We start from the raw sequence: 230686 nt of genomic DNA, 5'->3' as shown, positions 1-230686 counted from the left end.
ATCATCACTATTTTATCGTTTGGTAGAATATGATTTAGATGGTCAGACTCAATCATGGGTTAGAAAAATTCACCTCAAAGAGAAGGATAATATTTCAATGTATCCAAATCCAGTACATAATGTTCTTCATTTAAACGCTACAAAAGATATTTCAGATTATGAAGTGGTATTGGTAAACCTAGAAACAGGAGAAAAGCAAGATTTAAACTTAACGGATGACTATCAAGGTCTATCCATACATTTGGAAAATATTCAAACAGGGTTGTATGTTATTGAATTATTTGATCATCAATTGATGGTTTATAATCAGAAGTTGATGATTGAGTAACCATATTTTTAATGATGTAAAACAAGAATTATAGCAGTAACATGTACTTCTAATAGATCTTGGTTTTACATCATTAAATAGTAGACTTTTACTACTTTAATATGTGATAGTATACAATAAATGAACCTATACTAAAACCTTATTTTCATTTAACTTTTGCACCACTTGCCCATACTTTCTCACAGAAATCTTAGCCTCATGACCGTTGGATAAGTCTACTTTTGATTTACTTAAATTGATGATATGTTTTGGGTTGACCAAAAAGGAATGATGTACTCTAATGAAGGATTGAAGTTCTTCCATACACTCAAAATGCTTAAGGTTCTTGGAGGCTAAAATGGTTTGATCTAAACAGGTAATCTTAGTATAAGCCCCTTCGGATTCAAACATAATGATTGTTTCAGCATCAATAAAATAAGTATTATCAGAAGTTTTTACGATTAGTTTTTGCTGTTTAACTTTTTGATCTTCCTCAAATTTTGAGAGAATTTCTCTGGCTTTTTTTGTCTCATTAATTTGATGAAAAGCTTTGTCAGCTGCCGACTTTAATTCAAGAGGATCAATGGGTTTTAAGAGATAATCTAAAGCATTGTGTTTGATTGCATCAATAGCATAAGTGTCCATTCCTGTAGTAAAGATTATTTTAAAATTGATATCGGTAAGTTGTTGTAATAACTCAAAACTATTGCCATCTTCTAATTCAATATCAAGGAAGATTAAATCTATAGAAGGTGATGTTTTTAAATAATTTACCCCTTTCTGAATGGATGGAAATACACCCACTATCTCAATAGATGGGTACAAGAGTTTAAGCATCTTCTTTAATGCCTCTTGTGCATTGAACTCGTCTTCGATAATAACTACGTTGTACATCATGTTTGTTTAGTTTAGTGTATAAGAAAAGAGGACAATAGTTCCTTTTGTATCTTTTCGGCTTTCTATTTTAAGTGATTGTTCATCGCCTTTATCAGCTAATGAAAGTCTTGATTTTAAGACAGAAAATGAATGTTCTTTTCCATCGGGGGCACTTTTTTGATATCCCACTCCATTATCAAGTACCTCGAACAATAACTTATTTTGTTCTATAGAAATTTTGACTTCTAAAAAACCGTCACCTTGTATTTTTCTAAGACCATGTTCTATAGCATTTTCACATAAAGGTTGTAACATCATGGGAGGAATCTGACAAGTGTTGATATCAATTTCTTCGGCCACCGATAAACGATAATTAAACTTGTTACCAAAACGAATTCGTTGGGTCTCAATATAATTATTTAACGCATTCAGGTCTTCAGATAAGGTGATTTTTTCTTTGTGAGTTAAATCAAAATTCTGACGAATTAACTTAGCAAATCTTGATATATAGGAGGAAGTAATCAAAGGATCGTTGTCAAATAATGTATTTTGTATTGCTGTTAAGACATTGAAAATGAAATGTGGATTCATTTGATTTCTTAGTATGGTGTTTTTTAATTTATTTCGCTCTTTTTCATTTCTATGTTTGACGTTTTTATAGTACAACATTGATAGCAAAAAGAGAATGACACCACCCACCACAACAGCTATTAAAGTAAGTAAAACTTTTTCGAAAGCTCGTTCAGCTTCTAAACGTTTTTCTTCTTCTTCCTTTTTTATTTTCGCTTTTTCTCTTTCTGTCTCAAACAGTTGGTTTTGTGTATTTAGCATCTGTTCAAAATCGTAAGAGATCTTTTCTTTTAAGATTTGTTCAACTGAATCCAACTTAGAATAATACATTAATGCCTTATCAGTTTCTTTGTTTAGTATTGCAAACTTTAAACTTTTCTGATAGATAATTTGCATATACTTTGGATCGTTGTATGTATGTTTTATCAGTTCTTTTTCGTACTGTGCAGCAAGATCACCTTCTCCCAAAGCATTGTACACTTCCTCTAAATTAGTTAAAGCATTATTCCATTTATGAGGATATAATTTCTTTAATTTTGCTGCTTTATTATAGTACCAAATAGCCATATCGGCAAAGTGTAAACTATCGGTTTCTAAATACATATTTAAGTAATTAGTACCAATGTTGTTATAGGATTGCGATACTTCCCATTTGTTGTTATAAGAGATTCCGTAATCCAAAGATTGTACATTATAGGCGATCGCTTTTTCATAATCACCATTGTTTTTATGCAGTACAGCTAGGTTATTACAGATTCTAGACAGCTTTACGCTATCATTAAATTCCAAATAATAAGGAATGACTTTTTCTAGCTCAATTAAAGATTGCCCTATATCTCCCCGTTTATAAAAGAGATGTGCAAGGCTTTCTAAAATTTTAGAAGTAAGAATCTTGTCATCTATTTCGATGGCATTATTTCTGGCTTTAAATAATTCTGCACTCGATTCTACAAATAATTCTTCGTCGGCGTAAATACGAGATAAAGCCAAACGGATTTTAGCTTCGAACAATAAGTCGTTTTCATCAACGAAATACGTTAATGATTTTTTTAAAAAAAATGTGGCTTCTTGATTATTACTATTGTCGGCCTCAAAAAGTCCCTTTAAATAATGCAATCTTGCACTATCATACTTTGTATTGCTATTACTAAGAAGTAAACGATCAATTTTTTTATTTGTCGACCAATCCGCTCCTTTTCGTATACTATCATTTATCTCCTCAAATTGTTCATTACTCAAGTTTTGAGCATATATGAATGAGCTTAGAAACAGTAGTAATACAGAATAAAAAATTTTCATTTATAGTTTGTCGTTAGTCAAATAGTGTTCATCTATCTTGAATATCGAGGGACTAGAATTGATTTAAAAATCTATTATGAGTTATTAAAGGATATCGCTTCTGAAATGACACTTTTTTATAAAATACAACACTTATCAATTAATGCATTACACTTATAAATTTTTGTTGAAGTATTCGAAATGGACCTTTTACATTTGTGTCATCATTAAGACAAACAGATAAAGATTCGAATAAGCAGATATAATTAAGATAAAAATTGATTACATACTATTAAAATATTAGATTGACTAACTTTTCTTACCCATAAACTATTTGACAATATAATAAGTCGAGTAGACTACGCCACTTTTGCATTATTAGCTTCATTTATTGCTGTTGAAACAATAATGTCAAAAGTGGCAAAATTAACTTCAAACTTATTTTTTAATTGGACAAAAGATATAATACAAGAGGCCTTAAAACTATTTTATAGAAACTTACATAGTCGATGATTTAGAAATCAACAATTATTCAAATACTAGCATTACTCTAACTTATCAAACAAACTTCATTGTCGTAGACTAACAACTTTTTCTTTTGAGTTAGCTAATAAATTCAGATAGAAAGGGATAAGTTCAAGCAACAATGTAAAAGTGAAGTATCATAATTAGCAAGTATAATCCAAGATTCAATACCCAATAACCCAAAAACTAATTTTTACTCCATAATCACTAACCATCAAGAAAGTATTGTACCTTCTTGATAAACAAAATTTTTTTATGATGTTAGATACACAAGTACTCCAAGAAGTACATTTTTTAAACTACGTATGCGACCCTAATAGTCTTTACATTTCAGAAGAAGCAATTATTGATATTAAAGCAAACTACACCTCTGTGGAGGACATGAAGTGTAACAGTTATTAAAACTAGCTATGTTCTCTCTTCTTTTTTCACTATTACTATCAATTATATAATTATGTACAAAGAATTTGATATTAAATATATTCTAGAATATAACCCATCTAGAGCTTCATCTATTGCTGAAGCAAATGAAATAATTTTATCAATCTTCTGATCCCGAAACTGATTTGGAATATAAAAACTTATTAGGTATTTGGCACGAGGGTAGAAGGAAATTGGTATACAGTTTTAAGAGCAAATGTATCCCAAACCAAAAACAGCTTAAGGAGGGGATTTTAAAATTTCCATACCGACTAAAAAACCAATTATTTTCTGAGACCAAAAAGGTCGTAGGAGAGACGAAACTAGAACAAAATCAAACGGAGTTACTTTTAGAGTATTTTGATAAAAAATTTCAAAAAGAATTCATCTTCAATGAGTTTGCTGTATTTTATAAGAATAGATTCATGGATGAAGGCTTATTCCCTGATTATATCAAATGGAATGATTGTCAAAATAATGAAGCATTTCTAAATGCTATGCTTTATGATATTAAAGTGGATTACAAAACAATATGGAGAAGATCAATTAAATCATTTTTAATGTTTGGTAGTGATGAAAATGAAATTCAAAGCATATGTAAGTACGGAATTAATCAGACGACCTTTAATCAAAATGAAGATTACTCAAAACTATCAATCAACCAACTTTTTGATGAACTATCTTTGATCTATCAATCTAGATTACTTTATATTTTAGGTCTTATTTCAGTGGATTCGTTGGATTTAAACTTAGATATACTTGATCAAGAATACTATAATATGCTGGTAAATAGCAAGGTGGAGTATGCAACAATATTTAAGTATTTTATTAAGTATAAGAAGTTATCACAGCCTAATATTTATTACCAGATTTTTAAAAAAGTAGATGCTGTCAATTTAATTAAAGAAGAAAGTATTGAGATCCAGAAAACGATGTTATCGATTATGGTGCATCTTAAAGAGTATCATCACAAAATCCTAGAATTTGAAGGACATCACTCTAAAAAACTTAGGGATCATGCGAGGTTTTTGATCGATAAATATCAATTAAAGGTGAATAATGAAAGGTATAAAATTGTCGATTTTGGGTTATATAAAGTGTTAGGAGGTGCTAATTCAGTAAAAGGATCAGGTAGAAAAAACACCATTGAACCGATTTTAATCAAAGAGACAGAAAAAGTAGGAGTAGTTTTAAAATCTTATATAGGATTACGCTTCACATCTAAAGATTTTGATAAATCTTCGACAATTCTAAGTCATACAGTAAAAATATCTCATCCTATAAAACTAGGTGAAGGACAGGTTCAAGATGGATTTACGGAATGGAAGCAGAATGGATTTAGTCATTCCAACATATTCTTAGGATGGCATTTTGATAGCTTGGACGAATTAATTGAGGGAAAATATACAATGCGTGCATTTGATGAAAACGATGAATTAATCGTTGAAAAATCATTTGATGTATCAATAAAGAAGTACTAACGATTATTCTTTTTTAAAAGTCATTCGATTTGTAATACAACATGTACTAAAAAAGGCTGCCTAAAGTTAAATTATTAGACAGCCTGTAAATTTTTATAAGTAGTCGTCCTTATTTTGTGAAGAACTTATACACCGTTTTTTGAGTATATGTTTCACCAGGATTTAACTCCGTAGATGGGAATTCCGGTTTGTTAGGAGAATCAGGGTAATGCTGAGCCTCAAAACAGAATCCTTGTCTCTTAATCAATTTCTCTCCATTTCTTCCTAGATCGCCTTCCAGCCAGTTACCAGTATAGAATTGAATACCAGGTTCTGTGGTGTAAGCTTCCATAGCTCTACCTGTAGTCGCTTCATAAGCTTCACCTATTAGACCGTATTCACCAAGAGGTTTATTAATTACTAAGTTGTGATCATAACCAATACCAAATTGAGTTTGCTCATATTCAGAATCAATTTCATCACCAATTCTTTTTGGAGAAGTGAAGTCAAACGGAGTGCCTTTAACGTCTCTGATTTCACCTGTAGGAATACAAGTTTCATCGTAAGGAGTGAAAGCATTACAGTTCAATTTCAATACATGATCAACGATAGAACCTTCACCTTTTAGGTTGAAATACGCATGTTGTGTTAAGTTTACTACTGTTTTCTTATCAGTTTCAGCAGCATACTCAATAACAATCTCGTTATCATCAGATAGGGTATAAGTAACTACAACAGTTAAGTTACCAGGGTAGTTTTCCTCACCGTCAGGGCTAAAGTGTTTGATGGTAAGTGATTGATCACCTTCTTCAACAATTTCCCATACTTTAGTATCGAAACCTTTTGCACCACCGTGTAAAGAGTTTGGTCCATTATTAACTGCCAATTGATAATCTACGCCATCTAAAGTAAACTGACCTTTACAGATTCTATTGGCAAAACGACCCGCGATAACGTTCAAGTAACTCGGGTTTTCTTGATATTGCTCTAAAGTATCTTTACCTAAAACAACTTCACCGATGTTACCATCTTTATCAGCTGTTTTGAAGCTTACAATAATACCTCCGTAGTTCGTGATTTGTAATTCAGAACCCGCAGAGTTGGTCAACGTATACAAGAACACTTCTTTTCCTGCTACCTCACCCCAATGTTGTTTTTTAATTTGAGTAGTTTCCATTATATCATTTCATTTGAAGTAAAAAATGTTTGACGATTTTAGTTTTAACCATCTATTTTAGAGGAGTTTCACTTTTTGAATAGAATTCATTTGTGGGAAACAAAACGTTTCGTAACACCTCTTTGAAACACACGGTAATTTATAAAATCACATTTAGTATATTGTTATATAGAACCCAAAAAAGCAGACCGAAATCTGCTTTTTATTAAAGTCTTATAAATTTAGACTGTTTCAGCCTCTTTTTCTTTTAAATGCAATTGCCATTTCCAAGCAGAAGAAGTCATGTCGTCTAATGTTTTTTCCGAAGACCAACCTAATTCTTTATTACTGAATGTAGTATCTGCATAGATTTTTTCGATATCACCCGCTCTTCTTTCAACAATCTTGTAATTTAATTTCTCACCAGATGTTTTCTCGAAAGATTGGATGACTTCTAATACAGTTGAACCAGTACCAGTACCTACATTAAAGAATTCGTATTCTGATTTTTGGTTCCCCTCAATCATACGGTTTAATGCAACGATATGTGCTTGAGCCAAATCAACAACGTGGATATAATCACGAACACAAGTACCATCTTTAGTATCGTAATCGTCACCAAACACGCTAAGCATTTCACGTTTACCAACACCTGTTTGTGTAATGAAAGGCATTAAGTTTTGAGGAACACCAAGTGGCAATTCACCAATTTCAGCAGAAGCATGTGCACCCACTGGGTTGAAGTATCTAAGTGCTACAGCTTTTACATTTGCATCAGCAGCAACAGTATCTCTCAGAATTTCCTCACAAATCTGCTTCGTATTACCGTAAGGAGATAAAGCAGGTTGAACTGGAGTTTGTTCTGTAACGGGAAGTACGTCCGGCTGACCATATACAGTACAAGAAGATGAGAATACAATATTGTCAACTCCATGTGCTACCATTGCATCCAATAGGTTCAGTAGCGTTTGAAGGTTGTTTCTGTAATATAAACGTGGTTTATCTACCGATTCACCCACAGCTTTTGATGCGGCAAAGTGGATAATACCATCTAATTTCTCTGTTTTGAACAAATTGTCTAATTGGTCTGAATCCAATAAATCGAACTCATAAAAAGTGGGTCTAACACCTGAAATCTTTTCGATGCCATCCAACGCTCCTTTTTCTGAATTCGATAAATTATCGACAATTACTACTTCAAAACCTTTATTGATTAATTCTACTGAAGTGTGAGATCCGATGTACCCTAAACCTCCAGTGACTAATATTTTCTTTTTCATGATATATAATTGATAAGTTTTTGTTCGAATAAAAAAGGGAGTTGGTACTGTATTTTTTAGTTTGTCCGTATGAAAATGAAATTTACTGTCCTAAAACCAACTCCCTTAGTATTTTAAAGCTGTATTGTCCAGATACAACTTTTTAAAAAAGAAGCAAATCATAGTAATAACAATGATTTGCCCAACTAAACTACTAACTAACGATTGTTATCTTCAGCTAACTCACGCTGCTTGTAATGCACAGAAGATTGTTCTCTGATTCTTGCAGCCGCAGTTTCTGCTGTAATATCTCTTTGAGCGTTTGCTAGCATTTCGTAACCTACCATAAACTTCTTCACAGTTGCAGAACGAAGTAAAGGAGGGTAGAAACACATGTGCATATGCCACTCTGGGTGATCTTCTCCGTCTGTTGGTGCTTGGTGAATACCAGCAGAGTAAGGGAAGGATACCTCAAATATATTGTCATACTTTACAGTTAATTGCTTGTAAGCATCTGCATAAGCATCTTTTTCTTCTTCAGTAAGGTCAGTGATCTTTGAAACTGCTCTCTTAGGAACGATCATTGTTTCGAAAGGCCAAACTGCCCAATAAGGTACAAGTGCAACAAAGTGTTCGTTTTCATAAACTACACGAGTGCCTTGTTCAATTTCTACTTTGATGTAGTCCGAAAGCAATGTTCTACCATGCTTTTCGAAATATTCTTTTTGGTTGACTGCTTTTTTAGCAGGCTCCAATGGAACAGATTCTTGTGCCCAAATCTGACCATGTGGGTGAGGGTTAGAACAACCCATTACACTACCTTTGTTCTCAAAAATTTGAACGTGATTAATGTAATCTCTTTCACCTAGTTCAGTATATTCCTTACACCATAGGTCAACCACTTTACGGATTCCGCCTACTTCCATTTCTGGAATAGTTAAGTCGTGACGAGGTGAGAAACAAATCACCTTACATAGACCTCTTTCACTTTTTGCTCTAAACAAACCGTTATGTTCGTTTACTTCTCCAGAAGGGATATCTTCTAATAAAGCGGCAAAATCATTTTGGAAAGAAAATGTATCCTTATAATCAGGATTAACTTCACCACCTACACGCGTATTACCCGCACATAGGTAACAGTCTGGATCGTGTTCCGGACGTTGTTCCTCTTCAATCTTCTCTACTTGTCCTTGCCAAGGTCTCTTCGCTCTATGTGGAGATACTTGAATCCATTCACCTGTTAGTGGATTGTATCGTCTGTGAGGATGGTCTTCAAAGTTAAATTTCATTTTTTCGGTCTTTAATAATAAAGTCTTTGTAGTAGTTGATTGGGGAGATACTGATCTCCCCAATCAGTTTGTAAATTTAGTTTAAGTCGCTGTTTAAACATTTAAGTTGAAAAAGTTTGGCTTTCGCCACGGTAAAAATGTTGTTTAAACAGTCCTTATTAATTGATCATGCTTGAAACATCATCATATAGAATGATTAAGCCTCTACAGCTTCCTCAGTTCTAGCACCTGGCCCGATAACAACTACATAAGCCAACATGTCTTTACCCATGCCATCTTTGTAAGCTTTCGTCATACGGTCGATGAATGCATCTACTGCATCTTCTTTTACCAAGTTGATAGTACAGCCGCCGAAGCCACCGCCCATCATACGCGCACCTAACACACTGTCATCATCAAGAGTTTGCTCTACTAAGAAGTCTAACTCAGGACATGACACTTCATATTTCTTAGAAAGGCCTTCGTGAGAACCGTAGATCATTTTACCTAAGTTCACCAAATCACCTTTGTCCATAAATTCACAAGCTTTTTCTAAACGGTCGTTTTCTTCAACAACATAAGAACATCTGTTGTAGATTACTTGATCCATTTCGCCTTCGAATTCCTTCATCATTTCAACCGTTACATCACGAAGGTTGATGATTTCTGGATATTTCTTTTTGATTACCTCAACACCTGCTTCACATTGCTCTCTACGAGTATTGTACTCTGATGAAGCTAAAGAGTGAGTTACATTTGTATTACATAATACAAGTTTATGACCTGTGATGTCTAAAGTATGATACTCATACTCTTTAGTACGACAGTCTAACTTGATTACTTTGTTTGTTTGACCATAAGTAGAAGCAAACTGATCCATGATCCCACATTTCACACCTGCATAGTTATGCTCAGACATTTGAGAAGCTAAAACGATATCTAATTTTGATAGATCGCCATTAAATAATTTATTAAGACCAGTAGCCAAACCACATTCTAATGCAGCTGAAGATGACATACCTGCTCCTAGAGGCACATCGCCTGCAAATACAACATCAAAACCTTGTGGCTCTAAACCTTTTTTAGCTGTTTCTGCAACAACACCTTTGATATAGTTAATCCAACCTTCAGTTGGTACAATCGAGTCTAATTTGAATGAATCTTGCTCGTTTAAGTCTAATGCAAAAGCATTTACTGTATCTGTACCGTTTAAAGCGATAGCAAATACCATTTCTTTATCTACTGATGCTGGTAATACGAAACCATCGTTGTAGTCTGTATGCTCACCGATAATGTTTACACGACCTGGAGCTCTTGAAATTAGGGGTTCCTTTTTAAATAGTTCTTCGAACTTAGCTACGATTGCTGTTGTTTGCATATCTAAAAAATTAAATTTTTATTTTCGTTTCATTTCGATGATTCAAACATCAGCGAAAAAATTTTAAATGGCAAATATACACTTCCGATATTTTTAAAATAACGTTACCGGAAACGTTACCGGTAAAATCTCGGTTGTTATTTTCGTTATTTTTTCGTCTATTTGTGATATGAAAAATAGGAAGCCTACCATTAAGGATATAGCAAGAAGATTAGATATTTCAGTGTCAACTGTCTCAAGGGCACTAAGAAATGCAGATGATATTAATCCTGTGACCAAACGCAAGGTGCTAGAACTTGCCGAGAAAATCGGTTATAAGAAAAGTGTGCTTGCGGCTGGATTAGCGAGTAAAAAGTCCTTTTTAATTGGCGTAATCATACCAGAAATCACGGTTCCCTTTTTCGGTAATGTTATTATAGGTATTGAAGAATTCTTAAAACCTCTTGGTTACGATTTGATTATTCTGCACTCAGATGAGAATGTAACCAACGAGAGTGAATGTATCGATCTATTAATGGATAGACAGGTAGATGGTATAATGATATCATTATCGATGAATACCAAAAACGATGATCATTTAAAAAGGGCAATGGAACAAGAAATTCCCGTAGTGATATTTGACCGTTATCTTCCGGATTCAATTTTACCTATTCCAAGAGTAATTATTGATGACTTCGATGCAGGATATCAAGCAACCACACATCTTATTAATAAAGGATATAAAAGAATAGCATTTATAACAGGTCCTGTTGACATGTTTATTTCCCAGCAAAGGCAGGAGGGATACATCAGGGCAATGGAGAGAAATGGCCGTTCAACATCAGCAGATTTGATTGTGCCTGCAACTGACCTAAGAAGAAGTGTAGGTACCGCTTTAGATAAACTGATGGTTTTAAAAGATAAACCTGATGCTATTTTGGCTTTCAACGATCCAATTGCTTTTAAACTGATGCGTCTATTGCATAAACGTGATATTAAGATTCCAAAAGAGGTAGCAGTAATGGGTATTTCTGGTGATGCAATGGGAGAGTTGTTTTACCCAAGTTTAACCACTATCTCTCAACCGGCGAAAGATATGGGTTATTGGGCGGCGAACTTATTAAAGGATCGTATGGATGCCATGAAGAAAGCGAAAGATGATGGGAAGGTATTTATACCAATGTCAATTCAGAAGATTCTACCAATTAAATTGATCGAGAGAGAAAGTACATGATTTAATATTTCTGTAAAATTCCGTACTTTTGATTACGACTAATCTATTAATCATGTTGACATAAAATTATATGGACATTCACAACGAAAATTTTCATCAAGCTGAGGTAAGACCTTGGGGGATGGAAGAAAACCAATTTTGTGCTTTAATGCACATTGCTCAGTTCGCAAGTTATGTAGTACCTGTTGCAGGTATTGCTTTACCTATTATCATGTGGGCTTTAAATAAAGATCAAAGTGAAAAAATTGATGTACAAGGAAAACATATTGTCAATTGGATAATAAGTTCTTATTTGTACTACATTATTTTTGGTCTTTTGTCTATCGTCTTAATAGGTATACCTTTTGTAATTGCCGTGGGGATTTTATCAGTGGTTTGTGCTATTATTGGTGCTGTTAAATCAAGAGAAGGTGAAGTATATGAATATCCATTCACTATAGATTTTATTAAGTAAGCCTTTCTTTGATGATCATAAAACGCCTCTCAAGTCAAGAAATTGATTTTCCCAAATGGGATAATTTTATAAACCGATATGGAAAAGGGTTGCTCTACATGCAATCGTGGTTTCTAGAATTATTTGATGAAAATTGGGGTGCTTTTATAGTTTATGATAAAGATCAAATGATTGGTGTGCTCCCATACCAATATCAAATAAAATGGGGGATAATGAAGATAATAAATAATCCCTTTGTCAACGAACTGGGGATTATTTATCATCCTGATCATAAACAAATTCAATTCAAATTATTCAAGTCGTTTAAAGAGTTTCAGTTTATTTCTTCTTATAAATTTAATGTGGATAATACTAAAACTGTCCATAGAAGAATTAAATATGAAGCTACCTATCATCTCTCTTTAAATAAGTCTTATGTAGAAATAAGTGCCCAATACAATAAGAATCTAAAGCGTAAATTGAAAAAAGCTGAAGATGTAAATTTTACTCAAGAGGGAAATATAGAAGACCTCATCCAATTATTTAAAGAGAATGTAGCTCACAAAATCAATCAAATCGAAGAAAATCAATATGACCTTTTGAGAAAGATTTATAAGGAATTAAAGTCTAGAAATATTGCTCAAGTGTATGCTACTGAATTAAACGCCAAAGTGATTTCCGCAGTATTAATGATTCAACAAGGAAATCGATTGATATACTATTTTGCCGCATCATCCGAAAAAGCCAAATCTGTTAACGCCCAAGCTTTCTTGATAGATCAACTAATTAAAGAGCATTCAGAAAGAGATTTAATATTTGATTTTGAAGGCGGAGATATACCTGGCTTAGCTCAATTTTATAGTAGTTTTGGTGCCGATAGAAAGCAAATACCTGTATTTAGACAAATGCTAACTGAAAGATTAAAAAATTTCTTCATTAAGAAATAACACTGAATAAACATTTGTTTTCAATAATTAGAGTAGTAAGTTTGCATCGAATTTTAAACACCTTAATGTATTGAAGACAGCTAAGCTACATCAACTTTTTCATCTTGTCTGTGCAGGAGTTATTCTGTTCAATGCATTTTCTTTGTCTTTACTTAAGATCGACTTGGAGATCCAAAGAGATTTTATCGAGAAGGTTTTTTGTATCAATAAAGACAAACCTAAAATGTCTTGTCATGGACAGTGCTTCATCAACAAACAGATGAAAAAAGAAGCGCAAAAGCAGGAGGAAGCCAATACAGTTACTACTAAGGAAGTAGTATTATCGATGGCCGAAAAAGAGTGTTTAGTTCCCGATTTTTCGCCAGAGAAACCTCTGCTTGTTAAAGAAAAAGTGCGTAAGAGCACCCCACAGTTAACCTCCAAAGATGTGGTTGACCGATTACTAAAACCTCCCATCGCTTAGATTCATTTCCTAAAAGATTTCCTGTTGAATATCTAATAGCATACTTTAAAGTAATGCCTTTTTGTGATGTCTTATTATTCGATTTTATATTGAAAATGTGATATTTAGACAACATCTATTCAATAGATAAAAATCAACAATCCAACTTATTTTTTGATGTATCACTCTATTTAAATCAATTAGATAGACTGTTTGATACACATTTAAACCTATACTAGAGGTAGACTCTATATTATTTGTAGGAAGTGTGTTGTATGTACGGACGTTGCACCGCAACGTCCAACGGACCACTTACAAATAGTATAGTATCGCCTCCCAACAAATTTTTTAAAATGAAAAAATCATTAATTTTCGTATATACTATTCTTTTATCAATAGCTTTCTTTTCATGCAACAATGATGATTCAACAGAAATTATTCCTGGAGATGACTTAAATATTATTGCTTCTTCTTCTAATGATGAGGGGATCGAATTGACCTTGAAATCATCAAAAGAAATGCTTTATGAAGGAGTAAATAATGTAAAATTTGATATCACTCAAGGTGAATTGCCAGAAGGTGGAGAATGGAAAATAATGCCTGTGATGCAGATGATGATGAACGGAGAACCTGCACACCAACACTCAACACCACTAAGAGGATTTGATGTTGGAATGTCTAATGAAACCACGGGAGAAGGACAAATACTTTTCGTTATGCCAACATCCGAAATGGGAACATGGACACTTCATGTATCTTATTATGTGAATGATACGATGGAAGGGATGTGGATGATGCCGATTGAAGTAAATGCCATTGAATTCTTATTGCCAGCAGCAAATTACAAGACAGTGATTATGGTGCCAATTCCAGGTTCAGATGACCGTTTAGTCTTAGGTTACAACTTCTTATCAGGTGATCCTAGCGTGGGAAATAACGATTATGAAATTCTTGCCTTCAGAAGAACACCTGCAATGATGAGTCATGGAAGAACATCAAATGAGCATATGTTTGAAACATATACAGCTTACAATGATCTTACATTTGAAGTAACTCCATGGATGCCATCAATGAGTCATGGTTCTTCAAATAATGAGCATCCAATGCCTACAGATGATGGTGTTTATACAGGATTAGTCAACTTCTCTATGGTTGGAGATTGGCAATTACAGTTAAATGTAAAAGACGGAGAACAACAGCTTATTGAGGAGGACGGATTATCATTCTATTTAGAATTCTAATGCAAAACGTATTCATTATTATGGTACTACTCATTTTGAGTAGTGCCATTTCTACTTTTTCTCAGGATAAAGATTCATTAAAAACGGTTTATCTAGGTGAGGTTTTGATACAATCCGATACCATCACCAATAACGATTATCAGTTAACGATAGATCAGTTAATGAATCAGCAAACCGATTTGAATGTAGTCAAAAGAGGTGGTTTTGCTTGGGAACCCATTATCGATGGTTTTTCTGATGGTCAGATTACAGTGTCTGTAGATGGTATGCGTGTTTTTTATGCATGTACAGATAAAATGGATCCTGCCACGTCTTATTTGGAACCCATCAATTTATCTACCTTTAAAGTAGCGAAGGCTGGAGATGCACAACGTTTTGGGACATCTTTAGGAGGAACTTTACAAGCCGAAATGAAATATCCTGAATTAAATCAAGGAACTCATGCTGGAATACAAAGTTTCTACAGTAGCAACACTAATGGCTATGATGGGAATTTGTTTGTTGAGCAATCTTCAGAAAAGTTTGGATTTAGATATTCTGGTGCTTTAAGAAAGCATGGTATTTATACAGATGGACATGGTCAAGAAGTTCAGTATACGCAATTTCAGAAACAAAATCATGCCCTAACGACCGTATTCAAACCCAATCATCAACACGAATTTACTGGACTTTTTATGTTTGATGAAGGTAGAGATATTGGCTATCCTGCCCTTCCAATGGACGTGAGTTCAGCAACAGCCTATATGGGAAACATCGGCTATAAAAACCATCTCAGTGATAGAACCTTTGAGCTTTTACAAGCAAAAGTATATGTCAATTCCATTGAGCATATCATGGACGATACCAAGCGTGAAAATGTGGCGATGCACATGGATATGCCGGGTAGAAGTACCACTTTTGGAGCATGGTTTCAAGCCGATAGAAATACAGAATTGCATCATCAAGAAATCCGTGTGGAAGGTTTTTCTAACCACCTTTTTGCAGATATGCGAATGTATTCACCTATTGGTGGCCCCGATATGTATTTAATGACTTGGGGAGATATTCAAAGGAATAATGCATCATTATTCTTGTTAGATGAGTGGGAATTAGATCCTCGTTTAACCTGGACGAATAGCCTACGAGCAGAATACAATTATACGGAGCTCACTAATGATTTCGCTCGCAAGCAATTTGAAACGCTTAATACTTATATAGAAGATGGAAAGCACCACATTACAGGTAATTTTTCTTCATCTTTCCTTTATCAGTTAAACGATGCATGGTCATCAAATTTCGGAATAGCATTTACACATAGAGCACCAACAGCATCAGAGATGTATGGGTATTACCTATTTAATGCTAGAGATCGATTTGATTATGTAGGTAATCCAGATATTGAAACTGAAAAAGCCTTTGAGTTTAATTTCAACATTGGTTATGAAAAGAACGGATGGAAATTCGCATTTAATGCACGTAAAGTATTTTTGGATGACTACATAGTAGGTGTTATTCAGGAAGATTTAAACGCAAGCACGCCAGGAGCATTGGGGGTGAAAAAATATGAAAATGTTGGAAAAGCGAATACCTCTCATTTGAGTATGTTGATGGGTAAGGAAATCAGTAATTGGTTGTATTATCAAATCAATTTTAGAATGGACAATGGTTTTATTGATGCCTTGCATACACCAACTCCATATATGAGTCCGTTAACAGTGGATCAAAGAATTGCTTTCAATATCAAAAAATTACAAGTAGGTTTAAACTATACCTATTGTGATGGAATGAGTACTCCAGCAGATGTATTGGGTGAACAGAAAACATCTGCTTATCACCTTTTTGATCTGAGTTTGGATTATGGTATTTCTCTAAGAAAAGGAACATTGAATTTATCAGCAAAAGCTGAAAATATTTTTGATGCCTATTATATCGATCCTTTTGCTTGGAATAACATTTCTAATATGGGAAGGAACTTGAAATTTGGGGTAGGGTATACTTTCTAAAAAAAATTAGTACATATTCTTTTACAGAATTATATCTGTAAAGAATATGTACCAATACCTAATTTTGAAGCTATCTATTTAGTTTCTCCCCTTATCAATTTTTTATATATGTTCTGCTTTACAAGTAATTACCTTTCCATTTGCCCTATTAAAAGTTACATAAATTAAAGCGTTATCATTCACAACTAGTCGAACATTTACAACGCCAGATGTTTTGGTCACTTCTTTAATTGTGGCAGATCGAATCCCATTCTCGAAAGAACAGAAAAATTGTTCGGTTGATAAATTATATAAGTAGATGGTACTGTTGTCTTCATAGATTCCTACCCATTCTGTTAATAGGTCTTTTGTTTGAGTATCATTCAATTCAACATCAATAATACTGATGTATTTATTATACCATTCAGTATCAAAAGCGAAAACTTCAAATGAGAATAATAGGGTTAATATAGCTGGGAAGTATAAGTTTTTCATGATAAGGTTTTTCGTTAAATACACCTCTATAACGCTATTGGAATAATTATAATTCTTAAAAGTAATATTCTACTTAAATTGGTCTCAAAACAACGAAATACGTGATGTTTTTTTGTAACATCTTCTTAAAGTGCAATCCTTATAATTGATTTATTACAAAAATAAAGGTTACATTCCATGTAATGAATGTTCTGTTATTTTCACAAAAACAATAATATTTAAAATTCTGATGCTTTTTGAAGCTAAAATTCTATTCAATTGTTGATTTTTTGAAGTTCTTTATTAAAACCTCTACATCTTTTTTATTTTTGAGCTCATAATTTTTCAAGTGAAAGTGAGGAAATGATATATCGTATAATACCTAGTAATAAGATTCAAGCATTATTTAATCAGTTAGATAATTATCAAAAACAATTTGATGAACATTCACATAGCATTACCTTTTATGATGAAACCGAAACCCCAATTTTTCATTTTCGCCTTCCTTTTAACATAAATCAAGAATTGAATGAAAGGACTGTAAGTTATGTGCTTTGTATAATTCAAACAGAGAATGCTTCAGTAGGGCTAGTTAAAAATAATCAGTTGGTTGATCATAAAACATTTGCAACGTATGCAGTAAGAAAAAAGCAAGGCAAAAGTCAGATTAAATATTTAAAAACCAGAGGAAAGTCTAAGGCAGGGTCTAGGTTAAGATTGGCAAATACCCTCAATTTTTTTGAACATATTAATGAGAGATTGCAACAATATTTTAACACTGATCATCCAGAAAAGATTATCTTTAGTTGCTCAAAAATATTGATACCCTATTTATTTTCATCAAAAGTTGCTTGTCCTTTCGATAAAAAAGACCAACGTATTTATAAGATTCCTAAATATATACCAAATGCTAATTTCGAAGACCTTAAAAAAATACACCAAGATTTACTTAAAGGAGAATTTTCTTTTTCAGAAGAGCAAAAGGAACAGGCTGAAGAGATTCTTAGAAATGTTTTTGATAATTAAAATTACTTCCATTTTATTTTTTTCTTGTAACTCAAATAGTATGAATTGGATTGATCTAGCAGTGATAGAGGGGCGTTGTAATTATGTGGAAGATGCCATAGAAGTATATTGGCCAGGAACAAGCATCACTTTTAATATAAAAGGGGAGTCTCTAAAACTTCAAATGTCAGATGATGTAGGAGAAAGTGAATATCTAGTTCTTGTCAATGGCATTGAAGATCATCAGTTTATAGTTGATAAAGATACTACATATACTGTATGGAAAAGTTCTAAAGTAGAAGAGGCGACCATAACACTACACCGATTAAATGATTTTTCTAAGGGAACTACCAAAATTACTCTAGCAGAATTAAATGGTGATTTACTTGAAGGTTATCGTAAACAGAAAGTGATTACTTATTATGGAAATTCAATTACTGTGGGTTATGCTAATAAAGATACCACTGGAAATGACAACCCACTTTACACCAATAATTATTATGCTTATTCATCTTTAACATCGAGAAGACTTTCTGCGGAACAATTTGTTATCGCAAGAAGTGGAATTGGAGTTATGGCCAGTTGGGGAGATTATATTATGCCTCAGATATATAATAGAGTGAACCCTAAAGATGCCACTACCAAATGGGATTTCAACAAGGATAAAACTAATTTGGTTGTGATTAACTTATTACAAAACGATGCTTGGTTAAGAAACTATCCAGGTCTCGAACAATCTTTAAAATGGTTTGGTAGACAGCAAGTTACAGATCAGGATGTAGTTAAAGCTTATCAAAATTTTATTTTGAACATCAGGAAAAGTCATCCTAATGCATCAATAATATGTGTGTTGGGTTGTATGGATATTGTAAAAGAGGAATATAATTATAAAAGTATTGTAGATCAGGCAGTATCTGAAATAAAAGATGAGCGTATATATCGCTTGGATTTTCCTTATTTAGCTTCAAAAGCTCACCCCGATATACAGATGCATAAAGAAATGTCTGATATTTTAGTTGACTATATTAAAGAGCATCAATTGCTTTAATTGTATGATATTAGGATTATTATTGAAATTTTGAAGTCAATATTTGATTTGATACCTATGAGTAGTAATTTCTATAATAGATATTAATTACTTAATTACTCAGAAATGTACGGAATTGTAAATAAGGCTATCCAAGGACTAGTTACAGAAAATTTTGGAGAAGAAAAGTGGGAAGCTATTCTTAAAAAAAGTGGTGTTGACATTGAACTATTTGCTGGAAATGAGATATACGACGATAAAATCACATTTGATTTAGCAATCGCGGCTTCAGAGGTATTAGAATTACCTTTATCAGATGTCTTAGTAGCCTTTGGAAAATATTGGGTACTGACTACTGCAAAAAAACATTATGGTTCCTTAATGGATACCGGAGGTAATAACCTAAAAGACTTTTTTGTTAATCTACCAAATTTTCATAGTAGGGTGATGTTATTGTACCCTAACATTCAACCACCTGAGTTTGATATAGAAGTATTGGAAGAGAAAAAACTCAAAGTGAAATATTTTTCTGTTAGAGAAGGTCTAACTGACTTCGTCCATGGGTTATTACTTGGCCTTGGAGAAGCATTTGATACTGAAGTAGAAGTAGAGTTTCTAACAGGTAGAGTTGATGGACTCAGACATGATGAATTTACAGTAGCGTGGTAGTATGAAAATAAGTATTTCAAATACTGAGGTAGACTTTAATCTGCTTTATCCGTTTTATTTTATTTTAGATAAAAATTTTAAATTTGAATCTGTAGGAAAAAGTTTTTTAAAACTTTTTCCTAATATCATAGATCAACCTTTTCACGAGCACTTAAAATTAGTTAGACCTTGGACTGTTGATTTTACCTATGATGAGTTAAAAAGTCAGTTAACAAAGGTCTTCGTTTTTCAAAATGCAGAGCGCAAACTAATTCTTAGGGGACAAATAATTTTACTAGAAAAAGAAAAAAAATAATGTTCTTGGTTTCTCCTTGGATGAAAAGTACAGATGAGTTAGTTGAACATAAACTAGCACTAAGTGATTTCGCTCTAAATGACCCCACACCCGATGCTGTTCAGTTATTGAAAATGAATGAGATCAATCTGTCAGAATTGAAGGAATTGACGGATAGATTAAAAAAGCAAAAAACAAAAGTTGAAGAAAAAGAAGTTTTATATAGAGGACTAGTTGAAAATGCCTCTGAAGTAATAATTAGAACTGATGTAGAAGGATGCCTTCTTTATGTAAACCCCTCTGCTATTGAACTTACAGGTTACACTGAAGAAGAATTACTTGGAAAGGAATTTTTTGAGTTAATCACAGAAGATTTACATGATGATATTGCCGAGCAATTTCACGAACAAGCATTTCATTCAAAGGACAAAGATATTTATGAGTTTAGTATAAATTCCAAATCGGGTAAAGTGATTTGGTTGTACTCCACTTTTATCTCAATTAAAGACGAAAATGATAAAATTATAGGTTACTCTTCAGTTGGTGTAGACATCTCTCTTCGAAAAGAAATGGAAGATGCTTTATCGAAAGCAAGAGAAAAAGCAATTGAATCTTCTAGAGTTAAAGAAAGATTTATAGCTAATACCTCACATGAATTAAGGACTCCAATGAATGCCATCATCGGTTTATCTAATTTACTTACTAAAACCCCATTATTACCCAAACAATCCGAATTTATACATGCCATTAAAACATCGGCAGAAAACTTATTGGTTGTCATAAATGATGTTTTAGACATTTCTAAGATTGAATCAGAAAAATTAGAAATTGAACATATAGAATTTGATCTAAAGGATAGAATCAATTCATTTGTGAAATCACTGGAGATTAGAGCAACAGAAAAAAATATACTTTTAAACCATAATTGGGACGAAAAATTACATCCTACATTAATAGGAGATCCATATCGTTTAAATCAGGTACTTACTAATTTGGTGAGTAATGCCATTAAGTTTACCAATCATGGAGAGGTCACTTTAGATATTTCATACGATGATATCAATTCTGAGGGAGAAACCCAAAATGTCATATTCAAAGTAATTGATACCGGAGAAGGAATTCCAAAAGAAAAACACGATAAGATTTTTGAAGGATTTTCACAAGCAGATGCATCAGTAACCAGAAAATTTGGAGGAACCGGTCTTGGTCTTACCATAAGTAAGAGTTTGATTGAACTAATGGGCGGTAAAATATCTTTAGAAAGTGAAGTTGGAGTAGGAACCACATTTAAAGTAGAAATACCATTCGAGAAATGTGATATTGTAAATGATAATGATGATTTAGCCCTTTCACAAGATGATGTGGATTGGTCTGATTTTCATGTCTTATTAGTGGAAGATAATCAATTCAATCAGTTATTAGCTGATAATATTCTGAAACAATGGAATCTAAATGTTGATATTTCAGATAATGGAAAATTAGCTATTGAAGTACTTAAAGATAAGTCCTATGATGTGATTTTGATGGATATTCAAATGCCTGAAATGGATGGTATTGAAACAACTGAATACATCAGAAATAAATTACAAATAGGTACACCAATTATTGCATTAACAGCCAATGCAATGAAATCGGATTTAGAATACTACAAAGAAGTAGGAATGGATACTACGGTAACCAAACCTTTCCAGCAAGAAGATTTATTTATAGAACTATCAAAAATATTCAACCAAAAAGAAATCAAAGATGAACATGGGGTTGATCATACATTATGGAAAGGAAAAAATGTATTATTAGTTGAGGATAATGAATATAATCAGCTATTGGTAAGTAATATTTTAAATCGGTGGGGGCTAAATGTGACATCAGCCAATGATGGTTTTGAAGCAATAGATTGTATTAAAGAGAATAATAATTTTGATTTAATCTTAATGGATATTCAAATGCCTAAGATGGATGGAGTAGAAACTACCAAAATTATTAGAGATCAATATTCTAAAAAAGTACCAATCATTGCATTTTCTGCTCATTTAACGCCTGATTATGAAGAAGAGTTCTTAGAGGTAGGAATGAATGGATGTATTCCTAAACCTTTTAAAGTAGGACAGTTAAAAAAAGTAATTAAGGACGTATTTTTCTTAAAACCGAAAAACAAAGAATTACATCGACCTTCTGATTCCTGGAAAGGGAAAAAAGTATTAGTTGTAGAAGATAACATGTTTAACAAAATGTTAGTGGTCAACATCTTGGAAGGTTGGGGACTTGAGATAGTTACTGCTGAACATGGAGAAGAAGCTATTGAATTGGCTATTGAACAAGATTTTGATATAATCTTAATGGATATTCAAATGCCCGTAATGGATGGGGTGGAAGCTACCAAAATATTAAGGGAAGAATTACATAAAACACTCCCAATTATTGCATTAACAGCCAATAGTTCTATAGAAGACCAAAAGTTGTATAAGGCCTCTGGCATGAACGATTGTGTTTCTAAACCATTTGATTTGGAAGACCTCGAAAAGGTAATTAAGAGTCATCTTGTTTCTCAAAATAATGATGATCGAAAACTTAGGCTCAAAAATGGAGATTGGACTGGAATGAGAGTCCTCATGGTAGAAGATAATCCCTTTAATATTTTATTGTTGAAAGGTATACTTGAAAACTGGAAGATGGATATTACTGAGGCAGAAAATGGATTAATAGCTACAGAATTGTGCAAAAAGAAAGAATTTGATATGATTTTAATGGATATTCAAATGCCCGTAATGGATGGGGTAGAAGCCACTAAAATTATTCGAAATAAATTAAATTTATCTACCCCTATTATTGCTATCACTGCGAATGTTGATGGTGATTTAATTGAAAAGTATTTAGCAGCAGGTATGGATGCCTGCATTCCTAAACCTTATGAACAAGAAGAACTTCAAAAGTTCATAATGGATTACCTTTAAATATCTTAGGAAGTTGAATTTATTTTTCTATTCCTACCATGTTTTATCCATAAATATCCAAAGAAGACTCCGATAACACCTAAGATGTGATATAAATGCACCCCTTGTGTTAAGATACTGTACACTAACCATACGGCATCACTTATAACAGGTGTAATAAGTGCAATGAATCCTAGTAAGGCACCTTCAATTTTATACACTTGAAGACTTACAAAAACGTGATAAAATAATGCGACAAATGGAAAAACTCCAATAATAGCACCTACGAAATATTTTCTAAATGAATCCATAATTAGTTGTTGTTTGTTTAATGTAAAACTAACTAATTTCACCCTATTTATCAATGTATGCTTTGTAAATTGTGTTAAAAGTGTATTAATTACGTGTTATTTTCTTTTAACTCCTCTTACGGCTTCTTCTTCCCATGGTTTTTCTGGCCATGCATGCTTAGGATATCTTCTTTTTAGTTCCTTTTTTACCTCAAAATAGGTGTTATCCCAGAAGCTTTTTAAGTCAGATGTAATCTGTACCGGTTTAAACCCTGGAGACAATAAATGCATCAAAACATTTTGTTTACAGTTGTTTACAGAAGGTGTTTCTGCTAAACCAAAACATTCTTGTAAGCGTACGGCCAAAATAGGAGGTGCTCCATTATCAGAATATTTTAGTTTTATCTGACTACCACTTGGTACTTTTATTTTTATTGGAGCAAGTGTATTTAATACTTCTTGTTTATCCCACTCTAAACTATGATGTAGAATATCAATCAGCTTTAATTTCTTTAAATCTTGAGGTTTTTTTACGTCTTTTAAATAAGGGGTAATCCATTGTTTGTTATTTAACAATAGGTATGGGGTAGAACAGTCTGGCCACTCCTCTTTAGGATTCCATTTTCTTAAACTAGCAATCCTGGCTTGCCATTGAGTGACTTCCTCATTGAAATCTAGAAGCTGACGGCCTTCTTTTTTTATGGCATCAGTAATTGCATTTAATTTGGCTTCCTCAGAAATGGATTGGATAGGCGTACTTTTAAGCACTATGCTACCAATTCGTAAGTCTTTTGTGGCAATAAGTCCTCCATCATCAGTATCCCATTCGATCATTTCTTTTTCTTTAACCATAGTGGCTAAATCCTTTGGATCTAAAGGAGATGCCATAAAGATTTTTCCCATACCCTCACGGGCGTCAATATGTGCCACTGCCAACCATTGCTCGTAGGCTAAATCGTCTTTATGACCCGCCATGGCAATTTTACCATTCGCAAGTTGGAATTGTGCATTATTTCCAGGTTTAGAACAAGCAATTCTTTCTGGGTAGGCATGAGCCAATAAAACACCTGTTTCAAAATCATCCACACCTGAGTTGTCAGCATCAATATCAAATAGCCTGCGGTATTGATTGGCTACTTTTTCTATATTCCTAAAGCGTTTGTTCTTTCCGCTATCAGTTCTAAATCGCCTTAATGCTTCTATTCTCAGATTAATGTCAATTCCAGAGTTATTAGGAAGAGGATCTCTTTCTTCTAAAATAGCTGCTAAATCACAAGCTAAAGCAAGAAGATCTTCCTCTTCAGCATACAATAACATATGCGCAATCCTTGGGTGACAAGGTAATTTGTGTATCTCCTTACCATGATCGGTTAATAGTCCATCTTCAAAAGCCTCTAATTGTTCCAAGGTGTCCATGGCTTGTAGAAAATGACCGTTTGGTGGAGGAGTAACCCATTCTAATGAAGTAGGTGAAGTAATGCCCCATTCCGCCATATCTAAGGCCAGTGATGTTAAATCAGCTTTTTCTATTTCAGGAGTACGTTCTTTATCTAACTTTTGATGAGTAGATAAGCTCCAAAGTCGATAACAAACACCCTCTGAAAGACGTCCAGCACGACCACTTCTTTGATCTGCGGCATCTTCAGAAATTTGTTCTGTAGTTAATTTTGAAAGCCCTGAGTTGGCATCAAAAACTTGAGTTCTTGTAAAGCCAGAATCGACTACAATTTTCACTCCTTCAATGGTTAAACTGGTTTCTGCAATGTTAGTAGCTAAAACTACTTTTCTTTTCCCTTGAGGGTGCGGAAAAATAGCCTTTTGCTGAACATGAAATGGTAGTTGACCGTAAAGAGGGTGAATTGAAAACTCACGAAGTGCACCCCTTAATATCTCCTCACATTTTCTGATCTCACCTTGTCCAGGTAAAAAACAAAGAATATCGCCATCATGTTTTTTTGCTGCATCAATCACCGTTTTTGCAGTTAATTCAGGTATGAGATAACGATCAATATCACCCACATAGTTAATGTCTACAGGATACATTTTTCCTTTACTTTCAAGTATTGGAGCCTGATCGAGCATTAGTGATAATTGAGGCATATCCATAGTGGCAGACATGACCAAGATCCTAAGATCTTCTCTAATCACTTTCTGTATTTCTCTAGAAAGCGCCATGGCAACATCTGCATGAATACTGCGTTCATGAAATTCATCAAAAATTATGATTCCGACATTCTCTAAAGTATTGTCATGATGAATCATTCTTGTTAAAATACCCTCAGTAACCACTTCTATCTTTGTCTTATCAGATATTTTGGTATCGAATCGTACTCTATAACCTACGGTATTTCCAACTTTTTCACCCAACATATCAGACATTCTTTCAGCAATTGATTTTGCTGCTAAACGCCTTGGTTCAAGCATTAAGATTTTCTGATCTCCGAGCCATTTTTGTCCCAATAAAGTAAGGGGCAATAAAGTACTTTTACCTGCACCCGGAGGTGCTTTTAGGATAAGCGTATTTTGATTTTCTAAAACTTGATGAACTTCAGGTATAATATCTTTTACCGGAAGATTGGTTTGATGATATGGAAATGCCACGTTCTTTTTTTTGATGAGTGGACAAAGGTACGAATTGCATTAAAATCACCCAAAATAGTGATGTTATTGAAAGCATTCATTTAATATATTTGAGAAATTGAATTGCTATGGAAAAACTAAAAATACTAATTGTCGACGATCATGTTCTTTTTTGTACTGGGATTGAGCAAATACTAAAAAATCTTTTAAATGCTGATGTAGAAGTTTGTTTTGATCCAAAAGAAACTCTAGAAAAATACGATCTTAATAAATATCAAATAATATTGGTAGATATGGATATGCCCGAAATGAAAGGCTTTGAGTTTATTGAAAGGGCAAAAGAAAAGACAGTTGATACGAAATATTTAATTGTTTCCATGCATTCTAAACCATCAATTTTAAGAAAAGCCAATAGATTAAATATTGATGGTTATATTCTTAAAGATGATGATATGACTACTTTTACTGAAGCAATTACTACAATTACAAACGGAGGGCAATATTTTACCTCTAAATTGAATGGAGTGATGAGTGTTCAGTCTATTGAAAAAACTGTTGTATCACCTAGAGAAGAACAAATAATACGAATGGTGGCAGAGGGAAAAAGCATGAAAACAATATCAGAAATTCTTTTTATTAGTCATGAGACAGTAAAAACACATACCAAAAATATTAGAGCAAAACTACAAATTGATTCAAAAGCTGATCTTATAAAATATGCTGTGGAAAACCTTTTGATTTAAATTTCTCTTATTTGATGAAATATTTACAAACTATAAAAATACTACTTCTACTTTTTCTTACAGCTCATATAACGAATGGGCAAAAGCTTACTAGTTCAGAAATTGATAAACAATTAGAGATATCAGATTATATCAAAATGTACGACCTTAGTGACGATATAATTCCTGAACTATTAACGCTAAATGATATAAAATCTTTTTCTGGAAAATTAGAAGAAAATTCATTTTTAGGTCCTGATCATAAAGACAAACTGATTATCACTCAGTTTAATAATGAGGGGGATAAGGAGTTTATATTCAATATTAGCTTTGGGGTTATTCGATACCTAAAAGTGTTTATTGAATCTAAAGATAGTTTATATAATTATGAATTAGGGACTAGACTGAGTAATCAAGTTCTTGCTGACAATAGTGATTTCACAGGTTTCAATTTACCTCTCCCAACAGGTAATTCGACTATTTATATTCTAATTGATAATGATGCGAATGTATCAAATACTAATTTCTTTATTTACGAGAAGGAGTACCTGAAGGATAGGTTTACTGTTTCTAACATCTATGTCAATATATTAAAGGCAATTCTGACTTTTTTATTCATACTATCCTTTCTTCTATTTGTTGTACTAAAGAAAAAGTTATTCCTATACAATTGCTTAATTGTTATTGGCATAGTCAGCTTTGTAGAATCAGAAACACTGTTGATTTTTCATCTTACAAAAAGTGAAAACATCTTATACATGGGCAGGTTTATTGGTACCATAGTATATTGTGTATTCACCTTATTATTAGTTTTAGAGCTTTTCCCATTAAAGTGGAATACAAAAGTGATCAATAGAATTCTGTATTCTATTGTGGGTATAGATACAGTTTCTATTATCATATTATTTTTTGTTGGACCGAGTAATCGATTTTTAAACAACTACCTATTTGTTTATAATGTATTTATTGGTCAATCAATATTCTTGATTTCAATATCAATCTGTATTTATAATGCATATAAACATACTACAATAAGGAATGTACTGATTAGTATAGTTCAGTTCATCTTGTTTGTATCATTGGCTATTATAGTTACAGGATCATCACTTGGGGTAATCCAACGATTTTGGATGAGTAACCTGTTGGTATATATTGTAACAACAAACCAGATTCTGTTTTTCTTAGGCTTGATTCTGATAAAATTTTATTCTGATGAAAAACAAAGAAATGTTTTACAAAACACAATATATCAGATAAAAGAAAACTCGAATACGGCTCTTTTAGAAGGAGAATTAAATGAAAGGAAGAAAATAAGTCAGAAGCTGTCTGAAAATATTGGAGATAATTTAAATCTTTTATCCCAAAAGAGTAATGACGAAATTGATGCATTGGCTTTAAATGAAACTATTGAACAAGTCAGGTCTTTGAGTCATCAGTTATTACTGCCCACCTTCGAAACAGATGAATTTGATGACGTGATTTTAGATTTGATTTCTAAATATAATTCGAATGAATTGCAATGCTTTTTCAATATTACTCATTGGGAATCTGTGGATGTTAAATTACAACAGCACATTTATCGATTACTTCAAGATATTTTAAGCACCTTAGAAGAGAACAAATGTGAGGGAAAATTTTTCTTGAATTTTAATATGGATGGTGATTATGGTAATTTTTCTCTTGAATGGACAAGTAAAGAAAAGCCTACGAATAACTTATTTGACGAGTTGATTGAATACATTAAATTTAGATTAATTGCGATCAATACGCACTACATAATTGAAAATCACAGCCACAATTATTTTTTAAATGTCTCTAAAATTTTACTTAGAAAAGTAGAAGATGCGACATCGTCTACAGATGATCCGATATTTTAAAGGAATCCAAAATGAATAAATTATTTTTTGGGATATTATTATTTGTATTACCATTTAACGAGATGGATTTTGATACCTCAGTACAGTATCAATTTTACCGCTTGGACAAAAATTTTGTTTATGGTATTGATGAGGTAATAAACCTACAGGATTCTTTGTATTGGACAAAATCAAAGAAACAAATTAGTCATAATGGGTACGATATCCCTGTTTGGTATAAATTAGAGATTTATTCAGAATGGGAAGGAGATGCTTGTCTCTATTTTGATAATGTATTGTTTAACAAGCTAAACATCTTTGAGATTACCAATAATAGCAATACAATAAAACCCTATATGCTAACCTTAAAAGAGAATACAAAACATGAAATTACAAAGGGTTCGAATAATGTCTTCACACTAGAAAAAGGAGAGAAGAAGACATTGTTTATACAAGTATTTTCTAAGGGTTTTCCATCAAGTTCTATATTTGATTTTTTGCCAAAAGAAAGGGTAGATTATCAAGAACAAAAAGAGTTTTCCTTTAGAATATTTTCGAGAATTATAATTTTTTCATTTTTAGTACTAGCCACCCTTTTAAGTTTTATCACTCGATATAAAATTATCTATTATTTTATTATTAATCAGTTATTTTCATTCCTCTTGGTAGAAATAGAATTAGGGTACATATTGTCATATTTTGATATTTCTAGTGAGATTTTAATTAGAGTATTTCAATTTACCTGTCTTCAATTTTTTATCACATCCTATATTGTGTTTTTCTATAAAGTTGTTGAAAATGAGAATTCGTTACCCAATAATTTATTACTGTCATCCGTAATATCTCTTATTTTCTTTTCTGTGGCAATGTGTGTATTGTTCTCTAATATTTTTAATCAAACAACCACATTTATTTTCTTAGTGATGCTTGGTTTAAGCTATATATTAAACCTTGGGATGGTGTTGTTTTTAAATTATAAAGCACTTTCAAAGAAAACGGAAATAGGGAAAATAGTTTTCTTTATAAATATCATGAATTTAATATTAATTGGATTTCAAGTATACTCCATATTCGAGATCACTTCTTCACCATTTTCTCAGCGTTCTTTATATTACCTTTTAGCTATAACAAATACCATAAGCTGCTTTTTAGCACTCCTTTTTTATACCATAAAAATCTATAATAAAAGATCAAAACTAGAAATAGAACAGAAACAGTTGATGCAAGCGTATTCAAATGCGATTTTAAGTGGACAAGAAAAAGAGAGAATAAGAATTGGTAGGGAGTTACACGATTTTGTCGGAGGAAACCTTTCCTTGATAAATAAGGTGAATAATTTAAGCAAAGTGGAAGTAAAGGATATTCTTAAACGAACAGCAAAAGATGTTGAAGAACTCAAGATGGGGCTACTAAGTGTTCAGAAGAATGAAGTGAGTAACGAAACCTTATTTTTAAATTTATTCGAAAATTTTCATTCTGATGAAATGAATTGCTTTGTGAATTTTGAAGGTAAAGGATTTGATGATATCTCAAGTAAACAAATCAACCATATTTATAGAATTACCCAAGAACTACTACATAACGCCAAAAAACACAGTCAGGCTAGTCTTATTATTATAGGTTATGTAACAGATAGTGAAAAGAATAAACTGTATATTCATTATAGTGATAATGGGATTGGTTTTAAAGATAACAAATCTTCAGATGGTGTAGGGATTAAAAATATTAAATACCGAACTAAAGAGATAGGAGGACAATTATCTATCAATTCCACAAGCGGTGGAACCTCTATTATTCTTTCTGATATTCTTATTAAAAAAACTAAATAAAATTTTCTTGGCATAAAGAGTGCATTATTTTGTAATAGGTTCACTGAAAAATTGATTTAATATCAAGAAATAGATTACCTATTCTAAAAACAATTAAAACTCAAAATAACTTATGTCAAAATGCTTTAGCTGTTTATCCGTTTTATTATTCTTATTTTTAGGATGTCAGACAATTGCACAAAATAGAACTGAAGAAAGTATTCAAACACGTTTTGATACACCTGAAGGTTATAAAAGAGTAATATTGAAATCGAATACATTCGCCTCTTATCTTCGTCACTTACCATTAAAAGAAAAGGGAGCACCTATTTTAGATTATACAGGACAACCCATCCCAAATCAAAATGCTCATATGGGTGTTATTGATGTTTCCGTAGGATCAAAAGATCTACAACAATGTGCTGATGCTGCAATTCGACTAAGAGCAGAATACCTTTGGAAGGAAAAAGAATTTGATAAAATTGAATTTCATTTTACCAGTGGTCATTTATATAAATGGAATGATCACAAAAAAGGAATGCGACCTGTTGTAAATGCCAATAAAGTAACCTTCGTTAAAAAAGCTACTTTTGATGATTCTTATAAGAACTTCAAGAATTACCTTAATTGGATATTTATTTATGCAGGCAGTATTTCAGTAAATAAAGAAATGGATAAAGTGACTACAAATCAGGAAATAAAAATAGGAGATTTAATTGTCACTCCAGGTAGTCCGGGACATGTTGTCATTATAGTTGATCAGGCAAAAAATGATAGAGGAGAATCAATTTACTTGATAGCTGAAGGATATACACCAGCACAATCCATTCATGTCATTAAAAATACGAATTCACCTAGTTTAAAAGGTTGGTATAAGATAAATAACAATGCAGAGACGATAACAGAGAGGTATCCGTTTTACACAACGAATGTAAGACGTTTTAAAGATTAGTAGACGTCTTACTCAACCATTCAATAGCCTCATTATAATCTTCAAAATACATGATTTCGTACCCATAGATTTCATTCGATTCATCCATGGTTTGATCGTAACTAACTTGTGCAAATAAATCCGCAGAAACTAACCAAGCCATATGGGTGACTTGAATTTTCTCTAACACTTTTTGAAAATGATGATTTACCCATTCTTGAGTGTCTGGTAATATATTAAATAAAGCATCCGTGGTATCCACTAAAATTTTAGAAGGTTCTAAAGTTTTAGTGGCTTCCATGCTTCTTAAAACTTCTTTTTTATAGACTTCCTCGTCTAATTCAATAGGGGTAAACCATATGTTTTTTATTATTTCTTCTTCTTCACACCATTCGACCTGATGGAATTCTGATCTATAATAAAGGTCAAATTTCATAGCTATAAAATTGCGTATTTAATTGGTATTATAATTTATAAAAATAAATGATTACTCAGCTTATTTTTATAAAAAAATATCTTCATTATAACTTGATTCGGTTATATATATAATTGTTTATAGGTATTGTTTAAAGTATTGATAATAAACGTGATATATAATGGTCTTAATTCGGAATATACTGGAATTAATTCTGAAATCGAATTCAATGCAAGGCCGTTAATTAATGTGTAAGAGATGATAAATTGAGAATCACGACCCAAAAAATAAAATGTGGCACATTTACAAATGTGCCACTTATTACTCGAAAAAATTAAGTTGATTCTTTACCGTACGAATACAGCAAGTATTACTTGCTTTGCTTTATAGGACAAAGCAAAAGATAAATGATGTTTTGATAAATTGATAATGATTACTAAATGAAGTAAAAAACCTAGTTTCTAGATATTTACTTAGATGTTTCAAAGGCTGTTTCTATCCATAGAAACAGCCTTCATTATATAATTATATTTTCTTAGATCTTCCGAATTTTAAATTCATACCAAATCGTAAGTTTGCAGTAGCTGATTTTTCCCAATTAACTGCTGCACTTAATAAATTGTCGGTAATAAAATACATTTGGAAACCAGGGAATCCAACGGATACCATTCCTCCAAAATTAGTTAAACTTTGTTTGTCAGCAGAATAACTAAGACCAATACCAAAAGATCTACCTAATTTTTGTTGTGCATGAAGCGTAAATGAAGGGAAGACTGTTTTATCAAAAACTGTTTGAGAATAGAGGGCACCAAATGTAGTGCTTTTTGTAAACTTGAATGAAGTACCTAAGTTGAACGTCCAAGGCATAACGGTTACATCTGTTTTTTCCTCACCTTCAAAATTATTAAACTGTAATGTATCTAAACTTGGGATAGGACTAGTTACCTCATTCCCCTTCATAATATCATCAAGGTTAATACCTTTAAAATTAATAGCTGCCAAATCAGAGTCATATTTAATCTGATCTCTATCGTCCCAACGAATAGCACCTAAACTAATCAAAGAGGATTCAATCGTCCATTTATCAGTTAATTCGTAGGTAGCACCTAAATCAACAGCAAAACCATAGTTTTTAACTTCTGCTAAAGATTCAACGGCATCCATTTCATTGACAGAAAAATTATTCTCTTCATCTATATATTCTCCTAAACCATAACCAGAGAAAGTCAAACGACCATCTACCTCAGTATCGTAACTAGTGTTGTCTTTCTGCATAAATGATCCCTCTGCTTGTGCCTTTAATTGATGCGTACCAGATAAGAATTTAAGAGTAACCCCTAAAGTAAGTTTGTCTGTCACTTTAAAGTTAGAACCCAAATTAACTGATACATAACCGATGCCATCAATTAAAGCAGAGATTTCTTGTTTCTGTCCAAGTACACCTGGAGCTGCAGGTCCTCTTAATAGGAAATCAAACATATTGTCAGTATAGACTACTCTTTGCCATAAGCCATAGTTTACACTAACTCTAAAACCAAAATTATCTGTCTGATGATAGATGCCTAATATTTCAGAACTTAAACCACTTAATTGAGTATTGTTGTTGGGTTTAAGCAGGTTATTTAAGGCATTTTGATTGATATATCCTTGACCATTTTGCTCATAATAGATATCAGAAAATGAAAACTCATTATAAGCAACCATGCCAATATTAGTCACTGGAATACTCACCACCCATTTTGAATCCATTTTTCTTGCTGGATTTATCTGCTGTGATTGAGCAACATCATTTTGGAAAAATAAAGTATTTACCTGCTGGGCAAAAGATGAGTAGCCCAAAAATAAAAAGGCGATAATTAAATATTTTTTCATAAGATTAGTTTGAGCTGTTAGGAGTATCGATAGAAGCATTAATGTATAAACCAGAGATCAATTCTAGACTTTGGTTTTCTTTAATTTCTACAGGTTCTAATGTGTCTGTAGACGGATCCGCATCTGCAGTCATTTCAAAAACAACCTCTATAGATGAAGATTTTAATAATGCGGATACTTGCTCAATTGTTAAGCTAGTTTCTAAGTAATTTTTTGTGATACTAGCATTTTTACCTTCATTATCTGTAGTAGCAGGTAAAATGCTTGTTTGATCATCGTTTCCGTCAATACGAATTACAGCTTCTGGGAAAACATCTGATTCGGTGTAAACCAGAAGAGATAGGTTACCTGAAACCGCAATTTCATTATTCATCTCACTTCTTAGAATCGCTTTATGTAATTCTAAGACCTCAATGCCAAAATCTAGCTCAGCATTTGTCTTACTTCTATGTACATATTGGTTGAAACCGACGTAAAGAGGGACTTTACCATAAACATGAGTAGTAATAAGATCTTCTCTACTAAATTGTACTTTTTCACCTGGAGCCACATAATATTGGATCAATCCTGTTAAGGAAACATGTTTAGGTTGTTCACTTAAAATATCGTCGGACTCATATACATATTCTTCAACCACATACGGAGTAGTAAAATCAATAGCTCTCTCTACATTTAAAATCTGTGTTTTTTCTGTATTATCTAAAGATGATGAAAAATAGACAGGTAATGTAGAATTATCTTTCATCACTGCTTTTAGTTGGTCTGTTAAATCGATATGACCAGTGGCTCCAATCGGGTTTTCAAAGCTAAATGAGATTTGAGTTTCACCAAAAACTACTTTTGTGCCGTTATCAAAAATATCTTTTAAGTAGTTTAATTCAATTTGTTCTTCAGGAATAGTTACAGGATCAACTGATTTTCCATCTTTAAAAAAGATCTCTAATCGAGCAATCTCATTATCATCACTAAAGTCTATTTCCTTGTAATATGCACTAGCTGCTTGTTGATTGGAATTGAAATATTGTATCTTAAGAGTAGGACTTTTTTCGTTATTGATCCATACTCCTTCCAAAGGTAGAGTAGCTGTTTCTAATGTGTTAGGTGAACTCACATACGTGGTATTTGTAATAGTTTCATCTCCATTCAAGCCAGAACCTGATAAAGTCAGAGTGATATAACCACCTGCTGTGCCTTTAAAAAGAACTTCTAAATTACCCTTATCAAATTCAAGTTTGGAAACATTTCCAATTTCATTTGATATCGTAAGGCAGTTACCGCTCACACAATTTGATGGATCCTCCGTGAATTCAAAAGAGATACCTTCTTGAGGAAACAAAACTTCTGTAGGTAAACTATAATCAAAATTTACCTTGAAAAAGTTGTTTGAGTTTGTACCACCGAACGCCTCTACAATGTCTTCGACGTTAGCAACCTCAATATCATCTGTAAATTCAAAGTATATATGTCCTTCTTCATCCGTTTTAATATTTTCTTTTTGATCTTCTTTAAGAAAATCTAGGAAGTTTATTTTACCATTTACTAGAGGAAGTCCAACATGATAATCTTCGATAGGGGCAGTTTTTAAATTTGAAAAATCCACTTCAGGACCGCACCCAAATAAAATAACAATTAGAGCAACAGCAATTGTTTTAAATCTCAAAAAATGAAAGAGTTTATAAGTCATAAATTTATTGATAGAATTCAGTTTATTTTTGCAAAGAATAGAGTTTGAAAGAGTTACACATTTTGCAAAACTTGTATATGTTTAGATTCGTAAAAAAATAAAAAAGCAATAATTGAAATTAAGATTATTTAATGAATGAACGAAATCTTTTCTAATAAATTTTAAAAATTAAGAAACATAAAAAAAAACCACCCTAAGGGGTAGTAGAGAATAGTAGTTAGTCTTGTACTTTTGATATATCTAATAAATTAACTTAAAAAAGAATTTAAAGGTTCTTTACCCGTATTTAACTTTCTTTGATAAAAGAAATAACAAAAAGGAGGCCAAAATGGTCTCCTTTATTTTTTTGTAGAAATAATTTGGTTTTTAAAAACTTTAATATAAAATTTATAAAACGTTGCTACACTAAAATATAACTTACCAAGATTAACTTAAACTATCTATGGCTTACCTACTAAATCAAAAGAGTAATAACCTACATTTAGAACTTCTAGAACCGTATAACCTTACTCAACTATGTGAAGCTTTTACTGATGCTGCAGTGATGCTAGCAAATAAAGGCTGTGAAAAGCTTGTTATTGATACCTTAAAGCTGGAAACACCATTCTCGTTAATTGACCGTTGTCATTTAATCTCTAACTTGTCTGAATTCGGATTTAAAAGAAGCACACCATTAATTAATGTTTGTGGTTCGGATGATGATTACAGACGAAACATGGAAACTTTGGCCAAGAATAGAGGTTGGAACCTTACTACAATAGTGGGAACTAATAGTAGTAGGTGAAAACTGTAATGATGTAAAGAACAAATAAACTTTATGAAGAAAGAATTAAAGGAAACTATACTTTTATTAAGAATTCCATTCTCAGTCTACTTAATGCCTATATTTATTTTCAGTTTAAGTCAAACACCTGTTATAAATGTTACCCAGGCAATCATTTCCTTTCTCATACTTCATTTGTTTGTTTATCCTGCATCAAACGGCTACAATAGCTACGAAGATAAAGATACCGAGAGTATTGGAGGTCTTGAAAAACCACCGCTGCCTTCCAAATTACTTTATCAAGTAGTATTAATATTTGATATATCTGCCTTGCTTTTATCTATTATATTCATCAATTGGATGTTCACATGTCTCGTAGCAACCTATGTGTTAATGTCTCGATTATATAGTTATAAAGGCGTTCGCCTAAAAAAATATCCAATTATCAGTTTTCTAACGGTCTTTGTCTTTCAAGGCTTTTGGACTTTTTGGATGGTTTATGAAGCTGTGGATGCATCAAATATTGAGTTCTTTAACACCGATCTTCCTTGGGCTGCTTTAGCAAGTTCCTTGATGATCGGTGGGGCTTATCCCTTATCACAAATTTATCAGCACAAACAGGATCAAGAAAGTGGCGATTTTACCATAAGTATTTTATTGGGTATAAGGGGTACCTTTATTTTTTCAATTGTCTTATTTACTGCTGCTGCAATCTTTTTGTACTATTATTTCGAAATACTATATCATGGTAGTATCCTGATTTTTATAAGCTGCTTATCTCCTTTGTTGTTATGGTTTAATTATTGGATGTTTGTGACTTGGAAAGATGCAAATAATGCAAACTTCAAGAATCTGATGATGATGAATAATATTTCTGCTATCTGCATGAATTTATGTTATATAATTTATGCATTACAAAACCATACATCGATTTTTTAGTTATATTCAAGAAATAAGATCCAAACAGTCCAAACATGACTTACATTCATAAAATAACTACCGCATCCCCTAAAAATGTCTATTCTCAATCAGAACTAGAAAAATTGATGCATGAAGTGTATCAGTTTAACACGGAAAAGGAAGAACGTTTGATGCGCATGATATACCACAAATCAGGTATAGATAAACGAAAATCTGTGATTGATGATTTTCTTCAATTTTTTAAATCTGATATTCCGCCTTCACTCGAAGAACGCATTGATGTGTTTAAAGATAAAGGATTAGCATTAGCTAAAAATGCGGCAGATAGCTGTTTAGTGGATGAAGACCGTTCATCTATTACACATATAATTACAGTTTCTTGTACAGGTATTTCGGCTCCAGGAATTGATATTGACTTAATCCAACTTTTGGAATTACAGCATACGACTGTAAGAACTACTGTAAATTTTATGGGTTGTTATGCGGCTTTTCATGCCTTACGATTGGCCGATCAAATATGTAAGTCTACACCAAAATCAAAAGTGCTTATTGTTGATGTAGAGTTATGCTCCTTACATTTTCAGAATAAAACAGACGACGATAATTTATTAGCCAATACACTATTCGCAGATGGTGCAGCTGCTATTTTATTATCAAGTGATAAACGAACAGATAGCCTTTTTGAAATTGACGATTTTGCTTCACGATTGTCTTTCCAAGGGAAAAAAGATATGGCATGGGATTTATCAAGTACTGGCTTCCAAATGAAACTAAGTACTTATGTGCCTAGATTAATAGAACAAGATATAAAAGTACTCCTTGATGATGTTTTAAATGATAAAAATATCCAAAGAGATCAACTTAGATGGGCTTTTCACCCTGGAGGTCAACGCATTTTAACGAGTATAGCCAAAGCATTATCAATTGACTTGGAAGACTTACAACCTAGTTTTGAAGTATTAAAAGAAAATGGAAATATGTCATCTGTTTCTATTCTTTTTGTTTTGAAGAAAATTAGTCAGATAAATGAAGATAATCCGATTTTTGCTGCTGGTTTTGGTCCTGGGTTAACGATGGAAGCAATGACTTTAAATCGAGTATAATGAGCGTATCTTTTGTCAATAGATCGTATGAGTTAGAATTGTTAGATGCACCCAACATTCCAACAGAAGATTTATATCAAAACCTAAAGGAACTACACATCATTAACCATTACTTGGGCGGATATCAAGTGATGTTAAAGGGGATAAAAAACTTATTAAAAGGTATTGATAAGCATCAGAAAGTAAGAATACTTGATATTGGATCGGGTGGTGGAGATACCCTTAAAGTGATTCATCAGAAACTTGGAGATAAATATAACTTAGACTTAGTAGGAGTAGATCTGAAATCAGATTGCATTCAATATTCTACTACCAATTGTAATGGGTTACCCATTCAATTTATTCAATCAGATTATAGGAACTTAATTCATGATCAAGATAAATTTGATATCATAGTAAGTAGCCTTTTTTGTCATCATTTAGATGATGCTTCTCTTATCGAGTTGTTTTCTTGGATGCAGAACAATGCAAAAATTGGTGGGGTAGTAAATGATTTACACCGACATCCTTTGGCCTATTTCAGTATCAAGTGGATAACAAAAATACTTTCTAACAGTTACTTAGTAAAAAACGATGCACCATTATCGGTCGCAAGAAGTTTTAAAAAAAATGATTTCACAAAATTATTAAAGAAAGCCAAAGTCTCAAAGTATCAATTAAAATGGTATTGGGCGTTTAGATGGCTTTTAACTTTTAAGAACATAGGGGGATGAAAGATGTCATAATTATCGGCGGAGGTTTAGGTGGCTTGTCACTTAGCATACAATTACAACGAAAGGGGATGAGTTGTGTTCTTTTAGAACAAAAAACGTATCCTTTCCATAGAGTGTGTGGAGAATATATCAGCTATGAAGCATGGCCTTTTTTGACTTCTTTAGGGGTAGACCCTGACCAATATCAATTACCTAAAATAAATAAATTAAGAGTCAGTAGTAACAATGGAGATGTTTTGGAAAAAACGATGCCTCAAGGGGGACGTGGTATTTCTAGATATTTCCTAGATAATCTTTTATATGAAATCGCTTTAAATGATGGCGTTGATGTTAGAACAAGTTGTAAAGTAAACGCTGTTTATCAAGAAATAACCGGATGGGAAGTTCATACAACAAGTGGAAATATAAAAGGAAGAACGGTGGTAGGTGCTTTTGGGAAACGATCATCACTCGATAAATTCTTTGAAAGAAATTATTTGAAGAAGAACTTATCGAATTCTCGATTGAAAAATTTTGTTGGTGTCAAATATCACTTAGAAGGGGATTTCCCTGATGATGTAATTGAGTTACATAATTTTTCAGGTGGTTATTGTGGTATATCAAAAGTGGAGAACGATAAAATATGTATGTGTTACTTATCAAGAGGACAAAATCTAAAGAAGGTAAGAACACTCAAAGAAATGGAAAGTGCTTATTTATCTAAAAATCCATTTCTTAGAAAATATTTAGAGTTTGACAGGGCTTGGGATAAACCTGTAAGTATAGCCAAAATTGACTTTTCAAGTAAAAATCTAATAGAATCGAACATTCCAATGATAGGTGATGCTGCTGGTTTAATTGCCCCTCTTTGTGGTAATGGCATGAGTATGTCGTTGCAATCTTCAGTGATGCTAGCAGATTTACTTCTTGATTATCTAAATGATAATTTGTCATGGGACGAATTAGTGGAACACTATAAAAGTGAATGGAAGCAGACTTTTGGTAAACGATTATTTATTGGAAGAAGTATTCAAAAAGTATTTGGGGAAGAGTATTCTACTTCGATTATGATCAATTTATTAAAGAGAATGCCCAAAGTAACAGATAAGCTTATTTCTTCTACTCATGGAGAAATTTTTTAAAGTATTTGCACTTATCAAACATCAAACAGACTAAAAAAAAGAACTACTTAAAAAACTTGAACCTATAGAAACAAAATCAAGTTGATACAATTGAAAAATTAAAGACCTAATTAAAAATCACCCAACCCGATTAACATAATGAGGAGAACTATTTTACTACTCCTCTTGATTTTGCTACCATCTTTTAATCATTTCGTGAAGGCACAAGATAAAATGTCTGATGAAACGGTTCAAACAGTTTTAAATCTAGAGGGAAAAAAGCTCAACAGTCTCGTTGATAGCTTAGGTGAGAACATCCCAAAAATTCCATTGAGCCAAGAATACCAAAAATTAATTACAGATTTATTAGTTCAAAGAGATAAGTTTTTAAAAAGAAAGCTCTATAAAGAAGCTTCAGGTAGTCTAAATGAAATAGCAACGATTTATTGGGAACACTTTTATTTAAGCGATGCGAGAAAATATTTTCATGAATCGCTTAAGTTAAATGCCAAAATCGGAAATCATAATGGTATCGGTAAGTTGAATAATAATATCGGAATGATTTGTTTTGATTATGGTGATTATAACTTAGCGCTAGAATATTTTGAGATTACTTTAGAGCAAAGACAAAAAGACTTGAAGCAAAAAGACCCTTTGTTATCTTCTTTGACCAATGTAGCGTTAACCCACAATAAATTAGGTAATTATAATGATGCAATTATTCATTTAAAGTCAGCAGAATCGGTTGCTCAGAAAATGAATGAGCCTGAAAGAATACGTGCCATTTATGGTATGCTATCAGAAACGTATGAAAAAGCAGGAGATGCCATTAATGCACAAAAATATTTCGATTTGTACAGAACTTTTCATGAGTTGATCCTTAAGCAAAAAGAAGTAAAAATTCAGCAGAGTATTAGAGAGTCAGAACTAGAGAAAAAATTATTGCAATTAGAGAAAGAGAATAAAGAATTACAGCTAGTAAAGACCCAGCAAGAATTACTTAAAACAGAAAACGAATTGGCAGAAAGTGATTCTGCAAATGTGGCTTTAACCAAAGTAGCTACAAAGAAAGAGCTGCAGATATTAACTTTAAAGCAAGAGAAAGATATTCAAAGATTAGAGTTGAAAGAACAGGAATACCTGAATAAATCTCAGAAAAGAGAACATCAGGTGAGGATGTTGATCCTTTCATTCTTTATTCTTTTTCTATTAATCATAGCTATTTTGATTTACAGAAGTTATATCAATAAGCAAAAGGCGAATAAAAAATTAGCTACTCAAAAGGAAAAAATTCAATATCAGAAAGAGCAATTAGAAATTCAGAATACAAGCATTACTCAAAGTATTACCTATGCGGCTTATATTCAAAAAGCAGTATTGGAAGAAGTGAGTTTGTTATCACAATATGCCGATGATTCTTTTATCTTTTTCAATCCAAGAGACCTTGTATCAGGCGACTTTTATTGGTTTAAAGAGGTGACTACAGATGATCATCATAAATCATTAATTGCAACCGCAGTGGATTGTACAGGACACGGTGTACCGGGAGCGATTATGTCGATGATTGGTGTGAAATTGTTGGATCAAATAGTCCTAGATGAACATCAGACAGTTCCTAGTATAATACTCGATCAATTGCATAAAGGAATAAAAGAATCACTACATCAAGAGGAGACACATTTAAGTGATGGGATGGATATGGCATTGGTCAACATCAATAAAAAAGAACGTAAGGTTCAATTTTCTGGCGCTAGAAATCCCATTATTTATATTCAAGATGGTGAGTTGACGCTAATCAAAGGAAATAAAAAATCTATAGGTGATGAATTATCAGTTAAGGATGATTTCTCTTATACAAATCATGAGATCATTCTGGATAAAACTACTTGGATATATATATTTTCTGATGGTTTCGTTGATCAGTTTGGTGGTGAGAAAGGGGGGAAATATATGATGAAAAGACTAAAGAAATTATTGATCGATCACCATAACAAAAATGGTGATGAGCAATTAGAAATACTTAAAAATGAATTCAACCAGTGGAAAAATAATGAAGAACAAGTAGATGATGTACTTGTAATGGGTATTAAAATCAATATTGAAGCCTAATTTAACCTAAAATGAAAACTCACTTATTAATTGTATTACAATTCTTCTCTTTAGCATTGAGTGGACAGGAAATATTAAATCATCGTCAACGATCCCATGTTGATTCAACTAATAAGTTTTATCAACAAGCTGATCTGCCTCTATATTTATTTGTAGCTACTGATATTAATGGTAAAGATTTACATCAGATGTCTATTAAAACAAATGGAAAGTTTAAATCAGAGCCAGTGTTTTTAGATGGACATGGCGTTCACTCATTTAAACATTTTGATGAAATCGATAACGTCGAACAACGTTTTTATGTCTATGCCGATGGCAGGGCTCCAGAGTCAACATTGTCCTTTTTTCGAGCTACGAAATATATAAATAATGAATCAACAATATTTTATGGAAAAGAGCTTGTAGTTGATCTTAAAAGTGAGGATGATATGGTTGGGGTGGATAGTATTTTTCATTCTATAAATGGTATTCGATACCTACCTTATGAGGGGAAAATAAATTTTGACAAAGAAGGTGATTATGTTTTCAAATACTATGCTACGGATAAAGTTGGAAATGTTGAAAATGTGAAAACAAAATCATTTATCGTTGACCATTCATCTCCTGAAACAAATTATGTCATTAATGGTGTGTCTGTTGGAAATACCATAGCTACCAACACTAAATTATTTTTAGAAACAAGTGATTCTTTGTCTGGAGTAGACGATTTATATTATCGATTTAATGAGGAAGAATTTAAGTCAATTTCTTCAAAAGTACCTCTCGATTTTTCACACTTAGAAGATGGAGATCATATTTTAGAATTTTATGCAAAAGACAATGTAGGTAACATTGCAGAAATAGAAAAATTCAATTTTTATTTAGACAAAAGTGCTCCTATCACCGCTGCTGATATTATAGGTGATCGATTTTTAGTAAATGGTAAACTATTTTTCTCTGGAAGGACAAAATTGAAGATTACAGCAGTAGACAACAAAGTAGGTGTTAGAGATGTTTTGTATTCTATTGATGGGGAGGATTTCAAATCCTATTCGGATCCATTTTATTTGCCATCACAGTCGGGTGAACATATCGTAAAGTTTTTCTCTATTGACCATCTACAAAATAGAACTGATGCAGAGAAAGATGCATTCTTACATAAAGTGAGTAAGTTCTATGTAGATCTTGTGGGCCCAAGTTTAACACATCAATTTGATGGGCCTACTTTTGAGAAAGAGGATACTATATTCATAAGCAATAAAACAAAATTGGTTTTAAATGCCAAAGACCATGAATCTGGACTTCAATACATTGCATTTAATAAGAATGGTCAGGGTGAGGAACAAAAATATGAGGATGCCATCATCATAGATAAAGAGGGGCTACATACTATCGATTATCATGGTTACGATAATGTAAATAATCGAAATACCAAATCGGTTACTTTTATGGTCGATACGGAAGGACCTGATGTATTCCACCACTTTTCCATTGATGACATAGGAACAAATAGCTCAGATAAATTATCTCTTTACCCGCATTATGTTTCTGTTTTCTTAGCAGCAACTGACAAGCATACAGGCTATAAACGAATGTTTTACAGTATTAATGGAAAACAAGAATTACCTTATACCGGAGTGATTGATGGTTTTAAAAGAAATAAGAAATACAATATTAAAATCCGATGTGTGGATAAATTAGACAATGAGAAAGAATATAATTTTGCCTTTAGAACTGTAAAAAAGAAAGAAGAAGCTCAAGAATAAAACATTTGTACTTATAATCTTTAGAATAGAGTTAAGTAAGGTTTTCAATCAGCAAAAGTTAAAATATTTAAGATATAATTAGGCAAAATTGGGTGAGAAAGGTAGATCATACTATGATCTGCTTTTTTTGTTTATAAAATATTCAATCAATCCAGTGTAATTTTATTAATAATAAAATTATCATGATTTCCATTTAATAAAATCATATTTGAATAGATGTATATATTATCAAGTTATTTTTATCTGAACAGAATAAAATACTGCAAAATGTTTAATTACAAAATCAAATAGTAAGTTAAAATCAATTAGGATATTGTTAACAACTCCAGGTGGGTTGAATTATAGAATTGTAACATTTGATTTATATGTTGTTAACATAAAAAATTTAACATGATGTTACATTATTTTCAATATTGCGTAAGAATTAACAACGAATTCAATATTATCAATCAATTATCATACTGTTTATACGTATAGCGGTCCCATCAAATTTCTATTTATTCCTTGCTAGTATTTAACTAGGGTTTATATAGTGTGCTCTCTGGTTAAAGAAATAAATATTGACACTTTTAAATAGAAATTAAACCAAATGTTAAATTTTAAGCAACTTCAATCTATCATCTTGCTTTCTCTGGGCATAGTTGCAAGTGCATGGGCACAAGAGAGGCAAATAACAGGTCAGGTGACCGAAGAAACAGGCGAACCAATACCAGGCGTTACAGTTTTACTTAAAGGAACCACTAAAGGATCAATTACAGATATTGATGGTAAATACCACATTCAATCATCAAATGATAAGGATGTTTTAGTATTTAGTTTTGTTGGTTATCAAAGCAAAGAAATATCAGTAGGAGGTCAATCTACAATTAATGTGGCACTGCCAGTTGACACAGAAGAATTAGACGAGGTAGTAGTTATTGGTTATGGCACATCCGAAAAGAGTGCTTTTACAGGTTCTGCAACAATGGTAGATGCAGGACAAGTAGAGAATATCCAAACATCTAATCCAGTAGCAGGGTTAGAAGGAACCGTACCGGGTCTATCTATGACTGGAATTACTGGTCAACCAGGTTCTTCTCCAAATATCAATATCCGTGGTTTTTCTTCCATTAACCAATCTCAATCACCTTTGATTATCTTGGATGGCACACCTTATGATGGACCTCTAAACGCTATTAACCCTAAAGATATTGAATCATTTTCTGTACTAAAAGATGCTTCAGGTACAGCAATTTATGGTTCTAGAGCTACAAATGGTATTATTATGATTACCACAAAGAATGGTAAAAATAATAAACCAACCATCAACTTTTCAGCAAGATATGGAGTCTCTCAACGTGCATTTAAAGAGTACGATAGAGTAGATGAAAAAGGGTATTATGAGTTGATGTTCCAAGCCTATAAGAATGACATTCAAGCGGCAGATCCAAACGCTTCGGAAGCAGATATTAGAGATTATGTAAAGCATAATTTAATTGATAAAGAATTAAAATATAATGCATACAATGTTCCTAACGACGAGGTATTAGACGAAAATGGCCACTTAAATCCAAATGCTAAATTATTGTATTCTGATGATTGGCAAAAAGAAATGTTTGGTACGGCTAAACGTCAGGAGTATAACTTATCAATTAACGGGGGTAATGAAAATTCAGACTATTTTATCTCCACAGGATATTTAAACGAAGAAGGTATAGTAAACAACTCTGGTTTCGAAAAATTAACGACGAGAGTAAAAGCCAATACAGACGTGAAACCTTGGTTGAAAGTTGGAGCAAATTTAAACTATGCTTATACGAAATCAAGATCTATTGGTGCAACAAAAACCTCTATGGCTAATCCATTCTATACCACACGTATAATGGGTCCTATTTATCCAGTTTATGCAAGAGATGCACAAGGTAATATTATCAATGACGATCAGGGTAATAGAATGTATGATTTTGGATCTGGTGAAACTCTTGGTCAGACAAGACCATTTGCTCCAATGACTAACGTTGTAGCAGTGAATCAATTGGATGTAAACGGATACAAAAGACATAACTTAGGAGCGAGAGGTTTTATTAGCATTGATTTCTTAAAAGATTTCAATTTTAAATCGAATATCTCTACAGATATCATTTATACTAATTCTGGAAGAACACAGAACAAAGAATTTGGTGATGCATCTGCAGTTGGTGGTAGATCATACAAAACAAATTCTTTAGGACAATCTTATACATTTAACCAAGTATTAACCTATCACAAACAGATTGCTGATAGACATGGTGTTAACGTGACTTTAGGACATGAGAATTATAAATATTCATACGATTATTTACATGCCACAAGATCTGGATATCCTATATCTGGATTGACTGAATTAGCAGCAGCATCGAATACTGAAAAAGCTAACTCGTATCTTGATGAACATACTATTGAATCTTATTTTGGTAGAGTGGGGTACAACTTTGATCAGAAATATTTTGTGGATGCCTCTTTCCGTAAAGATGGATCGTCAAGATTTAGTAAACAGTCAAGATGGGGTTCGTTCTGGTCGTTAGGAGCTTCATGGAGAGTATCTCAAGAAAACTTTATGCAAGACGTTTCTTGGGTGAATGATCTAAAATTAAGAGCTTCTTACGGTGTTGTCGGTAACGAGGGAGTAACTGATGACGATGGATATCAAGTGTACTATCCTTGGGATGCCTTATATGATATGAGTTATTCTAATGCCTCCGCAAATGGTGGTAAGTTAACCTCTTTATCTAATCCGAATTTGATGTGGGAGAAAAACGTATCCACCAATTTAGCGGTTGACTTCGCATTATTCAATAGACTAAGTGGTACTGTAGAATACTATATCAGAGACTCAAAAGATTTGATTATGGATCAACCTTTGGCGCCTTCTTTAGGATTTGATTCTGTAACTAAAAATGTGGGTGCAATAAGAAATAAAGGTATAGAAATTTCACTGAGCTATGATGCTATTAAAGCCCCTTCAGGGTTTAATTGGACGGTTGGATTTATAGGTTCAAAAGTCTACAATGAAATCACTGAGCTATCACAAGATCAGTATATAAAAGGTACTAAACTTTGGAAAGTGGGTAATTCAATCTATGATTTCTACTTGGTAGATTATGCTGGCGTTGATCCACAAACAGGAGATGCCCTTTATTGGAGAAATGTAATGGATGCTGAAGGAAACCCAACCGGAGCACGTGAAAAGACGACAGATTATGATGGAGCTTTAAATGATTCTAGAAAAGTGGTTGGATCAGCGATTCCAGATTTCCAAGGATCAATTAATAACATGTTCTCTTATAAAGGTTTTGATTTAAGTATTTTAGCTACCTTCTCCTTAGGTGGTAAAATATATGATAATACTTATGCCGACTTAATGATGCCAACTTATGGTCAGGCCATGAGTTCAGATTTAAAAGGAGCTTGGCAAAAACCGGGAGATATTACAGATATACCTCGATTAGAAGCACGAGACGATTCCAATGTCAATAAAAGTTCTTCTAGATTCTTAACTGATGCGACTTACTTCGGTATAAGAAACATCACCTTGGGGTATACTTTCCAACCTAATTTAGTGAAGAAGCTAAAAGTTGGATCAATGAGAACGTACATCACAGCGGATAATATTTGGTATTCAACACAACGACAAGGGTTGTACATCAATCCAGCTAGATCAGGGATAACATCCTACAATTATGTTCCTGTACGCACAATTTCAGTTGGTTTAGATCTTACACTTTAATTTAGAACATCACAATGAGAAATATATATAAAGCAGTAATCCTAGCAACAACATTAGCCTTGGCTACATCTTGTACTGACGATTACTTAGACCGTCAGCCTTCTGATTCCATATCGAAGACACAATTGTTGGCCACGCCAGAAGGGGCAGAAGTAGCAATAAATGGTGTATATAGAAATATGTACAAAGGCCAAAATAAAAGTCATGATAGCTTTGGAGAAACGGCCGTAAATATAGGTAATGATATTAAAGGAGAGGATTTGTATCCAGCATCACGTGGTCACAATTACTTTATTGGTGACTACAATTGGCAGAAAAGGTTAGCATCATATAGACGCACTTACTTTGTATGGTATTATTACTATGGCAATATCGCGAACTTAAATGAGGTGATTAACGCTACAGTAAACATGAATGGGGATCAGGATCAAATTGATAATGTTCGTGGTCAAGCTTTAACATTGAGAGGGTATTTTTATTTCAAATTGATACAAATGTATCAGTTTACTTATAAAGGTCATGAAAATGCTCCTGGAGTCCCTTTATATACAGAACCATCTGTAGCAGAAACAACTCCAAAAGATAGAGCAACAGTTCAAGAAGTATATGATCAGATATTATCTGATTTAGTGGAAGGACAAAAGTTACTGAAAGGGAAAACTCCAAAACATATTTCTAATGTCGATGAACATGTCGCTGATGGTATCCTTGCCAGAGTTTATTTAGTGATGGATGATTGGGATAATGCCGCCAAATATGCAAGTGCTGCAAGAAGTGGGTTTGACCTTTTACCTGGAAGTAAATACAGTTATGGTTTCTCTAAAGGAAGTAAATCTGATGGTTGGATTTGGGGAATGGAAGTGAATGCAGAGCAAAAAACGACCTATAATTCCTTCTTTTCTCATATGGATAATACTGCTTATAACTATGCTTCTTTAGGTGCACAAAAGTGCATGAGTAAAGTTTTGTATGATCAATTAGGGGATGATGATGTTCGTAAGGTATTGGTGGTAGATCCTAATAATATCTCTGATGACAAACCTTACACAGAAGTTCCTTACATGTATAATAAATTTGTAATGGAAGAACCATCTACTTGGGCTGCAGATTATGTTTTAATGCGAGCAGAAGAAATGTTATTAATAGAAGCTGAAGCCAAAGCAGAATTAGGTCAAGATGCCACTGCTGCCTCTTTACTTCAAGAATTAGTGGCACAAAGAGATGCTAATAAGGATGTATCTTCCTTAACAGGAGATGCACTAAAACAAGAAATTGATTTACAGAGAAGAGTTGAACTATGGGGTGAAGGCCATAGAATGCTCGATATCCTAAGAAAGAAAATTGGTTTGGATAGAACAAATTCTAGTCACGATGAAGTTTTAGCCGCTGTTATGAAAACGGATCCAGAGGATTACAGAATGTTATTACAGATTCCACAAGAAGAATTTGATGCTAATCCAAATATAAAAATACAGAATAAGTAGAAGTAGTTTGTTATGGAAGTAGAATCGGACTTTGTCTGGTTCTACTTTATTCTACAAGTTATGGATACAAGACATTTAAGAGTAACTATCTGCTTAACACAAGCTCTCTAAAACAGTAAGAGCACCCCGTCCGGGTGCTCTTTTCATATCTTAATTATTCGTGTTCCGCTAACATTTTCTCATGTTCGGCTTTCATCATTGCATGATCTTTTTCCATTAGCATATGATCTTTCATCAATATGTTATGGTGTTCTTTTTCCATTTTAGCATGCTCATTTTTGAGGGTTGCTAAATCTATATCACCATTGCCATGTTTTTCTACAAGCTTTTCGTGGTTCATTAACACCTCATGGTGTTTTTTGATTAATGCCTCATGTTTCGCAATTATTTCTGTGTGTTTAGCTTCAATAGATTGATGTGCTTCATCTTTATCACCACTAATTTTTTCATGAGCAGCGATCATTTCTTGATGTTCTTTTTCCATCAGTTTGTGTTCCGCTTCCATTTTCTCATGTTCCTTTTCCATTTTTTCATGTTCAGCCATTAAAGCTTTGTGTTCTTCGGATTCAGAGGGATTTCCTCCACAGGAAAAGAAAAATAATGAAGTAGAAAAGAGTAGTAGAAGTAATTTCAGATTGAATTTCATAGTAAAGAAAAATTGATGAATAATATTTTGAAAAACAAAATACATTCAAAAATCTGAAATTGCAATTATCAGATAACCAATTGTGTACATGCAATGTAGTTGTAAATGAATAGATGATAGGAAGAAGTTTTAAAACATCCTATCATCTATTATTCAATATAAGTCTGATTTATAAATTTTAAAATGTAATCTTTCTTAGTACTGTTCTACCAATAGGTACTAAAGATTTGATTTTAATTTCATCATCAACCTTTAATGAGGTTTCTATGGTTACCTGATCCAAATAGTGAGCACCTGAGTTGTCAATTTTCTTCAATTCGCTTCCTTCAACCCAAACAGCATCTTTTAAACGATCATCTGTATATTGGTATTTTGAATCATAAAATCCATCGATACCCCATTCTTTGGTTTTTTCTTCTTTACCATCTAATGGAAGAGCAAATAAAAGTGGTCCATAGGCAAAGTAAGTTCCTTCTGTATGTTGAAAAGCAGCGGGTTGATTACCCATTTCAATTGTCAAACTCAATGAATTATCAATAAGTCCTTTCCATACGGCATACCCTTTTTTGTTCACTTTTGGAAATTCACCATTGATTTTGAAGTTCTTTGCCCATTTTGGGACTCTCAACTTCAATTGACCATCAACTTGTTTATTTGATGTTGCTTTAATGATGATTTTATCTTCAATTGGATAATTAGTGACTTGCTCAAAAACAATTTCATTCCCATCAATTTTAGTAGAAAAAGTAGACGGCCCGTATAAATTGATATAAATTTCATCACCTTCTATTGCCCACATGTTCTGAACATAGTAAGGGTGAATTCTTCCAGCATTAGGCACACAGCAAACTGCAACATCTTTATGTACTGGTGAATATTTAAATCGATTCTCTTTGGTCTCCTCACACGTTTCACTATTAATTTCTCCACACATAGAGTAGGAGTCATCACTTTTACAGTAAGCAATAGAAGAGTGTTCCGGATGTCTAGCCCCTTGAGCAGCGTTAAAGAATAACCATTCAATTTTATCTCCCCAAAGACTGTCTTTGTCGTAGTGTAATAACAATGTAAATGAATCGAGTAATTCGTGGATCGAGCAATACTCATAACCTGTCGATTCAGAATGAGCATGTCGACCAAACACCCACTCATCTCCAATCGGTCCGCCACTAATACTTTCAGCAATACTCAATTTTTGAAGATAAGCCTCTAATGCATTTTTATATTTTGATTTTTTGGTGTGTTCATAAGCTACCACTAAACTTCTTAAGTGTTCATAGGTATGTACACCATGCCCTTTGAATTTATACTCCTTATCCATCAAGTTTTTGATCAAGATATCTTCTTCTTCTACCTGATGCGTATTGTAATCATCGAATAAGAAGACAGCGTAATCCAAATATTTTGATTCACCCGTGATGTTATACAATTGGAAGCAAACATCCGTAAAAGTCAAACCGTGACCTACACCGGCAAAAGGTTTGTCCGTTTTAAAAGGTGTGGAATTTCCAATAGGATAGTTTTCCATGGTATTATCCATGGCACGAAGCAAAGCCTTTAAAACACGTTCTTCATTGGTGATTTCGTAATAGGCAATTAATCCACGAAATAAGCTCGCCTTTGCCCATAGTTCCCCATTCTCTGTAGTATGTTGGTATCTCAAATCTGTTCCATAAACACCTATGTATCCATCTTCATCTTGAGAACTTAATTTGTCATCCACATACTTTTTAACTTTATCTATACTTTCCTGATCTCCAGAAAGGAAGGCATGTCGAATATATCCATCCCACCAATTGGATTGTGTCTCCGAATTCCACCAAAGGAATTGAATATTCCATTCTCCCTCTGAATTCACAGCTCCAACATCTTTAGATTTTACTAAACGAGTTAATCTATCTTTATTGTAAATGTCATCTTCTACAATTAGATCAGGAACCATCTGATCCAATTTGCCAACGAAGCCATGAAGAAGGTCGTGATTGATTTGCTTGTACATCCAACCTTTGGGTTTAACATCACCAAAATAGGTGCGGATTGATTTATTCTGAGTCATATTTTATAAGCAATGTATGCAGTATTTATCAATAAGTAATTGAGATTCATTTTCAACAGAAATATAAACTTTTATTTCTTGAATGTGAAGTTTAGTAGACTTAACTCAACATAAAATGACAACTTCAACTTTATTATTTAAATTTACATAATGACAACATCTCATAGCAATGACAAAAAGCTTATTCATCATTGTTAGGATGTTTGTCGTAATAATTCTATTGATGCAATACGATTTATTATTACTTTTGAATGATTAAGCAAAAAACCAAGAATATAAATGAAATTAACTAAATCAGTACTACTTACCTTATCAATTTTATTCTGTTCCGTAGTATCTAAAGCTCAAGAATTACCCGATGTGGGTAGTTGGTATATTTATAACGGATTCTATAAATTCTCTCCCAAATTCGAAACATTTGTGGAGTCTCAGGTGAGAACATATGATGTCGTATCAGATGTACAAAGTTTCTTTGTGCGTCCATTCTTTTGCTATAATGTAAAAGACAATTTCCAATTGGCGATTTCTCAAGAATATCACCATAACAGCCCATATGAACCTGTTAATCCAGACGGTCAAACGAGTTCAGAATACAGGACGACTTTACAAGCGATCACTTCTCAGAAGTTAGGAAGGTTCACACTTCAACACCGTTATCGTTATGAGTTGAGATCGTTGGAAAGCGGATTGGCACAAAGAGGACGTTATAGAGCACAAGTTGGGGTACCAATTTCTGATAAGACGATGCATCAAGGAGTATTCTTCAGTACATTCGGTAACGAAATACTAATTGATATTGACCCAAATACTCAGTTTAGCCAAAACCGTGCGTATGCCATGTTGGGCTATCAGATGACAAAATCTTTAAATTTCCAGGCAGGGTACATGTACTTGTCGAGAAACGGAACACCAAACGAACATCGTTTACAGATTTTCTTAACGCATAAGTTGGCGTTTTTTGATTAAACCTCAGTATAGGGAATAATCTAAACCTGAATTAGATAAAGTCATTATTTATCTAATTTAGGTTTTTTTATACCTAAAAATCAGTGTTTTATAACTACATATATTAAAACATGAAGATTTGTTCATATGTGTGTAACTTCTGTCACACAAGATCTCTCTTAGATCCTCTACATTTGTATCATAAGTTTAATTCATCACTCACTTTAGATAGGTTGAAAAGTAATACTATCAAAAGGAAAATTAATTAAAGCACAAGTCATGAACTGTAATCTTATAGGAACTCGCTCGGATTGTCCGTACTTCTGATAGATTTTGAAAAACCACAATTTTCAAATTATCTAATCACATCAATTAAAATTTAATAATGAAATACAATATATTTCTGACTTTAGCTGGTCTATTGTTAGGGTGGAACACCTATGCCCAAACAAAAAGCTTATCGTTAGAAGAAGCCTTAAAATTAGCATCTGATAATAACAGAGATATCGAAATTAAGGAAAAAGAAGTAGCCTCGGCTTTATTAGAATACAAGAAAATGAATAACGTTTTTTTGCCTAATATCACACTCTCAGAAACGGGCGTAAATACAAACAACCCTTTAAATGCCTTTGGTATTCTTTTACAACAAGAAAGAGTTACGGTAGCTGATTTTGATCCAAATAGATTGAACGATCCAGACAATATTTCGAACTGGAATACAAGAGGAGCGATACAGCAACCCATCTTTAATTTAGACGGTTTACATGGTCGAAAAGCAAGCAAGCAGGTATATTATGCTAAAGTACAGGAATCGAAAAGAGTGAAAGAATTTATCTTATTCGAAGTGAAGCAGCATTACTATATGTTGGGTTTGGCTGAACATCAAATTGAAGTCTTAAAATCAGCATTATCTACACTAGAGGAAGCCTATAAAGTTGTGCAAGACAACAAGGACAATGGGTATGCTAAAGAATCGGATGTACTTCAAGTAAAGGTGAGAAAACTTGATATTCAAACGAAGTTACAAGAAGCGGAAGATGCTCGATTATCAGTCAACGATTATTTAGTATATCTATTAAAACTTGAGGAAGGAACAGTGATTCAATTGCAAGATCAATTGGAAGAAGAACAAACGAATCTGACACAAATGGAAACAGAATTTGTTCCTTTAACTCGTGCTGATTTAATGGGTTTATCGTATGCTGCAAAAGCACAAGAAAATATGTGGAAGATGAACAAATCTAAGTTTATGCCTCGAATTAATGCTTTCGGACAATACGATTTTAACGACCCACATCTTTTTGGAACTACTGCACAAAGTTATTTGGTAGGTGTTTCTTTAAGTTGGACAGTATTTGATGGCGGACATCAAATTGCAGCATCCCAACAATCAAAATTGGATTGGGAGAAAGCAACTTTAAACTTGGAAAAGGAAAAATCACAAGCCAATGTGGAATTGAAAAAAGCACAACGAAAAGTACAATCGGCTAAATCAAAAATTGAATTAGCAGAAGTGGCTAAAGAAGAGGCATTAAGCAGCTTCAAAATATTATCTGATAGATACAAAGTGGGCTTAGAAAAAACGGTGGATCTATTAAGTGCAGAATCCATTAAATCAGAAAAAGAGTTAGGCTATTTACACGCTGTTTTTGAATACAATATGGCCGTTTTTCACCTAGATCTATTACTAAAAGAATAAAATTTACACCGAACATCATCATGAAAAAATATACATATATATCGACTTTATTGATCACTTTTTTGGGTATGAGTACACTGTTTTCTTGTAGTCAGGCAAATGATTCTACAAAAAAAATAGAAAGGAAAGCTATACCTGTTAAAGTACAAAAAGTAAAAACAGAAAACGTTTCCAACAATTCACAATACGCAGCAGAAATTAAGAGTGATAACATTGTGCTCTTAAGTACAAAATTGATGGGTAGATTATACGATTTCAATTTTGAAGCAGGAGATATGATCAAAAAAGGGACGGTAATAGCAAGAATTGAAAGTGCTGGAATTCATTCTTCAAAAGCTAGAGTACATGCACAATTTGAAATGGCGGAGGTGAATTTACAAAACGCTGAAAAGGATTATCAGAGAATTGAAAAGCTTCACCAATTGGGAAGTGCGACAGATAAAGAATTGGATGATATGCGTACTTATTATCTTTCTGCAAAAGCACAATTGGAAGTAGCAAAGAATGCAGAAGATGAGGTAGACTCAAATCTATCTTATACGACTATTAGAGCACCTTTTACAGGTGTAATCACAAAAAAGATGATGGTGGCAGGAGATATGGCTTCACCAGGAATGCCGATTGTTGAGTTTGCCTCAGCCTCAAATTTTAAGGCATTAGCGAATATTCCAGCTTCAAAAATCAATGCTTTTGAAAAGGGAAATGAGGTGATGATTTATGTAGATGCTTTACAGCAAAATATTAATGGAACTGTATCGCGAGTGGTTCCATCAGGTAAGTACAATGGCGGACAATTTACTGTGGAGTTTTCATTGGATCATCATTCAAAATTAGCCAATGGAATGTATGCAAAAGTCTCATCGAGTAAAGGGTTAGTGCAAAAGATTTTACTACCTGAAAATGCTATCTATAGAAAGGGACAATTGGAAGGTGTCTACCTGGTAAATCTTCAAAATGAAGCCTCTTTAACATGGGTAAGAATAGGGAAATCATCAAATGGTATGGTGGAAATCTTATCTGGAGTAGAAGAGGGAGACCAAGTGATTACATCGCTTACTCCATTTTTATACGATGGTGCTTTAATCAATTTCTAATCCATTAAACGAAATAGAAATGCAAAAAGGAATAGCAGGAAAAATCGCAGAGGTGTTCATCAACTCTAAGTTGACCCCCTTATTGATGTTCGTTTTCTTAGGATTAGGAATCTACGGAAGTTACTTAACACCAAGGGAAGAAGAACCACAAATTGATGTGCCTATTGCCGATATATTTATAGGATACCCAGGGGCATCTCCTAAAGAAGTAGAATCGAGAGTAGCCAAACCATTGGAAAAAATTGCTTCAAATATTAAAGGGGTAGAGTATGTATATTCTACTTCAATGAACGAACAAGCCATGGTGATTGTGCAGTTTCATGTGGGTGAAGACATCGAAAGAAGTATTGTAAAATTGTACGCTGAAATAGATAAATACAAGGATCAAATGCCCTCTGACGTGATGGAACCTATCTTAAAAGTGAGAGCAATTGATGATGTTCCCGCACTAACTTTAACCCTACACAGTCCAAAATACGATGATTACATGTTGAGACGTATGGGGGAGGAATTATCAAATGAAATTTCCAAGATTAGTGATATTGCACAAGTCAATGTCATTGGAGGAAGAAGCAGAGAAATGAAAGTAGATCTTGATAGAGAAAAGATGAAATCATTTAAAGTGGACCCTTTAAGTATTACTCAACAAATTCAAGCAGGGAACCAACAGTTTTCTTCTGGTCATGTAAATCATTTAAACCAAAAGTTATCGGTTAAATCGGGTAGTTTCTTTAAGACGGTAGACGATTTAGAACATTTAGTGATCGGTAGAAATGGGGATGCTCCCGTGTACTTAAGTCAAGTAGCTACGGTATCAGATGGACCACAAGATCCTATTCAATATGTACGATTCGGTTATGGTACTTCTAGTGATCAAGAAATGAAAGGCGATGAAGCTGCTGTGACGTTATCTATTGCCAAAAGAAAAGGAGCAGATGCGATGCAATTGGCCGATTTAGTCCTTCAAAAAACGGAAGAATTAAAGCCTACATTAATACCTTCTGATGTTACCGTTAGTGTGACAAGAAATTATGGAGAGAGTGCCTCACATAAGGTAAACGAATTGATGATGCACCTGATTGGATCTATCATTGCTGTGACCATTGTTGTCGCTTTATCAATGGGTTGGAGAGGAGGATTAGTTGTCTTCCTTTCAGTTCCAGTTACCTTTGCCTTGACATTGTTCTCTTATTATTTATTGGGGTACACATTAAATCGTATTACATTATTTGCATTAGTGTTTGTAACGGGTATTGTTGTAGACGACAGTATTATCATCGCTGAGAATATGCACCGTCACTTTAAAATGAGAAAATTACCATTCTTAAAGGCGGCTTTGGCATCGATCAACGAAGTGGGTAACCCTACGATATTGGCGACATTTACAGTAATCGCCTCGGTATTACCGATGATTGCTGTATCAGGAATGATGGGACCTTATATGAGTCCAATGCCTATTGGAGCTGCATTTGCCATGTTTTTCTCTTTAATTGTAGCCTTAGTGATCACACCTTTTATAGCTTATCGATTATTAAAAGGTGATCCACATACAGAGGAAGTAGAGTTCAAAGTAGAAAATACGCTCATCTATAAATGGTACAATAAAATGATGCGTCCATTGGTGGAAAAACCAGTCTTAAGATGGTCGTTTATCATCAGCATTACTGTGCTTTTATTAGGTTCTATGTCGATGTTCTATTTTGACATGGTTGTAGTAAAAATGCTACCATTTGATAACAAAAATGAGTTTCAAATTGTAGTGGATATGCCTGAGGGAACACCGCTAGAAGAAACTTATCAGGTAACGAAAGAATTGGCGGCTTATATCAGACAGCAAGATGAGGTGACCGCCTATCAAATGTATGTTGGTACATCATCACCCAATACATTTAATGGCTTGGTACGTCATTATGATTTAAGAAGAGGTACGAATATGGCCGATATCCAAGTCAACTTAACTGATAAAGGGGATAGAAGTCTACAAAGTCATGATTTAGCGAAATCATTCCGACCTAAACTTCAAGAGATAGCAGAAAAATTGGGGGCCAATATCAAGGTGGTAGAAGTTCCTCCGGGGCCTCCGGTATTATCTACGTTAGTTGCAGAAATTTATGGCCCTGAGATGGAAGGACAAGAGTCAGTAGCCTCAAAAGTAGAATCAGTTTTCAATGCATCAAAAGACATTGTGGATGTGGATTCTTACTTAGAAAGTGATGAAAAAGAATACACTTTTGAAGTCGATAAAGAAAAAGCGGCATTGGCGGGAATTCCAACTCAACAAGTTGTTTATGCTTTAAATACAGCCTTAAAAGGTTATGATGTTTCTACCCTAGATGCACCAAATGATTACAAGGAAGTAGGCATTAAAGTTCAGTTAAAAGAAAATAACAGAACATCCATAGAAGATCTGAAAAAGCTATCGATTAAATCGGCTATGGGACAAATGGTTGAGGTGGGTGATATCGTCACGATACATGAAACAATAAAACCGAAGAGCATTTACAGAAAAAACCAAAAGAGAGTCACTTATGTAGTGGCCGATGTTGCCGGTAAAATGGAATCTCCTGTATATGCCATGTTGGGCATTGATCAATCGTTAAACGATATCGTTACTCCTAATGGAAATAATCTACTACAAAGTTTTACTTCCGTACCGTTTTTAGAAAATGATTATGTTTTAAAATGGGATGGAGAATGGCAAATTACATTTGAGGTATTTAGAGATTTAGGAGCGGCTTTCGCAGTCGTATTAGTAGTGATATACATGTTAATCGTAGGTTGGTTCCAAGATTTCAAAACACCTTTAGTAATGATGGTAGCGATCCCGTTAGCCATGGTAGGGATTTTAGTAGGCCACTGGATGATGGGGGCGTTTTTCACTGCAACCTCTATGATTGGAGCCATCGCTTTAGCCGGAATAATGGTAAGAAACTCCGTTCTGCTCATTGATTTTATCAATATAAAATTAGAAGAGGGAGCTCCATTAAAAGAAGCAGTAATTGAAGCTGGTGCAGTAAGAACAATGCCGATTTTATTAACAGCAGGAACTGTTGTGATAGGTGCCTTTGTGATCTTATTCGATCCAATCTTCCAAGGCTTGGCCATTTCTTTAATGGGAGGAACAATAGCTTCTACAGCCCTTACTTTATTGATTGTGCCACTGGTTTTCTACATGACCGAAAAGAAAAAATAGGTTGTCCAAATAAATAGTTTGTTCAAAACTGAAGGGAGGGTAACACCTCTCTTCTTTAACCAAATAAAATGATAGAAAGAATAATAAGATTTATCGCCGGAACCTTCATTCTGATTAGTATCATCCTAGCTGTGTATGTTAATATACATTGGTTGTGGTTTACAGCATTTGTGGGAGTTAATCTATTGCAATCATCGATTACTAAATGGTGTTTGATGGAGGATATTCTAAAATATTTAAAGCCAAATTTAAAATGTGAAAATGGAAATGGATGTAGAAATTAACAAAAGTAATATTTACCAAATCATTAGAGATAAGGAAAATATAGACATGCAGCTTTTGAAAAACTCTATAGTTGTATTCGAAACTCCTTGGAGTGAGGTAAGTCAGCAGATTCTGAATTATCTAAAGAGTTTTAAAAACGAATATAATTTTGAGTTAGTAAAAGTAGATCTTGATAAATACAGAGATTTAATTCTTGAATATGAAATCAATGAGTTACCGACTTTGATTTTTATCAACAACAAGATGAAGTCCACATCAATGGGTGGCATCTTATCGAAAGAGAAATTAAGAAGAAAATTAGATGAAAATTTCACTAAAAAATAATGACTTCAATAGGTGAAATCTCCTACTTTTTAAGTTGCAGAATATAGATTGTGCAAGTGAAGTTATTTATTTTTATCAGTTTGATTAATTTAGTGCAGGCAAGTAATTGTCTGCACACTAACCAACAAGAAAATGAAAGATATTTACGATAAGCTATGCTTTAAATCAGATACTATTTTTAATGAATTAACGGTAGACGAACTCTCTTTTTTTTATGAAAATGTAGAATACAAACACATAAAAAAACGAGAAGAAATCTATAATGAAGATCACTTTAATTCGGGTATTTATTTGATTGAAACGGGTTCTGTTTTTTTATCAAATACGAATTTAATTGGAGAACCCAATATCTTCAATATTCATAAAAAATCTGATATTTTTGGCTATCGATCATTGTTTTGTAAAACACATCATTCTGAAATTGCTACTGCAAATGAAGATAGCATCATTTTGCATTTATCTATTGAAAATGTAAAAAAGATGATGGCGCTAAACGGGGAGTTTAAAAGATCTATTATGAATGCGATAAATAGAGAAAATATCATTCTGATTGAACGCATGAATCTATTATCAAATTGTAATATTAAAGTGAAAATCATCTACTTTTTGTTGCTTTTCGATTTCATCAAAAAGGAATATAATATCGATTTACCTATTCGTAGGGCAGATTTTGCCAATCTTATTGGAACGGTGAGAGAGTCATTTATTCGATCACTAAAAGAATTAAAAAATAATGGATTGATCACTATGGGAAGCAATACCATACGGATTATTGATTACGAAAATCTCACAAAACTTATTCATGAAAATCATTAATACACATAAGTTATTATTTAAAGGCCGACAGGTGTATCATCATTTATTGTATGGTATTTTATTATGGGTGGTAGCTTTGGTACATGAATTTGTTTTAATGAGTTACCCAAGTTTTAATGCAATTGACTTAAGTTTAGTTTTAAGAAGCATTCTTATTATTTTAACTATCAATAGTGCTGCCTTATTTACCAGAAGATATTTATTAAAACTTTACGATTTTCAACTAACAAAATTTTATCAATTACTATTTTCCTTTACGATCGAAATCCTTTTCACCATTTTTCTTCTCAAATTACTTTCAGTTTTCATGACGATGTATCATTTAGTATTGAATGAATATATACTGATCGTTTATTTATTTCCATTGAAAATTATCGAATATTCATTTTTGGAATTAGACGAAATGATAGGCCCACTTCATCTTAAGAAAATGCTATTTGATAAATATAGTTCATCCACTTCTGAAGAAAGAGTATTCTTATTTGCTGATTTAAATAATTCAACTCAAATAGCCAATCAATTAGGGGAAGAACGATACAGTAATTTCCTTAAAGATGTTTTCGAAAAATTTAGTGTGATCTATGATTATTATGGAGATATTTTCCAATATGTAGGAGATGAGGTGGTGATTACTTGGAAAGTAAATGATAAACACAAAAATGCCTATCTAGATGGTGCAAATGCATGTTTAGACACCATCAAAAAGAGTACACCTTATTTTTTGAATAAATATGGAATAGCTCCTCAATTTAAGATGGCATTGCATAGTGGGAAGGTGATGACAACCACAATTGGTCATTTAAAAAAAGAACTTTGTTTTCATGGTGAAGCGATAAATGTTACCTCAAAAATTCAACAGTATTGCGATCTTTTTCACTCGGAAATTGTGGTAACAAAACAACTTTTAGAAACAGCAAAACAGGAACTGGAAAACTTCGAATATCATGGATTTAGACAAGTAAAAGGAGGAGGGAAAGAATTAGAATTGTATACTCCCAAAAAAATGTAACATTTGTTACATGTATCACTAAATCAATAACATAGCATTAACTAAAATCTAGGAATCGTTGATCAAAGTCAACAAAATGGGCTTCTTGAGTGCGTAAATTTACAATAAGAAATGAAACAAAAAAACAGTAAGCTAAATGAAAAAAAATATACTAATTATTGTTTTCTTTAACTTTCTAGCTATTGTATTATTTAACGTATTTTGGTCTGATGTGGAATCATCAAAAGCAAACACCAACTTAGTTGAATTGAAACAAAAGTTTTCCAAGAAAAAAAAGAAAATTGTAGATCACAGTAAGTTCGAAATTCTTCAACAAGATTTTACCAATCCAACGGATGTAACGACCGCTTGTATCTCTTGTCATCAGGAACGACATCATGAAGTCATGGAATCGAACCACTGGAATTGGGAAAGAGAAGAATACATCGAAGGTCGAGGAGTTACTTACCTTGGAAAGAAAAACATTATCAATAATTTTTGTATTGGTGCTACCGGCAATGAACAAGCCTGTGCTAAGTGCCATATTGGGTATGGATACGAAAAGAATGATGCATTTTTTGCAACGGAAAAGAACGTCGATTGTCTTGCTTGCCATAATGGTGTAGACGATTATATTAAAAATGGTGGTTGGGGCAAACCTAATGATAAAGTTGATTTAAAATTGGTGGCTCAGAGTGTTGGGCATACCTCAAAAGCAAATTGCGGCACTTGCCACTTCTTTTCTGGAGGAGGTAATAATGTAAAACATGGTGACCTAGAAGTGGCTCAATTGGATTGCTCTAGAGAGGTAGATGTACATATGGCTTCGGATGGTATCGATTTATCTTGCACCGATTGTCATGTTGCAGAGAATCATAACATTAAAGGTAAATTGTATTCTTTATCATCAGAGAATAAAAATAGAGCGACTTGTGAAGATTGTCATACTACAATAGCACATCAAAATGACATATTAAATAGTCATACGAAAAAAATTGCTTGTCAGACTTGTCATATTCCTACTTATGCAAAAGAGAATGCAACAAAGATGACATGGGATTGGTCAACTGCCGGTAAGTTGAAAGATGGTAAACCTTATCATACTGAAGATGAAATGGGGAATCATGATTACTTATCGATCAAAGGATCATTCAGTTGGGAAAAGAACGTAAAACCAGAATATATTTTCTTTAATGGTACAGCAGACCATTACGTATTTGGTGATAAAGCAGACACGTTATCACCTATTCAGATAAATACATTGCACGGTAGTTATGCAGATGGAAAAATTATTCCGGTTAAAGTCCATCGAGCAGTACAACCATATGATCCAGAAAATAAGATTTTAATACAACCATATACTTTTAATCCAGAAAAAGGATCGGGCGCGTATTGGACAGATTTTGATTGGATAGAAGCCTCAAGAATTGGACAGAAAAAGCTAGGGTTACCGTTTAGTGGGAAAGTGGATTTTGCCAAAACAGAAATGTATTGGCCGATCAATCACATGGTATCTCCTAAAGAAAATAGTATGTCTTGTGTTGAGTGTCATACAAGAGCATCAGAGGGTAGATTGTCTCAACTAGCGGGCTTTTATATGCCGGGCAGGGATACTACAGATTGGTTGGATCAAGCTGGGAAATGGCTTATACTCTTATCAATTCTAGGCGTTGTCACTCATGCAATTATACGAGTTTATTTTAAAATAATTAATCAATAAATGCCATGAAAAAGCAAGTTTATATATACAAATCATTCGAAAGGTTCTGGCATTGGGCACAAGCGGCCTTGATTTCTTTATTGATGTTTACTGGCTTCGAGATTCATGGATCATACAAAATTCTTGGATTCGAAAATGCAGTCAATGTTCATAATTGGTCTTCTATTGCATTGATGGTGTTGATTGTTTTTACCATTTTCTGGCATTTCACTACAGGCGAATGGAAACAATATATTCCCACTTTAAATAAGTTGGTAGATCAGGTGAAATACTATACGTATGGTATTTTTCATGGTCATCCTCATCCAGTGACAAAAACAGTAAGAAAGAAAATGAACCCCTTGCAGGTCATCACTTATTTAGGTTTAAAATTGATATTTATTCCTTTAATGGTTTTCACAGGGGTACTTTATATGTTGTTCCGATTTATGTATGGAGGACAACTTCATTCCATAGAATTTTTCAGTTTAGATAGTATCGCTTTTTGGCATACACTAGGCGCTTACTTTTTGGTTCAGTTTGTTATAGTACATGTGTATATGACCACTACAGGACATACCGTCACTGAAAATATCAAAGCCATGATCACAGGCTACGAAGAAATCGAAGTAGAAGAAGAAAAGAAAAAAGAAGTAGTAGAAATTTAAAGCAAATAGGTTATGAAAAAAGATAAATTTATGAATCCCTATTTAGCTGGGATTCTACTCGGATTAGTATTATTGGGTGCTATATATCTCACCGGAAGAGGATTGGGAGCAAGTGGTGCTGTTAAAAGTGTAGTGATGGAAACTGTTTCTAATGTGGCACCAACACATTATCAAGAAGTCCCTTACTATGCAAATTATGCGAAAGCCCATGAAGATGGAGGACCATTAAAATCGTGGTTGGTTTTTGAAGTCGTGGGTGTTATCCTCGGAGCTCTTTTCTCCGGTATTGCCGCAGGAAGAATGCGTTTTGAAATTCAAAAAGGACCAAAAATATCCAATAAAACAAGATTAATAGCTGCACTTGTTGGTGGAGCCTTGTTTGGAATAGGTTCTCAGTTTGGAAGAGGATGTACCAGTGGAGCAGCTTTAAGTGGTATGTCGGTAATGTCTGCAGGCGGTATTCTTACCATGCTCTTCATCTTTGGTGGTGCCTACCTTTTCGCTTATACTTTTAGAAAACTTTGGATATAAAATAATACGATAATGATTGCTCCATTAGTTCCAGAAATAATTAATACAGACCTTAACTTATTAGTCGCTTTATTGGTAGGTTTTGGTTTTGGGTTCGCATTAGAACAGGCTGGCTTTTCATCGACAAAAAAATTAGCAGGTTTGTTTTACGGTTACGATTTTACTGTACTTAGAGTATTTTTTACTGCAGGTGTTACTGCCATGTTAGGTGTAATGGTTTTTGCCAAATTAGGGTGGTTAGACCTTAGTTTGATATACATTAATCCTACTTTTCTTTACTCTGCCATGATCGGTGGAGGTATTATGGGATTAGGCTTTATTATTGGCGGGTTTTGTCCAGGCACAAGTATTGTAGGTGCAACAGTAGGTAGGATTGATGCTATGGTCTTTGTATTGGGAGGTGGCATTGGTATTTATCTTTTTGGAGAATTCTTTCCGTTGTATGAGTCTATTTATTCATCAAATAATCTGGGTGGTTTAACCGCTTATGAAGTGCTTGGTGTTACAAAAGAAACATTCACAGTTCTTCTCACTTTAGTCGCGTTAATGGCATTTGTTGCCACCTATTTTATCGAAAATAAAGTAAATGATAGAGAAGATAAAATCTTAAAATCAAACAAACTGAAGTTGGCTTACGGAAGCTTCGGTGTCATCTTTTCTATAATTGCTTTATGGGTGAATTTCACTCCAGATAAATCAGAAAGATTAGTACATCAAAGTCAATCTGATAAAGTATTGGAGAACACAGATTTTAGATACTATTCTCATGATAAACTCGCATATAAACTCTTACAACAAGAAAAGGACAGTACCGTTAATGTGATCGATCTGAGAGATAAATCATTATTTGCAAAGCAAAATATTCCTACATCGTTTAACATAGCCTTAGATTCTATTCAAGATAGAAAGTACGAGGTAATGTTTAATGATCCATCAAAAATTACTGTAATTTATGCGGATAATATGGACGAGGCAAAAAGTGCGTATTACATCATGAATAAACTTAATTATAATAATGTATATGTACTGGAGGGTAGTGTCAATAGTTTCTACACTACTATAATGACACCTCAAGAATTACCCGATAATCCAAGTATGCAGGATCAATTTAATAAACGATTTAGGGATAAAGCTAGAATACAATTACCAGTTTTGGCACTTAAAATGAAACAGAAACCTGTGATTAGAGTGAAGAAGAAAGTTAAAATTCAGGGAGGGTGTAGTTAAATTGATATGTCAAACTTATTAAATCTTTCACCGAAGCAGCTTTATAATTATAAAGTGGCTTTGGTGGTTCACATAGCCTTACTTTTATTGGGAGTGATTTTGCAGAATCTATTTCCAAGGCTCACATTAGCTGCTATAAAATATCCATTTAATGTGTATTTTGGATTAGGTTACTTTAATCTATTATTGATTTCCTTTTTGTTATTCAGGAAGTCAAAAGTAGTGGTTTGGTTTTGTAGTATTCCGGCATCAATTGTATCGATACTCTTTGTTTTGTTCTATACTATTTTGTTAGGATTTATTCCACAAACAGAGGCCTCAAACAATAACGTTTATACCTTTTTAGGTTTACATCAAATCACACAAAGTATTCCTTTTTTATTGGTTATGTTTTTCTTTTTAACAGCTTTAGGCTTTGTTACATTAAAAAGAACAATACCATTTAAGAAATCGAATATTGGTTTTCTGATGAATCATTTTGGACTTTGGTTGGCATTATTAGCTGGAGGTTTAGGATCGTCTGATTTGCAACGACTAAAAATGTATTTACCTTACAGTGAAGTGGTCTTTACGGCTCAAAATCAAAATGATGAAACCATAGAATTACCATTTGCATTTGAATTACTGAAATTCAAAATGGAGGTGTTTCCATCGAATATCGCATTATTTGATAAGCAGAAAGGTGAATTCATTCCATCAGCCAATAATTTTTTTGAAGCAAAAACAGGTAATCATCAAAAGATTTTAAACTTTGATATTCAAGTAACTCAATATCTACCTGAAGCTTTTAAAGGTGAAGATAATGTCTATTTAACTTCTAATGAGATAGGTTCTACTACTGCATCTTATGTAAAAGTGATCATTGATGGAGCGATTAAAGAAGGTTGGATAGGAGCAAAAAATACATATCAAAATGTTCAGACATTAGACTTAAATAATCAATATTCTTTGGCGTTATTACCTCCTGAACCAAAAAGATTTGCCTCAGAGTTAAAGGTGTATACCGATAATGGAGATCTAGAAATTATGGAAGTGGATGTCAATCATCCTTTATCTATAAAAGGGTGGGAAGTTTACCAATTTAGCTACAATGATAAATTAGGGAAATGGTCCAATTATTCAATTGTTGAGATAGTAAAAGACCCTTGGTTACCCATTGTCTACTTCGGCCTATTTTTAATGATCTTAGGTGCATTTTATTTGATATGGAAGGGAAAGGATCAAAAAATAATTAAGCAATAAATATATGTGGGATCAGTTTATATATATCAGTATAATTTGTGTTCTTTTATGGACTCTAAGTAGCGGACTTTATCTTACAAAGGGGTATGAGAAATATGCTTCATCGATTACTATAATTGGAGTATTAGGAATGGCTTATTTCATTATCAGTTTATGGATGGAATTAGATAGGCCACCACTTCGTACTTTAGGTGAGACAAGGTTATGGTACAGTTTGTTTATGCCAATCATTGGATTAATTGCTTATTACAGATGGCGGTACTCTTGGATTATTATTTATAGTTTAATAATGGGAATCGTCTTCTTGATGATCAATGTAATGCATCCCGAAAATTACCAGAAAGCCTTAATGCCTGCATTGCAAAGTCCATGGTTTGTACCTCATGTTATTGTCTATATATTTTCTTATGCACTATTAGGTGGATCAGCATTAATTGGGCTTAAAGGAATCTTCCAAAAGTATGTCCAACACAAGGAAATTAATGTGCTATATATGGCCGATAATTATGTATATATAGGTTTCGGGTTTTTATCCCTAGGTTTAATATTTGGTGGTTTATGGGCAAAAGAAGCTTGGGGACATTATTGGACATGGGATCCTAAAGAAACATGGGCTTTAATCACTTGGTTAGCTTATTTGGGTTATATCCACATAAGACATTATTTACCTAAACATAAGACATTTCATACCCTTGTTTTAAGTGGTTCATTTATTTTGTTACTCATCTGTTGGTTTGGTTTAAATTATATGAGTTCAGGGTTGAATAGTGTACATACCTATTCGAATTAGATAGGAATTCAAGACGTTGGGAAATACATTTTAAGTCATTTTGAGACTTGAAATGTATCTGAGCGTAAATAATTTATGAGACATTATTAATGCTACTCTTTTATAATTATCTTCACCCAGCTATTGACAATTACAACATCACATGATCACTTTTTTAACTTGCATAGCGCTTTTAGTAGGTGCTTATTTTATTTACGGGAACTTTGTTGAAAAACATTTTGGAGCAGACGAAAACAGACCAACTCCAGCCATTACAAAACAAGACGGTGTAGATTATGTTCCATTAAAAAGATGGAAAATCTTCTTGATCCAATTTTTAAATATAGCGGGGTTAGGACCTATCTTTGGAGCAATATCTGGTGCACTTTGGGGACCAGTCGCCTTTTTGTGGATTGTTTTCGGCTGTATATTCGCTGGAGCAGTGCACGATTATTTTTCAGGGATGTTGTCCATCCGACATGATGGTGCGAGCATTCCAGAAATTGTGGGCAAATACCTGGGTTTAGGAATGAAACAATTCATGAGAATCTTTTCTGTCGTCTTACTCATTCTTGTAGGAGTTGTTTTTGTGAAAGGTCCAGCAACCATCTTAAACGGATTGGTAGATATAGAGATACCCATTCTTATAGCTGTAATATTATTAGCAACCATGATCCCTATCGATAAACTGATAGGTAAAATATATCCTGTTTTCGGAATATCATTAATAATTATGGCAGTGGGGTTACTTATCAATTTATTGATGGGAACGTATGATATTCCAGAACTTACCATGGCTAGTTTCACAAATGTGCATACAAAACCAGATAAATTTCCAGTTTTTCCAATGTTATTTATCACTATCGCTTGTGGAGCAATTTCTGGTTTCCATTCCACTCAATCACCTTTAATGGCTAGATGTATGTCGAATGAGAAAGAAGGAAAAGTGATCTTCTTTGGTGCAATGATTACAGAAGGAATTGTAGCTCTGATATGGGCAGCAGCAGCCATGGCCTTTTTTGGAGGGGTAAGTCAGTTGGGTGAAACTATGGCTGAAGAAGGACATAATGCAGCATGGGTGGTCAACATTATTTGTAATACGATGCTGGGAAGAGTAGGTGGTGTTTTAGCCATTTTTGGAGTGGTTGCAGCACCCATAACCTCAGGAGATACCGCTTTCAGAAGTGTGAGGATTATGGTAGCTGATGCTTTTAACTATAAACAAGATACGATCAAAAGTAGGATTATAGTCACTATTCCCATTTTCATTGTCGCTTTATTACTTACCCAAATTAATTTTCAAATTATTTGGAGGTACTTTGGTTGGTCCAATCAAGTTTTGGCCACTATTGTTTTATGGACTATCGTTGTTTATCTGCACCAACAAGCAAAGAGTGTGTTATTAGTACTAATACCTGCAATGTTTATGACTGTAGTGGTCGTTACTTTTATTTTTGTTAGTCCTGAAGGATTCGGATTGGATTATAATTTATCATTAGGGATAGGTGTTGCCGCTTCATTAATACTACTGATAGTATTTAATCGTTACTCAAAGAAATCAAGTGTCATACAAGAAGAACAATCTGATAAAGTCATCGAAGGTTAGGGGTTCAATACGGAGATTTCCCTTTTGATATTGAATACTAATTAGAGACTATGAATCATTTTCAGAAAATAGAAATAACAACATTAAGAATCGGTGCCTTCATCAATCTTTTGATGGCCATTGGAGGATGGATTACTTTTGATATTACAGGTTCAGAAGCCATGCTTTTGGACGGTAACTTTTCATTTATCGCTGTTTTAGTGACGATTGCAGCTGAATTTATTTCTAGGGCGAAGCATCAAAAAACGGCGACTTTTCCATTTGGTAAATACTCTTACGAGGCCTTTTTCGTATTATTTAAAGGCTTTTTGATATTGGGCGTTATTTTGAGTGCTTCTTTTCAGAATTCTCTAAAAATCATCAATTATTTCCAAGGAGAGGACATTCCGTTAGTAAAAACAGGTCCAATAGTATATTATATTATTGCCATGGTAATTCTCTGTTTTGGAATGGCTTATTATGCTAATGCTAAGAATAAATCAATGAATAATCAAAGTGATATTTTGAGAGTGGAAGTGGCCTCTTTAAAATTGGATGGATTTCTTTCTTTATTCTCGGGTGTGGCCTTGGTGTCATTTTCATTTATCAACGAAAACTCTTTCTTCGGATTTTTAAGATATACAGGAGATTCTATAGTCGTTTTAGTCATGTGTTTAATGATGATCAAATCTCCTTTTGATATCATAAAAGATGCCTTTGTTGAATTGGGTGGAGGAGTGCTTCAAGACAAAGAATTAAGAATCGAAATTGAAGAAAAAGTATCCTCTTTAGTATGCAAAGAATTTGATAATACAGAAATATTTATTTCCAAAATGGGAAGTAGTTTCTTAGTATTGGTCTATGTCAATGTAGATGCAGGAACTATAAAAGTAGATCGATTCAGAGCATTAAAAGAGGAAGTATATCAAGCATTATCTGATACCATAGATTCCTTAACAGTTGAATTTGTTTTGGAGTAATTTGACTACGTCAGATGATTTTTTAAACAAATGACTACATCAAACGACTACTTTTGATGTACGTCTAACAATTATAAAACCCATAATTTTTGAGTCTCGAAAATAGATTATCCTTGGAATGATAATCTTCATTTTCATGCATATTTCTAAGAATAATCTTCTAAAATACTTCATTAACTCGTGGCTAATCGTGAATTCTTGAAAGTTTTTGAAGTACCCAAGAATTCTTTTTTCCAAGTTTCATACTCTAGTATTGCCCCAAGTAATAAATAAGAATTCACCAGTTGTGAATAGGTTAAACTAAATAAAGTATGAAACAAAAACTATCATTTATCATCACTTTGATGATGATTTTCAGTAATGTGTTACTTGCACAAGACTGTCCGCCTTCACATCCTTTTGAGGCATGTGGAAGATGTTGGGAAGATGCTACGCAGGCACAATCCGGTGGTTGTACAGAAACACCACCTCCAGAAGAAACGGCTCCAAATGCTCCAAGCAATTTAAATGCATCAGAAATTACAACCAATTCGGTAATTCTGAATTGGGTAGATAATAGTGCAGATGAACAACAATTTGTGATCTATAGAGATAATACTCCAACCGCAACTTTAGGTGCAAATGTCACTACTTATTCTGATAACTCTTTACAGCCGAATCAAACGTATCAATATCATGTAGTGGCAGAAAATGGAAGTTTAATTTCTGATCAAAGTAATGTCGTTTCAGTAACCACTTTGGATGATCAATTGCCACCACCAACAAACGAATTGGGTGCTATCGATTTTACATCAAATACAACCCAAAATGCATGGACCTTACAATGGAATACTGTGGTGAATGCCGATGTATATATTTTGAATGTAATTACTAAAGATAATGGTACAGAATTATCGAATACATCTTTTGAGGTAACAGGTAATAGTTATGAAGAATCCAATCCATTAGAAGACATCACATATCAGTATATTTTAACGGTAAGCAATGAGGATGGATCAAAATCGTCGAATCCAATTACTAAAATCAGATCAAGCTGTAGTGGGGCAATTGATGAGCAAGGAAAAGTAAGCGGAAAATTCACGCCTAAAAATGGTAAAATTTTGATGTTCCTTGGTCAGGATAATAACTCAGTAGATGAGTACACATCAAGTGGCCTTTTCCCTTCTATTGGAGGCTTTACTAACTACACTAATATATATGATTTTGCTGGCTTGGAATCGGTAAACAATTACGGTAGTGGAGATATGTGTATCCAATGTGGTATTGATAAATACCCTGGTGCAGCCGTTGCTATTGGGTTATATATGGTAGAAGATAATGATGGTGTAGGAGAGGATCATCCGAATGGATTAACGGATATAGTGAATGGTTTATACGATGCGTCCATTGATAAATTTGCCAACTTTGTGAAAAGAAATAGCAACACACCAATATTCTTAAGAGTAGGGTATGAATTTGATGGTCAATGGAACCATTACGATCCACAAAAATACATTAATGCCTATAAATATTTGGTAGATCGATTAAATGCTGCAGGAGTAGAAAATGTAGCTTACGTGTGGCAATCGGCTGCTTATGGATTTACCTATAATGGGAATCCAATTGAGGCTTGGTACCCTGGTGATGCCTATGTAGATTATGTTGGTTTATCTTTCTTCTTTTATGATGAAGGATTTAATGGACCAAACTTACAGACGTTATTAGATATTGCACGTACCAAAAACAAGCCAGTGATGATGGCAGAAGTTTCTGCTCAATATTATGATTTTGATGAAAATACATTTACCACTTACGACAATCCAGGGAACAAAACACCAATGACAGGAGAGCAGATGTGGAATCAGTATTTTGCGGATCAATTACTTCCTTTTGTAGAAGGAAATGCAGACGTAGTAAGAGCAATTTCTTATATCAATGCCGATTGGCAATCTCAGGAACAATGGAAGTGGCCGGATGCTGGTAACGGATATTGGGGAGATACAAGAGTTCAAAGAAATGCATACATTGCTACCCAATGGAATAACGAAATGAACAATGGAAAGTATCAACATGCTGATCCTAATTTATATCAAATTCTAACTACTGGTTGTGGTGGTGAAAACCCTCCAATTGAACCTCCTGTAACCGTAAACCCTCCTTCAATTCCTCAGAATATTTTAGTGGGTTCATCCACAACAACTAGTTTATCAATTAGTTGGTCGGAAGTAACAGAAGCCACTTCTTATACTGTTTTATACGGTAATCAGTCTGGAGTGTATTCGGATAGTATTTCAGTGAGTACGAACTCATCAACAATCACTAATCTTACTTCAAATACTTCTTATTATGTTGCTGTTAGAGCAGTAAATAATGATGGGGTAAGCGATTTAGGTACTGAGGTAATAGGGACTACTCAAGAAGAAACAGTAGTGGAACCACCTGTTGGAACGACAAAAATTGAAGGAAAATTCACCCCTCAAAATGGAAAAACTTTATTGGCCATTGGACAAGATTTAGCGGCAATGTCTGGGTATAGAAATGGCAATTTGCCAGAACCTGCTGCAGCCGTAGCCTACATTGCTTTTTACATGTTAACTATTGACAATTATGGAATTAATTATGGAGCCACTGGAATGGATAATGCAGGTAACTTTACAGGTGTGGATACTGATTGGGGATCAGGGCCATTAAATGCATCAAGTACAGCATTAGGTTGGGATCAATCGGCTTTAGTTTTAGCCATGTCGATTACTGAAAACTGGAATCAGGGTGGTTTATTGGGCATCGCAAATGGACAATACGAAGCGAATATCGATAAATTGGCTTTATTCTGTAACAGTTTCCCAGAAAAGAAAATCTACCTAAGAATTGGATACGAGTTCGATGGTCGTTGGAACTCCCAAGAAAATGCTGGAGGAACGTATCCATGTGGATATCATAAACAAAACGAATACATTGCTGCTTGGCAACACATTGTAGATGGTATGGATGCTAGAGGGGTAAATAATGTTGCTTATGTTTGGCAAGCGTCAACATCCCCAGTAGACGATGTTTTGGATGGATATTTTGATTATGATGGAAATTTAGCTGCTGCAAGAGAAGACATCTCTGGATGGTATCCAGGTGATGATTATGTGGATTGGTGTGGCATCTCTTGGTTTATCTCACCTTCTGAAGCCGATAATTATTTTGGTTTTAGCGACGTTCCTAATCTTCCTAATCAAGATGATTTAGCCGATGAAATGTTAGCTTTTGCCAGATCACACAACAAACCTGTGATGATTTGTGAAGCTGCACCACAAGGATATGATCTAGAAATTTCAGAATACGATACTACTCCATCAAAAGTGTCTAGAGCATCGACAGGTTACGCATATGAGGGAGCAAAAACATTATTTACAGAGGGACTTTCTTCAGCTGAATCACAATTTACTCCTGGAACTTGGTTTGATAATTTAGAGGGTCAAGAAGCTTGGGATAGATGGTTTACACCTTTCCTAAACTATATTCATGATAATGAAGATGTGATAAGAGGAGTCACTTACATCAATGCCAATTGGAACGAACAAGCAAAATGGGCAGAACCTTATAATGAAGGGTATTGGGGTGATACTCGACTTGAAGAGAATCCAGTCATTAAGAATTTATGGTTACAAGAAACGAATTCTGATTTTTGGTTATTGGGTAGTCCATCATTAAATGATGATTTAGGAGGAAGTAGTAATGCTAGAAGAATAGATTTAGAAGAGGAATTAAATGAGATTACAGTGTATCCTAATCCAGCATCTCAAGTGATTAAAATCAAAGGATTACTTGAAGTTCCACAGCTAGAATTGTACACTTTGCAAGGGAAATTGATTCAGTCTTTAAAATCTAATGAACTTGAGGTAAATAGCTTACCAAAAGGGCTTTATATTTTAAGAATTAATCAAGCGACAGTTCGTAGAGTAGTTATAGACTAAATTAATGGTTACTATTCTATCACTTTTACTGTTCTGAGTGTTAAGCCGATAGGCGTCACTCAGAACCCCCATATAGTATAAGTTTCCAACTTATCACAAAAAAATCCCACAAGATCATAAGTCTTATGGGATTTTTTCTCTACTTATTATGAATAAAGAAACCAACTAAATAACATAGCTAACTTTCTTGTATTACTCTTTATAAAAAATAACGCATTTCCTTTTAATTCAAAACATCAATCTTACTCATATCAAAAACCGGGTTTCCAAACGTTCTCACACTTGTAAGATTAGGACAGTTTTTTAAAGCAGGTGGGAGGTATTTAATTTGGTTGTGCTCAACGTTTAAGCTAATAAGTACTTTTAAACGACCAATATCGTCTGGAATTTTTTGAATCTTACCATTCGAAAGATTACAAAATTCTAAGTTGTACATATTACCGATTCCGGTAATGTCAGTAATCTGATGTCCAGTTACCCAAAGTGTGTTGGCTCCACTAGAGAATATCCCACTTGGCATACTTTTCCAATTTGTATTTTCGGCCCTTATTGTACCCGCTTGTAAACCTTTAGGTACCGTTTTTAATTGATGACAACCTGTAAGTTCTAATACCCCAATGTTTACATTTTGAAGACCTTTTGGAAGTGCAGTGAGTCGTTCACAATTGGTCAGCATTAAACCCCAAAGCTTCTCAATTTTACCAATTGAATTGGGGATTTTTACAAGGTTTTTGCAGTTTCTAAATTCTATACTTTCTAATTTTTCTAGATTCCCAAAATTCTCAGGTAGATATTTAGCTGAACTATTATTTAGAAATAAAAAACGGAGATTTTCAATGGTGTCCAAGTATTTAAAACTGTTTAATGAGACACGTAACCGTTCTAATTTTTTGAATTCTTTTATGTTACTAGGTAACTCATTTAAATCGTTGAGATAAATTGAATTGAGGGTGTTTTTCCATTGGTAACATATTTCTGGAATCCCTTCAATTTTTGAATTTTTTAAAAATATTCCTTCAATTGGTAGTTTCGAAAAACTATTAGGTATTTCAGAAATATTGGTGGAATTAATATTAATTGCCTTTAAGGTTTTAATCCTGCTTATAAATTCAGGTAATTCATCAATAGGGTTACTACCCACAGCTATTTCTTCAAGACTATCAAATTGGGTGACAAATTCAGGAATTTCTGAAATATTGCACCCCATTAAAACTATTCTTCTTAAGTATTTAAATGCCTTTAATTCTTTTGGGAATTCTGTAAGAGTTTTATTGTTCTCAATTATAATTTTAGAGACAAAACCATTTTTATCTATACTATAGTTATATGTGTCGCCATATTTTTTTTCCAATAGATCTAAAGCTTTTTCTTCCTTCATATTATCATAATTATAACAACCTTGATTCATTATTAAGGTAAAGTAGAGACAAAAATTTATTAATCTAATATACTTGTTTTCCATATATAATATTTTCTAATAATAGTGGGAATAAAATATCATTTTCAAAAGTTTCTGAAATGTCAATTTTTTTCTGATTGTTAGACTGTATCAAAATTATTTTCATAAAATTGGATGCTTTAACATCTCCAATGTCTATTTTATTGAATGTATCATCGTATTCAGTATAAGATTTATTATTAATATGTATATAATTTATTATGTCTTTTATATCCCCCAAATAATACAAAGCTTGCTCACTCGTCAATTCCTTTAACGGACACCTACTCCAAGAGGCATCGTTAGGAGATTTTACTTTATCAGCATAGTCAAAAACTCTAGTTTGAATATCTTCAGCAAAATTTTCTGCGATGGTTTTAAGTTCGTTAGGATCGTGTAACCAACCTATTTTACCTCTAGTATCGTAAGCAATCGCCCATCCCGCTAAATACTACTTCACCGGCAGTAATTCCTCAATTTTATTGATTGGCTGATCATCTATTTTTTCTAGCGTTGATTTTAGCCATTCAAAAGGTTCAATGTCGTTCATTTTGGCTGTTGCAAAAAAGGCATAGAACATGGCAGCTTGTTTTGCTCCTTCTTCATTTCCTGCAAACATGTAATTTTTTCGACCAATAGCAAGTGGACGAATTTTATTTTCTATGGGGTTATTATCAATCAAAAGTTTACCGTCAGTTAAGTACATTCGGAGTCCTTTTTCTCTATTGAGAAGATAATGTATTGCTTTTCCTAATTGGGATTTAGGTAAGACGGTTAGCTTTTTTGCCCACTCAAAAAGTGTATTGATTACTGGAAGAGCATACTTTTGCCTTTGCTGATAGATGATTTTTGGATTAGATTCTTCTTTCAGTGATTTTTCCAGTTCGTAGAGCTGACCAATAAGGTTCACCGCCTCCAATGCCCTTTTATCTCCACCTTTATGTGCTTCAAAAAAGTATCGACGTGCGTGGGCCCAACAATTGAGCTGTGTAATTGTTGTTGTCTGATCAAAATAATCGTAAGCTTTATAGCCATCGGTTTGAGCATAACCTGAAAAATTATGCAGATGTTCTTTTAAATATTTCCGATCTCGGCCGCTTGCATAATGAATCGATAATAATTTGGCTTTAGGATCAAGGTAATACCACATATATCCTTGGTGTGGTTTTCCTTTTTTACCTGTTCCCATCACCTTTATGGTCGATTCATCGATTTGGAGGTAGTTACTTTGCTGTATTTTTTGAGTGAGCGTGTCGTATAAAATACTCAGTTTATCCGCCGTTCTTTTTTGTAAGTCTATGAGCGTTGTATTTTTTAGATAAACACCTTGTCTTTCAAATTGCTTGATAAAACGATGGATGGGGATATGATCGATAAATTTACTCACGACCATCTGTGCGGCTAAACTTGCCGATGTACTTGACTTAGGAAATGGTAAATCTGATGGTAAATTTGCTTGACTAAACTCGCTGTTCTCTTGATCTGCATCACGAACGTAACGAGGGCGAATAATTCTACGAACGAATAAATGGGCAGGCTCGCATTCGAGTACTTCAGTGACATCTTCACCCACTTTATGCCATCCATCCAAATCATGATCAGGTTCAATCACTTCTTCTACACGTTCCAAATGCTCAGGTAAAGCTGTTCGTACAGGCTTTTTCTTTTTGCGTTTGTGAGCAGGAACGGTAATCTCCTGAGAAGGCTCCGTTTTCTGCTCTTTGTCTTGAGCGAAAATAGAGAGCTGATTATCGGGTATATCCGTTTGTTTTCGTTTCTCTGATTTAGAACCGTAAAGCATACTTTGAAGCATTGACAACTGTGTCTTCAGTTGTGCATTTTCTTGTTCTAAATTCGCTATTTTATCATCCTTACTCACTTTACAAAAGTAGCGATTTTAATACTAAAAACGTACTTTTTGACCTCTTTTTTCTAAAGAAATACCTTCAATTATCATCATAATTTCTGTCGAAGATAAAGAGATGTTTTTCTGTTTGTCGAACCCTTTTGGAAGCTCAAACCGACCTTTTTCCAAACGTTTATAATACAATGAAAAACCGCCTTTTTCAAACCGAAGCAGTTTCAATTTATCTTTACTTCGATTAATAAAAACGAAAATATCTCCATTAGTCACATCCAGTTCCATTAAAGAAATAACGATATTACTCAACCCATTAAACCCTTTTCGCATATCTGTAAATTTACTGTACAGGTAAATACGATCTGTATTACGAAGAGATAACATTAGAAAAAATGAATTGCTTCTTTTAATAGTTCTCGATCTGAAAGATGGAGTTTTACTCCATTGGGATATTCGAGAGTAACGGTCTTAACGGTCTGTTCAACCTTCTTCGGTACTTTGACAGGGATGAAACTCCCCTTAGCTGGATTTGTATTTTCTTTACGTTGTTTTACTACCCAATAATGAAAAGTGGATAGCTTAATTGAATGAAGTTGACAATAAGCTTTTTGTTGTAAACCACTAGTTTTCCATGATGCTATATGAGCATACATTTCTGCTTTTTTTGACATAATATCTACGTTTTAATGATGACGTAAAATTAGGTCAGGAATTTGAGGCATAATAGATGGGGATGGGCGACTGCTTACAGTAATCTGATGTCCAGTTACCCAAAGTGTGTTGGCTTCACTAAAGAATATTCCACTTGGCATACTTTTCCATTTTGTATTTTCGGCCCTTATTGTACCCGCTTGTAAACCTTTAGGTACCGTTTTTAATTGATGACAACCTGTCAGTTCTAATACCCCAATGTTTACATTCTTAAGACCTTTTGGAAGTGCAGTGAGGCGTTCACAATTGGTAAGCATCAAACCCCAAAGTCCATCAATTTCACCAATTGAATTGGGGATTTTTACAAGGTTTTTGCAGTTTCTTAGTTCTAAATCTTCAAGATTTTTTAAATTTCCAAAATTTTCAGGTAGGTATTTGGCTGAACTATTGTTTAGATATAAAAAACGGAGATTTTCAATGGTGTCTAAGTATTTAAAACTATTTAAGGTGACATGTAATCGTTCTAAGTTTTTAAATAATTTAACGTTACTCGGTAACTCATTTAAATCGTTGAGATAAATTGAATTGAGGGTGTTTTTCCATTGGTAACATATTTCTGGAATCCCTTCAATTTTTGAATCTTTTATAAATAATCCTTCAATAGGTAGTTTCGAAAAACTATTAGGTATTTCTGAAATATTGGTGGAAGTTATATTAATAGCCTTTAAGGTTTTAATCCTGCTTATAAATTCAGGTAATTCATCAATAGGGTTCCCACCCACAGCTATTTCTTCAAGGCTATCAAATTGGGTAACAAATTCAGGAATTTCTGAAATATTGCACCCCATTAAAACTATTCTTCTTAGATATTTAAAAGCTTTTAATTCTTCTGGGAATTCTTTGAGTCTTTTTTCATTTTCAATTCTTATTTTAATGACATATTCTTTATTTTCATCTAAAGTATAACCAAAGTCTTCAAATTCTTTATTCTCCAAAGATTGAATTGCGTCTTTCTCTTCCATCGTGTCATAATTATTACAACCAACAATTACACTAAAAATTATTAATGTGTATCTAATAAACTTGTTTTCCATAAATAATATTCTCTAATAATAATGGGAATAATATGTCATTTTCAAAATCAGAACTATAGTCTTTATTATCTTCATTTTTATTAATCAATAGTGTCCTAAACATTTTCATTTTGCAAAAAAATGTTTGTTTAAGCTATTCTCAGTCCATAAAATCATCCAATACTAAAATAAATCCCCCTGCACATATTTTGCGTTAAGTTTCGGTGGGTCTTCAAAAGGTTGATCTAACCATTTTTGGAGGTTAATTCTGACAAATAAATTTAGCCTTATAAATGCAATTAAGTTAGAAAGTCTCCATTCAAATTTCCCTATTGATTTGAGGTATTTTAGAATTAAAATAGTAATCAAAGCAGTCCAAATCTGAATCATTACAGCATTTTCACTTGTTCCGATAAAAGATCTGATATGGAGGAGTTGTTTAATTTCTCGAAAGAAGATTTCAACCTGCCATCTACTCTTATAAAGCTCGCTTATTGTGTTTGCTGTCCAAGACATTTGATTGGTGATTAGTTCTATCGTTTGGTTATTCTCATCATTCCAAATCACCACCCGTCTGAGTTTTTTAGGGTATTTAGTACTTGTTTGTATACCTGTAACTTCAATTAACTCATCTTTTAGGATATGCTTATGTCTGTGGTCAGGTAATTCTAATTCTTTAATTGTTTTAAACTGTAAGTTTTCTTTATGTCTTATGACGAAGAAGACCCCTTTGCTGTCCCAAACGTTTAATAAAGAAAAATCATTATAATATCTATCAGCAACAATCACGCTATTAGCAAGTAATGGTATCTCATAGGCTCCTTTGTTATCTGCTGTTTTACCATTAGAAATGTTTACATAAGCAGGTAAATTACCATCATAATCTAAAAGTGTGTGGAGTTTTATAGCTCCTTTAGTAGTTTTGTATTTCGCCCAATCGAAAAGGTTTAAACACAGACTAATGGTTGAGGTATCCAATAAGAATATCTTGGATTTTATACGGAATTTAGTTTGCTTAAAGCCTGCTTGCTGACCTAATTGAGTAAGTAGCTTATAATAATATTCCCTAAACAAAGTCCAATCTCGGTTCTTGTTTTGGTAACTAATCGTTGATTTAGATGGAGACATTTGTATACCTAAATGATTAAGATTACCAGTTGCCGATCTCAAACCATTACTGATATCACGAATAGATTGACTTTTTGCAAATTGACAAAAAAGCATAGAGACCAAGTGAGTCCAACTTGTAAAGCCTTTTTGATGTTTATCAGTTTTCTTTTCTGCAACTAATTTTTTGAAAGAATTACGGTCAAGTTTTGAGACTATTTGGGAGAATAAATTTACCTTTGACATGTGTGAGAATATGTTTTTTGTTATGCAACTCAAAGTTAATTGAGATACTTAAACTTTTCTCACACTTTTTTAAACGTTTAGGACGCTATTGGTATGATAACAAATTTTTCTTCAATATATTTCTAGTCTTGACTATTCATACTATATCCACTTTTATTAGAAAATGTCATTTATGGTAAACAAATATTTTAATAGAGTAACGATACTATTAACCATAGTATCTACAATTATTCAAGGGTGTGTAAATTATAGTATAATGGAAGAAACTGAAGCGTTAGAAAGATTAGAAAAAAAATATAACGATTCATTTAATTATGTGACAGATGATAGTGATGAATTTGTGACAAAAGTTATTATAAAAAAGAACAAAGAATTAACTGAGTTTCCAAACGAATTAAAAGCATTTAAAAAACTAAGACGCATAAGCTTATTAAATTGTAATATAAAGGAGATTCCATATTTTGTGACAGAATTTGATAGTTTAGAAGAAATAGCTGTTGTTGGAAGTCCTATTCAAGAACTTCCTGATTTTCTTGGTAAAATAAAAACACTCAGAAGTTTAAATATTTCAGGTACAGATATTTCGGAGTTTCCTGAAAGTTTGTACGAACTTCCAATTAGAACTTTAATACTAAAAGGTTCAAAAGTGGTTGGATTTCCTGAATCACTTTATCATTGGGATAAAAGTTTGAAGATTCTTGCCTTAGAAAAGGCAGATAATCTTCCTTCAGATATGAGTAGGTTTACTAAATTAGATTGGCTATATGCAGAGCTGAAAAGCTTTAAATTTGTTGATGAAATTCCTAATTTGAGAATATTATATCTTAATAATAGCACTGCTAAGTACCTTCCAGAAAACTTAGGTAATCTTCAAAAATTAGAAGATTTAAATTTAAAGGATTGTAAAAATTTGGTGAAATTGCCAAATTCTATTGGTAACTTAAGTTTGTTGGAATCAATTAATTTAGGAGGATGTGAACGTTTAACAGGATTGCCACAAAGTATGGCTAAACTTAAACTTGGGTCAATTATATTAGATAGATGTTATAATCTTAAATCAATCACAAGTGGCTTAACAGTTGGGAGCATTGTAGCAAGAGATACAAAATGGAAATCAATGCCATTGGGTGTTTTTAAAAGTACAGCTCATGACTTGTGGGTTACAAATCATCAAATTACAGACATAACTGGTATTGGTAATTTGTATAACCTTGAGTCATGTAATTTATCTTATGGAAAAATTAAGAAGATTCCAGAAGGAGTCGGTAGATTAAAAAAATTATATACTTTTTCTATAGAACACAATGAGATAGATTTTGTTCCATCAGCTGTTGAAAATGCTCCTGAACTAGATGGTGTAAGAACATTTGGTAATCCTGCATATGATATGGAACAATTGAATAATACAAACTAATAAATATATCACCTCTAATTAACATATTTAAAAAAATGTCAATTAGAGGTGTTTTTGAATTTGAAATTTTGCTGCTTAATTGTATGTTATCTGATCTCAGTCACACAACTCACCTCTTTACCATCAAAAGCAACACCCACCAACATTAGCTCGGTTTTGTTATTTTCCTTTAGAGTAGTCATGTACTTTGATGAGTGAATTTGTTGCATCGCTTCTTGTGCCAATTCATTTAATGGAGGAGAACTTCTTTTTAGCTTCTTAAATTCTAATACCCAACCTCTAGGGTCGTTGTTATCTTTAGGGTAGATCATTAAATCTGCTCTTCCTAGTCCAGTTTCTGGATTTGATTTTACAATAAATCTTGTGGACAAATGCGCCATTAATCCTAAAATAAAGGCGTGATAAACTTTCTCAGGAAGAGAACCTTTATGTTGTACATCATGGAAACTAAAAGAAGTGAGCATATATTCCGATAGTGCATATTCAAATTCTTTAGCATCTTGTTCAAGTAGTGCAGTTAGAATTGTACTTTCACTTACCTCAGTGGATTTAGAAAGTAAGCGTTCTAGCATCTGTTTGTATACAGAATTCACTTCCACATTAGGGATTTTTAATCCATACAAAACTCGATCCTCAATTCTATTTGTATATTCAGTGGTTAAGTAACCGTTGAAAAGAAGTAAGCCCAAAACTGTTTTTTCCTTACCATTATCCAAATCTTGAAAAATAGTAGTTTCATCAATCTCACATTCCATCACTTGTCCATCGATAAAACCAGTTAGCTTTTTTTCCAGATCAGCATTGGCATTGGTAAGCAAAACTTCTATCAATTCGTTGGCAGAAGTATTTACCCAATAGGGTTTAAAGCCTTCATCATGCTTGTCGACAAAGTTTAAAATTGACCAAGGGTTATACATACCTGTGTGTTGACCAATTTTATACCCGTTGTACCATTTTTTTATCTCCTCGAAAGCGGCACTAATATTTACCTCTTGAAGCAGCTTTTTAACTTCCTCTTCCGTTAGACCAAATTTATCTGCACTTTGGTTTTCCAAAACTGTACTTACCACAAGGTTGTTCAATCCCGAGAATATACTTTCTTTAGCTACACGAAGAATACCCGTGATAACACCTTTAAATAGATAGTCATTATCTTTAAAACCACCAGAAAGAAATCCTCTCATAAAAGTGATCATGTCTTGGTAATACCCAGCTTCCCAAGATTTGATGATACAAGAGTCGTATTCGTCGATTAAGATAACTACTTTTTGATTGTAAATACTGTGGAGAATTCTAGAAAATTTCGCTAAAAAGTCGGATAAATGTGTAGCATTTAAATCATCTTTTTTTAATTGTTCCAGAAATGTTAAGTCTTCATCATCAAGGTATGAGGAATTAATAATATCTTTGTACTCTTTAATAAACTCCTTTAAAGCATTAGAAATTTTAGTAATTGAGGCCTCAAAAGTATTCTCTTTAATATCTTTTAAAGACAGATAAATTACAGGATATTTCCCTTGATGTTTCCAAGTTTCCGATTGACTAATTTTTAATTTCTCAAAAAGAGATTTATTTTCTTTTTCCTTTTTTACATCAAAGAATGCATGAAGCATCGACATATTCAATGTCTTACCAAATCGTCTCGGTCTTGGGATTAAAATTGACTTAGCACCAGTCTCAATAATATCTTCAATAAATAAAGATTTATCGATATAGTAATAATTGTCTTTAATTACCTCTTTAAAATTTGATATACCAATCGGAAATTTTCTCATTCAATTTTTTTTCTTTTCGTAAAGATAAGAAATAATACATTTTATACGATTTACTGATCTGATTAACTTAGGTATTACAGCCTCTCCATCAACTTCTATTCTCAACGAGGGATTTCAATCCCTCGCACTTTCTATAAGTTTATTAATTTCCAAAGCTATTTGATATTAAATGAACACCCCCTTCTACAATACATCACTATTACAAGATTTTACATCACAATACTTACATGTTAATGAAAAATTATACAATATTACCTTATTCTATAAGTGTCATGGATGCTAATAACGTTATAGCTTGTTTAAATTTTACCCTGTTGTACTGAGTTGAAAATCAAATATCAAAAATATATTAAAATTGAACTATTTGGAGATTCTATTGTGAACTACAAATAAAATGAGATGAAATATTAAAAATTATGGTCTGTATTTTTTTAATAATTTGATTAAATATTACATTCGAACTGCGAAATAAAACCAAAATACTTTTTTTCGTAATACGACATTAATTTTTTAAATAGCGTTAAGTACTCAATCGATTCGCTAAAACTGAAATATATTTTTACAAAGATGAAAAACAAACTAACTACGCTAGTTGCCATACTAGGTTACTTGTTATTACTGACAACATCATGCGATAAGTCAGAAGAAGAAATTAACGGTGGTGATGATCCTGTAAATGGGATGGACGGCGTAACAGTATCTGCTTCAGATCCAACGATTGGTTATACCTCTTTGGAGTTAATAGGTAGTATTGCAAATTATGAAGATTCATTAGAGGCTTCTGCTAAGTTCGTTTTATACGATGGAGAAGAAGTGGTTTCAGAAAAGACATTTACTGATTTACAAAATCAGGAGTATACTTTAGAAGTTGATCAACTAACTTCTGGAAAAGAATACCAATTCGATTTTTCTGTGATACGCGGAGAAGACGTAGTCACTACAGGAAAAAAGAAAGTGAGCACTCAAGAAGTAAAAACAAATTTTGCTGCTGATGGAGGATTTACTTCATTCAGAATAAACGGTGCTTTAGAAGGAATTTTAGAAAATACCAAAATTGCCATTGTTACAGAAGTACTTTCAGGAGAGACTGTCGTAAAAACAGTAACCAATGAATACGACTCAGATGTAGAAGAATTAGAAATTGTGGTTCCTGGCTTAGACATGGCAACAAACTACTCTTCGAAAGTAACAGTAATGTACGGTGATGAAGTACTTTCTGAATCAGAACAAGATTTTAAAACGTATACATTTTCCGTTAGCACTAAGGATGTGAGTAATAATCAAGGTGGTTTATACATGGAAGGAACATTCACTTCTGATATCGACCCTAACGACGATCTTGCACTTGGTTTCTACTACAAAAAAGCAACTGATGCTGACGATGCATACACTTGGATGGATGCAGAAATGAAAGACGAAACGACTTTAGTTGCGGTAGGACATGGTTTGGATATTGGTGTTGCTTACAATATTAAAGCAGCAGTAAAAATTGTTTCAGAAGAGAGTGAGGAAGTAGCGACTGAGGTGAAAACCTTAGATGATTTACATGGTGGTGTATTTGTTGATGTTGCGGCGACAGGGAATAACGATGGTACAAGTTGGGAAAATGCCTTTACTAGTATCAAAACAGCTGTAGAAACTACTGAGGCTGCAATTGTAGGAGAAGATAATACGATTGATATTTTGGTTAAGAATGGAGAATATAGTGAAGCAGAACAAGTGAAATCAAATTCTGCTCATCTTAATTTTTATGGTGGTTTTAGTTCCTATATTTATGAAAAATTAGAAGATCGTAATTTGTCTGAAAACACCCCATACATGGATGTTTCTATGAATTTTAATATTACAGATTCTGATAAATTTAAAACACTTAGAATAATTGATGGGTTTGATTTTGATGGATTAAAAAATCCTGATTTATCAGGTTCAATAACATTGCAAAACGGAGATTATAAAATATCTAATTGCAGTTTTAAAAATAATTCAAGAAGAGGTATTTATAATATTCATAATCGACTTAATCTAAATTTTGTGATAGAAATTGATAATTGTATTTTCGAGAACACTATAGATGGGTTGATAATACAAAATCCTTTTGATGATAATACTGTTTCAATAAAAAATACTATTTTTATAAATACTAAGGTAGCGGTTGGGAAAAAGATTTATGTTGATTCTAAATCGTTGTCTTTGGAAAATGTTAAAATAAAAGGAGATCAAACAGAATATGTTTTAATTTTCGACGTAGATCAGAATGCTTCTAATTATGTAAACTGGGTTGACATAACAAATACTTGTTTAGATGGAGTTGGTAATATTAATGAAATCAAAACCGATGTTAATAGTATTAATGGTGTGTTTTCTAAATGTAATAATTAGTTTGAAACATGTTTATTCAATTTTCGATAAAGAGAATATTAATACTGATGATCTCAGTGTTGACTTATAATGTAAATGCACAAAGTTTTAATGGAACTCACACTATATTAAAGCCTGTAGAAATTATAGACGACGGATATACGTTGTTTACAGCTAATGGGGATATTGAAATCCAATTTAATACTTCAGGTTCATTACCTCCTAATGGGATTAGTATAGTTAATGATGATCCTAATGATGTATCTAAAAAAACATATCTATCTTATGGGGGTATGAATCTTTTACAAGGTTCTTTTAAAATAATAAAAAGTATAACACATATTAGTGGTACAACATATAAAGTGACTATTAATGGAGACATTTTTAAAAGAGAAGCTTTAAAAATATCAAATAATAATCAAGATAGGTTTAAACAAAGGTTAGAGTTTGGTTTGGTTTTACTACATAATGATGGAATTTCTCCAAATTACATAAGTTTACAACCTAGTAATAATAATCATAAACCATATTTAACTTATGATAATTTAGCACCACAAATTTCCATAGATCAAGCAGACCAAGACATCAAAAAAAGTATTGTTGAGTACAATTTTACAGTTGAAGAATCAAACCTGAAAAGTATAGATATTAATTCATACTCTTTAAATTTTGAGTTAACTGATGGTACATATGTAAAATCATTAAAACCTATTTCAATAACCGAAATAGTGACAGAAGAGCCAGCAAGGAAAGAGCATGAATTCTTATTTCAAGCACCTAGTACAAATGGTAGTTTTTTCGAAGGTGAAAACTCTTTGAACTATTCACTTGTAGTAGAAGATCATGGGGGGAATAGTTCTATAAAAACAGGAGCATCAAATCTAAAGAAATCGAAGATTGATATATCTCAAGAACTATTTGAAGGTTATGTGAAAAAAAATTCAGTTTTAGAGTATAGTTACACTATTAATGAAGATGGGGCTGTTGATGAAGCTTTTTCAGAAATTATTTTATACGATAAATTAGGAGCATTTGTTAAATCATATTCATTGAGTGATAGATTTTCTGGCACTAGTTTTAGTTTTCAATTCAATAATAATGTAATTACTGACATAGGAGAGAAAATTAAAGAAGGTGAAAAATTTAATGCAGTAGTTACTTTATATGAAGAAGGAAACCTGAGTAATAAATCAATTTATTCTTCATTACACTATTTCGATAATACAGCACCTTCAGACCACACTTTTGAATCGATAGAAGTTGTTTCAACGCCAGATTTATTAGCAGGACCTACAGGCACAACTTGGGTGGACACACCTATTTCAGATAAAACGTCTAATCCATATACCACTGTTAAAGTCAATGTTAATGAGTATGATCTAAAAAAGGAGGGGACAAAATTATCAATCGATATTTTTGATGAAAATGATGATAAGTTAAATGTTAATGCTATTGAGATTGATTTAACTTCTTTCTCAAAAGGAAGTAATTCGATTAATGAATTATACTTTTCATTTAATTTATCTGAAATTTATGATGGAACAAGTGTCAAAAAAGTTACTTACTTTAAGTTAAATAACGTATCTGTTAAAGATGAAGCGGGTAATACAGGTAATCATAGCTTTACGGAAGATACAAAATATTACTTCTCTTCTTTTGCACCATCAATTTCAAGGGAATCTATTGAATACAAACAAAATGAGATTTCTATAGACATCAATGGGGAATTAAAAAATGGAGATGTGACGATAACGGTACCTTATTCAGCTGCTTCTTTGAAGAATAATATTGCAATTAGAGTACTAGGTGTTGATGAATCACAAGGGAATGTAACAACAATCATAGAGGGGGCGGATGAAAATCAAATTACTTTTAAAATTACCATCGACGATACAAAATTTCAAAGTGGATCAAGGCTGAACTATGATTTAACTATCGAAGATGGATCAGGTAATATTGTTGAAGAAAAAAATATTCTTGGACCTGAAATCAAATTTGATATACCTGCAAATTTCAATGTTTCTTATCCTAAAAATCCTTTTTCAAAATGGCTCGTACAAACTCCTGAACCAACCGATAATTTAGTTGTTGAGGTGGTAAGTAATGAGGAGAATTTTAGAGCAAATGAATTAGTGGTATTCGAAAATAATGAAGATGGAGCAGAATTATTTAGATATATAGATGAAAATTTAAATAATACAGATACAATTTATATCGAGATTCCATATAGTGCAATTATTGATAATATAAGTAATCCATATTTGGGAGAATTAGTACTCGCTTATAGAACGTATAATACTTCAGATCAAAGTATAAATGTTCCGAAAAGAAGTATTTATCTATCTGATGTAGCAGATGTTGAATTAGAAAATGATTGGTATTTATTCGGATATTCAGCTAAAAACTTCGGTTTGAAAACAAATATCGATGACAATACTAAAGTGAATGTTTTTGAATATTGGCCTACTACAGAAATAGACAATATTATTTCTCCAATCAACATGTGGAGAGATGGAGATTTCACTAACGATAACGATACTAGAACGGTTGATCTTAGAGTAAAAGCATATGACGAAAATAGTGGTATTTCAGAAGATACTGTGCGATTTGAAGTTACTCAAAAATCAATTTTAGATAGTCAGTTTAAGGATTTTTACTGTAGTAATTCTCAAGAAACAAGCGAGTTTAGTATAAATACTATTTTTGTTGATGCTGACAGTAATGGAACCACATTGGGATTAAATCTATATCGTTTAGAAAATGGAGATTCTGTTTTGGTTGAGGTCGATGAAGCTTTAGTGAAAATTAATGGAGAAGATTCTTATACTTATAGAATTTATCCATCTAATATTCACGACTTACCAGAAAATCGATATAATGATTTTGTTATTGGTTTATTTAGAGAGGTGAGTGGAGATACTCTTTTCTTGGGGTACAAGAATTTCAAAACTATTTTTGAGCCAGAAATTACCACCAATTTACAAATGACTTTTCCTGAAAAAGGAAGTACAGAATTTATTAATGTAAGTCTATCAGAGTTTAATAATAGAAATTACGAATTATCATTATTGAACGAAGAGGATGAAGATTATGTGAATATAACTATACCTTCTATATCAGCCTCAAATGGGAAATTTAGATTTAGACTGGAGAATTTCACAAAAGATTCAATTGAATTTGTTTTAACTGCATACACAGAGACAGGATCTTGTGATATTCAGGAGACATTTACAATCCCTGTGACTAAAGCATATGATTCAATTACAGATGAAATAAATATCTCATTTGAAAATGAAGATGCTTGGCATACTGCTTTACTATTGGCCGATGGAAATAGCGTCTTTATAAAAGACGTATTAGGTGGGACAAAAACACCATGGGATGTTGAAAACAAACAATGGCAATTAGCAGATACTGTTTCTAGAGGTTTAGCCACTATTTCATCCCCGGTGTATGATCTATCAGCAATGGACCGCCCAATGATCGAACTAGATTACATTGCCAACACCTCAGAAAGAAACGGTGTCTTCTTACAAGTAAAACAAGGATATGCTGGAGCTTGGAAAACAGTAGGAACTCCAGAAGGAATATGGAATTGGTACAATACTTACGGTCTATACAATAACGATCTAAATACCAATAACGATGGCTTGGCTTGGGCTGGGGCATTAGGAGCAGTAGAAGGTAGAATTCCTTTAGATGCTGCATTAGATATGAACGGAGACCTAGAAAAAGTAATGTTCCGTTTTGTATTCGCACATGGAGAAGGAAGCACAGATTCATTTGGTTTTGAGAGAATGAAAATCCGTAATCGATCGCGAAATGTGGTCATCGAATCGTATTTACAAGCCAATAATACTGGTCATCAGGATATTTTGTCTAAGATGTACGAAATCTTGGAAGTGGTCAATGGAAATGATCCGGATTTTATCCATAACTATTATCTAGAAAGAAGCGAAACGTGTACTGATCCTATATACGATAGAGGAGCAGAAACCACGGAAGCGAGAAGATTATGGTACGGTCTTAATTCCATTAACGATGAGACAGGACCTTATTCTGTAGCGATCGATGGAGAACTGATTGAAGGAACAAGCATCCAAGAAATGAGTACACCAATTTACGATGCAATTCGTAAATCAGTACTTAAGGATGAACCTGTTACTGTTGATTGGACGCACACTGAAGATCAATTAACTATTGATTATACCATAGCTGATACCTTATTCAGTAAAATGGATGAGTTACTTTGGGTGTTGACCTTCGGAGATGCACAAGAAGCTATTGGGGCATGTAACCCAGTGAATTTGATGCAGAGAGATTTCGATCAGGTAATTGCTCATATCACACCTATGATCGCTTCAGATAATAGTGGACGTTTACAAGTAGACTTAACAGCTCTTCCGAGTGGTATCCACAAAGAATTTAATCTTCAATTGTTGTTACAACATTACGAAAGTATGGAGATCTTCTCTGCGATTAGTATTCCCCTAGAGCGAGAGGGAGGACCAACATCTTCAGAAGACCTTTGGGAGAATCAGTGGAGCATCTATCCAAATCCAACAAGTTCAACATTAAATGTACAGCAACTCTTTGGTAACGAAGTGGATTGTACAATATACGACATACATGGAAGAACTTTGTTTGAAGGTGTAATTGGTCATCAAACGTCAATAACATTAGACCACTTCCCTAAAGGGGTCTATATAATTGGGGTATCGAACAATAACAAACGTTTTACTAAAACATTTATAAAAGACTAAAATTTTGTAAAGTGCTTTCTAAAACATGTCTCTAGAAAGCACTTTACAAAGTGTAAAACCATACTACTAATGATTTCTATACTAACTGAATTTCTGCAAAACGAGATTACTGACTTCATCTCGACAACAGGAAAGAATGTACAAGTTCATGTCGGTCCTATCATAGGAGCAGAAGGAGAAGTACATTTAGTAAATGCAGCTGGAGAATCTTTGTTATTAATCAATATGATTAATTTATCCGAAGAGATCTACGGTACGGTAAAGATGCAACCCAATGCTACATCGCTTAATTTAAAGTTTATGTTTTCGGTGTCAAACAACGAAAACTATTTAGAAGCTTTGGGGGTGTTATCGGATGTAATTGCTTTTTTTACGAGCAATCATACCTACACCTCTGCAAATGGCCCTGGGATCGAAGGATTACGACAAATGAACTTCAAGATGTACAACATGGAAGACAAGGATCTTTCGGGTGTGTTCATTAGTATGGGAATGAAAAAAATACCTTCTGTATTTTATGAATGTAGAATGGTAACAATAAAAGAAGAAACAGTAGCACCTATAGCTGGAAACTTATCGGGGTGGTAAACATAAGCTAGATCATGGCATCATTACAAAAAATTACGACTATAAAATATTTGCCTGTACTAAGCCTAAAAACAAACTTTTCAGATTTAATATCTGATGTACATTTTTTTGACCTAAAAGCGCTTAAAGGTACAGAACACTTATTGAGACAAATAGGAGTGGTTTATCGCTCTATTGAGAATCAATGGCAAAGCAGTATATCAAAAAGTGATATACAAAGAAGTCTATCTATCTTAGAACAGAAAGAGGAAGAATACCTGTATTTTTCACTTTCCTATAAAAATGTAGAAAGCTATTATTTAGCCGATCTGCCTTTAGAGAATATGGAAGACACATTGTTTTTTGGAGAAGTAAAATTCAACAAAAAAGCAGGTCAATTGTCATTTGATACGACTTTAAAACCGACGAGTAAATCAGCTTATTTTTCTGAATTAGGTGATAGTGAGCTGCCTATACAACATGCTCAACTTCAATCTATTTTTGGTATTGTAAAAATCAGTAAAAAGGATTTTTCTACAAGCTTAATGCATTTAGAAAAAACATTTCATCCTTGGGTGATTGATTTGGGTATCAATAGCAGAAAATTAAAATGTAGGTATGTTATTCAAGACCCTAGTTTTGATGAGTACAAGATTACAGCTTCAAAAGGGGGAAAAGAATACAAACAAATTAAAAATGAGGGAAAAATTGAGTTTTTATCTTCTGTAGCAACAAGTGCGTCTCCTTTGTCACTTCAAGGAAAGCAATTGCAATTAAGTGCAAAGGTGGACGGCAAATGGAAAGTGATTAAACAATCGCTTCCATCTCCATCTACGAAGAATTTAAACTTCGATCCAAAAACGAAAGAACCTCAATGGAAAATGAATATGTAGTATTTCAAAGGGTGAACGTAGCAGTAGTCATTTCTTGCCTTTAAGCGATGACAATTTAAATCCCAATGTAAATGCTAACTATTATAAAACAGTTAATTTTTTTAACGTAAAACCAAACAAATTGTCATCATGGCTATTAGAATTGCAACGCCGGGTGTGTACATTCAAGAGAAGAATGCTTTTGGCAGCTCAATTGTAGCTTCGCCCACAGCTATTCCTGCTTTTGTTGGATACACCGAGAAAGCAGACAAGAATGGGAAACCATTACAAAATGTACCAACTGTGATCGACTCTTTAGATGCTTTTGAAAAATTCTACGGTAGAGCTTGGGTGCCTACTTATGGAATTACAGAAACATCAGAAGGGGAATCAGACCTTAAAGTTGGAGAGAAGAAATATGAGCTTTTCACAGCGGAAGAGAGATATTTCTTATACGACAGTTTACGTTTATTCTTCACAAATGGTGGAGGTAAAGCGTATATTGTTTCTGTAGGTACTTATGGAGACGAAATCGATAGTGATAAAATCATTAGAGGTATTCGTACTTTAAATACAGCTACAGAACCAACATTACTTGCTTGCCCTGATGCTGTAGCTTTATCGGCTCAAGCATGTGCAGGTGTTCAACAAGAAATGTTACAACATTGCGAAAGCAGTGATAACAGATTTGCTGTTCTTGATGTTCAAGATGGTCTTTCTGCTCGTTCATATGACGAAGAAGATGCAATCGACAACTTCAGAAATAACTTAGGTAAAGTTGGTCTTAAGCATGGTGCTGCTTACTATCCTTGGTTAAATGCATCTGTAGTTTCTGACAAAGAATTTTCATACGTACACTTCGATTCTGCTGAACAATTGGTTCAAATCTTAACAGAAGAGGCGGAGTTAATGTATGACAACGACAGAAAGAAACAAGAAGCTGTTGCTGAAATCCAAAAACTAAACGAAGCAAGCGGTTATGATGCTGATTTACATCAGACATTAAAATCTATCTCTCCAGCTTACAAATCATTAATGACAGGTTTAGCAAATAAACTTAACGTATTGCCTCCATCAGGTGCAATCGTAGGTGCTTATGCTAGAATCGATGCGGTAGAAGGTATTTGGAAAGCACCAGCAAACGAAGGTTTAGCAGGTGTAGCATCTCCTTATGTATCTCTAACAAACGAGGATCAAGAAGACTTGAACTTAACAGTGGGTGGTAAGTCTGTGAACGCTATTCGTGCTTTCGCAGGTGAAGGAACAATTATCTGGGGAGCGAGAACTTTAGATGGCAACTCACAAGACTGGCGTTACATTAACGTTCGTAGAACAATGTCATTTATCGAAAACTCAGTGAAAGGAAGCGTAAAGAGTTATGTATTCCAACCGAACACACCAATGACTTGGGTAGCAGTTAAAGGAGCAATCGATGCTTTCTTAACTACACTTTGGAACCAAGGTGCGTTAGTAGGCACTAGCCAAAACGATGCCTTCGTGGTAGACGTAGGGTTAGGATCTACAATGACTCAAACAGATATTTTAGATGGTATGATGAAGATTAGCGTGAAAGTAGCGATCTCAAGACCAGCTGAATTTATCGTGTTGACTTTCCAACAGCAAATGCAATCTTAATAATTAATACAAATAAGCAATGGCACAAGAACTAGAATATCCAATTCCAAAGTTTAGATTCACTGTCAATTTAGGTGAAGAGGAAATCAGTGCTCAAGAAGTAACTGGTTTGGATTCGGAAGTGGAATTTATCGAATATAGAACAGGAGATCATCCAACAGACGTAAAGATGAAAGTTCCAGGCTTACAAAAAGTAAGTAATGTAACGATCAAAAGAGGTCTTTACAATGGTAACAACTATCTGTTTGATTGGTTCCAACAAGTAAAAGATGCTCGTAACGAGTCGGGTTCATTCGAAGAACAAAAACGTCAGGTAACGATCGTTTTAATGGATACTATGCAAAATCCAGTATTCCAATGGACTTTAACAAACGCTTTCCCAGTGAAACTTTCAGCGCCAGATTTAAATGCTGAAGACAATGGTATCGCTATTGAAACTATTGAATTGGCTCACGAAGGTTTAATCCAAGAGGCTGTTTAATAATTTTTAAAAGAAGTATGGGTGTGTATCTCAATGGGTTTATTTATTGACATACCCCCAACTTCTTTTATCACTAATGCATTGATGATAGAATAATGGAAGAAAGTAAAAAGAAAGTGAACTTAACGTTCACCGTTGAAGAATTACAATTGATTATCGGAGGGTTGGGAAAACTTCCATTCGAGAAAGTATACCAATTAATTGGGAGAATCAATGCAGAAAGCAATCTGCAGTTAGTAGAAGGAACACAAAAGGAGGAGATTGAGAATAAGTAATGAGTGCAAAAGAAGATTTAATACCGTTTGACATAGTTAATGAGGGAAACCCTTATGTCTTATTAAATGAGGCCAAAGAATTCTTAGCGTCACTTCAGAATGAGAAGTGGACGGATTTTGGTACGCATGATCCTGGAATGACACTGTTGGAGTATTTGTCTACAGGCATGACAGAGATGAGTATTCGTGCGGCTTCAGGTATTGAAAATTATCTTACTTACGCTCCTTATAAATCCGCAATTCTAGCGCAAGAGGAAGCATTTTCTGTACTTCCTGTAACCACAAACGATCTTAGAAAAGTATTGATTGACCGCTTTGTTGAGATCGAAAATATCTGGGTCGAACCTGTATCAACAGATGTGACATCATTCGAAGGTCAATACCAACTTATTGCAAAGTTCAAACCTCAATACCAAGGCAGAATAGATCAAAATGTATTGTTGGAGCACATTTTAGAACATGCTCAACAATATAGAAATTACTGTGAGAAAGTAATGAGCATTACTACGGCCAAAGAAACAAAAGTGGTGGTACAAGCAGACATTGAGATAGTTACTGATGTGACTGTCGAAGAAGTGTATGCCAAAACCCTTTATAGCCTTAACCGTTTTTTCTCTCCACAAGTAAAAATGTCTTCTTATGAGGAACTGATTGAACAAAATACGACTACTTCAAAAATATTTGAGGGACCTCTATTAGAAAGAGGATTTATCCCTGAAGAACAATTACACCACCGTCAGTTTTCTATTTTAACGTCTGCAGTGATCAGAACATTAATGGAAATTGATGAGGTGGTTGGTGTGAAAAATCTGAGTTTACAAGCCAACGGGACAACAGAAAATTCACTTTTAAAATTAGACAATTCCATTCCAATTTTTAACGAGGATGATGTAAGTAGCATTCACTTCTTAAAGAACGGAATTATTAGTACACAAATAGATTTTGATAAGGTATATGCTTTACTCGATCAATTAAAAGCATCCAACGAAGGATCAGTAAAGAACAATAATAAAAGGAAAAGAAATAATAGTATTACGAAGCATCAGCCTATTCCTAACAAATACCTTAAATCATTAAATATAAAAGAGATGTTTCCTACCGTTTATGGAGTAGGAAAATTCGGCTTACCTGGAGATGCTTCCAAGGAAAGAAAAAGATCAGCAGGACAGTTCAAAACTTTCATCAATTTCTTCGAAAATCAGAGCGATGAATTTTTTGCCCAGTTGTTTGATTTACCAAAACTATTCTCCGCAAAAGGCTTAGTATCTAATAACGATCTTCTAGAAACAGAACAAGGATTTTTACGTTCAGCTCATTTTAATAATGACAAAAAGAAGAATCAGATACTAGATTATTTAATTGGAGTTCATGGGGAAAGATTCGATAACGAATTGATCAGCTCATTTACTCCTTACCTTTCTCAGGAAGAAATTACACAACGCCTCATCTTCTTTAAGGCGTATTTTTTAAGATATTTACCATTACTCTTAAGTGCAAAATCGAGTGTTCAACCCATTAATGCTTCATTAGGTGAATGGGCAATTACACCTTTACATTTAAGATTAATGCTGTTTACCGGTGTAGGTAAAAATGTTGACCTATCGGTGACACTGGAACAATCTCCAATATTATTTAACTCCTCAAAAACATTATCGGATTTTGATCTTTGGTTATCAGAAAAAGATGTTCAGGTATACCAATCCTTAGAACAGTATTCTTTTGATTGTATTGATACTTACATTACCGTAGCTTCTGATCAAGCCGAGCAAATTATAAGAGACCACCTTACTTTGGACATGATGCATCAATGTATCTATCCAAAAAACATGTATGTAGTAGAGGTGAAATCCGCTGTAGATAATGCCTATGAAATAGTGTATTTCAGTAAAGAAAAGAACAGCTATTTCAAATTAGGAAGTTATTCCAATTGGGACGAAGCAGAACAAACAGCCGTTGCACTCCACCGAAGAATTCTAACATTACATGATGAGTATGAAGGCTTCCAAATTGTAGAGCATTTGGATTTACAGCCATCAACAGATGAACATTGTTTTGGTATTTATATTTTAAACGAAGAACAAGAACATGTATTAATGAGTGATGTTTCTTTGGACTTCGAAAAAAGAGAGCAACTCATCAAACTGTTGCCGGAGTACTTTATGGAAGGGCATCGCTATGACGTAGAACGTCTAAACGATGGTAATTTTAGAATGCTCTTTAAAATACCTGAATTTGGTATGAATTGCATTGGAATGTACGACGACGAATCGGTACAAAAGATACATAAAGATAAAGAAAGGTTATTCGACTACTTATCGGATAAATTCGATAGAGTAGCATTCGATAAAAAGGTGAATAGACACATTACATTGGATTATGCGACAACCAATCAGACAGACGATGTGGAACGTATTGTAGAGCAGTTTTTCAATTTCTCTATATCGATGGTTTTCCCATGTATTTCTCACCGTTTCCGAAATAGTGAGTTTCAGGTGATGGTGCAAAATCTATGTCGAGAGGAAACAGCAGCTCATATTCAGGTAAACACAAAATGGTTAACACCAGAACAGTTTTACACTTTCGAATCCTATATGTATCAATTAAGATCCCAAGAAATTTCAACAGAAGAACAAGTTGTACTTAGAGACAATATGCTTTCTCTTTTACATTAAAAGCAACCCCAAAAATGAAAACTAGTACGATAGAAATAGCGCAATTAGAAAATCCTTTTTTAGGTTTACAGCCTTTCTCAAGAGATAAAGCACATTTATATTTTGGGAGGGAAAAACATGTAGAAGAGGTAGTTAGTAAATTAATGGAACACCGATTCTCGGCAGTGTTAGGACGTTCGGGTATTGGTAAATCTTCGTTTATTTTCTGTGGTATTTTTCCATTGCTAGAAAGTAGAATGGATCATGTTACCTATATATTCACTCCAGGGACACATGGACCATTAACTAAGTTGGTGAATGAAGTCTTTAAAGAAGAAAACGAAAAAGTGCGATTGGATATTTTCCAAAGCTTGTTGGTAGATGTGACCACGTTTTTCGATTATTTCAATAGACTAAATATTACACAAACACCAGTGATGTATATCGATCAGTTTGAGGAATTATTTAGTTATGATCTTAGAGCCAACAATATGGATTTAGAGATCGCTAAATTTGTAGAACTTATCGTATTATTATCGACATCTCCATTATCTGATTTTCATATATTACTGACCATGCGTTCCGATTTTATCGGACATTGTGCTGATTTTCCATCTTTAACTCAATGCATTAATCAAAGTCAGTTTTTGATTCCACAAATGTCTATTGAGGAGAAAAAAGATGCGATTGTTAAGCCACTTGAATGGGCAGGAGTGGGTATTGCAGATGATTTGCTTAAAATCATTTTGGAAGATCTTGGAAATAAACAAGATCAGTTACCGTCGATGCAACACGCCATGATGAGGACGTTCGAACATTGGAGAAACGAACAGATTTTATCAGAACCGCTTCAACCTAAAAATTATATTGCCGTTGGCGGAATTAAGGAAAGTTTGTCCATTCATGCCAACGAAATTTATAATACTTTGAACGATGATCAAAAAGTGATTTGTGAGAAAGTATTTAGATGCATTACAACGATCAATAAAGAAGGGAAAGGAGTTAGAAACCCATCTTCTCTACAAAGAATTATTGAGATTACAGGTATCAAAGATGTTCAGGCTATTGTCGATGTTATCGATACTTTCAGAAAGAAAGATAGAGCATTTTTACAGCCAAGAGAGCATATCAATATTACTGAGCAATCAGTTATTGATATCACGCACGAATCTTTGATGAGGTCGTGGGGACTTTTGGTGGAATGGACGTTGAAGGAAACAGAATCCATCAAAAGGTATTTAAAGTTGGCAGAAGATGCTGAGGAATATCAAAAAGGAAATAGATCTAGACTAAGACAACCGGAACTTCAGATGACGATCAACTGGAGGGAGGAACAACAGCCTACTTATGAGTGGGGAGTGAGACATCATGCTTCTTACGAAAGAACGATGGAGTTCTTGTCATTTTCTGAAAAAGAAGAGATTAAAGAGCTAGAAAGAACAAAACTTATTCAGAAGAGACGAACAAAGCTCTCGAGAATCTTAGTTGTTATTTTCTTATTATTAGGTTTAGGAGGTATTCTTTTAGGTACACACGCTTACCAAAAAAGTAAGCAAGCCGAATTGAAGAAAGAAGAGGCAGAAGCTTCACGTTTAAAAGCCGAGGAATCTCAAAGAGTGGCAGAAGGGAACAGAAAGCTGGCCGAGGAAGAAAAAGTGAAAGCACAGGCAGAAAAACAAAATGCCGAGAAAGAAAAACTTAGAGCCGAAAAAGCCACAATTCTAGCGGAAAATGAAAAAGAAAGAGCGTTAGATGCAATGATGCAAGCGGAGGCTTCTTTTAACGAAGCGAACAGACAGAAAGAGAATGCCACTTTGGCTATGCTTCAGGCAACAAAAGCGCAAAAACATGCTGAGACCGCCAACTTAAGAGCGAATAGATTACAAAACCTTTCTACAGCAAGAGCGATGGCTTTGAACTCTTATCAAGTAGAAGACAATACAATTCGTTACTTATTAGCTAAGCAAGCTGTAGTGGGGTATATGAATAACGATGGGGACGGTTTTGATGCTGAATTTTATGCTGCTTTCCATAATGCTGTAAAACATTATAAGGGAGAGGATTACAATCTGATGGGTAAATCAAGAGGCATGGTAAATGAATTTATTCATCATGATAATCAACTTTGGGTAGTGATGTCGACCGATAGTTTAGTTCAGGTAACTGCAAATGGCTGTGTAGCTCATCATGTAGAAGGTGTTGTGAGAGGATTAGTAAAACCTGCTGAAAAAATGAGTATGGATTACTTTAATTACAGCAAGGAGTTGGTGCATTATGATATGGAAAAATTCAAATCAGAAATTATTATCAAATCCTTATCAGAAGATGATGTGTTAGGGGTCTATAGACTAGAGAACAACGATTTCTTGGTCGTAGATGTAAAAGGATCTTTCAAAAAATGGCAACTGAAGGAGGATAAATATTCATTCTATGAATTGACCATTCCAATGTTGAATAACTTAGGAGAGATTACAACAACATTCTTCGATGCTGCTACTCATAATATCTATATCGCCACCCGAAAAGGTATGATCGTCGAATTGGCAAAAGGAGCAGATCGAGTGATCTCATCTTTTACAGTGGGTAATCACCAAATATGGTCGATGAGTAAGAAAGGAAAAAACTTATGGATTGGTACAGAGTCGGGTGAAATCCAACGATGGAGCAAAGAAGGGAAAGATTGGAAAAATACGTTTACAACCGACAATCATAAAGCAAGAGTAAATCACATAGCCATACATCCTACAAAAGATAATTTGGTGGCCACTGCTGGTTTCGACGGATTTATACGTTTGTGGGACATCCATCAACCTAAAAAGGAAAAATTACTAATTACAGAAAGTGTTTGGTTATCTGCTTTAACGTTCTCTCAAGACGGTCAGTATTTAATTACTGGAGATAAAGTGGGACGTATCAAAGAGTGGCCTTTAACAATAGAAGATCAATTCGACGAGTTATCGCAAGTGAATATTGGTATTCTATCCACCGAAGATTGGGATAAATATGTAAGTGATGAGATAGAATACGATTCTACTTTCTATCACTATAAATAATATAATTCAAGACATGCAAAAGCTATATTTTTTAATCTGTATCCTACTTTTTAGTAGCTGTCTGAATGAAAAAACAGGCGAACGTAATGAATCACTATTGATCTACAGTAGTGAGGGAAATTACCTTTCCAAAAGTTTGATTAGCCAAGGGAATGAGTATTTGATTGCTGGGGTGATGAATGAAAAATCATCGGTGGCATCCATTAACTTTCTAGATGCTCAAACATGGAGAAATGGACAGGCGTATTTGGCTTCTTTGAATGATTTTGGAGAAACACAAGCTATTTATCAAGACCCAAAAAGTGGTTCGATTTATTCTTCAATAAACCAAAGTGGTAATGATATTTATGTTGGAGGTACTTACCAGAATGAGTTCTTGTGGATGAAATTTTCTAAAGACGGAAACAGTTTCACTTTACAACAAGAAAAATTATGGAAGAATGAGAACTTCACTGAAAGTATTATCGACTTAATTCAGAAAGTGGATGATATTATTGTTGTAGTAGGTAGAGGAAGATTGGAAGATGGAAAAGAAAAAATCTACTTCGCAGGTTTAACGACTGATGGAGAAATTCTTTGGGAAAAAATGAACGATAGATCTTCTCAATACCACTTGCCAAAAGAAATTAAAGAATACAATGGTAAGGTAAAGGTGCTGACTTGGGAGGTCAGGGAAAATCAAACTAGAGAAGAGGTAGCAGAATACAGTATTAATCCAACTTTAGGTTTGATCGAATCCATTCGTTATTTATCGACAAGCGAATTACATTTTACGGATGCGACTTGGTTAAACGATGGTATTGTTGGCTTAGCAAAAGAAGAGGAAGGCAAAGATAAATTATATTGGTTAACGAATAATCAGACAAAAGAAATTGCTTTTGATTACGAAGGAAATGAGTTGAATTACTTAATAGGCAAAGAAAACTATTTTATAGCCTCTTCTTCTTTAGAAAATGGTACGGAGGTAAAATACAATACGATTACACTGAATAGTTTAGGTGATATTCTATCTCAGGAAGAGTTTATCAATTCGGTAGATAGCCGTTTGATAGGAGTGGAATACCTTTCTGGAGACGATCAGTATTTTATGATGACTTCGTCTTTATTGAAGTTCAAGTATGTTTTAGAATTTAGAAAAAACTAAGATGAACGAGCTGATCAATTTAAATATAGATTTTAAGTCGGATGTAAATCTCAATGAGCATCTCATAAAAATGGAGCTTTCCAATTTTGTGGAGTCTCAACTTGTCCCTATGATCGATAAGGAACTAGAGAAATATGGTGACTTAGATATACATATTGATCAGTTGGATATTGACTTGTCCTCTAATTTAGTCAATTATCAAAAAGATACTTACAATACAGTGAAACAGGTGATAAACGATAAACTAAATGAGCTCATGCATCGAGTGTCTACAAATGATCAGGGAAGTATTGAAAGTAAACAAAATGTTGAATCAAACCCCAATCAAGAGCATGTACAAAAAGAATTAACGGACAAAGAATGCTTGTTAGAATTCTTATGTGATGGTTTTGTCCCTTGGTACGAACAAGAAAGAGTAGACAGCTTATTATCTGAGATCCTAAAAGAAAAGAATTTTACAACACTTATAGAAACCTGGCAATTAATGATGACGAAAAGAAGCAGTAATGTGTATTCTTTTCTCACGTTTTTGGTCAATAATCAATTACTAACCACTTTTTTAAAAGAATTACTTTCAACTAAAAGTGAGTTATTAAAATCTGTTGAATCTTTAAATATACAAGAGCAAAAATCTGTTTTATTGGAGGTATTTCATCAGAAATTATCTTATGAGGAAAGTATGATCAATGTGGTGTTGAATAGAAGTTTTACCTCCTCCACTTTAGACTTTATTATCAACATAACTAAAAGTACTCCAAAGCTAAATGAGACATTGACTGTTGAATTAATGTTTTATGTAAAAAAGCAAAGAAGAAGAATTAAGAATGGATTACTTAAAGATGATCAAAAAATAAAAGAACAACTTAATGAATTAGAGGTACTATTGAGTGTTGAAGAAATAGAAGAAGAGATTACAGAAGTTTTACAAAATATTCCACAGTGGAAAGCTTCTTATATTAAAAAACAAACTATACAATTATTACTAAATAATACTTTGGACCCTTCTTTTGAGGCACATTTAAAAGCATATCCAATTGTATTATTACAGTTTTTAATTATTGTATCTGAAGGGAATAAAAACAGACAAGCTGAGTTGTTTACAAAATATCCACAACTACAGCTTTTTGGTGAAAATACTTTTGCTCAGCAATTACTTTTAGAAGTAATAAGAAAGAGACCTCAGTATTTTACTGATCAAAAATTCTTTACATTTTTATCTAACTCTTCCGATAATGAAAAATTAGAAAACTCTATACTGAAAACAATTGAAAAGGAATTAATTAAAGAAATACAAACAGTACTTGCTGTTGAATTGATACAATTAAAATGGATGATATCCACTAAGACATTTGATAAAAGGTCAAAAAAGTGGGAGAAAAAATGGAACGACATTCTATCTTATTTAAAAAGTAATACCTCTTTATCGAAAGGTGAGAAAACCACGCTTTTAATTTCCTCTGTTTCTATTGAAAAGTTACTAGCGATTATCCTTCATACCAATTCAACAGAATTATTTGATGTGTTTGATCAGAAAGTTCTTGGAGATGAATTTTTCTTTAAGTCAACAAATAGAAATAGTATTCTAAGATGTTATTTAGAAAATAGTCAGAATAAAAGCCACTTTATCGATCAATTGATTCAGTATTTTCCTATTCATAAAGGAGAAATTCAAACACTTTTTGAGTCAGTAGAAGGATTTGACGAAGAAGTAAAAAGAAATGCTCAAATTAAGTATCACGAAATTCCTTTACTTTCTATTGAGGTACTGGAAAAGTATAGTTATGGTAAGGAAAAGTCTGTGGAGTATTTAGTCATTAATACCTCTACTGAAAAGAAGATAAACCTCCCTATTAATAATGAACTTTCCGCAGAGAGACAATTGGTTGAATTTCTTTTAGTTCAAAACAATATAGTGACTTCATTAAAGAGTTTCATAGGCTCTTTTGAAACAATTATTTCTAAATGTTCATCAAATATCAAGGAGCAATTAGAGGATATAGTAGTTTACCTAAAAAATGAAGATGAGAAATCTGTTCAATCATCAGAAGCTATCTCTGAAACCGATATACATCTTTGCTTAGAATTAGTCATCAGTAGAAATGAGGACCTTTTAACGATAGATCAGAAAGAACAGTTATTTCAATATTTTCAGTACCTATCGATGAAAGAGTTAGCACAGTTAAATACATATTCGATTAGACAGAAAAATCGTATGTATTCTTACTTGAATATCGATTATAAATTGAAATGTGCCAAGCGAATCGAGAATTTAGAGTTAAAGCTGAATCAGTCGTACTCTACTATTTATACAACAAGTCAGATTGCTGACTTTATCAAATTAATCCAAAATGAACTATTTTCTTCATTCATCCATCATCGAATGGTTAATGGAGAAATAATCATTAAATATATAGAACAAACTTTTTCTCAAATCAACTTCAGTTATTCTAAAATATATACAATGACCTGTGATGCTTTGAGTCTTAAAGTAGATGACAATCATTTAAAAGAATTAAAGAAAAAGCAGAAGTTCATCAGAGCTAAAAAGAAGAATATTACCATGGAAGTGAGTAATGCAGGTCTAATAATTTTAGTGCCTTATCTTCCATTATTTTTCAAGCATAGAGGTTGGCTTACAGAAGATAATAAGGCTTTTGTAAATGAAGAAAGTCTGCTAAGAGCAATAGGAATTATCTTGTATTTGGCTCAAAAAAACCTTTTGGTAGAAGACGATAGACAATTGTTATTACCAAAAATTCTATGTGGTATAGATATAGAAACACCTATTGTATTGGATTTTGAATTAACTGATGAAGAAAAAGAGGGGGCGGATCATTTATTAAAAACGGTGATTACCCATTGGTCGGCTTTAAAGAAAATGGAGCCGGATAGTTTAAGAATAATGTTTTTTATAAGAACAGGATCAATCACATTAAAAGAGGATTGGTATTTAGAAGTTGAACCAAATACCTATGATATTTTTATGAAGATGTTACCCTGGTCAATAAAGATAAATATGTTGCCTTGGATGAAGAACAAGATTTTTTGTGAGTGGGGTAAGTAAAATTTTTTAGGATGATTTACAACGGTACAAGTCAGGATAGTCGAGAGTTATCGCAGTTGTTAGACAAAGGCTTTCTTCTAAATGACATTGATTTACGAGATATACTAACAAATACCTTTCAGTATCTAGAAACGTTAGAGAAGAAAGATAGGGATTTTTGGTACACCATACTTTTTTCCGATTTCTCAGTACTGTCTGAACTGAAGGAATTGGATATTTCTATTTTTCAGAAAAAGAACAATATTATCTTTCAAAAGGTGAATCAGTTTAACCGACCTCAAAAGAAAATGAAGTTTCTAATAGAGGGGATTAAACTGGTTCATCAGTTATTGAATTTTTATCATAAGTGGTTAAAGAATTATCATAAGAAACAGCTTTTTGATTCGGAGATTTATTTAAACATTACTACTACATTAAATAGTATTTCCACTCAACTGGATTTAGAATTCTTGTATCTTTTTGATGAGGAAGTCTTAAATAATGAATTAGCTGAAACGAAACTACTGATCAAAGAAATATTTCAATTTATCGATTATTCTTTTGATGAGGAACATATCTCTGAGAATAGGGATCATACTGTGGTGGCTAAAATTTGTCAGCGTTTGAATATTCAATTGATTGACAATTTATTTTTAATGAGTGGTAAATCAGATAAGTATTTTAAAGAACTGATAGGTCAAACAACAAGTCAACCACAAATTGATTTAATAATGGCTTATCAACATATCTATAAATACCCTCAAAAGATGTTGAATAGCTTCCCTCAAAGGTATTTGAATTTATATTTCAATACTTTGTTGGATGAAAAGAGAAAAGAAGAAAAAGTAGATTATACCTATTTACATTTCAAGCTGAATGATGGTGTTCGTTATGCTAGAGTACCGAATAAAACCAAGTTTATTGCTGGAAGTGATGAGTTAAGAAAAAATATTCTTTATGAGTTAGATTATCCCATGGTGTTAAATACATCTGAGATTACTAATTTGGATTTAAGTAATGTATCGTACAAAAAGATTGGTAAAAAGTTACCGTTAAAAGTACTTACATCGATAAAACAATCAGAATCTGAAATTAAAGAAGGGGAGGTTTTAGAGAAAAATCTATGGGATAATCAGGCCACTGACACATTACCTATCAGCTTTTGTATTTGTGATCAAATTCTACAATTGGAAAATGGAGATAGAGAGATTATTTTCAATTTTCAGTTTACGCAGGTGTCAATGGATAAACTGACTCAGTTAATTTCCAATGTTAAAGAAATTACGGGATGGAGTGGTCATCAATTATTCAATAATATATTTAGCGATATCTTTAATGTGCATTATTCATCGATAGATGGTTGGGTAAAAGCACAGAAAGTGATCTTTTTAACGTCTAAATATTCACCTAATTCTTTATCCTTTAAGGTAGTCATTAAAGCGAATGAACCTGCCGTTTGTAAGGCAGGACCTGAGATACAATATCATGAGTTGTTCGACCAAGCAGTATTTAAATTTACATTAAATACAGAAACGTATTTATATGGATATTCCTTTTTATCTGACTTAGTGGTAGATAGAGTAGTGATACAGACCTATGTGAAAGGTTACACAGGTTTTAATGCTTACAATCAACAAGGCCAGTTAGGTACGGATATTCCTTATCAAGGATGGGGAAATCAACCCAAGCAAGGTGATTATTTAGTATTAGGTAGTAACGAGGTTTTCTTTAAACCCATCGAACATTTTGATTTGAAAATCAAATGGTTTAATGAACCTGCACATCCGAATGGTTTAACGGGGTATTACGAAAATTACGATACAGAAGAACTAAGGAATTCAAATTTCAAACTTTATATTGATCAATTAAAACAGGGGAAATGGGACCATCTAGACGAAAGGCATATGTTTTCCAATGTACGATCAAATATTGAAGGTGAAGTAGAAGACATTGGTGCTATTTCAAAAGAAACAGATCTTTTAAATATCAAATACCAACAGCCTGTAACTATAGACGAAGCCCAAAAGGAAGATTTAGAAGGATTTTCGAATTATGTGAAGAATGGGTATTTAAAGCTAACGATTTCTAGTCCTGAGATTGGTTTTGGTCATTTAATGTACCCTCAGTTAGTGACAGCACAAGTTAGAAGCAGAATAAGTTTGAATCCTTTCAAAAAGAAGAAAGAAGTAGAGATTCCATTAGCTTATGTTCCTGTGATCGAAAAAATTGAAGCCGATTATATCGCTAAGACCTCTATCATTTTTGAAAATAAGATGATGAAGGAGGATGCTGCTACAAAATTATTTTATGGAGTTGGTGAGAAAATAATCTCTACTAAATCAGATAGTCCGAAGTTACTTCCAGAAGTAAATGCAGGTATCGTCTTGGATTTAGGAATTGATAATTCTGTCGAAGGAGATATTGTTTCTCTATTGTTTCAGATAAAGTCGACCACAGACCAAGATATTCAAAGCGATCAACATCAAATTATATGGGAGGTTTTAAATAACAATAGATGGGAGGCAATTCCAGGAGCGAATATATTAAATGATGAAACAGAATGTCTTTCAAAGACAGGAATGATTTCATTAAAAGTACCTGAACATTCAAAAGAAAATCAATTAAAACCATCTGGAAAACTTTGGTTAAGAATGTATATTCCTGATGTGATGGATAATTACGGAGTCATCGAGAAGGTGTATTCTAAAGTGGTGAAAGTAGGTTTAATTCTTCCAGAAGAAAGAAGCTATTACGATTTCGGTAAAGAATTAGAAGCACAATCTATTTTTAGATCTAATACTAAACTACCGGGCATTAGAAGTATTGAGCAACCGCTTACCTCTTTTGGAGGGAAAAGAGCAGAAGAAAGTGGGGCATTTATTAATCGTGTTTCGGAGACCATCAAGCATAGAAACAGACCGGTGAGCAATTGGGATTATGAGAGAATTATTCTTACAGAATTCCATGAGATCAATCAGGTAATTTGTATTCCGGTTTCTGAAGAAAATCGTTCTTTATTGATTGTCATTATTCCTAAATCGGAGAAAAAATTCCCAATTGCATCAAATAGTTTGTTACAGAGAGTGGAACGCTTCTTAAAGCAAATTATATCTCCTCATGTAAAATTTAGTATCTGTTCGCCAATTTATGAAACTGTAAAAATCAATGTGGCCATTTCATTAAAAGAAGGGTATACTCAGGGTTTCTATTTGGATGAAATCAATCAGAAGTTAACTCAGTTTATCGATACTATTTCTTTGTCTAATGCGAATAGATTGGTACTCGGTGGTAAGCTTCATTTATCAGATATTCTAAGCTATTTAAAAACGATAGCTTATGTTGATGGGATTAAGCATTTATCTATGGTGCACCTGATTAAAAATGAAAGGAAATTCAAATTAGTTGATACGGCACAAGAAGATTACACCCATAGTTTTATCGAGGCATCAAAACCTTGGAGTGTGTTAACTTCTGCAGCAAATCACGAAGTGTATATTAATAATAAAAATAACGATAAGGCAGGGATTAATAACCTTGAATTAGGGATCGATCTTATTGTCAATTCATATAGCTAAGCAACATGAAACAAATGAATAAAACATACAAACTATTCGCATTTATGCTCTTCTTTGTTGCAGCGTTGCCCACTTATGGTCAGGAGCAAAAAGAGGAGAAAAAGGAAGAGAAAAAAGAAGAAAAGGGATTGAGGGTCATGCTTCAAGACTATGTAAAACAAGCGAATGAAGAAGAAAAGAAACAAAAAGAAAAACCTTCTGATAATTTAGTAGAGATCGCTCCTGAAAAAGAAAATGAAACAGAGGAATCTTCTGAAGATGCGGAAGCAATAGCAGAAGAAGAAACAGCTGTAGTTGAAGAAGAAAATAAGATTGAAACTGATACAGCTTCCCCACCAATATTAATGGTGGAAGAAAAAGCCTTTATCGATACGTTGAAGATGAAAAATCGTCTTCGCGAGGTAAAAAGAAATACTGTAAAGGGAGATTACACCGAGGAGGAATGGCAGAAAAAAATGAACCTTTTAAGTAATAAATCTTTAGAAGGTGATTATGAGCTTTTAAGCGACGTGGAAGTATTTGGTTGGCATCCGTACTGGATGGGTAAAGGTTATGATGCCTATAACTTCTCTTTACTGAGCACAATCGCCTATTTTTCTTATGAGTTAAATCCCGTGGATGGTAAATACCATAGCATACACGATTGGGAAACCACTGCATTAATTGATTCAGCTCACTTACATAATTGTAAGGTGTTGCTTACAGTGACCAACTTTGGGTACAATAATAACAGGACATTTTTACAAAATAGAAATGAGCAACAGCAAACGTTAATTACGAATCTTATTACTTTGTTGTTCCTAAGAAATGCTGATGGTGTCAATATCGATTTTGAAAATATTCCAAAGGAACATCGACAAGATTTCACCAATTTTATTATTGATTTATCCAATACATTAAGAAAAGCGAACAACAATTTTAAGATCACTTTGACTATCCCTCCCAAAGACTTTAATGGAGTATTCGATTTCAAGAGTCTTTCACCTTATGTTGATCAATTTATTGTGATGGGATACGAGTTCTATGGTCAGAATAGTAACATTGCCGGCCCGGTAGCACCTATTGAAAGTGGTGATTTTTGGTGGGAGTTTAATGTAGAACGCAGTGTTCTTGAATATAAAGTAGATGGAATTCCTTCTGATAAATTGATTTTAGGTTCTCCATTGTACGGAGCAGAATGGGTGACAGAAGACCTTACTTATCCATCGAAAGCGAGTCATTTTGTAGGGTATTTAACCAAAAAGCAAATTGATAATAAAATAGGTGGCATACCTGTACAAAGAGAACCAATAAGTGGTTCCGCTTTTCATGTGTATAGAGACGATTTGGGTAGGTATCATCAGATTTGGTTCGAGGATAGTACCACCCTCCAAAGTAAAGTAGATTTAATCAAAAAGCATGAATTGAAAGGGATTGGGTTCTGGGCTTTAGGTTTTGATAATGGAAATCCAGAAATGTGGGTTACTGTAAAAGATAATTTTACTGTTACTCCCGAAAGCGGTTTGTCTTCTTTCTCTGCAGGAAAGACAAGAAGGTATATCAATTATGCACTTCGAATAATGACCAACCCTAGGACATTACTTAACAACCCAAGGATGTTGCTTTACATGTTTGGTGGAGTAATGGGATTGAATTTCTGTTTTATCATGATGTTTTTATCCTTTAGATATAGACTGACCAAGCTGATGAAGGTAGCAAGTTCAACACTGATTCTTGTATTCATGATTATTGCGTTGGGCATTTTTATGGTGACCTATGATTTTGTAAGTGCCAAAGAAGTCATTCTAATGATTGTTGGAATATTACTAGGTGGTTTAACCTTGTTCTTCTTAAGCTTTCGTTTTTTCATCAAAAAAGAATTGCCGTAACATGTCTATAAAAATTAAAGAACTGAACATCAAAATTGAGATAAAAAGAGATTTTATATCTCAAGAGAAAATGCTAGAAGAATTCGTTCAGAAGTTATCAATAGATCATCTACCTGATGATTTTGTCGAAAATCTAGCAGAGAAATGCAAGGAAGAAATCAATAATGACAATAAGCTATTTAGTCATAAGTTTGGAAGGTTTTAATAAGAAGAATAAATGACAAAAATAAATCAACTATATAGTACTAGAACGGCTATCTCTGTAGAAGCAAATGGGAAAGCATTGGATATTAAGCCATATCAAGTGAAAGATATGAACATTAATTATTCGGTGAATGATGTCCCATATTGTAGTCTTACGTTGATTAATGCCAATCATGATTTAGAATTTTCTTCGATTCAAGATCTATATCCTTCCAATGAGATTAAAATCTATGCAGAAAATGATGTGGTGGAGAAGGTATTATTGTTTGAAGGAATAATTTCAAAATATGGAACGCAGAGTAAGGGTAGAAATTTTGTGACAATAATTGAGATTTTACACCCTGTTTTCCGTCTTAAAAGAAGAGCAGTCAACCGATTATTTGCACTTAGTTTACCAGAAGTAGTCGATAAGATTTTTAGTGACTATGAACTTCAGGTGGAAAATCAAATGGATATTGAGGAAGAAGATTCTGAGAGTAGAATTTCTCAATATCAACAAAATGATTTTGATTTTGTTGTATCTAAATTAAGACAAGCAGGATGTCTTTTATGTTATTCTCCAGAGTCGATAACAGTGAAAGATGTATTGCTTGAGAATCCTCCAAAGATGAAAATTACTCCTATTAATTCTACAAGATTTAATGTCTTTATGGATATAGAAGATTTACATGATATCGCCAATATCAATACCTATAATGTAGAGGATATGGCCATAGAACAAGAATCTTCGGAGTCCGTAAGTTTTGAGGCAGGGGATACGAGCGTAGATGCGGCAACTGTATCTGGAGCATTGGATTTAGGAGCCACAGAAATTATCTCTTTTGGACAAGAAAATACCGCTATTCGTAAAAAATGGCTGACGCATAAAATTTTGGAGAGTAAGTTAGCTAAGGTAAAAGGAGGGGTAACTATTGAGGGTACGGTTGATGTAAATCCTGGAGATTTCATCGAAATTATAGAAGCAGGGAGCATATTAGAAGGTGAGGCTTTTGTGTATGGAGTAGAACATTTTATGGATCAAGATAACTGGAAGACGACCTTACTTTTGGGCCTCCCAAAAATGCCTGCCTCAACAAATACAACAGCAGAAGATACCAATTTTGGCATAATGGGTCTTCAACATGGAATTGTGAAGAAGGTACAAAATAGCGGAGACCAACATGCAACGGATCAGTACCTTGTACAAGTAGAATTGCCTCTGCTTATGCAAACGGACATGGCCAATGATGTGGAACCTCTAGTTTGGGCTCGATTGGCTTCCTTTTATGCAGGAGAAGCACACGGAACTTTATGGTTGCCAGAATTAGAAGATGAGGTGGTGGTTGGCTTCTTGGGAGGGCATCCTGATAACCCTGTGATCTTAGGCTCAATTTTTAAGAATTCCGACGAACACCCCCACATTGGTACCGAAAGCTATAAATCTATTGTCACGAAAAGCAATTTGGAATTGGCCTTTGATGATGAAAATGAATTGATTCATATGCACACAGAAAGTACACATGTTATTTTGGATGAGGCCAACGGGTTATTACATCTAAAAGTGACTGATGGAGATTCGGTCATCACTGAGTGTATTCTAGATAAAGACAACAACATTAATATTAATAGCCCCGATGGAGAGGTGAATATTAATGCAGATACCATAAACTTAACAGCCTCTTCAGAAATTAATTTGGAAGGAACAAATGGAGTAGCCATAGATGGAAAAGAAATCAATCTGAAATCATCAGCCAATATGGGGGTAGAAGCAGGTAACATGTTAAATTTAAAAGGGGCACAAGTAAATATTAATTAGTATAAAAAATGGGTAAAGAAGCAGCAAGATTAGGAGATTTATATAAATGTGAAGCACATCCGCCAGCACCACCTTTGGTATTACCAGTAATTGCTAGTGCGACTGTGTTCATTAATAAAATTCCAGCATTAGGTATCCAACCTTTGCCGTGTGGATGTCAACCTATAGTAAAAAGTACAACAGTAAAAATACAAGGGAAATTTGCTGTTCGTAAGGGAGATATGTTACCCGCTGGAACTATACAAATGGGGAGTCCAAATGTTTTTATAGGAGATTAATGTTATGGAATTAAAAATCACATCAGAAAACGGAGAGATTACCCTTCTAGCCATAAGTAATCTTAGTACAAGTTTATCTGCAAGTGGAGGACCTGCAGATGCTCAGTCTACTACAAGTGGTTCTGAAAATGTTTCAAGAGTACGAAAGAACCTTTCTTTTTCTGCTTATTTAGATGCAACTGGAATGTTGTATAATACCACAGATGATCATCATATTATTTCTATGATTAGTGGTTTAGAGGCAACAGTTTTAGATAAAGATAAAAGAAACCCTGCTACAGTAAATTTTAAGGGAACAGAAATGGGAATAAATAGTGGAGATAAATATAATCTCACCTCTTTTAATACCACTTTCGAAATGATGGATGATAAGGGAATTCCATTAAGAGCAAAAATTGACTTGGCATTTACTCAGGAGTTCGAAAAACCTGCAGAAGGAGAATCAGGGCAGAAAAGTGAATCTCAGAATTCTAAGAGTCAAACAGAAGCACAACAATTAGAATGGTAATAATATGAAACGATTAATTAAACTATACATATTCCTTTTTCTGATAGGTATTAGTCAAAGTTTTGTACTAGGCCAAGATCAGAAAAAAGATTCAAAAAAAGATAAAGGGAATTCTAAAGAAGAACTTCTATTAAAAAAGGTTAGAGCATTTGTTCCCAGTTACAAAAGTGATAATGAAAAGGATCCTTATCAGCTTCAAGCATTGAACCATCATAAATTATGGTTTTTTATTCTTGATGATAAGAAGTCACTTCATGTGTTGACATTTGAAAATGATTCCCTTCAGAAAACCTCTGAATTTTTTGAGATGGGCTTATTCAAAATCATAGATAAATATGGAATGAGTTGTGAGGACAAAACAGCACAGTTCAATGATCTAACACTTAAGCCATATTATAAATTTAAGAATAAAGCAGGAAAAGATTTTGAGAGATTGCTTTACTTAGAGTATGGGTATGTGAAGAAGTCGTTTTTTAGAAAAGTGGGGAATGTTTTAATATTTCCATTTACTTTCTTCTTACCAAAGAAGAATCCATACGATAAAGAAATTAAGAAGATGCAATCTATTGAGCGCAATATTAAGAAAAAGCAAAATGCTTATAAATCTATTGTCGCTCCTGTAATCTAAAAACTAACATTATGTGTAAGTATTATAAAACTTTACTATTACTACTTCTCAGTTTTCTATGTCATCTACAGTCGATGGCACAGGTAGATTGTGCTGAAAAATTGGTAAGGGCGCAAACGGCATTCGATCAAGGTAATATAGAATTGATAGATGGACTTTTAAGAGGCTGTTTAAAAGACGGTTTTAACGATGGTCAAAAAGAAAAGGCCTATAAATTATTGGCTCTTTGTAATATTTATCAATTAAAAAGGACGGAAGCAGAAGCGGATATCAAAAAGCTATTAAAAACAAATCCGTTTACGATAATTGATGTAGACAATGATCCAAAAGAATATGTTGAATTACTAAACAATTTCAATCGACAACCTTCATTTTATTATGGCATTGAAGGTGGAGGAAATATGAGTTTGGTACAATTAGATAAGGCATATAGTATTACGCAAGACGTTCCATCTGCAGAATATAATCATCCATTCGGTTTTGAAGGCAACATTAATTTTGGAATGTACTTATCGCATTGGATCGATTGGGGCATGTTTGTAGGATATAGAAATGCTACAGTGGAAGTAAGGGAAAATGATATTATGAATGTTTTGTCTACCAACTACAAGGAGCAGCAACAATTTGTGCAATCCGGTTTGATGGTCAATATCAATTTTAGAAAACACCCCAAGAACATTTATCTAAATACAGAAAACGAAAAGGCAATTCTTAATTCCCCTTTCTATCCTTTTATTCGTTTGTCTGCCAATTACAATCACTTGTTAAGTTCGGACGCCACAATTGTAGGACAATATAAATTAGAGGGGAGTACAGAAAATTCGGCCGATCAAAAGTCTGTAATGGATAAAAGGTATACACATGAAATAAGATTAGGTGGAGGTATCGGACTGAAAAAGCAACGTAAAAGAGGTGCGTTTTATTTTCTAGTGCAATATCACTACGCATTAAACGATTTAGTACTTGAGTCGGAGAGATACAAAGGAGATGTCTTTCTTAATCATTATGCATTTATCGATGATGATTACAGAAATCACCTTCTCACTTTAAGTGTTGGATACCAACATTACTTCTATAGATTTAAAAAGAAAAAATAGCCATGGCATTATTAGATAGAAATACATTAAAGACATTTTTTAATCAAGGAAAATTACCCTCTCAGGAAAATTTTCACGATTTAATAGAATCGAGCGTAAATAAACTGGATGATGGATTATCAAAAAGTATGGACGAAGGTTTGATGCTTTCGCCTGTTGGAGATACCAATAAATTAGTCAGTTTCTTTAAAAATATAGAAGACAGAAGTCCAATTTGGAGTTTTACATCAGGACAAACTGATAGAAACTTACATTTACAGAACCAACAAGGAGAAAGTGTCATGACTTTCGGTCAAGAAGGGCTTGTGGGTGTCAACTGTCCAAAACCCAACCACGATTTAGAAGTTGGTGGAACAATAGGAGCCAAGGCGAGAGTAGGTACATTATACAAAGGGAGTGTTGAGGCCAATGGTAAATGGCAACCCATTATTGAAAATTTAAATGGATGTCATGCTTTTGAAATAGTCGCTGGTGTTGGTAAAAAGAAAACAGGTAAATATGCTTTAGTAATTGCCCAGGCGATCAGTACTTTTGGTAACTCTCACGATACGATTAAAACTACTCAAGCCTATTATGGATCAAGAGGTAATAAAATAGAATTTCGATGGAAAGGTGATACCTATAATTACCAATTAGAGATGAGAACTAAAGGGAATTATGAAGGAAATACCATAGCTAATTTTCATGTTACTTCTCTTTGGGAAGATCAATTTATGGATGAATCCTTTATCGATTAATTAAGATCATTATGAGAAATTATACAGGTTGGAAGTTTCCCCCGGTTTTTAATGATAAGGGTACAGAGGTAGAGATGGTCTCAGACCATATTGATATTAGAGAAAGTCTTTTAATCCTTTTTTCTACTCACCCCGGGGAACGTCCAGTAAATATTAACTTCGGCTGTAACTTAAGACAGTATTTGTTCAAAAGGTTAACCATTCAGCTTGTTCAAGATATTAAGTATACCATACACGAAGCCATTACAAATTTTGAAAAGCGAATTGAGGTGATGGAAACGAATATCAATGAAGAAAACGAAAAAGAGGGGAAGTTTCTAAGTATTCAAATCCTATATAGAATTAAAGAAACAGGAGAAATTGGAGAGTTTAATTATCAAAGTGAAACTGAATAATTATGGCTGAAGAAATAGAAAATACAAATACATCACCTGCAATTCCGACACAACCATTAATTCCAGGTTTCAGATTTAAAGTGGTCACCATTACAGAGGATGATAAGACGGATTCAAAAGCAATTGAAAAAAATAGCTTTGCTTCATTCCAGAGTATCTCTAGAATTAATGCTAAGATAAAAACTGAAAAAGTGGCTCTATTAGGATCAAACAATCGACAACTGCATGTACATAATGGAGTTGAATTTGATGATGTGGTTTTTAAAAAGGGAATTCTTTCTGGTGATATCAATTTGAGTGAACCTTTTTTATCAGGCATTGTCAATATGTCTAAGGATAAATACAGAGTTCAAAAAATGGATTTAATTGTGGTCGCACTTGATCAAAAAGATAATCCGGCCTATGCTGTAAAGTTAAAAAGATGCTTTCCAACTGCTTGGGAAATGGGAGAGTTTAATGCAGAAACGGGACAATTACTTATAGAGAGTGTCACTTATTCTGTTGGGCGTATAGAGGAAGTAAGTATATAGGTATTCAAACAAACTTGAACAAATTTTTTATCAATTACCGTTGATCACTAAATAAACAATAACCATCTTTTCTTATGGCAAATAATATTACCGTCGATAACGTAAACAGACATAATATTTTAAAACTAAGCGTACTTTTTTTTGCAGTTATCTTTGCTTGTTTAAATAAATCTATCATTGATCAATTGGATAAGGTGAATGCTGATTTATTATACGAATGGGGACGAATTTCCCTAACGTTATTTACTCCTTTTGCATTCCTTTTATTCTTTTTAAGCAGATATTTTTCAGTTAAAAAAGCCCAGAAAAATAGTGTTTTTATCTATATCTTAGGATTATTTGCCGCCTATTATTTTGGTATAGAAAAATACAATTGGTATACGCTCGAAAATTTCCAAATGGGCTGTAATATGTCCATTTATTTGGCACTTATCATGATGTATGCTCAGATCTATAATCGAATTGAAAAGGTACTTAAATTTGCCTCTGTAGATAAGGTATTAGCCCAATATTTCCTGATAGGTTTTACATTATCTTCTTTAATTATCTATGCCTTTTTAGGATACACTGAAGCCCATTTATTCATCATTACACTCACTGCTTCTATCATATTATTATTCTTATGGTTAAGACTATTGAATAGTTACACAGCACTCAAGCTTGTTAACCAGAATATATTAATTATACATGCTAAACACTCCTTCTTTAAAATAATTAGTAATCGATTTTATCATTTGATAGTATTAAAATCGATGCTATTAACATCGATGAAATGGATGTTGTTATTGTTGATGTTTTTTCAGGCAATGACTCACTTTAAAGATAAAGATGCTGTTTTGGGTTTTGAAGTGATATTATTTGGGGTGATTTCCCTTTTTGTGTTTATTGTAAGAAAATTGTTTACCAATCAAGTATTAGATAAATTCGGACGTCTCTCTATTTTCTACGTTCCCCCATTAATTTTGATATTGTTTTCTTGTACTGCTATATCCATACATTTCCTAGTAGACAATCAGCATGAAGCGTTTATGGGAATTCCATCCCTTCAAATGGTGGTCTGTACACTATTGTTTGTTTTATTCTTTACGTATTTATACAGTCTAGAAGAAGAAACAAAAGACGATGTTTATCAAACAATTTCAGAAGAATTGAGAAGTGATTTTCTATTAATTAGTACAATTGTCGTTTCGATATTATCTGTAACAGTATGTTATGGATTATACTATGCATTTGGTAACCTAGATGAATACAAAGAATTACTTTATTTCTCTCTTCTATCGTTGGTGATTGCTTACATGGTGGTGACCTATTTTCTGAAAAAAGATTATTACAAAGAACTGGAGGATGCCATTGGCGATAAATCATTCAGACATGCAAACCTCTTCCCAATATTAAATCTTTTGAATAAAAGAGAAATCGAAAATATCAATGTTCGATTATTAAACCTATTACGAAAAATTGCACCATTGACATTCGATGAAAAACTTCCAGAGTTTATCAGTCATTCTGAAGATACCGTACAATCTTTTGGTGTCAATGAAATGTGGAAAGAAGGGAAGATTGGATTATTGCCAAACCTTCAGAAAATCATCAAATACAAAAGATTCTGGCAGAGTCAGAATGCCCCTCAAATTCATGATGTCTTTTTAGCATTAACTGAAATTGAAGAACGTCTAGAAAATAAAAATTACATAGAGCAATTATCATTATCCAAGCTTTCTACAGAAAGAGTTTTAGGAGCCAAATTATCTATTGAACTTCCAGAAGAGAAACGTTCTACAGTATTAAAAAGGTTATTACAAGACCCAATAATGAATGTACGTAGAGCAGCAATTATATCATGTGGGGAAGGAAAAGTATCGGATGAAGTTTACGCAGAAATGGCAAACAACATGTCTGAAATTGGACTTCAAAATGTAGTGATTGATGCGGTCTATAAGATTGGTGATCATGTAACAGATATGTTGCACTCGACTTTTAATGCTGTGGGACAAACTGTACTTACACAAGAAAGAATTCTTCAGTTGTATGGTTTATTGAATACAAAAAAATCTTATGCTTATTTATTAAAAGCGGTAAATCATACCAACCAAAAAGTGTACTTAGCGGCTTTGGATACCTTGAGTGTTGTAGAGGGATCAATTGATAAAAACAGACACATTATTGAAAAGCATATAGAAACCTTATCTAAGCAAATAGTTTGGAATTATATGGCTATTGTGGAAATCAAGAAAAATAATTTTGATGATAAAACACTAGAAAATGCACTTATAGAAGACTGTTTGGATAAACTAGATGCTATTTTAAGATTCTGTGGTATCTTATACGATTATCAAACATTCGCTATTGTAAAGTCCGTAATTAATAGTAAAACTGAAGATGAAATTAACTTCGGTGTGCAATTATTAGAAGTGGCTTTACCCAATATTCTAGAAGTAAAACCTATGATTATTATTATCTTCAAAAAGCTTTCTTTTGAAGATAAATTAAAGGAATTGGATGCTCATTGGCCTGTTGATTTTGAAGGTCTAGATGACATTATCAATAAGCTGATTTATAACGATGCTCAACTGACCAACCGTTGGTCGAGAATTTCTACGCTACATTTAATACCTACATTACGTACCAATATTTTTAAGAATACACTCATCACTCAATTAGAAAATGATGATCACTTAATTCAACAAACGGCATTTATTATCCTGTCTGAGTGGCTTCATAAAGACGAGTTGACAGAGGTGATGTACCGTTTGACTTATGACAATGAGGAATTAAAAGAACTTTGGAATACGTATACCATGCAAAATGAAGTCACTAATGTGATGGAAATTTTGATGGGTATGAAAAGGTCGGTCTCTTTCCAAAAACTGAATGGAGATATTATTTGTGATATCATGGATATATCAAATGTCGAAACATTAAAACGAAGTGAAAGAGCAAAAGAGTTTTACTTCGAAGAAGAAATACCATATATCTATGTGCACAAAGGGAATTTGGAAATAGAAATTACAGATAAAAAGGGAACAAGAAAACGTACGATAGCTGCACAAGAATGGTTTAATCCGTTAGACGAATTCTTTATTGACTTACAACAAATTAAATGTACATCAAATGCTGTTACTCAAGTGGTGATCACTCCTCAAGATGAATTTGAAAGCCTAATCGGGCGAAAGGCTAAATTATATCACTTTGTAGAATCGCAGCAAGAAGAACAATTCATTAGCTAAATAACAAAATACCATGTCTGATTATCAAATAAGAAAAAAAGATTTTGAGAGGGTAAGTCAAGATAATACTTACGTTGCCAAGAATCACCAAGAAAAAACGTTTCTAAAGGTTTTACCTGAGTATGATGAACTTTTAAAAAAAGAGGAGGTACTGAGTCCTGAAGAACGTTGGGAAAACATTAAGGAGAAGCAGTCGGATACAGATCAACGTGGTTTAATGGTGGCTAAGCAATGTATTTATGATCCGGAACTGATCATTATTGCCCTTGAAGATACTTGGTGGATTTCTAGAGATAATTTAGCGAGTGCGATATTGAAGAATTTAGATGCAATTGCGGTCATGATTCTTCCGAATCACATCAAAAAAAAATTAAGATCTGAGATTGATGATTGGTGGGTGGGACAATTTGATAGAAAAATGTTGCAACGCCTGGATGAACAAGGAAATAACATTCAGGCTGATTTGGTGATGTCCTTAAATGAACTTTATCAATTAGCACAATTACTCAAATTTCATATCGACGAACCAAAGGATAATAAAGATAAAATCATTTCATTAGTCAATAAATGTAAGAATGATAAAAAGACTTTAGATGTATTGAATATCATCTATGAAGGTGATTTATGGCATGATTTAAAATTTGTAGGAAATGCAGCTGAACTTATTACATTATCTGATTCAGGAGAAGGAGTAGAACAACTGAAGGGTAATATTCCAGAAGATTTTCTTCTTTTAGATAGAAATAAAGGGATTCAGGATTATAAGTTTAAGTTACCCGCAGGTGGTTCAATTTGGACTATAGCAAGAAGATTCCATACAACCGTAAAAGAGATTGCTGAAGAGAACGGTTGGAAGTTAGAGAAGGACGGTACTTTTAAAGATGCTGCAGGAAAAAAGGTGGTGATTACGGCAGGGCAAACTATTGATCTTCCAGATACGGGATTAAAGATTAATCCAGGGGAAACGGTATATGTTCTTGAAAATGGTGAGGTTGTACAAAAGTTAAAGAAAAACAATGCACCACAAAAAATCACCCCAAAATCAATTGAGTATAATGCTTTTAAACTCTATAAAGAAATAGCATCCGATTTAACTAGTGGTTTTAGTAAACTGATCGATTATTTAAAACTGCTCGAAAACGACTATGTGAATGTTCGTTTGTTTTTGGGATTTTATGCAACCGCTTCCCAAAGTAACCTAATTAGTCATATACGTTCTAAAGTAGCTGAAAAATCACGGCATACTAGAATTATACAACGTAGGATGAATCGAGTGATTTTACCTCAACTTAACCCATTTATTACCAACTTAGTTGTAGATCTTGAAACCGCGAAACACTTTAGGAATATTCAGCACCAAATGGGTAAAACTACTCAGGTTAGAAAGGAACTTTGGAAGGGTTTTACGATGGAAAAGATTGTCAAAAAAACTAGGGATGAACTAAAAAAATATAAATCAAAAAAATCGGCAGATAGTCAAAATATATTAGGTGCGTTAATGGCATTACAAAGAAATCAGCCATTAATAGATGACTTCTTTGATGAATATGGTCAAGAGAACTTTGACCAAGACATGATCAATTCAAGAAAATCCATACCAATTGATTATGGAAACACACCTATGATTTCTGGAGGATTTGGTGCCCCAACCCCCATGTATAATCATTATTTTAAACCTGTAAATGATGGCCTAGCCGATAGTATTTATCAATTATTAGAAAGTAAAACAGAGAGAATTCATGCGGATGGTATGGTAGATGTTTCTCATCACTTTAACCTTTCGTTAGATCAGATAGAAGATAGGAGATTCAAATCTTTTGCTCAAGGAAGTCTAATTAAATTTCATGAATCACCACAGGAAGAAGTAGAGTATTTTTATACAGTCAAAGAAGACGAATCACCTTTAATAATCGCAAAGAAATTCAATATTTCCCTTCAAGAGTTGATGGAGTTGAATAATTGGGATAGTATTGCCCCTAATGGAGTAATAAAAGCGGGAGGAAAAGATATACACTTACAGCCACACCAAGGAGTAATTGTTCCAAATTTTGAAAAGACAGAAAACCATCATTATATCTGTGGGCCAAAGGTTTGGGAAATAAATGCCAGTGGGTTTAGAATTTCCGATGGGGGGACATGGCAAATAAATGCTGAGAATTATAATCCAGAATATTTAGATAGATTATTACATGAAATTCTTAATGGAGATATTGGAGGTACCACTATTTCTTTTACTTTGGAAGTCTATGTTATAGGAGACCTTTTATTTACTATTTATTGCAAAGTAGGTTTAGGATTTAATTTAGAAGTTGGAGTTGGTGATGATTTAGGGATAATGACAAGTATGGCATTGAAGGTAAATGCAAAAGTTGGTATTGCTGGAAATGAATTATCTGATAATACATCAGGAAGTATTCAAGGTTCACATAATCTTTTCTCTCAAAATATTGCTTATGATAACACTAAACATTTTACTACACATTTAAACCATTGGATTTATAAATTTTTCTTAGAACACAATATAGTAAGTGAAAAATTTATGGAATATTGGAGTAATGAAGAAAATCAAAAGTATACATATATTGGTGGTAAAAGAGTTAGAAGCGTAGGTTCTGGTGGAATAAATGATCGAAATAAAGAAAAAGAAATTAATGATAGACATTCAACAAAGGTTTATGCAATTGACTCTCTTCCTTCTATCGGATTAATTGGAGAAGATTATAAAGAATCTAAAATCCAAGAAGCAAAATTAAATGCTGTAGAAACAAGTGTTTTATTAGTAAATAAAGGACCTTTATCAGTGGTATACACTAATATTATTGATGATTCAAATAGTGATAATAATGGGCATTATTTCGCTCTTGAATTAGCTTTAACTTACCATGATTTAAAAGATTATCTTGCAAATTTAAAATCATTAAAAAATAAACCTGATGAACAAGAAAAAGCAATAAATAGATTATCTGAAAATGAAAAGGCTATTCAAAATAACCAGGTAAATAATGATTCATCTTTTAATAAATTAATTAAAACAATTAGTGAAGAGGGATTATTAGCTTTATGGACACCAATGAAAGGATTAATAAAAGAACGTTTTGGTTCATTAAGTGGATCCATAGGAGGTACATCTATTGGTTTTTTCAGGGATGAAGATGAAGATAAAGCTTTAAAAAGTATTTTTGATGAAAAATACAATGGAAAGAAAAGAGAAAAATCCAAACCGAAAATTGATGTAGGACTTAAATTTACTATTCAGTCAGTATTTGAAAATGGGGAGCTTAATATTCAATATCAAAGAGCATCTTTTCTTGGTTCTGTAGATATTAATGGTCAAACAACTAGGGCAGGCAATATTTTTGTTGGAGTAAGGGCAGGTTTTAATATGGGTATCAAATATGAAAGAAATTTATGGGAATCACCAGGTACAGACACCCTATCTTATATTTCTACCTTGTATAACGCCCATGCATCAGCAGCTCTAAATTCAGAATCAGATAAAGACAGAAGAGATAATGCAATGACAAGAATAAGGTTAATGGAACTTTATTTATGGGAAGAAAAACAAGATAAAAAGGAAAAGGCAAAAGCAAATATCAAGAATAAAGAAGATCTATCTAAAGTAAACGAAATTGAACTTTTAATAAAAGGAAAAGAAAATCAAGAGATAGAATTATTTAATTATATGAATGATTTACATTGGGATAGTATTGGAAATGACATCGAATATACTTCTCAAGGTTGGAAAGATTATAAAAAGAAATACGAATCTCAAATACAGGAAATAGCTAATAGCTTTATTCACCCATTGATTGAACATAAAAATGATAAGGATTTTGTGAATGCTGTAAATGAAGGAAATTTAACTATGATGACTGCAGGAAACGCGAAAAAGTATTTCGAGACTCCAGCTAAATTACTTAATCCTTTTGAAATAGATTCAGATGAAGATGATGTGGAATTAATCAAATTTGAAAAATATGTATTATTTAATTTATATAAAGACCAACAAAAATATGATTATGAATATGATAAATAAACTATTAATAATAACTTTATTATTCTTTTCCTCATGTTCTATAAAAGATAATTTAGGACAGGAATTAAATAAGAATGATTCTGATTTAATTAAAAAAATGAATGAAAAATATAGTAATAAGATTAAGTTTTCAATTAATGATAATCACGTATCTTGTCTAAATTTAATAAAAATTGATGATTTAGAATCATTACCTGAAGAAATAAATCTTTTAACAAAATTAGATTCAATAATTATTTATAAAACAAATATAAATGATAAAAAGATAGACTTAAAAAATATAAAGGGTTTAAAATATATTAAGGTTGGCTATCTTAATTTAAGTGAATATCAGTTACTATTTAATGAAAGTATTGATGATATTACAATATATTTTTGCAATTTCAACAAATTTCCTGAATCAATAAAAAATGCAGATTTAAAAAAAATATCATTTTATAGGTTGGGAAAGGAATATGAAAATATTATACCTAAAAAACTTATTTACCCAAACCTAGAAGAAATTAAATTTAGTAGTGTCAATTTTGATACATATCCTGAAATAATAAGTAATAAACTAAGAAAAATAGAGGTATATAATCAAGAAACCCTTCAAAATCTTCCTAAAAGTTATTCTAAAAATAGGTATGAAACGATAAAATTAATGAATTGTGAAAATCTGAAAACTTTGGATGGTATACTTAATAATAGCCAAGAATCTTTGAAAGAATTTGAACTGAGTGATATGAACAAAGAGTTTAAAATACCTTTTGATGATTTAAGTAAATGTAAAAATTTAGAAATACTTGATTTATCAGGTAGGTATTATAGTCATATTAAAGAACTAGAAAAATATGATTTCTATATAAATTTTAAAAAACTTAAAGTGTTGGTGTATACAGGAATACCAATAGATCATGTTGTGCCTCAAATCAAAGAACTAAAAGAGTTAGAGTATCTTGGCTTGAACAAAAATCGCATTACTACTCTTCCCATAGAAATCCGTGAATTACCTAATTTGAAAAGAATATATATATCAGAAAATCCATTTGAAATATTACCAGCGGAGATGTTTGATGTGGATAGACAAGTTAAAACTGAAATATATAGTAGTTATGGATGGGATATTGTACCAGAATTTTTAAGAAAAGAAGATGTGGAAAGAGGTTATTCAATTCATAAAGTAAATTAGTATGCTAGCAGATATTCAAACAAACCCCAGCCAATTAGAATTAAATAAACGTCTGACTAATTTTAAAGAACTTCTTCATCATGTGATTTATAACCCACATGAATCAAAAGAAAATATCTTGGAGAAGATGACTCCTTTTGAATATGATTCAAATCTTAAATCTATTGTAATGGATAATGATTTAGGAGTGTATGAAGAATTATTTTTACTGTTCACTTATTCTTGGAAATATCACCCAGAGTATTTCGTACCTTTAATCAAGGAGCTAAAAGAACTAGAAAATAAGATAGAATATAATGGTGTCTTTGATGAAAAATTGGGTGTATATATCCCCACTGTTAAAACATTTCTAAAACTTTTTGTATCAGAAGAGCAATCTGTCGAAGTGTTTAAATACCTCACCAATAAAGATCACTTTTTTATCAAACAAGGAGTTATTTATTTAACATCAGATACTAGTGGAGTGATCAAAGATTTGTTGTATGCTACACCTCAAATTTCCCAGACCTACGTCGAATTTTTAAATGGTACTGCTCAACCTCGTTTAGATCACGAATTGGATTTTCCTGCTAAATTAATTCAACCAACACTTACTTTCGATCAAGTTATTTTATCAGAAAAAACGCAAACTTCTTTACATTCTTTGGAGCAAATGATGGAGTTAAGAAGTAGACTAACTTCACATCAATTTGATCAATTAAAAATTAAGAAAAGTACTGTTGTGGTATTCTCAGGAGCACCCGGAACAGGTAAGTCTATTACTGCAACTACCTTAGGTGAGAAATACAATATGTCCACTTACACTTTAGAACTTTCTAAAGTGGTTTCAAGATATATAGGTGAATTTGAAAAATCTATGGATAAAGTGTTCGATCGTTTAGATGGACAAAATGTAATCCTATTAATAGATGAAGCAGATGCTATTTTTGCGAAAAGATCTACTGATGTAAAAGACACAAGAGACAAATATGCCAATCAGGAAATGTCCTATTTGCTTCAAAGAATCGAACGATATAATGGCATCGTGATCCTCACCACCAATGTTTCTGATATCCGAAAGCATATCGACAAAGCGATGCTTAGAAGGGTGGAACTGATCATCGATTTTCCATTCCCATTGTATGCAGAACGAAAGCAATTATGGTCGTTAAGTTTACCTCAAGGGTATGAATATAAAGAAGGTGTGATAGATCATATCGCAGAAAACTACCAATTAAATGGATCCAATATCAGTAATATTGCTTCTTCATTAATGGTAGAATGTATTCTCCAAGACAAAAAAGAAATCAGTTTGGAAGAAGTGTTGCCAAAAATCCAACATGAACTATACAAAAGAAGTGCAAAGTTTACCGAATGTAAAGACAGTTCTCATACAGCTATAGAACAAAGAACTGGCGGTGGAGTTTTGAGTGGGTTGGGGAGTAGGTTGAATTTCTAAAAACATTCTATCTTCTCTCCACACCAGGAACATTCCCACTTCTTAATCTAAAAGTTCCATCATCCACACATTCTGGTAACCATTCCCAAGGATTATAACGACTATAAAAAGAATCAATCATTTCGATATTGCATATACTTCTCGGGAGTGTTTTTAACCTGTTTCCATCTACCCAAAGTGTATTGATTTTTGTACAGTTACCAATTTCTTCTGGTAAGGAGGTGAGGTTGTTGTTGTTAAGAAAAAGAACCTCTAAATTAACTAAATTGCCAATTTCTTTTGGGAGTTCTGTGAGGTTGTTATCTCTAAAACTTAAATCCTTAATTCGTGTACATTTCCAAACAAAGTCTGGAATATCTCCATCTTTTAAGTTCATTTTTTTAAAGGATAAAGTGTGTAGCGTTTCCATATTTTCAATACCGTCAGGATATTTATTTAATGAAACACAACTGTCAAAATATAAATATTTCAACTTGTTCAATTCAGTAATTGATTTAGGTATCTCTGTTAGATTTGGATTGAAATCAAAAGAAATCCCAGTGATATTTTTTAATTTACCTATGTTTTTTGGTATTTTCTTTATTAAATTACCTGAAAAAGTTAATTCCTGTAATGAAGTTATGTTACATATACTATTGGGTAAATACTCTATATTATTGTTATCTAATTTTAGTTTTTAAGTTTATTTAATTTATCAATATTCTTTGGAATTGCTTCGATTTTATTATTATCTAAAATTAAAAATTCTAAATTTTCGAAATTTAAAAAGAAATCAGGTATGTAATTTAGTTTACATTCAATAATTCCAATAGATTCTAAATTTTTTAAATTTTTAAATTGTTTAATTGTTTTATTAATATCATAAACCCAAAATGATATTGAATAAATTGAATCTTTTTTTATTGAAATATCTTCATACCAATTATCGAGATTATCTTTTTTGTTAAAAGCTATTCCATAAAGATTTTTCTCAGTATTAAAGCCAACATCACTATTAGGATATTTTTTTTTATTTTTTGTGTAAATTCATTTTCAATAATTTTTTGATTTGTAATAGCTTGACAAGAATTAAATTGAAATGATAGAATTAATATTATTACTTTAAATCCAATAATCTGACGCATATATTCTGTTTTCTAAATAATTTTTAAATAATATGTTTTTTTCAAAAGACTCTAAATCTATCTTAAATATGAACTTATTTTCTAAAGTTCTCTGAAGAATCTCATGTTGTTTGTTTTTAATAATTATCCCTTTTGTCTCCCCAAAATGCCTCCAAACATCAAACCCCATAATCATTTTTGGCATTTTATCTCTATCATCTTTTAATTTTTTCCACTCCTCATTAAACCTATCATTAAAAGTATTAATAATACTATTCAATTCATCTATATGTTTATCTTTATAAGTCTCCCAATGAGAGCAACTAAACTCTGATTCACTATTATTCCCTTTTAAAGCAAGAATTTTTGCTTCAATTTGCGCATCATACTTTGTACGACTTTCATCATCCTGAAGTCTTTCTTTTTTCGAGTTTTTGAGGAGTTTTTCTAGTTCTCCCACTAAACTTGGGTTTCTAGATTCCCACATCATTTGGTTGTAGACCGTAGAGACATAACTTAAAGTGTTGTCGAATAAATATTCTTCTGTAGAATTTTGAGAGGTATAATCAATGGAAAATCCTACACCTACTTTCTTTTGCTTTGCATTTGCACTAACACCCGCATCAACCTTATCCCAAATACGGTAATATTGAAGTTTATAGTCAAAAAATCCACTTCCCTCTTTTACTGCATTTATTTCAATAACCTTTCTGTGGGTGAAATTAGCATCAAGACCATACTTTACCTTATTCGATTTTATGTTATTTTCAATTTGCTTATAAAAAGGATTAATTTTAGAAATACATTTTTCTTTATTTCCAATATTTTTTGAAATAGAACCAAAGAGACCTTCAAAACCCTCTTTTTTATTTTTAACCATTAGATGGATGAAATCTACATAACCTTTAATCTTTTTAGAATCTATATCTACAAAAGGAACTTCAAATTTTAAATTGATGTAGTTTCCATTATTATCTTTGTTTGCATCGTTATGAACTCCTAATGCTTCAACCGATCCATGAATCATAGTGAAGAAAAATGGAAGGCTAAAGTGAAAACCTATAGTTGATTCGTAGATAGAATCATCACCATTAATATCATTTAGATAATTTTTATCAACATCAGCGGAATAATCACTTGATGTGCCTATCACATCTACACCATTTTGTTTCTGTCTTTCTATGGTTACAATTTCTGCTTCTTTACCTCCTCCTCCTGCAATGCTTTTTAGTTCATGGTTAATACCACCACCAAATTTTCTTATTGAAGTATATGGTTTTGCAAGCTCGTGTTTATATTTTGACCAATACTCTGAAGAATCATCTAATCCATATTCTTTAGGATTGTAATCATAATAATCAAGAATGATTCTCATGTTGTTATGAAAATGTGCCAGAAAATGATCTACAGATTCATAACTTCCATTGAGTTTGTTCTGGGAATTTCCAAGTGTCCCACCAATTTCTAGACCCAATTTTTCCGATGCAATAAGTGCATCAATTTCCCCTGTAAGACCCACTTTCCAATCTAATGAGGTGACAAACCTTCGATCATCAGTAACAGCACTCGAAAAACCTATTCCTGTATCTAATGAAACTGTGATAATATAATAAACACTAGCAGATATTTGTAAAGTAAATTCAATTGTTGAATTACTTACATTTTGGTTGAGCTTATCTCCCGGAAAGGTCGTATGAAAAATTTCGACAACAGATTCTGGATCATATTTTAATTTTTCTGTAGCGGTATTATTGGGAGCTGTAGCTGGATTAAAAATGATCGTATGAATACTCTTTTCAACGAAATCTTCAGCAAATTCTTTCTCAATACCTCCATTTTCTATTAAAGGTTTTATTCTACCACCAGCTTCGATTATAGAAATATAGGATAAATTTTCTTCTTCAATAAGGTCGTCAATATGTCCTAAAAAGATGGTTGCATTTTCTTTTTTAGTATCATGGTGTTCGTTTAGAATTTGAATATATTCTTTACGGAGTAATAATTTATCTGCTATATCACTGATTGTTTCACTCTTCTTTTTACAGTAGAATAAATTTTTATTAATATAATAGCAAAATCCTGGATTGAGTCGTTCATCTTCTGTAGAAGGAATCCCTTTTGCCTCATATTTCAACGCAGCATTAATATTTATTTTTTCTAAACCAGTATGAATAGCATCAAAATCTATTTTTTTCTTTTGTTCTTCTTCAGGCTCAATTCTATACGTTTGTACTTTGTTCAATGGGGTAATTGTTTTGATTTTAGAAATATAATTACATTCTTCTACCATTATGAACAGCAGATCTACCTAATCTTTGTTCCATTAAAATGGCACCCGGAGAATTATCAGGACAAACTTGATAAGTTGAGTCTCTTTTATAAAATTCTTTCTTGATACTCGGTTCAATCATTTGGAAAGTGATGATGTTAGTTTTATTATAAATAGCTTTAATCAATACTTCTGACATAATCGAAGCAATATTAGCACCCGATAATTGGTAACTCATTGATAATTTATCTACTAATCCGTCCTCAAAAGTATATTCATTCGGTAATGAAAATTTCCATAATTGTTCTCTTTCGTTGGCCAATGGAAATGGGAATTCGATGATGTGGTTAATTCTCCTCATCATTGCTTTATCCACGTGAGTTCTTATATCTCTTACATTACTGGCCAATATCACTATACCATCGAACGTCTCTAATCGTTGAAGGAGGTAGGACATTTCTTGATTACTATATTTATCTTTTGCTTCATTCACATTTTCGTTTCTCTTAGTGAAAATGGAATCAGCTTCATCAATAAATAATATACAATTTTGACCATGAAGTCTAGTAAATACTCTTTCCATTGCTTTTTCGAAATCGCCTACATACCTAGAAACTACTCTGGAAATATCTAAAGTATATGTACTCATATTATATTTAGAACCTAGGGTAGTGGCGGTTAAAGATTTACCCGTACCTGGAGAGCCCGAAAAAACAAAAATGTGATTGTCTGAAATATATTTCTTTAAAGAGTTGTCTTCTTTTATTTTAGGAAGTACCTCGAGAAGAAGTTCCAAAGGCTGAATTTCCTCTTTTGTTGTATCTGATAAAACAACTTCATCAAAAGGTACTTTACTTTCTTTTAATCGTGCAGGGAAGTCAACTTCATGATCTAAACGAGGAGATTCACCACCAATTAAATACTGAATGAAATTTGGAGAAAGTTTTAGTACTGAATCAAGAATATTGTTATTATTCTTTTGGAAAGGCTCTAAAAAGATAACACCATCTCTTAAAAGCGAAAAGTTTTTATCAGATAACTTTAGTATAAACTCTGATCTATACTCTTTAGAAATAATGATCTCTAGAAAAGTTTTTAATGTAGGTATATAAAGTTCTCTTTCGTCATCAAGATAACCTCCATACTTTGTTCTAAATTCAATATTTTTAAAACCTTCAACAAAGGGTAAAAAGAGATGGGGTTTTATTTGCCATGCATAAGAGAATACAATAAGGAATTCTTCTTCTATAGTCAGTTTATACTTTTTCGATAACTTACCCAAGTTAGCGTCTAAAGAAATAGGGTTGAGATGAATATCTGAATCATTATCTTCAAAAATATTGGTAATTAAACTATTTAATAATTCACATCTTGCATTTATCTCTTCTTCATGTATTACCTGAAGTGCAGGAGATGGAGTAGTTAGCATAAGAGTTTTAGTTTTAAATAAAAAATCGTATTACATGGGGGATTTGTAGTAAAAAATCATGAATACGTTATCAATGCTAAACTATTACTTAAAAGACATTATTCAAAAATTATTATTTGTTTTTCGTCAAGTTTTTATAAAATCCATTCCCACAAAACGAGTAGAGCCACCAAGACAAAGTCAAGGTGGCTCACACACTTACGTTAAAAAGCTATGAGAAAGCAACTTTTTGTTTTTCCTTTCGGATTATTTTTTTGCTTTCCTTCCCTTTGATGATGCCTTTGTCATCATCTAACCAAACAATCGCACCTGTCGGGCATCTTTGTATCGGTTTTTGTGTAAGTTTCTCTTTATAATTTATCCTTGGTAAATTATCAATCATACTGATGCTGCCTTCAGCATCCATCACGCACTTGCCACAGGCCGTACAGCCTACTTGGCATTCCTCTAAAATCTCATCACCTTTTTGAAGATTTTTACAGGCCACCCAAAGTCTATTATTGATAGGTTCAAGAGAGAATAATCCTTTTGGACAGCTCTCTACACAGTCTCCACAAGCAGTACATTTTTCAACATCCACTTCAGGAATTCCGTGTTTGTTCATCTGAATTGCATCAAAATCGCAACTCACAGAACAATCGCCTAATCCCAAACATCCCCAGAAACAGCCCTTCTGACCACCCGAAATTAGGGAAGCGGCAGAACAAGAAGACAGTCCCTGATACTCGGCACGATCAACGGCAACATTACTACCACCTTGACATGCCAAACGAGCAACAATTTTATCTTCATCCCCTAAAGCCACCCCTAAATAATCTGCAATCGCATTTTTTCCTTCCTCAGAGTTTACCGTACATTTACCTGGTAACACTTCGCCTTTTACCACTGCTTCTGCAAAAGTTCTACAACCCGGCATACCACAAGCACCGCAATTGGCTTTCGGAAGCAAATCGTCGACTACATCTATTCGAGGATCCTCAAAAACATATAATTTCTTATTTGCGACAATCAGCATTATGGCCAATAATAAGGTGAGGCCACCTAATGCTGCTAATGCTGTTATTATACTCATAAATTTTAATTAGGAGTTAGGAACTAGGAATTAGGAGTTAAAATTCAAGAAAATCTTTGCTCAGAAAAATTTCTAACTCCTAACTTCTAATTCCTAACTTTTTAATAAATCACTTCCGCCCACTTTCCGCCGGCGATCAACTCTTTCTTTCTTGTTTCCCATTTTTCTGGAGAACCAAGAATATTGGCAAAAGCGGCATCAAGCTTTTTCATGACATCTTTATAGCCAGCGATGTACACGTGAGTGTTGTTCATTGCAAGCATTTGTTTGATTTCATATGCTCGGCCTTCTATCACTTGATCTAAGTTGATTGGATCTTGCCATTTAGGACGAGGACTCACTGCTTGTAATGCTTCAAACGATTTTTGATCATAATACTGTGTCAAATCGTTGTTTTCATCATTCATATACAGCATGTCTAGGCCGCTCTTAGCACCATAGAACAATCTGATTTTACCTTGCCAGTCTCCGATATCGGTATAAATATGGTTGATGAATGCTCTAAAAGGAGCGATGCCAGTACCCATTCCTACAAGGATCATATTGGCTTCATTGTCTTCTGGAACATTAAATGCAAGATTAAACGGACCAGTGATCAATAACTCATCACAAGGTTTTAAATCGCATATATAATTTGATACGATCCCTTTGAATAATTCTCCACTGAAATCGTCTACATAGGCACATCTTTTCACCAACATTTTAATCTGAAGCTTGCCAGCTACCTCTCTTGGAATGTCGGCAACACTATAAAGACGATGATGATACGTATTCCCAAAATCTCCGTTGGCACGAACCAAAACACCAAAGCTTTGATTCACTTCAATTTTGAAATTATAATCATCTACTTCTAATAAAATTTCTCTCACCTCCTCTGTATCTTCAGGAGTGAGGCGGTCACTTTTTAAAACTACCGCTGAGTAACGTTTCTCTGTAGGGTAATCGCTTAAATGTGTCATAACTTTAAGTGTGTTTACTATTATATTTTTAAATAATTACTTGATTATCTTTCTTGCAGACCACTTTGCACTTACATCCAGCACATTTCGATCTGCCTGCCAAAGCATCATCATACTGATGCTCCTTAAAAATTTTCGACCACCCAAGTTGGACGATCACCCAGATAAGGATGATACCGATGACGAGGGCTATGGGGATGATGTGGTTCATGTGTATTTAAGTTAGGAGTTAGGAACTAGGAGGTAGGAGTTATTTTTTATTCTTTAGTTATTACCATTGAAAATTGATATTTACTATCTATTCAATTGTATGTATTAATCAGAAGCTAAACTCCTAATTCCTAACTCCTAGTTCCTAATTCAACTATTTTACTACCTGCTACCTGCTACCTAGCTTACCCTAACCCCGAGAATCCCATAAAACTCAAAGAAAGTATCCCAGCAATTAGCAACGTAATTGCAGTTCCTTTGACGATTTTTGGTGTATCGGCGAGTTCAAGCTGTTCTCTTAATCCGGCCATTAATAGGAGGGCGATGGTAAAACCGGCACCGGCACCGAGTGCGTAAACAAATCCTTCGAGGATGTTGTAGCCTTTGGCAGTTTGGAATAAAACCAAACCAAGGATAGCACAGTTGGTGGTAATTAATGGAAGGAAAATACCTAATGCATTAAATAGGGCAGGGCTCATTTTCTTTACGAACATCTCTACCAATTGTACCGTTGAGGCAATCACCACAATGTAACTGATAAGTTGTAGGTAAGGAGCGTTGATGGCCGTAAGAATACTATTGATACCGAAGGCACAAAGTGAACTAATGACCATTACAAAAGTTACGGCTGCCCCCATTTTAGAAGCGGTAGCCACTTTACCTGAAACCCCTAAGAAAGGACAGATACCAAGGAAGTAAGCCAGTACAAAGTTGTTGATTAGACAAGCATTGATGAAAATGCTCCACAAATTGGCTGTATTCATGATTTCTTCGCTTTTCTTTCTTTCAAATAATTAAAGAACAGTAACCAGAAAGCGAGGGTGAAAAATCCTCCAGCAGGTAAGATCATGATAATCCACGACTGAAAGTTTTCGGGTAAAATCTGCATATCGAAGACTGTTCCGCTTCCAAATACTTCTCTTACAACCCCTAAACAAAGCAATGCGAAAGTAAAACCAACACCCATACCCAATGCATCCATAATCGAATGTTTTAAGGTATTCTTTGAGGCAAACGCTTCAGCACGGCTCAATATCAAACAGTTCACTACGATAAGTGAAATGAATGCTCCAAGACTCTTATGTAATTCCACACTTATGGCTTGTATCACATAGTCGATAACCGTCACAAAAGTGGCAATAATTAATATGTACGACGAAATACGAACTTGTTTCGGGATGAAGTTTCTCAATAATGAAATCAAGATATTCGACATCAATAAAACAAAAGAAGTAGCTAACCCCATTGCCAATGCGTTCATCGAAGTATTGGTCACCGCCAAAACAGGACACATACCCAACACTTGAACGAAAACAGGATTCTCCTTCCAAAGTCCCTTGATGAACTCATCCGTACTTTTCTGCTCTTTCGCCTTTTTATTTTCTTTTACAGCGACACTCATTTTTTTTCAATTAAAAAACAATAAAACGAAGTGCTTATATAAGGTAGTTGGTTATAAGTAGCAGGTAGTAGGTAGCAGGTAGCAGGTTTGGTTCGCTCCTCAATTCGTGTACTTTTATTCATAAAAACACTCATTTAGTCAAACTCCTAACTCCTAACTCCTAGTTCCTAACTCCTACTTACTACCTGCTACCTGCTACTTGCTACCTATTTTAGGTCCCATCTCCTGCATACTCGAGTTAATAATATCTCCAATTGCTCGGCTTGATATTGTCGCTCCAGTAATACCATCGACTTCCCAAGGATTTGTTTTTTCACCTTGTTTAACGGTCACCACCTCATTGGCTAATGCTTTTTTGTCGGTGTTTAATGTGACGTCTAAACTGATGAAATTGGCAAGGAAGGCTTCTTCTTTTTCTATCTTATCTCCCAAGCCAGGCGTTTCTTTACTCTCGAGTACTTGAAACCCAACGATGGCTTGTTTTTGAGGATCATAACCATAAAGTATCTTAATGATGTCCGCATACCCTTGTCCACTGGCTTCGATGGCGTAACCTACAAGTTGATTGCTTTCGTTATAGCCTGCGTAGAGCGTTTCGCCTTTAGCATCTTTATCGACTACGGTTAATTTTCCGTCGATAAATTGCATGGGCTTCATACTCTTGGCATTTGGAATCACTTGGAAGATGGCTTTCTCTAAGGCTTCTGCTTTTAGGAAGGCTCTTCTTTCTTTCGTTCCCTCAAAAATGAGGACGATGAGAAGGGCACAAAAAGCACCTATACCTACCATGGCCATCAGCATTTTTTTGCTATTGGCTGAATTTTCTTGTGGTATGGATTGATTCGGTAGATTCATGATTTCGAAAGTTTTGATGTTCCATAAACTCGAGGTTGAATCACTCGATCTAATTGTGGTGCTAATGCATTACCTAAAAGGATAGCATACATTACGCCTTCAGGTAGTCCACCCCATATTCTGATGATCACAACCAGAATACCAATGAAACTTCCGTAGATAATAACACCCAGATTGGTAATCGGAGAACCGACCATATCTGTTGCCATAAAGAAGGCACCAAGCATTAATCCACCAGAGAAAACAATAAACCAAGGCGTAGGATAAAATTCAGGATTATATAAGTACAGCATTCCTGAGAAGAGGAAGGCAGCGGCAATAATGGAAACCGGAATTTTCCAATTCATCATCCCTCTGTATATCAAATATAAGCCTCCTAGTACGATGGCTATTGTACAGGTTTCGCCTGTTGATCCACTCACAAATCCAAACACTAAATCTGTGGTTTCAGCCGATATATGATCAAACTTAAACGCAGATAGAGGAGTGGCTCCCGATTGTCCATCAAATAATGGTTGCATAAACGGAAGTGTGTATAATGAAGAAGCTACTGATGTAAATCGATCTGACATTAAAGCAGGATACCATGTGGTAATCGCTACCGGAAAGGCTGCTTGTAAAACCGCACGCCCGACAAGTGCAGGATTGAAAACATTGTAACCTAATCCGCCAAATAGATATTTACCTAAACCAATGGCAATTACACCTCCCATAAAGGTCATCCATAACGGAAAAATAGGAGGGAGTGTTAACCCAAGTAATACACCAGTGATTACAGCAGAATAATCATTTATCGTGGAAGCTTTGTCCGACCATTTGCATAAGAAATGTTCTGTCAGTAAACATGAGGTTACCGACATGCCAATGGTTAACAAAGCACTAAGACCAAAAACATAGATCGAAAATGCGGTAGCAGGAATTAATGCATAGACCACATTTTTCATAATCACATCCGTTGTTACCCCTTTTTTAAGGTGTGGTGATGTGCTAATATTTAATGTTTGATTACGCATGTGCTTTCGCTTTTCGTTTTCTAACAATTGATTTTGCTATGCGGAATCGCTGTACTAAAGGAATATTTGATGGGCAGACATAAGAACAACTACCGCACTCAAAACAGTCCATTAGGTTACAGGTTTCAGCCATTTCATCGTATGCTTTTACTCTTGATAGTAAACCCATTTTTGATGGATTTAAACTAATAGGGCAGGCATCGACACAGCTTCCGCATTTAATACAAGGAAATTCTCGTTGAACATCAGGCACTTCATCTTTAGTGTATACCACAATTCCAGATGTCCCTTTTACCACTGGGATATCAAGGTTGGAAATGGCCACACCCATCATAGGTCCACCTAAATAGACCTCAGAAATTTGATCTGAAATACCGACTTCTTCGAGTACATATCGGATAGGTGTTCCAATGGGAATCAGATAGTTTCCTTTTTTCTTCACACCTGGACCGGTAATCGTAACAACTCTTTCTTGGATACCCTGACCGTGAGGAAGTAATCGTCCTATTTCCGCCGAAGTCGCGACATTCACCACCACAACTCCAACATCAATAGGTAAGCCTCCTGAAGGAACTTCGATATCGAGAACACTTGTAATCAACATCTTTTCGGCTCCTTGCGGATACTTTACGGGTACAACTCTTACTTCAACAGGAAGACCTTCTGGAATATTTTTTTCCAAATGATCTGCTGCATTTTGTTTATTTGCCTCAATACCGATAATACATTTTTTCGCACCCGTTGCTTTTAAAAGATAACGAATGCCCATAAACACATCATCAGATTGTTCGAGCATCACTCTATGGTCAGTAGTTAAATAAGGCTCACATTCAACTCCGTTGAGGAGGAGAACATCACATTGTTTATCCTCTGGAACTTTCAGCTTTACGTGGGTGGGAAACGCCGCACCACCTAAACCTACAATACCCGCTTGTTGGATGGCATTCAAGATTTGCTCTTTCGACGCATCTTCTGGATCAAGAGGAATGCCCTCCCTTACCTCTTGTCCAGAGTAAGGGAAAGCCTCCAAATATACACCAGTCACCATCTTCCCGCTGACGGTAGGCACTTTTGTGATCTTACGAATTACTCCAGAAACTGGGGCGTGAACCGGGACAGACATATAACCGTTGGCTTTGGCAATCAGTTGCCCACGGTCTACTTCTTGTCCCTCGTTCACTAATAATTCAGATGGACCACCAATGTGCTGTTCCATTGGTAGGATAAACACCGGAGCGAAAGAAAACTGTTTTATCGGTAAATCTTTCGTGTCGTCTTTGTGCTCCGGTGGATGAATCCCATGTTTGAACGTATTTTTATAAAAATTAAATAACTTCATGGGTCGTTCCTTTCTAGTTCAATCTTTCCCCTCTTTTGATCCATTTTTCGATTTCCTTCTCAGACATGTCTTTAGGGAAACCTGGGTGAATCACTCCTTGAGAACATTTCTCACCTGCTTTTACTAGATCGGCATACGGTCCTGCTTGAGCGTTTTTAATGATCGCTTGTTTCTGATCGTTGTATTCAAACATCTTGTTATTGATTTTGATACACTCATCGCAACCGCTACATTCTTCCGACTCAATCCAAGGTGCCATATAGTTACCATTGTCTGCTGCTGCATTATCTGCTGGCTCAGGTGATGCTTCACCCTGAGGTAATACAACGTCTGCAATATCGCCTGCTTCTCCGGTAGCTAATTTCATTAAGCCCTGAGCAAGTTTTCCAACGATTTCCTGACGAATTTGTGATTCGTCTACCTCTTGAACTTCTTGCTTACCAGCTAAATCTTTCAGCATGATCCAGAATTCCTTACGCTCTATAGCAGAATCAACAATTGGCTCAGCGACCATTACTCTTGTCAATTGCTCTTTCTTATCGACTGCCCAAACGAATGGGAATAAACCTTCACGATCTTCTTTTGGCATTTCGATAAACTCAGCTAAAGGCACCATATTCTCGTTCCAAGTATCTCTTGGAGCCATTCTAAAGTGCTTTCTAAATCTAGCCTCTGTGATGGCAAAATCAGCGAAAGTCATATCTACTTCCATTGTTTTGTCTTTGCCATTGTCTTTATACTTTAAGGTATATTTCGGCCAGATCAAATCCATATCAGGGTTACCCGATAAGTCGAAGTTTTCGGCAGCAGTAGTACCTAAATCAGGATTGTATTTAAAGATCGGATACGTACGTGACTCGATCGCTAACTTCGCTTGATGTGCACCTAAATCATCTGCCACACCATGTTCTGGCTGACAAGTAGTATAGATATTGAATAGGGCAGGACGCTTCGTCATTAGACCATCGATAAAGCCTTCTAACATCTGAGACGTATTGGCTAAAGTAGATTGCAATACATACGTATTTCTATGTGCCATGGCAATTAAACCAATCTCTTTACGAGGTTCTGGCTTACCTTTCCATACTTTACCATACTGCGCCATATCAGATACTTGTCCGATAAAGCCAGATGTACAAGCTTGACCACCAGTGTTAGAGTATACTTGTGTATCTACAACGACTACTTTGATTGGCTTACCTGATGCCATCATTCTCGATAGGTTTTGGAAACCGATGTCGTACATCGAACCATCACCACCAAGTGCCACAACTGGAGGACATAAATGCCATTCATCATCACTGAATTGTTCCCAATTGAAGTAAGTGAAGAAATCATCATGTTTATCAGCATCGTATTCGCCAGCCAATTCCAATTCAGCTTTTCTAACGGCTTTGAAACCATCTGCCATTTTTGCCATGTGACCTTCGAAGATACCCATAGCCAATGATGTTGAATCTTGGAATAAGTGGTTAGCCCAAGGGAATGGATACGGGTTGTAAGGATAAGTAGATCCCCAAACCGAAGTACATCCAGTCGCGTTGGTCATACCCATACTCGAACGACCTCTACCTGTGGTACCTTGTTCGTATTTCCATTTCAATTGCTTCAGTTGTGCCATCAATTGCGTCACATTTCTGAACCACTCTTGGTCGATTGGAGCAGTACCTTTTGCAGATTCAATTCTGCTCGTAATACTCGACATCGTTAAGTCAGTATCCGACATCTCTGTCACGATATCTGCCATTAGATCGGCATCGTTTAAGTTGACAGTTTCCATCAACTTCAATTGGATATGCTTCTCTAATTTACCGATCAACTCCCCAATGTAAGCGACATGTTTCTTCACTCTCGGCATCATCAAAGACTCTACCGTAGCAGTGAATAAATGGACTACAGATTTCTCTGAACAACCTAAACAAGCACCATCGCCTGAGGCCATCACAGAGTACGCATCTTTATTTAATAGAAGCGTTTCTAGTGGTCCGATTTTCTCCTCTAAATCATCAATTCTATTGTATTTAGCAGGAGTGGTTGGTAGATCTTCCCAAAGGCTCCACTCATCGCGAAGTTTGGCTACCGAACCGTCTGTTTGTATCACAGCTTTTAAGGCATCATCCTCACAAACCTTGATACATTCCATACAACCTTTACAAGTTTGAGGGTTTAATGTGATGCTGAATAGACCACCACTACCTTTCTCTTTTTTCTCGTTTAATTGATAATATGGACGTGTTAATGCGAATTGGAAATCACCTAGCTCGTTTTTGAACCACTCCAATTCTTGCACTTGAGCAGCTGGTGTAGATGCATCAAAAATAGCTTCATCTAGGATAGCGTGTATTTGATCATTCACCGTAACATCACCTTTCACACTGTCAAAACGCTCACGGATTTTACCGGTCATCTGACGGATCACTTTAGGTAGATGTTCTACTTTACCTTTTTTCTTTCTCACATGTTTTACCACCGTTTCCATCACATCGTTAAGGTCGGAAACTAAACCAGGTAAAGCCGTATCAGGACAAACGGTATAACAATTACCGCAGGCAGTACAATTGTTTGGAATCCATTCCGGATGTTCGAAACGAATACCTGTCATATCTCTAAATAGAGAGGAAGCTGCTGGCATCACACTCAGACCAATAAATGGATCGGTGATGTTGTCGTTCCCCATACCTCTTTGATAGAAATGACCTGTTTGCTCCCAGAAGCGGTGTACATCAGATAATTTTGATTCGCTTACTGGAGACTTTTTTAGAAGAGTTGGGGTTGGAATATCTTTGTGTACTTGCTCAACAAGTTGTTGTTCTGTGATTTCCTTGCAAGTGATTTCATGTACTTCATCGAAGCCACGTTTCACCACTCTCATGTTATCATCAACAACTCTTTGACCTTTACCACCAAATTTATATTGTAATTGATCTTGGATGGCATCTAATAATTTATCTGCATCTAGACCTGTTTTTTCCATTAATGGAGAAGATGAGAAGAAGGCACCTTGGAAGGCAATACCTTGCATTCTTAACTGAAGTTCTGGATCAGTTGCTTCTTCTCTCGCAATCTTAAATCCATCGATGTAGAATACATGAATATTCTTCTCGATAATTATTTTTTGATATTGACGAGGGATGTCTGCCCAAACTTCTTCTTGAGTTGCTTTATCACTTTGAATAATGAAACAACCACCTTCTTTTAGACCTGCAATTGCATTCGTGTGCTTGAATACGTTAGGGTCTGGTGACAATACCACATCTACGAAGTAATACTCGCAGTTAATACGAATTGGTTCTGGTGCAGCTGCTAAATAATAAGTAGTTGGCTGACCTTTTTTCTCAGAGCCATATTTCGGATTGGCTTTGATATCGTATCCAAGAAGATCGAACAATGTCATGGCCAAGTTCTTACCTGTAGTAATTGCACCCCAACCACCAATAGAGTGGAAACGTACAGTTACAGCCTCTTTAGGCATCAGGTTAGGATTCTCAGAACCACGAACCGAAAGATTCTTAATGTTTGGATAAGACTCCTCAATCGTTTCTTGATATTGTCTTTGCTTAGGGTTGAATGCTTTTTCTCTTACGAAATCAATCGATAAGTAGAATAACTTTTTCTGAGCCCCATCTTCCATCATGTTTTCGATAGCACCAATAATTCCTTCCGGTTGAAGGTCTCTTGATCCCATACCAAACGAACCAGAATACAAGGCAGGCATATCTTTTGGTTGATAGCTGCTTAATTCTGGATAAGGAAGATTTTTCTTTTGAGTTCCATTCTCCAAACATTTCGATAACACTGAGCGCACCTCTCTCATAATCGGAGCATCTTCAGCTAATGGTTGATCTAAACGTTCTAGAATAGTGACCCCTTTCTTGCCTTTCAATACTTGTGCAAGCAAATCGGCAGGGAAAGGACGGAACATCACTAAATCGACTACACCTACTTTGATTCCTCTCGTTTCTCTGATGTAATCCACTACAGCTTCCGCACTAGAAACCACACTACCTTGTCCTAAGATAAGGTAATCGGCATCCTCCACTTTGTACGTCATGACTCTCTTGTACTCACGACCAGTTAAAGCGGCGAAATCTTTAAATGCTTGATCTGTAATTTCTTTAATGTGATCAAAGAAGAAAGGTCTTTGTGCAGCCACCGATTGCATATACGCATCTTGGTTTTGCACAATACCCGCCATTAACGGATTATCCACATCCCAAATTTCTGGAATACGTCTACGAGTCTCTCCATAGATAATTTTTTGAGCTGGAGTAGGCGTTGGGATAATGTCGTCTGGACGACCCAAGAATTCTTTGATTAAATCACGCTCAGGAAGGTTGAGCGACTCAATAAGGTGAGTAGTAAGGAAACCGTCTTGCGCAATCACACCCGGAGTTAAAGCCATCTCGGCAATTTTGTGGGAAATGATGTTCAAGTCGGCTACGTGTTGTGCCTTTTTGGCGAATAATTGGAAAAAACCTGTGTCATCAATGGCATGGTAGTCATCGTGACCCGCATGCACATTAAGGGTAGATTTAGTCATGGCTCTAGCACCAATATTTAATACATAAGTAAGTCTTTTACCTACCGCTGCATATAAAGATTCGTGCATGTAAGCAATACCCTGACCAGACGAGAAGTTTGCTGCTCTCTGTCCTGTCATAGATAAACCAGCCGTTACAGCTGCTGCTGCATGTTCACCCTCTGGCTCAATGAAAATTAAAGGTTTGTCCGAAATGTTTAAGTGCCCTTTGGCTGCTTCTTCCGCCCAATATTCACCCATCTGAGTAGATGGCGTGATTGGGTAGGCCCCCGCTGCATCCGATGATTCTCTTTCGCACATAATAGCCGCGGTGTTTCCATCCATCGCGACACGTACGCCAGGATACTTAGCGTTAGTTGTGTTGTTGCTCATTTTTATTAATGCTGCTTTTTAAATAAGTGTGTTATCTAATTCCGTACAAAAAAAGATGACAGATTTCAGTGAAACCCTGCATCGCGATTTTGCATTTTCTATATATATAATCTTGTAGTAATTGTTTGTTAACTTGGTTATTGTCAAGTATTTCGTCGAAATACTTTTCATTTATCTCACTCCATTTCACTACAAGAAGTTATTCCTCTTCTCTAATTAATAAAGTTAGCTTTCTAACATAATAGTTTTTTGGACCAATAGTTACTAATATGTGCTTCGTGTTATAAGCTAAAATTATATTAATTGTACTCTTTACACTCCCAATGTATTGAGATTAGAAATGAATGAACATGATGATGATCAATAGAAAAGATGATGAAGGTCAATAATAAGAGAGAGTCATTGTAGGATTTGAAGTTGTATTTATTATTAAATAATTGCAAATATTATCTTATAATTACGTTTTTTGATGTCAATAGGTAAGATTATCATAAAAACTGGTTTACCAATTTAAAGTCGCTTTTTTTGTACTTAAATGATTATTTAGAATAAATTTAAAATAGTATTTATGACGCTTATTTTAACATTTTAACTCCATTTTTTAAGATTTAAAATTTTTAAAAAGGTGATTTTAGAAATCGTAATTTCTCTCTGATTTTAATTTTCGCTCAAATATTAAAACACTTATTATTGGTTAATAATTGAAAATAACATAAAATGATTGTTTAATATCAATGATTAGTGTATATTAGACACTACATCACCACTAGCAATCTCAACCCATAAATTTTCATAACTTTTTCCTTTTGCCAAACTACAACTTTTAAAATACGATTATTATGAAAATATCAAGACGAATCATTAATCACGAGATGGACAGAATAGACCAAATGACTGAAGAACAGGCTTTACTTTTTACAAAAGAAACGGATTATTTTAATCCGGAGGTGGATAATGGCGTCTTCGCTAAAATAGAACCGCTTGTTATTAAGAATCCACAAAAGATTCAAAAGTTAATGTTAATTCAGATGCAATCTTTTAAGGCTTTAAATCCAAAAAAGAGAAGACCATACCTTGCTTATGTAAGTATGTTAGATGCACGAGGTACATTATTTTACGATTACACCAATAAGACAGAAGAAGAAATAGAGGATTTAGTACTTTCTGGAAAATTATTACCAAAATCATTAGTAGTTTATACATTGTTTTGCATTGATATGAATGATAAACATAGACGTAGTATTCATTTAGGATGTCCTTATGTATTTGTGAATAGACAAGCTACTTTTTGGTTAATGAAAAACTTTCAAGGCAGATTCTTCTTTGGAGAAGATAAAGAATTGATGAAGGAGATTAAGAACGCCGGAGGGGAGGTACATCGTTTTCCTTTAGGTAGAAAAAAAGTGTCTTAATAGAAGGCGTAAATCTACGCCTTTCTATTGTAGATGAAATATCAATTAGTGTGTTTATAGGTAAATACTGTCCAAGAATTAATAAGGATCACATTTTTTTTTCAGAAAATAAATGATTAACTAGTAGTGTCGAAACTAAAAAGCTAGGATAACCAAATTGACTACTGTTTAAATTTTTAATTTTCATCAAGATGAAAACATTAAGTCATGTGCTGTTATTAACAGTATTATTAGGGTTATTAAGCTGTCAAAATCAATCATCAGAAACATCTTCTAAAACATCAACTCTTAAAGAGGCATTTGATGGTAAATTCCTATTGGGTACTGCTTTACATGTAGATCACACCAATGGTCTAAGAGCGGCTTCTTCTTCATTAGTAGAAAAGCAATACAATTCTATTGTAGCAGAAAACTGTATGAAGCCAGAAGAAATTCATCCTTCAGAAGGAGTGTATAATTTTACCGAGGCTGATCAATTTGTCGAGTATGGGGAAAAGCACAATATGTTTATTGTAGGCCATACCTTGGTTTGGCATTCGCAAGTTCCCGATTGGTTCTTTATTAATGCGGAAGGAAAAGAATGTACAAGAGAAGAATTGATAGAACGTATGAAAGACCACATTTATACTGTGGTTGGTCGCTATAAAGGAAGAGTAGATGCTTGGGATGTAGTCAACGAAGCTATAGATGATAAAGAGGGTTTACGAAAAAGTAAATGGTATAACATTATAGGAGAAGACTTTATCGATTTGGCCTTTCAGTTTGCTCATGAAGCAGATCCAAATGCAGAATTATACTACAACGATTATTCTATGATTCTACCACATCGTCGTGCCGAAGCTGTAAGATTGGTAAAACGACTTTTAGATAAAGGTATCCGTGTAGATGGTATAGGAATGCAAGCACATTATGGAGTAGATTACGTAAAAATTCCAGAATTTGAGAAAAGCATTACCGATTTTGCAGATCTTGGAGTGAAAGTAATGTTGACAGAATTAGATATATCTGTTTTACCTTTTCCAACAGAAGAAATTTCTGCTGAGATTTCTCAAAAATATGCCAAGTCTCCAGAATTTGATCCATATCCAGAAAATCTTCCGGATAGTATGCAAGTGAAATTGGCTCAAAATTATGTCGATTTATTCAAGGTTTTAATCAAGCACCAAGACAAAATTAGTCGAGTAACTTTCTGGGGAGTGAACGATGCACATACTTGGAGAAACAATTGGCCTATCGAAGGTCGTACAGATCATCCTTTGTTATTTGATAGAAATAATCAGCCAAAAGAGGCATATCATGCCGTTTTAGAATTGGCAAAATCAAACCCTAAAGGGTAATTTTATTCTTTATTAGGGACAATTTTTATATTAAATAAGCGGTGGTCACGATCTTTATCAAGTCAAATTGATGATAAAATTTTACAAATGAGTTTATTCTCTGTATTATTATATATGATGAAATCGTGATCACTTTTTAAACTTAAATAATAACTATCACTTCACCGTCTGTATATGAATTATTATTTACTACTACTAATTACATTTTTCACAACTATTACAGTTTATGGTCAGCAAGATCAATTCATAAAATTGAACTTGAGTGCTGATGGGCGACCAATTACGGATATAAATAAGGATCAGCAAGGATTTTTATGGGTAGGTACTTTTGGAAATGGTATCTATAAATATGATGGCTTAAACTATGAACTGTTTAATTATTCTGTAACCGATTCTTCTAAAATCAACGACAATTTTATTCGATGTTCATTCATTGATAATGATCAAAAACTATGGATAGGCACGAATAAAGGTATTAGCTATTTTGATACTCAAAAAGACAAATTCATTTCCATTAGATTAAGCAATACTGAAGATGTAGTTACTTTCGAAATGGAGGAAACCAAAGATGAATCCATCATTTTGGCCACAAACACCAAAGGTATTTATATAAAGAACAAGGATAATTCCATTGATTTTTATCCGATGAAATTAAAACTAGAGGACTATTTTAAGATCAACTCTTTAGCCACAAGGGATTATAAAAACTATTACTTAGCCACTAACCAAGGATTATTCATTTTTAATTATCTAAGGAAAACCTTTACTAAGGTAAAACATAAAGATCTTCACCAGAATATAAGTATTCAGAAAGTGTATATGTCTCAAAACGGTACTCTTTGGATAGGAACGGTAGAATCTGGAATTTATACTTATCAAATATCTTCGGAAAAAGTAGAAGCTTTTCCTGTGACTACTACTAGAATAATGGATTTTTGTGATAGTGAATCAGGTATTTTTGTTGCGACAGAAAATGATGGTGTATTTGTTTTCGATGTAGAAGACAATAATAAATATCTTCATTTTGAGAGTAATGCAAAAGATTGGAATTCGCTTTCTTCTAATTCCGTTTGGTCGTTGTATGCTGTAGATAAAAATAAGATCCTTATAGGGTATTATGAGTTTGGTGTTGGATTATATGATCCTGAATTCTATAAATTTAGCTCCCTTACACATAATCCATACAATAAAAATTCTTTGGCCACTTCATCAGTAAATAGTATAGTCTCTGATAATAATGGCTTATTATGGTTAGGACAAGACGGTGGAGGAATGACAAAATATGATCAAAAATTAGATCAATATTCAGCTATTAATACCCAAAATAATCAGTTGATTAAAGGTTTGGGAAGTGATGCAGTTCAATCTGTATTTAAAGATAGTAAAGGACAAACTTGGGTAGCTACTTGGGGAAATGGGATCTATTATTTGCCTAAAGGGAAAACATCTTTTGTAAACTATACTAAGGATAATTCTAATTTATCTTCTGATCGTGTGATTTATTTTGATGAAGACAGTTATGGACGTATTTGGATTGCGACTTTTGATCGAGGGATTTGTTACTTCAATACCAAAGATCAAAGAATTTATTATCCCAATTATGGTGATTTTGTCAAGACAAGCTTATCGACCAAAGATGTTCGAAATGTATTGGTGGATGGAAAAGATAATGTTTGGGTGGGTACAACAGAAGGTTTATTCTATATAGAAACTCAGGATAAACAGTTTAAAGTAAAGGCAGTTTTATCTCAACAATTGGGGGGAGACAACATTTTATCTTTGTTTATAAGTCAGGATAGACATTTGTGGATAGGGACAGATGGAGCAGGTTTGTATAAGTATAATTTAGAAACCAAGCAATTGATCTCCTATTATGGTAATAATAAAGTCAACCGAAAGGTGATTTGTGGAATCACAGAAGACCTAAATGGAAATATTTGGTTAAGCAGTAAAAATGGTATTGCTGTAATTCAAAAATGGAACGATAGTGTTCGTTATTTTACGCAAAAGGACGGTTTAGTATCAGAAAACTTTAATTATAACTCCATAGCTTTCGACCCTAATTCGAATACATTGTTTGCCGGTTCTATCAAGGGATTGAATTATATTGATGCCTCTATTATCAAACCTCAAAAATGCGAAGCGGAGATTTTCTTCAATACAATCAACATTCACCAAACAAAATTTCAGAATGATGTTGAGGAGATTCAAAGGAAGATAACAGACGGGGAAGAAGTAGTGCTTTCACAGGATGAAAATATCTTCTCCATAGATTTTACCGGTATCGATTTTCCATATTCAGACAAAATTGATTTTGCTTATTATTTAGAGGGACCCGAAAAATCGTGGAATTATGTTGGTGCGGTAAGGAATGTGACTTATACTTCTCTACCAAGAGGAGAATATGTTTTCCATTTAAAAGGAATGGACAATAATGGGGTTTGGACAAAAGAAAAGACGATAAAGATCAAAGTTTTACCTTATTGGTACCAATCGAACTTGGCTATTGTAGTTTATGTTTTACTCTTCTTGCTTGGACTTTATTTCTTGAATAGAATTATGAAGGCTAGAGTGAGAATTTTGGAAGAAGCCAAAGGAGAAAGGGAACGCAGATTGCAAGAGGAAGAACTTACTAAAGCTAAGCTTCGATTTTTTACGAATATTTCTCACGAATTTAGAACTCCTTTAACGTTGATTCTAAATCCAATTACTGATATGATATCTGGGCAGTTTTCTACTCAGCAATTAAGGGAAAAGAATGTCTCAATCTATAGAAATGCACTTCGATTAAAGAATTTGATAGATGAGTTGATGGACTTTAGAAAGTTGAATTCTAAGAATATGAGCCTTAAAGCACAATTATTAAATCCGGAAGAAGTGATTGAAGAGTCCATCTTATTTTTTGAAGAAGAAGCAGAAAGCAGAAATATCGAAATTTCCATCAAGAAAGACTTTACAAATGAGATTCAGATTTACTTGGATGAAAGTATGATCGAAAAGATCATCTTTAATCTGTTCTCTAATGCCTTCAAATTGATGGATCAAAATGGCGAAATCAATATCAATTTGTTACTTTCTGATACCTATTTGAGAATTTCGGTAAGCGATACTGGTCCTGGAATTTCTAAAGTGAACCTAGAAAAGGTATTCGATCGTTTTTATCAGGTAGATGCACATCAGGATGCTTATTATGGGGGGACAGGAGTTGGATTGGAAGTAGTGAAACAGTTTGTGGAGCTGCACAAAGGAAAGATTTCAGTGGAAAGTACTGTTGGTGTGGGCACAACTTTCCATTTAGATTTCCCAATGGGTAAAGATCACCTAGATGAAAATCAAATATTTGATAGGAATTCTTTGAATAGAAAGAAATATGTACTTCCTGTAAGCGATCATAAATCGGTTATTGCAACTACTTCATCCGCTTCAAAAAAACAATCTATTTTACTGGTAGAGGACAATTATGAACTGCGTTCTTATCTAAGAGAGGCACTACACGAACATTATCAAATACATGAAGCATCTGATGGAGTAAATGCTTTGGAACTCCTCGAAGAAAAGAACATCGATATTATTATATCTGATGTGATGATGCCTAATATGGATGGTTTCACTTTATGTGAAAAAGTAAAGACGAATTTAAAGATTAGTCATATTCCTCTTATCCTTTTGACAGCAAAAAATGATCAAGAAGATAAAATAAAAGGAATTGATTTAGGGGCAGATGCTTATATACAAAAACCATTTGATTTAGAATTACTGCATGTGACTATAAAACAACTTCTGAAATCAAGACAAGTAATATTCGACCGATTCATTGGTAAATATCAAGAGGAAGGGTTCGAAAGTCCAACGACTACAAATGTAGATCAAGAGTTTTTAAAGACAATTACGGATTATGTGTATCAACATATTTCAGATCCTAATTTAAATGTTGAGCATTTGGCTGGTCAATTGAATTTAAGTAGGAGTCAGTTATACCGAAAAATTAAAGCACTTACGGGTTTAACGGCTACAGTATTTATTAAACGAATTCGTTTAGAACAAGCAAAGAAATTGATACTGGCAGGGAATAGTAATATAAGTGACGTTGGATATCAAACAGGATTCTCTTCTCCATCTTATTTCTCGAAATGTTATAAGGAGTATTTCAATATTCTACCAACACAAGAATTAAAAGAGGTCGAAGGAAAAGAATAAGAAAGCAATTACTATTGATATAATTATCTATAAACTCGGCTTTATGTCGAGTTTTTTTATACTTAAATGATAAACATGGTATAATATTTTATTTAAAGAGTAAGAATTGTATTTAATTTTTTTAACTATCTGATTTTTTAGTGTGGCTGAAATGAAAATTATGATGCATCAAATGTGACATTTGTTGCAAAAATGTGCCTCAACATCATTATTGCAAGATTTTGCTTCAATTTTATTATTTGTATAAAGTACAATTATACAACTTGCAGCATGAGAAAAAAGTCAAGCGAACAAAATGTTCACTCTAGGAAATTAGTAGTACTAGAGGTCTTGGTTATTACTAGTTTAGTTGGTCTCATTATTTTAATAGCCACTTTGGCGTAGATAAGAGACCAGCAGTTTCGACACAATTAACAAGTCTGTGATAAGGCACATTTTTTAACATAAAAATCTACATAAACAAAATGAAAAGAAATTTTACTTAGACAATATTTCAGCTCTCAAGTTATGCTAACTCTAACTATTCACTAGATCTGTAAAGTTTAATATAAAACAAGATAGATTTAGTATCTGATTGAATTAAACATAGAAAATGAAATGAACAATTATTTTTTTAGAGCAGACGTATCGAAAAAGATACCTCTTCTAATGATTCTATTTTCCGTTCTGTTATTACCAAACTATCTCTATGCTCAAGATTCTAAAGTAATCAAAGGAGTTGTAGTAGATAGTAATAATAATGTACCACTACCTGGTGTAAATGTATTTATAGTAGGTACTACAATAGGTACGATTACCAACTTCGAAGGTGAATATTCTATTAAAGTAGATGCGAATTACACCGAGTTAGGTTTTAAATATATCGGTTACATCGAAAAGATGGTGTCCATAGAAAACCAAACTGAAATTAATATTTCGTTGGACGAAGATGTAAAGCAGTTAGAAGAAATTGTGGTTGTAGGTTACGGTACTCAGGAAAGAGCAAAAGTAACTGGTGCCATTGCTACGGTAGATTCTGAAGCCATTACTTCGACTCCGGTCTATACGGCAGATCAAGCTTTACAAGGTAGAGCTACGGGTGTGTCTGTAACTAATAACGGTTCTCCTGGTAGTGATCCAATTGTACAAATTCGTGGTGTAATGGGTACGAGTGGAAATAATCCTCTAATTGTAGTAGATGGTATTATTGTACAAGGTTTGGGTGATTTGAACCCTTCGGACATTGAGACAATGACGGTATTAAAAGATGCATCTACTACCGCTATTTATGGTGCGCAAGGTGCAAATGGTGTTGTTGTAGTCACGACAAAGAAAGGTAAGTCAGGAGAAATTAAAATTGATATTGATGGCTACCGTGGTGTTCAAACAGTGCAAAACCAACATGATGTAATGGGTAGAGATGACTACATCAAATACTCTAAAATGTGGGGAAATGCTGCTGAAGGACGTTTAGAAAATGAAAAATATGCTGATATCAGTAAGTACAATACCAATTGGCAAGATGAGATTTTCCAACAAGGTATTATCGAAAACTACAATGTTGGCTTATCTGGAGGTGGTGAAAACACGAATTATAGAATTAGTGGTAACTACATGAATCAGGAAGGTGTATTAAAAAACACGGGTATTGAGCGTTTCATGTTTAGAGCGAATTCAAATTATACGAAAGGTAGATTGAAAGTAGCACAAACATTCTCGGTGTCAAGTACTGATAAAAAGCCGGAGCAAACATCAGCAGGTCGTTCAGCATTAGAGCATGCCATTAAAATACCGCCATATCTTACGGTTTATAATGCAAGTAATTTAGGAGGGTATCAAGGTACAAATATTCAATTGGATGGTCAGGATGCCGAAAACCCTGTAAGAGTGTTAGAACATACTGAGATCTCTAACCGAAGAGTGAACCTTATGGGTACCTTATCAGCAGAAGTGGAGTTATTCCAAGGTTTCTCTATTAAGGGACAAGGTGGTATCGACTACTTCAATTATACAAATGATTTATTCTCCCCAGCATACGACGATGGATCAGCTCTAGCTAGACCCAACAGAGCATTAATCGAGAAAGGATATGGATCTCATGCAATGATGACATTAATCGGACAAGCCAACTACAGTAGAAAATTCGGTAAACACAATGTAAATGCTGTAGCTGTTGTAGAACGTATTGAAAAGAAAAATAGGAATGCAGGTACGTCGAGTTTTAATGAAATTACCAATGAGATCAAGAATACAACAAATACTGACTTAACTGGCGGTTCTTTCTCTGTAGATTATGGTAAATTAGGTTATTTAGGCCGTGTGAACTATGATTATGATGGTAAATATCTATTTGCTGCTTCATATCGTCGTGATGCTTCTTCTAGATTTGGAGCCAATAACAGATGGGCTGGGTTCTACTCTTTATCATTAGGTTGGAACGTGTTGGATGAAGCATTTATTCCAGAAACTGATTGGATGTCACAGTTAAAGTTAAGAGGTAGTTATGGTTCTGTGGGTAACGATAATATTGGAGATTATAGATATTCTGCATCTATTGTTTCAGGTAACCATAGATATGTTTTTGGTGGTGCTAACGGTGTGTATCAAGCATTTGGTACAACGGCAGGTAACCTTCCAAACCCTAACTTAAAGTGGGAAACAACTTACATGACTAACGTGGGTGTTGATTTAGGTTTCTTCGAAGATCGCTTAACACTATCAGCAGAATATTATAAAAACGAAAGTGATGATCTATTGATCAATGTTCGTCAGGTTTCTTCTATTGGTGGTGTAAATTCTACTCAAGCGAAAAATGCAGGATCTGCTCAAGTAAGTGGTTTTGAATTTAATCTTGGAGTGAAAAACCAGGAGAAAGCATTGAAATGGGTAGCCAACCTAAATATTAGTACCATGCAAAATAGAGTGAATGATCTTGGTGGAGAAACACTTTTTGAAGGGTACTATGAAAACAACGGTTCTATCTTAAGAAGTGTTGAAGGTGAGCCTCTAAGACATTTCTACGGTTATCAAGCAGTAGGTATTTTTAGATCTTGGGAAGAAATTTATACTTCACCAATTCAGACATCAAATACTGCTCCTGGAGATGTGAAGTTTAAAGATATTTCTGGTCCTGACGGTGTACCTGATGGTGTTATCGATCATCACGATCAAACAATCATCGGTAATCCAACTCCAGATGTGGTATTTGGTTTAAACATGGATTTCAGTTATAAGAACTTCGATTTAAACATCTTCTTTAACGGTACTTATGGAAATGAAATCTATAATACTACTAGATGGTATTTGGAAGGCGGACAACGTTTCTTCAATGCTCATCCAAAGATGTTAAATGCTTGGACGCCTGAGAATCCAGATTCTGATGTCCCTCGTTTAAGCGAGTCGGGTGATAACCTAAGAACTTCAGATCGTTTTGTGGAGGATGGTTCTTATTTAAGACTGAAAAACATCACTTTAGGATATACACTTCCTAAGAACGTTTTATCGAAATATATCTCAAGATGTAGATTCTATGTAAGTGGACAAAACTTGTTTACAGTAACAAAATATACTGGCTTGGATCCTGAGGTTGGTGCAGCTGCTGCAAGTGGTAACAACCCTGCCGAGACGGGTATCGATAGAGGTAACTATCCAACTCCTGTAACAATTATTGGTGGCTTACAATTAAACTTCTAAACATCATGACAAAAATTAAAAATACATTCATTTTATTATTAGTGATTGCTTTTGGAAGTAGCTGTAGTACAGATTTCCTTAACATCTCTAACCCTAATGAACTTACTGAGGATACTTATTTCAAGAACAAATCTCAGTTACAATCTTCGGTTGATGCATCTTATGTCAATTTGCAATCAAAAGGTCTTTACATCCGTCATTTATTCTTTATGAATGACAATATGGGTCACGAAGTGGAATTAAATCCTCAACACGAGCCTGATAAACGTCAGTATTATAATTTCACTTTTGACTCAAATCACGAAGGTATCTTTACTTATTGGGATAACTGCTTTAGAGGTATTAATAAAGCAAACTTCGTGATCTCGAATCAAGATAAATTTGAGAATGTTACTCAGGATGATGTGGATAGAGCATTAGGTGAAACTCATTTTATGAGAGCCTTTTACTATCATCTTTTAGTGACTCGTTTTGGTGGCGTTCCGATTTACCCAGAGTTAACTGATACTCCAAAACCGAGATCAACAAAAGAAGAGGTATATCAATTTATTTTGGAAGATTTAGCTATTGCAGCAGAACTTTTACCTACTCAAGCAAATACGGATGGAGGTAGAGCAACTTCTGGAGCAGCCTATGCACTAAAAGGAAAAATGCACTTGTACAGACAAGAGTGGCAAGAGGCAGCAGATGCTTTCAAGAAAGTAACAGGTTATACTTTGGTAGACGATTATTCTCATAACTTCTTAGAAGAAACGGAATACAATTCTGAATCAGTTTTCGAAGTAGGTTTTACAAGAGAATTTGGTTGGTCTGATCAAGATACTTGGTGGGTAGAAGATGCTTCAGGGATGCAGTTCGTGTCATTAAGAGGTCAGGAATACGGTTGGAACGATTGGTTCAACTCTTACCCAGGAGACGATTTGTTAGATGAATATGAAGCGAATGATCCTCGTTATGTAGCCAATTTCTATACAGATGGTGAACTATTTAATAACGGAACAGAAGTCGTAAGTCTTCCAGATCATAGAGCCGCTTGGAAGAAATACCAAAATTATTACCAACGTCCAAAAGAGGAAATTGCATCAGGTATTAATCACCGTGTTATTCGTTACTCAGATGTTCTCTTAATGAGAGCAGAGGCGGAAAATGAGTTAGGTAATATCTCTACAGCTGTCAATTTAATGAATGAAGTGAGAGCAAGAGTAAACATGCCTTTATATGGATCAGCAGAAATGAATGCTACCTATCCTGTAAGTAGTAAATCGGATGTTTTCAAAGCCATCGTTCACGAAAGAAAAGTAGAGTTAGCAGGAGAACAAGTACGTTACAATGATCTACTACGTTGGGATATGGCTTCAACATTCTTAGCAGGATCTGGCTTTGTAAGTGGTAAGTCGGAGTTACTTCCTATTCCTCAAAAAGAAATTGATGTAAACCCTGAAATTTCTGCAGCGGATCAAAATCCTGGCTATTAATATCAGCTTGTTGAACTGAAAATGAATGAACAATGAAAAATAAATTTATATATATATACCTTTTAGGATTACTCTCTGTTTGGGGATGTACATCAGAAGATTCTTCACCAATGGAAGAACTGCCTAAAGCAGCTTTTACAGCGACTCCATCAGATGAAAATCCTAACTACATAGTACTTGATAATCAATCGACAGGAACATCCATTATGAGTTCTTGGAAGTTCAAGGAGGATGGACCTTTCGTAAGAGGATCACAAGGTATGGATACCACTTATTACCCTAATGAAGGAACTTACAAAATTACCTTATATACAGGTAATAATGCTGGTGTAGATACTGTTTCTCAAGATATCGTTATCGAACAAAGAGATCCGGATTTACCACCTATCGGAGGGGATGCTTTCTTATTGTTAGGCGATTTCGAAGATGGTAATGTGGGCGATTGGAATGCATGGGGACAAGATGTTTCTGTGGTTAGTAATCCAGGTGCATCAGCAGCTAATCCTTCTGATTTGGTGTTGAAAATGACACAAACAGAACCTTGGCAAAACAGTGCTGTTAGAAGTATTCCACAAGTAACTCCTTTTGCTACAAAGATTGTGGTTGATGTTTACTTTGAAGTAGCGGGCGAATTAAAACTTCAAATAGAAAGTGATTTTGCTACAGGATACTTCCAAGCAGTTCCAGCTGGCGAATGGGTAACATTAGAATACAACCTTGAAGGAGAAGTAGATCCAGCAAAAGAGTATCCATGGATTCTTTTCCAAGGAAATACGGCAGGTAGTTACTACATCGATAACATCAAATACTATGCATTGGATATTGGTGGAAATAACGGAACAGTATATGGCGATTTTGAAGACGAGCAAGTAGGTGATTGGAATGCTTGGGACCAAGCCGTTTCAGTAGCAGCGAATCCAGCAGCAGATGCTGTCAACTCATCTAACTTTGCTTTAATGATGACACAAGCAGATCCTTTCTCAGCAAGTGCAGTAAGAAACGGTCAGATTGTGGGTGTTGCAGCCGATAAGATTACGGTTGATGTGTATTTTGAACAAGCAGGTTCTCTAAAGTTACAATTGGAAAGTGATTTTGATACAGGGTATTTCCTTGATGTCGAACCTGGAAAATGGGTAACATTAGAGTACGATCTAAACGGACAAATAGACGGAAGTAAGGAATATCCTTGGGTGGTTATTCAGGGAAATACGGCAGGGAATTACTATGTCGATAACATTACTTACTACGAACAGTAAATTGTTTTCAATCCAGGGTGAAAACCCTGGGTTGTTACTAAGCTTCAAAAAGAAATAACATGAAAAAATTATTTATATATCTATTATCTGCGTTAGTAGTTGGACTCACAAGCTGTGTAGATAATAAAGAGCAAGAATTAACACTTTCTTCACCGACTATTTATAAAATCTCCAACTTAAAAGCCAGTAGCTTTACGGCAGATTGGACAAGCATTGTGAATGCACAAAGCTATGAACTAAATCTGGCTACTGACGAGAATTTTACCAACCTTGTGGCTCCCTATGAAAGTGTTTCTACTAAAGAAGATTTCTTCCATTTTGAGGGACTAGCTAAGGGACAGACTTTTTATGTAAGAGTAAAAGCCTCTCTTAAGGAGAAATCTTCTGATTTTTCTAGTGCAAAATCAATTACTACTTTAGTCGAAGATGGCGTAGAGCCAGACACTCCACTAAAAGATGTGGCGACAACGTTTAGAGTAGGTATGGCTACCATTGTAGATCGATTAAATGGAACTCACGATGAGATCTATAAAAGAGAATACAATCAGATTTCAGCTGAATGGGAAATGAAAATGAATATCATGTACCCAGAAGAGGGTAGATACGATTTCACATTAGCAGATCAATTGGTAGAATATGCACAGAAGAACGGTATGGAAGTTCATGGTCATGCTTTGATTTGGCACGCAGCCACTCCAGATTGGGTAGAGAACTATGCAGGTACAGACGAAGAGTTTTCTGATATGGTAGAAGACTATATCAAAACGACTGTGACTCGTTACAAGGGTAAAGTAATCTCTTGGGATGTTGTGAATGAAGCCATTGATGATGCAGGTGGAAATTATAGAAATTCAGTTTTCTTAGAAAGAATGGGTGAAGGTTATATTCAGAAATGTTTTGAATGGGCAAGAGAAGCAGATCCAGATTGTTTATTATTCTACAATGATTATAACTTATGTTGGGATAGAACTAAACTAGATGCTGTCATCACCAAAGTGGTTGATAATTTCCAATCGAATAATGTTCCTTTAGATGGTGTGGGTTTTCAAATGCATATTGGTTATAACGGCCCTTCTAAAACAACAATTGCAGAACATACTAAACTAATTACTGATAAAGGTATTCTTATGCACTTCTCGGAGTTAGATGTAAAGATAAATCCTGATAATGATTTATCGGCTCCTACTGAGGAAAGAGAATTTGCTCAAAAGGACAAAGTGAGAGAGGTAGTAGAAGTGTATAATGCAATACCAGAAAGTAGCAAATTTGCACTAACGATTTGGGGATTAAGAGATGATGAATCATGGATTCCAAGTCATCAAGGTCATGATGATTGGCCATTATTATACGACAAAGACTTTACGATCAAAAAAGCACATACAGGCTTCTTAGAAGGCCTTCAAGAATAGAGTTAGCTATGTGAGGAGGAGGGAATTAGAGTACCTCTTTCTCCTTCTAACATCAAACAATTTATTTATCGGCTTGTCAATAAAAGATTCAACATGTGTGTGTTGGGGTGGTATTTTATTGCTTAGATTTTATTGACTTTATTATTGAGAAAAATGAAAATTGATGACCAAAAAGTATCGTTAAAAGAAAAGATAGGATACAGCTTGGGTGACTGTTCTGTTAATTTTGTATTTCAAATTATGTTGGTTTTTCAACTTGGTTTTTATACAGACGTTTTCGGAATTAAAGCAACAGCTGCTGGAACGATTCTATTATTAGCAAGAGTAATTGATGCCTTTGTAGATCCTGTGGTAGGCATTATGTCGGATAGAACCAACACAAGATGGGGAAAATATAGGCCATGGGTACTATGGACTGCCATACCTTTTGGATTATTTTTCTTTTTAGCTTTTACAACTCCAGATCTTACGGAGAGATATAAAGTGATTTATGCAGGTATTACCTATACACTTTTAATGGCCATCTATTCCTTAAATAACACACCGTATTCAGCTTTACATGGTGTGATGTCGAGTGATATTGATGAGCGAACAAATATTGGATCTGTTCGATTTGTTTTAGCTATGGTGGCCTCATTAATTGTACAAGGTTTTACATTGCCATTAGTCGATAAATTAGGTCAGGGTGATGATCAAAAAGGTTGGTCGATGGCGATAGGTATTTTCTCACTCATTGCTATTGTATTTTTTGTCATCACTTTCCTTACTACGAAAGAAAGAATTACACCACCTCCAACTCAGAAAACTTCCATCAAACAAGATTTTAAAGATTTGAGTAAAAACGGTCCATGGTTCTCTATGTTTATTGTGACCCTTTTTATCTTCACAACCTTATCATTATGGGGAGGAGGAATGTATTACTTCTTTAGTTATTACATGCAACCACAAGCCATTTTCTCATTCTTAGAGCAATTCAATTTAGTACAAACTACCAACAGCGAACCTTCATTATTACATAGTTTAATGGATGCATTTGGTCTATTGGCCTTACCAGATCAAAGTAATGCATTTAGTGTAGGATTTAGCTTTTTTAATATGATAGGGCAGTTTTTTACCATTGTTGGTGTATTGACTCTGTCTGCTCCATTGGCAAAAAGGTTTGGTAAAAGAAACACCTTTATTGTCTGTCTATTTATGACTTCAGTTTTTACTGGATTATTCTTCTTTGTTCCAGAAGATAAGGTGGGTTGGGCATTTACCTTAAATATTTTGAAGTCAGTATTCTATGCACCAACCATTCCGTTACTCTGGGCAATGATGGGTGATGTAGCCGATTATTCAGAATGGAAATATAAAAGAAGGGCCACTGGATTTGTCTTCTCAGGGATTGTATTTGCATTAAAAGCAGGATTAGGTTTAGGAGGTGCTTTATGTGGATGGATCGTATCGGTTTATGGATATGAACCTAATATGGTTCAATCAACAGATGCCATTTTTGGTATTCGTTTAACCGCTTCTATAGTACCTGCCGCAACATTTATGATCTCCGTTATTTCTCTCATTTTTTATGTGATAACGAGAGAGTTCAATATCAAAATGCAAGGGGAATTATCAGAAAGAAGAGCCAAGCAACAAGAAAATGAATTTATCGAGGTCGAAAATGTGGCCTTAAATTAAGTATACATCATATCATTTGATAAAATAAAATCAGCATGAGTTTAGTAAAAAATAAACCAAAATATATCGCAGATCATTTGTACACTGCAGACCCTTCCGCTCACGTATTTAATGGGAAATTATATATCTATCCATCACACGATATTGAATCTGGTGTAGAAGAGAATGACAATGGTGATCATTTCAATATGCAAGATTACCATGTCTTCTCTATGGATGATATTAATTTAGAAGTGACGGATCATGGTTGTGTTTTGAAATTAGAAGATATTCCTTGGGCAGGAAGACAAATGTGGGCGCCCGATGCAGCTGAAAAAGACGGGAAGTATTATTTGTATTACCCAATGAAAGATAAAAATGACATCTTTAGAATGGGAGTGGCAATTAGCGAAAAACCAGAAGGGCCATTTATTCCAGAACCAACGCCAATGGATGGGAGTTATAGTATTGATCCAGCTGTTTTCCAGGATAATAAAGAAGATTACTATATGTACTTTGGAGGAATTTGGGGAGGTCAATTACAAAGATATAGAGATAATAAGGCAATAGAAGTGGGACAAGAACCTGCTGACCATGAAGATGCTTTGTGCCCGAAAGTTGTGAAACTTTCTAAGGACATGAAAGGCTTTGCTGAAGAACCAAAAGATTTAGTGATTCTCGATGAAAATGGTGAGCCATTAAAAGCTGGAGATCACGAAAGAAGATATTTTGAAGGACCTTGGATGCATAAATATAATAACAAGTATTATTTCTCATATTCTACAGGTAATACCCATAGAATATGTTATGCAGTAAGTGATTCACCGTACGGACCATTTCATTATAAAGGTGTTGTATTAACTCATGTGGTTGGGTGGACAACTCATCACTCCATTGTAGAATTCAATGGAAAATGGTATTTATTTTACCATGATAGTCAACCATCAGGAGGGAAAACTTGGCTGAGAAGCGTAAAGTTTGTGGAAATAGATTTTAATGAAGATGGTTCAATAACCACTGTAGACGGTGAAATGTAATAACATGTATCATTCATTGTTTCAAAAGCACTCTCAAATTGGGAGTGCTTTTTTTGTGTAGGACAAATGGAGCATCAAAATGCTTCATTTTTTATGCTCCATTTTTATTATTATTTGTCGTTTTTTTGATATACAAACGATTGTTCTTCAGTTACTTTTGATAATGAGATCTCAATGAAATGAATTAACTCTTCTACTATCTATTTTGTTCCGGCTACATCATAGAAGCCAGAAAGAGTGCTAACTAAATCTACTAAATTATTGAAATGAAAAATTATCTAAACGAAAAGGTAAACTTTAGGAACAATCATGTAAAACCACCAAGCTTTGTAAAAACGATCACTCTCTTATTTATTTCACTACTGTTTTTTAGAGTGGATTGTAATGCCGTTATTTCTAATTCTGGTATGACAATACAAACAGAGACAATGACTTTAGAAGGACCTTATACCGGTACGACAACAACTCCTTTTGATGGCATCATTTTATATGCGAATGATGATAATGGATCCACAACTATTCAACTATCCAATGCGCCAGGAGTATTTGATATAAGCTTAAGAGGAGCATCCACAAATGCTAGTGCTGCAGGTGTTAGTTTAGAAATTGATGGAACCGAAATCACCACTTTTTCTTTTTCTGGTACTGTCCCAAGTATTGATACAAAATCAATAAAAATTGAAGGGAATGCAGGAAGTAAAGTGATCAGGTTGGTATTGAAAACAGATAATGGATCTAATGATACATTACTGGATTGGATCAGTTTTACTAGATCGGGTGATATCCCGCCTCCGCCAGCACCTCCAACTTTGCCAAGCGAGGGAGCTTTCTATACAGGGAATTATAGAAATATGTTCAAAGAGGCAGGGTATACACAACAACAAATTGATGATAAAATCAATAGTGTATATCAACAGCTATTTTATGGTGATGATGCCACTGAAAGAGTATATTATCCCAAAGGTTCAGATGAAGCTTACATTCTAGATATCGATAATAATGATGTAAGATCAGAAGGAATGTCTTACGGAATGATGATCGCGGTTCAGATGAACAAGCAAGAAGAATTCGATCGTATGTGGAAATTCGCAAAAACTCATATGCAACATGGTCCGGGAAACCGAGAAGGTTATTTCCGTTGGATTGTGGATGCGAATGGAGCAGAATTAGATCCCAATACGGCTTCAGATGGTGAAATCTATTTTATCACAGCCTTGTATTTTGCCTCAGTAAGATTTGGCGACCGTGGTGGTATTTATAATTACCGTGCAGAAGCTGATTATATCTTGGAGCATATTATGAACAAAGGGTGGCCACACAATCAGATTATTGGTTCAGTACCAAATATGTTCAATGAAGAAAAGAAAGTCTGTTTCGTGCCTTATGCTCAAGCTTCGACTTATACAGATCCTTCTTACTTCCTGCCTTCTTTTTATGAAGTTTGGGGAATGATGGCAAAAACCAATCGTCAATATTGGAAAGATGCCGCAGTTGTTGCTCGCGACTTTTTTCAAGCGGCTGCACATCCTACAACAGGTTTAATGCCTGATTATTCCAATTATGATGGTAGTCCAACGGGAGGACATAAAGAGGATTTTGTTGTTGATGCTTGGCGCTGTGCGATGAATGTTGCCATGGATTATGCTTGGTTTAAGAAAGACGAAAGAGAGAAAACAATTACCGATAACATTCAAGACTTTTTCTATAGTGAGGGTATTTATAGTTATTCTAGTGGCTATACCTTAGATGGCAATCCTTTACCAGGGACAGACTATCAAGCAGTGGGTTTGGTTGCTTGTAATGCCATGACTTCTTTGGCTTCTACCGATGCGAAATCTTGGGAATTTATCAATGCATTATGGGATCGAGCACCAACAACAGGTCGATACCGTTATTATGATGGATTATTACAAATGATGTGTCTATTGCATTTATCAGGTAATTTTAAAGCTTATGTCGACGGTTCAACTCCTCCTGTTGATCCTAATCCGATTCCAGTAACAGGAATTACTTTAACTCCATCATCATTGTCTTTGGAAGTGGGACAAACAAGTAATTTGTCAGTAAGTATTTCACCCTCAAATGCTGATGATAAACGAGTAAATTATACATCGTCGAATACGAACATTGCGACCGTTTCATCTTCAGGTGTTGTTCAAGCGATTCAAGAAGGGAGTGCAACAATAACTGCGACAACTGTAGATGGTGGTTTTAGAGATGAAACTTCAATTAATGTGACTTCTGATGGTGGAGATAATGGAGGAGACAATGGTGGAAATACAGGCACATGTTCTTTTGGTTTACCTAGTTCAGAAGCATTCCCAACAATTAATACTAGTTTCTCACATGCTCATGTATTAGGTAATGGTCCCGATTTATCTCATGTAAATAATATTTCCGTAAACTGGTCGAAAGAAGGTGGACAAATTTGGGACCTCTCTATGCGTACAAATAACGGTGTGCCAAATTGGTATGTTGATCTTAAAACAGCTATTACCCATACTTTAGGTAGTGCTTCACCATCAATCACTTTTTCGAATAGTGGATTCAGCGGATTAGATGGAGCGTATTGGATAGGCAAAGAGGGTTCAGATGTGGTATTGGTTTCAAAAACATCAGATTTCACCATTTATTTAAGTAATTCTTCTTCTGCACCAAGTTGCTCTAATGCTAGGTTGATGACTGTGAATTCAACATCAAATAGTGATTTGGAAAATGAAATTCAACTTTATCCGAATCCTGCTACAGATCAAGTGAGCATCAAAGGGTTGAAAGGTACAACGACTAAAATCAAAATTTATACGATAAGTGGGGTATTGGTTTCTACTTCAATTTTAAATGAAGATGAAAGAAAGTTGAATGTTTCAGCTTTAAAGAAAGGAACCTATGTGCTTCAACTTTTATCGGATGATGATTATCAAATTAAAAAACTGATGATTCAGTAATAAATCTATTCAATCAAGAGTCCAATAATAAAACATTCTACTTCACTCAAAACTATCTATTGGGCTCTTGAATTTTTATGAAATGAAAACTTTATTAAAATGAAAAATCTACTATACATGAAAACGCTAGATTCTTTAAGCGGTATTCAAAACAACAATCAATTGATGCAACGTTTCTATAAAAGCGTTTTTGTAATGTCTGTTTTCCTATTTTCAACTTTTGATGTACAATCCCAAACTATTTGTAATAATCAGATTGGGAATCAAGGAGGATATACCTATGAGTACTGGAAAGATTCAGGAAACGGATGCATGACGCTCAACAATGGAGGAAACTTTTATGTTTCTTGGAGCAATATCGGTAACCTTTTAGCTCGAAAAGGAAAGCGTCCTGGAGTGAAAAATCAGACGGTGACTTATGGAGCAAATTACCAACCTTCGGGAAATTCTTATTTATGTATTTATGGTTGGACAACAAGTCCTTTGGTGGAATATTATATTGTGGAGAGTTGGGGAAGTTGGAGACCTCCTGGAGCAAATGCTAAAGGGTCTGTCACTACAGATGGAGGTACATACGATATTTATGAAACCACAAGAGTACAACAACCTTCAATTCAAGGAACAAAAACGTTTCAACAGTATTGGAGTGTTCGTCGATCGAAAAGAACAAGTGGAACAGTAACGTGTGCCAATCATTTTAATGCTTGGGCTTCTTTAGGAATGAATATGGGAAATCTCTATGAAGTTTCGTTTACTGTAGAGGGTTACCAAAGTAGTGGTACATGCGATGTTTATAGTATGTCTATGGGGACAAGTAATGGGAATTCTGGCGGAGGAAATACGGGGTCGAACTCGATAAAAGTAAGAGCTAAAGGGGTAAGTGGACAAGAGAAATTGAATGTTCGTATTGGTAATCAAACCATTCAAACTTTGTCGCTAACTACTAATTTTAAGATTTTTACTGTCAATACCAACTCTAATGGAGATCTAAATCTTGAATATTTTAATGATCAAAACGGCAGGGATGCACAAGTGGATTGGGTAGAAATTAATGGAAATAGAAAACAAGCTGAACAACAATCGTATAATACAGCGGTTTGGCAAAATAATTCTTGTGGAGGTCAATATTCAGAATGGATGCATTGTAATGGAGTTTTAGGTTTTGGCAATACTTCAGGAGCTAGGATGATGAATGTCGATGCTGTTGACATTTCAGATAATTCAATTTATCCAAACCCAATAACTAATGGTAAAGTATCTATTAGAAATGCTGATTTAGGGGAGATTCATCAAATTGTGATTTACGATCAACAAGGGGCAATATCAAAAAGTTGGGAGGTAAATGATGGTCAAGCACTGATGAATTTAGAACTTGATTTACCTAAAGGTATTTATATAATGCACGTGGTTGGATCTATCAAATCACTTCAAAAAAAAATCATTATTTCAAACTAAGCATTTGATGATAAGGGGAGCAAAATCAGCTCCCCTTATTAAGTTATAAGCTTGGTCCGTTTAGCTTATCATACAAATTATCTGATGACATCAAATAAGTCTCTTTTTCCAATTCTGTTTCCCATTTTTCCATAATCATTGGATTCACTTGAAGACGAGAATCGATGTATTTAAAAGTGGGATTATCAAACCACATTCTATGTGCTTTCCAATTACAATTTATGTAAGAGATAGCTTTTACAGTCTTCGGATTTTGATGAATAGTCGCAAAAAATGGAGTAAACCAATTTTCCCATGCCTCAACCGCCTGATCTTGATTAGATAAGTCAGTCTCTTTATTTTCTTCCAAAGCAGGAGTGGCTTCAGCAATAAATACGGGTTTTCCTTTTTGCTTCGCAAAGGCAATCATATTTTGTTTTTTCCACGCTCCAAAAAATGAAAAGGCACACCAATCTACATAATCATCTCCTGGATACCATTGTTCTAATTCTTCTAATGAGGACATAAAACCACACGATTGCCAAACATAAGCCACATTGGTAATCCCCATTTCATCATAGATATCCTTTATCCTTTTATAGGCTTTTATATAGTGTTCTCTATTGTAGTGATTCCAATCATGACCATCAAATTCATACCCAATGCGCAAGAATATCGGACGAGGGGCTTGTTGCTGAAGAAAAGTCCCTAATTCACGAATCATTTCATCTCTTTCACCATAAGCCACCGCAGAATCGTGATTTACCATACCTAAGCCAATTGCCAAAGCCATATTATTATAATCTTCATCTGCCAATTGGAGGCTCATGTTGCTATCGTTATCGCCCCAATCTGCTGTAGAAGTAACACCATCCAAACCTTTATGAGTAAACCCAAAAGATTCTTCACCCGGAGTGAGTACCGTATAAGCAGTGAATCCTGCAGGACGTCTTTCAAAATAATCTAGATAGCCATTATTGTATTCTTCCAATCCTCCAATAGAAGTCAATTCCTGACCAATAAATACTAAACACTTACCGTCCTCAGGCTCAAATTTAGCTCTAGAAGTTTCTTCGATTTTAGATTGCTTTTTTTGAACAGATGTACATGCACTTATCAAAAACACGGCACATGCACCAATACATAATCTTCTTAAAAAATTCATTTCAATTTACTTTTTGATGATGGTTTGAATTTAATGGGTTTGACTATCGATTCATCAAATTTTATTACCTCATTTGTACGTCATAAAGTATTGAAGTAAGAGTTGCATCATTTGAAGTATTCCTAGCAACATTTGTTATAGCGTTAAGGAGTATCAAAAGGTAATAAAAGACCTGATTTTTTTGATAAATTGCAATGACATTATAATTAAAGAAATACTGACATCAGACAAATGAACCAAAGAAGAAACCCATGGATAGCGGGAATATCCAATTTTTTTATTTTAGGATTAGGTCAATTATATAACGGTGAATTAAAAAAAGGCATTCTGTTTCTCCTTGGATTTACTTTTCTTCCTTTCATTTTCCGATTAACACATTTGCCTTATTCTTTTTTTGGATTTTGGGTTACAATATTTATCATATTTACACTTCGATTGTATGTTATAATTGATGCAGTGAAGTCAGCTAAAAGGCTTCAAGATTATACCTTAAAGGCAGTAAATAAATGGTATTTCTATTTCTTATTTATAGTAGGATCAATAATCATTAGTTTGATATTTGATAATAATTCATTGTTAGGTATCGGTACTTTTTCAGTAGCCTCTGAATCCATGGAACCTACTATAACTCAAGATGATTATGTTGCCGTGAAAACTTCAGTTGATGTCAACAAGTTAGAGTATGGCGATATTGTGGTTTTTTCAGATGAAGAAGATGAGGAATCATTTTATATCTGTAGGGTAGTAGCACAACCTGGAGACAAGGTGATGTTGAAGGATAATTTCCTTGTAATTAACGGTCTTCCATTAGCTCATCAAAAAAATGACAATGATATATATACCGAAACTTTACCCAACTTCAAAAACATTGATATTCGAGTAAATCAAGAAGTCCCTAAAGGACATGAGTCGGCAAATACTTATGAATTTGAGATCGCTTCGGATGCCTATTTTCTAATTGGTGATAATAGAGATAGTGCTTTGGATAGTCGATATTTGGGTGAAATCAAAAAAGATAGAATCAAAGGAAAACTACTCTTTATTCCTTATGGTTTTGATGTGTATCGAATAGGAACGAAGTTTTAATATATGTAGGCCACGTTATCAATAATTCCTATACACCCTATAATTTTTCTTTATTTTCTTATTAATATTTGAAAAGACGAATATTTAAAATACGTAATATTACGTAATAACTTGATAGGCAAATATAAGAAAAGTGTCTTTTAAAAGTTATTTTAATAAAGTAATAACAATATGAGTATTAAAGTATGGATATTCAGTTGGTTATGTGATTTGTGGAGTTTTGGTTATTTATCGAAAAATTGAAATTTTCATTCATATTTTTCTTTAAATTTACGTAGAAAATTACATTAAATTTGAACTTCATACGGAATTAATTTAACTGAAGAAGATAAAATTAAAATTTATTTGTATTTTTGCACTACGAAAAATTAAATGTCAATTATTCATTTAATAAACGAAAACAGCATTACTTACTCTTAACAGATGAAAGTAAGCAAATAAACTTTCCTTTTTATACACTATACACTAAGAGAATTTTTATGAGCAGATATAACGAATATCTCCAAGAGATCGAAGAAAGAAAAGGTCAGGGGTTACATCCAAAACCGATAGACGATGCAGAATTAACAAGTGAGATCATTGCGCAAATCAAAGATGTGAACAATGAAAACAGAAAAGACTCACTTAACTTCTTTATTTACAATACACTACCTGGAACAACTAGTGCAGCTGGCGTTAAAGCTCAATTCTTAAAAGAAATTATTCTTGGTGAAGCTAAAGTAGAAGAAATTACAGCAGAATTTGCTTTCGAACAATTATCACACATGAAAGGTGGTCCTTCAATCGAAGTACTTTTAGACCTTGCATTGGGTGATGATGCTTCAATTGCAGAAGCTGCAGCTAAAGTATTGAAAACACAAGTTTTCCTTTATGATGCTGATATGGAACGTTTGGAAGTTGCGTTCAAAGCAGGAAACACTGTAGCTACAGATATATTAAAGAGTTATGCTAATGCTGAGTTCTTCACGAAACTACCAGAGGTAGAAGAGGAAATCAAAATTGTTACTTTCATTGCCGGAACAGGTGATATCTCTACAGATTTACTTTCTCCAGGTGCTGATGCTCACTCAAGATCAGATCGTGAATTACACGGACAATGTATCTTCGAACATAATAAAGAGCAACAAGAAGCATTAAAAGCTTTAAAAGAACAACATCCTGATAAGCGAGTAATGTTAATCGCTGAAAAAGGTACAATGGGTGTAGGTTCTTCAAGAATGTCAGGTGTAAACAACGTAGCATTATGGACAGGTATTCCTGGTAGCCCATATGTTCCTTTCGTTAACATCGCTCCAATTATTGCAGGTACTAACGGTATCTCTCCAATTTTCTTAACAACTGTAGGTGTAACAGGTGGTATTGGAATCGACCTTAAAAACTGGGTGAAGAAAAAGGATGAAAACGGTAATACAGTTCTTGATGCAGATGGCGAGCCAGTATTAGAGCAAACTTATTCTGTGGAGACAGGTACTGTACTTACAATCAATACAAAAACAAAAAAATTATACAACGGAGATCAAGAACTAATTGATATCTCTGCTTCTTTAACTCCTCAAAAAGTAGAGTTTATTAAAGCAGGTGGTTCTTATGCAGTTGTATTTGGTAAGAAATTACAATCTTTTGCAGCAAAAACTTTAGAAGTGGAAGCTCCAGTAGTATTCGCTCCATCAAAAGAAATCTCAATTGATGGTCAAGGTTTAACAGCTGTTGAAAAGATCTTTAATAAAAATGCTGTTGGAACTACTCCAGGTGTAACATTACACTCAGGTTCTGACGTTCGTGTAGAAGTAAACATCGTAGGTTCTCAAGATACTACAGGTTTAATGACTTCTCAAGAATTAGAGTCAATGGCAGCAACAGTCATCTCTCCAATTGTAGATGGTGCTTACCAATCGGGTTGTCACACTGCATCAGTTTGGGATAAAAAAGCTCAAGCCAACATTCCTAAGTTGATGAAGTTCATGAACGACTTCGGTTTGATTACAGCGCGTGATCCAAAAGGAGTGTACCACGCTATGACAGACGTTATTCATAAAGTATTGAATGACATTACTGTCTCTGATTGGGATATCATTATTGGTGGTGACTCTCATACAAGAATGTCTAAAGGTGTTGCATTTGGTGCCGATTCTGGTACAGTAGCATTGGCTTTAGCAACTGGTGAGGCAACAATGCCAATTCCAGAATCTGTGAAAGTGACTTTCAAAGGTGAAATGAAAGCTTACATGGACTTCCGTGACGTAGTTCACGCAACTCAGCAACAAATGTTGAAGCAATTCGGTGGTGATAACGTATTCCAAGGTAGAGTAATTGAGGTACACATTGGTACTTTAACGGCTGACCAAGCGTTTACTTTCACTGACTGGACAGCAGAGATGAAAGCAAAAGCTTCTATCTGTATTTCAGAGGATGAAACATTAATCGAATCTTTAGAAATTGCGAAGTCTAGAATCCAGATCATGATAGAGAAGGGTATGGACAACGATAAAGCAGTTCTTCAAGGATTAATTGATAAAGCGAATAAGAGAATCGAGGAGATCAAAACAGGAGTTAAACCTCCATTGACTCCAGATGCTGATGCGAAATACTTCGCTGAAGTAGTAGTTGATTTAGATGAAATCGCTGAGCCAATGATCGCTGACCCAGACGTTTATAACGAAGATGTTTCTAAGCGTTACACTCACGATACAATTAGACCTCTTTCTTACTACGGTGGTGACAGACAAGTTGATCTTGGTTTCGTAGGTTCTTGTATGGTTCATAAAGGTGATATGAAGATCCTTGCTCAAATGTTGAAAAACATTGAAGAGTTACACGGTAAAGTAGAATTCAAAGCACCTCTAGTAGTTGCTCCTCCTACATACAACATTGTAGATGAGTTAAAAGCAGAAGGAGATTGGGATGTATTGAAGAAGTACTCTGGTTTCGAATTCGATGACGATGCACCTAAAAATGCTGCTCGTACGAAATACGAAAACATGCTTTACTTAGAGCGTCCAGGTTGTAACCTTTGTATGGGTAACCAAGAGAAAGCCGAGCCAGGTGATACAGTAATGGCGACTTCTACTCGTTTATTCCAAGGTAGAGTTGTAAAAGACTCTTCAGAGAAGAAAGGTGAGTCGTTATTATCATCTACTCCTGTTGTAGTACTTTCGACTATCTTAGGTAGAACGCCTAATTTAGAAGAGTACCAAGCAGCGGTGAAAGGAATCAACTTAACGAAGTTCAAACCTTCTTCTAAGTTGTTGACTTCTTAATTGAATAAAAATCTCTACTTTTTTCAAGTAGATTTTAAAATACACTAAATCTCAGTAAATTGTGTTTCGACGTTTATTTGCTGAGATTTTTTTATAAACCTCAGTTAAGTAATAAACAGCTCACAAACTGAAATTTTTATTAACTCCAATTATAGCTAACAAACTCATGAAACGACTATTTTATTTTTTACTTATTGTGATGACTTCATGTCAAGTCCAACGAAATATTAATTCCGAAGCATTAACAGCGGAATTAGATAGTATCTATTATTTAGATCAAAAATACCGAAATCAACTATTAAATACATATGAAATTGACTCTCTAGAAATTCAAGCACTTTGGAATAAGCAAAATGCAATTGATCAAAAGAACTTAAAAAGAGTACTTGAGATTATAGATTCAGTAGGAAAATTTCCAGGTAAAAGTTTAGTGGGAAATAAAGGGAGCAAAGCTGTTTTTTATGTTTTACAACATGCACCAGATAGTATCCAAAATAAATACTATGATATGATCATACAAGCCGGTGAGGATCAAGAATTAAGTAAAAACTTGGTGGGGATGTATCAAGACAGATATTTAATGCAAAATGGAAAACCACAAATTTATGGATCACAAATTCAGATAGTAAAAGAAATTGATCATCAATCAGGAGAACTTGTTGAGGTGACTAAATTATGGCCAATTTCCGATACAACTAGCATAGATTCTTTAAGAATGTGGAACGGATTTGGCCCTTTGGAAGATTATTTGAATGCGTTTGGTTTGAGTCGTTGGGAAGAAAAATCAAGTTATACGAAATAATAAGCAATTTAGATCTTAATGAAAAAACTAATCAAAGGCTTCCTTCTATCAATAGTAACTATTTACATCATTTTTTGTGGAGGACTTTATCTCAATCAGGAATCTCTCATATTTTTCCCTGATAAATTGGAGGCAGATTATCAGTTTGAATTTCCAATGGATTTTGAAGAAATAAATTTCAATACTTCTGATGGAAATACGATTAATGGTTTATTATTTAAAAGTGATAGTACAAAAGGTTTAGTTTTCTTTTTACATGGTAATTCGGGTTCGTTAGAAAATTATGGATATACCTCTCAAGTATTCTTAGAGAACAATTATGATGTCTTGATGATTGATTACCGTGGTTTTGGAAAAAGTACAGGAGAAATCAGCAGTCAGAAACAGCTTTTTGATGATAATCAAATGATATATAATCGAATGAAACTCAATTATAATGAGGAGAATATCATTATCATGGGCTATTCTATTGGAACCGGTATGGCTTCATTTTTGGCATCAAAGAATAAACCCAAAGAACTTATTCTTCAGGCACCTTATTACGGACTAAAAGCCATGATGCAAAAACATTATCCTTATGTGCCTCCAATTTTATTAAAATATCGTTTTGCTACTTATAAATATCTCAGGAAATGTGATTTTCCTATCTACATATTTCATGGAAAAGGGGATAATGTCATTCCTTATGATCAATCAGTGAAGTTAAAAGAAGAATTTCCTTCTAAAATTGAATTGACTACTTTAAAAAATCAGGGCCACAACGGAATAAGTAATCACCATGATTATATAGAAGTTATGAACAGTATATTGAAGAATGATTAGATTTGATATTAATACTCCAAATGAGCATTACCTAATTTCAGAGCAGGATTTCGGTACGAGGTACAACTAAGAATGAACTTTAGAATTGATGTAGGACATGACCCGTTGCAAAATCAGACACTCATTTATTTTAACATGACGGAAGCATTTTAATTTTTTTTTCGCGTTAAGAAAAAAAATAATTGATTATTAAAATTATAAATATAACTTTGCGCCACTAGAAAATGTACTATACAATTATCTATTCAATTCATATAAAGTAAGAATACCCAACCCAAATAAATAAAGGCCTGAATAACATTAATTATCATCGTAGTACAATTTCTATATATTTAAAAACATATTGTAAGTAGTTGATGTTTAATACTTTGATAAGTATTAAGCTGGTTTCTTGTACGCTATATATTCAAAAATAAATAGTCGTATTCGTACTGTTTCTTTCATTATTAATTTGAAACGGATGGATTTAAATCAAATCGACAAAATCGAATTAGAATATCTCAAATTCGATGATTACTTGGAGATAAAAGCGGTGATGAAATCTGCTTATTCTTCGATGCCTGATTCTTACTGGAAAGAAGATCAGATTAAAACACTTTTGGAAAAATTTCCTGAAGGGCAAGTGGTTATAAAGGTAAATGGACAAATAGCAGGTACTGCTCTATCCATAATTGTAAATTATTCTGAGTTTGATGATAATCATACCTACAGAGATATTACAGCAGATTATACTTTTAATTCACATAGAAATGATGGAGATACCTTATATGGTATTGATGTTTTTATTAAATCAGAATTTCGTGGTTTACGATTAGGAAGAAGATTATATGATTACAGAAAAGAACTTTGTGAAACCAAAAATCTAAGAGGAATTGCATTTGGAGGTAGAATACCAAATTATCACAAACATTCAAACAATTTATCTCCCAAAGAATATTTAGAAAAAGTAAAATTAAAGGAGATACATGATCCAGTTTTAAACTTTCAAATTTCTAATGATTTTCACCCCACTAGAGTATTAAAAGGTTACCTTGAAGGGGATGATGATTCTGGTGAATATGCCGTACTTTTGGAGTGGGATAACATTTATTATGAAAAGCCATCGAAGAAAGCCGCAACCCAAAAAAAAGTTGTCCGTTTAGGCTTGATACAATGGCAAATGAGACCATATAATGATATAGAATCTCTTCTTCAGCAAGCTGAATATTTTATCGATGCAGTCTCAGGATATCGTTCAGATTTTGCAGTTTTTCCGGAGTTCTTTAATGCTCCATTGATGGCAAAATTTAATCATCTCTCTGAAGCAAATGCAATAAGAGAATTAGCAAAATATACTGATGAAATTGTTGAGAAATTTTCTAGTTATTCTATTTCATACAACATAAATATTATTGCTGGATCCATGCCAGAAGTAAAAGATGGAGAATTATTAAACGTTGGCTATTTATGTAAAAGGGATGGAACTGTAGAACGTTATGAGAAAATACATGTAACACCCGATGAGTCTAAGGTTTGGGGGATGCAAGGAGGGAAAAATATAAAAACCTTTGATACTGATTGTGGTAAGATTGGAGTATTAATTTGTTATGATGCCGAATTCCCTGAATTAAGTCGATTATTGGCCGACGAGGAAATGGAAATCCTATTCGTACCCTTTTTAACTGATACCCAAAACGGATATTCTAGAGTAAGACACTGTTCTCAAGCGAGAGCTATAGAAAATGAATGCTATGTAGCGATTACCGGTAGTGTCGGTAACCTACCTAATGTACATAACATGGATATACAGTTTGCACAATCCATGGTATTCACACCTTGTGATTTTGCATTTCCAACAAGCGGTGTTAAAGCAGAAGCAACACCCAATACGGAAATGATTTTAATTGCCGATGTTGATTTAGATTTACTTAGAGAATTACATCAACATGGCAGTGTACGAAACTTAAAAGATAGAAGAAAAGATATCTATAATTTAAGTTTGAAGTAAATTATTTAACATCATCTCAACCATTATTTGTTAAAATGAAGAACACTTATTTTGATTTAATTGAGCAGAGTTTCTACTTTCCTCAAGAAGGTTTTGATTTAAGAGATAACTCTTTGACATTTCATGGAGTTTCTTTAAAACACCTTATAGAGAAACATGGAACACCTTTTAGATTTATTTATTTGCCGAAAATTGGTGATCAGATCAAAAAGGCTAGAAATTTGTTCAATAGGGTCATCAAAAACAATGCATACAAAGGAAGTTATAACTTTTGTTATTGTACAAAATGTAATCACTTTTATCATGTTGTCAATGAGGCCATCAAACATAATGTGAACCTAGAGACCTCATCATCTTTTGATATTGATTTGATATTATCACTTTTCAAAAAAGGAAAGATTACTACGGATATCAAAATTATTCATAATGGATATAAAACCGACGATTATCTAAGAAAGATCGTTGATTTACAAAAAGCAGGTTTTGAAAACTCTATTATTATTTTAGATAGTATCAATGAGTTTCATCGTTTATCAAAAATAAGGACAAAACATGTCATAAAAATTGGTGTGAGGATGTCAATAAACGAAGAAGCACAGTCTGCTTATTATACATCAAGATTGGGAATTCCTCATAAAGAGATTTTAGAATTTTATAAAAATCACATACATGATAATCCAAAATATGAATTTAAAATGTTCCATTTCTTTGTTGATTCAGGAATAAAGGACAAACCATATTATTGGGGGGAATTTCAAAAAGCGTTGAAGTTGTATGTGGCATTAAAAAAAGAGAGTAAATCTTTGGACTCTCTTAATCTAGGTGGAGGTTTTCCAATTCGTAACAATTTGGGTTTTGAATACAATTATGAGTACATGATCAATGAGATTGTGAGCAATATTAAAAGTGTTTGTGATGAACAAAAGATTCCTGAGCCTGATATCTTTACAGAGTTTGGTAAGTACACCGTTGGAGAAGCTGGAGCAATCATCTTTGAAGTCTTAGAAAAGAAGCAACAAAATGATAATGAGACTTGGTATATCATCGATAACAGTTTAATGAATACCATCCCAGATGCTTGGTCAATACAAGAAAAGTTTATTCTATTACCCGTTAATAAATGGCAAAATGAATACGGTCGTGTAAACATTGGAGGTATTAGCTGTGATCACTCTGATTATTATAATTCAGAAGATTTAAACCAAGAAGTTCTTCTGCCATTATATGATCGAAAGAAAGATAAAGAACCTTTATATATAGGTTTCTTCCATACAGGTGCTTATCAAGATTCCGTTAGTGGATATGGTGGTATTAAACATTGCTTGATCCCATCTCCTAAACATGTAATCATTGATAGAGACGAAATGGGTAATATCGTAGATATGGTGTATCGCGAAGAGCAATCAGTTGATGAAATGTTTAAAATCTTAGGCTACAATGAGTAATCCATACATTTTCGCAGGTTTAGAAGAAAAGTATTCAGCATATAGTAATGCAAATATTTTACTTCAGCCCATCCCATACGATGGAACAAGTACTTGGGGAAAAGGGGCAGATAAAGGTTTGGCAACTTTCATAGAAGCTTCTGAAAACATGGAACTTTATGATATCGAAACAGATTCTGAAGTCTATAAAAAAGGAGTATATGTTCTTCCTGAAATTGATGAAAATTCAAGTCCTGAAAAAGTGTATCAAGAAGTGTATAAGAAGACAAAAGATCTCCTTGATTCAGGAAAATACCTCACTTTTTTTGGAGGGGAACATTCCATTAGTATTGGAGTAATTGATGCTTTCAAAGAGAAATACGAAAATCTTACTGTACTTCAAATTGATGCACACGCCGATCTTCGACCAAGTTATCTAGGTTCAGAATTTAACCATGCTTGTGCTTTGTATCGTGCTTCTAAATCGACCAACTTAATACAAGTAGGTATTAGAAGTATGGATGTGTCTGAGAAGGAACATATGAATTACGATAAGTGTTACTTCGCCGAAGATATTTATGGTAAGTATGATTGGATGGATAAGTCGATCGATCAGATGACAGATGATGTTTATCTCACTATTGATTTGGATGCATTTGATCCAGGTATTATGCCAGCGACAGGTACACCAGAACCAGGTGGTTTTGATTGGAATACTTTAATCATTTATCTCAAAAAAGTTTTTACAAAAAAGAATGTGGTCGGCTTTGATATCGTAGAATTTGCACCTATTGAAGGATTACACGGACCAGGATTCTTAGTTTCAAAATTGTACTACAAACTATTATCATATAAATATTATGGAAAATAAAGGAGCTATCACTCAGTTTATGCTAGAGCATTTTAAGCATTTCAATGCTGCTAGCTTAGTGGATGCCGCTAAAGGATATGAAGCACAATTAGTAGCAGGAAATAAAATGATGGTTACTCTTGCAGGGGCAATGAGTACTGCAGAATTGGGGAAATCATTAGCAGAAATGATTCGTCAAGATAAGATACAGATTATCTCTTGTACAGGTGCCAACTTGGAAGAAGATGTGATGAACTTGGTAGCACATTCATTTTATAAACGAATTCCAGAATACAGAGACTTAACACCTCAACAAGAAAGAGAATTGTTGGATAATGGTCTAAACAGAGTAACGGATACTTGTATTCCAGAAGAAGAAGCTTTTAGAAGATTACAAGATCATATCTATAAAATCTGGAAAACTGCAGAAGAAAACGGAGAAAGATATTTCCCACATGAGTACATGTATAAAATGTTGCTTTCTGGGGAGTTGGAACAATATTATCAGATCGATCCTAAAAACAGTTGGTTGTTGGCTGCGGCCGAAAAGAACCTACCTATTGTGGTCCCAGGATGGGAAGATTCGACTATGGGGAACATCTTTGCTTCTTACTGTATAAAAGGTGAACTGAAAACGTCTACAGTAAAGTCAGGAATTGAATACATGACTTGGTTGGCTGATTGGTATACTGAAAATACACAAGGAAATGGTATTGGATTCTTCCAAATCGGAGGAGGAATTGCAGGCGACTTTCCAATATGTGTAGTACCAATGTTGTATCAGGATTTAGAAAGACCGGAAACACCATTTTGGAGTTATTTCTGTCAGATTTCAGATTCAACAACCAGTTATGGTTCGTATTCAGGAGCAGTCCCTAATGAGAAAATCACTTGGGGAAAATTGGACGCTGATACACCGAAGTATATTGTAGAGTCAGATGCTACTATTGTGGCCCCTTTGATTTTTGCCTATTTACTAGGGTATTAGAAATTAACTAATCACCAAGAACTCGCAGATTGTTGATGTGTATATAAGAGTTCTTGAGGTTGTATATCATGATTTATTTCAGATGTAATATATAAAGCGGGGAGTTATTACTTCTCGTTTTGTGTGAGTTATTAATAGTTTTAGTATTATAAGAAAGGACGTTGCTTTGCAACGTCCTTTCTTATAATTATTGAGGCGAAAACCTCGTAAATCGTATTTCTTCATTCAAACTTCTTTCTATAAAGTTTGATCTAGCACCATTAACTAGATATACTTCAATCCCTTTCTCGAAGCAGATCTTGGCGGCACTAATTTTAGAAGTCATTCCTCCAGTACCCAGACCGTTTTCTCTTTCTTCTATGAATTGATCTATATTCGATAGATCATTCACTACAGGAATCAGTTCTGCATCATCATGTAAATTGGGGTTTTTAGTAAATAGCCCTTCAATATCTGATGCGATGATGAGAAGATTGGCATCTACCAAAGAAGCTACTAAGGCAGATAATTTATCATTATCACCTAAGATCAATTCTTCTACGGCTACTGTATCATTTTCATTAAAAATGGGAATGAAACCGTGATTCAATAACTCATCTACTGTGTTTCTTGTATTCTTTCTTGATTCTTCGTTATCAAAATCTTTGTAGGTCATTAAACATTGAGCAACTTTAAGGTCAAAATCGCCAAAACATTCTGCATAGATCTGTAAAAGTTTAGGCTGACCAATGGCTGATAGTGCCTGCTTAGAGTGCACCATATTATTTTTTAACCCATTAATATTGATGAACTGTTTAGCAGTTGCCACAGCTCCCGAAGAAACCAAAATGATATCGTATCGATCTCTTAAAGCAAGAATTTGTCGACCAATATTTTCTATTTTACCTCGTGAAATAAGTTTGGTACCCGCTGTTAAAGTGGAGGTGCCAATTTTCACTACAATTCTTGGTTTCATTTTAATTACGTGTTTGACCGTTACCCGAAATAAACCATTTATTAGATACGAGCTGAGCCAATCCAACAGGTCCTCTAAAGTGTAACTTTTGTGTACTAATGGCAATCTCAGCACCAAAGCCAAACTGTCCACCATCTGTAAACCTCGATGAAGCATTGTGATAAACTGCTGCACAATCTACTTCATATTGGAAAGCAGTGGCAATTTCTTTATCATTAGAGATAATCACAGCAGAGTGCCCACCAGAATATTTGTTGATGGTGTTTACTGCCGATGCTTTATCAGGAGTTACGGTAAATAAGATTTTCTCCGATAAAAATTCCTCTGGCATTAATTCATCTACATCGGCTTTTTGAGCTAAAGTAGTGAAAGATGTTACTTGATCATCACCTAATACTTCTAAACCAAAATCGATTGCTTTTTGAGCTAACTGAGCTACTTTATCAGCTAATTGAGGAATCTCTTGATCGAACAATACTTTGTCGATGGCGTTACAAACACTCAAACGACTTTTACCATTTAAGACAATATCGATGGCCATATCCAAATCTACATCCTTATGGATATAAATAAAGTTATTTCCACGTCCACTAATCATTAAAGGAACGTTTGTCGTTTGTTTGATATAATTAATCAGACCTTCACCACCTCTCGGGATAATTAAGTCCAATTGATATGTATTTTCCGAAAGCATTTTTTGTGTAGCAGCACGATCTATGTCTAAATACTCCACATAGTCTTCACTTACATCATTAGATTTTAATGCTTTTTTCCAAAGGTCAACCAAAACTAGATTCGAATTTCTAGCTTCCTTACCACCTTTTAATAAGATCTTGTTTCCAGATTTAAAAGCACTTACAGCAGCTTCGATAGTCACATCAGGACGCGATTCGTAAATAATAAGAATACGACCAAAAGGAACAACACGATTTTCTACGGTCATGCCATTGGGGTGTTCGTAAGCACTTAATACTTTCCCCTCGGGGTCTTCCAAACCTAAAACTTCAGCTACAGAACCTACCATACCCTTCACTTTTTTGTCATCCACTTTTAGACGATCCACCAAAGTGGGGTCAAGGTCACCTGCCTTTTCTAAATCCAACTTGTTGGCCTCGATAATCGATGAAGCATGATCTTCAATCAACATCGCCAAATCTTTTAGCACATTGTTCTTCTTCTCTGTGGAAAGTATCATCTTCTTTATAAGTTATTGTTAGTTATCCCACAATCGCTTTGTGGTTTGGAATTAATTCTCACAATATACGGCGATATTATCAAAGAATTTAATATTTGATTGATAAATTAATAATAATTGATCTAAACCATTGATATTTTTCAATTTCAGAACGCTTTTTTATTTTATTAAATTAAATAGTAATTTGATGTTGCAATTGAAACATTGACCTAGATTAAACTAAATTATATATGTATTTCGAAGGAACAATATCCATTGACCCATCTCAATTGACGCATATTGAGAAAGTTAAACCAACAAAAGCATTTAAAAGAGTTTTTTATTATTTGACCTTAGGAAATGTTTCTGATCAAGTAGAAAAAGAAACGTTTACAGCTGTATCTATCCTTCAACAGTTAAATGATGTATTAATTCATTTAGGTATTGATAATATTGTTCGATTATCACACGATGGTATCGATTTTTACCTAGATAAATATGGAAAAGAAGGAGATCTCAAAGAAGCATTTGATAAATACGATTTAGAAATTGATCATTCCATGTCAACACACTACGAGAAGCTGGTGATGGTAATGGAACATGACGATACTACTTTTAAATATTTATTAGAAATTGATATTAACCGCACACATAAAGTAGGAGAGTATCCTATTGAAATGAAGGTGACCGGTTTATTAAATCAGTTTAAAAAATCGGATAAAGATCGTGCGGCTGTAGAATCAGAAATGTCTGATATTTTCAAAGATCAAGAAGCTTATAATAAGTTTAAGGCTTCTAAACAATATGAATTTGAGCAGTTTTTGAACGAAATTAAAATGGCCATCATCAAATTGATGAAAGTAGATGATGTCATTACCAAAACAAAAACGAAGGTGGTTGTACCTAAAAATAAGGTACAAGAAGAATCAGATATTCGATACGATCAATCCTTCGGACAATATGGAGTTCATTATGGTTATTATGGTTTCTCGGATTTCCTTTTCTACAGCATGTTATGGTCGAATATGAGTCATACAAATAATATTACCATGTATGAAACTCACTTGGAATCGGACATGGGAGAAGAATTAGGTTTCTTCGATGAAGTAGATACTTCTTCGGATTATTTTAATGATGAGGTGGAGACAGATTATCACGACCTTGAAACTGAAAGTGAAGATTACTCATCAGACGATTTTGAATCAAACGATACTGGTTTTGAAAGTACGGAAGATTCAGGAAGCTGGTTCGATTTCGGTGGAGATAGTGATAGTGATTGGGGTGGTTTTGATGATTTTGATTCTGATTGGTAATATTTAAAGAATTTAAATAAAAAGGCTTTTATACTTCGGTGTAGAAGTCTTTTTTTTATATTTTTATTGATATTATTTGTTTAAATGAAGACACCAAAAAAGCCAGAGAACGAGTTTCAAAGAATTAAAGATTTGTATTCCTACAATGTTTTGGATACTCTAAATGATATTGATTTTGATTATATCACTCAAATGGCTGCACAAATATGTCAAACAAAAATATCAGTGGTAAGTCTTGTAGATCGAGAACGACAGTGGTTTAAATCTAAATTTGGTATTGATGCCGCTGAAACACCAAGAGATGTTTCATTTTGTGGTCATGCAATCTTAGATCCAGGTAAAATGTTGGAAGTAAGCGATGCTCGATTGGACGAAAGGTTTGCCGACAATCCTCTAGTTACAGGAGCCCCTCATGTTACTTTTTATGCTGGAATCCCTTTAGTTACCGAAGAAGGAAATGCATTGGGTACATTATGTGTAATTGATGATCAACCCAAAGAACTCAACGATTATCAAAAAGAAAGTCTGAAGATATTAACACATCAAGTGGTCCGACTTTTAGAATTAAGGAAAAGAACACTTCAGATAGAAAAAAATAATCAGGAACTGACTAAATATTCAGAACACTTAAAAGACTTCATTCAGATTTCTACTCAGAATATGAATGGACCTGTTCTTAGTATGAATAGTATTATCAACTTAGCTCTTTTAAAACAACCCGACCCACAGATAGAAAGCTACTTAAAAAGAATATCGAGAGAAATTGATATCCTTCAGGATTTAATGAAGGACTTTGAAAAGTACGATGAAATTGTAAAAAGAAAAGAGAACTTTGTAATCTATTGCCTCAAAGATTTAACTAGGGACTTTAACGATTTCTTATCCCAATATTCTAACATATATACCATTAATATTCATTCTAATCTAGAACATCTGGTAATTGATCAGAAAAGTATAATAGAAATTTTTCATCAATTGGTTAGCTTCTTTATTGGTTACTCCAACAAAAAAGTACTTGATTTTGATTTAACGATTCTTGAAAACTACTTCAACTATGAATTTGAGTTGAAGGTAAAAAAATTGACCATTGAAAAAGATCATCTAAAAAATATTTTTGATCCTTTTATTTGTAAAATCTTAAATCAGAAAAACGATAAAAAAATCAAGAAAGATTTGTCTCTAATACACAAGCTTATTAGCATGAAAGGTGGGAAAATTAATGTGACTTCTAATGAAGAGGATGGGACTGTTATTTATTTCTCTATTGAAAAATAAAAAATTAGCTAACAAAGGTTAACCTAAATAAAAACTTTGTTATGAGTGTTGATAATACAATAATAAATGAGCACATTTGTTATGTTCAAACATATAAACATAATATATGAACATAACAATAAACCATAACTCAGCATTACCACTTCATAAGCAAATAGAAAATGTATTGAGAGATTTAATCGATACAGGAGAGTATGACAATGGAAAACTATTTCCTAAAGAAGTAGATATCAGTAATCGTCTTGGTGTTTCTAGAAATACTGTAAGACAGGCCATCAATACGTTGGTGACAGAAGGATTATTGATAAGAAAGAAGGGAGTAGGAACAACCGTAGCTGAAAAGAAAATTCAAACGAAGTTATCGGAGTGGCATAGTTTCACTCAAGAAATGAATAATAAAGGAATTCCTTTTAAAAACTATAAAGTCCAATTAACTAAAGTGAAAGCAACCGAAGAATTGGCTTTATTACTTTCAATAGAAGAAGGAAAGGAAATCATGAAATTGGAAAGAATTAGAGGCGACAAGGACATGCCATTTGTGCACTTTGTTTCATGGTTCCATCCAAAAATTGATTTTGACGAGAACGAAACATTCGAGAAACCTTTGTATGATATTATAGAGGAAAGATCGAATATCATTCTTACTAAATCTTCAGAAGAATTATTGGCTATGTTGGCAGACAAACAATTGGCCATAGATTTAAAAGTAGAAGAAGGGTCGCCTGTTTTATTTAGAAAAAGAGCAGTGGCTGATCCAGGTGGTAGAGTAATGGAAATTAATCACGGTTACTATCGAGGAGATCGTTTTACCTATCAGATCGAGATTAACCGATAACTGCCGCAACACTTACATTAAATGAACTGAAATTACTTATTAAATGAGACTAGACGCTAACAACGAAACAACCTATATACTTACTGCTGATATCGGCGGGAGTCACATTACGTCTTCAGTCGTTAATGTGGAACAAAAATCTATTGTAGAAAATACTATATTTCATTCAACAGTGAATAGTCAAGGAACTGCTGATGAAATTCTAGCTACTTGGTTAAACGCTTTAGCCACTTCCTTAGAAAAATGTAATGATATTAAAATTTCTGGGGTAAGCGTTGCCATGCCCGGTCCATTTGATTACAACAAAGGTATCTGCTTAATGGAAAACGTCGGTAAATACGATTCTGTATATGGATATAACATTAAGTTAGCTATCTATGAGAAACTTCATCAACGTCTTCCTTCAGCTGAAAATGTAGTCTTCCTAAATGATGCTGATGCCTTTATTTTAGGAGCTGTCTATCAACAAAATTGGGAGACCGATAAGGTAATCGGTATTACTTTAGGTACCGGTTATGGTTCTGGTTTTGTAGAAAATGGACAATTGAGAACATCAGGAGATGATATTCCTAAAGATGGTTTATTGTACTGTCAGCCTTACAAAGAGGGCATTAATGAGGACTATATTTCTACAAGATGGTTCGTAAATGAATGGAATAAAAAAACAGGGGAATCAATAAAAGGAGTAAAGGAGGTAGCTGAATCTCAGGATGCATTATCAAATGATCTTTTCGAAGAATTTGGGCAGAATTTATCCAATACTTTATTGCCTTGGCGCACATCATTCAACCCTTCTAAATTAATCATCGGAGGCAACATCACGAAAGCCTTATCACGATTTGAAAATACATTAAATAAAGATTTAAATATAAATGAAATAATTGCTTATCCTTCTACAGAGGAAGCTTCTATGATTGGGGCTGCGATTCATTTTACAAAAACTATATCAAACAAAATGACAAGAAATACGAAACAATATTTGATGCCTTCAAAAGTAGAAGGAACGGAGAAAGGACAATACAATATCTATCCTTCTCATCAATTAACAGAGGGCGAAATTAATATTGGATATGCTTCTTTAGCACAATCAATCAAAGGAAATACTAAAATTCTTTTGGACGGTTTTGTAGGAGTGGATTGGGAAGCCGTTACTTCTCAGTTATTAGATGCTTTAAAAGCGGAAGGTATTCAGAAAGCAACTTTCATAAACTTGGATGGAGCTTTAAAATCAGATAAAGAAATAGAAGAATTGGTGTCGCCTTATTTAGGTGGTGATGATCCAATTTTCGGTAAAATATACGATAAAAACCTTGTGGATTTCTTTGATCAAGAGAAGTTGGATAAGTTAAAGAATCAAGAAGGTGAATTGGTAATTATCTATGGTAGTGGTGCTTCTTTACTACAGGACAGCGATACTACTTTAGTGTATTTTGATGTACCAAAAAATGAGATTCAGTTCCGTTCTAGAGCATCAAGAGTATTGAACTTAGGTGCAAGAGAAATTGTAGCTCCAAAGCCTCAATACAAGCGTATGTACTTTGTGGATTGGATGATTTTGAACGATCAAAAATCGAAAATTCTTAAGGATATTGACTTTATTGTTGATGAACAAAGAAGCAACGAAATTACTTGGACGGATGGTGATACTTTTCGCAAAGGTTTAGAAGACATGTCGCAAAATGCATTTAGAGTTCGACCTTGGTTTGAGCCTGGCGCATGGGGTGGACAATGGATTAAAGATAAAATTGGCGGATTAAATGATGATGTTCCGAACTATGCTTGGTCGTTTGAATTAATCGTTCCAGAAAACGGTATTGTTTTCGAACAAAACGGAAACTTATTGGAAGTATCTTTCGACTTCTTGATGTTCCACAATCATCATAATGTATTGGGTGAAGCTGCCAACCGTTTTGGTTATGAATTCCCAATCCGTTTCGACTTCTTGGATACTTACGATGGAGGTAATCTATCCGTTCAATGTCACCCAAGAGTACCTTACATGCAGGAACACTTTGGACATAAGTTTACGCAAGATGAAACCTATTACATGCTTGATGCTGAAGAGGATGCGAAAGTATACCTTGGTTTCCAAGAGGACATTGAGCCTAAAGCATTTGAAAATGCATTAACACATGCAATGGAATCTGGTGAAGAAATGGATGTAGAAAAGTACGTTCAAGTGCACAAGGCTAATAAGCACGATTTGTTCTTGATTCCAAACGGTACCATCCACTGTTCTGGTAAAAACGGAATGGTATTAGAAATTAGCTCAACACCCTATATTTTCACTTTCAAAATGTACGATTGGCAACGTTTGGATTTGGACGGAAAGCCAAGACCAATGAACATCGAAAGAGGTATGGAAAACTTGTACTTCGACCGTAAAGGTGATAAAGTGCAAGAGGAATTGATCTCTAAACAGGTAGTAACAGAAGAAGGTGAGGATTATCAAATCGTAAACCTTTCAACGCACAAAGAGCATTTTTATGCTGTGGATCGCTTTGAGTTCGATTCATCTGTAGAAGTGGAGTTAAACAACCAATGTCATATAATGAGTTTGGTAGAAGGTGAATCGATCACAGTCGTGACCAACGAAAAAACATTTGATATTAATTATGCTGAGACTTTTGTAGTTCCAGCAGCAAGTAAGCACTATAAGTTAATTAACACTTCTGGCAAGAGAGTCAAAGTGATAAAATCTTATGTGAAATCGGAAGAGTGCTAAGCACTTAGAATTATTACTTGACTTGGAGGATTGTTTATAACATTCGGGCGTTGCAGAGCAACGTCCACCTCCATTTACTTTTTTACTAACTAACAGCACACGAACAGAATAGAAATGAACAGAAAAGTTATTTATACTACAATAGTTGCTGCTATTGCTGGAGTGTTATTTGGATTCGACACTGCAGTAATCTCAGGAACTATACCCTATGTAACGAAACACTTCTCCCTCGAACCCGCTTTAGTAGGTTGGTTTGTGAGTTCCGCTTTGGTGGGCTCTATTTTAGGTGTCAGTTTTTCGGGCTTGGCAAGCGATAAGTTTGGTCGTAAGAACATGCTTATCCTATCGGCAATAGGTTTTTTATTATCTGCATTAGGTTGTTCCATATCCAATGGATTTACGGAATTAATTATCTATAGAATGCTTGGTGGTATTGCCATCGGTTTAGCTTCTATGGTGGCTCCATTATACATTAGTGAGATCTCTCCTAAAAAATACAGAGGTCGATTGGTAACTGTTTATCAATTATGTATTACAATGGGGATATTATTGGCTTATTTCTCTAACAGTTTCATTCAGTTTCGAGAAGTAGACTTTAAAGGAATATTCTCTGGTATTGAAGGTGATGGATTATGGAGAACCATGTTTTTCGTAGAAGTCATTCCTGCATTTATCTTCTTGATTGGATTGATATTCGTTTCTAAAAGCCCTCAATGGTTAATGCTTAGAGGTGAAGCTGAACAAGCAAGAGAATTATCAGATAGCCTAGGCATAGAATCGCCCACTTTAACTGATGATGAATCGAATAAAGTGAGTTTAAGCGAGCTTGTAAAAGGCAATTTGAAAAAGCCTATGGGTATTGCGGTATTCCTTATGTTGTTCTCTCAATTATGTGGAATCAACGCCATCATTTATTATGGCCCAAGCATATTATCAGAGGCTGGTTTAAGTTTAGGCGATTCTTTAGGTGGACAAGTGAGTATCGGAATAGTCAACATGTTATTTACCATTTTTGCTATACTATTTGTCGATCGATGGGGAAGAAAACCTTTGCTGACTTTAGGAGCCTTGGGAGTAACATTTGCTTTGCTTACTACAGGAATGTTGTTTCAATTTGGAGTGGATTCAGGCTATAGTATTGTAGGAACAATCATATTATTTATTGCCTGTTATGCCTTCTCATTAGGACCTATACAGTTTGTGGTAGCATCAGAGATTTTCCCACTTAAATTTAGAGCAAAAGCCATGTCGGTGTGTACTATGATGCTTTGGGTAGCCAATGCCATTGTTGGACAAGTATTTCCGATTTTATTAGATAGTGCTGGTCCAGCAGTTACTTTCTTTATTTTCGGAGGAATCGGTATTCCTGCCGTTTATATCATATTGAAATTTATACCTGAAACGAAAGGAAAATCATTCGAAGAAATTCAAAAGATGTGGACTAAAGATCCTATCTCACAAAAAATATAAACTGTCTAAATCAATTAAAAATGAAAAAATTACTATCGATTGTAGCTATCAGTATGATGATGTCCTGTTCGGACCAATCATCTGAATTAAAAAACACAATTAAAGAAGACCAACAAATTGATGAGATCAATAAAATGGGTCTAAAACTAATATCTTCTGGCTTTAATGCCGGTGATGGATATGCAGAAATATGGATTAGAGATTTTAATACTTTTGTGACGCAATCAGCAAAGGTGTTAGATCAAAAAGACATTAAAGATAACATCCTAAACTTCTTTTATATTCAAGAAGCCGATGGAAATATTGCTGATGGATTTATTGAAGTAAGACCTGGTTATGATTCAACGTATTACAAAAAAAGTGCGTTAAAGCCTTCACTTGCTTACCATAAAAATACGGTAGAGACAGATCATGAAACTTCACTAGTACAAACGGTTTACAAATACATCAAAGCTACAAACGATCGCTCAATATTAAATGAAGTGATTGATGGTAAATCAGTCACAGAACGTTTAGTAATGTCAATGGACTTTTTGATGAACGAACGTTATAACGAGAAATATGGATTACTTTGGGGTGCGACTACTGCCGATTGGGGTGATGTTCAGCCAGAACATCCATGGGGAGTAGCGCTAGACGAGAATTCTCACCTAACGATTGATATTTACGATAATGCCATGTTTGTTATTGCATTAAACAATATGATTGAAATGTGTGGTCATCAAATTGATGTGGTGAAGTGGACAAAAATCAAAGATGAGATTACGAATAACGTGAGAACACACCTTTGGGATGAGAAAAACCAAAAATACATTCCACATATCTACTTACATGGATCACCTTTCCCAAAAGATTTTGATGAAAACGAAATCATGTATCATGGTGGTACAGCAGTGGCTATACAAGCTGGATTCTTAACGAAAAAAGAGATCAAGATTTCATTAGAGAAAATGATTAAGAATGTGAAAGATTCTGGAGCACCTTCTATTGGTTTAACATTGTACCCGGTGTATCCTGAAGGGTTCTTCCAGAACACAGGTATGCATCCATATGGTTACCAAAATGGTGGCGATTGGACTTGGTTTGGTGCTAGAATGATTTCTGCATTGATCGAAAATGGATACGAAAAAGAAGCATGGGAGCAAGCACAACCAATGTTTGATAGAGTTCTTAAAAACAAAGGATTCTATGAGTGGTATACGCGCGATAACCAACCTACAGGATCAGGTATGTTTAGAGGATCAGCAGGTGTGTTATTAGATGCTATCGATGCTTTCCAAGATTACGCAAATGAAGACTAAACCCATGAAAAAACTACAATTATTACTCCTGATGTGTTTGGGGTACACTGCTTTCGGTCAATATATTGATCCATTGGAAGCAGTGGACCCAAATATCGGGACAGTACATTCGAGATGGTTTTTCTATACGCCAGCCGCCAATCCGTTTGGTATGGCTAAACCTGCTCCATCTACGAACGGTTCTTACGGAAACAAATGGGGCTGGGAGGCTGTCGGATACGATGGAACACATACTTCTATCGAAGGGTTCGTTAATTTCCATGAATTCCAAGTGGGAGGTATTTCTTTAATGCCCACAAGTGGAGAGTTGATTACTGTTCCTGGGAAACTAGAAGAAGTTGACAAAGGTTATCGATCGAACTTTAAAAAAGAAAAAGAAATCGCCCAGCCTGGATACTATAGTGTGGTGTTAGAAGATTACAATATCAAAGCTGAACTCACCTCAACACCAAGAGTTTCTTTCCACAGATATAGTTTTCCTAAGGGCGAGAATCATTTACTTTTTGATATAGGAAATACACAAGGCGAGAGTGGCAAAGTCGTTGATGCAGCGGTAACAATGGTTGACGATAAAACCATCGAAGGGTATGTCATCACACATCCAGGATATGTAAAATATTATCAACCTGGAGCTTATGTGAAAATGTATTTTGTGGCAGAGATTGATAAGATGACATCATCTATTGCATCTTTTAATAAGGAGGATATCCACTTTGGATGTAAAACTGCTTTAGGTCAAGGTGCAGGTCTAGCTTTAACGTTTGATGAAAATAAAGAGTATCAGGTCGAAGTGAAAATTGGTCAGTCTTATACTTCCATTGAGAATGCAAGACTAAACCTTGAAACAGAAGCGATCGACTTACAATTTGATGATGCAAAAGAGAATGCCCAATCGAAATGGAGAGAGATGTTAGGAAAGATTGCTGTAAAAGGAGGATCAAAGGAACATCAAACTAAGTTTTATACGGGATTATATCACGCACTTTTGGGTAGAGGTTTAAGTAGCGATGTGAATGGTCAGTACCCTTCAATTAATGGAGAAGTAGGACAAATTGAAATCGATGCAACGACTAATCAACCAAAATACAATCATTATAATACGGATGCGGTTTGGGGTGCATTTTGGAACCTTACACAACTTTGGGCATTGGCTTATCCGGATTATTACAATGAATTTGTACAATGTCAGTTAGACATTTACAAAGATGGTGGATGGCTTGCTGATGGAGTCGCTACCAATAAATTTGTTTCAGGAGTAGGAACAAACTACACAGGGTTATTGATTGCCAGTGCTTATAACAAAGGAATCGATCAGTACGATCATGAATTGGCGTATCAAGCGGTTCGTAAAAACGAATTGGGTTGGATGAACCGTCCATTAGGTGCTGGTAAAGCCGATACAAAAGTGTTTGTTGAAGAAGGTTTTGTACCATTAACGCAAAACAACGAGTATTATTCAGCTTCCAATGCAGAAGGTTCTCAGTTTTCGGCATCCCACACATTAGAGTATAGTTTCTCCGCTTCTGCGGCAATGAAAATGGCCAAAAGTTTACATCACATTGACGATGCGAAGTTATTTGCCAATTATTCAAAAGGTTGGGAGAAGTTGTTCAATGAGGAAATCGGATTTATCACTCCAAAAACAAAAGATCATCAGTTCGTAAAAGACTTTGATCCTAAGAAAGTTTGGACAGGCTTTCAAGAGGGAAATGCTTGGCAATATACTTTTTATGTCCCCCATGATGTGAAAGGATTGGCACAGAAAATTGGACCTCAAGAGTTTATCGAACGATTGGATGGTGTTTTTGAAACAGCCGCTATTACAAAGTTTGGTGGAGGTGAAACGGTAGATGCTTTTGCTGGTTTAGAGAATGTCTACAATCACGGCAATCAGCCATCATTACATATTGCATGGATGTATAATTTTACGGATCAACCTTATAAGACGCAATATTGGGTGAGGGAAATTTGTGATGTATTCTATGGTACTGATGAAACTCACGGTTATGGTTACGGACAAGACGAAGACCAAGGTCAGCTAGGGGCATGGTATGTTCTTGCAGGTATCGGGCTATTTGATGTTGCAGGTGGAACGGGTGAAAATCCTAACTTGCAACTGAGTATGCCGCAATTTGAAGAAGTGAAAATTTCTTTAGATAAGCAGTTTTATGAAGGGGAAGAAGTGGTGATCAAGATCAAAGGTGATCCTACTAAAAATAGATATATCAAATCGGCTGAATGGAATGGGGAAAGTTTAGAAAGTGTTTTCCTTCCTTGGTCTGAATATATTAAAGGTGGAGTTTTAGAGATGAAATCTTCTGCAAAACCTCAAAAATAATTACTTGTATCAATAACCCCGGAATGAATTCCGGGGCTTTTGATACAGTTTTTTTTATTCCATTCCCTCAATCCAAGCACCATTCGCTTGCATCACCATCATGCCAATTTCTTTGACTTCCTTCTTTAAAGGAGTCAATTTCTCATTGATCATTTTCATCTCATCTTCGATAATTTTTACCGTTTGTAGATGAGTAGGCGTAGGACCATAAGTCGACATCGAAATACCTCTATTTAAAGCGAAAAGTCTTTCACCAATCGTTGTCTTACTTTTTTCTCCAACTTCATTTTTAGCAGGGTTGCCAAAAAGTTGAGAATCCAATTGATCCAAAGATAGTTTCACATTCGAAATACGTTCGATGATATTGTCGTTTAAAGAAGAATTTAAAGTAGCCGTAAATAGCTTCTCACTCGCTTTTTGAGTATTCGATAACTGAATCGATAATTTGTTGACATCACGAGTCAGTTGCTCATATTTTCTCCAGAATGCAACTACTTCGTCCATACTTTTACCTTCTAAAGCCGTTTCGCCAAGACGTTCGACCACTACTTCCACAGGCTCCGTCAATTTATTGGTTTTACCACTTTCGAAAGAGTGTAAAGAAGCAGTATATTTTCCAGGTGCGGCCAAGAAAGAATGCAATTGTTCTTCATTTCCATCTAAAGTGATTGTACCCGTTCCGCCCACTCTTAAATCCCAAGTCACTCTATGGAATCCTTTAGCATTAGTGGCTTTCACTCTATTAATGATGCTACCGTTTTGGTCTTTGATTTCCAAATAGACAAACGGCTTCATCTCTCTTTTTTCTGTCTCTAATGCTTCCCAACCTGGGAATTGAGTACCGGCAACCGCCTCTGATTCAACTCTGATTTCCTCTAAGCTTTTGATGGATTCTTTCAAATAGTAAGTGAAAGTGGCTCCGAAATCAGGATTATCGGCAACGTACATCTGACTACCTTGAGTACCTCGTTTATCATCAAAATCTACAGTTGATTTTTGAATGTACCACCAAGCTTTTCTTGGAGCAAACAAAGAAGCAGTTTGTTCGATTTGTTGCTCATTGATATCACGAAGGGCTGTGTAATCATCTAAAATATAGAAACCACGGCCAAATGTGGCAGCTACTAAATCATTTTCTCTTCTTTGAATAGCCAAATCTCTAAATGATATAGTAGGAATTCCACCACTTAATTTTGTCCATGAATCACCCGAATTATTACTGAAATAAACACCAAATTCGGTACCAGCAAACAAAAGATCTTTTGATACATGATCCTGAACGATTCGCCAAACCAGGTTTTTATCACCAAAACCATTTTGAATCGTCGACCATGAATTTCCTTTATCTGTCGTCTTCAATAAGTACGGTTGATAATCACCTTCTTTGTGGTTATCTAACGCTACATAGAAAGTATTTTCATCAAATAAATCGGCTTTAATATCATTTATGTACGAACGTTTAGGAACCCCCAAAGTGCTTGCCTCAATCTTCTTCCAAGTCTGACCTTCATCAGAAGTAATCTGAATCAAACCATCATCAGTACCTATTGCAATGACTTTTTCATTTTTAGGTGATACAGCAATTGATGTAATCGTACTGAAGTTAGACATTGCATAGATATCCCAAGGAGAATCCCAACTTTGTACACCACCCATAATAGGCAAAGCAATTCGTTCTTCATTTCTAGTCAAATCTGCTGATAAAGCCGTCCATGAATCACCACGATCAGTCGATTTCCATAATCGTTGAGAGGCATGATAGATGGTTGAAGGCTGATGAGGAGATACTAAAATTGGAGCATCCCAATTGTAACGCTCATAATTTTCGTCGGCTGCCGGTTGAGGCATAATATCAATGACTTCTCCTGATTTCAAATCAATTCTTGATAAAGTACCTTGCTGACGTTGGCCATACATAATATCTGGGTTACCAGGTTCTGTAGCGGGTTGGTGACCATCCCAATTCAAGACTACTTTCCAATCGGCATTACGAATACCATGGTGATTCATGGTTCTCGATGGACCACCTTCTGTACTGTTATCTTGAGTGCCACCATATACATTATAGAAGGGGAAAGTATCGTCCACGGCCACTTTATAAAATTGTGTCACTGGAATATTTTCCATATATCTCCATGTACTTCCCAAATCGAAACTTTCGTAAACACCTCCATCTGTTCCCACAAGAATGTAATTAGGATCGGACGCTTTGAATGCCATCGCATGACTATCGCCATGTTTAGCTGTTTCGTCCATATATTCGAAAGTTTTACCACCATCTTCGGATTTCATCAAAGCATTATTCATGAAATACAGACGATCGAATTTATGTGGAGACGCATAGATTTCTTGATAATAATGAGGACCCGTACCACCAGAAACTACATCAGACATTTTAGTCCAATGGCCACCTCTGTTTTCTGATCTCCAAACACCGCCTTTTTTACGGTTCAATTCGATAACAGCATATAATACATCTGGATTTTGAGGAGAAATGGCCAATCCTGTTTTACCCCATTTTCCTTGAGGAAGACCTGACGTAAGCATTTTCCAAGAATCACCAGCATTATCAGAAACATAGAGGCGAGATTTTTCGCCGCCTCCCATCCAAGCAGCCACTGTTCTATGATGTTCCCAAGTTACCGCATAAATTCTATTCGGATTACGAGGGTCAGAAACCATATCAGTTACTCCAGTGAAAGCATCATCACCTAGTGTCTTGGTCCATGTTTTACCACCATCTATAGATTTAAAAAATCCTCTGTCTCCACCGGCACTCCAAAGGGGACCTTGTGAAGCGACAAGGATAACATCAGAATTATCTGGATGAACAATAATTTTCGAAATGTGTTCTGAGTTTTTCAAACCCATATTATCCCACGTTTTTCCACTGTCTTGACTTCTGTAAATACCATCGCCGAATGCAACATGTCTACCGCCAACATTTTCTCCCGTACCAACCCAAATAGTATTAGGGGAGTTGGGGTCAATAGTCACACATCCTATCGAATATACCGATTGGTTATCAAAAATAGGCTCAAACGTGGTTCCCGCATTGACAGTTTTCCATACTCCACCTGAACCAACTGCTACATACCATATATTTTCGTTGGTAGGGTCGATGGCTAAATCGGCAATTCTACCCGACATAAATGCTGGTCCGATGCTTCGAAAAGAGAGACTATCAAATAGGTGAGTATCAAGAGTTGGTGGATTTGCTTTAACAGTCTTTTTCTTCTTTTGTGCATAAGATGATTGCCAAGAAAAAATAATCAGAGCTGAAAGGAGCAATAGTTTAAATTTTTTCATGAATTGAAGTTTAAATGGATCAGATCATAGAGAAAGATTGATAAAAAATAATCTGATTTATAGTTTAAATAAAAATTGTATTGAATGGTTTTTAATTCATTTGTATTGATCACTTACAAGGTACAAAAGTAACAATGTAAATAAAATTCAATACCTGTATAACTTATCAAATTCATTATAGTTTTTTAGGTATAAAGAAAATGAAAGATAATTTCTGTCATCAAAAATAATTAGTGTTCAAATTACTTTTGATCATCAACATCAAATAGTCAATTTTGATGAGAATACACATAATTAACTCTAAATAAAGCTCACTTACTCAGTGTGTAATTAAACCTAAATGAAATGAGGTACTTCATCCTATTTTTATCATTATTCCTTATGTCCGCAGGAATAAATGATAAGAACCCTGCATACAAAAATGCAAAACTACCAATTAACGAAAGAGTAGATGATTTGGTCAATCGTATGACCCTCGACGAAAAAATCCAACAGCTTGATATGTACTCGGGAGGCGACATTTCTGTTGATGGTGTTTTAGATAAGAAAAAAGTAAAAGTACTATTAGGGGATAAAAGTGTTGGATCAGTACACGACTATTATCCTGAAAATGCCAAACTATCTAACTCATTACAAAAATATTTTGTAGAAAAAACACGTTTAGGTATTCCAGTACTCTTTATCGAAGAAGCTTTACATGGCTATCAAGGGAAGAAATCGACAGCATTTCCAGTTCCTATCGGAATGGGGAGTATGTGGGATACACTTTTGATGAATAAAATCGGTCATGCTGTAGCTCGAGAAACCAGATCCGTAGGTGTACATATGGTGCTTTCACCAGTGTTAGGTATTGGCAGGGAACCTCGCTGGGGCCGTGTGCAAGAAACTTATGGAGAAGATCCTTATTTAGCGGCAAGAAACGGAGTGGCTATTATTAAAGGTATGCAAGGCGATGATCTTACGAAAGATGATGCTATTGTAGCTGAACCAAAGCATTTTGGTATTCACAGTATTCCGGAAGGAGGTAGCAATACGTCACCTGTGTATATTGGAGAAAGAGAAGCAAGAACCAATTTCTTATATGTTTTCGAAAAAGCATTTACAGAGGGAGAAGCTTTAGGAGCTATGGCAGCGTATCATGAATGGGATGGTATTCCTGCAGCTGCTGATAAATGGTTATTACATGATTTACTAAGAGACGAATGGGGTTTCAAAGGAATGGTAATTTCTGATTTAGGAGCCATTGCGAAACAACAGAATAGTCATTTTACAGCTGCAACGCCAAAAGATGCCATTACAAATTCTATCAAAGCTGGTTTAGATATGCAATTTTATGATTACTCTCATGAAGTTTTTGCACAATCTATCAGAGAAGCGATTGAAGACAAAACTTTAGCTATGGCCGATGTAGACCGAGCGGTAGCAAGTGTATTGTATGTGAAATTCAGGTTGGGATTGTTTGAGAATCCATATATCGATGAGAGTTTAAAAGACCAACGTTACCACTGTGAAGAACATCAAGAATTGGCTTTAGAATCTGCACATAAATCAATTGTACTGCTTCAAAACAAGAACCAAATTTTACCATTAAGTAAAGAAGTAAAGAAAGTCGCAGTACTTGGAAAAATGGCCGATGAAGTAAATTTAGGAGGCTATTCTCCTAAAGAAGTGGAAGGTGTATCCATTGTAAAAGCATTTGAGAATACTGATTACGATGTGAAATTTGTGAACCCAAAACTTCCTGCGAATGCCTTTGAACACATCGATGCAGATGTATTATATACTTTTGATGGTCAACAAGGTGGCTTAACAAGACAGTTTTTTAATTCACCTGATTTAACTGGTAAAGCGGTAGTTACCGAAGTAACTTCTGAGTTGATTCGCAATTGGCATAATTTAAGCCCCGCGGCTGGAGTAAGTGCATCAAATTATTCGACAAAATACGAAGGCTATATTGTACCTAAATATGATGGTGAATATACTTTTGCATTAGTGGCCGATGATTATGGTAGACTTTTCTTAGATGACTCTTTATTTATCGATTGTTGGGATGCTGAATCATGGAATCTTACTCGTACACGTACAATTTCTCTTAAAAAAGGACAGAAATACAAAATTAGAATGGAACATGCTGGCTTGGTAGATTCAAATGGAATTGGCTTACGCTGGAGAGTAAAACCTGATTTTGAAGTAAGTAAGTTCTCAATGTATGAAGAAGCTGTTGAGGAAGCGAAAAAAGCTGATGTTGCTGTAGTAGTGGTTGGAGAATCTCTTGAAGAATCAGGGGAAGGACTTGATAAAACAAGCCTAGAAATAAGCACTTATCATAAAGGTTTAATTGAGGCAGTTCATGCTACCGGAACACCAATTATTTTGGTACTTCAGAATGGTCGTCCATTAGTGCTAAACGACGAAGTTGAACAGGCAGATGCTATTTTGGAAACATGGTATGCTGGTGAGTTAAGCGGACAAGGTACAGTAGATATTATCACTGGAAAAGTAAATCCTTCTGCAAAACTACCGATTACTTTCCCTAGAAGTGAAGGACAATTACCTTTATATTATAATCACAAGAGATCATCATCACACCACTATGTGGATGAGAAGAGTACACCACTTTTTGCTTTTGGTCATGGATTGAATTACAGTTCATTTGACTATTCGGATCTATCATTATCAAATAAAGAAATTGATAAAGATGAAAATATTACCGTTAGTTTTAAGGTGAAAAATACATCATCTACTAATGGTACAGAGATAGTTCAATTATATATTCAGGATGTCGTGAGTTCTGTTGCTACTCCAATTATGCAGTTAAGAGGATTTGATAGAGTAAATCTTAAAGCAGGAGAAACAAAAGAAGTATCTCTTACTTTAACACCTGACGACTTAAGTCTTTGGAACAGACAAATGAAGCGTGTTGTTGAGTCAGGTGAATTCAAAATAATGGTCGGAGCTGCATCTGATGATATTCGATTGGAGAGTGGTTTTGAGGTGAAGTAAGTTTTAAATAAAATCAATTACTTGGACTAGCCCATGACTGAAGTCATGGGTTGGTGATATAGTTTATTTTGATAGGTTGAAACCTATCAAAAAATCCCCCTTAGATCTTAATTTATGAAGAGATTTAAGGGGTAAATTATTTATAATCAACTAATTATTCAATAGAATTTCTTTCATCTCACTAGACTTTATCTTCTTTATTCCCACCTTTCTACGTCGTTTATTTAAATTTTCAGGATCCTCAACAGGATATAATTCTACTTTTCCATCCACCAATTTTGATTGAGTACCATACAATTGTTTTTCTCCATTTTCCACTAACATTCTATCTTTCATACTGGCCATTTCCCATAATTCGGATTCACCTTTTAAGGCAGATGATTCTAATAGTGGAAAGTACTTCATCCTAATTTTTTTATCTTGTGCGTGTTGGATGATGGTAAATAAAGCTTGATTTGCTGTATCACCGATTTTGTCTTTTCCTAACCATCCGTAAGTATCAATGATAAAAGTTGCTTTTGATAAAGCCATGGAATCAAACTTTTGGATTTCCCTATTTAGAGAGTCCATCTTAAGAGAAGCATAGCCATATTTTCTCATCGTGGGTACCACTTGATTTCTGATTTCTATATTTTCTTGAGCGATTTTTTCTAAATCAATTTGTATGGCTTTGTAATCTTGAGAGTAACTTTGAATTGTGATTACAAAACTTAACAGAAAAAATAGAAGTTTTTTGTTGATAGAATGCATATACATGAAAAATCAAATGATAGATAAATATCATGAACGAATATCAAAAAGTATACCCCATGAATTAGAAACTTAATATAACCTTAAACTATGCGTTAATTATATATTAATACGATATAATAAATTTGTATGATTTAATTATAAAATACCTATTCATGAAACTAAAAACTCTTTTTACAGTAATTTTATCCATCTTTTTTGCATTAAATATATTAGGGCATCCACCACATGATCATGATCACGATGGTTTACATCATTGGGAAAAACCAAGTAAAGATCCGGATAGAATTATCCTTACGTTTAATGGTAACCCTGCAACTAGTAGAGCAGTAACTTGGAGAACGGATAATACGATCAAAAATGCTGTGGCACAAATAGCCGAAGCCACTGTAAATTCTAAATTCGTTGATGATGCTGAAAGGCTAACTGCCAAAACAGAAGAGTTTGACTTAGGACAGTATAAGGGAAATAAATCTTTAATTGTACATTATCATAGTGTAGTATTTGATCAACTGAAACCAAATACTTTATATGTTTATAGAGTGGGTGATGGCAAAGAACATTGGTCGGAATGGATTCAATTTAGAACGGCAAAAAATGAATATGCACCCACACAGTTTGTCTATTTTGGAGATGCACAAAATGATGTTTTAGAACATTGGTCTAGAGTAATTCGACAGGCATATCAAACTGCTCCGAATGCTTCTTTTGTGGTTCATGCAGGAGATTTGATAAATAAAGCGCATCAAGATCAAGAGTGGGCCGAGTGGTATAAAGCAGGTGGTTTTATCCACAGTCAATGGACAGCAATTCCTGTAGTTGGAAATCACGAATTTAGATCATTAGCTAAAAACGAACCAAAGCAACTTTCTATCCAATGGCGACCTCAATTTACGTTACCAGTTGAGGAAAGTTTGTCAAAAGATCTGCATGAAACTGTATATGCCATTGATTATCAAGATGTGAGAATTATTGTGTTAAACTCTAATGACAAATTGGAGGAACAAACAAAGTATATAGAAAATCAATTAAAAGATTGTACGGCAAAATGGAAAATCATCACTTGTCATCATTCTGTATTTGCACCTGCAAAAGGCCGTAATTTCCAATATGCAAGAGATTATTGGAAACCTCTTTTGGATAAATATAATGTCGACCTTGTTTTGAATGGTCATGATCATACCTATGCTAGAGGACATGTACCGGTACGTACCACAAAAAAATCGACAGATCTTCAAACAGTATATGTTACATCGGTAAGTGGTCCAAAACAGTATGAATTGGATACAGAACAAATGAAAACGTATAAAAAGGATGGTTATGAATTGGATAAATCTGGTGAACAGACTCAATTTTATCAAGTCATTACCATCGAAGAAAATGAATTGACGTATGTAGCTTATACTGTTTTGGGTGATGAATATGATAGAATGGTTATTTCAAAAGATTTTAAAACGGGTAAAAAGAAGCTGAAATAATAGTTATCTTTTTTCTCTTTATCACCAGCCCAGGAATTCATTCCTGGGTTGTTTATTTAAGATTAAATCATATTATGAATTTAGAATATCTGCAGTTATAATTCTGAAATTATAAGAATTTATAGTGAGCCTTACTTTTTTCTGATAATGATGAACATAGATGTTCTTTCCTTTTTTTATAAAGTCCTTTTCATCAGATTCTTTGATGATCATGAGGACAAATTTTTCCACCTCATCATTGGATAAATTTATACTTAGTTTCTTATTGATTCTACCATAAACCAAATCAGTATAACAGATATTGTTTAGAATGTCAGTTTTGTATTGAGTCATTTAGAATAGATTAAAAGTTGAAGTATTCCTAAAAATACTTCAACCACTTTGAATTACTTTTTCTTTTATAATCACCAAATTTCTTTGTTGGGAAATATAGTAATGTGGCTAATACCACAGTAGAAATCCAAACATAGCCAAGGTGATTAAAACTTAGATATTTTCCTTCAGAGATACCAAAGATAGCTACAGCAATTTTATACAATATCAAAAGAACGTAAAGATGTAGGATGTAAAAAAACATAGGCGCAGAACCAAAAGTCTTTAAAGCATCCGTTACTTTATTTTGTTTGTTTTCAAGGAATGATAATATCAATAATCCAAAACCAATTCCCCACAATAGAAAATCTAGAGAAGGAGGGTATTTTGTGAAATTGACAAAGTCCATGACTGTTTTTAAAATTGTATCTTGAGTTTCCCAATGTAGTGTTTCTCCATAAAGATTAAATCCACGAAGAATTAATAGTAGTCCTAAACTACCACCACCAATGAGTTGAAGTGTTTTAATTCGCTCTTTTGGTGAGTATTTTTCTCCAAAAATTGGCCCAGCAAAATACCCTAACAATATAACACCAATCCAAGGTAAAACAGGGTAGGAGGCTTTGATTTTCAATAGTTCATTAGAAAAAATAAAACCTCTATCGTGTAAGATAGCCCATAAAGTATATCCAAATTCATCAGGATAAAAATGAATAGGCGTAAGTGCATTATGTCCAAATACTATTAGGAAACCCAAAATACCAATTACTTTATAAGGGAGGTGTGATAATGCAGCAAGTGTTATCATACTTACACCAATTGCCCAAATTACTTGAAGGTATAAGGTATGATATTCACCAAACCAAGAGAAATTAATGAAGGCTATTTCTATGAAAATAAGGAACAAGCCTCTTTTAAATAAGAAGCTACTAGCCGATCTTGGATCCTTTCTTCTAGGATTTGCATATAGCCAAGCAGATAAGCCAGTTAGAAATACAAATATGGGAGCAGCAAGGTGAGTTAATATTCTTGAGAAGTATAATCCAGGGCTTGTTTCATTGATATCAATTGGGTCTGAGACGGGATAATTATAAAAGAATCGTTCTCTAACATGATCTAATAACATGATTACAATGACCAACCCTCTTAGCACATCTATAGATGTAATTCTACCTTTATTCTTAGTTGTTTTCAGCTCCTCCATTTAGGTTTTAATAGTATAAGAAATGTATCTGGAGAATAAATGTAGACCTATAATAACACAAGTGCAATACCGTCGCATAAATAAACACTAAGGTTAACATACTTTCAACTTAATCCTCAAGCTTATATTTAGAGAGGATAATAACCTTTCTTCAAAATCACGAATGATTTGTTCTGCCCAAAAGTTAGCATAAATGTTCATTTCCATACAAGGCTCCGATTAAAATACCTAAGAATTGTTTGAGTTTCATAGTTTAATTGAAGAATAAAGTTATTCAAGAGCATCAAATGGTCTTATTTCTGAAGTCGTATAAAGTCATCATAAGTTAAGAATTCAACTCCTCTTCGAGTATTTGATATATTATTGGCCATCGACTTTCCTAATAGATCTACTTTTATTCCTCTATATTTTCTTACACTTCCTTGGAAGATAAAATCCAATTTTGGCCAAACTACTAAAAAGATACCTTGAACTATACCATACCTGTTGGTTGGAGTTAAAATCATGGAAGGTTGGTAGATACTTAAACTATCGAAATTGAGTGCCGTTAATTCATCAATAAGTTCTCCTTTGGTACGCATATAGTAATTCATCGATTTACTATTAGTTCCCACAGAGGCCAACAAATGAAAATGCTTAACTCCATTGTCCTTACAAATTTTTGCAAAGTTGATTACTGCTGTTTTATCAATGGCTATAAATTCCTCTTTAGAGACTTTAGTGGATTCTCCAACTCCCAAAGTACAAATGGCAATATCACAATCGTGTACCTGATCTGCATAAGAAGAAGGTTGATGAATATCGATTTTAACTTGTTCTAAATACGACGGAATAGTATCAATCTCTACAGGTCTTCTTCCTAAAGATAAAATTCTCGATACATTATTAAAGCTTAGTAATTGTTTTAAAGCTTGAGAACCTACAGCTCCTGTAGCACCTAGAAAAACGACTCTGAAATTGTCTTGCATGGGAATAAAAATTTAAAATCATATGGTTGATAAATCAATTTACCATATGATTTTAAATATTCTATTAATAATGGAACAATAGTTTTTATTCAACCAATTTATATCGTCCAATATGATCAGTTAAATCACCTCCTAAATATAAATATCCATTGTGTTCCTCTACAGAACTTGCTTCTGAAACAATTTCACCTGTCGGTTCATAATATGTTTTGATGACTTTACCCTCTTCACTTAAATGCATGATCATACCAAAAGATTCTTGTTTCGGTTGTAACCATAATGGAGTAGCATAAATAATTTTTTTCATGAAGGGTTTAGGTTGAAACTTATCTAATGTATCGTCTCTTCTCGTTGTAAAACCCACCCAAAAACTACCATCAGATCGTTTTGCAATTCCATTTGGGAGACCTGGTAAATTATCTATAAAAATATCGGTAATTCCCTTTTTATCTCCTTTTAGCCAATACCTGATGATTCTGTATTTAGTTAATTCGACCAGTAAAACGAAATCATCATTTTGAGATACGGCCACACCATTTGCAAAATAAGCACCATCGATGAGTGTTTGTGTTACTTTTGTAGTGGGGTTATATCGATAAAGTCCACCATCGGGCTTTACCTCAAAAATGATTTTTCGAGCATGTTTTCTACTGAATTTTACCTTAGACGAAGTATTTGAAAAGTAGATATTACCATCTTGAGCGATATCAACATCATTTAGCATTAGAAATGGATTATCATTTTCATCCTTTTCGGTCAGGACAGTCAATTTCCCGTTTTTATCAATACTACCTAATCCAATATTTGGAATACAAGCAATAAGATTTCCATTAGCATCAAAGTCCAAACCGGTCACCCAATTGTGAGGATTACAGAATTCTGATACTTCACCCAATGTATCAATTTTTAGAATCCTTCCATCTGTAAAATCAGTTGCAGAAACATGAGCACCACAATATAGATTTCCATCTTGATCTACAGCAATATCTTCGGGTCCATACCAACCGTTTAAATCAATCCATTCTGTTGAAGCCAACAAATCGTTTTCTTTTAAACTTCCTTTGAGTTCTGGTTTTTGAGGTGGCGTCCAAGCCAAAGGTTGAATTGAACATGCTTGGAAAACGAAGTTCCCGATAAATAATAAAACAGCAATAAGGAAAGAGAAAGTTACTTTTTTAGTCATCATAATTTGTCATCTTTTACGTTGAATGATACACAAATTAAGGGTGATGAAAATTGTTCTGCATTGACTTTTGTTAAGAAGTGACGATTTGCTTTCTCACTCTACTCAACGATTCTGGTGCAATACCTAAATAAGTAGCAATTTGATGTTGAGGTACTCCTGTAACAATCTTTTTATCATGACTATCGATAAAATCAAGATACTTTTCTTTAGCAGTTAAGCTTTGCATTTTTCTTGTTCTATCGATAATGCATAAATAATTTTTCTCTGCGATAATTCTACCTAATTTTTCAAATTTAGAATCGTATGCATAAAGTGCTTTCATGGTATCAAATGAGATGGAGTAGAGCACACAATCGTTAATGGCTTCTAAAAATTCAATACTTGGTGATTGAGTAATAAAACTTGAATAGACTGTAATAAACTGACCTTCGCAAGCAAAATATGTATTGATTTCCTTACTGTCTTGAAGGTAATAGGTGCGAAGTAAACCTTTATCAATAAAGAAAATGCTATCGACAATTTTCTCTTGGTTGATAATGATTGACTTCGCTTTATATTCGTGTCTTACTAATTTACTTTCAAGAAATTCTAATTCGGAATCTGACAGTTGGATGAGATGAGATAGCGATGTTTTGAGTTGTTTCATTTTGTTTACCAAAGATTCTTGGTACTAATAATAATTACAACTCTAAGTTATCACTTTTTTTCTCATCAATCTTTGCATTAAGGATTTTCATCTCTTTTATCAATAAAAATAGATAGAATAAGATTACGGCTGTCAAACCAAAGGTTAACGTCATTAGTATCCAAATAATAGAAGATTCTTTTTGTCTCTTTGACTCTTTATAAATCCATACTGATAATATAATACGGACAATAAAACTTAATGTATATTCTATTGATGTAGCAGATAATACACTTATCTTAATTAAGCCATACTCGTCAGGAGTAAAGATTGAAGTATAGATAGGAGTAAGAAAAGGTCCCAATAAAATATTGATTCCAAAAGATATTATCAGTATGATTCCTATTTTATTAATCTTGGGTATTGTTTCTACTAGATTCATTACGTTTAGTTATTAGTTTAAAAAATTGATTTTTGTTGTTTCAATTATATATAAAGATCACTTCGATCCACTTTGCTTAAATCATAAAGCATCTCACCAATTTTAGCTGTGACATCTTTAAAACATTTTTCTCCTTTTTCTTTAGTAGCTAGTTTTGGATTTCCCGTACCCGTGTCTTCACTAATTTCAGACCATTTACGTTCGGCCCAAACCCAACCCTTATTAAAAGCAGAGATTTTGTTTTTCTTTTCTTTACCATTACCCCAATCTTCTTTTGGAAGGACCAATTCAGGAGTAAGGTGAAGAACGAGACTAGTTTCAACTTCATCTGCATGGTCACCGGGTTGATCAAAAATTTTATCACGATCGAGTGTGTGAAACCAACTAGATACACAAATGAAGACATCGGGGTATTTAACCCCTAATTCTCTAACCATCGATTTAAAATCATTACCTCCATGGCCGTTTAAAATCAATAATTTTTTAATCCCATGTCTATTGAGCACTTCTATTGTATCATTAAGAATGGCATATTGAGTGCTAGGGTAGATATTCAAATCTAAATAAATATCAGTTTGACCAGTGTTTACACCAAATGGGATGGTAGGTAAAACAATTACTTTAGCGCCTTTCTCCCAAGCTTGTTTGGCAGATTCTGCAGCAATTGCATCCACTTGGAAATTATCAGTACCATAGGGTAAGTGATAATTATGAGCTTCTGTTGCTCCCCAAGGTAGAATAGCCAAATCGAATGATGCATTTTGAAGGGTTTTCCAGTTAGTTTCTGCCAATATATACGGCCTCATTTTCTTCATGATTTTGGTTTGTTTAGCGTAATCCATCTTATTTTTTGATTGATAAGACGATAGATTTTAAATAATTAGTTTAGTTGATGTAAAGTTAGTAAATAATCTGATTCAATTCGATATAACTTTGAGCCCGACAATAGAAGCGATTAAAGTAGAAATAAAGAATATCCTCCAAAAAGTAGCAGGTTCGTTAAAAACTAAAATACCAACTATTACGGTTCCCACAGCACCAATACCCGTCCATACACCATAAGCTGTACCAATGGGTAATACTTGGGTCACTTTTACTAATAGTAACATGCTGATGCTAAGGCAAATTCCAAAACCAATATACCAATAGATCATTTCAGTTCCAGTGGTTTCTTTGGCTTTACCCAAACAAGCGGCAAAGGCTGTTTCGAAAAATCCTGCTATAATTAATAGTATCCAATTCATATTTAGGTGAATTAATTCTTACTAAAATTAATGATTCTATTGATATCAGAAAATATTTTTTGTCTAACTCAATTTCTTTGAACAACTATTTCTTGATTAAAAGATCAAGATCTCTTAATAAATTTAAACTCAAACAATTTTAACGTGTGTAGTGAATACACTTATCAAAATAGTTTTAATTTTGCTCTAGAAATGACTCATCACTTAAATAATATATAATTTACTGCCAATAGAATTACTAACGTTTACAATGAACGAACTAACCAACTTTAAGAATTTCTACCTGAAGCATTATTCCCACTTATGTGCATATGCCTTCCAATTTCTGAAATCAAAAGATTTGAGCGAAGACGTAGTACAAGAAGTTTTTGTACAATTGTATGAGAAGCATGAGACATTGACTGATATTGCTCATCCTGATCAATATATTTTTCGAGCAGTAAAATTTAAATGTTTGGATGTTGTAAGACATCATCAGTTGGTTCATGAAAAAGCGAATAAGATTGAATCCACTTATTATGGTAGTAAAGAATACAACGATTCTACTTTAGAAATGAAAGAATTAAATGCACAAATCGATCAATGTTTTGATGCTATGCCCGATCAATACAGTGAACCTTTATACATGTCTAAATTTTTATCGAAAAAAAATCGAGAAATCGCTGAGGTACTCGATAAAACTCCTAAACAGATTGAGAATGCGATATATAGAGGTTTAGTTCAACTAAAAAAATGCCTTAAAGACCTTAGCTGTGAGGTAATTTAAAAACTAAAATAATGTTAAATATGATTTTCAAGTGAGGGAATTGAAAAGCTGAACCGATTTAAATGTGAAAATGACAAATAATACAGAACATATCGAACAACTTATCCTTAAAGGAATTCAGGGCAGGGCAAACTCTTCGGAAGAAAAAGCTTTGACAGAATGGAGAACAGCTGCTCCAGAAAACGAAGCTTGGTACCAAGACTTGAATTCTACTTGGATTGATTTAGACGATTATGTTCCCGAGTTTGATGCCCACAAAGGTTGGGAATCATTCTTAGAGAAAAAGCCTCAGAAAACACCTAAAGCTATTTGGAACGTATGGCTTAAAGTAGCATCGGTGGCAGCCTGTATTACATTGGGTATTCTTATGTATGCCAATCATAATTTCACTTCACCTATCGAAAGACATCAAGAGGTTGTTTGGACAACAGACAATGGAGATATTATTCCTTTGGAACAAATCGCAGATGCATCTTCATCAATTAAAAATGAGGAAGTTACGATAAACGTTTTAGATTACAATAATCAAAAACTGGAAGATACAGAAGTGATTGTTCCTAAAGGGAAAAGAGTGAAATTATTACTCGAAGATGGTAGTAAAGTTTGGCTTTCTGCTGAAACAAAATTCAAATTCCCAACCTCTTTCAAAGGTCAGAGAGAAAGAGTAGTGGAAGTAAATGGTGAGGCATTTTTTGATGTCAGCAGAAATGAGCAACAACCTTTTAGAGTAAAGAGTACATCGACAGATATTGTCGTATTAGGAACTAAATTCAATGTAGATAACACATCCGATAACATTGATCAGACGACTTTGGTGAGTGGTAAGGTAAACATCGAAATGCAAGGGAAAAAGACAGCAGAATTGTCACCTTCCGATCAGTTTACTTTAATAGGAAAAGAATGGACATTAAAAGAAGTGGATACCTCGGCTTATGTAGCATGGACAAGAGGAAGTTTACTCTTTGATGATATTTCTTTCCCAGATCTTGAAAAGAAGTTAGAGAGATGGTATGGTGTCGTTATCACCAATAACAACAAAACGTTGCAGCAACAAAGATTTAGCGGAGAATTTGATAAAAATGATGATATCGAAAGTGTAATGTCATTATTAAAATCCTCCAATAACATCAATTATTCTATTAAGAATAACATCGTAAATATTTACTAAACTACACTTGGCGGAGGTAGTTCCGCCATCACTTTCGGTTTCAAACTAACTGATATCTAACGATTGAAACCCCTGTTAAACTTAACGAGCAAGATTAAATTATTACTTATTTAACCTAATCGCTCTGATTATTCAACACTTCAGCTAATCAGAAAAGAATAGTTATGAAATGGAACTTTAACAATTTGAGCCAATTCCAATCTAATTGTCGAATTGGTACTAGGAAAGCTATTACCTCGGTATTAGTAGCATCACTTTTAGGGGGAGCCCCACTAACGACTTTAGCCAACGACTTTGATACAGTCCTTGAGCAAGGTCAGACGTTAAAATCTGCTTTTAAAGAAGTAAGAGAAAAAACGGGCTATAAGATTTTTTACAATTCCAGTGATGTAAATGTAGCACTCACGACAGATTTTGATTATCAAGAGGCATCGATAGAGGAGATCATGACCTCAGTTTTAAGAGATACGGGACTGTCATTTAAAATCATCGGTGATCAGGTACTGGTTTTTAAAGCAGTAGCTGAAAATGAAGTATCAATAACAACTTTAGATCAAGAGAAACGTCAAGTATCAGGTACAATTACAGATGAAACAGATTTTCCATTGCCAGGTGTAAACGTGGTGATAAAAGGAACAGATAAAGGAGCAATTACTGATTTAGAAGGTAAGTTCAATTTAAATGTTTCTGATGAAGATGTGCTAGTATTTAGCTTCGTTGGTTACATCGATCAAGAAGTAAAAGTTGGAACACAGTCTGTAATTAATATCAAATTGCAACCACAAGTGGACGAGCTTGAAGAAGTGGTGGTTACTGCATTTGGTATTGAGAAAGAGAAGAAATCAATTGGTTATTCAGTTCAGGAAGTTAAACAAGATGAATTAACTGATACAAGAACGACTAACCTTGGCGCGAACCTTTCAGGTAAGATTGCTGGTGTACAAGTAAACCCTTCTGGAGGTTTGGGTGGATCAGTATCCGTTCGTGTTCGTGGGTCAAGTTCAATTTCTGGTAATAACGAACCGCTTTGGGTAGTGGATGGTGTACCGATCAATAGTCAGAGTATGAATCAGATTTCTAACCCAGACGACGGACCAGAATGGGGTGGATCTATTGCTGATGGTGGTGTATCTGATATCAACCCTGAAGATATTGAAAGTATTTCAGTGCTAAAAGGACCAAACGCTGCTGCCTTATACGGTTCTCGTGCTCAAAACGGTGCGATTATCATTACTACTAAAAAAGGTAAAGCACAAAAAGGAGTGAAGGTAGAGTACAATGCTAACGTCATGTTCGAGCAAGTACAATCTTTCTACAATATGCAAGATACTTACGGTCAAGGTACCAATGGACAAGTAGATACGAATGCTATGGGTAGCTGGGGTGCACCAATGGACGGACAAATGGTTCAAAGTTGGGTAGATCCTTCATTACAAACACCTTACTCTGTGAATAACCAATGGGAAGATTATTTCCAAACAGGTTCTTCTGTAGCGAATAACGTGGCGGTGTCTGGTGGTAATGATCTAGCAACTTTCAGAGTATCGTTCATGGATCAAAGAACAAATGGTATTTTCCCATCTCAGTCGCTAAATAAAAACTCGATTGATTTTCAAGGTGGTTTAAAAACAGATAAGTTCACTTTGAATGGTAAGTTTAACTACATCAGTCATAGAGAAGAAGGTTCTCCTGCACAAGGTTATAATGGTACGGTAAATCAGTTTGTTCAAATGCCAAGAAGTATTCAGACAAATGATATTAAGAACAATTATATACATCCGGTGTACGGTCATCAGTTGAACTGGTCGGGATTATCTTCTCAATATATTAACCCTTACTGGCAAGATTACAATGCCTCAATAAACAATGCAGAGAGAGATCGTTTCGTGACTATGTTATCGGCTGGATATCAATTTAATGATTGGTTGAGTTTATCTGCTAAATCTGGTTTGGATTACTATGCAGAGAGAAGAGAAACAAGAGACCTTCCTTCCAATTCAACAATGACAGATAAAAAGTACATTCTTGATCAATACAATGTGATGGAAATGAACTCGGACGTGATGTTAAATGCGAATAAGCAATTTGGTGATTGGGGTGTGAGTGCTAGTATTGGAGCAAACAATATGTATCAACAGCGTTCTGGAATGGGTAACGAAGGTATCGGTCAAATTGTACCTGGATTATGGTCAATTCCTAACTCAATGGCCGTTGTGAACAGACAATCATTCTATGATAAATCGATTCAATCGGTCTTCGCTTTTGGTCAGTTTAGCTTTAGAAACTATGTATTCTTAGACTGGACAGCACGTAATGATTGGTCGTCGACACTTCCTGCAGAAAACAGATCGTATTTCTATCCATCAATTGCAGGTTCATTAGTAGTAAGCGACATGTTGGAAGATTTGAATACGAAGCTTCCTGATTGGATGACGTATTTGAAAGTTAGAGCAGCGGTAGCAAAAGTAGGTAATGATACCGATCCATATATGTTGGCAGGTACTTACAGAGTACAACAAGGTGCAGGTGGTCCTTTGGTAGAGGCTCCTTTACAGATGCCACTAGAAGGATTGATGCCAGAAGAAACGGTATCAAAAGAAGCGGGTGCAGAGATGAGATTCTTTAATAACCGTGTGTACATGGACTTTACGGTGTATCAATCGAATACATTCAACCAAATCTTAACAGTTCCAATGACATCATCTTCAGGATATTCTCATAAGATTATTAATGCAGGTGATGTTGAAAACAGAGGTTTTGAATTCATGATGAACGTGACTGCTATTGAAAAAGATAATTTCAAGTGGGATATCGGGATGAACTTCTCTAAGAACAGAACTTATGTAAATCAGTTAGCTGATGGAGTAGAAACGTACGAAATGGCATCTGTAAATGGTGTGACGATCGTTGCTCAAGAAGGTCAGGATTACGGTAACATTAGATCAACAAGATCATTTGTTTATGATGAAAATGGAAACAAAATGATTGGAGACGATGGTCTGCCGTTAACATCAAATACTCCGGAAGTAATTGGTAATATACAGCCTGATTTTATGGGATCAATCAATACATCAGTTCAATATAAAAACTGGTCATTGAGAGCTCAAATCGATTATAAGAAAGGTGGAGAGATTTATTCATACACAGACGCAATTGGATCACTTCAAGGTACTGGAGAAAGAACACTGACAGGTCGTGATGGAACAATGGTAGTTGAAGGCGTAAATGCTGAGACAGGTCAACCTAACGATGTGCAGATTTCTTCTGAGCAATATTGGAACCATGTAGGTGGAGCGAATGCAGTGGGATCTGAGTTTATCTACGATGCAAGTTATGTATCACTTAGAGAGTTGTCGGTAGGTTATAGCTTGCCATCTGCTTGGTTGCAGAACATGTTCTTAGAAAAAGTAAGAGTATCGGCAGTAGGTAGAAACTTATTCTACTTCAAAACGAACATGCCGGGTACATCACCAGAATCTTATGCAGGTCCAACAGATGGATACAGAGGTATTGAGATGGGTGGATATCCAATGACAAGAAACTTTGGTTTTAACGTGAATGTTGTATTCTAAGCTTAAGAAATCATGATCAAAAATTTAAATAAATATATCGCTTTATTTCTTTGTGCAATTGCCTTCTCTTGTACAGATAAATTCGACGAAATGAACACCAATCCGGTAGAGCCAACAGAGATTCCACCGAACATGGCGATTGGTAACTTGCTAGTTAACGGTAACATTGCAGAATGGTCGCGTTACCAACAAGCTTACACATTATACTCTAGTTTATATTCTCAATATTTTGCGAATACGACCAATTACTTCTCGTCTGGTCGTTACATCATGAACTTGGGATGGATCGATTACGGTTACTTCCGTACGCAATATTGGGAAGCAACTCGTATGTATGATGATATTAAAAAGTACTCTGAGAAATATCCGGGTTACGATAATCATTATTGGATAGCAAGAATTCAATACGAGTTATCATCAGCAAGAACGACCGATCAGATTGGTGATATGCCATACACTGAAGGTGGTCGTGGGTTCGATTATCCTAAATATGATTCTCAAGAATTTATTTACAATAGTGTCTTGAATGGATTAGATTCTGCTTACACTATGTTAGGTCAGTTTACTGATCAAGCAACTTATGGAGCTGAAGACGTGATCTATGGTGGAGATCTTCAAAAATGGAAACAATTAGCTAACTCATTGATGTTGCGTTATGCCGTTCGTGTGAGTAAAGTTGATCCAGAATTGGGAAGAAAGTATGGAACTTTGGCTTTATCAAGAGATTTGATGGCGTCTAATTCTGATAATGCGTCGGTGATGACAGATCCACATAGTTACATGAGAGGTCACCCTTTATTTGAAGTGGCTTGGTGGAATGAATTCAGAATGAGTAGAACGATGCAAAAGCAACTGACAGAGACGAGTTCTACAATCACTGACCCGAGAATGTATTTATACTTTACTAAAGTAACACATGATGATGTAAATGAGGCCACTCTTCAAAATTACATCAAATTGAATGATGAAGGTAGATTAACGGATTTCACCTATGCTCAAAATAGAAATGATGAAAATTTATATACTGTATCCTTCTACAAAGGTGTTGAAAATGGTTTGCCAGCCAACGAAATTCCAGCATTAGGTAATAACCCTGGTGATAACTGTAATATTGGACCAATGTTTAACAACGATTCACGTTACAAAATCATGAGCTATGCTGAAGTATGTTTCCTAAAAGCTGAGGCAGCCTACTTAGGTTGGGGAGGTAATGCAGAAGCATCTTACCAAGAAGGTATTAGAGCGTCTTGGGAGTACTTGAGTTCTCTTTCTGAAACTCAAAACTTCTTATCAGGAGCTGACCCTGCGAAAATGGATATCGAAGAGTACATCAAAGGTCTTCCAACATTTACAGGTGCAGAAATGCAAAACATTCAAACTCAAAAATGGATTGCCAACTACCCTGATGGTTGTGAGGCTTGGGCAGAAGTAAGAAGAACGGGATTCCCTAAGTTAATGCCAATCAAACAAAACGATTCTGGTATCAATTTAACCAACGGGTTCATTAAAAAGCTTCCATACACGGAATCAGAAATCACTATTAATGCAAGAAATGCTTTAGACCCGAACAACAACCAAGGTCAAGGCGATGGTATCGATGTGAGTGTTTGGTGGGACGTGGACTAACTGTGGGTTATTTGAGAGTTTAGGGGAGGAGGAGAATTTCTTCTTCCTTAAAAGCTTTGAAAAATGAAAAGTTAAAAATGAAAAATGAAAAACGTGAAATGTTAGGGGGGACGTTCATTTTGGTTTGTAAGTGAAAGTTGTAAGATAATCAGCCAAACCTTATGAATTTTAAAATATCTTTAGCTAGATAATTGAAGTAAATTGTTAAACGCAAAACTTCATACTTTACCAAAGTAGCACAACTAACTACGTTTTTCATTTTTAACTTTTCATTTTTAATTTCTAACAAATATGTGTTGTAAATTGAAGACGAAATAAATGAACTGATATAAATAATACTAAAAAACAATTTAAATGAGATCTTTAATTACTTATCTAATTCTTTTACTTGGGGTGACGAATCTAGTTGCTCAAAATCCTATTAAAATTGGGGTGGCGGGGATGACTCACGGTCACGTACATGGTTTGTTAGGTGATAAAAACAATAAGGATATTGTTATTGTTGGAATTGCTGAATCAAATACTGAATTGGTGGATCGTTATCAAAAAATGTATGGTTTTGATCAATCAATTGTGTATTCGGATTTGGAAGAAATGTTAGATAAGACAAAGCCAGATGCTGTTCTTGGTTTTGGTAATATCTACGATCATCTAAAAATTGTTGAATTGTGTGCTCCAAGAGGTATTCATGTGATGGTTGAAAAACCGTTAGCTGTAAATATGGATCATGCTAAGAAAATGAAAGCGTTAGCAGATAAGTATAAGATTGAATTATTAACCAACTATGAAACTACTTGGTATGGATCACATGAAAAACTATACGAAGAGGTACAAAAAGGAGCTGTTGGTGAGGTGAAGAAAGTGATGGTGAATGACGGTCATAAAGGCCCGAAGAAGATTGGTGTAGAGAAAGAATTTTTAAGCTGGTTGACTGATCCCAAATTAAATGGAGGTGGTGCTATTGTCGATTTCGGTTGCTATGGTGCTAATCTGATGACATGGTTAAATAAAGGTGAAAAACCCCTAAGTGTAACCGCTGTTACCTCACAACTTCAGAAAGAAAATAATCCAAATGTAGATGATGAATCCATTATCATCTTAAAATACAAAGATCAAGTTGGGGTAGTACAAGGTTCTTGGAACTGGCCAATTGGTAGAAAAGATATGGAAGTGTATGGAGAGAAGGGAGTGATTACGGCGGAGAATCATCAAGATGTGAACATCAAAATATCTACTGGATACAATACATTTGATCGTGAAGATTTTCATATTAAAGAGAGGTCATACCCATACAATAACCCGTTTTCCTACTTTACTGCTATCATCAATAAAGAAATTAAAGTAACTCCCTACAACTTATCCTCTTTAGAGAATAACATGATTGTAGTGGAGATCTTAGACGCGGCTAGAAAGAGTGCTAAAAGCCATAAAGAAATAAAACTAAACTAAAATGAATTTACACATTATCGATATCAGTATCATTATCGGGTATATAATCCTAACGGTGATGATCGGATATTTTATATCAAAACAAGCTTCAAAAAACCTGGATAGTTATTTTCTAGGAGGAAAAACGATTCCATGGTACATTTTAGGTTTATCCAATGCTTCCGGAATGTTTGATATTACCGGCACCATGTGGATGGTATCTTTGGGCTTCATTTATGGAGTGAAATCTGTTTTTATTCCATGGTTATGGCCCGTTTGGAATCAGATTTTTTTAATGGTTTTCTTAGCGATTTGGCTCAGAAGATCAAATGTGATGACGGGAGCAGAATGGCTCAAAACTCGATTTGGAAAAGGTCGTGGATCTGAATTATCACATATTGTAGTAGTCATCTTTGCCATCATCGCAGTCATTGGTTTTATCGCCTATGGATTCGAAGGTATTGGAAAGTTTGCCACCCTATTCTTACCATGGGATTTAAGTACCACTATATTTGGTCTGGAGATTCCTTCTTCAAAAATGTATGCTGCCTTGATTATGGCCCTAACAACAATTTATGTGGTGAAAGGTGGTATGTACTCTGTAGTAATGACAGAATTGATACAGTTTATTGTAATGACAGTGGCTTGTATCGTTGTTGGAATTATTGCCATGAATATGGTGAGTGCGGAACAAATTGCATCTGTTGTACCTGATGGATGGTCATCGTTAGCATTCGAATGGAAAATGAATTTAGATTGGGGGAATTTAATTCCTGCTGTAAACGACAAAATTGAATCGGATGGGTATAGCCTTTTTGGCTCTTTAATGATGATGATGATATTCAAAGGTGTGTTAGTCAGCATTGCAGGTCCTGTACCAAGTTATGATATGCAACGTATTATGGCGACAGAAACACCAAAAGATGCCGCAAAAATGTCGGGTATAGTTTCATTAGCATTATTCATCCCAAGATATTTGATGATCATGGGATTGGCAGTGATTGGATTGGTGTATTTATCACCTCAATTTGCCTCAAGCAATGGAGCTATTGATTTTGAGTTAGTCTTACCTTATGCCATTCAGAATTTCATACCCGTTGGATTAAAAGGATTATTACTTGCCGGATTAATCTCGGCGTTTATGTCAACTTTTGCAGCCAATGTAAATGCAGGTCCAGCTTATATAGTAAATGATATTATAAAGAAATATTTTATGCCCGATGCTACCGACAAACAATTAGTAAGAATGTCTTATATCGCATCATTTGCTGTAGTAGTAGTAGGTATGATGGCTGGATTATTCGTCCAAAGCATCGACGGTATTCTAAAATGGATTGTTGCTGCACTTTTCGGAGGATATACGGCTGCCAATTTATTGAAATGGGTTTGGTGGAGATTCAATGGATTTGGTTATTTCTATGGTATGATCTTCGGGTTATTATCAGCTGTTACGGTACCATTACTATTTAGGGAGTTAAGTGGTATAGCTGCATTCCCAATAATCTTCTTGATATCGTTATCAGCATCAATTATTGGATCATTATTAACTAAACCAGAAGACGATGAAACGTTAATGAGATTTTACATTACCGTTAGACCTTGGGGACTTTGGAAACCAATTTCAGAGAAATGTAAAGCATTAAATCCTAACTTCCAGGCCAATAAAGATTTCAAGAGAGATATGGTCAATTGTGCGGTAGGTGCAATATGGCAATTGAGTCTTCATTTGATTCCAGTATACATTATTATCAGAGATTTTTCTGCCGTATCTTTATCTTTGTTATTGATGTTGGGCACAATGGCTTGGCTAAAATACAAGTGGTACGATAAGATGGAAGATTATCCAGATGATATGGAGGAAACACTTGAACTTCTCGATAACAAAAAAGAACTGGTATATAACAGTTAAATACATACAACCTAATTTTAATCCTACTTTAGTATGGTTAAAATCAACTATCACCAACCCACGATTTCAATCGTGGGATATAAGAGTACAGTTCAACAACAGTATGGTTTGGTGATTTTGAGAGCAGATTTTAAATCAATATATAAATAAGAAAATGAAAAACTTCCCATGGGAACCTCGTCCAGAAGGTTCAAAAGACGTCATGTGGCGTTATTCCCAAAACCCCGTTATTCCTAGAAATGCAATAGCCAATTCAAATAGTATTTTCAATAGTGCAGTTGTAGAATTCAATGGTACCTATGCAGGCGTATTCCGTTGTGATGATAAATGCAGAAGAATGAATATTCATGCTGGATTTAGTGAAGACGGCATTAATTGGAAAATAGAAGAATTACCAATAGAGTGGGTTTCTGGAAATACAGAAATGATTCATTCTGATTATAAATATGATCCGAGAGTAGTTTGGATAGAAGATAGGTATTGGGTGACTTGGTGTAATGGTTATCATGGGCCAACTATTGGTATTGGCTATACATTTGATTTCAAAACATTCCACCAATGTGAAAATGCATTTCTTCCATACAATAGAAATGGGGTGATGTTCCCAAGAAAGATCAACGATAAATATGTGATGCTTTCTAGACCATCAGATACGGGACATACACCATTTGGAGATATCTTTATTTCACAATCACCAGACATGAAATTCTGGGGTGAACATAGACATGTGATGTCGCCAGCACCATTTGAAGAATCGGCCTGGCAATGTATGAAAATAGGGGCAGGTCCTATTCCAATTGAAACAGAAGAAGGCTGGTTAATGATTTATCATGGGGTACTTCGTTCTTGTAATGGATATGTATATGCTATGGGTGCTGCTATTTTAGATTTAGAAGAGCCTTGGAAAGTAAAATACAGATCTCAACCTTATCTATTAACTCCTGAAACTCAATACGAGTGTATGGGAGATGTGCCAAATGTTGTGTTCCCTTGTGCTGCTTTACATGATGAAGAAACAGGAAGGATTGCTGTTTATTATGGTGCTGCCGATACGGTGACAGGTATGGCATTTACTGAAAAAGATGAGTTAATAAAATGGGTGAAGGAAAACTCATTGTAAAATACATTGATCATCGAAAAGGTTACTTTTTTTTAAAAAGTAACCTTTTTTTATTATTTATTGTCTTACAAATTAACTTAATTGTCTATTATTTGAAACGAACTAAAAAGTATATTACTCTTCAATTTCATGAAAAAGCAATTATTTCTCCTCCTTTGTTTTTCTATATTATTACCGAGTTGTGAAGAATGTGGAGTTTCATCAGAACCAAAAGTATCGATATATAACGAGGATGGAAGACATTTGGAAGACCATTTCAATAAAGTGGAAGTCTTAAGAAATGGAAAATATGAATCTATAGAAATTATTGATTACTTCTCTATTTCATTGGTATCTGATACGACTTCATTTGTTTTCACTGATATAGAGAACAATACTGATACATTAACAATATCATATGAAAGAAATTTTTATTTCCAATCGAAAGCATGTGGTTATGTATTAGATATCGAAGATATGAAATCTGAATCTCAAACTACATTTAAAGATGTTTACATTGAACATGTCTATAATGAATATCCAATACTTTACTCCATTACTGTTTATAATTAGTCTTACCATGCTAATTAACTTTAATACATCTGATGTTAAAGCTCAATCTTATCATGAATTTGGTATTGATTTATCAAAAACTGTTTACAATAATATTGGTAAAGAACGAAAGGGAATTGTTATTGAGCCAGTTTATTATTATGTAGCTAAAGATAGTAATTATGTTCTCAAAATGCCTTTTGGTTATAGTTATGTTAGAAATGATACTCGTTTCCCAAATACTACCTTCAATAGTACGAATGGATTTTATTTTAAGCCGGGGATAGGAGATAAAAAAGCAAAAATTAAATCCTATCTTAATTTAATCTTTGCTTATTATGGAGTTAAAAGTAAATATGTTATAAAAGGAGAAGTTTTTGGAGATCACCAAGGAGAATTTTCGAAAAATGGAATATTTTCCTTTGGAATAGAACCCAACTTTGAAATAGATTTTCCAATTTCCAATGTTTTTAAACTCATCTTAAACTTAAGGTTAGCGTATGTTCCGTATACTTCTGTTCCAGATGATTACCCTGTTTTTTATGTACCTGGTGCTGGAAATATCAATAATAAGTTGACTGGAGGATTAAATTTATTTTTGGTTTGGAAATAATTTTTATTCTCTTCACTCGGATAATTGAGTTTATGTTAATGATTTATTGTTTTTTTATTATAATAAATCTATATAACAGAGTGTAAAATTTTTGATTAGAGTGTTTTAATTAATAAAACACTCTTTTCTATTTTATTAACAATTGATATACGCTACTTGGAACAAAATTAGAATGCTCTCTACTAGACGAATGTCTATTAAACCTAATTTGTAAACTTAACGACAAACAAAATGACAAGACAATTACATTTAGTCAACCTTGTCTTTCTTTTATTCTTTTTTATATCATTCAATACTTTTTCAAATACTCAACGAGATTTTTATATAAGTGAAAAAACTTCGAACCAATCAAGAGTATTTACATTTGAATCTTATGAAAAATGGCGTAAACACACTTGGTACGATGCCGCTGGAAACATTATTGAGAACGTTTATCCTTCAGATTTATCTACAGTTATTTTAAGAGAAAAAGAGAGTTTAGTTTTAGACTTTTCTAATGAATTTGATGATTTCACTCTCAAAGGTATTACTGCCCCAATTAATAATAAAGCAGAAGAAATAAAAATTATCGGAAATGAGAATATACTTATTTCCATCGGGACTTTTAGTTTAGATTATGTAAACATTGTTATTACAGGAACTACTAATGTAGTGACAAATGTGATTAATTATTTAGCCAAAACAGCCAAATTATCTGTCTCTAAAACTTCTGCAATAGATGTCAAAGATGGGTTTTATGCAGAGACTAAAGGAAATAATCTTGATGACATTTACATAGGGGGAAGTGCTATTTTCAATAAACTTTCCGTGCAAACAGGTTTTTCTATTAGAGTTGATACAGATGCTTACATGGAATTAGAGCAAGTAATTGAATCTAAAAACAATTTAGATCTTAATGTTTGTGGAACAATGTTAATTAATGATTTCGGTGCTAAAAATGGACTAAACATTAATATGTGTGGATCTAAAGGTACAGATTGTACTCAAGATGACGGAGAAGGTGGACGTTTGATTATTAGTGGTTCTTTTTATTGTAGGAACAACATTAAGGTAAATAATTGTGGTTATATATCAGTTAATGGCTCTAGCTGTGACTGTGCAGTTTGTGATGGAGATGTGGATCTTCCAGTTGAACTTACATACTTTAAAGGAGTATTAACACCTACAGGACATCAATTATTATGGGAGACTGTGACCGAACAAAATGCCTCACATTTTAATGTACAAGTATCTAATGATAGGAAAAATTGGGAAACGGTTGGAACCGTAAAAGCATTTGGAAATAGTAATGTAGTCAGAAAGTATCAATATCATAATGAAAAGAATTTAGGATCATATTATCGTCTAGAACAAGTAGATTTTGATGTCAAAAAAGAATATTTTGGCATTGTATCATTTAATGATGTAGGAAATGATTTTTCAGCTAAAGTATACCCAACGATTACTCACCCTACTGAACAATTAAATGTTGAAATTAGAAATATTAATCTTGCTTATCCTGTAGTGGCTGTTTTGTATGATCAAATGGGATCAGTAATAAATCACGAAATTTTAGTAAACGAACCGGATGAAAATATGACCACTTTTTACACAACACCTCAAATTGTTAATTCCGGTGTTTATTTGTTGATGATTTCAAATGGAAGAAATAGTGAAACTACTAAGATTGTAGTTCCATAACATTATATACTTAAGTTTATAAACCACATGATATCTATAAAAAATCATGTGGTTTTTTTTATGTACTACACGATTAACTAGTTAATTCTTAATGATATAATGAATATTTATTCACATTATCATTTATTAACTATTCTAAGAATAATATGGAATAATTATAGTTTAGTAAGATTTGAACTTATAACTCTAAGACCTATTCGAAAATAAACTAGTACTAAAATGAGAAAACATCTACTATTAACCTGCATTATAATATTATATTTTTTTGCAGGTACTATGAGTTCTGTTATAGCTGCTCCAATAACATATAGATTGAAAAGCCCAGATCAGAATAATCCATATTCGGTTACTTTCAATAATTCGGAGGATTGGGAAAATGGCCCATGGTATAATAATAATGGTCAACTTGTTACTGGTTTTCCGACATCAGATGATATTGTAAAAATTGATATGAATGTGAATGTTGAAATCAATATTGATGATCAAAAAGATAAATTTTATTTTGACATTTACAGATTAGAAGCACAACAAAATTCATCTATTGCATTTAACTCAAATATTAAAGCATGGTTTAAAATATCAGAAATAAGTTTGGGTAATAATGTTGACTTAGTAGTTTCGGGAGATGCTGATTTAAGAGCAGATGAAGTGTATTATACTTCTAATATTGGTTTATTTCAAGTAGAAAAATCTGCAAAATTACAACTCGATCTATTGAGAATACAAAATTCAGGTTCTTCTTTGTACGATGTAATTATAAAGGGAGATGCAACCATTGGTGAGATTGATGGACAAAGTCAGCTTAGCTTATATGTCGAAAAAACGGGAACCTTAATACTAACAAGTTTATTTTACACTCAAAATACTCCAAATATAAAAATTTGTGGTGTATTGGAAGTTTATAATTTTGATGGCGGTGTGAGTCCAAATATTGATTTATGTGCTTCAACTCCAGGAGGGGATTGTAATGTAGATGATGGTGATGGAGGTATATTAAGAATATATAATGAGTTAAAATGTAGTAATACACCTGTAATAGAAAATTGTGGATACATAAAACTTTTTGTTTCAGAGGGTAATTGTGATGAAGGATGCTCAATTTGCAATGACATCGATCTCCCAGTAAAACTCATCTATTTCAAAGGCCAAACCAATCCAAACGGAAATCTATTAATATGGGAAACTGCCTTAGAATTTAACTCATCCCATTTTGATATAGAAGCTTCTGATGATAGAAAGAATTGGCATGTTATAGGTTCTGAAAAAGCTTCGGGAAACAGCGATGTTAATTTGAAGTATCAGTATTTAGATAAAAACGTTTCTGGTAAATTCTATCGTTTGGCACAATATGATTTTGATGGAGGAGTTGAATATTTCGGTGTTGTTTCTTTTGAGGATATTGGAGATAAATTCTCAGCTAAAGTGTATCCGACAGTTACAGAGTCAAAAAAGAAATTAAAATTGGAAGTCAGAAACGTAAATCCTGCTCAACCTATAGTTGGAGTTTTATACAATCAAAATGGTGTAGTAATTAATCATGATATTGTGATAGAAGCACCAGATGTCAATACAACATCAACATATACCACTCCAGATCACCTTACTTCGGGAGTTTACATTTTGACGATTTCAAATGGTAAAAACAGTGAGACTACAAAAATTGTAATTCCGTAAATAGTTATAAATCAATTTATAAAGGCTGTCTAATCAACTATTAGTACAGCCTTTATTTTTACATTAACTTAATTAGCTGTAAATCAGTAAACTGAAATATTATTCTTTTAATAAAAGTATTGTAGTAATCACATAAGTCTCACATTTATAGAGATTTAAAGATATATAAATCATTTTTTGTCTATACATTTAATTACCAATTTTTAAATGAAACTTAATTTTAACCCAATGAAACTTATAGCAAGATTAGCTACTTTACTGCTATTGTCAGTGTGTCTATTTTCATGTGATGACGACGATGATTCAGATCCAAGAGACGTTAATTACGTCTATTTTGTAACGGATGAAATCCCTGCACCAGACGAATTTGGTGATCCTAATGTTCAACTACAATTTAATACCTCTTCTAATAATATTGAAGTTGTGATAAGAACATCTGTTGAAATTGGTACTGCAGCAACAACTGTAGTAGCAGAATATACACAAGATGTGACATCGTATAATAGAGATGGTGACAATTATTCTATCCAAATTGATTCAGGATCTACATACAATCAAGAATTGAAAGCTGATGTAGGATGTGTTAGTATTCCTGACTCAGGTTTTTCAATGGGAAAAACCACAACATCTGTTAGCTTGGATGACATCCTTGTTTGGGATAGCTCAAACTCTAAGTATTATATTCCAGGCGAAAAGTTAGGAGAATTACTAGGAGTAGTAGTTGACCCTGAGTTTGGCCAAGGAGGCGGCGGTAATGTTGTTTACCCTAAAATTTGGTCTTCTGACGGAAGTATCATGAAATGTGGAGAATTCCCTACCAATCTGCCAAATTAAAGTCAAACTTTAGGCTCAAAAAAGTGATGATCTCAAGAGGTCATCACTTTTTTTGTGTTAATACTTTATTAATGTCGAAATAGTACACAAAATACACGTTATAGTTCACAACTTATTTTTGATCCTATTAAGTTAGATGCAGTATATTTGTCATGTAAATAGATAAATGAAAAAGATACACTTAAATAGTTTTACTTCAATAGATAACTATACAATATAAATGAAAGGGGTTATAACTAAAATACAGCGATTATCAATTCATGATGGACCAGGAATACGTTCTGTGGTTTTTATGAAAGGCTGTAATATGCGTTGTGCATGGTGCCATAACCCCGAAACATTTTTGAGAAAACCAGAAATTGAGCGTTTAGAAAATAAGTGTATTCAATGTCTGGAATGTATTAAAGTATGCGAACCAAAAGCGTTATTTGTTAATAACGGTAAAGTTCACTTTGATGCTTCTAAATGCACTCAATGTATGGAGTGTTCTGAGGTGTGTTATTCCGGAAGTATGCATAAGATCGGAGAGTATCACACAATAGATAGCTTATTTAAGCAAATTGAATTGGATTTACCATTCTTTGCGAAATCTAATGGTGGTGTTACTTTTTCTGGTGGAGAACCATTAATTCAACATCAATTTTTGTATGAATGTATTCAATATTTAAGATCGAAGTCAATACATATTTGTATTGAAAGTAATTTTTCGATGAAGTGGGAGACTATTGAGAAGTTTTTACCCTTGGTAGATCATTGGTTAATTGATCTCAAATTGATGACTTCAGTGGAACACAAAAAATGGACTTTAATTGATAATGATAAGGTGCTTCAGAATATCAAAAAATTAGATAGTACTGGAAATAGTTATGAATTAAGAACTCCATTAATTCCATCAGTAAATGATAATGACAAAGAAATTCAAAAATTAATACAGTTTGTATCATCACTTGAAAATTGTACTAATTACCAACTGAACCCTTATCATACTTTAGGGAATCAGAAATATAAAAACTTGGGTTTGGAGAATCCATTTGAAATAGAAAATGAAATAAATAGAGCTGATTTTGAAACATGGAACAAGCAGCTTCAACAATATAGAAAATGAAAGAAATTTACTTACAAAGATTAACTGAACTAAAGAAACAAAAGGCCATACAGACAAAAGAAAAGATAGCTTTAGAAGGTCTTTTGGATGAAGATGATTATGGACGAATAGCAGTTCCAAAGGAGAACGCTTGGGAAATTATTCCAAATCATGAAGATGGTTCATTTTATGGTACCGATGGTTGGACCAAGAATTTCTGTAATTTAATGGATAACCATCCTACTTATATAGATGCAAATGATGCTTTTGCTGGGCGTTGGATGTACTTTATGTCTAAAATGCGTCCAAACAAATGGAATCCTGATTATCCCTATACTCATTTAGAGGAAAATCAGAAAAAGTATGATATCATTCATGGTATAGGTGATGATGCCCATTTTGCTCCAGACTTTAGTTTAGGATTACAACTCGGTTGGGATGGTTTATTATCTAAAATTGATAGTAATAATAAAATAAACTCTTCAGCTGAGCAAAATGAGTTTTACGCGGCTCACCGAAAGGCAATTAAAGCCATTCAAGGTTGGATTCAACGTCATATTGATGATATTGCTATTAAAATCAAGGAAGAAAAATCTCCAGAATTAAAGGAGAATTTGATTCAAATGAAAGAAACTAATGAAGCAATCATACATCAACCTCCTAAAACCTTAAGACAAGCATGTCAATGGATTATATGGTATCATCTAGCCTCAAGAACGTATAATAGAGATGGAGCAGGTGGACAAATCGATACACTTTTGCAGCCATTTTATGAAAATGATATTCAACAAGGATTAATTACAAAAGATGATGCCATCTATTTCCTTGCTTGTTTCTTGATTAACGATCCCATTTATTGGCAATTAGGAGGCCCCGATGGAAATGGAGGAGACGTTGCATCAGAAATTTCTTTCTTAATCTTAGATGCTGCAGACAAAATAAATACATCATTAAATATAACAGTGAGAGTGCATGATCATATGAACGAGGCACTTTATCAAAAATCACTAGAATATTTAATCAAAAATAAAAATGCTTGGCCACGTTTCTCAGGTGATAAGGGCTTAATTGCCGGATTCATGAAAAACGGTTATTCTGAAGATTTAGCTAGGAAAAGAATTGCAGTGGGTTGTAATTGGATGTCACTTCCTGGATTGGAATATACCATGAACGATCTAGTAAAAGTGAATATGGCCAAAGTTTTTGAAGTGTCTTTTGAGGAGATGATCAATGGTGATCAAGAAAACTCAACAGCTCAACTATGGAGTAACTTTAAATCTCACTTGTCGATAGCGATTCAAACAGCTGCAGATGGTATTCTTCATCATCTTAAATATCAAAAATATAATGAACCAGAGCTAATACTTAATTTACTTTCTTATGGTCCACTTGAGAAAGGAAAAGATGTAAGTGATGATGGTGCTATGTATTACAATTTATCAATTGATGGTGCAGGTATAGCCATTGTCGCAGATTCGTTCGCTGCAATACAACAGAGGATAGAAAAAGAACATCGCTTGGATTGGAACGACTTGTCTCATCATATGCAAACAAATTTTGAAGATGAAAATGGTGAAAGAATTCGTCTTTTACTTCAGAATTCAGAAAGATATGGACAAGGGAATACGACCGGAGATCAATGGGCAAAAGTAATTAGTGCTTTTTTCAGCAAAGAAGTTAAATCTAAATCTACTCAAGATAACAGATATTGTTTTATACCAGGATTATTCTCTTGGGCCAATACAGTAGGGTTAGGAAAAGCAGTTCAAGCAACTCCAAATGGAAGAAAGGCACATCAACCCATAAATCACGGAGCCAATCCAACACCAGGATTTGTGATTGATGGCGGATCTTTAGCACTAGCGAGAGCTGTTGCAGAAGTTCAGCCTGGCTTTGGAAACACAGCACCTATGCAATGGGAATTGGATCCTACATTAGCCAAACAAGAACATGCAGATGTTATTGGGGCAATTATCAAAACTCATTTTGAATTAGGAGGTACATTAATCAATGTCAATATAATGGATAAATCACAAGTACTTGCAGCACATGAGAATCCAGAATTATATCCTGATTTAGTAGTGAGAATAACTGGATTTACTGCTTATTTTGCAATGCTTACCAAAGAATTTAGACAATTAGTAGTCGATAGGATTTTAGAAAATTAAGAAGATGATTACTGAAAGATATATACACGAAAAAGAAGGATATTCTCCTTTTTTGATTCGAGAAGGTTGGCAAGTTGCTCAATTAAATTATGAAGAAGCAAGCCGTCCAGAAAATATTAAAAGATTAGACGTACATCATCAAACAGATGAAGCTTTTTTATTAATTTCGGGCAAAGCCATTTTAGTCTCTGCAAATATTGAAAACGATCATATTACTTATGATATGGAAGAAATGAAAGAGGGCATTACCTACAATATTCCTGTGAATGTTTGGCATACCATTGCATTGCAAGAAGGAGCGAAAGTACTAATTATAGAAAAAGACAATACCCATTTAGGTGATTTTGAATTTTATGATTTTTCTAAAAGTCAACATCAGTTATTTCTAAATGAAATAAGGAAAATTTGGAAATAAATCTAATAAATAAATCAAGGGTATAACCCCATAAACCATAAATAAAAATGAGAACTACCTTCATTAAATCTATTTCGGCCATGGTTTTGGTCGCATTTAGCTCTTTGATTTTCACTTCATGTGGATCAAAAACTACAAACAACGAAAATAAGGAGACAAATCAGATTTCTGATAAAGAAAAGCTTGAATATCAGGAAAGAGTGAAAACGGCTTTCAAAAAGGGTTGGAGAGCGTATATGGATTATGCAAAAGGTTTAGATGCCGTAAATCCAATTTCTGAAAAAGGTCATAATTGGTATGCAGAATCTTTACTAATGACTCCAGTAGATGCTTTTTCTACCATGTATTTAATGGGATTAGAAGATGAAATGAAAGAGTGTAAAGAGTTAATCTTCACAGAATTAAACTTTGATAAAGACTTAGACGTTCAACAATTCGAAATTGCTATCCGTATTTTAGGTGGTTTGATTTCTTCTTATCAATTAGATGGAGATCAAAGATTCTTGGATTTAGCCATTGATCTTGCAGATAGAATGTTGCCAGTATTCGATTCGCCAACAGGTATTCCTTATCGTTTAGTCAACCTTAAAACTGGTAAAGTTGGTGGACAAGGAACGAACCCATGTGAAATCGGTTCTATGATGTTGGAATATGGTACTTTGTCTAAAATTACTGGAAATCCAAAATACTATGACCTTTGTAAAAGAGGTATCAAAGCAGCTTACGATAGAAGAGGTAAAACAGGTTTACAAGGTTCTTGGATTGATCAAGATACAGGCGAGTGGGCAGATACAAGAGCACACATCTCAGGAGGTATTGATGCTTACTATGAGTACTTATTAAAAGGTTACCTATTATTCGGTGATGAAGATTTCTTGGAGTGGTACAATGTATCAAGAGATGCGATCAATAAATATTTAGTAGATACAACTTCAGTACCTGGTGAGTATTGGATTGGTTGGGCTGATATGAATACAGGTGAAAGACACAGTACAAGATTTGGTGCTTTGGATTGTTTCTGGAACTTATGTTATGTACTTGAGGGATCTACAGATAGAGCAGAAAAATTACAAGCTTCAATTGCAAAAATGTGGTTCAAAGACGGCATTGAGCCAGAAGCGGTAGATTATACTACAATGCAGCCTTTCTACGAAGGAGCTGAATACTACATGATGCGTCCTGAAGCTATCGAATCTACTTACTATGTATGGAGAGCAACTGGCGACAAGCAGTATTATGATCAAGGTAAGAAGATGTTCGAAAGCATCGAGAAATATTGTCAAGTTGAAAATGGTTACGTTCAGTTGAAAGATGTAAAAACAAAAGAGAAGTGGGATACTTTAGAAAGTTTCTTCTTTGCTGAAACAATGAAATACTGTTATTTATTCTTTGCTCCATCAGAAGTGTTTGATTTAGAGAAGTATGTGTTGAATACAGAAGCACATCCTTTGAAAAATACTTGGGACAAAGATTGGAAAGGAAATAAAATTGGTTTGAAATAAATTGATTAAATCACTACAGAAAAGGGTTGAATGTTTTTCATTCAGCCCTTTTTTTGTAGATTTATTTAAGAATATAACTCTCTAACTCTTATTTCATTCAAAAATGATAATTACTAAATCCTTACCAATCAAAAATATACTAAAATGGTCTGGAGGCCATTTGGCTTGGTTAACTGTCTTCATGTCTGTTTTTGCTTATTTATACGCAAGAGAATATATCAGTCTTACTATACCTTGGTTACCCGTTTCAATTATTGGTACGGCAGTGGCATTCTATGTGGGTTTTAAAAATAATCAAGCCTATAATAGAATGTGGGAAGCCAGAAAAATTTGGGGTGGAATTATTAACGATAGTAGAACGTGGGGTATGTATGTAGATGGTTTTATCACTAACTTTTTTACAGACAATAAAGTTTCCGATGAGGATATTAAAGCTATCAAGAAAAGATTAGTTTACAGACACTTAGGTTGGTTATATGCACATAGAAGTCAACTGCTTACCCCAACACCTTGGGAGCACATTAGTCAGAAAGGACACATTGGTAGAACAGCTAAATATTATCAAGAAAACTTTGGAATTGGATTAGTTACAGATGAAGTAACCAAATCGGAATTAAAAAATTACCTACCCAAGGAAGAACATGATCGATTAATTGCTTATCAGAATACTGCTACTCAGATTATAAATGAACAGTCACGTGAACTTCATAAACTAAGAGAAAAGGGATTAATAGAAGATTTTCGACATATGGAAATGTCACGATTACTAAGTAGTTTTTATACCTTACAGGGGAAAAACGAAAGAATCAAAAAGTTTCCTTTACCCCGTCAATACGCAAACATGAGTAGGTATTTTATTGGGATCTTTGTTCTCTTACTTCCATTTAGTATGATGCCATCTTTAATGGGTTCTGGAGATTGGGGAATGATCATTTCTATCCCTATTACTGTTCTTTTGGGGTGGATGTACATCATGATGGAAATAGTAGGAGATTATTCTGAGAATCCATTTCAAGGTATGGCCAATGATATACCTATGTTATCGTTATGTCGAACCATAGAAATTGATTTGAAGGAAATGTTAAATGAAACAGATTTACCTCCAGTAATTCAACCTAGCAAAGGAATTCTTATGTAATTGAATATAATATAAGAGCAATCTTATTTATAAAATATATTTGTGATTAAGCCAATACACTGCTTAACGATCAGAGTAACAATTGGTAATTAATCAAAAACAATAATTGAACGATTCACAAACCTCAAAAAACCTTGTGTCAACATGGTTGATTATCCGATAAGATAAATTTACAAGGTCTTTAGAGGCTGCAAATATCTAATTGTTACTTAATAAAAACTTCTAACTATGTTCATAAACTACAAGACTAATATTGTATTATTAGTGTTTTTTTCTATTGTGCTCAACTTTTCATTGGCTCAAGCGCAAACAACTTATTATTCTCATCCGACCCACCAAGATGGTAATGGAGACTTTTTAGTACTTGATATTGATAATTGGAACTCCAAGGCAGATGGTTCTGGAATAAAACCTTCAATAATTAATGATTTAGAAAATGCTTATTTAATTCTTCAAGAAGGTCATGAAATGACATTAGCATCATCTATAATGGAGTCATCAACTATAGAATATATACATTCTATAGAATTGGGTGGAACATTAAATATTAAGGATGATGTTCAATTATCTATTGCAAACAATTTTTATTATTATGGAAATTTAAATGCTTCAAAAAATGGTTCTTCTGTAGTATTTAATTCAAAAAATGGAAGTGTATCAATTATTGAAGGTCGAAATTCTAATGGATCATCACGAAGTATTCCATTTCATCACCTTGTATTTGATAAGAATGGGAATCAAGTTATTTTAAATGATACTCAGTTATCTATAATTGGCGATTTTAATATAAAAAACACTGTATTCAATCCTAAAAGTGGTATTTCAATAGAAGGTAATTTTGTTATTGATGATGAAAGTTCAGTTCAGTCAACAGCTAATAATATAGTTTTAAATAGTAATGGGGATCAATTATTACAAGTTCCATTTGCAGTCGATAAAGAAACTGGAAATCAAAAAGTTCAATTGAATCATCTTACTTTTTCAGGAGGAGGAATAAAAACTACAATAGGTGATCTTTTTGTAATAGGAGAATTAACAGTGAACCATGATGATCTTGGAACCAAAGTAGATATAGGAAGTGGAGACCATCATATAAATAGTTTAAGATTAAATTATAATGATACTTTTAATACTTTATCAGCATTGACTTTTAATTCTTCAGTTTGGTATGCAAAAGACGGAAATATTCATGCCTATAATGTTGAATCAGATTTTAATACCTCATCATTCGAAATTGGTCAAGTAACACTTCATCTAACACAAGGAAGTTTAAATGTGGGGAACAATAATGATAGTGATTTAGATATTACATTTAACGGAGATGTACTTATTAATAATGGAAATTCATTGATCATAAATGATGATGCAAAAATGAATAACCCTACAGGAACAATAACTGTTTCTGATGAATCAAGAGTTATCGTAAAAGGTGATGATGTTCCCTTATTTTCAAAATATGATTTATCGAAGAATTCCCATTTTATTTATGAAAGCAGCAATGATATTAATATTGTATCGAGTATCACTTATGGAAATTTATCGTTAAGTAATGCCTCGACTAAAAACGTCACTTCTAATACGATTGTACAAGGTTCTTTGAGTGTAATAAATGAATCTATCTTAACTACTCTCACAGGTGTTGAAATCAATATATACGGGGACTTAAGAAATAACAGTGAGGATGAAATAGGAAATGCAGGTATTATCAATGCTCCAAATGCAACATTTATTTTTGAAAATCAGGATGAAGACCAAGTAATTGAAACGGCAAAAGGAAATGTTGCCTATATAGTAGATAAATTAGTTTTTACTTCAAATACACCTCTTACTTCTAAGCGTACTATTGCTGTAGAACATCCTTTTCACACTAATAATATAGTGATAAATAACCCCAATGGAGAAGTATCCAAAAGATTAAAAGTGGACCTGAAAAATACTGATTTAAAGGTGAATATTGGAATGAATCAAACTGACTATACTAAACTTAGGATTTCCTCAACTTTACCTAATTATCTTAAAGGTAATTTTGATGACCCACAATCAGTAATTGAGTTTTATGCAAATGAAAATCAAACATTACCGGCTATTACTTATGGTAATTTATGGATATCAGGAAGTGGTTACAAATCGTTAATTGGGAATATCAAAATTAATGGTGACTTTTTACAGTTAAACAATAATGCAAGTTTAGAAACTAATGGATATCAAATTGATATAAAAGGTGATTGGTTATTTAATACCAACAATTTTCCTTCTGGAATGGAAAATAGCACAGTTCTTTTTTGTGGAGATTCCAAACAGGAAATTCAAGAGTCTTCATTTTTTAATTTAGACCTAAAAAGTAGTGGTTCTATAGATATCACAGAAGAGATTAAGGTCAACAATACTATTTCATTTGATGGAGGAATTGAAAATTTACCCATGATGGTAACCGCCTATTCAGATATCAAAGTTTTAGGAGATTGGGTGGAAGAGAATCAATATTCTCAATTTCAGCAAAAATATGGAGGTGTTTATTTTGAATCATCAACTCAAGATCAAAGCGTCAATCAATCGCCTATTTCAAATTTTAGTGAGGTTTTTATTTCCAATACAGGATACAAAGTAATCTTTGAAAGTGAAATATGTATTCAGAATCTACTTTACTTAAGTACAAGTAAAGGCCAATTAGATATTGAAAATGATTTATTATTAGAGGGTGATTTTATCAATGCAGGATTGGGTAACGATTTTGCTCAAAATAATAATGCAATTGTATATTTTAAAGGAGCTACGGCTCAAAATATACAATTTGATGATATCAATAAATCAATATTTCAAGGAGTTCAGTTTTCAGGTGAAGGAGTAAAAAACTTTAATGGAGCCTCAGTTTATACTTTTGAAAAAGATTTTGATAATCAGGGAGCTACCATCAATGCAGAGAATAAAGAATTCATTGTAAAAGGAGATTGGATAAATAACAAGGGTACTTTTAAAAGCACAGGTCAAGTATCATTAAATGGCTCCAATCAATTTGTAGATCCTACAGCTTTTCATCGTCTTACTATTGATGCTTCTGAAGTAACATTAAACGGAAATATTTCTTTAGCTGATGATTTTGAAATGAGTAATTCATCTACGTTACATGCCAATGGATTTAGCATTTTTTCTTCAGGAAATTGGTATGGTTTGAACGGTACATTTTTTCATGAAAATGGTACTGTTGATTTTTCAGGTGGGGCTAAAAACATCGAAGAAGATG

General features: G+C 34.0%; 162 protein-coding genes and 1 pseudogene (2 of these 163 running past the window's edge). 118 read left to right on the top strand and 45 right to left on the bottom strand.

What is annotated here, in order from left to right; genetic code table 11:
- Positions 1–328, top strand: the 3' end of a protein-coding gene (locus MY04_RS25125; protein ID WP_066215496.1) for a T9SS type A sorting domain-containing protein. 2066 nt of this gene lie to the left of the window's left edge; 328 of the gene's 2394 nt are visible here — the last part of the coding sequence; its start codon lies off the left edge, out of view; the stop codon is at positions 326–328.
- Between the two features lie 126 nt (positions 329–454).
- Here the strand turns inward: MY04_RS25125 and MY04_RS25120 are convergent, their stop codons facing one another.
- Positions 455–1204, bottom strand: a complete 750-nt coding sequence (locus MY04_RS25120) for a LytR/AlgR family response regulator transcription factor (protein WP_084006123.1) — start codon at positions 1202–1204, stop codon at positions 455–457.
- Between the two features lie 6 nt (positions 1205–1210).
- Entirely contained in the window at positions 1211–3052 is a 1842-nt protein-coding gene (locus tag MY04_RS25115; RefSeq protein WP_066215494.1) for a histidine kinase, read from the bottom strand.
- A gap of 759 nt (positions 3053–3811) precedes the next feature.
- Here MY04_RS25115 and MY04_RS25110 point away from each other — a divergent pair.
- Together MY04_RS25110 and MY04_RS25105 are read left to right on the top strand one after the other, a co-directional pair.
- On the top strand, positions 3812–3958 hold the full coding sequence (locus tag MY04_RS25110) for a hypothetical protein (RefSeq protein ID WP_158297909.1): 147 nt from the start codon (positions 3812–3814) through the stop codon (positions 3956–3958).
- A 164-nt stretch (positions 3959–4122) separates the two neighbouring features.
- On the top strand, positions 4123–5457 hold the full coding sequence (locus MY04_RS25105) for a DUF3859 domain-containing protein (protein WP_066215491.1): 1335 nt from the start codon (positions 4123–4125) through the stop codon (positions 5455–5457).
- A 109-nt stretch (positions 5458–5566) separates the two neighbouring features.
- Here MY04_RS25105 and MY04_RS25100 read toward each other — a convergent pair whose 3' ends face one another.
- From MY04_RS25100 to galK, 4 genes are all read right to left on the bottom strand, one after another.
- Positions 5567–6613, bottom strand: a complete 1047-nt coding sequence (locus tag MY04_RS25100; RefSeq protein ID WP_066215489.1) for an aldose epimerase family protein — start codon at positions 6611–6613, stop codon at positions 5567–5569.
- Between the two features lie 221 nt (positions 6614–6834).
- Entirely contained in the window at positions 6835–7872 is a 1038-nt protein-coding gene (gene galE, locus MY04_RS25095; RefSeq protein WP_066215486.1) for a UDP-glucose 4-epimerase GalE, read from the bottom strand.
- A gap of 197 nt (positions 7873–8069) precedes the next feature.
- Positions 8070–9140, bottom strand: coding sequence for a UDP-glucose--hexose-1-phosphate uridylyltransferase (locus MY04_RS25090; RefSeq protein WP_066215480.1), 1071 nt, complete (start codon positions 9138–9140; stop codon positions 8070–8072).
- Between the two features lie 196 nt (positions 9141–9336).
- Complete coding sequence (galK, locus tag MY04_RS25085; RefSeq protein WP_066215477.1) at positions 9337–10497, bottom strand: galactokinase; 1161 nt, start codon at positions 10495–10497, stop codon at positions 9337–9339.
- 169 nt (positions 10498–10666) lie between these two features.
- Here galK and MY04_RS25080 point away from each other — a divergent pair, with 169 nt between their 5' ends.
- The 6 genes from MY04_RS25080 to MY04_RS25055 all read left to right on the top strand — a co-directional run bounded on the left by MY04_RS25080 (position 10667) and on the right by MY04_RS25055 (position 16755).
- The gene (locus tag MY04_RS25080; RefSeq protein WP_066215474.1) at positions 10667–11710 is read left to right on the top strand and encodes a LacI family DNA-binding transcriptional regulator; all 1044 of its coding nucleotides are present in this window, start codon (positions 10667–10669) and stop codon (positions 11708–11710) included.
- 70 nt (positions 11711–11780) lie between these two features.
- Complete coding sequence (locus MY04_RS25075; protein ID WP_066215472.1) at positions 11781–12164, top strand: DUF4870 domain-containing protein; 384 nt, start codon at positions 11781–11783, stop codon at positions 12162–12164.
- 11 nt (positions 12165–12175) lie between these two features.
- Entirely contained in the window at positions 12176–13090 is a 915-nt protein-coding gene (locus MY04_RS25070; RefSeq protein WP_066215469.1) for a GNAT family N-acetyltransferase, read from the top strand.
- A gap of 70 nt (positions 13091–13160) precedes the next feature.
- Positions 13161–13553 carry a hypothetical protein gene (locus tag MY04_RS25065; RefSeq protein WP_066215467.1) on the top strand — a complete coding sequence of 131 codons (393 nt, stop codon included), beginning with the start codon at positions 13161–13163 and terminating at the stop codon, positions 13551–13553.
- A gap of 332 nt (positions 13554–13885) precedes the next feature.
- On the top strand, positions 13886–14773 hold the full coding sequence (locus tag MY04_RS25060; RefSeq protein WP_066215466.1) for a FixH family protein: 888 nt from the start codon (positions 13886–13888) through the stop codon (positions 14771–14773).
- A complete protein-coding gene (locus MY04_RS25055) occupies positions 14773–16755 on the top strand; it encodes a TonB-dependent receptor plug domain-containing protein (protein WP_066215464.1) in 1983 nt (660 codons plus the stop codon). Before MY04_RS25060 ends, MY04_RS25055 begins: the two co-directional genes overlap by 1 nt.
- A 102-nt stretch (positions 16756–16857) precedes the next feature.
- On the opposite strand, the gene MY04_RS25050 is transcribed toward MY04_RS25055, so the two are convergent.
- Complete coding sequence (locus tag MY04_RS25050) at positions 16858–17229, bottom strand: hypothetical protein (protein ID WP_066215461.1); 372 nt, start codon at positions 17227–17229, stop codon at positions 16858–16860.
- A 342-nt stretch (positions 17230–17571) separates the two neighbouring features.
- On the opposite strand from MY04_RS25050, the gene MY04_RS25045 reads away from it, so the two are divergent.
- From MY04_RS25045 to MY04_RS25025, 5 genes are all read left to right on the top strand, one after another.
- Positions 17572–18234 (top strand): hypothetical protein, encoded by a 663-nt coding sequence (locus tag MY04_RS25045; RefSeq protein WP_066215457.1) that lies wholly within the window; start codon positions 17572–17574, stop codon positions 18232–18234.
- A gap of 40 nt (positions 18235–18274) precedes the next feature.
- Positions 18275–19261, top strand: a complete 987-nt coding sequence (locus MY04_RS25040; protein ID WP_158297908.1) for a hypothetical protein — start codon at positions 18275–18277, stop codon at positions 19259–19261.
- Positions 19262–19366: 105 nt separating this feature from the next.
- Entirely contained in the window at positions 19367–19909 is a 543-nt protein-coding gene (locus MY04_RS25035; RefSeq protein WP_066215452.1) for a heme NO-binding domain-containing protein, read from the top strand.
- Position 19910: 1 nt separating this feature from the next.
- Positions 19911–20204 (top strand): hypothetical protein, encoded by a 294-nt coding sequence (locus MY04_RS25030; protein ID WP_066215447.1) that lies wholly within the window; start codon positions 19911–19913, stop codon positions 20202–20204.
- Positions 20204–23134 (top strand): response regulator, encoded by a 2931-nt coding sequence (locus MY04_RS25025; protein ID WP_066215441.1) that lies wholly within the window; start codon positions 20204–20206, stop codon positions 23132–23134. The genes MY04_RS25030 and MY04_RS25025 overlap by 1 nt, the downstream gene beginning before the upstream one ends.
- Positions 23135–23139: 5 nt before the next feature.
- Here MY04_RS25025 and MY04_RS25020 read toward each other — a convergent pair whose 3' ends face one another.
- The gene (locus tag MY04_RS25020) at positions 23140–23424 is read right to left on the bottom strand and encodes a hypothetical protein (protein ID WP_066215439.1); all 285 of its coding nucleotides are present in this window, start codon (positions 23422–23424) and stop codon (positions 23140–23142) included.
- A 96-nt stretch (positions 23425–23520) separates the two neighbouring features.
- A complete protein-coding gene (hrpB, locus tag MY04_RS25015) occupies positions 23521–26004 on the bottom strand; it encodes an ATP-dependent helicase HrpB (RefSeq protein ID WP_066215437.1) in 2484 nt (827 codons plus the stop codon).
- Positions 26005–26111: 107 nt separating this feature from the next.
- Between hrpB and MY04_RS25010 the strand changes: the two genes are divergently transcribed.
- The 4 genes from MY04_RS25010 (at position 26112) to MY04_RS24995 (ending at position 31321) form a co-directional block, all read left to right on the top strand.
- Positions 26112–26726: a response regulator transcription factor gene (locus MY04_RS25010; protein WP_066215435.1), complete on the top strand. Its 615-nt coding sequence runs from the start codon at positions 26112–26114 to the stop codon at positions 26724–26726.
- Positions 26727–26740: 14 nt separating this feature from the next.
- Positions 26741–28582 (top strand): hypothetical protein, encoded by a 1842-nt coding sequence (locus tag MY04_RS25005; protein WP_066215433.1) that lies wholly within the window; start codon positions 26741–26743, stop codon positions 28580–28582.
- Between the two features lie 11 nt (positions 28583–28593).
- Positions 28594–30390: a sensor histidine kinase gene (locus MY04_RS25000; RefSeq protein ID WP_066215424.1), complete on the top strand. Its 1797-nt coding sequence runs from the start codon at positions 28594–28596 to the stop codon at positions 30388–30390.
- A 112-nt stretch (positions 30391–30502) separates the two neighbouring features.
- Positions 30503–31321 carry a DUF4846 domain-containing protein gene (locus tag MY04_RS24995; protein ID WP_066215421.1) on the top strand — a complete coding sequence of 273 codons (819 nt, stop codon included), beginning with the start codon at positions 30503–30505 and terminating at the stop codon, positions 31319–31321.
- Here MY04_RS24995 and MY04_RS24990 read toward each other — a convergent pair.
- From MY04_RS24990 to MY04_RS24980, 3 genes are all read right to left on the bottom strand, one after another.
- Positions 31311–31736 (bottom strand): hypothetical protein, encoded by a 426-nt coding sequence (locus tag MY04_RS24990; protein ID WP_066215417.1) that lies wholly within the window; start codon positions 31734–31736, stop codon positions 31311–31313. The genes MY04_RS24995 and MY04_RS24990 overlap by 11 nt on opposite strands.
- Positions 31737–32240: 504 nt before the next feature.
- A complete protein-coding gene (locus tag MY04_RS24985; RefSeq protein ID WP_066215414.1) occupies positions 32241–33587 on the bottom strand; it encodes a DUF5723 family protein in 1347 nt (448 codons plus the stop codon).
- A gap of 4 nt (positions 33588–33591) precedes the next feature.
- The gene (locus tag MY04_RS24980) at positions 33592–35271 is read right to left on the bottom strand and encodes a hypothetical protein (RefSeq protein WP_066215411.1); all 1680 of its coding nucleotides are present in this window, start codon (positions 35269–35271) and stop codon (positions 33592–33594) included.
- A gap of 442 nt (positions 35272–35713) precedes the next feature.
- On the opposite strand from MY04_RS24980, the gene MY04_RS24975 reads away from it, so the two are divergent.
- The 10 genes and pseudogenes from MY04_RS24975 to MY04_RS24935 all read left to right on the top strand — a co-directional run bounded on the left by MY04_RS24975 (position 35714) and on the right by MY04_RS24935 (position 48954).
- Positions 35714–36055, top strand: a complete 342-nt coding sequence (locus tag MY04_RS24975) for a hypothetical protein (protein WP_066215409.1) — start codon at positions 35714–35716, stop codon at positions 36053–36055.
- 33 nt (positions 36056–36088) lie between these two features.
- A complete protein-coding gene (locus tag MY04_RS24970; RefSeq protein ID WP_066215407.1) occupies positions 36089–36973 on the top strand; it encodes a UbiA family prenyltransferase in 885 nt (294 codons plus the stop codon).
- Between the two features lie 35 nt (positions 36974–37008).
- Positions 37009–37572: pseudogene (locus MY04_RS28380) on the top strand (type III polyketide synthase); the annotation flags it as partial.
- A 114-nt stretch (positions 37573–37686) separates the two neighbouring features.
- A complete protein-coding gene (locus tag MY04_RS28375) occupies positions 37687–38058 on the top strand; it encodes a 3-oxoacyl-[acyl-carrier-protein] synthase III C-terminal domain-containing protein (RefSeq protein ID WP_442899799.1) in 372 nt (123 codons plus the stop codon).
- Complete coding sequence (locus MY04_RS24960; protein WP_066215404.1) at positions 38058–38771, top strand: methyltransferase domain-containing protein; 714 nt, start codon at positions 38058–38060, stop codon at positions 38769–38771. Before MY04_RS28375 ends, MY04_RS24960 begins: the two co-directional genes overlap by 1 nt.
- Complete coding sequence (locus MY04_RS24955; RefSeq protein WP_066215402.1) at positions 38768–39892, top strand: NAD(P)/FAD-dependent oxidoreductase; 1125 nt, start codon at positions 38768–38770, stop codon at positions 39890–39892. Before MY04_RS24960 ends, MY04_RS24955 begins: the two co-directional genes overlap by 4 nt.
- A 138-nt stretch (positions 39893–40030) precedes the next feature.
- Positions 40031–41980: a SpoIIE family protein phosphatase gene (locus MY04_RS24950; RefSeq protein ID WP_066215400.1), complete on the top strand. Its 1950-nt coding sequence runs from the start codon at positions 40031–40033 to the stop codon at positions 41978–41980.
- An 11-nt stretch (positions 41981–41991) separates the two neighbouring features.
- Positions 41992–43725 carry an OmpL47-type beta-barrel domain-containing protein gene (locus MY04_RS24945; protein WP_066215398.1) on the top strand — a complete coding sequence of 578 codons (1734 nt, stop codon included), beginning with the start codon at positions 41992–41994 and terminating at the stop codon, positions 43723–43725.
- Between the two features lie 589 nt (positions 43726–44314).
- Positions 44315–47470: a SusC/RagA family TonB-linked outer membrane protein gene (locus MY04_RS24940; protein WP_066215396.1), complete on the top strand. Its 3156-nt coding sequence runs from the start codon at positions 44315–44317 to the stop codon at positions 47468–47470.
- Positions 47471–47484: 14 nt separating this feature from the next.
- Positions 47485–48954: a RagB/SusD family nutrient uptake outer membrane protein gene (locus MY04_RS24935; protein ID WP_066215393.1), complete on the top strand. Its 1470-nt coding sequence runs from the start codon at positions 47485–47487 to the stop codon at positions 48952–48954.
- A gap of 154 nt (positions 48955–49108) precedes the next feature.
- On the opposite strand, the gene MY04_RS24930 is transcribed toward MY04_RS24935, so the two are convergent.
- Positions 49109–49600: a hypothetical protein gene (locus tag MY04_RS24930; protein WP_066215391.1), complete on the bottom strand. Its 492-nt coding sequence runs from the start codon at positions 49598–49600 to the stop codon at positions 49109–49111.
- Positions 49601–49778: 178 nt separating this feature from the next.
- Positions 49779–51656: a beta-L-arabinofuranosidase domain-containing protein gene (locus tag MY04_RS24925; protein ID WP_066215389.1), complete on the bottom strand. Its 1878-nt coding sequence runs from the start codon at positions 51654–51656 to the stop codon at positions 49779–49781.
- A gap of 279 nt (positions 51657–51935) precedes the next feature.
- On the opposite strand from MY04_RS24925, the gene MY04_RS24920 reads away from it, so the two are divergent.
- From MY04_RS24920 to MY04_RS24840, 17 genes are all read left to right on the top strand, one after another.
- A complete protein-coding gene (locus tag MY04_RS24920; RefSeq protein ID WP_066215386.1) occupies positions 51936–52622 on the top strand; it encodes a DUF2490 domain-containing protein in 687 nt (228 codons plus the stop codon).
- 364 nt (positions 52623–52986) lie between these two features.
- Entirely contained in the window at positions 52987–54300 is a 1314-nt protein-coding gene (locus MY04_RS24915; RefSeq protein WP_066215384.1) for a TolC family protein, read from the top strand.
- Between the two features lie 20 nt (positions 54301–54320).
- Positions 54321–55394 (top strand): efflux RND transporter periplasmic adaptor subunit, encoded by a 1074-nt coding sequence (locus MY04_RS24910; RefSeq protein ID WP_066215381.1) that lies wholly within the window; start codon positions 54321–54323, stop codon positions 55392–55394.
- Positions 55395–55413: 19 nt separating this feature from the next.
- The gene (locus tag MY04_RS24905) at positions 55414–58587 is read left to right on the top strand and encodes an efflux RND transporter permease subunit (protein ID WP_066215380.1); all 3174 of its coding nucleotides are present in this window, start codon (positions 55414–55416) and stop codon (positions 58585–58587) included.
- A 68-nt stretch (positions 58588–58655) separates the two neighbouring features.
- On the top strand, positions 58656–58871 hold the full coding sequence (locus MY04_RS24900; RefSeq protein ID WP_066215378.1) for a YgaP family membrane protein: 216 nt from the start codon (positions 58656–58658) through the stop codon (positions 58869–58871).
- Positions 58849–59196 carry a thioredoxin family protein gene (locus MY04_RS24895; RefSeq protein ID WP_066215376.1) on the top strand — a complete coding sequence of 116 codons (348 nt, stop codon included), beginning with the start codon at positions 58849–58851 and terminating at the stop codon, positions 59194–59196. Before MY04_RS24900 ends, MY04_RS24895 begins: the two co-directional genes overlap by 23 nt.
- A gap of 132 nt (positions 59197–59328) precedes the next feature.
- Complete coding sequence (locus tag MY04_RS24890; protein ID WP_066215374.1) at positions 59329–60012, top strand: Crp/Fnr family transcriptional regulator; 684 nt, start codon at positions 59329–59331, stop codon at positions 60010–60012.
- Complete coding sequence (locus tag MY04_RS24885; RefSeq protein ID WP_066215373.1) at positions 59999–61021, top strand: adenylate/guanylate cyclase domain-containing protein; 1023 nt, start codon at positions 59999–60001, stop codon at positions 61019–61021. The genes MY04_RS24890 and MY04_RS24885 overlap by 14 nt, the downstream gene beginning before the upstream one ends.
- 136 nt (positions 61022–61157) lie before the next feature.
- A complete protein-coding gene (locus MY04_RS24880; RefSeq protein WP_066215371.1) occupies positions 61158–62720 on the top strand; it encodes a tetrathionate reductase family octaheme c-type cytochrome in 1563 nt (520 codons plus the stop codon).
- Between the two features lie 5 nt (positions 62721–62725).
- Positions 62726–63367 carry a cytochrome b/b6 domain-containing protein gene (locus tag MY04_RS24875; RefSeq protein ID WP_066215369.1) on the top strand — a complete coding sequence of 214 codons (642 nt, stop codon included), beginning with the start codon at positions 62726–62728 and terminating at the stop codon, positions 63365–63367.
- A 12-nt stretch (positions 63368–63379) separates the two neighbouring features.
- Positions 63380–63898, top strand: a complete 519-nt coding sequence (locus MY04_RS24870; protein ID WP_066215367.1) for a YeeE/YedE thiosulfate transporter family protein — start codon at positions 63380–63382, stop codon at positions 63896–63898.
- Positions 63899–63910: 12 nt separating this feature from the next.
- Entirely contained in the window at positions 63911–65125 is a 1215-nt protein-coding gene (locus MY04_RS24865; protein ID WP_084006121.1) for a rhodanese-like domain-containing protein, read from the top strand.
- Between the two features lie 6 nt (positions 65126–65131).
- Positions 65132–66367 carry a cytochrome c biogenesis protein ResB gene (locus MY04_RS24860; protein WP_066215365.1) on the top strand — a complete coding sequence of 412 codons (1236 nt, stop codon included), beginning with the start codon at positions 65132–65134 and terminating at the stop codon, positions 66365–66367.
- Between the two features lie 4 nt (positions 66368–66371).
- On the top strand, positions 66372–67157 hold the full coding sequence (gene ccsA, locus MY04_RS24855) for a cytochrome c biogenesis protein CcsA (RefSeq protein ID WP_066215363.1): 786 nt from the start codon (positions 66372–66374) through the stop codon (positions 67155–67157).
- 142 nt (positions 67158–67299) lie between these two features.
- Positions 67300–68742 (top strand): carbon starvation CstA family protein, encoded by a 1443-nt coding sequence (locus MY04_RS24850; protein WP_066215361.1) that lies wholly within the window; start codon positions 67300–67302, stop codon positions 68740–68742.
- 50 nt (positions 68743–68792) lie between these two features.
- A complete protein-coding gene (locus tag MY04_RS24845) occupies positions 68793–69701 on the top strand; it encodes a cation transporter (protein WP_066215359.1) in 909 nt (302 codons plus the stop codon).
- 311 nt (positions 69702–70012) lie between these two features.
- Entirely contained in the window at positions 70013–73642 is a 3630-nt protein-coding gene (locus MY04_RS24840; protein WP_066215357.1) for a fibronectin type III domain-containing protein, read from the top strand.
- 223 nt (positions 73643–73865) lie between these two features.
- Here the strand turns inward: MY04_RS24840 and MY04_RS24835 are convergent, their stop codons facing one another.
- The 6 genes from MY04_RS24835 to MY04_RS24810 form a co-directional block, all read right to left on the bottom strand.
- Entirely contained in the window at positions 73866–75020 is a 1155-nt protein-coding gene (locus MY04_RS24835) for a leucine-rich repeat domain-containing protein (RefSeq protein ID WP_158297906.1), read from the bottom strand.
- A 511-nt stretch (positions 75021–75531) separates the two neighbouring features.
- Positions 75532–76959 (bottom strand): IS66 family transposase, encoded by a 1428-nt coding sequence (tnpC, locus tag MY04_RS24830; protein ID WP_066215351.1) that lies wholly within the window; start codon positions 76957–76959, stop codon positions 75532–75534.
- 24 nt (positions 76960–76983) lie between these two features.
- Positions 76984–77325, bottom strand: a complete 342-nt coding sequence (gene tnpB / locus MY04_RS24825; RefSeq protein WP_066207003.1) for an IS66 family insertion sequence element accessory protein TnpB — start codon at positions 77323–77325, stop codon at positions 76984–76986.
- Positions 77325–77612 (bottom strand): IS66 family insertion sequence element accessory protein TnpA, encoded by a 288-nt coding sequence (gene tnpA, locus MY04_RS24820; protein ID WP_066207778.1) that lies wholly within the window; start codon positions 77610–77612, stop codon positions 77325–77327. The genes tnpB and tnpA overlap by 1 nt, the downstream gene beginning before the upstream one ends.
- 12 nt (positions 77613–77624) lie before the next feature.
- Entirely contained in the window at positions 77625–78614 is a 990-nt protein-coding gene (locus MY04_RS24815; protein WP_158297905.1) for a leucine-rich repeat domain-containing protein, read from the bottom strand.
- Positions 78615–78848: 234 nt separating this feature from the next.
- On the bottom strand, positions 78849–80018 hold the full coding sequence (locus tag MY04_RS24810; RefSeq protein ID WP_066215347.1) for an IS4 family transposase: 1170 nt from the start codon (positions 80016–80018) through the stop codon (positions 78849–78851).
- Between the two features lie 256 nt (positions 80019–80274).
- On the opposite strand from MY04_RS24810, the gene MY04_RS24805 reads away from it, so the two are divergent.
- Positions 80275–81432, top strand: coding sequence for a leucine-rich repeat domain-containing protein (locus MY04_RS24805; RefSeq protein ID WP_066215345.1), 1158 nt, complete (start codon positions 80275–80277; stop codon positions 81430–81432).
- A gap of 86 nt (positions 81433–81518) precedes the next feature.
- On the opposite strand, the gene MY04_RS24800 is transcribed toward MY04_RS24805, so the two are convergent.
- Entirely contained in the window at positions 81519–83207 is a 1689-nt protein-coding gene (locus MY04_RS24800) for an AAA family ATPase (RefSeq protein WP_066215343.1), read from the bottom strand.
- Between the two features lie 567 nt (positions 83208–83774).
- Here MY04_RS24800 and MY04_RS24795 point away from each other — a divergent pair.
- The 26 genes from MY04_RS24795 (at position 83775) to MY04_RS24670 (ending at position 125536) form a co-directional block, all read left to right on the top strand.
- Positions 83775–85586: a hypothetical protein gene (locus tag MY04_RS24795; RefSeq protein ID WP_066215341.1), complete on the top strand. Its 1812-nt coding sequence runs from the start codon at positions 83775–83777 to the stop codon at positions 85584–85586.
- A 47-nt stretch (positions 85587–85633) separates the two neighbouring features.
- A complete protein-coding gene (locus tag MY04_RS24790) occupies positions 85634–90328 on the top strand; it encodes a T9SS type A sorting domain-containing protein (protein ID WP_066215339.1) in 4695 nt (1564 codons plus the stop codon).
- Positions 90329–90397: 69 nt separating this feature from the next.
- On the top strand, positions 90398–90916 hold the full coding sequence (locus MY04_RS24785) for a Pvc16 family protein (RefSeq protein ID WP_066215337.1): 519 nt from the start codon (positions 90398–90400) through the stop codon (positions 90914–90916).
- Between the two features lie 14 nt (positions 90917–90930).
- Entirely contained in the window at positions 90931–91788 is an 858-nt protein-coding gene (locus MY04_RS24780; RefSeq protein WP_066215335.1) for a hypothetical protein, read from the top strand.
- Positions 91789–91917: 129 nt separating this feature from the next.
- A complete protein-coding gene (locus MY04_RS24775) occupies positions 91918–93402 on the top strand; it encodes a phage tail sheath family protein (RefSeq protein ID WP_066215332.1) in 1485 nt (494 codons plus the stop codon).
- 19 nt (positions 93403–93421) lie between these two features.
- Positions 93422–93883 carry a phage tail protein gene (locus MY04_RS24770; protein ID WP_066215328.1) on the top strand — a complete coding sequence of 154 codons (462 nt, stop codon included), beginning with the start codon at positions 93422–93424 and terminating at the stop codon, positions 93881–93883.
- Positions 93884–93978: 95 nt separating this feature from the next.
- Positions 93979–94158 (top strand): hypothetical protein, encoded by a 180-nt coding sequence (locus tag MY04_RS24765; RefSeq protein WP_066215326.1) that lies wholly within the window; start codon positions 93979–93981, stop codon positions 94156–94158.
- Positions 94158–96830: a hypothetical protein gene (locus tag MY04_RS24760; RefSeq protein ID WP_066215324.1), complete on the top strand. Its 2673-nt coding sequence runs from the start codon at positions 94158–94160 to the stop codon at positions 96828–96830. Before MY04_RS24765 ends, MY04_RS24760 begins: the two co-directional genes overlap by 1 nt.
- A 14-nt stretch (positions 96831–96844) precedes the next feature.
- Complete coding sequence (locus MY04_RS24755; RefSeq protein WP_066215322.1) at positions 96845–99862, top strand: nSTAND1 domain-containing NTPase; 3018 nt, start codon at positions 96845–96847, stop codon at positions 99860–99862.
- 13 nt (positions 99863–99875) lie between these two features.
- Positions 99876–101006, top strand: a complete 1131-nt coding sequence (locus MY04_RS24750) for a hypothetical protein (protein WP_158297904.1) — start codon at positions 99876–99878, stop codon at positions 101004–101006.
- 1 nt (position 101007) lies between these two features.
- Positions 101008–104070 carry a contractile injection system tape measure protein gene (locus MY04_RS24745; protein ID WP_066215318.1) on the top strand — a complete coding sequence of 1021 codons (3063 nt, stop codon included), beginning with the start codon at positions 101008–101010 and terminating at the stop codon, positions 104068–104070.
- 11 nt (positions 104071–104081) lie between these two features.
- Positions 104082–107624 carry a baseplate J/gp47 family protein gene (locus tag MY04_RS24740; protein WP_066215316.1) on the top strand — a complete coding sequence of 1181 codons (3543 nt, stop codon included), beginning with the start codon at positions 104082–104084 and terminating at the stop codon, positions 107622–107624.
- Positions 107625–107638: 14 nt separating this feature from the next.
- On the top strand, positions 107639–109492 hold the full coding sequence (locus MY04_RS24735; protein WP_066215314.1) for a glycosyl hydrolase family 18 protein: 1854 nt from the start codon (positions 107639–107641) through the stop codon (positions 109490–109492).
- 1 nt (position 109493) lies between these two features.
- Positions 109494–109697, top strand: coding sequence for a hypothetical protein (locus tag MY04_RS24730; RefSeq protein ID WP_066215312.1), 204 nt, complete (start codon positions 109494–109496; stop codon positions 109695–109697).
- Between the two features lie 12 nt (positions 109698–109709).
- Positions 109710–111491: a phage baseplate assembly protein V gene (locus MY04_RS24725; RefSeq protein WP_066215310.1), complete on the top strand. Its 1782-nt coding sequence runs from the start codon at positions 109710–109712 to the stop codon at positions 111489–111491.
- 8 nt (positions 111492–111499) lie between these two features.
- Positions 111500–111769 (top strand): hypothetical protein, encoded by a 270-nt coding sequence (locus MY04_RS24720; RefSeq protein ID WP_066215308.1) that lies wholly within the window; start codon positions 111500–111502, stop codon positions 111767–111769.
- A gap of 4 nt (positions 111770–111773) precedes the next feature.
- Positions 111774–112277, top strand: coding sequence for a CIS tube protein (locus tag MY04_RS24715; protein WP_066215306.1), 504 nt, complete (start codon positions 111774–111776; stop codon positions 112275–112277).
- A gap of 4 nt (positions 112278–112281) precedes the next feature.
- Positions 112282–112905 carry a hypothetical protein gene (locus MY04_RS24710; RefSeq protein ID WP_066215305.1) on the top strand — a complete coding sequence of 208 codons (624 nt, stop codon included), beginning with the start codon at positions 112282–112284 and terminating at the stop codon, positions 112903–112905.
- An 11-nt stretch (positions 112906–112916) separates the two neighbouring features.
- On the top strand, positions 112917–114002 hold the full coding sequence (locus tag MY04_RS24705) for a hypothetical protein (RefSeq protein WP_158297903.1): 1086 nt from the start codon (positions 112917–112919) through the stop codon (positions 114000–114002).
- A gap of 2 nt (positions 114003–114004) precedes the next feature.
- Positions 114005–114739 (top strand): hypothetical protein, encoded by a 735-nt coding sequence (locus tag MY04_RS24700; protein WP_066215302.1) that lies wholly within the window; start codon positions 114005–114007, stop codon positions 114737–114739.
- 11 nt (positions 114740–114750) lie between these two features.
- A complete protein-coding gene (locus MY04_RS24695) occupies positions 114751–115134 on the top strand; it encodes a GPW/gp25 family protein (RefSeq protein ID WP_066215300.1) in 384 nt (127 codons plus the stop codon).
- A gap of 2 nt (positions 115135–115136) precedes the next feature.
- Positions 115137–115664 carry a phage tail protein gene (locus MY04_RS24690; RefSeq protein WP_066215298.1) on the top strand — a complete coding sequence of 176 codons (528 nt, stop codon included), beginning with the start codon at positions 115137–115139 and terminating at the stop codon, positions 115662–115664.
- Between the two features lie 74 nt (positions 115665–115738).
- Positions 115739–118891, top strand: a complete 3153-nt coding sequence (locus MY04_RS24685; RefSeq protein WP_066215296.1) for a hypothetical protein — start codon at positions 115739–115741, stop codon at positions 118889–118891.
- Positions 118892–118904: 13 nt separating this feature from the next.
- Positions 118905–122927, top strand: a complete 4023-nt coding sequence (locus tag MY04_RS24680; protein ID WP_066215292.1) for a LysM peptidoglycan-binding domain-containing protein — start codon at positions 118905–118907, stop codon at positions 122925–122927.
- On the top strand, positions 122911–124098 hold the full coding sequence (locus MY04_RS24675; protein WP_158297902.1) for a hypothetical protein: 1188 nt from the start codon (positions 122911–122913) through the stop codon (positions 124096–124098). Before MY04_RS24680 ends, MY04_RS24675 begins: the two co-directional genes overlap by 17 nt.
- A 1-nt stretch (position 124099) precedes the next feature.
- Positions 124100–125536 carry an ATP-binding protein gene (locus tag MY04_RS24670; protein ID WP_066215288.1) on the top strand — a complete coding sequence of 479 codons (1437 nt, stop codon included), beginning with the start codon at positions 124100–124102 and terminating at the stop codon, positions 125534–125536.
- Between the two features lie 7 nt (positions 125537–125543).
- Here MY04_RS24670 and MY04_RS24665 read toward each other — a convergent pair whose 3' ends face one another.
- From MY04_RS24665 to MY04_RS24615, 11 genes are all read right to left on the bottom strand, one after another.
- Positions 125544–126167 (bottom strand): leucine-rich repeat domain-containing protein, encoded by a 624-nt coding sequence (locus tag MY04_RS24665; protein WP_442899798.1) that lies wholly within the window; start codon positions 126165–126167, stop codon positions 125544–125546.
- A gap of 470 nt (positions 126168–126637) precedes the next feature.
- A complete protein-coding gene (locus MY04_RS24660; protein ID WP_158297900.1) occupies positions 126638–128881 on the bottom strand; it encodes a hypothetical protein in 2244 nt (747 codons plus the stop codon).
- Between the two features lie 31 nt (positions 128882–128912).
- Positions 128913–130337, bottom strand: coding sequence for an ATP-binding protein (locus MY04_RS24655; protein ID WP_066215281.1), 1425 nt, complete (start codon positions 130335–130337; stop codon positions 128913–128915).
- A gap of 211 nt (positions 130338–130548) precedes the next feature.
- Positions 130549–131409 carry a (Fe-S)-binding protein gene (locus MY04_RS24650; protein ID WP_066215278.1) on the bottom strand — a complete coding sequence of 287 codons (861 nt, stop codon included), beginning with the start codon at positions 131407–131409 and terminating at the stop codon, positions 130549–130551.
- 101 nt (positions 131410–131510) lie between these two features.
- Complete coding sequence (locus tag MY04_RS24645; protein ID WP_066215276.1) at positions 131511–132368, bottom strand: ferredoxin-NADP reductase; 858 nt, start codon at positions 132366–132368, stop codon at positions 131511–131513.
- Between the two features lie 395 nt (positions 132369–132763).
- Positions 132764–133342, bottom strand: a complete 579-nt coding sequence (locus MY04_RS24640; protein WP_066215274.1) for an electron transport complex protein RnfA — start codon at positions 133340–133342, stop codon at positions 132764–132766.
- Positions 133339–133980, bottom strand: a complete 642-nt coding sequence (gene rsxE / locus MY04_RS24635; protein WP_066215272.1) for an electron transport complex subunit RsxE — start codon at positions 133978–133980, stop codon at positions 133339–133341. The genes MY04_RS24640 and rsxE overlap by 4 nt, the downstream gene beginning before the upstream one ends.
- A gap of 195 nt (positions 133981–134175) precedes the next feature.
- Complete coding sequence (locus tag MY04_RS24630; protein WP_236941118.1) at positions 134176–134781, bottom strand: RnfABCDGE type electron transport complex subunit G; 606 nt, start codon at positions 134779–134781, stop codon at positions 134176–134178.
- A gap of 50 nt (positions 134782–134831) precedes the next feature.
- The gene (locus MY04_RS24625) at positions 134832–135848 is read right to left on the bottom strand and encodes an RnfABCDGE type electron transport complex subunit D (RefSeq protein ID WP_066215268.1); all 1017 of its coding nucleotides are present in this window, start codon (positions 135846–135848) and stop codon (positions 134832–134834) included.
- The gene (gene rsxC, locus MY04_RS24620) at positions 135841–137187 is read right to left on the bottom strand and encodes an electron transport complex subunit RsxC (RefSeq protein WP_066215266.1); all 1347 of its coding nucleotides are present in this window, start codon (positions 137185–137187) and stop codon (positions 135841–135843) included. The genes MY04_RS24625 and rsxC overlap by 8 nt, the downstream gene beginning before the upstream one ends.
- A gap of 13 nt (positions 137188–137200) precedes the next feature.
- Positions 137201–142099 (bottom strand): 2-oxoacid:acceptor oxidoreductase family protein, encoded by a 4899-nt coding sequence (locus MY04_RS24615; protein ID WP_066215264.1) that lies wholly within the window; start codon positions 142097–142099, stop codon positions 137201–137203.
- 839 nt (positions 142100–142938) lie between these two features.
- Here MY04_RS24615 and MY04_RS24610 point away from each other — a divergent pair.
- The 11 genes from MY04_RS24610 to MY04_RS24560 all read left to right on the top strand — a co-directional run bounded on the left by MY04_RS24610 (position 142939) and on the right by MY04_RS24560 (position 163950).
- The gene (locus tag MY04_RS24610; RefSeq protein WP_158297899.1) at positions 142939–143511 is read left to right on the top strand and encodes a hypothetical protein; all 573 of its coding nucleotides are present in this window, start codon (positions 142939–142941) and stop codon (positions 143509–143511) included.
- 191 nt (positions 143512–143702) lie between these two features.
- Positions 143703–144848 (top strand): endo-1,4-beta-xylanase, encoded by a 1146-nt coding sequence (locus MY04_RS24605; RefSeq protein ID WP_066215261.1) that lies wholly within the window; start codon positions 143703–143705, stop codon positions 144846–144848.
- A gap of 174 nt (positions 144849–145022) precedes the next feature.
- Complete coding sequence (locus MY04_RS24600) at positions 145023–149045, top strand: hybrid sensor histidine kinase/response regulator transcription factor (protein ID WP_066215260.1); 4023 nt, start codon at positions 145023–145025, stop codon at positions 149043–149045.
- 597 nt (positions 149046–149642) lie between these two features.
- Entirely contained in the window at positions 149643–152717 is a 3075-nt protein-coding gene (locus tag MY04_RS24595) for a SusC/RagA family TonB-linked outer membrane protein (RefSeq protein WP_084006118.1), read from the top strand.
- 5 nt (positions 152718–152722) lie between these two features.
- Complete coding sequence (locus MY04_RS24590) at positions 152723–154192, top strand: RagB/SusD family nutrient uptake outer membrane protein (protein ID WP_066215258.1); 1470 nt, start codon at positions 152723–152725, stop codon at positions 154190–154192.
- Between the two features lie 32 nt (positions 154193–154224).
- Positions 154225–155448, top strand: a complete 1224-nt coding sequence (locus tag MY04_RS24585; protein ID WP_066215255.1) for a hypothetical protein — start codon at positions 154225–154227, stop codon at positions 155446–155448.
- A 59-nt stretch (positions 155449–155507) separates the two neighbouring features.
- The gene (locus MY04_RS24580; RefSeq protein WP_066215253.1) at positions 155508–156857 is read left to right on the top strand and encodes an endo-1,4-beta-xylanase; all 1350 of its coding nucleotides are present in this window, start codon (positions 155508–155510) and stop codon (positions 156855–156857) included.
- A gap of 153 nt (positions 156858–157010) precedes the next feature.
- Positions 157011–158534, top strand: a complete 1524-nt coding sequence (locus MY04_RS24575; RefSeq protein WP_066215251.1) for an MFS transporter — start codon at positions 157011–157013, stop codon at positions 158532–158534.
- A gap of 35 nt (positions 158535–158569) precedes the next feature.
- Positions 158570–159550 (top strand): glycoside hydrolase family 43 protein, encoded by a 981-nt coding sequence (locus MY04_RS24570; protein ID WP_066215250.1) that lies wholly within the window; start codon positions 158570–158572, stop codon positions 159548–159550.
- A gap of 266 nt (positions 159551–159816) precedes the next feature.
- Entirely contained in the window at positions 159817–162495 is a 2679-nt protein-coding gene (locus MY04_RS24565) for a glycosyl hydrolase family 8 (protein WP_066215248.1), read from the top strand.
- A gap of 99 nt (positions 162496–162594) precedes the next feature.
- Positions 162595–163950, top strand: a complete 1356-nt coding sequence (locus MY04_RS24560) for a glycoside hydrolase family 11 protein (protein ID WP_158297898.1) — start codon at positions 162595–162597, stop codon at positions 163948–163950.
- A gap of 43 nt (positions 163951–163993) precedes the next feature.
- Here the strand turns inward: MY04_RS24560 and MY04_RS24555 are convergent, their stop codons facing one another.
- Entirely contained in the window at positions 163994–165094 is a 1101-nt protein-coding gene (locus tag MY04_RS24555; protein ID WP_066215243.1) for a glycoside hydrolase family 26 protein, read from the bottom strand.
- A gap of 231 nt (positions 165095–165325) precedes the next feature.
- Here MY04_RS24555 and lepB point away from each other — a divergent pair, with 231 nt between their 5' ends.
- The 8 genes from lepB (at position 165326) to MY04_RS24515 (ending at position 176310) form a co-directional block, all read left to right on the top strand.
- The gene (gene lepB, locus MY04_RS24550) at positions 165326–166180 is read left to right on the top strand and encodes a signal peptidase I (protein ID WP_066215241.1); all 855 of its coding nucleotides are present in this window, start codon (positions 165326–165328) and stop codon (positions 166178–166180) included.
- 479 nt (positions 166181–166659) lie between these two features.
- Positions 166660–169437, top strand: coding sequence for a bifunctional aconitate hydratase 2/2-methylisocitrate dehydratase (locus tag MY04_RS24545; RefSeq protein WP_066216791.1), 2778 nt, complete (start codon positions 166660–166662; stop codon positions 169435–169437).
- Positions 169438–169603: 166 nt separating this feature from the next.
- The gene (locus MY04_RS24540) at positions 169604–170239 is read left to right on the top strand and encodes a DUF6624 domain-containing protein (RefSeq protein WP_158297897.1); all 636 of its coding nucleotides are present in this window, start codon (positions 169604–169606) and stop codon (positions 170237–170239) included.
- Between the two features lie 18 nt (positions 170240–170257).
- Positions 170258–171061, top strand: a complete 804-nt coding sequence (locus MY04_RS24535; protein WP_066215237.1) for an alpha/beta hydrolase — start codon at positions 170258–170260, stop codon at positions 171059–171061.
- Between the two features lie 460 nt (positions 171062–171521).
- Positions 171522–173048, top strand: a complete 1527-nt coding sequence (locus MY04_RS24530; protein ID WP_066215235.1) for a carbon-nitrogen hydrolase family protein — start codon at positions 171522–171524, stop codon at positions 173046–173048.
- A gap of 35 nt (positions 173049–173083) precedes the next feature.
- Positions 173084–174493, top strand: a complete 1410-nt coding sequence (locus tag MY04_RS24525) for an arginine decarboxylase (RefSeq protein ID WP_066215232.1) — start codon at positions 173084–173086, stop codon at positions 174491–174493.
- On the top strand, positions 174486–175343 hold the full coding sequence (gene speB, locus MY04_RS24520) for an agmatinase (protein ID WP_066215231.1): 858 nt from the start codon (positions 174486–174488) through the stop codon (positions 175341–175343). The genes MY04_RS24525 and speB overlap by 8 nt, the downstream gene beginning before the upstream one ends.
- Entirely contained in the window at positions 175333–176310 is a 978-nt protein-coding gene (locus MY04_RS24515; protein WP_066215229.1) for a deoxyhypusine synthase family protein, read from the top strand. The genes speB and MY04_RS24515 overlap by 11 nt, the downstream gene beginning before the upstream one ends.
- Before the next feature lie 187 nt (positions 176311–176497).
- On the opposite strand, the gene proB is transcribed toward MY04_RS24515, so the two are convergent.
- Together proB and MY04_RS24505 are read right to left on the bottom strand one after the other, a co-directional pair.
- Positions 176498–177265, bottom strand: a complete 768-nt coding sequence (gene proB, locus MY04_RS24510) for a glutamate 5-kinase (protein WP_066215227.1) — start codon at positions 177263–177265, stop codon at positions 176498–176500.
- 1 nt (position 177266) lies between these two features.
- Positions 177267–178460, bottom strand: a complete 1194-nt coding sequence (locus MY04_RS24505; RefSeq protein WP_066215225.1) for a glutamate-5-semialdehyde dehydrogenase — start codon at positions 178458–178460, stop codon at positions 177267–177269.
- Positions 178461–178690: 230 nt separating this feature from the next.
- On the opposite strand from MY04_RS24505, the gene MY04_RS24500 reads away from it, so the two are divergent.
- The 7 genes from MY04_RS24500 (at position 178691) to MY04_RS24470 (ending at position 189696) form a co-directional block, all read left to right on the top strand.
- Positions 178691–179752 carry a hypothetical protein gene (locus MY04_RS24500; protein ID WP_066215223.1) on the top strand — a complete coding sequence of 354 codons (1062 nt, stop codon included), beginning with the start codon at positions 178691–178693 and terminating at the stop codon, positions 179750–179752.
- Positions 179753–179836: 84 nt separating this feature from the next.
- Positions 179837–181027: a GAF domain-containing sensor histidine kinase gene (locus MY04_RS24495; RefSeq protein WP_066215222.1), complete on the top strand. Its 1191-nt coding sequence runs from the start codon at positions 179837–179839 to the stop codon at positions 181025–181027.
- A gap of 106 nt (positions 181028–181133) precedes the next feature.
- Positions 181134–181862: a GntR family transcriptional regulator gene (locus MY04_RS24490; protein ID WP_066215221.1), complete on the top strand. Its 729-nt coding sequence runs from the start codon at positions 181134–181136 to the stop codon at positions 181860–181862.
- A 43-nt stretch (positions 181863–181905) separates the two neighbouring features.
- Entirely contained in the window at positions 181906–184587 is a 2682-nt protein-coding gene (locus MY04_RS24485; RefSeq protein WP_066215218.1) for an ROK family protein, read from the top strand.
- A gap of 114 nt (positions 184588–184701) precedes the next feature.
- Complete coding sequence (locus tag MY04_RS24480) at positions 184702–186057, top strand: sugar porter family MFS transporter (protein WP_066215216.1); 1356 nt, start codon at positions 184702–184704, stop codon at positions 186055–186057.
- 20 nt (positions 186058–186077) lie between these two features.
- The gene (locus MY04_RS24475; protein WP_066215215.1) at positions 186078–187358 is read left to right on the top strand and encodes a GH36-type glycosyl hydrolase domain-containing protein; all 1281 of its coding nucleotides are present in this window, start codon (positions 186078–186080) and stop codon (positions 187356–187358) included.
- 4 nt (positions 187359–187362) lie between these two features.
- Positions 187363–189696: a GH92 family glycosyl hydrolase gene (locus MY04_RS24470; RefSeq protein ID WP_066215214.1), complete on the top strand. Its 2334-nt coding sequence runs from the start codon at positions 187363–187365 to the stop codon at positions 189694–189696.
- Between the two features lie 54 nt (positions 189697–189750).
- Here the strand turns inward: MY04_RS24470 and MY04_RS24465 are convergent, their stop codons facing one another.
- Complete coding sequence (locus tag MY04_RS24465; protein WP_066215212.1) at positions 189751–193005, bottom strand: WD40/YVTN/BNR-like repeat-containing protein; 3255 nt, start codon at positions 193003–193005, stop codon at positions 189751–189753.
- A 345-nt stretch (positions 193006–193350) separates the two neighbouring features.
- Here MY04_RS24465 and MY04_RS24460 point away from each other — a divergent pair, with 345 nt between their 5' ends.
- Positions 193351–196008, top strand: coding sequence for a glycoside hydrolase family 3 N-terminal domain-containing protein (locus tag MY04_RS24460; protein WP_084006116.1), 2658 nt, complete (start codon positions 193351–193353; stop codon positions 196006–196008).
- 150 nt (positions 196009–196158) lie between these two features.
- Here MY04_RS24460 and MY04_RS24455 read toward each other — a convergent pair whose 3' ends face one another.
- Positions 196159–196758 carry a DUF6624 domain-containing protein gene (locus tag MY04_RS24455; RefSeq protein ID WP_158297896.1) on the bottom strand — a complete coding sequence of 200 codons (600 nt, stop codon included), beginning with the start codon at positions 196756–196758 and terminating at the stop codon, positions 196159–196161.
- Positions 196759–196913: 155 nt separating this feature from the next.
- On the opposite strand from MY04_RS24455, the gene MY04_RS24450 reads away from it, so the two are divergent.
- On the top strand, positions 196914–198236 hold the full coding sequence (locus MY04_RS24450; RefSeq protein WP_066215208.1) for a fibronectin type III domain-containing protein: 1323 nt from the start codon (positions 196914–196916) through the stop codon (positions 198234–198236).
- Between the two features lie 72 nt (positions 198237–198308).
- Here MY04_RS24450 and MY04_RS24445 read toward each other — a convergent pair whose 3' ends face one another.
- The 8 genes from MY04_RS24445 to MY04_RS24410 all read right to left on the bottom strand — a co-directional run bounded on the left by MY04_RS24445 (position 198309) and on the right by MY04_RS24410 (position 204217).
- The gene (locus tag MY04_RS24445; RefSeq protein ID WP_066215206.1) at positions 198309–198569 is read right to left on the bottom strand and encodes a DUF3781 domain-containing protein; all 261 of its coding nucleotides are present in this window, start codon (positions 198567–198569) and stop codon (positions 198309–198311) included.
- A gap of 28 nt (positions 198570–198597) precedes the next feature.
- Entirely contained in the window at positions 198598–199752 is a 1155-nt protein-coding gene (locus MY04_RS24440) for a DUF1624 domain-containing protein (protein ID WP_066215204.1), read from the bottom strand.
- A 293-nt stretch (positions 199753–200045) separates the two neighbouring features.
- A complete protein-coding gene (locus tag MY04_RS24435; protein WP_066215203.1) occupies positions 200046–200720 on the bottom strand; it encodes an NAD(P)H-binding protein in 675 nt (224 codons plus the stop codon).
- Positions 200721–200805: 85 nt separating this feature from the next.
- Positions 200806–201906 carry an SMP-30/gluconolactonase/LRE family protein gene (locus MY04_RS24430; protein ID WP_084006115.1) on the bottom strand — a complete coding sequence of 367 codons (1101 nt, stop codon included), beginning with the start codon at positions 201904–201906 and terminating at the stop codon, positions 200806–200808.
- A gap of 70 nt (positions 201907–201976) precedes the next feature.
- Positions 201977–202552 carry a Crp/Fnr family transcriptional regulator gene (locus MY04_RS24425; protein WP_066215201.1) on the bottom strand — a complete coding sequence of 192 codons (576 nt, stop codon included), beginning with the start codon at positions 202550–202552 and terminating at the stop codon, positions 201977–201979.
- 34 nt (positions 202553–202586) lie between these two features.
- Positions 202587–202973, bottom strand: coding sequence for a hypothetical protein (locus MY04_RS24420; protein WP_066215199.1), 387 nt, complete (start codon positions 202971–202973; stop codon positions 202587–202589).
- A 44-nt stretch (positions 202974–203017) separates the two neighbouring features.
- The gene (locus MY04_RS24415) at positions 203018–203779 is read right to left on the bottom strand and encodes a creatininase family protein (RefSeq protein ID WP_066216782.1); all 762 of its coding nucleotides are present in this window, start codon (positions 203777–203779) and stop codon (positions 203018–203020) included.
- A gap of 111 nt (positions 203780–203890) precedes the next feature.
- Positions 203891–204217 carry a DMT family transporter gene (locus MY04_RS24410; protein ID WP_066215197.1) on the bottom strand — a complete coding sequence of 109 codons (327 nt, stop codon included), beginning with the start codon at positions 204215–204217 and terminating at the stop codon, positions 203891–203893.
- 250 nt (positions 204218–204467) lie between these two features.
- Here MY04_RS24410 and MY04_RS24405 point away from each other — a divergent pair, with 250 nt between their 5' ends.
- From MY04_RS24405 to MY04_RS24320, 18 genes are all read left to right on the top strand, one after another.
- On the top strand, positions 204468–204983 hold the full coding sequence (locus tag MY04_RS24405) for an RNA polymerase sigma factor (RefSeq protein ID WP_066215195.1): 516 nt from the start codon (positions 204468–204470) through the stop codon (positions 204981–204983).
- Positions 204984–205053: 70 nt separating this feature from the next.
- Positions 205054–206151: a FecR family protein gene (locus MY04_RS24400; protein WP_066215194.1), complete on the top strand. Its 1098-nt coding sequence runs from the start codon at positions 205054–205056 to the stop codon at positions 206149–206151.
- Between the two features lie 164 nt (positions 206152–206315).
- Positions 206316–209723, top strand: a complete 3408-nt coding sequence (locus MY04_RS24395; protein ID WP_084006114.1) for a SusC/RagA family TonB-linked outer membrane protein — start codon at positions 206316–206318, stop codon at positions 209721–209723.
- A 12-nt stretch (positions 209724–209735) separates the two neighbouring features.
- Positions 209736–211349 carry a SusD/RagB family nutrient-binding outer membrane lipoprotein gene (locus tag MY04_RS24390; RefSeq protein ID WP_066215192.1) on the top strand — a complete coding sequence of 538 codons (1614 nt, stop codon included), beginning with the start codon at positions 209736–209738 and terminating at the stop codon, positions 211347–211349.
- Positions 211350–211703: 354 nt separating this feature from the next.
- Positions 211704–212798, top strand: a complete 1095-nt coding sequence (locus MY04_RS24385; RefSeq protein WP_066215190.1) for a Gfo/Idh/MocA family protein — start codon at positions 211704–211706, stop codon at positions 212796–212798.
- Between the two features lies 1 nt (position 212799).
- Positions 212800–214686, top strand: a complete 1887-nt coding sequence (locus MY04_RS24380) for a sodium:solute symporter family protein (protein ID WP_066215188.1) — start codon at positions 212800–212802, stop codon at positions 214684–214686.
- Positions 214687–214840: 154 nt separating this feature from the next.
- Positions 214841–215806: a glycoside hydrolase family 130 protein gene (locus MY04_RS24375; RefSeq protein WP_066215186.1), complete on the top strand. Its 966-nt coding sequence runs from the start codon at positions 214841–214843 to the stop codon at positions 215804–215806.
- Between the two features lie 129 nt (positions 215807–215935).
- Positions 215936–216358: a DUF6452 family protein gene (locus MY04_RS24370; protein WP_158297895.1), complete on the top strand. Its 423-nt coding sequence runs from the start codon at positions 215936–215938 to the stop codon at positions 216356–216358.
- Positions 216359–216365: 7 nt separating this feature from the next.
- A complete protein-coding gene (locus MY04_RS24365) occupies positions 216366–216950 on the top strand; it encodes a hypothetical protein (protein ID WP_066215179.1) in 585 nt (194 codons plus the stop codon).
- Positions 216951–217181: 231 nt separating this feature from the next.
- The gene (locus MY04_RS24360) at positions 217182–218630 is read left to right on the top strand and encodes a hypothetical protein (protein WP_066215177.1); all 1449 of its coding nucleotides are present in this window, start codon (positions 217182–217184) and stop codon (positions 218628–218630) included.
- A gap of 219 nt (positions 218631–218849) precedes the next feature.
- A complete protein-coding gene (locus MY04_RS24355) occupies positions 218850–220304 on the top strand; it encodes a T9SS type A sorting domain-containing protein (RefSeq protein WP_084006113.1) in 1455 nt (484 codons plus the stop codon).
- Between the two features lie 228 nt (positions 220305–220532).
- Positions 220533–221138, top strand: a complete 606-nt coding sequence (locus tag MY04_RS24350; protein WP_066215172.1) for a hypothetical protein — start codon at positions 220533–220535, stop codon at positions 221136–221138.
- A 220-nt stretch (positions 221139–221358) separates the two neighbouring features.
- Positions 221359–222243, top strand: a complete 885-nt coding sequence (locus MY04_RS24345; RefSeq protein WP_084006112.1) for a glycyl-radical enzyme activating protein — start codon at positions 221359–221361, stop codon at positions 222241–222243.
- Positions 222240–224390 (top strand): pyruvate formate lyase family protein, encoded by a 2151-nt coding sequence (locus MY04_RS24340; protein ID WP_066215168.1) that lies wholly within the window; start codon positions 222240–222242, stop codon positions 224388–224390. Before MY04_RS24345 ends, MY04_RS24340 begins: the two co-directional genes overlap by 4 nt.
- 4 nt (positions 224391–224394) lie before the next feature.
- Entirely contained in the window at positions 224395–224805 is a 411-nt protein-coding gene (locus MY04_RS24335) for a hypothetical protein (protein ID WP_084006111.1), read from the top strand.
- Positions 224806–224852: 47 nt separating this feature from the next.
- A complete protein-coding gene (locus MY04_RS24330) occupies positions 224853–226307 on the top strand; it encodes a glycoside hydrolase family 47 protein (protein WP_066215166.1) in 1455 nt (484 codons plus the stop codon).
- A gap of 103 nt (positions 226308–226410) precedes the next feature.
- Complete coding sequence (locus MY04_RS24325) at positions 226411–227445, top strand: bestrophin family protein (RefSeq protein ID WP_066215165.1); 1035 nt, start codon at positions 226411–226413, stop codon at positions 227443–227445.
- Between the two features lie 228 nt (positions 227446–227673).
- Positions 227674–230686 carry the start of a T9SS type A sorting domain-containing protein gene (locus MY04_RS24320; protein ID WP_066215163.1) on the top strand. The gene runs 10199 nt beyond the window's last position, so the window shows 3013 of its 13212 coding nt (coding positions 1–3013); the start codon lies at positions 227674–227676; the stop codon falls past the right edge of the window.

This window comes from Flammeovirga sp. MY04 (assembly GCF_001682195.2).
GTDB lineage: Bacteria > Bacteroidota > Bacteroidia > Cytophagales > Flammeovirgaceae > Flammeovirga > Flammeovirga yaeyamensis.
Note: the sequence above shows the minus strand (reverse complement) of the source record. Positions and strands in the feature narration are given on the sequence as shown.

Bases quoted from the DNA above. Each gene is read 5' to 3' on its own strand.
- MY04_RS25000 (WP_066215424.1), top strand. From the start codon at position 28,594: ATGAATAAATTATTTTTTGGGATATTATTATTTGTATTACCATTTAAC.
- MY04_RS24905 (WP_066215380.1), top strand. From the start codon at position 55,414: ATGCAAAAAGGAATAGCAGGAAAAATCGCAGAGGTGTTCATCAACTCT.
- MY04_RS24575 (WP_066215251.1), top strand. From the start codon at position 157,011: ATGAAAATTGATGACCAAAAAGTATCGTTAAAAGAAAAGATAGGATAC.
- MY04_RS25020 (WP_066215439.1), bottom strand. From the start codon at position 23,424: ATGGATTCATTTAGAAAATATTTCGTAGGTGCTATTATTGGAGTTTTT.
- MY04_RS24895 (WP_066215376.1), top strand. From the start codon at position 58,849: ATGGAAATGGATGTAGAAATTAACAAAAGTAATATTTACCAAATCATT.
- MY04_RS24835 (WP_158297906.1), bottom strand. From the start codon at position 75,020: ATGAAGGAAGAAAAAGCTTTAGATCTATTGGAAAAAAAATATGGCGAC.
- tnpB (WP_066207003.1), bottom strand. From the start codon at position 77,325: ATGTTATCTCTTCGTAATACAGATCGTATTTACCTGTACAGTAAATTT.
- MY04_RS24770 (WP_066215328.1), top strand. From the start codon at position 93,422: ATGGCACAAGAACTAGAATATCCAATTCCAAAGTTTAGATTCACTGTC.
- MY04_RS24940 (WP_066215396.1), top strand. From the start codon at position 44,315: ATGTTAAATTTTAAGCAACTTCAATCTATCATCTTGCTTTCTCTGGGC.
- MY04_RS24640 (WP_066215274.1), bottom strand. From the start codon at position 133,342: ATGAATACAGCCAATTTGTGGAGCATTTTCATCAATGCTTGTCTAATC.
- MY04_RS24805 (WP_066215345.1), top strand. From the start codon at position 80,275: ATGGAAGAAACTGAAGCGTTAGAAAGATTAGAAAAAAAATATAACGAT.
- MY04_RS25060 (WP_066215466.1), top strand. From the start codon at position 13,886: ATGAAAAAATCATTAATTTTCGTATATACTATTCTTTTATCAATAGCT.
- MY04_RS24955 (WP_066215402.1), top strand. From the start codon at position 38,768: ATGAAAGATGTCATAATTATCGGCGGAGGTTTAGGTGGCTTGTCACTT.
- MY04_RS24595 (WP_084006118.1), top strand. From the start codon at position 149,643: ATGAACAATTATTTTTTTAGAGCAGACGTATCGAAAAAGATACCTCTT.
- MY04_RS24515 (WP_066215229.1), top strand. From the start codon at position 175,333: ATGGAAAATAAAGGAGCTATCACTCAGTTTATGCTAGAGCATTTTAAG.
- MY04_RS24560 (WP_158297898.1), top strand. From the start codon at position 162,595: ATGAAAAATCTACTATACATGAAAACGCTAGATTCTTTAAGCGGTATT.
- MY04_RS24555 (WP_066215243.1), bottom strand. From the start codon at position 165,094: ATGAATTTTTTAAGAAGATTATGTATTGGTGCATGTGCCGTGTTTTTG.
- MY04_RS24775 (WP_066215332.1), top strand. From the start codon at position 91,918: ATGGCTATTAGAATTGCAACGCCGGGTGTGTACATTCAAGAGAAGAAT.
- MY04_RS25035 (WP_066215452.1), top strand. From the start codon at position 19,367: ATGTACGGAATTGTAAATAAGGCTATCCAAGGACTAGTTACAGAAAAT.
- MY04_RS24715 (WP_066215306.1), top strand. From the start codon at position 111,774: ATGGAATTAAAAATCACATCAGAAAACGGAGAGATTACCCTTCTAGCC.
- MY04_RS24365 (WP_066215179.1), top strand. From the start codon at position 216,366: ATGCTAATTAACTTTAATACATCTGATGTTAAAGCTCAATCTTATCAT.
- proB (WP_066215227.1), bottom strand. From the start codon at position 177,265: ATGAAACCAAGAATTGTAGTGAAAATTGGCACCTCCACTTTAACAGCG.
- MY04_RS25080 (WP_066215474.1), top strand. From the start codon at position 10,667: ATGAAAAATAGGAAGCCTACCATTAAGGATATAGCAAGAAGATTAGAT.
- MY04_RS24935 (WP_066215393.1), top strand. From the start codon at position 47,485: ATGAGAAATATATATAAAGCAGTAATCCTAGCAACAACATTAGCCTTG.
- speB (WP_066215231.1), top strand. From the start codon at position 174,486: ATGAGTAATCCATACATTTTCGCAGGTTTAGAAGAAAAGTATTCAGCA.
- MY04_RS24565 (WP_066215248.1), top strand. From the start codon at position 159,817: ATGAAAAATTATCTAAACGAAAAGGTAAACTTTAGGAACAATCATGTA.
- MY04_RS24870 (WP_066215367.1), top strand. From the start codon at position 63,380: ATGAAAAAAGATAAATTTATGAATCCCTATTTAGCTGGGATTCTACTC.
- MY04_RS24480 (WP_066215216.1), top strand. From the start codon at position 184,702: ATGAACAGAAAAGTTATTTATACTACAATAGTTGCTGCTATTGCTGGA.
- MY04_RS24655 (WP_066215281.1), bottom strand. From the start codon at position 130,337: ATGCTAACTACTCCATCTCCTGCACTTCAGGTAATACATGAAGAAGAG.
- MY04_RS24810 (WP_066215347.1), bottom strand. From the start codon at position 80,018: ATGTCAAAGGTAAATTTATTCTCCCAAATAGTCTCAAAACTTGACCGT.
- MY04_RS24930 (WP_066215391.1), bottom strand. From the start codon at position 49,600: ATGAAATTCAATCTGAAATTACTTCTACTACTCTTTTCTACTTCATTA.
- MY04_RS24605 (WP_066215261.1), top strand. From the start codon at position 143,703: ATGAAAACATTAAGTCATGTGCTGTTATTAACAGTATTATTAGGGTTA.
- MY04_RS25075 (WP_066215472.1), top strand. From the start codon at position 11,781: ATGGACATTCACAACGAAAATTTTCATCAAGCTGAGGTAAGACCTTGG.
- MY04_RS24335 (WP_084006111.1), top strand. From the start codon at position 224,395: ATGATTACTGAAAGATATATACACGAAAAAGAAGGATATTCTCCTTTT.
- MY04_RS24925 (WP_066215389.1), bottom strand. From the start codon at position 51,656: ATGACTCAGAATAAATCAATCCGCACCTATTTTGGTGATGTTAAACCC.
- MY04_RS24390 (WP_066215192.1), top strand. From the start codon at position 209,736: ATGATCAAAAATTTAAATAAATATATCGCTTTATTTCTTTGTGCAATT.
- MY04_RS24750 (WP_158297904.1), top strand. From the start codon at position 99,876: ATGCAAAAGCTATATTTTTTAATCTGTATCCTACTTTTTAGTAGCTGT.
- MY04_RS24755 (WP_066215322.1), top strand. From the start codon at position 96,845: ATGAAAACTAGTACGATAGAAATAGCGCAATTAGAAAATCCTTTTTTA.
- MY04_RS24950 (WP_066215400.1), top strand. From the start codon at position 40,031: ATGAGGAGAACTATTTTACTACTCCTCTTGATTTTGCTACCATCTTTT.
- MY04_RS24880 (WP_066215371.1), top strand. From the start codon at position 61,158: ATGAAAAAAAATATACTAATTATTGTTTTCTTTAACTTTCTAGCTATT.
- MY04_RS24495 (WP_066215222.1), top strand. From the start codon at position 179,837: ATGAAGACACCAAAAAAGCCAGAGAACGAGTTTCAAAGAATTAAAGAT.
- MY04_RS25010 (WP_066215435.1), top strand. From the start codon at position 26,112: ATGGAAAAACTAAAAATACTAATTGTCGACGATCATGTTCTTTTTTGT.
- MY04_RS25045 (WP_066215457.1), top strand. From the start codon at position 17,572: ATGATATATCGTATAATACCTAGTAATAAGATTCAAGCATTATTTAAT.
- MY04_RS24690 (WP_066215298.1), top strand. From the start codon at position 115,137: ATGGCTGAAGAAATAGAAAATACAAATACATCACCTGCAATTCCGACA.
- MY04_RS25110 (WP_158297909.1), top strand. From the start codon at position 3,812: ATGATGTTAGATACACAAGTACTCCAAGAAGTACATTTTTTAAACTAC.
- MY04_RS24650 (WP_066215278.1), bottom strand. From the start codon at position 131,409: ATGAGTATAATAACAGCATTAGCAGCATTAGGTGGCCTCACCTTATTA.
- MY04_RS24470 (WP_066215214.1), top strand. From the start codon at position 187,363: ATGAAAAAACTACAATTATTACTCCTGATGTGTTTGGGGTACACTGCT.
- MY04_RS24400 (WP_066215194.1), top strand. From the start codon at position 205,054: ATGACAAATAATACAGAACATATCGAACAACTTATCCTTAAAGGAATT.
- galK (WP_066215477.1), bottom strand. From the start codon at position 10,497: ATGCAAACAACAGCAATCGTAGCTAAGTTCGAAGAACTATTTAAAAAG.
- MY04_RS24410 (WP_066215197.1), bottom strand. From the start codon at position 204,217: ATGAATTGGATACTATTAATTATAGCAGGATTTTTCGAAACAGCCTTT.
- MY04_RS24980 (WP_066215411.1), bottom strand. From the start codon at position 35,271: ATGACTTATAAACTCTTTCATTTTTTGAGATTTAAAACAATTGCTGTT.
- MY04_RS24505 (WP_066215225.1), bottom strand. From the start codon at position 178,460: ATGATACTTTCCACAGAGAAGAAGAACAATGTGCTAAAAGATTTGGCG.
- MY04_RS24445 (WP_066215206.1), bottom strand. From the start codon at position 198,569: ATGACTCAATACAAAACTGACATTCTAAACAATATCTGTTATACTGAT.
- MY04_RS24910 (WP_066215381.1), top strand. From the start codon at position 54,321: ATGAAAAAATATACATATATATCGACTTTATTGATCACTTTTTTGGGT.
- MY04_RS24680 (WP_066215292.1), top strand. From the start codon at position 118,905: ATGTCTGATTATCAAATAAGAAAAAAAGATTTTGAGAGGGTAAGTCAA.
- MY04_RS24840 (WP_066215357.1), top strand. From the start codon at position 70,013: ATGAAACAAAAACTATCATTTATCATCACTTTGATGATGATTTTCAGT.
- MY04_RS24920 (WP_066215386.1), top strand. From the start codon at position 51,936: ATGAAATTAACTAAATCAGTACTACTTACCTTATCAATTTTATTCTGT.
- MY04_RS24985 (WP_066215414.1), bottom strand. From the start codon at position 33,587: ATGAAAAAATATTTAATTATCGCCTTTTTATTTTTGGGCTACTCATCT.
- MY04_RS24430 (WP_084006115.1), bottom strand. From the start codon at position 201,906: ATGATGACTAAAAAAGTAACTTTCTCTTTCCTTATTGCTGTTTTATTA.
- MY04_RS24360 (WP_066215177.1), top strand. From the start codon at position 217,182: ATGACAAGACAATTACATTTAGTCAACCTTGTCTTTCTTTTATTCTTT.
- MY04_RS25030 (WP_066215447.1), top strand. From the start codon at position 19,911: ATGAAAATAAGTATTTCAAATACTGAGGTAGACTTTAATCTGCTTTAT.
- MY04_RS24355 (WP_084006113.1), top strand. From the start codon at position 218,850: ATGAGAAAACATCTACTATTAACCTGCATTATAATATTATATTTTTTT.
- MY04_RS24975 (WP_066215409.1), top strand. From the start codon at position 35,714: ATGGCTTACCTACTAAATCAAAAGAGTAATAACCTACATTTAGAACTT.
- MY04_RS24380 (WP_066215188.1), top strand. From the start codon at position 212,800: ATGAATTTACACATTATCGATATCAGTATCATTATCGGGTATATAATC.
- MY04_RS24990 (WP_066215417.1), bottom strand. From the start codon at position 31,736: ATGAAATTTGACCTTTATTATAGATCAGAATTCCATCAGGTCGAATGG.
- MY04_RS24330 (WP_066215166.1), top strand. From the start codon at position 224,853: ATGAGAACTACCTTCATTAAATCTATTTCGGCCATGGTTTTGGTCGCA.
- MY04_RS24585 (WP_066215255.1), top strand. From the start codon at position 154,225: ATGAAAAATAAATTTATATATATATACCTTTTAGGATTACTCTCTGTT.
- MY04_RS24815 (WP_158297905.1), bottom strand. From the start codon at position 78,614: ATGGAAGAGAAAGACGCAATTCAATCTTTGGAGAATAAAGAATTTGAA.
- MY04_RS24875 (WP_066215369.1), top strand. From the start codon at position 62,726: ATGAAAAAGCAAGTTTATATATACAAATCATTCGAAAGGTTCTGGCAT.
- MY04_RS24540 (WP_158297897.1), top strand. From the start codon at position 169,604: ATGAAACGACTATTTTATTTTTTACTTATTGTGATGACTTCATGTCAA.
- MY04_RS24630 (WP_236941118.1), bottom strand. From the start codon at position 134,781: ATGCTGATGGCCATGGTAGGTATAGGTGCTTTTTGTGCCCTTCTCATC.
- MY04_RS25070 (WP_066215469.1), top strand. From the start codon at position 12,176: ATGATCATAAAACGCCTCTCAAGTCAAGAAATTGATTTTCCCAAATGG.
- MY04_RS24455 (WP_158297896.1), bottom strand. From the start codon at position 196,758: ATGCATTCTATCAACAAAAAACTTCTATTTTTTCTGTTAAGTTTTGTA.
- MY04_RS24405 (WP_066215195.1), top strand. From the start codon at position 204,468: ATGAACGAACTAACCAACTTTAAGAATTTCTACCTGAAGCATTATTCC.
- MY04_RS24865 (WP_084006121.1), top strand. From the start codon at position 63,911: ATGATTGCTCCATTAGTTCCAGAAATAATTAATACAGACCTTAACTTA.
- galE (WP_066215486.1), bottom strand. From the start codon at position 7,872: ATGAAAAAGAAAATATTAGTCACTGGAGGTTTAGGGTACATCGGATCT.
- MY04_RS24600 (WP_066215260.1), top strand. From the start codon at position 145,023: ATGAATTATTATTTACTACTACTAATTACATTTTTCACAACTATTACA.
- MY04_RS24450 (WP_066215208.1), top strand. From the start codon at position 196,914: ATGAAACTAAAAACTCTTTTTACAGTAATTTTATCCATCTTTTTTGCA.
- MY04_RS25120 (WP_084006123.1), bottom strand. From the start codon at position 1,204: ATGATGTACAACGTAGTTATTATCGAAGACGAGTTCAATGCACAAGAG.
- MY04_RS24970 (WP_066215407.1), top strand. From the start codon at position 36,089: ATGAAGAAAGAATTAAAGGAAACTATACTTTTATTAAGAATTCCATTC.
- MY04_RS24535 (WP_066215237.1), top strand. From the start codon at position 170,258: ATGAAAAAACTAATCAAAGGCTTCCTTCTATCAATAGTAACTATTTAC.
- MY04_RS24885 (WP_066215373.1), top strand. From the start codon at position 59,999: ATGAAAATCATTAATACACATAAGTTATTATTTAAAGGCCGACAGGTG.
- MY04_RS24700 (WP_066215302.1), top strand. From the start codon at position 114,005: ATGGCATTATTAGATAGAAATACATTAAAGACATTTTTTAATCAAGGA.
- MY04_RS24350 (WP_066215172.1), top strand. From the start codon at position 220,533: ATGAAACTTATAGCAAGATTAGCTACTTTACTGCTATTGTCAGTGTGT.
- MY04_RS25040 (WP_158297908.1), top strand. From the start codon at position 18,275: ATGAATTGGATTGATCTAGCAGTGATAGAGGGGCGTTGTAATTATGTG.
- MY04_RS24440 (WP_066215204.1), bottom strand. From the start codon at position 199,752: ATGGAGGAGCTGAAAACAACTAAGAATAAAGGTAGAATTACATCTATA.
- MY04_RS24795 (WP_066215341.1), top strand. From the start codon at position 83,775: ATGAAAAACAAACTAACTACGCTAGTTGCCATACTAGGTTACTTGTTA.
- rsxC (WP_066215266.1), bottom strand. From the start codon at position 137,187: ATGAAGTTATTTAATTTTTATAAAAATACGTTCAAACATGGGATTCAT.
- MY04_RS24845 (WP_066215359.1), top strand. From the start codon at position 68,793: ATGAATCATTTTCAGAAAATAGAAATAACAACATTAAGAATCGGTGCC.
- MY04_RS24685 (WP_066215296.1), top strand. From the start codon at position 115,739: ATGGCAAATAATATTACCGTCGATAACGTAAACAGACATAATATTTTA.
- MY04_RS24745 (WP_066215318.1), top strand. From the start codon at position 101,008: ATGAACGAGCTGATCAATTTAAATATAGATTTTAAGTCGGATGTAAAT.
- MY04_RS24485 (WP_066215218.1), top strand. From the start codon at position 181,906: ATGAGACTAGACGCTAACAACGAAACAACCTATATACTTACTGCTGAT.
- MY04_RS24580 (WP_066215253.1), top strand. From the start codon at position 155,508: ATGAAAAAATTATTTATATATCTATTATCTGCGTTAGTAGTTGGACTC.
- MY04_RS25090 (WP_066215480.1), bottom strand. From the start codon at position 9,140: ATGAAATTTAACTTTGAAGACCATCCTCACAGACGATACAATCCACTA.
- ccsA (WP_066215363.1), top strand. From the start codon at position 66,372: ATGTGGGATCAGTTTATATATATCAGTATAATTTGTGTTCTTTTATGG.
- MY04_RS24765 (WP_066215326.1), top strand. From the start codon at position 93,979: ATGGAAGAAAGTAAAAAGAAAGTGAACTTAACGTTCACCGTTGAAGAA.
- MY04_RS24710 (WP_066215305.1), top strand. From the start codon at position 112,282: ATGAAACGATTAATTAAACTATACATATTCCTTTTTCTGATAGGTATT.
- MY04_RS25100 (WP_066215489.1), bottom strand. From the start codon at position 6,613: ATGGAAACTACTCAAATTAAAAAACAACATTGGGGTGAGGTAGCAGGA.
- MY04_RS24785 (WP_066215337.1), top strand. From the start codon at position 90,398: ATGATTTCTATACTAACTGAATTTCTGCAAAACGAGATTACTGACTTC.
- MY04_RS24425 (WP_066215201.1), bottom strand. From the start codon at position 202,552: ATGAAACAACTCAAAACATCGCTATCTCATCTCATCCAACTGTCAGAT.
- MY04_RS24760 (WP_066215324.1), top strand. From the start codon at position 94,158: ATGAGTGCAAAAGAAGATTTAATACCGTTTGACATAGTTAATGAGGGA.
- MY04_RS24995 (WP_066215421.1), top strand. From the start codon at position 30,503: ATGTCAAAATGCTTTAGCTGTTTATCCGTTTTATTATTCTTATTTTTA.
- MY04_RS24860 (WP_066215365.1), top strand. From the start codon at position 65,132: ATGTCAAACTTATTAAATCTTTCACCGAAGCAGCTTTATAATTATAAA.
- MY04_RS24435 (WP_066215203.1), bottom strand. From the start codon at position 200,720: ATGCAAGACAATTTCAGAGTCGTTTTTCTAGGTGCTACAGGAGCTGTA.
- MY04_RS25005 (WP_066215433.1), top strand. From the start codon at position 26,741: ATGAAATATTTACAAACTATAAAAATACTACTTCTACTTTTTCTTACA.
- MY04_RS24525 (WP_066215232.1), top strand. From the start codon at position 173,084: ATGAAGAACACTTATTTTGATTTAATTGAGCAGAGTTTCTACTTTCCT.
- MY04_RS24375 (WP_066215186.1), top strand. From the start codon at position 214,841: ATGAAAAACTTCCCATGGGAACCTCGTCCAGAAGGTTCAAAAGACGTC.
- MY04_RS24415 (WP_066216782.1), bottom strand. From the start codon at position 203,779: ATGAGGCCGTATATATTGGCAGAAACTAACTGGAAAACCCTTCAAAAT.
- MY04_RS24395 (WP_084006114.1), top strand. From the start codon at position 206,316: ATGAAATGGAACTTTAACAATTTGAGCCAATTCCAATCTAATTGTCGA.
- MY04_RS28375 (WP_442899799.1), top strand. From the start codon at position 37,687: ATGGCATGGGATTTATCAAGTACTGGCTTCCAAATGAAACTAAGTACT.
- MY04_RS24890 (WP_066215374.1), top strand. From the start codon at position 59,329: ATGAAAGATATTTACGATAAGCTATGCTTTAAATCAGATACTATTTTT.
- MY04_RS24615 (WP_066215264.1), bottom strand. From the start codon at position 142,099: ATGAGCAACAACACAACTAACGCTAAGTATCCTGGCGTACGTGTCGCG.
- MY04_RS24325 (WP_066215165.1), top strand. From the start codon at position 226,411: ATGATAATTACTAAATCCTTACCAATCAAAAATATACTAAAATGGTCT.
- MY04_RS24790 (WP_066215339.1), top strand. From the start codon at position 85,634: ATGATCTCAGTGTTGACTTATAATGTAAATGCACAAAGTTTTAATGGA.
- MY04_RS24850 (WP_066215361.1), top strand. From the start codon at position 67,300: ATGATCACTTTTTTAACTTGCATAGCGCTTTTAGTAGGTGCTTATTTT.
- MY04_RS24420 (WP_066215199.1), bottom strand. From the start codon at position 202,973: ATGAATCTAGTAGAAACAATACCCAAGATTAATAAAATAGGAATCATA.
- MY04_RS24725 (WP_066215310.1), top strand. From the start codon at position 109,710: ATGACAAAAATAAATCAACTATATAGTACTAGAACGGCTATCTCTGTA.
- MY04_RS24670 (WP_066215288.1), top strand. From the start codon at position 124,100: ATGCTAGCAGATATTCAAACAAACCCCAGCCAATTAGAATTAAATAAA.
- MY04_RS24500 (WP_066215223.1), top strand. From the start codon at position 178,691: ATGTATTTCGAAGGAACAATATCCATTGACCCATCTCAATTGACGCAT.
- MY04_RS24900 (WP_066215378.1), top strand. From the start codon at position 58,656: ATGATAGAAAGAATAATAAGATTTATCGCCGGAACCTTCATTCTGATT.
- lepB (WP_066215241.1), top strand. From the start codon at position 165,326: ATGAACCAAAGAAGAAACCCATGGATAGCGGGAATATCCAATTTTTTT.
- MY04_RS24915 (WP_066215384.1), top strand. From the start codon at position 52,987: ATGAAATACAATATATTTCTGACTTTAGCTGGTCTATTGTTAGGGTGG.
- MY04_RS24545 (WP_066216791.1), top strand. From the start codon at position 166,660: ATGAGCAGATATAACGAATATCTCCAAGAGATCGAAGAAAGAAAAGGT.
- MY04_RS24780 (WP_066215335.1), top strand. From the start codon at position 90,931: ATGGCATCATTACAAAAAATTACGACTATAAAATATTTGCCTGTACTA.
- MY04_RS24490 (WP_066215221.1), top strand. From the start codon at position 181,134: ATGAACATAACAATAAACCATAACTCAGCATTACCACTTCATAAGCAA.
- MY04_RS24570 (WP_066215250.1), top strand. From the start codon at position 158,570: ATGAGTTTAGTAAAAAATAAACCAAAATATATCGCAGATCATTTGTAC.
- MY04_RS24340 (WP_066215168.1), top strand. From the start codon at position 222,240: ATGAAAGAAATTTACTTACAAAGATTAACTGAACTAAAGAAACAAAAG.
- tnpA (WP_066207778.1), bottom strand. From the start codon at position 77,612: ATGTCAAAAAAAGCAGAAATGTATGCTCATATAGCATCATGGAAAACT.
- MY04_RS24475 (WP_066215215.1), top strand. From the start codon at position 186,078: ATGAAAAAATTACTATCGATTGTAGCTATCAGTATGATGATGTCCTGT.
- MY04_RS25115 (WP_066215494.1), bottom strand. From the start codon at position 3,052: ATGAAAATTTTTTATTCTGTATTACTACTGTTTCTAAGCTCATTCATA.
- MY04_RS24960 (WP_066215404.1), top strand. From the start codon at position 38,058: ATGAGCGTATCTTTTGTCAATAGATCGTATGAGTTAGAATTGTTAGAT.
- MY04_RS24705 (WP_158297903.1), top strand. From the start codon at position 112,917: ATGTGTAAGTATTATAAAACTTTACTATTACTACTTCTCAGTTTTCTA.
- MY04_RS25050 (WP_066215461.1), bottom strand. From the start codon at position 17,229: ATGAAAAACTTATACTTCCCAGCTATATTAACCCTATTATTCTCATTT.
- MY04_RS24460 (WP_084006116.1), top strand. From the start codon at position 193,351: ATGAGGTACTTCATCCTATTTTTATCATTATTCCTTATGTCCGCAGGA.
- MY04_RS24370 (WP_158297895.1), top strand. From the start codon at position 215,936: ATGAAAAAGCAATTATTTCTCCTCCTTTGTTTTTCTATATTATTACCG.
- MY04_RS25025 (WP_066215441.1), top strand. From the start codon at position 20,204: ATGTTCTTGGTTTCTCCTTGGATGAAAAGTACAGATGAGTTAGTTGAA.
- MY04_RS24735 (WP_066215314.1), top strand. From the start codon at position 107,639: ATGAATAAAACATACAAACTATTCGCATTTATGCTCTTCTTTGTTGCA.
- MY04_RS24730 (WP_066215312.1), top strand. From the start codon at position 109,494: ATGTCTATAAAAATTAAAGAACTGAACATCAAAATTGAGATAAAAAGA.
- rsxE (WP_066215272.1), bottom strand. From the start codon at position 133,980: ATGAGTGTCGCTGTAAAAGAAAATAAAAAGGCGAAAGAGCAGAAAAGT.
- MY04_RS24695 (WP_066215300.1), top strand. From the start codon at position 114,751: ATGAGAAATTATACAGGTTGGAAGTTTCCCCCGGTTTTTAATGATAAG.
- MY04_RS24625 (WP_066215268.1), bottom strand. From the start codon at position 135,848: ATGCGTAATCAAACATTAAATATTAGCACATCACCACACCTTAAAAAA.
- MY04_RS24465 (WP_066215212.1), bottom strand. From the start codon at position 193,005: ATGAAAAAATTTAAACTATTGCTCCTTTCAGCTCTGATTATTTTTTCT.
- MY04_RS24675 (WP_158297902.1), top strand. From the start codon at position 122,911: ATGAATATGATAAATAAACTATTAATAATAACTTTATTATTCTTTTCC.
- MY04_RS24590 (WP_066215258.1), top strand. From the start codon at position 152,723: ATGACAAAAATTAAAAATACATTCATTTTATTATTAGTGATTGCTTTT.
- MY04_RS24610 (WP_158297899.1), top strand. From the start codon at position 142,939: ATGAAAATATCAAGACGAATCATTAATCACGAGATGGACAGAATAGAC.
- MY04_RS24645 (WP_066215276.1), bottom strand. From the start codon at position 132,368: ATGACACATTTAAGCGATTACCCTACAGAGAAACGTTACTCAGCGGTA.
- MY04_RS24385 (WP_066215190.1), top strand. From the start codon at position 211,704: ATGAGATCTTTAATTACTTATCTAATTCTTTTACTTGGGGTGACGAAT.
- MY04_RS24945 (WP_066215398.1), top strand. From the start codon at position 41,992: ATGAAAACTCACTTATTAATTGTATTACAATTCTTCTCTTTAGCATTG.
- MY04_RS24345 (WP_084006112.1), top strand. From the start codon at position 221,359: ATGAAAGGGGTTATAACTAAAATACAGCGATTATCAATTCATGATGGA.
- MY04_RS24800 (WP_066215343.1), bottom strand. From the start codon at position 83,207: ATGAGAAAATTTCCGATTGGTATATCAAATTTTAAAGAGGTAATTAAA.
- MY04_RS24530 (WP_066215235.1), top strand. From the start codon at position 171,522: ATGGATTTAAATCAAATCGACAAAATCGAATTAGAATATCTCAAATTC.
- MY04_RS25055 (WP_066215464.1), top strand. From the start codon at position 14,773: ATGCAAAACGTATTCATTATTATGGTACTACTCATTTTGAGTAGTGCC.
- MY04_RS24720 (WP_066215308.1), top strand. From the start codon at position 111,500: ATGGGTAAAGAAGCAGCAAGATTAGGAGATTTATATAAATGTGAAGCA.
- MY04_RS24740 (WP_066215316.1), top strand. From the start codon at position 104,082: ATGATTTACAACGGTACAAGTCAGGATAGTCGAGAGTTATCGCAGTTG.